Source organism: Methanoregula sp. (assembly GCA_026625165.1).
GTDB lineage: Archaea > Halobacteriota > Methanomicrobia > Methanomicrobiales > Methanospirillaceae > MVRE01.
On sequence record CP112999.1, the window covers coordinates 1663773 to 1893427 of the forward strand.

Genomic DNA, 229655 nt, shown 5'->3' on the forward strand with positions numbered 1-229655 from the left:
CACACATAATCATACAGGTGCTGAATGGTCAAGGTATACACAATTGCATCCGGTAAAGGAGGTACTGGGAAGACAACTGTTTCAGTCAATCTTGGAACGATACTCTCGCAACTCGGGAAAGAGACGTTCCTGATGGACGCGGACATCGGGATGGCAAATGTCGGCCTGATCCTTGGCCTCCAGGATGCACCGGTTACCCTCCATGAGATACTTGCCGGCAAGGGCACGTTGAACGAAGCGATTTATGAAGGGCCTGCAGGACTGAAAGTTATCCCGAGCGGGCTCTCATTGCAGGGGTTCCAGCAGGCAGATCCCGAACGGATCCGGGATGTGATGGCAGATATTATCAAACGGTGTGAGTTTTTAATCATCGATGCTCCTGCCGGCATCAGTAAGGATGGTGTGGTCCCCCTTGCTGTTGCTGATGAAGTCATCCTTGTCGTGAACCCAGAACTCTCATCAATTGTCGACGCCCTCAAGACCAAGATTCTCACCGAAGTCGTCGGGGGGCAGGTGCTCGGGTCCATCATCAACCGGGTTGACCAGGACAAGATCGATGTCATCACCAAGAAGATGGAGAAAGTCCTTGGCGTAAAAGTGATCGGGATTATTCCCGAAGACTCCAATGTGCGCAGGGCGTCAGCGGCAAAGACACCCATCGTCCTCAAATTTCCTACCTCCCCTGCGAGCCTCGCATTCAAGCGGATCGCTTCGGAACTAATCGGGGTCGCATACAAGGAAGAAAAAAGCGCCATTCCGAGGGAAGGGTTTATCGACCGGTTTTCAAAAGCCCTGTTTAAGAGAAAATAGATACCAGTATTATTTTTTATTGATTTTCACGGATAGAGGTTCTTTTTATTATCTGACAATATTGTAATTTCCAATCTATTTTGAAAAAATAAGGGGCTCTAAAAATTTTTAATAGAGATTATTGGGGATTTTCGGGTTTATTGGTGATGGTAAAAACACAGTGTTCATCGCCTTTGGACCGGCACTTTATCTCCCGCGCCTGAACTTTTATACCGAACGAACCTTCGATGATGCCCGCAAGAAGCCCGGCTGTACAGAAGCAGACATTTTTGCCGATACTGCCAAACGCTTCGGACTCAACCGTATGCGAAAGCGTCATCGTTTTGGTTTTTGCCGCTTCATTCCATTCCGTTTTGATGATACTGAACCACCCCATCTGGGAGTAGAAGGCAAATGCCATGTCGGAGAGGATATTGGGTTTATCGATTCCCATCTTCTTGTAGTGCCCAACGTTTTCCTTACCCATATCCATATATGCACGGTAGTTGACCCCACCCGCCGGCATCTCACCCATCGTCTTTTTTAACGAGTTCATCATGGATGTGAAGATGAAGCGTGGCATCATGACGACAGGGTCATCAATCAGCTTGATTTTGCCTTCAAGGGGTTTGTGCTCGATATATTCTGTTATGGCGGAGTCGCCTTTCACGATTGCCTGCGCCTTGAACTTCCAGCTGGATTCGACCTGATCGGCAACAAACTCACACGCATCGTCGCCTTGTGCGTGGCATTTGGTCTCAAGACAGAACCAGTTTTTGCCGGTAACTGCACTCAGGACCCCCTCAATCCAGCCCCGGTGAAGGCCACATACCGGCATGTTCCAGTCTTTCATGACCTGTGATTCAAAGGTCTGTTTTGTGCGTAGTTTGATCCGTTTGTCACTTTGCTCAACAAGTTCAAACGGGGCACCCCATCCCTGCTGGTGCTGGAGCTTGAACACGAGTATCAGAAATTCAGCCGGTTTGAGATCCATGCCAAGTTTTTTTAGCAGATTGTCGAGTCCGACAGATCCCATGCCAACAGACCTGAAGAGCTTTCGGACTGCCTGAACTGCAAGTTTTCTGCCGAGGTTGGCTTCATACATTTCATAGATTGCCTTAACAAGATAATTCGGGTTGCTTGCTGTTTTAACACCAAAAACAGAATATGAACCGGTGACAGGATTCAACTCGATGTATGGTGTGATGTCTTTTTCACCTTTAAGAAGGGCTTCAAAATCCTCACGCCCGATCTTCTTTTTTTCCATGGTGCATAGCTCTGCAGTCCAGTTACTAAAGGATTTCGTCTTGAAATTTTAAAAAAAATAAGGGAGAAGAATTAGAATCGGAAGATTAAAAAATCACATCGTAAGCGGGACGGATGCATGGGATGCGTCAAACTCAATCCGGTATTTTGTGACCATCTGGGCTTTGTCCTGTACGATGCAGTCATAGATCCCAAATGCGATCCTGAACCTTACGGTACCATCACTTGTCGTGATATCGCTTCCCAGAATCCTACCGTCCTTTCTTATCGAGACGCGGATCCCATTCTGCGGGACACCTTCTTTCTTCACCGTGATCGAGAGTACCCCGATACCACCTGCGGGCCCCCCGATTTCAGGTATATTGTACGAAATGCTCTTTTTCAACCGGTTTTTATCGAAGATTCTGCTCCCCATGACAAGTTCTTCGACAACATCCGGCCTGTTTTCTGTAAGTACGAATTTTTCCTTTGGCTGTACCATCAGCACTGCCTTGTCCCCGAACAGCACCCCTTTCTCATCGGTGTAGATCGCTCCCTCAGCTTCGCCTGCAATGAACGCGAGGTACATGTCCCGTCCATTACCCTTTGCAACTGCGATGCCATTGATGCTGCGTGCTGATGCATACTGCATCAATTCCAGCAGGTCAAATGTCCCGAGATATTGCGATCCTTTCAGGATGTTTTCCAGCAATTCCTGAATTTTCATGGGAAGCCTTCACACTTTACCTGAACCGAACCGGGGAAAATAACCGGTTTGTGTTTACGGAATATACGACACTTGCATCATATTAATTTGTGGATTCCTTTTTTTATTATACCAGCAAAAACCCATAATTTACGACAATGCGTTGGATTAGCAGAAAAAATCATGGAATGCATCGCCAACCATAAGTGTTACCGGAAGAAAATGATTGAACACAGGTATGATTGTCATCGAGATGCTGGTATCTTCGCTCGCGGTTCTTGCCACTTTAGGTTATGCTTCGTATCTCGATATCAGGGATCGACGCGTGCCTTTCGTGTATTGGATGCCGATGCTGTGCGTAGGTATCCCCTGCACGGGATACCTGCTCTGGGAAAAGACTGGTAACGGGAGCCTTGTCGCAGGGTACCTCTCGCTCATCGCGACGTTCCTGTATGCCGATTACCTTGACAACCGGGGAAGGACGGACTCGATTGGTCTGGTATGGTATTACCGGAAATCCGCGGTCTTTATATATCTCACGATCGTCCTCGTCCTGCCGGTCCTCGCGTGGTTTGTCCTCGCCGGCAATGCAAATGTCCAGATTCTCCCATGGTACGCAATGTTTGCCGGGATCATCTCCTATGTCACATACCTGGTTTACCAACAGGGCCGGGGTGGGGAGGGGAATCCGAAACGGAAGCGGGCTGCACCGAAGCCTGAGACTGGCACTGCTGAAGCGATCCGCCGCTGGTATTTCGTTCTGCTTATCATGATCTTTATGATAACCTCCGGTCTTTTATTCTACGGCGCCTGGGGGATGCCGGCGCTTTCTATCCTCTTCCTCTCAGTCTTCTGCGGGGTATTCTATATTTTCGGAAGGTTGCACTTCTTTGGGGGGGCTGATGCGTGGGCCCTCATATTCATCTCGTTCTGTATCCCGGTGTTTCCGGTAACCCCGCTCCTCGGAGTCCCGCCGCTTGGTTTCCTCGCGTTCTCCGTCCTGATCAATGCCCTCATCCTCAACCTTGTCGCCCCGATCGGGATCTTCCTGATCAATATCATCCATGGAAATCGGGCCCCGCTGATGTACCTGTTCTTCGGATTTCCGGTTAAGGGTGACGAGATCCAGAAATCGTGGGGCTTCGTGATGGAGGATTTCAAGGATAGAAATGGCGAGGTGGAACGGAAATTCATCGGGTTCTTCGATGCGATACGCAGGATGTATACCGGGGAGGGGAGGGTCTATACCAAGGATCTTCGCGAACACCCCGAAGAGTACGCTGCACAGCTGGCGATGTACCGTAAAGCGGGTCTGGTCTGGATTTCGTATGCAGTGCCGTTCATCATCCCGATCACTGCGGGTCTGGTCAGTGCGATTGTATTCGGCGATTTCCTCTTTACGATTATGAGAATTGTAAGTGGTGCGTAAAATGATTCCCTTGAAATTTGCTGATGGGTTGATTCCTGTTGTGGTCAAGGATACAAGGACTTGCGAGGTACTGATGGTTGCATATGCGGATGAACGGGCTGTCGATCTTACCCGGTCAACCGGGTTTGCCCATTACTACAGCAGGAGCAGGAATAAGATCTGGAAGAAGGGAGAGGAGAGCGGGCATGTCCAGAAGGTTGTGCGGATCCTCGTTGACTGTGACGGAGACTGCCTGATCTACGAAGTGAAACAGACCGGTGCCGCATGCCATACCGGCTATCCAAGCTGTTTTTACCGCACCCTTGAAGGTGAAGTTATTTCTGAACCAGTATTTGATCCCGATAAGGTATACGTCAAAAAACCTGGGAAAAACTGATTTTCCACTCGATTATCGGCCGATGCAATTCAGTCGCCTTTTTTTTTCAACAATTTTTCCCGTGTATTACTGGCCGGCTGCAATTTTAAATGATACAATTATATAGTTATTTTTTCCAGATATCTCAACATAAATTGAGGAGAGATGGCATGGTTTTTGTCCCTGATCTGGTATCCATGATCAATACGATTCTCTGCGTGATCATAGTTATCCTCGGTATTCTTGTCTACACACGTAATGGTGAGATGAGTGCCCTGCTCATTGGTATTGCATTCGGACTTTTTGGTATCTCCCATATCTATACCATCCTTGGCTTTGGAATCAGTTGGGAAGGCGCCCTGATCACAGCCCGCACATGCGGTTATATCCTTGTTATTGCGGCGCTATACCTGTTCCTGACCAGTGGGAATAAAAAAGACTATGGCTGAATCATCTCATGATATCCTGCAGGTGAAAATAATATCCGAACCAGAATCATATACCCGTTATAGATCGATTATAAATCAATTTATTCAGGATTAAAAGATTTTTATTAAGATTACATTTTTATGAAATCATTAAGACATGAAACTGAAATGGATTGTATCCGTGCCCGGTCCTGATCATTTTCGCATGTATGCTTTTACATCACGGTATGCCGGCTTGCTGGGCATAATTGGGTAATGGGTAGATTCAAGTTTGAAGAACCGGTTCTGTTCCATATATTTTTCGTGGATCCGCTGTTCGATCGCTTGTAAAAAGACCTGATAATACCGTTCATCACCGTCAATTTCATCAAGACCGATCCGGTCCATGAGTGGACCCAGCAGGTTCTCCATAGCCTCTTTTGAGAAGATCTGCCCTAATCCGTTCCTGTCATATTCCCGGGCAATAAGGATCAGATCGTCGAATACCAAGGCTGCCTGCTCGCGGATTGCATTATCAAACTGAATCCTCTGGCTTTCAGAATAGTGTCTTTCCCGTTCTTTTGGGGACATGCCAAGGTATTCCCGCCGCTGTTCTGTCAGGAAGCCAGACCTTTTTACTGCCATATTTGTATCCGGTGAGATATCAGATTATGGTTTATATTAAATATTGCATCTTTTGCCACGGGATCATGAACAAATTGGAGGGAACGGTCCCTACAGATCCGAAAAACGGTATGGATTGCTCAAATCATTTCCCGTATTTATATAAATGTTTGTGCACATACCAATACCACATCAACGATTTTGTATCGTTGAACCCGAGGAATAGAATAGTGACCAATACACAAGGAATAGCAATAAAGGAGCGGACTTTTTATGAGAATGGTACCGGATACAAGCGTCCTTATCGACGGGCGCATCACCTCGATGATAAAAACCGGGGATTATAATGGTTCAACAATAATCATTCCTGAAGCTGTTGTCGCGGAACTCGAAGCGCAGGCAAATCAGGGACGGGAGATCGGATTTTCAGGATTGAACGAGCTCCAGTCGCTCTGCAGGCTGGCAGAGGAAAAAGTAATCGAGCTCAAATTCTCCGGAGAACGCCCTTCCTTGGAACAGGTGAAACTGGCAAGCGGCGGAGAGATCGATGCCATGATCCGCCAGATCGCGATCGAGAATGCAGCACAATTCATTACAAGCGACAGTGTGCAGGCGGAAGTAGCACGGGCAAAAGGGCTGAACGTCACGTACCTCAAACCGCAGATTACGGATTTTGTCCCGCTGGGCATCGACCAGTTCTTTGACGAACACACGATCGCCATATACCTCAAAGAACGCGTCTGTCCTGTCGCAAAGAAGGGGACGATCAGCGCGATGAAACTCGTCCAGATACGAGATCAGCCGACCACTGAATACGAACTCCGGGCACTGGCGCAGGAGATCCTTGAGCGGGCAAAGCGGAACCCCGATGGTTTCATTGAGGTGGAAAAGCGCGGAATCACCGTCGTTCAGATCGGGTCAATGCGGATCGCGATCGCCCGCCGCCCCTTTTCTGACGGCATGGAGATCACCGCAGTACGCCCTATCGTGGATGTAACCCTCAACGATTACTCAAAGGCAGATGTGATCAAAAAACGACTTTCCGGCGAGAAACGCGGGATGATCATTGCAGGTGCACCAGGGTCGGGAAAGACGACACTTGCGCAGAGTGTTGCGACTTACCTGTGCGACAGCGGGTTTGTGGTTAAGACAATGGAAGCCCCCAGGGAACTTCAGGTGCCTGACCAGATTACGCAGTACACCATGCTTGACGGGAGCATGCAGAACACCGCCGATGTACTCATGCTCATCCGCCCCGATTTTGTTATCTTTGACGAGCTGCGCAAAAACGAGGACTTCAGGACGTTTGCTGACATGCGTCTTGCTGGTATGGGGATGGTCGGCGTTGTCCATGCCACAGATGTCAGGGATGCCCTCCAGAGGTTCTCGGATCGCGTTGACTATGGTGTCCTCTCGCAGATTATCAATACCATCATCTTTGTCAAAGAGGGTGTTATCACCAAGATCTATGATGTCGGGTTTACCGTCAAGGTGCCGGAGGGGATGACAAACGAGATGTATATCCGCCCCGTCACGACCGTAACTGAGTACGAGTCCAAGGAGCTTGCCTATGACGTATTCCGGTACGATGGCGAGACCATCATCATACCGGTAACCCATGCGGCTGAACTGAAAGATGCGCCCGCAAAAGCGTTACTGCGGACAAGCCCCCCCGCGCCGTTGGACCCGGTTGTCCCACAGGTCCGGACCCCTGCAACGGAACCAGTACCACGGGAGGAGAGCGAGAAACGAACTGGATGGAAGCTCTCTGAAAAGGAGATACAGCGTGAGATCGGGAGATACACTGACGGTGAAGTAGATGTGCAGATGATCAGTGACACCAAAGCGGTCGTGTATATCGATGACAAGGATGTGCCAGCCGCAATCGGGAAGGGCGGCAAGAACATATCTGCCATTGTCAACAAGATTGGTATAGGAATCGATATCAAACCGAGGAATGAACTGGAAAAGCAGAAAAAAGAGGAGGAGGAGTTCAACCTTGGCGGCGGTGTCAGGATCCATATCGATAAAAAACAGTTAACGATTGTCGCCCCTGAGCATAATGGCAAGATCGTAGATGTCTTTGCGGGTAAGGAATACCTCTTCACTGCTACGGTGAATGAAAACGGTGAGATCCACCTTGCCAAGAACTCAAGTATAGCCCAGGAGATGATCCGGCGTCATTCTTCAGGAGAAGTCATCAAACTTCGGCCGGTATGATCGGTGAACATTGACTGGTCTTAATAAAGAAGGTGACACAAAATTGAACGGATTGGATCTTGGCGGGTTTGAAAAGAAAGCACAGGAGCGATGGACCCATGCATTTGAACCGGACCCTTCCGACAAGGAGAAATATTACCTGACGGTTGCGTACCCTTACCCGAGCGGCGCCATGCATGTCGGGCATGGGAGAACGTATATTGTTCCCGATGTGATCGCACGGTTCTGGCGGATGCGGGGGCGACAGGTTCTCTACCCGATGGCGTTCCATGTCACCGGGGCACCGGTAATCGGGATCTCAAAACGGATCGCGAGAAATGATGAAAAGACCATCAGGCTTTACCGTGATCTCTACAAGGTCCCGCCGGACGTCCTCGCAAAATTCAATGAACCCCTGACAATTGTCAAACACTTTTCTGATGAATACCAGCGCGTTATGACTGCCTGTGGCCTTTCCATTGACTGGCGGCGCCGGTTTACCACGGTCGACCCGACCTATTCGAAGTTTATCGAATGGCAGTGGAAACATCTCTACGGGGCAGGACATGTGACCAAAGGGGCACATCCTGTACGATACTGTACGTATGATGACAACCCGGTCGGCGACCATGACCTTCTGGAAGGCGACAACGCAGAAGTGATCAAATTTACGCTGGTTATGTTCCGGTTCGGCGATGCGATGATTCCGACCGCAACCCTGCGCCCTGAGACAATTCATGGCGTCACCAACCTCTGGGTGAATCCGGCAGTGACCTATGTGCGGGCACGTGTCGATAACAAAACCTGGGTGATCTCTCATGAAGCTGCAGAAAAGCTAAATTTGCAGGATCATGCAGTCATTGTTGAGAAAGAGATCTCCGGTAAAGACCTGATCGATAAAAGTGTCTCCCACCCGCTCTGTGGGGAAGTCCCAATCCTTCCGGCAGACTTTGTCGACCCGGATATGGCATCAGGCATGGTAATGAGCGTACCGGCTCACGCACCGTTCGATTACATTGCATTGCGCGACCTCCAAAGACAGGGCAGATATACGGGTATCATGCCTGTGCCGCTGATAAAAGTCGAAGGATACGGTGAAATTCCGGCGCAGGACGCAATCGAAAAGGCAGGCATCGCCAATCAGCTCGATACCCGTATGGATGCGATAACGCATGAGGTCTACTCTGCGGAGTTTGCTAAAGGCAAGCTCTTCGAAAAGTATGGCGGAAAACCAGTCCGGGTGGCACGCGATGAGGTTGCTGCGCTCATGACTGAGAAGTACGGGTCGGTGGTCATGTACGAGTTTGACAACAGACCCGTGGTCTGCCGGTGCGGAAACCGGGTTAAGGTGAAGATCCTGCATGACCAGTGGTTCCTGAAATACAGTGACCCGGCATGGAAGAAGCAGGTATCCGGCCATCTCGAGGATATGGCGCTTGTCCCTCCCGAGGTCCGTGTTGAGTTTGACCGGACTGTGGACTGGCTCAAGGACTGGGCGTGTACCCGCCGGGTCGGACTTGGTACACGTTTCCCGTGGGACACCACCCAGCTCATCGAACCGTTATCCGATTCGACCATCTATATGGCGTATTACACCATCGCCCACCGGATCAGGACTATGGACCCCCAAGTCCTTACACCAGACGTCTTTGACTATATATTCCTTGGAAAAGAGTCTCCCCACCTGCCGGAGCGAGAAAAACTGGATGCCATGCGAAAGGAGTTCCTGTACTGGTACCCGTACAATTTCCGGTTCTCTGCAAAGGACCTCATCTCCAACCACCTCACCTTTCAGCTATTTCATCATGTGACTATCTTCCCAAAAGACAAGTTGCCCAAAGGAATGGTTGTCTTTGGGATGGGCTTGTTGAACGGCGCGAAAATGTCCTCGTCCAAGGGCAATGTCTTTTTGCTTGAGGATGCGGTCAGGGAATTCGGTGCCGATACAGTGCGGATGTTCCTGATGGGGAGCGCCGAGCCATGGCAGGACTTTGACTGGAGAAACGAACTGGTCATTTCCACAAAAAAGCAGATCGAACGGTTCTATAATGCCGTTCACGAGATGAAGGATGAGAGAGGGGAGCCAAAAGACATCGATCTCTGGCTTTCGAGCCGGCTGCAGGATCATATCGAAAAAACCACTGCAGCTCTCGATAATTTCCAGACCCGGCAGGCGCTGCAGGAATCATATTTCGGGATTGAAAACGACCTGAAGTGGTACCGCCGCCGGTTGCCGGAAGGCTGCGACGGCAGCAGGATGCTCCGATTGCTCTGCTCTGCATGGGTCCGCCTGCTCGCCCCGTTCATCCCCTTCACATGTGAGAAACTCTGGGATGATATCGGGGGCCAGGGCCTTGTATCGTTTGCAGAATGGCCGGTTGCAGATGAAAAACTCAAAAACCGCCGGATCGAACTTGCCGAGGAACTGCTCCTGCGAACAGTCGTGGATATTGAATCGATCGAAAAACTCATCCAGATCATCCCCCGGTCAATCACTATCGCATTGGCGCCTGCCTGGAAACATGATATCTTCAATACGATTGCCCGTGCACCTGACAAGAACCTCGTTATACGCGAGGTCATGAAGGATGAGGCGATGCGGAGGCGGGGTAAAGAGGCGACCGATACGGCAAAGCAGTGCACCACCCTTATCCACCGCCTGCCACCGCAGATCGTGGAATTGATTGCAACCGACGGTGTCAATGAGCATTCGGTCTTTGAACAGGCACAGGCATTCCTTGAAAAAGAGTTCGGGGTGCCTGTCCACATCACGGATGCGGAGAGTGCCACTCACGTGAAAGCAGCAACATCCCTGCCATTCAAACCGGCGATTGTAATCGAGTAAATTTTCCTTTTAAAAAAACCTGATCCTCACGCTGCCTGCGGAGGAAAAGCCGGATGGCAGTTACATCTTTTTACAACAGACCGGTTTAAAGATACCGTGAACCATCCATCCACACCGGTCAAAACCCCGGATTTCCCCTTAAATTATATCAACAACGAGGATGAATTCAGGGTATTTGAGAGCCCCCATTCCCACTTCTTTGAATTTAAGACCAGGTGCCGTGATTCCCTTCATTTGGGATTACACGGTTGGGAGCTAAACCAGCTGTTGATTTACCGGGACCCCGCATACCCCGCAGAATTTTTCCGTTCCGGACAGGGGACTTCCACAGGAAGAGCAGACAGTTGGGATTACCGCTGCAGACACAGGCTGGGTGGCGACAGGATCAGGTACAGGAACGGAGGGTATGGTCACGATTGGGGAGCCGCAGGAACCACAGAACTTCCTGTCAGGGTTCAGCGGTGCACCGCACATGGAACAACGTGGCGTCTGATCCTGAACCGGTGCAGAGGGCATCGGTTGCGGAGGAGGCGGGGGGGTAAAGGGGGGTGGTGGCGGAGGGGGTTGCGAGACGATGGGAAATGGAGCCTGAGGTTCCGGTTGAGACGCATCAAGTTGGGGCGCTCCGCAGTTCCTGCAGAATTTCGCGTTTGGCTTGACACTCTTACCACATTCAGAGCAAAAAGGCATGACAGATCACATACAAACTGGTTGTCTGCCGTCAATAAAGAGCATTTCGTCTGTCATGTATGCCCCGCCACCCTGCAGATTTTTTATACTCTCGGGGTCACTCCTCCCCGGGGCTTTTTGCCCGCTTCACCCGCTCTTTTGTCGAGAAGCCCGTCACGGCATCAAGGTACTTCCGGAACCGCTTGTTTGTATCGATAATCACATCATCGGTTACCGTCATATCCGATTCAGTATCGATGATGACGGTCTTATTTCCGTCACCCGCCTTTACATCAAGCCTTTTTAAAGCGCCATACCTGATCCGGAACGTCCCGTCTGATTCGGTCGGTTCGACTCCGAAACAGTTCTTCATCTCTGTGGTCATCCGCACGATAAGATCTTTGTTTAGTCCCCGTTTCACCGGATATTCCTGCATAATACTTTTTTAGCATGTGCGTATATGTTAATCTAATGACCCCGGATTACAATGAAGATATCAAAAATATAATGAATAGACTTGGAGAAATCCATAAATCTGTTGAAGCGTTAAAAAGAGACGAGATTAAAATCTTATCAAAACCACTCCCTTCACCGGATACCTCTGTCCTTGTAGGATTCCCGGGGAGCGGTCTTGTCGGCAGCATCGCGCTCCAGTATCTGGTTGACCAGCTGGAGTTTGATCTTATCGGCACGATGACCTCAAAATTTTTCCCTCCCCTTGCGATGATGAATAAAGGGGTAATCAATGACCCGGTCCGTATTTATGCAAAGGACAATATCGCTGCAATCGTTGCCGATATCCCGATCCACCCGATGATCTGCTATGAGGTTTCGAATGGGATTATGGACTGGCTCGCACCGTTCAAACCCAAGGAGGTGGTGACGATCGCCGGCATCATCACAAACGAACCGGAAAAAAGGGTCTTTGGTGTAGCGACAACTCCCGATGCCTTACAGCGGATCGCAGATCATACACTCATCCTGCCGATCGGAAGCATCTCTGGAATTGCATCGAGCCTCCTTACCGAATGCAAGATCCGTGGAATCCCTGCGTACGGCCTGCTGGGCGAGACGGTTAATGCACCGGATCCCCGTTCATCAGCAGTGACAATTGACGTGCTAAACAAGATGTATAACCTGAATCTCGATACACGTCCGCTCCTTGAACAGGCAGTGGAGATCGAACAGAGCATGCACAAGCTCTCCGAAGAAGTGCAGTCCGCAGAGCAGGCGCCGAAAAAAGACCTGCCTATGTACGGGTGATTGCCATGAAATGTCCCGCACTAACCAGTATCTCTCCTGATATCCTCAAGGAGATCCGGGCAGGACGCCCCCGCACGCTTGAGCTCCAGAGCACTCATAATATCGTCACGGTCGCAAATATCATTCCAGGTCCAGAGACCCATCTCTTTATGACCTCTATTGACATGGAAGACCTTGCCCCAGGGGATACCGGGATATGCGTGTATGTGCTCTCGGTCAATATCACGATGAAACGAATTGTGGAGTTTGTGCACGGCCTGCATTATGAGGAGAGGGAAAGGACATCTGCACGTGTTCAGGTAAAATATTGCGCTTCATCGGTCGTCAAGGAAGTGTATCATGAGGGGATATGCCAGGCAACCGAGGTTGAGGTGCTCAAGTCCTCATGTTATCATGCCGGATAAGGCAGAATCTCATCTTTGAGAGATTTCAGGCTATAAAAGACAGGGTTGTGAGTGCCATGACAGAAAAATCAACAGAAAAAAAAGCAAAAGACGGGGACGACTTGTTTACAAAATTGCTGATACTGAGTATAATGTTGTTTGGGTGTTGCCTTGCCCTTTACAGTGTATATATGGTCGTGAGGCATGTCGATAATTTTTATTACATCGTCCTCAATCTGATTATGTTCGGGTTCGGCTTTGCTGCAATCTGGTTCGGGATCTCGCATTTTGATATCAAGAGAACAGAAGATAAAATCCAGAAAATTCACGAGAAAGCAGACAGGATCAACAGGATTCTCCAACGCAAGTAATCCCTTTCTTCCCCCATTATCGCTTCATGATACAATATCGTAACAGGACAAGGCATCCCATGACACATATTAATTATCCTGCAGTACGTATGTAATAGGCGTCGGGGCTTGTGGCTTAGCTTGGACATAGCGCCGGGCTTCTAACCCGGATGTCGGGGGTTCAAATCCCCCCAGGCCCGCTCTTTTTTTCTCTGACAAAGAGAGTTGCGTTTCTTTTACTATAATTACTTTTTAGAACATCTCCCCGGGAGGGAAAAACCGACAAGAAGTGATATCACAAATATGATGTCGCAAATACAGCTGCAAATAATGACAATGGTTGAGGAGATCTATTATTGCGAAATAATGAAAATTATTAAAAAAATTACTGGGCAGCCTGCTCTTCCATCATAGGCTTCTGCAGGATCTGCACGTCCATGATGTTGTGCTGGCGCAATGCGAGCTTTTTTGCTTTGAAAATATTTTTTCCGTCCTTGCCAATCGCAATACCCCGGTCCTCGTCCCGGACATTGACCTGGACGGTCTGCTCCCCGGGTTCGCCTTCAAACATCATAGAAGTGACCTGTGCCGGTAAGAAGCAGTTTTTAATGAACTGCTCGGGATTGCTGTTGTATTCGACAACCTCAATCTTCTTCCCCATCACTTCTGAAGCTTTCTTGATGCTGGTGCCTTTCTTCCCTATCGCAAGCCCCATGTCCCCGGGGTTGACGACGAAAATTAACCTGCCGTTGCGTTCATCTATGACGCAGTCCCGGCTTCCTGCACCTGTCAGGCTCTCGAACTGGGAGATCAGGCGCATGCTGTCTTCGGTAAGTTTTACTTCAGGCATATCATGCCCTCTTGAGGGAAAGAATATCTGACTCTCCCGGGTCCACGACAGCGAGCGTACTTACCATGAAGGGCTTGCCGCATGCTTTACCGAGCGCGACACTCGTACCCTCAAACGTGTGGATGAAAATGTTTTCGTAACTTTTCAGCTGGGTTCTGAATTTCTCCGGGCAGTTCTGTGCGACGACAATGATCTGCGCTTTGCCATCCTGGATGCATTTCTGGGTTTTATCCTGGCCTAATATGACGTTTCCGGTTTTTATCGCTCTGCGTAATGAAGCATTAAAATCCATTTGTAATTCACCTAATTTTCAGGTTTTACTGCAATCAGTTTTACGTCGCCCGTTCCCAGCTGTATCGGCTGGCCTACGATGACGTTTTCAGTCACACCACTCAGTTCATCCACCTCATTTGCGACAGCTGCATCGAGCAGGTGGTTGACCGTTACCTCAAAGGCGGCGCGCGAGAGCACGCTCTCCTTCTCACCGGCGATCCCGTGCCTGCCAATCTGCTTGACTTCGCCATCCATGCACATCATATCCGCAACAAGCATGATATGACGGACATCAACAAGGATACCCTGTTCGCCGAGGGTTGAGAGTGCCTCATAGATGATCGCGTTCCTTGCCGCTTCGATACCCAGCACCGAGGCAGCCTCGCTGATGTTGTTTGTCCGGGTGCGCGTGGTGTCGACGCCGGCAACCTCAAAGACATCTTTTAGGTTGGAGCCTTCAGTATAAAGGATATACTCTCCGGTTTCCTTCCTGACGACGACGCGCAGGATGTCATCGATACCCTGCACGATTACGTTCCGCACATGTTCGGCAAGCTGGAACAGGTTCTGGTAGCTTTCCGGATCCTTTGGCAGGAATATGATCGTGGCATTTGCCTCATCGATCTTGTGGTCGAAGTCCCGGTAGTGCCTGCGGTCGCGCATCTTTTTTGGCGCGACGTCCATAATCTCCTTGGGTGCGATCTTTCTCTTGTCGCAGACCTTGGTGTTCAAATGGACAACAACCTGCATGTTTTCCATGTCTGTGGTGATGTCCCCAAACTCATGAAGCGGTGCCGCCTCTATCTGCCAGCTGACCTCACGCGCACGGTCCCGGTCATTGCCATACTCGGGGTCAAGGAAGACTGTCATCGTGGGGGTGCTGGGCTCTTTTCTTGCATCCATGATCTCGATAAGGCGGGGTAGTCCCAGCGTGACGTTGATCTCTGCCACTCCTGCATAGTGGAACGTCCGCATGGTCATCTGGGTGCCTGGTTCACCGATTGACTGGGCGGCGATGATCCCAACCGCTTCGCATGCCTCAATCCGGGTGGACTGGTACTCCCGCACCACACGATCGAATATCTGCTTGAACTGGGAATCAGTAAGGTCTTTTCCCTCTAAAAATCCGCGCATCTGATCCTTTGTCTTCTGAGGAAGTGGCGCTGATTCAATCTTTTTTACAAACTTTTCTGAAATCATTAGACTTCCTCCTTGAGAATGCTCTCTACAATCCCTTTCACATCTACAGGTTCACCAAAGGCACTCTTGGTGGGATCGGTACCGTCTTCTCCATACTGGAACTGGATGATGCGGCCGCCCGTCGTCCTGACGGTGCCATCGTATGCTACCTTAAGGTCCTGCAGGGCGTTGATCATACGGCGCTGGAGGTACCCGCTCTGCGATGTCCGTACCGCAGTATCCACAAGACCTTCACGACCGCCAATAGCGTGGAAGAAAAACTCAGTCGGTGAAAGGCCGCCTTTGTAGCTGTGCTTGATAAACCCATGGGCATCAGCGCCCCGGTCACCTTTCCGGAAATGCGGCAGGGTGCGGTCATCGTACCCTCGGACGATGCGTTCCCCACGCACCGACTGCTGGCCGATACAACCTGCCATCTGGGTGAGGTTCAGCATTGAGCCACGGGCGCCACTCTCCGCCATGAGCACGGCGCTGTTGCCAAGCCCGAGGTGCCTGCCCGCGATCTGTCCTGTCTGGTCACGGGCTTTGCCCAGCACCTGCATGATCTGCATCTCAAGGGTTTCCTCAACAGTACGCCCGGGCATCGGTTCCAGCTGACCGTCCTCATAGATCTTGATCCTGCGGTCAACGTCCAGCACCGCGTTGTTGAGCACATCCTCGATCTGCCCGTACTCGGTCTTGGAAAGGTCCTCATCATCGATCCCGAAAGAGAACCCGTCGAGCATGATTGCACGGATCGAGAGCTTGGTCAGGTCGTCGATGAACTCAGCGGCCCTCCGCATGCCGTACTGGCGGATGATGCGGTTAACTATCTGGCCATCGAATGCGCCGATCGCTTTCTTGTCGATAGTGCCGGACTCGAGCTTGCCGTCAAATATCCTGACATATGCATCACGTTCGCAGAGCTCCTTTTTGCAGGTCTCGCAGTTCTTGCAGGAGCTAGCATGGAAGACCATGTTGAGCTCCGCGGGAAGGATATGGGAAAATGCCTGTTTATTGGTCCAGTGCTCGATACCGTTCTCCTCCTTTGTTACCGGGGGGAGATGCTCGATAGGTGTAAACCGGAGCAGGTACAGCATTTCTTCCTTTTTGAAATACCGCAACCCGTGCGTAAGCATGAAGATGCCCGAGACATGGTCATGGATGCCCCCGATGATCGGCCCGCCGAACCGGGGAGAGAGGATGTTTTCCTCCACCGAGATCAGGATATATGCCTCTGCCCGCGCTTCCTCGGTCTGGGGGATATGGAGGTTCATCTCGTCCCCGTCAAAGTCCGCATTGTATGGCGGGCATACGGCAGGGTTGAGACGGAATGTCCTGCCTTCCATGACCTTGACCCGGTGAGCCATGATGCTCATACGGTGGAGGGAGGGCTGCCGGTTGAACAGCACAACATCGCCATCCCTGAGCTGCCGTTCGACTGTCCAGCCGGGCTCGATCATGTCAGCGACCGTATCAAGGTTGTCTGCACCAAGCCGGAGCCTGCGGTTATCCGGCCGGATACAATAGTTGGCCCCGCAGGGAGCATTTACGGTCGGGCGGGTCGGACCGTTCCGTGCAATCTGCTTGAGCTCTTCGATGTTATAGGATGTGACCCGGACCGGGATTGTCATCTCATTTGCGACCGCACGGGGCACACCCACTTCGGTCACGCTGATATTTGGGTCAGGGGATATGACCGTACGAGAGGAGAAGTTCACACGCTTGCCTGATAGTGAACCACGGAACCGCCCGTCCTTGCCTTTCAGGCGCTGGGAAAGTGTCTTTAAGGGACGACCGCTCCGGTGCCGTGCCGGGGGACACCCGGCGACCTCGTTGTCTAGGTACGTGGTTACATGGTACTGCAGGAGTTCCCAGAGGTCCTCGATAATCAGCTGGGGTGCCCCTGCATCCTGGTTCTCCTTGAACCGCTGGTTGATGCGGATGATGTCCACGAGCTTATGGGTCAGGTCGTCCTCCGAACGCTGCCCGTTCTCAAGGATAATTGACGGGCGCATGGTGACAGGGGGGACGGGAAGGACTGTCAGTATCGTCCATTCCGGGCGGGCGACTGCCGGGTTTATCCCAAGCGAGACAAGGTCGCCGTCCGGAATCTTTTCCAGCCTTGCCCGGATATCAGCAGGCGTAAGCTTGTGCTCGACTTTTTTACCGTCCTCAACCAGCACTTCGGAGAACGTCGTGGGTTTTTCAAAATTGATCTTTAGCTGCTGCTCACCACAGTGAGGGCAGATCCGTTCCTTTTTTATGTCCTTTTCCGAGATCTGGTCTCCGGTCTGGTCGTCCTCTGTCCCGACGACCTTTTCAACCTCATCCGGAGACAGCAGTATCCTCCCGCAGGCACGGCAGGAGACACGGAGCAGTTTTCGAATCAGACGCGTGTACCCGACATGGATGACGGGTTTTGCAAGTTCGATATGCCCGAAGTGTCCCGGGCATTCGCTCGCCTTCTGGTCGCAGGTCTTACACCGGAGCCCCGGGTCGATTACTCCGAGGTTGAGGTCCATGAGCCCCTGTGGGTAGGGGAAACCGTCATCATCATAGGTGTCAGCCCAGATAATTTTCCTGACGCTCAACTCGCGGATCTCCTTGGGGGAGAGTAATCCGAATTCTATTTTTCCAATACGTTTTGGGCTTGGCATGGCACACCTCGTTTCAGACAACGTCCTCAAGTTTCAGTCGTGGGGCGATCCCCATGCTCTTCATCTCGTCAAGCAGGAGCTTGAACGCATAGCTCATCTCTACAGGATAGATATCGGTCTCATTGCCGCACGCAAGGCATCGGGTCATGTTGCGCTTGCGATCAAGCATTGCAACCATCCCGCAGTGTGCGCAGACATACTCCATCACCTTGTCGGACTCGTCAAGCAGGCGCTCTTTTAGCGCCATTGCTGCACCATGTCCGATCATGACATCCCGTTCCATTTCACCGAACCTCAGGCCCCCTTCTCGTGCCCTGCCCTCCGTGGGCTGGCGGGTGAGCACCTGCACCGGCCCGCGGGAGCGTGCATGCATCTTGGAGGATACCATGTGGTACAGTTTCTGGTAATAGATTACTCCGATGTAGATATCAGCGGAGAATGGTTTTCCGGTGATGCCGTCATACATCACCTCTCTCCCGGTATGGGAGAACCCGATCTTTTTAAGCGACTGCCGGATTGTCCCCTCCAGCTCGCCGCCGAAAGCGGTCCCGTTGATCCGACGCCCCTCGAGCGCCCCTACCTTGCCGCCAAGCATCTCGAGCATATGCCCGATTGTCATCCGGCTCGGGATCGCATGGGGGTTGATGATCAGGTCGGGTACCATGCCACTCTCGGTAAAGGGCATGTCTTCCTGCTGGGAGATCAGGCCTACCACGCCTTTCTGCCCGTGCCGGGAGGCAAACTTGTCCCCGACTTCGGGCACACGAAGGTCACGGGTCCGGACTTTCACGAGGCGCGAGCTGTTCTCGCCTTCAGTGATAATGACCGTGTCAACGATGCCGTGCTCGTTGCTGCGCATCGTTACCGAGGTGTCACGGCGTTTTTCTACCGTGATCAGGTCGCTTGTGGGCTCTTCGAGAAACCGTGGTGGGGAAGTCTTGCCGATAAGTACATCCTTTTCTGCAACGATGGTCTCGGGGTTGATCACACCGTCCTCATCGAGATTCTTGTAAGCCTCGGAGCCATGTGCGCCGCTTACGTCCTCATCGGGGATCTGGATCCGGTCTACCTGCCCGCCGGGATACCGGCGCTCCTCGCCCTCGTAGGTGCGGAAGAAGTGCGAGCGGCCAAGACCGCGGTCAATTGAAGCCTTATTGAAGATCAACGCATCCTCTATATTGAAACCCTCGTAGCTTAAGATCGCCACCACAAAGTTCTGCCCGCCAGGACGGTCATCGGACCCGATCAGCTCCGAAGTCTGGGTATGGGTGAGCGGCTTTTGCACGTAATGGAGCAGGTGCCCCCTAGTGTCAGGGCGGAGCTTCATGTTCGAGGCGCCAAAACCCAGCGCCTGCTTGACCATGCCTGCACCCATTGTGACACGGGGGCTTGCATTGTGTTCGGGAAAGGGCACGTGTGCCGCACCGATACCAAGTATGAGGGAAGGATCGATCTCAAGGTGGGTGTGTTCGGGCGTGACGTTCTCGGGATTCATCGCGATAAAAAGGTCTTCTTCCTCTTCTGCATCGATAAACTCAAGCATCCCGTGCCGGACAAAGTGGTCGAATTCAATTTCATGGTTTGAGAGCTTTTCCAGTTCACCTGCGGTCATCTGGGGTTTGCCGTTTTTTAAGACAATAAGCGGGCGGCGGGCCCGGCCCCGGTCAGTCAGGATCACGACATCGCCGTTATATTCCTTGAACGAGACATTCACTTCCGTCGAGAGGACCCCCTGCCGGCGCATACCCCGTATATTTTCGACAAGCCCCTTTCCGTCTTCGGCGAGCCCGATCAGCGCACCGTCAACAAATACGCGCGACTTTTTCATCGGACTTCACCCCGTATTTTTTCAACACCAAGGGAGTGGAGTATCCGCATCACTTCTTCTTCGTGGTCAATGCCCTTGCTTATCTCAACCATCTGGGCAAAGTTTTTCACAAGACCACAATTCGGCCCTTCAGGAGTCTCGCTCGGGCAGATCCTGCCCCACTGGGTCGGGTGCAGGTCACGCGCCTCGAAATGCGGCTGAGAACGCGACAGCGGGGAGATGACACGGCGCAGGTGGGAAAGCACGCTCATATGGTCAACGCGGTCGAGCAGCTGGGAGACCCCGGTCCTCCCTCCAACCCAGTTGCCGGTAGCCAGAGGGTGAAGCAGGCGCTCGGTCAGCACATCAGCTCGTACGGCTGTAGCAATTGAAAGGTCACGGTGGCGCATGCTTGCCCGTTCAAGCTGGTATTTGATGTCCCGGGTCAGCCGGTTTAATGAAATTCTGAACAGGTCCTCCATCAGGTCACCCGCAAGCTTCAGGCGCTTGTTGGAGTAATGGTCCTTGTCATCGATCCGGCGCTTATTGAGAACAAGGTCAAAGCAGGCTTCCGCCATGCGTCCGAGGAAATGCCCTTTTGCAAGCCGTTCGCTTAAGATCGCTTCGATGTATCCTTCATCTCCCTCTTTGAGGCTTCCATGCTGGTAGTTAAGGTGAGGCAGCAGGTAATTGTCCAGGACAAATTCAGCCCGCTTGCGCTGGTAGTCCTTGGTCTGGTTCGGGGCGAGTTTCTTTCCTACGTACATGATGCCGCCGTCTACTGAATCACACTCGCTCTCCTCGAGGTTCTGCATCATGAACGTGAGTATCTCCTCATCCGTGGAGACTGCGTTCACGACAGCCTGGTCGTTTGTCATTCCAAGTGCCCTCATGAGGTCGACAAATTTCAGGTGCCCGGCAACCGAAGGGAATGAGACTTCGAGCAGGTTCTTTTTGTTCCGCTCGACTACAACGAGGGCCCGGTACCCGCGGAACTGGGAGAACACCTTTGCCACGTAGATGCGTTCGTTGTACCGCTCTGTGAACTCGGTCATGATCTTGTTGGAGGCGAGATCCTCAAGCGTCATTAACACCCGCTCGGTCCCGTTTACGATGAAATAACCACCGGGATCAAACGCGTCCTCTCCGTGGATTATCCGCTCATTATCGTTCATGCCATAGAGGTTACAGGATGCCGAGCCAACCATGATCGGCAACTGACCGATGGTGGTGATGACCGGTTCCTGCCGGTCACTGCCGTGGACAAGGGTGAGACCGAGCTGTATTGGCGCAGCGTATGTCAGGTTCCGGAGCCGGGCCTCGCTCGGGTACAGTTCCCCCTGCGATCCATCCGCTTCCCGGACAAGAGGTTTTTTCACCTCGATTGTGCCAAGCTCAACCCATACCGGCTCATTGTTTTTGCCGCGGTTCTCGATATCCGTCTCGATGACCCGCTGTTCATCCACGACCTTCTGGAGATTGTGGGTTAAGAAATGATTATAGGAGTCAAGCTGGTGCCGCGCAACATGCTCCCGTGAAAAATATGCCCGTGATAAAATGCTTCTTTCAATCAGAACGATCAACCCTGAATTACTTTTTCGGTCTTCTGGTCACAAGACGGTACGATTCCGCCCTGCCCGCCGTGTGGCTGATTCTCACAATTCGGATGACGTCGTCAACTTGTGCGCCAATGGCTTTTACTGCAGGATCGTCATGGAAAATTTTTGGTAATTGTTCAGTTGTTATGGAGTAGTGGGAGAGCAGCTTTTTGACTTCCTCCTCACTCATTATGATATGATCAGGCACCATGATATGGTTCAACACATTCAGTTTGGTGCTCATAAAAAGACCCCCGTATCGATCATGTTTCCTCTCAAGACTGCATCACTTTGAAAAACCCCACGATTTATTCGTGGCAACGGGCCCGGAGGGATTTGAACCCCCGACCACCTGGTTAAAAGCCAGGCGCTCTACCGGACTGAGCTACGAGCCCCCAAGGTAAGACGTACAGCATTATTACAACGCAGGAAAAGTATATAAACGTTCTTCAAATAAATACAATAATTTAAGCAAAAGTAACGGGCAGGTTCAGAGATTGCTCGTGAACTGTTCGTTGATCGCTTTTAACCGTGCCTCGCTAATATCGACCTTTTCTTCGAGTTTTGCGATAGCGGCGCGGTCAGATTCAGAGACCTCTTTTCCCGGCACATCCATGCCGCTTGATGCACGAAGGACAGTGAGCAGGTTCTTGTCCACCTCAATATTTTTCCGGAGTGCGGAATATTCCTCAAGAGTCTTTTGGTCAAGCCCCGCATCCTTGCCAAGCAGCATTTCCATCGCGACGTCCTTGCGCCGTTCAAAGATATTTTCGATAGATTCGAGTAGTTGGGCAGGATTTACCGGTTTTGAGACAAAGTCATCGATGCTTAAGGAGTGCTCCTGTGCCTCATCTGCCGTGATCTTCTTCGCCGAGAACATGAGCACGGGAATATTCTGGGTGGCAGGATTTTCTTTGATATGATCAAGCGTTTCCCAACCATCCATGGGTTCCATCATGATGTCAAGCAGGATAAGATCAGGTTTTGTTGTTTCAAGGAGGGCGAGGCACTCATCGCCACCATGGGCGGGAACCGGCAGGTAGCCCTTTCGCTTGAGGAGGGCAACAAGCCCATCAACAATATAGGGGCTGTCGTCTACGATCATGATGGAATTGTTCACCTGGATCTCCCTCTCGAGGTTTCCGGATTTCCGGAACAGCACCGCCACGCCATTGAAAATATTACTAAGTACCGGCCACCGCAGCCTTGACCGTCCGCCATTTTTTCTATTATTAGGTGTTGTTGCAACAATTTCAACCTGTTGCATCCTTGGACAGGGTGCCTGATAACTCGTCCTTTATCTGCTGGAGCCGGCTCTCCTGGAACTTGATATTGGTCTCCATGCTCTTGATCGCGCGGGATATCTCATCAGACACGCGCATTTTCACGTCATTGATATTATAAGTCGTTTCAAGGATCTTCAATAACCGTTTGTTCACATCAATGCCTTTACTCAGCCGAGCATATTCACTGACAACCTGGTCATCAAACCCTGACTGGCGTGCAATATCCACATCTGACTTGATCCCTTGCCGTCGGTTGAGGACATGTTCGATCGCATCGTAGAGTTCACGGTGGGTGATGGGTTTTAACACGTAATCTTCAATATAGATACCGTACTCCTGCGCTTCTGCAGGGGTAAGCTGTTTTGCCGTAAGCATCAGGACGGGTATCTCCTTTGTTGAAGGGCTCTCCTTGATATGCTCAAGGGTCTCCCAGCCGTCCATGGGTTCCATCATGATATCCAGCAGGATGAGATCGGGGGTAACCGTTTTAAGGATTTCAAGGCACTCTTCCCCCCCATATGCAGCCACAGTTCGGTAACCGCCCCGCTCAAGCATCGTGACAAATACATCGACAATGAACGGGCTGTCGTCGACAACAAGAATCGTGTACATCACATCACCTCTCCAATATTCTTTGCTATCTTCAGGATCTGCTCATGAACTTTTGATGGATCTGCCCGGTTTGCGAGAATTACAGCGACAAGGAAGTTTTCCCCGGAACCCATCACCATAATGGACGAATCGGTTCCCCGGATTGTCACCGATTCCATTGTGTGCATTTTGATGATGTTTGCCGCAGATTCTGCAGATGCAAGGATGGTTGCGGTAAGTGCGCCAAACCATGGTTCGTTGAGATCACGATCGAACACTTTCCCTGCAACAATCCCATCCCTTGAGACTACAGCACATGCCGCTACGCCATCGACCGCACGGATTTTGTCAATAAAACCGGAAATCTTGTCTTTCAACATGGCATCTGCACCCAATAGATCATCCTTTGGTAATTGATAATAACTGTGGGAACCTTATATACATATCTTTTTAAACGGCGGCATTTTGAGGGGATTTTTTATAATCTTTTCAAAAAATGACGTTACAACTAAAAAGATACGCTCTGTATTCGATAGCATGAAAAACCGACTGCGTATCCCCACCGGATAAGGATACTTCGTTAGTCCCGCTTATTTCTTATGGATTTTCTTAAAAGAAGGGTTTGAATATCATTAAATATTATTCAGATGACAGATTGTAAATTGCATCAGGATAAAATGGGCAGGGCAGGTTACGGTGGCAGGCTGGAACGGGTTGTACAGGATATCCCGGTGAGATCATGGCGTATGAATCGTATATCCTCGTAATTTTCGGGATCGCGATATTTTTCCAGCAGTTCATCATGTACCTGATGTACGTGAGGATCAAACAACTGCTGCTGGAACTGGATACTATAGAAGGGAAGATAAAGGTCAATGATAATGAACTGGAAAACCTGATGCAGCGGGTCGAGGAATTCAAAAACATCAATTACGGGGACGAATGGCAGAGATAACCCTTAATAAAAACGCTATTCATGATAAGATACATAAGCATTCTGCACGAATAGTATGAGAGCGGGGCCATAGGGTAGCCTGGCCATCCTAGGAGACTGGGGGTCTTCTGACCTGCGTTCAAATCGCAGTGGCCCCATCATTTTTTTCTATTGCGGGGGAATATGAGACTCACCGATATATGCATCGATTGCCTTCTTTCCCGGGTGCAGATGGAGTGTTCGCTTGCCGGGGCTTCACCCGAACTTTCGTCCGGGATCCGGAACGAATGCAGGCAGATCCTCTCTGACCTCCGGCATTCCGGGCTCCTGCATCCCCAGATCGCCAGCTGCATCCACCGGCATGCCTGCCGGAGGGTGGGAAATACAGACCCGTTCCTCATGCTCAAGGCAGAGGGCAACCGGCAGGCGCTTGAAGTCTGCCGCGCGAAACGGGCAAATCTTCTGTCGTTCCGAGACCGGGTCATTGCCAGTGTGATCTCAAACACCTTCGATTACGGTGTGCACGGGCATGAGGTCAGCAGGAATTTTCCGGCATTCTTTGACCGTGAATTTCCAAAAGGCCTCGCAGTCGATGATACCGACCGTATCCTTCCCATGGCAGAACGGGTTGTATACATAACTGACAACTGCGGCGAGATCGTGTTCGACCGGCTCGTGGTGGAATACCTGCATGAGCACGGCTCCCACATCACGCTCGCTGTCCGGGACGCCCCGATCCTCAACGACGCCACAATGGAGGATGCACTCGCACTGAAGTTCGACCGGATCGTGGACTGCCTGACGACCACGGGCGGCGGGGCAGAGATCGGGCTCGACCGGTACAAGATGCCCGCTGTTCTTATGGATGCCATCGACCGATGCACCATCATCATCGCGAAAGGGATGGCAAACTATGAGTCCCTGTCGATGTACAATGATCTTCCCCCCATCGCCTACCTGATGGCAGTGAAATGCAAGCCGGTTGCAGACGATGTGGGGCTGCATGTCGGGGCGAAAATTGCCATGCTGCGAAATCAGCATTAATAAAATTTTTTTGAACCCTCAGCTGGTCTGCCTGATTAATCGCGGTAAGACAAAGAAACGGGTGTTTTTCCCTTCCCTTTTAATAATATCTCCCTGCACAGCAACCTGTTCTCTATCCCCTGCTGTTTTATCCCATATCCTTTTGAGCAGAAAGACAAATCTGTGATCATGATACCGCTTGATGGAATGGCGCTCGGGTGGCTGCTCATAGTCATGGGCGCCGTACTCCTCTTAATCGAGGTGCACAGCCCGGGCTTTTTTGCCACAGTGCCGGCGACCGTGATGATTGCGCTCGGCATCATGGTCCTTTTAGGGATCGATATCTACAACTCCGGCTGGGGTGCAATTGCCGGAGTTACCGCTGCAATCGTTGCCGGGGCGGTTACGGTCTATGCTTACGGCAGGATGACTCCCAACGAAAGCCCGACGACCGTCAGCCGAGACTCCCTCGTCGGCAGGGAGGGGATCGTGATAAAAGAGGTCGATCCGAAAAGCCTGAACGGCAAGGTCACGGTCAGCAGTGCTGACTGGAGCGCCCACTCAACCGGTGCAACCATCCTGAAAGGTAAAAAAGTGCGGGTCGTCAGTTCCGAAGGTGTTCATATCGTAGTAGAGGAGGTTACATAATGGCATTTATTGAAACGTTAATCACCATTTTTTTAATCCTTGTCATCGTCGCTATCTTTGCCCGCGGCGTTGTTATCGTCCAGCCTTATGAGCAGGGGTTGCAGATCCGGCTCGGGAAATATGTCGGGCGGCTGAACCCCGGATTCCGGTGGATTGTGCCGTTCGTGAGTGAAGTGATCAAACTCGACCTGCGGACGCAGGTGATGGACGTTCCCAGCCAGGAAGTGATCACCAAGGATAACTCGCCGACGAACGTCGACGCGATTGTCTACGTCAGGGTGATCGACCCTGAAAAGGCGTTCTTTGAGGTCTCCAACTACCGGCTGGCAACGGTCGCACTTGCCCAGACAAGCCTGCGTGGTATTATCGGCGACATGGAACTTGATGAGGTCCTGTATAACCGTGATGTAATCAACACCAAGCTCCGCGACATCCTTGACCGCGAGACCGACCAGTGGGGAGTCAAGGTCGAGCGTGTCGAGATTAAAGAGGTGGACCCGGTCGAGGCTGTCAAGAACGCGATGACCGAACAGACTGCCGCGGAACGGGCGCGGCGGGCAGCCATCCTGCGGGCAGACGGCGAGAAACGCTCTGCAATCCTCAAGGCAGAGGGCCTGAGGCAGAGCATGATCCTTGAAGCTGAAGGGGAGCGGCAGAGCAAGGTGCTCCGTGCCGAAGGTGAAAGACTCTCCCGGATCCTGCAGGCACAGGGCGAAGCGCAGGGGCTGCGCATCCTCTCGGTCGGTGCTGCACCGCTTGACAAGCGGGCGATCACGGTGCTCTCACTTGACGCGCTCAAGCAGATGGCAAACGGTCAGGCAACCAAGATCATCTTCCCGTTCGAGATCTCACAGTTGATCCGGCAGGGTGCGAAGTTCCTTGGCGCAACCGAAGAAACTGCAGAAGAGGTAGTCGGCCGCCCGGTGATGGACGACAGCATTCTGGGGGACATTCCGAGGCAGGAGGCAGTCGACGCAATCTTAAAAGAGATACAGGATGCAGTGCCACATGTCTCTGAAGATGAACTCAAGGACACAAGCAAGCGCAGGTTGCCGGTTGAAAAATTAAAAGACGAAACACTGCCGCCTGCCTGACCCCAATTTTTTTTAAATTTTTCCATGATGATTAAAAAAAATTTTATTGCATTATTTTTCCGTTTGAAAAAAGTGCCATTATCAGGAAATGGTTGTCCGGGTAACTCATCATTTTGCTTTTTCAAATTCCACCGCTTTCCTGAACGCAGGCGCATATCCCCGATTCACATATTCCTTCACCATCCTCTTAGCTGAAAACCTCGGAGCATTACTCTTGATCGATTCTTTCATCTTCCTGACCCACATGTGGGGGATACCGTCATCAGAGCGGGTATAATACATCGGCACTACCTCACGCCGGATCAGGTCATAGAACTGGTCGGCGTCATGCCTGTCTCGATTGGTTGTGGCTGACGGATTACCAAATGCCCAGCCGTTTTTGATATTGTACCCTTCGATCCACCAGCCATCAAGGATGCTCATATGGATTCCCCCGTTGATTGATGCTTTCATCCCGCTCGTCCCGCAGGCTTCCATCGGAGGAAGGGGGTTGTTAAGCCAGACATCAACACCATGTACGAGATACTGTGCCATCTGCTCCCCGTAATCCTCCACAAAAGCGATCCTGCCGCCAAACTCCGGCTGGTGGGTATACTGGTACACCCGCTGTATAATCCTTTTCCCCTCGTCATCTGCGGGATGCGCCTTACCCGCAAAAATGATCTGCACCGGTTTCCACCGGTCATTAACAATCTGTTTGAGTTGTTCCGGATCTGAGAAGATAAGGTCGGCGCGTTTATAGGTTGAGAATCGTCGGGCAAACCCGATTGTCAGGGCAGTAGGATCAAGCAGCGCACCGCCACCCACTACATTAACCGGGTCCGCTCCCTCGCGCTCCCATTTCCGCCGCTTATGCTCACGGATCCGGTTGAGGAGTTTCTGTTTCAGCCTGAGGTGGACCTTCCATAACTCTTCATCCGGGATTTCATCGATGAGATCCCAAATAATCGGGTTATCATGCTCATCCAGCCAGTTAGGACATGAGGGGGAGAAATACTGGTTGAAAAGCAATTCAATATTCGGGTTGAGCCAGGTCGGTATGTGAATGCCGTTTGTAATATATTCTATTGGTGTTTTTTCCGGGGGGATTTCCGGCCACAGGCTGCGCCACATCTCCCGGGCAACCTCCCCGTGTCGCTGGCTTACTGCATTGGTAAATGAACATGTTCTGAGCGCAAAAGCTGTCATATTGAAGAGGCCGGGGGGATCCCGCGGGTGATATCCCAGGCGCAGGAACGTCTCCCGGTCAATCCCGAGGAGGGAGTAATAATTACTGAAGTATCGGTCCATCAGGGTGTGCGGGAAGGCATCATGTCCCGCAGGAACAGGTGTGTGCGTTGTGAAAATTGACGTTTCCCGCACCTGCTGGAATGCCTCCCTGAATGGATAACCATCTGTAACCTTATCCCGGATCCGTTCCAGGAGCGCGAAAGCAGGATGTCCTTCATTCAAATGGATCACCGAATGCCGGATTCCAAGGATGTCCAGCACATAATTTCCTCCAATTCCAAGGACAATCTCCTGGCGCAGACGCTGTTCGAGGTCGCCGGTATAGAGCCGGAAGGAGATGCTCCTGCTGGCTGGATCATTCTGAGGGATATCAGTATCAAGAAGATAGAGAGGTATATTTCCGACATCGACTTTCCAGACGGCAATGTGGATCGGGGGGTCAATAAAAGGAACCTGAACTACCAGCTGGTCAGTGTGGTTGTACATCACCCGGGTAATCGGCGCGGCATCCCGGTTCAGGACCTCCTTGATGTTCTCCTGCCACCCGTCCGGCCCTATATGCTGGTGGAGGTACCCTTCAGAGTACATAAACCCGACAGCAACCAGAGGGATGCCAAGATCACTGCACTCCTTGAGGTGGTCTCCTGCAAGAAAGCCAAGGCCGCCTGCATAAAACGGCAGGGAGTGCTGAAGCCCGTACTCTGCTGAGAAATAGGCAATGGAGAGATCACTCTGGTTGACAAAATGTTCACGGAACCATGAGGTTGACTTGTTCAGCTCGCGCCGGTACCACCGGGACATGACAATATCGTAATGGTGGAGATAGTGAGGATTTTTTGCAGCTGCAGCAAGGGTTTCTTCGGGCATCTCTTTTAGCATCTTTACCGGGTTATGGATACTCTCTGCCCATATGATGGGATTGAGCCGTTTGAAAACCATTTTTACATCGGGATTCCAGCTCCACCAGAGATTGTAAGCGAGGTCGACGAGGCCGGAGATCCGTTCGGGAACGTGGGGGAACTCAGTTGCCAGCCGGTTATATTGATCGGCCATTTTGACTCGCCTCAGTAATTCTACTGTACATGCAGTCGGGTTTAATAATATTGGGGAAATCCGGGAGGGGACGGGAATGCGTTAGAAATCATACGGCAAAATTATAGTATATGTAATTCCCATCTGACGTGCAGAAGGGTGAACGCATTGAAGAGTGCAGGAATCTGGGAGGATCTGTACCATTCAGTATGGATACCGCAGATAAATCCGGTGTTAACCGGGTTCAATGCAAATATCGATCGGATTATTCCGGTGGATACCGGGACGATGAGATCCTTTAAGCGGAACACCGGGCCGGCATTCGATGCCGTTTTTGACCGGCTGATACATTCCATGCGTTACTGCTCAGCTGATGAAGTGTTCATCAGCGAACCATCAGTGTATAATACCCTTGTAGATATTTTTTCCAAATCAGGTACTCTCATGATCGGGGGGCAGGCAGGAATCGCAGCGGTTCACCTTCGAAAATTTGGGATTCATTCAGTGACCTGTGCTGTGCCCGGTGCCGGTCCGCTGACCTGCGATATGTTGCAGGGTGCTGGTGTTATTCCCCTGGCATTCGGATCGGCCGCGGAAAATCGGTCCGATACCATCCACCTGATTTTTGAATATCCTCCACACCTGGTGCCGGTAGCTGACGGGGTTGTGCCCCGGAGCAACCGGTTCATCGTGTCTCCTGTCCATCCTCCTTCAACAGTTCTGATTCCCGATGATGCACAGGATGCTTTTTTTAACCGGACTGCTTCCTGCCAGCGTGCATTCCTTTCCGGGTACCAGTACCTGAGAACAGAACAGGAGTTTATCAGTGCTGCCCGGCAGCTTCAGCAGATACGCAACACCAATCCCCTGATGCGGACACATCTCGAATGCGTTTCGTTTGCAGACAGGTTTGTGCTGACCATGATGCTGCGGCATACCATCCCACATGTCGACAGTATCGGGTTAAATGAGTATGAACTTAAATTGCTCATGAATACCCTGAGGGGAATGGATAACGAACCTGCAGGCTCCCTGCCATTATCCCCTGTTGCCTGTGTTCGTGAAACGATTGCCCTTGCGGATGCCACCGGGGTGCCCCGGGTCCATCTCCATACATTCGGGTATTATATCCTCATCATCAAACCCGGAATCCTGCAGCCCGAATTTTCCCGCAATGCCCTCCTCCTTGCTGCCCGGGTGACAGCAGATGCAGCTGGCGGGAATGAACAAATCCTGTCACAGGATGGGCTGTCAGCGTACTCTGCGGTCCGCACTGCACTTGGCACGGATCAAACGACAGGAATATTCGGGGTGGGCGATCGGCAGGTGGTTCTCGTTCCCACATTCATTTCACAAAATATAAATAAGACAACGGGGCTTGGTGACATTCTTTCATCCACCGCGTTTGTTGCAGATCAGTTCTGATCAGGAATTCGTCCAATCCTTTGAAATTTTTCAGATTTAAACCTTTTTTGTTCTTAAAATAAACCCGTAATCCTGATAAAAAAAATTACCCATTCCGTTCATCTTTATATATTGCCTCACATAGGCGGACTATATCAAGGGGAAAACTTTAAGTATTTTCTCTGGTATTTTCAATATGGCTGAAAAACAGGGTACTATCCACCCGGAATTCTGGTGCTGATTACCCCTCTGATTTTATTCATGATACCAGAGTCATAAAGGAGAGGAGGGTATCAAAGGGGGTTCTGCTGGATGGCTTCCCGGCCAGTATTGAAAAGGAGGATTGAATGAAGATATGCCCGCATTATCGATTGGATTTGAGGTGCACCAGCCATACAGACTGAACAGGCACTTTGTTCCGGATCCAAAAATAAAGAAAAAAGATCTGTTGAATCTGTATTTTGACGAGGTCAACCGCGACATATTGCTCCGTGTTGCAGAAAAATGCTACATTCCCGCCACAACACAGGTCCTGGAAATGTTGGATGAGGGGTTCTCCTGTGCTTTTTCCTTTTCCGGCACCCTCATCGAACAGGTTGAAAAGTGGAGCCCGGATTCACTGGCCCTGTTCGAGCAGGTTGCCGCCCACCGGAATGCAGAGATCCTCGCCCAGACGTATTACCACAGCATCGCCAGCTGCTTTCACGACAAAACCGAATTTGCCGAGCAGGTACGGATGCATGCCAGCCTGATGCATGACCTGTTCCAGGCAGACCCTGCGATCTTTGAAAACACGGAATTTACGTTCAATAACGAGATAGCAACCGTCATTAAGGATATGGGATTTACCGGGATTTTCACGGAGGGGGTGGATCGCGTCCTTGGCTGGAGGAGCCCCAATTACCTTTATACCTGCAGGGACATGCCGGTCCTTCTCAGGAACACCCAGTTGTCAGATGATATTGCGTTCCGGTTCACCAACCGGTCCTGGGATATGTATCCCCTGACTGCCGATACATATGCAAAATGGGTGACGCAATCTCCCGGTGATGTCGTGAATGTCTTTTTGGATTACGAATCCTTCGGGGAACATTTGTGGTCGGACACCGGTATCTTCGATTTTCTCCGGCATCTTCCGGACGAACTTTCAGCGCAGGGCGTCCCTACGATCCTGCCGTCAAAAGCACTTTCGGATTATTCACCGGTTGGGACGATTGATGTAACCGAGACGATCTCATGGGCTGATATCGAAAAAGATACATCCGCATGGATGGGGAATGACCGGCAGCGGGCGGCATTCCATGCCCTTGAATCGGCCCGCGCCTATGCGAAGGATAAGCAGGTCTGGAGATACCTCCAGACGAGCGATCATTTCTACTATATGGCGTCCAAGTATGGTTCCTGCGGAGAAGTGCACTCGTATTTCTGCTATCTTGAAGGCGATGATGCGTTCAAGACATACATGAAAATCCTTGCAGACTACGAGGAGCGCAATACCCGTGGCATGAAGAATCGTAAGGCTGCAAAGGCATTGCGGGCGCTGTCTGCGGAAAACGCGTTCCATTTCGCATCTCCTGCCGGTTATATCGGGTATACGGCATACAACCTGGACCAGTTCTGCGAGCTGTTACATGTCGTGCCCAAAGACACCATTCAGCACCATCTGGAGAGGGGGGACTTTGCATGCTGGATTAAGGATGTCATTGGTGACACAAACCTCGCTGACAATGTCAAAAACTGCACGGAACGACAGAAAATTACCAGCCTTGTTTGTGAATGGAGGGAACGATTATGGAGTCACTTAAAATAGCGATTTTCTGCTGGGAATCCCTCTATGCAGAACGTGTAGGCGGACTTGCAAATGCGGCGACCCATATCGCCGAGACTCTGGCAAAGAACCACGAGGTGCACTACTTCACCCGTGGCTGGATCCAGGACCAGACAATCAAAGGAGTTCACTACCATTACTGCCAGCCACACGGAAACAACATTGTGGAGTATTGTGATAGTATGAGCAGGGGGATGGTCGAGAATTTCTATAAGTTTGACCAGCCCCGGAAATTTGATTTCCTCCATTTTAATGACTGGCACCCAGTGCAGGCGCTTCATATCCTTCAGGATCGGAACACCATTCTTACCTATCACTCGACGGAATACGGCAGGAACGGCAACCAGTTCGGCGACTGGTGGGAGTTTAAAGAGATTTCGGGGAAGGAGTGGTACGGGGGACTGATTGCAAAGCGGGTGACGGCAGTTTCTGCCACCCTGAAAAACGAGATCATGCAACTCTATAACGTGCCTGACTGGAAGTGTGACGTGGTCCCCAATGGCGTGGTGCCCCGTCAGTTCCGCGCGGAGATCGATGCAGGCAAAGTTAAACAGGCATACGGCATCCACCCGTTTGCCCCCCTCATCCTGTTTATCGGCAGGCTGGTCTACCAGAAAGGTCCGGACCTGCTGATCGAGGCAGTGAGAAAGGTGTGCCAGCGCCACTGGGATGCGAAGGTGATTGTTGCCGGAACCGGGGATATGCGCCAGTATCTGGCGGAACGGGCAAAGGATCTCCCGGTTAATTTCATAGGCTATATTCCCGATTCGGAATACGTTCGTCTCTTAAACGCCTGCGATCTCGTGGTCATCCCCAGCCGGAATGAACCGTTCGGGCTCGTGCTGCTGGAGGCGTGGAGTGCAGAGAGAGGTGTTGTTGCGTCCAATGTCGGCGGGCTCTCTGAAAATATTGATTCCTTCGTGGACGGGGTGAAGGTCGATCCCGAACCGGATTCGCTGGCATGGGGGATCAACAGCGTGATGGATGATCCGGATACTGCGATAGCTCTTGGAAAACGGGGCAGGAAAAAAGTTGATCGGATGTTCCTGTGGGGACCGATAGGGAGGAAAATTACAGACACGTATTCCCGTGTGATCGCATGAAGATCGCCTATTTCGTTGATGAATTTCCCCCTTTTTTCCGTGGCGGTCTGGGCACGTATGCTACTGAAATCACAAAGCAGTTTATTACTAAGGGACATTCTGTATCGGTCTTCTCATTAAATACGGGAGACGATCCCACTTTCGATACATGGGAGGGCATAGAGGTTTACCGTCCGAGGCTCATGAGGTTTGTCGATATACTCACAATTGTCAATCCGACAGAAATGAGGACATGGGACACCAACGGGCAGGAATTTTTTACAGATACTCTTCTGTACAATATCCTTTCCGCATCAAAGCTGGTCAATAACCTTGTCGGCAAGGATCATGGTCATTTTGATATTCTGGTCTCGCATGACTGGCTTGCCGCGCTCGCAGGTATCATTGCAAAACGGAATCTCGGCATGCCATTTGTCATTCACTTCCACTCTGCAGAGCAGGGAAGAAATCCCTCAGGATCCGCTACTGTCAATGATATTGAACGCCTCGCGGCCACAATTGCAGACCGCATCGTAACGGTCAGCTATGCGATGCGGGACGAACTCGTGAAATACGGGTATCCTGAAAACAAAATACGGGTAATCCATAATGGTGTGGATGCAGGGAAATATGATGCCACCCGGTTTTCAGCCCGGCAGGTGGAGGCATTCAGGGAACAGATCGGGATCGGATCATCCCCGATGATCTTTTTCATCGGCCGGCTCACATGGGTGAAAGGGATCGACTCGCTCGTTCTGGCGATGCCCTGGATCCTAAAAAAGATCCCGGATGCAAAACTCGTCATCGTAGGCATCGGGGAAATGGATAAGATGATCAGCCAGATGGTCCGCGATCTCCATCTGGAGGAGAACGTACTGCTGCATTTCAGGATGGTGCCGGAGGAAGAGCGGATCCTGTTCTATGCAGCGTGTGATATCGCCGTCTTTCCCTCAAAGTACGAACCGTTCGGGATCGTCTGTACTGAAGCGATGTCGATGGGTAAACCGGTAGTGGTTGGTGCCCGTGGGACATCCGGCTTCCGCGAGCAGGTGATCCCATCCGGTGACGGTATTTGCGGGTTCCATATCAATCCTCAGGATCCACAGGATATCGCAAAATATGTTGTAAAAATCCTAAAGGATCCGGATCTTTCGGCAACTATGGGTAAGAACGGCCGGGAACGGGTGCTGGACCACTTCACATGGGAGATTGCCTCTGAAAAGACCATCGGGGTGTACCAGGATCTGGCAGACGGCAAAAAATAAAGGGAAGGTGCTGATGGCATTTAAGTACGGTCGGGAAATTCAAAAACCGGCTGCCGCCCGAAGGCTTGAATTTCTGATGGCGGCGGATCATGCCTACTGCTCATCATCTGTAGGTGGGAATACCAGAAAATATCACGGACTTTTTGTAGACCACGGACGCCTGCAGCTGGCCGGACTTGATGAGATCGTAAACGGGGTTCGTATCTCCGCACAGCAGTATCAGGATGGATCTGATGACGCAGGGCTTTTGAACCTCCATGCATTCTCGGCTTACCCGCCCCGCTGGACCTATATGGTGGGTGATGTCACTGTCCAGAAGACTGTCTCCTTTGACGGGAACCTTTCAATAACGTATGATATTATCGGTAATGCGGAGCTCCGTGTCCGTCCTCTCATTACCGACCGGTCGGTCAATGAGGTTGTCCGTATCCCTTGTCCCCCGAGTGTCAGTGAACCTAACGGTGTACGCTGGGGTGAACTCTTCTTTGAAAGCGACCTCCCCTTTGATCCTGATCCCGTCACGTACTGGAATGTCTGGTACGAGCAGGAGCACGAGAGGGGTTACGAGCCTGTTGAAGATCTCTATTCGCCCGGTTTTTTCTCTGGTCCTTTGAGAAATGGCAAGGTCACGTTCCAATGCACACGTAATGGGCACGATCCGGTGGAAAAAAACCGTATTCTTTCCCCTCAATCCCCCCTTCAATGGATGGACCGGGCATCCGATGCGTTCTGTCACGGGGACGAGATCTTTGCCGGCTACCACTGGTTCTGCGAGTCATGGGGCAGGGATTCTGCGATCAGCATCACCGGACTGCTGATTGAACGAGACCAGAAGGCTGCTGCACAGGCGGTGCTCCGGCGGCTGGCATCTGGGATGAAAGATGGTATAATCCCCAACCGGTTCCCGGATAATTATCATACAAGTGACGCTTCCCTCTGGTTCATCCATGCACTCGTGCGATACAGGCGACGCTGGGGGGATGACCGCTTTATCGGGCAGATGAGACCGGTAATTAGTGATATCCTTAACAACTACGTTTCATCACCGGTTGCTTCAATTGATGGAAGTCTTATCTCGGTTGTGCCAAAGAGCACCTGGATGGATACCGGGTTCACACCCCGTGAAGGGAAACCAGTCGAGATCAATGCATTATGGGTCAATGCGCTGACAGAATCCGAGGCAATGGGAATCGATATACCCGTAACTGTTGATTCTGCGCAGGAAGCGTTCAAAAGATTCTGGAACAAAGAAACACAATGCCTTTTTGATCGCATCGATCCGGTTGATCCTTCCATCCGCCCGAACCAGGTAGTCGCTCTCGCGCTCGGTCTTGTTGACCAGGACCATGCAGCAAAAGCCCTCGATGCCATCAATAAAAATCTCCTGACCCCATACGGGCTTCGGACCCTCTCGCCCCGGGACCCTCATTATGAGGGACGTTATTCCGGCGATCGCAGCTACCATAACGGATGTGTCTGGCCATGGCTGACCGGTTGGTATGTCGATGCACTCATAAGAAACGGAGTCCGGGGTGATAAGATCCAGCCACTGCTCATTCCAATCCTCCACCATCTCAGGGAAGCCGGTATGGGTTACATATCTGAAATATTCGATGGCGATCCCCCATACATTCCGAGAGGGTGCATCGCCCAGGCATGGAGCGTTGCAGAGATCTCCAGAGCCTGCAGAATGGTTTTTTATTGAAACGCCATACCATGCAGTACTGAACCCCCCATGCACCATCCAAATTTCAAGGACACTATCGCAGCTTCTCCGTTCATCTTTATTATCGGTGTTGCCGGTGACAGCGGGTCAGGAAAGACCACGTTTACCCAGGGGATCCGGAGCATCTTCGGGGACGATCTGGTCTCTACCATCACGCTGGACGATTACCACAGTCTTGACAGGAAAAACCGTAAAGAACTGGGGGTCACGCCCCTCAATCCCCGGGCAAACAATCTCGATTTGCTTGAAAAGGATATTGCACAGCTCAGGCGCGGTGTCCCCATAGAAAAATCCGTCTACAACCATGATACCGGGACCTTTGGCCCACCTGTAATTTTTCGCCCGAAAAAGATCCTGATCCTTGAAGGGCTCCACCCGTTATTCACTCCGGCCCTTCGCCGCTATCTCGATTTCTCGCTCTTTGTGGACCCGGTACAGGAAGTAAAGTATGACTGGAAGATACGGCGGGATACGGGAAAACGGGGGTATTCGCACGAGCAGGTGATCAGAGAGATCGCCGAAAGGGAACAGGATTATAAAAACTATATTGCACCCCAGAAAGAATTTGCCGAAGCAGTAATTGGCATCGATTACTCTGAATACGGTCGGCAGCTCGGCATTGATCGGAATGTCTACCGGATCACCCTTTCCCAGAGCAGGTTGAAACACAGCATTGAAAATATCGATCTGTCGCTGGACCTCTATTCAATCCTCTCAATATCCCAGAGGAATTTCTCGCTTAAATTCGGGACATGCGAGCATGACGGTCACAGGATGGGTGAGCTTGTCATGGACGGTGAACTGAGCGGGCACGTCGTAGAAAAGCTCGAGCACAGCATTGAGAACCAGACACGGGTCCACCCGATCTCAATTTTTCAAAACCGGGCGTACGTGACTGCCGGTGACCTCGCCCAGCTGATCCTGTGCTGGAGGATCATCCACCGCCGTATCTTCATGGAGAACTGACGCAGAACAACTCCCGATCGGTATCCTGGGAGGGGACGAAGGTCATGGTCTTTGACCTTTCCTCCTGTTTCTTTTTAAAAAGATTCGGGTTTCACATATGAAGCAGGTACGGCAGCAGGATCAGTGACATCAGCATGACCAGCATGACATAACTGACCGTGCTTACCACCCGTGCAGAATATTTCAGGAGCCCGCGCCGGTCAAGCAACCGGTCGACTCCTTCTTTTAAGATATATCCCCCGTCAAGGGGAACCATCGGGATCGCATTGAAGATCCCGACATTGATGTTGATCCAGCCACACCAGAAGAGCAGGTGCACAATCCCCCAGTACGAAGCAAAAGGTACCTGGTAGTACTGCTCGTCGGGGGAATCGAATGCAAGGATCCGCAGGAACTGGGCGTTTGAGGAGGTATCGAACGGGATAACAAGGAACTGGAGCACGCCTAACGGCGAGAGCATGCTGCCAATCGCTTCCTTGATCGACGCCCCGTCATAGTACTGGACACCCATGAACCCGCCCGGGCGGCTGAGCTCTGCCGGCCACGGCGCAAGAGTAAAGTAGTACTCAGAGACAATTGCATCCTTTTCTACTTTCAGGGCGATGGGATCGCCGGGTCGGGTGGAGTTAAGGATTCCTGCGACCTCGTCCCGCGTGGCAACCGAGACCCCGTTGACTGCCTTGACCACCGAACCCTGCGGGACGCCTGCAAGATCGGCGGGGTAGTCCTTGTAGATCCCATGGATGACCGGCGCTGTTGCCGGTACTGCGGTGCCGACAAGCAGGATGAGCAGGACAAAACAAAAAAAACCCACGACAAGGTTGTTGGTGATGCCGGCACCAAACATCCGCATCTTGGGCATCCCTTTTGTCTTTTCCAGCTCGTCCTCGTCAGGTTCGACAAAAAAACCGATGGGGATGACCGCGAGGATGACGCCCATGCCTTTGACAGTGATGTTCTCGACCCGGCACAGGAACCCGTGCCCGAACTCGTGGACTGCGATTGTGATGATGAACGCGAGCCAGACGGCGAGGGTTGACGGGACATATTCGTTGATGCCTGGCAGGAGCAGGATGTTCTGGGGTTTGTAGATACCGGTGGGTTCCGGCTGCAGGACGAGAGTGTACCTGACAGAGATGACGAGCATCACCGTGATGAAGACCGAGACCAGCACGACCATGAGGACGCCGAACGTACCATACAGCCGCAGGAAGGTCCGGATGGCGCTGAACCGGTCGAAAAACCCGACCCGGTTTGTCTTGATCGCCATGATCGGGCCGTAGAACATGACATGATCCGGGAATAATTTTTTAGAGTGGATATAGTATGCCACGACTGCGTAAATCGTGACCAGAAGGAGGACAAAAAAGACCCAGCTCATGTGGTGTACCGGTGAGGCAACATGATAGATAAAATGGTAGTCTGTTGCCAGTTCTGAAAAGATTCGTAATATGGAATTGCTCGATGAGTCAATTGCTTGTATCAGGTAGAGAGTATGAGAATACGACAATCCAGCCAGCACAGAAACCCGCCATTATAACCGATATCGGCATGTTCGCATGGCTGCTCGGCATTATGGAACAGAACCCTGTTGTCGTAGTCATTGTGGTTGCCATCATTGCAGCCCTGATGTATTTTGGCTGGTATAAACGACGACAATACTTCTAGAGAACGGAAATGAAAAGCAGAGCCTTTCAGGCACGTCCGACAAAAAAACAAGCCGGACGGGGATGAGAATCGGATGTTTTCATTGCAAGTTTGATGAAAAATTCAGGAATTGTTCATGCCAAAGATTTTTTTATATTTTTATAGGTTACTGGGCTGCCGGGGCAGCAGCCGGTGTAGCTTCTACTTTTTCTGCAGCTTCAAGATCTGCCTTTACTTTCTCAAGCAGCTGCTCAGGGCGCCGCGAATAGGAGATCAGCACGTTGCTGACCTCTTTGTAATTGTGCAGTTTCTTGAGGTGCATCCACTGGAGAACGAGCTGCCGGTTCCTCAGTTCCACCATCATCCTTGCCTCGTCCCACCCTTTCTTCTCCATAATCGATTCAAGGACAAAGGACTTCCCGGTGTACTTGATCTCGTCGGTTGCCTCATGCCACTGGAACACGACGTTTGTTATCAGCTCGTTGGTCCTCGGGTCAATATCGAGGATCTCGATGATCTGCTTGTTGCGCCGCGTGCGCCTGCCGCCGATCTGCACCTGCACCTGGATGCACATGATATGGAGCGCGGTGAGCATGTTTCGCGGGACATCGATGGGGGCGTTCTCAAGACGGTGGACGGCGCTGGATACGGAGTCGGCGTGCATTGTCGAGTAGGTTATATGCCCCGTGCTCATTGCCTGGAACAGCGTGAGGGCTTCCTTGCCCCGCACCTCACCGACGATGAGGTACTCGGGGCGCTGGCGGAGCGCTGCCTTGAGCAGCTCGTACATATCCACGGAACCCTTCCCGTCCGAGCTGAACGCGTCCCGCGTAATGCTGGGGATCCAGTTGGGGTGCGGGAGCTTGAGTTCCCGCGTGTCCTCAAGCGTGATGATCTTTGCCATCCTCGGGATGAAGAGTGCAATCGCATTCAGAGACGTGGTCTTGCCCGATGCGGTCCCACCGGAGAAGATGCAGGACTTCCCGTTCTCGACAGCAAGCCAGAGGTATGCAATCGAAAGCGGGGAGAAGGTCGACCACTGGATAAGGTCGGTTGGCGTGACCGGTTCGTCCTTGAACTTACGGATTGTAAACGTCGAACCATGTGCGGTCACCTCTTCTCCCAGCGTCATCTGGATCCTTGACCCGTCCGTCATCGTCGCGTCGAGCATCGGCTCGGCAATCGAGATGAATTTTCCCGCACGCTGGGCGAGTTTTGTCACAAACGAGTTGAGTTCAACAGCGTTCGTGTACATCAGGCTGGTCTGGACGGACTCGTATTTACGGTGGAAGAGGAAGATCGGGGAGTTCACCCCGTCACAGGAGATATCCTCGACATTGGGGTCATGCATGACTGCATCGATCACGCCATCACCGAGATATTCCTTTTCGATGTGGTACATCATTTTGGCATGCTGGCAGGCGGAAAGGGAGATATGGTAATCGGAAAGCACTTCGTCAATATATTTTACCAGCGCCTTCTGCGCTTTCTCCTTCGTGACGTTCCCCATGTTGATATCGAGCCGGTCAAGCACCCCCTGTTTTACCTCTTCCATCAGATCTTTTTCTTCAGCGGTAAGCACGGGTTCGAGAATATCGTAGGAATATTCCATCGTGTTGTTGTTGTACGTTATCCGCACGTACGCGTAGGGTTCATTTACCGGGTATACCTCAACCACCTCAACGTCAGGGACCGGATCCCATGTCAGGTCAACAAGGGGCCCGTGAATCCCCGCGCTGTAACACTCCGCACCTGCGACAGCAGCGCACTTGTCGTCATGCAGGGCCCTGAAACGATCGAACAGCCTCTTTTTCTGTCCCGTGGGTTTCGCTTCGGTTTTTATGCCGGGCTTTGTGACCGGTTCCAGTAATGATTCCAGTGAATCATCCGATGAAGGTTCCAGGGAGGGGCCGGGAGCGGGGGCAGATTTTTCTTCAGCCGCTTGTTTTTTCCCTTCTTTTTTTGGGGAGTCGAGAAATTTTGATAAAAACATGCTGCTGATATCGACATCGATCGACATGGGGCATCTACCGCAATTTGATCCCTTTGTCAACTATAGTATTAATTTTATTGTTGGCTCTTTTCAGGATGAGCTCAATATTGTCTGCCATATGGTCCCGGTAAATTGTATTTAAAGGAAATAACTGGCCGGAGGGCAGAAGCGGGCTGCACCGGAGATTATCTGACCGGTCATGCTTTTAAAAGAGAGTCTTCTGTTCCGCATCAGCGATCAGGTTATCGATTGTTTTCCAGCTCTTTCTGGCACAGTCCGGCGGGCGGCGGTGCTCTTTCATGTAGGAAGACAGAAACGCAATCGTCACCGGGTCCGACGGGTAACCGCTCCCGATCTCCCCAAAAGTTCCGGCAAGCGATGCAATCTCCCTGTCCCGGATGACTTTTGCCACGATGCTTGCCGCGGACACAATTTTATAGGTCTGGTCGGCATGGTGCTCTGAAACTATACAGCAGGAGGGATCGCCGAGATGTTCCCGCACCATCTGTGCATACCGTACCGGGTTTACGTCGCAGGCATCTACGTAGGCGGTTGATGGGCTGATTTTACGGATGACGGCAGCATGCGCCCTGGCAACGCACGCGTTCATCGTGATCACTTTTCTCTGTGCATCGATCTCTTCTGCGGGAATGATGATCGTTGCAGTCCTGCACCTTTTTTCTATTGCATAATAAAGGTCTTCGCGTTTTTCCCTTGAGAGCAGTTTGGAGTCTTTTACGTCCAGGCCGGAAAGGACAGCTTCCGAGTCGGCTGCGACGGCTGCGACAACCATCGGCCCGAGCACCGAACCCTTACCCGCCTCGTCCACCCCGCAGATCACATATCAGGATTGATTGCGCAAATTATTTCAAGGGAGATGATGGTAACCGGTAGGCATGTACATTATCATCGTGGGTCTGGGCGGGATCGGGAGATGTCTTGTCGGGCAGTCAGTCGAACACGGCAATAATGTCGTTGCCATCGACCAGGACGAGTCGCGCTGCAGCGATATTCTCGAGCACCACGATGTGCTGGCGATCACCGGTAATGCCACCGACAAATCTGTCCTAGAGGAAGCGGGGATCGACCGGGCAGACGCGTTCGTTGCCACGACAAGCGATGATGCCGTGAACCTGATGGCGTGCTGGCTTGCAAAACGGTTCCGCGTGCCACAGGTCGTGGCGATCGTCAACCAGATCTCCCATTCGGAATTTTTCAAGGAGGTCGGGGTGAGGATCAGCGAAAACCCTGATGAACTGGTCGCTTCACGGCTCTATTACTGGGCGGAGAACCCGCAGCTCCAGCAGCTCGCCCAGATCCCCGGCGGGTCGATCTTTGAGATCGTTGCCGAGAACGGCGCGCCCATCGTCGGCCACGAGATCCGTGACCTGAAGGTAAAGGACTTTGTCTTTATCGCGATCCGCCGCCAGTCAGGAGAACTGATCATCCCCAGCGGCAATGTGATGATCCACGCGGGCGACACGTTCACGGTATTTACAAAAAAAGAGGCGGAGGACGACTGCCTGCGCCTGCTCAACAAACAACTCAAGAAATCAGCGTAGCGATGCGGCGAGCGCACCGAGTTCGACCATAAGTTTCGGGTTCACCTTCATGATTTCCTTGATAAGGGTGATCGTCGAGAACTCGGTGAGATTCAGTTTTGAGACCGATTTTATAATAGCGTTGAGTTTCTCGTCCGGCTGTTTGATTAAATATTCCTTGATATGGTAGTTGCGCGCAATCGCCCTGCCCATCTTTGAACTGCGCCACCCTGCATCATAAGCCATCAGTGCTTTTTTGCCGGTGTCGCCCTTTGAAATGCAGTCTGCTGCGACACTGGCGGCAAGGTTCCCGGTAAACATGCCGTTATAGATCCCGCCGCCGGTGAGGGGGTCGACTACCCGCGCCGCGTCCCCGGCGATAATGAGCCCGTCAGCCACGGTGCAGCCAAGCGGGGGGCATACCGAAACGCCGCCGACAATAAACTCGATCATCTTTCCTTCCGGGAATGTCTTTTGCACGAATTTATCGAGATAGTCCTTTGCCCGGTGCCCGGTGCCGCTCTTTTTCCCGGAGATCCCGATGCCGACATTTGCCGACCGGGCCCCCTTGGGGAAGATCCAGAGATATCCTTCGGGAGCGACTTCGTTGCCAAGGTAGAACACGGTCGAGTACGGGTCGATGTCAATGTCGGTGAGCACATACTGCGCCCCGCTCATGATCTCGCGGACTGGCACTGTGGTGTCAATCCCGCACCAGCGGGCAAACTTGGCTTCGACGCCGTCCGCTGCGATCACCACATCCGACTTCACATCCGTGACGGTTCCGCAGGACTCAAGTTTTGCCCCTTTAACAACCCCGTCCTCCATTATGGGGGCGGTTGCCCGGGTCTTGACAAAGACGTCCGATCCTGCATCAGCAGCCTGCCAGACGAGCTCCCGGTCAAAGACCTTGCGGTCAAGGATGTATCCAACCTTGTTGCCTGCAAGGTTTGACTCAAGCTTCATCATGGTTCCGTCAGGTGCAACAATCGCTGCCCCGGTCATCTCTGCCGATATCCACCGCTTGTCCGGCGCGACGAACTCCGCAAGCGCCTCGCGCCCGATCCCTTCCGCACACCGGACCGGCGCCCCGATCGCAGGTCGTTTCTCAACAAGGCATACAGACAGACCTTTTTTTGCCGCTGTCCGTGCCGCAACCGCTCCTGCAGGGCCTCCACCTACAACGAGGACGTCATATCGGCTTTTCATTGGCAACCTCCAGCGCCCCCAGAGGGCAGACCTTGGCGCAGATGCCGCAACTCGTGCAGTTTTGTTCAACGCTGAGGTATGCATCGATCAGTTCGAGGGCTCCTTCCGGACAGACCGAGACGCAACACCCGCAATATCCACAGATATCCCGATGTACATTGAGCATTGCGGTAAATGTTGGAGCGCAATTTCATTAATCTTTACGTATTTTTTAAAAAAAAGACAGGGGGACTCAGCGGTCAGTAAGAAAATGTGCCGTACTTCCCGCCGCCGCCCGGGTGCAGCGTTACCCTGCCGTTACGCAATGCATCGATGGCATCGGCCACCTTCGGGTTCAAGGCCCGGATTTCTGAGACGGGAGTGTTGGTGAGCACCTCGATCTCGTTCCCTAATGCAGCGATGAGTATATCGTAGACTGCCCGGCACTTTCTGGTGTGCGGCGACGATACCCCTTCAACGGTCCTTATGATCTGGCCGAGCGGGACCATGTGGAGGTAAGGGGGGCGTGGACGGGAAGCGGCGGTCGAGAGCTCGCGTGCACGGTCGTACACGCCTTTCTTGATGATGCCGCCGTCATCCGGGCACCGCCAAGCATGCCGGACCGCCTCTTTGAGCGAATACTGGGTAAAGCAGCGGACGCAGGCGGTGCGGTTGTACTTCCCCTCTTCCGGGAAGAACCCGGCATTTAACACGATCCTGCCGTTCTTCACCGCATCAAGGACTGAAGGTACATTCAGGGAAGTAAGTTCGAGCCGGTTAAACTCGCGGGCAAATTTCTCAGGCGCCGGGCTGTGGGCATCGGAATTGGAGAGGAACGGGATGCCATAAAGATCCGTAATACCGGCACCGTAACTGCTGTCGGCCGAGAGGCCGAGTTCAAGGAAGTCGATCGGTTCGGATCCATAGCAGCCGGAGACGGAGTCAAAATATGCATACATCGCTGTCCACGGGGTAAACGCGTGCGCAGGGCCGACCATCCCACCGGTCTCATGAACAATTTCTGCGATTGCCCCGCCAGAGAGGTAGACATGAGGCCGGCCTACCGATACGAGGCTCCTGCTGTGTGCAGAAAGCCGGTCCCGTAGTTCATCGAACTGCGAAAAATCCTCTGCAAGGATCAGGTGGTGCACACGGGACTGGTCTTCGACCTCTGCGGTCGGGACAACCACAACACCGGCGTTGTTTTCAAGAAAAGGGCGCCATGCCTGCTGCCACGCGGGGTGCAACGCGTCACCTGTCCCGAGAACGGAGATTCCCTTAATCTCGCATGCCGTGATTAGATGTTCGGGCACCATCGAACGGGAAACGGCGATCGAGTACGGGGAATGGATGTGCAGGTCGGCATTGGCGAGCATGGTATGGCCTGAATATTAGAGGGTTTTTGGATGTAATTAATGAGCATCATGGCGGGGGTTAGCCGCATTTTTTTACATGACGGATCCCCCGGGAGAAGATTTTTATTTCTCGTTGACAACGATAGTGAACACCGTTCCCGCCGTCCGGTCCAGTTCAATCGTCCCGAATAGCTGTTCGACAAGCGAGATGACGAGCCGGAGCCCGAGTGACTTGGCTTTGCGCCAGTCGAACTCCTGCGGGATGCCGACTCCGGTATCCTTATAGACAATAGTAAGCTGGCGTTCTTTTTGGTGGATCGCAATAGAGATCTCCCCGATTTTTCCGTCGGGAAACGCATGCTTTAAGGAGTTTGAGACCAGTTCATTGATCATCAGCCCGACCGGAATGGCAGTGTTGATATCGAGGGAAATATTCCGGATATCCGTACTGAACGTGACACCCTTCTCACTCCTGCCAAAAAACTGGAAAAGACTGTTGCCGAGGAACCGGACATAATTTCCAAGGTCAATCTTTGAGATGTCTTCGGACTGGTACAGTTTTTCGTGGACAAGTGACATTGCCATGACCCGGTTCTGGCACTCCCGGAATGCGGCAACTGTGTTCTCATCCGTCATATACCGGGACTGTAGTTTCAGTAACGAGATAATAATCTGGAGGTTGTTCTTCACCCGGTGGTGGATCTCGCGGAGCAGGACTACTTTTTCCTCTAAGGAGGCGTTAATCTGCTCTGTACGTTCTTTGACCCGTTGTTCAAGTTCTTCATTCAATTTTATGAGCGCCTCCTCTGCCCGTTTGCGATCACTGACGTCCCTGATCGATTCGATTGCTCCAGTGACATTACCATTCGTGTCATAGAGCGGGGATGCGATGAACCAGAGGTGGGCGCCCTTTCCGCCATAAAGACGCTGGATAAAAATTTCAGAGATAAATTTATCCCCTTTTTTCTGGATTGCAGGATACTTTTTCGTGATCTCCTCATTATCCCCAAATATCAGATCAATGAGGATCGGACGTCTCTCCCCGTAAAACGGGATGCCGTACTCATGATCCCCCTTTCCAATCATATCGCCCGCAGCAACACCGGTCATCTTTTCAATCGCCCGGTTCCATGCGATTATTTTTCCTTGCCGATCGATGGCAAATGTCGCATCCGGTATGAAACTGATGATATCAGAAAAACGGCGTTCTGAATCCTGTAATGCTTTTTCTGCCTGTTTTTGTTCAGTGATGTCTCTCCCAACAGTCTGGTATTCAACCACACGACCATCTTTATCAAAGATTGCACGATCACTCCAGCGTTGCCATCGGATCTCCCCGGAGGGCATTATGATCCGGTGATCGATTAAAGCAACCGGATTCTTTCGGGTCAGTGCTTTGATATGTTGCTTCATCCTTCTGGCATCATCCGGGGGAATATTCACATTGTGGTGCTTCCCGATGCATTCATCATTCTTCAACCCGAAATACCGGCAGTAGGCATCGTTGACAAACGTGAGCGTTCCATCCGATGTGAACCGGCAGATAAACTCCGTCTGGTCTTCTACGACGCTCCGGTACCGTTCCTCGCTCTCCCGCAGGGCCTCTTCCGCCCTGATGCTCTTGGTGATGTCCACTCCGATTGCAACGAATCTGGCGCCCTGCCCTTTTTCCCCCTCCAGTCCCCGGGTATTCCAGAGAATAACCTTCTGCCCACCGGATCTACAGTTGATAGTCGTCTCAAAATTCTGCAGGTACTTCTTTTCTTTGATAATCCCGGTGAGCGTATCGGTAATCTTTTTGCGGTAATCACGATCAGGATAGAGGGATCTCCATATCCGGTTGGTGCCGATCACCTCGTGTGCAGGGTATCCGCTGATCTCAGCAGCCGCATTATTCCAGAGCAGAATTTTGCCTTTTTCATCAAGCACCATCAGCCAGACATTGGCATTGGAAATAACGCTTTCCTGGAACAGACTCATCTCGCGGAGCTCTTCTTCTGCCCGCTTTCGCTCGGTCATATCACGTATAATGACAAGATCCGCAGGTTTCTTTTTGTACAGAATAACCCCTGCATTCAGCTCAGCATTGAACCTGCTCCCGTCCTTGTGCTTCAGTATCGTCTCGTAAACCGGTGGCGGTGTTTCCCCCGCCATTCTCTGTTTATAACGCTCGATAATCTCCTGCATGGCATCCGGATGGACAAAATCAGTCAGGGGTCTGCCTGTAATCTCTTCAATCGAACCTCCCCAGAGTTCACCAAGACGCTGGTTGGCAAATCTGACAATTCCGTCCTGTATAATTACGATACCATCATTTGCCCGCTCAATCAGGGTCCGGTATTTTTCTTCGCTGTCACGGAGAGCATCTTCTGTCGCGATAACATCAGTGATATCCCGTCCGACGGACTGGTATTCAACCACATGACCCTTCTTATCAAAGATTGCACGATCACTCCAGCGCTGCCACCGGATCTGGCCATCCGGCATGACGATGCGGTGCCTGAGTTCAGTGACCGGGTTTTCCGGAGTCAGTGCTTTGATATGTTCCCTCATCTTTCCGGCATCGTCCGGGGGAATATTCACTGTGTGGTGATTTCCGATGCATTCATTCCGATTTAACCCGAAATACCGGCAGTAGGCATCGTTGACAAACGTGAGGTTGCCCTCAGGAGTAAACCGGCAGACGAATTCTGTCTGGTCCTCGATAATGTTCCGGTACCGGTTCTCGCTCTGCTGCAGCGCCTCTTCCACCTGGATCCGCGCAATGCTGTTACCGATAAGTGAGGTAAAAGACTCCAGGATCGACCGGCTCTGCTCCGGTATTGAATCCAGTACGTGTGATGCGATATTAAAACAGGCAATGACACGCTCTTTATAAAGTATAGGTAATATTGCGATAGCATGAATTCCTTCCTTTGCCCGTTCCCCCCTGATAGGGACTTTCAGTGCCGGATATGTGGAATAAATATTTTTTTTGGCCAAAACCAGGCGGGCAGATGGTGAGTCAGTCGGAATATGAGTGGTTTCCCGGATAAATCCATCAGATAAACCGGAAGAACAGAAAAGGTCAAGGTCACCGGATTTCTGGTTGACTAGGTAAATACCGCCACTATCCATTCCGGAAAGCCGGATGGCTGCATCAAGGCACTGGGGTAATACCTCATCAAGTGTAGCAGCCGCTGCCAAAGCAAGGGATAAATTACGTTCCGTAAGGAGGATTTCATGAGCAGTAATGCCGGTTGATTCCTTAACGGTTTTTTTCATGGATTATATCGTGAGCAAATGGCTGTTTTTCATTGACTTATCAAACAAAGATTAAAAGATGCAATGCCGGGAGATTGGTCTTTTTCATACGCTTACATTACACGCTTCATCGATTAAGGTTTTGATCGGTTCTGTCTTATTTAAGAGAGCCTGAGGGAGAATAGGTGTGCAGTTTCGGCATTGGCGAGCATTCTGTTGAATGATTTTTGTGTCGTGCCTTTATTTGTCTCTCAAACATCCGAAAACATGGTCATCCGGAGCAGGTTAAAATTGAATTTCCCATAGCATATCACCGGACTACAGGGTTTCCCAATAAGGCAGTTAAAAAAAATTCTAAAAAGGATTCACCTGATACGGTTTGGATCAATCACCCAGGAGGTATGGAAATTTACTGGCGATCCGCCTTCAGCCGGCTGCACGATGAATGATACATCAAGGGTTCCCCCTTTTGAGAGTGAAGTAAAGTCCGCGTCAGATTCAACGACAACATAGTCCCGTGCGATTGCCGATGATCCAGGGTCAAGCGGAGGGGCATGGGCGCCCGAACCGCCATGCGAGACGCCGATGCCGCCGTGCGAGACTCCGGCCTGATCGGTAATTTTACTGTACCAGACCAGCTGGACCGGTTGGGTCCCGGAATTTGTTGCCCGGATATAAACATCAACAATCTTTTTTCCGGGTTTTGACGAGTCTGCTTCAATGTGATCAATCATGGCTGTGATTTTGTACGTCCCGTCCTGCAAAACCGCAGGTTCATTCATACTCAGGCTTTGAGCAGGCACTCCGGAAACCGGCTGGCCGGTTGTACAACCGGCAACAAGAACCATGCAGAGGATAATTGCACCGAGCACAATCGTTTTCATGATAAAAAAATTTTATCTCATATGATAAAATTCTGACTTTTTCCCTGCTGCGGACACCGGATACCCCATGAATTTGCTGACCGTGCGCATGGACTAATCGGGGTCCGGTTAAATCCGGAGGCGATGTAAATGAAATTTAAAAATTCAGAATTTCTCGTATTCCCGGTTGCCTGTGTCAGATTCTGTGTTAATGACTTCGTCGACAAATGTGACGATCTGGGTCATCAACAACGGGTCGAGGCTTTTTTCAGTAGCAAGGAAGATACCCGGGGAGTTCAAAATCTTCAGCTTGTTGGTGATGAAATGGATGAATTTTGAGATATTAATCGATGAAATATAGATTAACATTGTGCTGATTGAATCAAAAAGGATACAGGGTTTTTCGTCCGGGAAGGTATTGAGCACATCTGTAATGACAATGCCGAGATCGGTGATATTGGAGGGACTTTTAACAAACCTGCAGTTACCGGCTTCCGGGGGTATCCTTCCCAGCGCACACTTCGTGATTGCGTCGACAAACCAGATCTTTGAAAGGTCGAGCCCGTAGTTTTCGTAATTCTTTGCAAGCGTGGTATATGGCTGGTTGGTTGTGACGACGAGGACGGAATGCTTATCGAGAAGGAGCTGCCGGATGATCTCGCTGTTGTAGAGCTTCAGTTTTTCTGCAGGTGATATCACCAGGTAAATCTTTTTCTCGCTCGAGAGGCTGAATGAAAAGACCATGCCCTGCCCACATCACTGGTTTAAGAATTTTCTGAACGCGTCGGGAATATCACTGTTCTCATCAGTGACTTCCCGGTTTATCGTCTCAAGGTTCGTAAGTATCTGTTTGGTATTTTTTATCTGGATCATAAGCGAATCCTTCGTTTCCTGTGATGCCGGCCCGGGGTTTTCAGAGAGCGACTGGTAGATCGCCTGCAGGTTGTCAAGCATTAACCTGACGGGAAGTTTCAGCCGGAGGGTGTATTCGGTCATAAAACCGATAAGGGCGGCATGTTTTCTCTCGATCTCGTTCTTTGATGCGAGGATCTCTTTGTGGAACCTCTCTTTTTCTTCAGAAAGCAGCCCTACAAGTATGGCAGCACAGATGAACATGGATGCGTTCACAAGAGACGTCCATGTCAGCGTCTGCAGGAGAGTATAGGTTATGATAAGGTGCAGGGCCGCGAGGATGATGGCAATCCAGATCGCCTTTCTCTGGTACCAGACTCCCGCAATGATGATAAGGATATAATAGAACTGGGTATACCATGAGTCGATGTTGGTCCGGTAATGGATGACAATCTCACAAAAAATGCTGACTGACAGGAGCATCCCGATAATTACGACTTTCAGCCAGTTCTCTGGAATGGGACGCGTATCCACGGACAGAATTCTCCTATGTTATAACTCCGCATGAGTAAAAATAATATTTCCTGAAATTACTTTGGATGTATCCGCGGGATAAAAAAATTAGAATTTTAAAAATTTCCGTGAATTCCGGCAAAAAATGTGAGATAAAAAAAATTGGCCTGCCCTTACCCGATGTAACTCAGCTCGTCATCGCTCTGGAGCTTCTCGCCTTCGATTAAGCCCTCGATCATGCGCTCCATCTCAGCGGCACGGTCGTTGAGCTGGGTGGGGTCGACCGGGATATCCAGGAGCCTGGAGAGAAGGGCAAGCACGCTCGCGGCGCTCCGGGGGTCGACAATATAGCCGCTCGTCTCGCCCATGAGGCAGACGGCATCGATGTTCCTCAGGGCGCCAAGCCCTAAGAGGAGGCCCGCCGTACCGACAATGCCGCCCCCGCCGGGCTCGTCCCGCTGGAAGACAACGCCCGCCGCCTCGATCTCGGGGCGCAGACCGGCGTGGCTCACGGCACCGAGCACCCTTGGCTCCTCAACAAAGTGCCCGACGCCAAAGCCGCCGAGCGTGTAGATGCGCTGCACGCCGAGCTCTGCTGCGATGTCAAGGTACTGGTCGGTGAGGATGTAATGCCCCTCATTCGAGGTGCTCTGGTAGTCGCCGACAAGGAATACAAGGTCGCGGCCTTCAGTGTGGTGCAGGTAAAGCTCGTTCCTTACGAGCCGGGCGACACCGTTCTCCTCGATGATGACATGGGGGGGAAAATAGAGGGAATGGATCTCGGCGATCTTTTTGGCTCCGAGCATGTGGATCATGTATTCCGCGACGAGCTTGCCCACCTGCCCGATACCCGGAAGCCCCTCGATCAGGACGGGGGATTCGAGTTTCCGGTCCTTGAAATTGTCCAGGAACCTGACGCTGATATCTTCGATCACCGCACCATCCTCCGGTACTTCCCGTACTTGTCTTCAGGTGAAAAACGTGCCGGGTGCGCCGTCTCTGTCGGTGTACCGCAGGTGGGGCAGGTGAGTGAAAGAGTATAGGTCCGGTCAACGGGACAACGGCGGATCCGGCCGGTCATTGACTCTTCCCTGACTTGGGTTTCTTGACAAGCCTGCCCTCGCCGCCTGCCTTTTCCACGACCGCGATCGCGAGAGTGGCTGCCTTTTCTAACGCCTTTTCCGCTTTCTTGTAATCCGGCGCGGTTACCTTGATCCGGTACGTGGGTGCACCGAGGTAGAGGAGTTCGATATCCACACCGGCTATCTTTGGTTCTGCACTTTTGAGCGCTTTTTTTATGACGGAGATCCCGTCGGGCTGGGTGCAGGTGAGGATGAGGTTGCCCACAACCTCGACTCTTGGGACTTTGACGTTCTCGTGCGCTACATGCATCAGCGCTTCGGATGCTTTTTTGGAGAGCCCCAGTTTTTTTATCACCGGCTCGCCCTCAATAACAAGGTCTTCAAACACAGGGTAGAGGGCACCGTAACTCCCGATGATTATGTCCTCGATTGCCTTTGCGGGCTCATCGGCTGCCTTTGCGGCAAACCCGATCCACTTCTTTGCCTTGGACTCGTTCTTCCACTCGCGGATCTTCTCGCGCCGCTGGTGTTCGTTGACGTCCTTTAATGACAGGTCGATGTGGCCGCGGGACCTGTCCACGTTGAGCACTTTGCAGACAATCTTCTGCCCTTCCCGGATGTGGTCGCGGATGTACTTGATCCAGCCGGTTGCAATCTCAGAGATGGGAATGAGCCCCTGCCGCCCGTTATATTCATCCAGCGAGACAAACGCAACAAAGTCCTTTACGTTCTCGACTGTGCAGACGACAAGTTCCGATTCCTGGGGCCATTCCCTGTCTTGCATATCGTCACAATCACTTGAGATCTGCGAGGATCTCAGCCTTGAAGTTCGCTTTGCCGCCGGTGGGGGTGGCAAGTTCCTTTCCACAGACGACACAGTTCACAATTGTGCTCGCCTTTTCAAAGACGGTCTGCTCGTTCTCGCAGTCCGGACACTTCACTTTAAAAAACCTGCTCCGGTTCTCCCGGATTTCACGTACCATATTGCTCACTCCGTCAGTTCGAATTTCGCGACCCTGTACCCTTTGCGCAGGTGCGCTTTCCCGCAGGTGACGCACCGGTACCGCACGTTGATCTTCTTTGTGGGCTTGTCGCCACCGGGCACCTTGGAAAACTTGCCCATGTTGCCGATCGTTCCCCTGCGCGCTTTCTGCCGGTCGATCCAGTGCAGCCCTGTCGTCTTACCTTTCTTGACTTTCTCGACCTCGTGCACCTGATGGGTCCTGCAAAAAGGGCAGTAGGTCTTGAATTTTGCTGGCATTTTCATGAAAAATTACCCCGTTTATGATATCGAATACCAATACTATTTACTAAGATTCATATTTAATGCTATGTTGCGCTCGACAAGAACCTCTGCGTTCCGTTCCGGCAGCGTCACGATATCCCCTTTTCCCAGTGCATAAATCCTCCCGTCAACGCCCATGAACGCGTCCATATCGTCAAGCACCCGTACCAGCGCGTAGGGTGGGGAGATCGACGGGGATGCCGGTGCCGGGCCGGGGTGCGGGCCCTGTGACGGGACGGGTTCCTGTGCGATGTAAGGTTCCGGCTCATCGCCAAGAGGGAGCGATTGCCGGACAGTGGAGAGGAGCGCGCCCTGGCTGGCGCCGATTGCACTGACGATCCGGTCAAACATCTCGCGTTCGGCAGGGACCATCTTCTTTGTCTCTTCCCGGTCAAGGTAATCTCCCTGCGCCTGGCTCCCTGCAAGCGTGAGGATCTTCTTTGCGCGGATCACAAAGAGTTCGTGGGCGGTCTCCCGGATGCTCATCGTCTCCTCGATGAGCGCACGGGCTTCGTCGGAAAGCGGGTCTTCGATCGCGTACACCTTTTCAAGCAGCGAGGAGATTGCGGTATTCGCCCGGTCGAACAGGTCATGCGGTATCTGGTTCAACCGTCCCGTCTCCCGCTCGGAGAGGAGGACCTTACGCAGATCTTCAAGCTCCACCATGGGTAAACCTCACGCGATCTCAGCCATTCCGCGGCAGCATAAAAATACCGCCACCGCTTCGGGTACTGTAGTGATCCCTTTTTGGAGCTGATAAGTGCTTCCGAGCATCGGCGTGGGCCGGGGTACGGTCACGTCAACCCTGACATCCCGCGTCCCGAAGACCACGGCATCGGTCAGCGGGTCGAATGCGTCAAGGTTCCGGATCTCGATCTGCTGCACCCGCATCCCGCTCCCGCCATGCAGGGAGGTGGGCATCCGGATCAGGCGCTTTGTGTCCGTGGTTACCGGCTCGTCGGCAAGAGCTGCTGTCTCTAAAAGGCGCTTTTTAAACTCGCACTCGTCTGCCGTAACGATCTGGGAGAGCCCGCGGAATTTTCTTAACAGTTCTGCAGCCGGGGTATGGGTGAGCTCGGCGATGATCACCTCGCGTTTCTCAAGCAGTTCTTCTGCGGTCACCCGGCCGATCTGGGGGATTGCCGACAGGTGGGCAAGGGCTTCCTTGTGAGGGAGCGTCCCGAGCCACGTGAGATAACCAATAAGCGTTGTCCGGTAACGCGTCTGCCAGCCCCGGTGTGCGGGAGCAGTCTTTACGAGCATTGCCGCGGGGTCGATCCCGATCCCGCAGACATAATCGATCATCTCGCGGCGCTCCGCACTCCCCCATGACCTCACCGCGATATCCTTCACGTGGATATGGTACCCGCGCCCACCGGAGAAGACAACGTCGATTGTCTTTGGGTCGATGCCGAACTCTTCGGTGAGCATCCCAAGAAGTTTTTGTGCCTCCTCCTTGACCCTTGCCAACATCACGTCGTAGGGCCCCCGCATGATGTGATCGGCATCAAGGTCGAAGATGAGGTCTGCCCCCAGCCACCCTTTCTCCTTCATGGTCGGGGCGTCCGGCCGTTCGTAGTAGGCGACCGAGTAATACGCATGGGCGGGGACGAGGTTTTTTACGTATTCAAATAGTTCGTCCCGGCTGGAAAACCCGATATGCCTGCGCATGTGGATCTCGGGATAACCCGGGGAGAACAGGACAAAACCCCACTCCCTCTGTCCAATTGAGGGGGGAGCGACTAGCACGGTCTTTTTGTAGTATTCAGCAAACCGCTGCTTTACAAATTCAAGCGTGGCAGGCTTCATCCGGCGAACTCCCCTTTGGTGTGAGCTCCTGCAGGACGCGAACTCCTGCGGGCCAGCTCCTTTTCCATATATGGCCCTCTCCTCTCATATCCCTGCCTGCGGTAATACGGGCGGACACCGATCCCGCTCATGATGGCAAGTTTAGAGAACCCGGCACCGCGTGCAGTCTCTTCCGCATGGGCAAGGAGCATCTTCCCGTGGCTCCGGTGCTGGTACTCCTCGTCCTCGGCAGGCTTTCCCAGCGGGACGATGCTGCCGTACACGTGCAGCTCCCGCACCAGTGCGGCACCGTCCAGTTCCGGCATAAAAGCAGATGACGGGAACCGCAGGCGTGCAAACCCGATCAGCGAGTCGCCGGATACAGCGGAGATGAAATGCTCTTTCCCGCCGCAGCAATCGTAGGGGAAGTCCTGGATCTCAGCTTTGGCATCGGATGGCTGGCGCCCGATCTCCCGGCACCGGATGCAGCGGCACACCCTGCCCTGTTCCCTGAGCCTGTTCCGGGCGAGTTGCCGGAAATTGGAATGCTTTGACCCTGCCACGATCAGTTTTGCGGGGATATCCCGCTGTATCCGCTGGAGCCGGGTATATTCAGGGATCAGCGACTTTGCATACGCGATGAGGTCGACCATCTCGTCTTCTGAATACGGCGCGTAATCCCCTTTTTGCCAGAGCGACTCGATCTCGGAGCCGGGGGTGACGAGTGTGGGATAAATCTTTAAGAAATCCGGCCTGAACCGGGGGTCGGCAAATATGGTCTCAAACATCCTGCGGTCGGATGCGAGGTCGGCGCCCGGCAGGTTCGGCATCATGTGAAACCCTACTTTTAATCCTGCATCCCGGAGCAGCCCGTTTGCCTCAACGGTGTCGGCGACGGTGCACCCCCGGCGGTTGAGTGCAAGGATCCGGTCATCGGTGTGCTGGACGCCAATCTCGACCTTGGTTACTCCAAGAGAGAGCATCCGTCCGATATGCCCGCGTTTGCACCAGTCCGGGCGGGTCTCGAACGTGATCGCAACGCACCGGACACCTGCCTGTTCATTGGCAGCACTCACGGCCTCAAAATCGGGCGATGTCGTTGCCGGGCCTGATTCGACCGGGTAATCGTTCATCGCCTGAACACAGCGCAGAACAAACTCCTGCTGGTAGTCCGGGGGACGCGCCGTCATCGTACCGCCCATCACGATCAGTTCCGCCTTGTCCACGAGATGCCCGAGCAGCTCGAACTGCGCGAGGCGCGCCTGCACCTGCCGGTACGGGTCGTAGTTGTGCTCGCGGGCACGCAGCGCCGCAGGCTCCTCGCCCGTATAGCTCTGGGGGGATGCAAACGGGTGATCGGGGCCGCCGGGGCAGGGCAGGCATTTCCCGTGGGGGCATGGAGCAGGCGAGGTCATCACCGCGATCGGTGCAACACCGGAGAGCGTCCGGGACGGCTTGACCAGCAGCAGCCGGCGCAGTTTTTCCCGCTCTGGTGGAAGTGCGGCAGCAAGGAGTGCGGAATTTTTTGGAACCGCAGAAAGCCCGTACTTCTTGCAGACCGCAATCTTCTCTGCAATGATGCGCTCGTCACCGGCTTTGAGGGAGATGATGCGGGAGATGATCTCCCGGTACGCCTCCGCCTCGTTCATAAAAGGTTTAATGTTCGGCTGCAACCCGCGTCGATGCAGCGTCAGAAGAATAGGACATCACAGGCATGCGGTGCCCGTGGATATGGGAAACAATTTCATCGCCAAGGACAAGGAGGGCTTCCTTGTGGGCTTTCTTGTCTTTATGAATGTGAACAGGAGAGATTGCAAGGGAACTATAACGGTTTGTGGGGATTTCCTGACTGGTGATGCCTTCATAGTACTTTTTGATGTGAATCATCAGCATGTGTAAATGGAGCAGTTCTTCTTTTTGCACAATATCACCTTCCGCAAAAAATTACATGTCCTTTGCGGCTGATATACCTTTTTGGTGAGCTTTATATCAGATCACAAACGCAGTTGTGCCACACTAATCGGGCTCGCTATCGGGGACGCTTTTGGCGCGCCCCTTGAAGGGTTCCCGGCACCCCGGAAGATGGTAACTGATATGCTTCCGGGCGGCAGGCACCCAAGGACGAAGGGGGAAGTCACCGACGATACACTGCAGGCGCTTGCAGTTGCCGCATCGCTTGTGACATGCCGCGGGTTCGACCCTGATGACCTGATCGTGCGGCTTGTTGCCGCGTACCAGAACAACCCGCAGTGGTTCGGCCCCACCTCATCCGCTGTTTTCGAGCTCGTCAGGAGCGGTGTCCCGCCACACGAAGCCGCCGCTGTTGCACACGGGCAGCTTGGTTCAAGCCGGAGCAATGGGAGTGTCATGCGTGGGTTTCCTCTCGGGGTGTTCTATGCCCCGAGGTCAGTCGGGACCTTCAGCATCGCCTGCTCGCGCCTGACGCACTATGACATGGTTGCCGCCCATTCTTCCGTATGGCTCAACACGATGACGAGCGCGATGTGCCGGGGGAGCACGCGGGAGGAGGCACACCGTATGGCGTCTGCACGCTGCAGGAACGATGAGGTTTTTACTATGCTTGCGGACTATAAGAATCACTCCCCGCAACCCTCGCTCGATGCCCTGCTCTGTGCCCATGCCGCTCTCTCCTGTTTCATGACCTCAGATTCTTTTGAAGAGGCACTGGTAACGGCAGTCAATCTCGGCGGGGACGCGGACACGGTCGGCGCATGCTGCGGGGCGCTTGCCGGAGCATGCTGGGGAATGGACGCGATCCCCGGCCGGTGGGTTCGTGATCTGGTGGATTATCCCCGCATCAGCTCGGTTGCGCACGAACTGGCGGTGGCGGCTGAGGATTAAAAACCGGTCGCCTGCTGCCGTTCAGGTCCATATACGTTCGTGGAGCTGCCGGTTCCCGGGTGCTGTTACGCGTTTAACTTTTTGAGCACCCACGCCATGTTTGCACCCAGAGTTTTCATCGTGGCGATCCCTTCGTCATCCCCTTTCACATCGCCCGGCGCCAAGCCGATCCCGACATTCCAGTAGGATGACCCGGGCACGACCATCTGGGCGATGAAGAAGAAGTGGTTCATGGTGTCAAATGCATGGATCGCACCGCCCCGGCGGACGGCGACTACCGATGCGCCGACCTTGCGCCGGAGCATATCGCCGTTTGCCCGTGAGACAAAACCCGCACGCTCGATCAGCGCCTTCATCCCTGCAGAGACATCGGCAAAGTACGTGGGCGATGCAAGGATGATCCCGTCTGCGTCCAGCATCTTTTCGATGCACTCGTTGACGATATCGCCTTTCACGGCGCACCGCTTGTCCTTGTTCTCAAAACATTTCCCGCACGCGATGCAGCCCGGGATCTTTTTTCCGGCCAGCTGGACGAGTTCTGTCTTTATGCCCTCTTTCTTGAGTTCCTTGAACACTGCATTGACAAGGATGGCAGTGTTGCCATCCTTGCGTGCACTCCCGACGAATGCGACAACTTTCATTTCATGCCTCGCTTTTGGTTTTTGCACTTCTGCCCTATACATCTTCCCGTTCCTGTGAACTTGAGGGCAGGACCGGTGTGATCGGGTTTTTAATGCCCGTTTTTATACTAAAATCCGGTGACAAAAAAGAGAGAGATAATCAGGATAAAAAAAATTATACGCTCTTCAGCTCGACCAGCTTGAGCGCCCGCCCTTTTTCGCAGATGTCGGGGGCGTTCCCGAGCACGTCCACGATGATGTACTTCTCTCCTTCCACGATCCCGTCGGGGTGGCAGAGCTCGAAGCTCCGGCAGTCGGCCTTGTTGCAGGAGGATTCGAATTTGATCTTCGAGTTGACCATCGCCATCTCGGCACTTATCAGCGCCGTAGACGGAGCCTCCATCACCTCGACTGCAGTTGCGCCGTTCAGGTGCACGCCGCACTCGTGGTGTGTCGTGTGGACGGTTACGAAGGTCTTTCTGGCAAAGGGCTGCCTTGAGGGCGAGCACGTCATTGAAGGACTCGTTGGCCTTTGCAAACGCCTCCTTTGCCTTCGTGCGGGCAAAGGCGTAGTATTCAGGACAAATATTATTTTAGGACTGTTCGAGATCAGCCCCGTCATACACAAGATATCCATCGTCCCTGAGCAGGACCTTCCCCTCTACAGTCCCGGCACAGAACAGCGCGTACTTCCGGTGCCGGTAATTCCCTGCGCGCACCATTTTTGCCTTCGACTTCAACCGGACGAGGATCTTTTTTGCTTCCGCTCGGCTGACATCCCCCCATTTGCACTCGCCAAAGACGACTGATGACTCGTCATCATTCACCGCGACAAGATCGATCTCATCCTCCTTGTACCACCAGTGACCGGTCCGGTATCCGGCAAGAACAGTGGCCGCATACTCGTCCTGGACAAACGCTTCGAACTGCCGGCCAAAGAACTGGTTAAAGTCAGGGAGCCGCATGTCCGCATGACCCGTCTCGATCTCCTGCCGGCGCGGGAACACGAACCTGTACCAGAAATCAAAGACCCTGTCCCTGATCCGGTAGATTCCCTGCCGCGAACTCCCAAGAATAGGTACTTCTTTTTCCACCAGCATGAGCCGGATCATCGATTCGAGATACGGATAGATGTGCCGGCTGTCCATCCCGCAGAACTGGGCAATGGATCCCGGCGCTGTGTTGCCAAGGGCAATTGCGTGTAGGACGGACTGGTACACCTTAAGCTCGCGGAACTCCTGCGAGAGGATGAAGTAGGGTTCATGGTAAAAGTATCCATACCGGTTGAAAAATTCGTTCCGGAAAAAGGAACTGCAGTCATCGTAATCACCGGCCTTGAGCAGGTACTCCGGTATTCCACCGATCGACAGGTACACTCTCAGGGCATCAGGAAACGACAGGCGGAGAAACCGTCCTGCATCACGGAAATGCAGTGGCGCAAGCAGAATGTCCCGCGTCCGCCTGCCATAGAGGGGAGATGTCGACGAAAGAGCCAGATCGCTCATGAGGGAGAGGATCGATCCAGAGAAGAGGAGGCACCATTCCGAATTGGTGATACTCCTGTCCCACACCTTCTGGAGCGTAGAAAGCAGGGAGGGATCGTTCTTGATCAGGTACGTGAACTCGTCGATCACGAGATATGTCCTTTCAGCGACATGCTTCTGCGCGAGATACGTGAAAATCTGCTCCCATGTCCGGATATCAAGTTCCGCAAGGAGCGGATCTTTGAAATATTCCGCGCATCGATCCCTGAGCTGGGCGATCTGGATATGGGGGGCGGCGTCCTCTGCAATATAGAGGATGCCAGGTTTTCCCCGGATGAATTCATCGATGAGCCGGGTTTTTCCGATCCTCCTACGGCCATAAAGGATGATGAGTCGCCCTCCAGATCCCCTCCACTCCCGCTCCAGAAGCGAGATCTCCTCATCCCTGTCAACAAATTCCCTAATCACGATTAGTACTAATCACGATTAGGAATATATACTTGCCGCCATTTCAAGATGGAAATACAAAAGAAGGAGGTAGTTCTTATCGCTTTGTCTTTGTCGGCTTTTTCACCGCCCAGCAATCTCGCACAAATTCCCATAACCTCTCTGTCATCCAAATGTCAATTCACTTAGTTAGATCTGAATTATTCCGCATCAAATGTAAATGGGGAATCATGAAATTTTCCAATTGCAAAAATAGCAGATTACCTATTAAAAATCTCACGATCCTTTCAGTTCAACGAGCTTGAGCGCCCGCCCTTTTTCGCAGATGTCGGGGGCGTTCCCGAGCACATCCGCAACGATGTACTTCTCCCCTTCCACGATCCCGTCGGGGTGGCAGAGCTCATAGCTCCGGCAGTCCCCCTTGTTGCAGGATGATTCGAATTTGATCTTTGAATTGACCATCGCCATCTCTGCACTGATCAGCGCCGTCGACGGCGCCTCCATGACCTCGACCGCAGTTGCCCCGTTGATGTGCATGCTGCATTCGTGGTGCGTTGTCCGGACGGTGACGACCCTGTACTTCCTGCCCTTCTGGAGGTTGTGGCACGCTTTTTTCACCTTGCAGGTCTCGCAGCCGGCAGCCTCACCTTCGTAAATGAACTCGACGCCCTGCCGGGCATGCACCGTCCCTATCAGGGTCACCTTGGTCTTTGCTTCTGCCATAATACCTCACTCCTCATAGAGCATCCGGACCAGCTTTTCCGCGGACTCCTGTGTCAGTCCCATATCAAATATGGTAAAGCGCTCCGGACGGATGGTCTTTGCCATGAGGAGCGCTTCGACTGCCGTGCTGTCATCGATCCCCACATCTTCCGGGGTTGTCGGGGCGCCGATCATCTTTAACGATGCCCGGATCCCCTTCCAGTCCCCGCCGTGCAGGTACATCGAGATGATCGTGCCGATCCCGCAGCTCTCGCCATGCAGGGCTTTTCCGGGGGCAAGCCGGTCAAGGGCATGCGAGAACTTGTGCTCGCCGCCGCTCCCCGGGCGGGAGGAGCCGGCGATGCTCATCGAGACACCGCTTGAGACCAGCGCCTTTATCACAAACCTCGCGGACTCCTCGTTGTGCGGCCGGATGACGTGGGCGTTTTTTACGAGGATCTCTGCTGTCATCTTCGAGAGCGCCATCGCGTACTCGCTCACCGGCTCGCCTTTCACCCGGTATGCAAGATCCCAGTCGAGGATTGCCGTGTAATTCGAGATGATGTCGGCACACCCTGCTGCGAGGAGCCGGTGCGGGGCGGCGGCGATGATGCCGGTATCGGCCACGATCGCAATCGGGGGGTGCGCCTCAAGGGACGCGTGCCCCTCCATGGTGGGAAGCGATGCACGGGCGGATGCAATCCCGTCATGCGAAGCCGCGGTGGGGACCGATATGAACTGTTTGTCCGTGTTATACGAGACGATCTTTGCGGTATCGATCACCCTGCCGCCGCCGACCCCCACAACAAAATCCACGCCTTTTGCTGCAGCCTCTCCTTTTTTGATCACCGACGGGCTGATCGTTTCTGCAAAAAACGTCGTGATATCATAGTCGTCGTCCATGAGCCCCCGCACCCGGTCCCCGGCGAGGTCCATGGTACTTTTCCCGGATATGAGGAGAGCAGAGCCGCCGAGCGTTAAGTCCTCGCAGACATCGGGTATCTGGGCGAGCACGTCATGACCGATCACCACATCACGGGGGAGCTGCATCCACCGGGACTTGTCAAACGGCTTAGATTTGAGTAATTTTATAGGCTCTGAGCTCATTGAGATCAGAAATGATTAGTGAGTTCATCTACAAATACTACATCGATCCCATAAGGTACGGCCAGCCCTATAACGTTGTTGACACGCTCACCTACGCATTCATCCTCGTTCTCGGCATTTACATCTTTTACCGGTGGCTGATGAGTTCCCGGTACTTAAACCGGATCCGGCTCACGGTGGATACGGAGTTCATCCTCGCCACGCTCCCCTATGTAGTGCTGGGCGGGGTGTTGCGGGTCGTCCAGGATACGGGGATGATCAAGGGTGACTTCCAGTTCCTGCTGGTCACGCCGCTCATCTATTTTGTCCTCTTTTTCTTCACGCTTGGCATGATCTTTTTGTCGCGGTACCTCCAGGCACAGGGTTTTGTCAAGAACTTCCTCTCGTTTTACGCGTCTGCCGGCAGCATGGCTGCATTTATCGTGGTGCTCACCCTCACGGCTTACGGGATGAACGTGACACAGATCGACCTCTTTGTCCTGTTTGTCATCCCCCTCATGGCAGTGACGGCGACCGCTGTCCTCTGGGCATTCATGAGGTACGCGCTTGCATGGAAATACGTCAGCCACCCGCTCTACATCACCCTCATCTTCGGGCATATGCTGGACGCGAGCGCGACCAGCTACGGTATCGACCTTCACCCCGCACTCCAATACATTGAACAGCATGTGGTGGGTTCGAACCTCATCGAGTGGACGGGCACGGCGTTTGTCATGTTCCCGTTAAAACTGATCGTGCTCTTCCCCGCGATTTACGTCCTCGAGCTGTACCGCAAAGAGGCGGATGAGGACTTCTGGCACCTTGTCGTGCTCGCCATGATCATCGTCGGGCTTGCACCCGGCATCCGGGACATGACGCGGATGGTGCTCTATGTCTGAACCGGGCCTTGGCAGGGCGGTCGTCATCATATTTTTGCTCTTTTTTACTACCATCCTCATAGGCTGGGTGGGAACTGCCCAGAACCCTGAGATTGGCGAGGAGTTCATGCACATGTTCCAGAAAGATGTCGCAAAGCAGGTGATGGGGGGCAGTGACGCTGAGATCGGGGGCAAGATCTTCCTCAATAACATCGAAGCCTGCATCCTGCTCTTTTTGGGAGGTGCGTCCTTTGGGATATTTACCATCCTCATCATGAGCTTAAACGGCATCGTTATCGGCGCCATCATGGAGATCGTCCACGAACAGCACAGTTCTGCCTTTGTCGCGGCAGCAATCCTCCCGCACGGAATCTTCGAGATCCCCGGTTTTATCCTTGCCGGCGCTCTGGGGATTTTGCTCTCCCAGTCTCTTGTCAATGAGTATTACGGATCGGGCGATGCAGCGGCCGAAACAGAGCGGCTCACACGGAATTTTATGCTCATGGTCCTCCCGCTGATCGCGGTTGCGGCGGTTGTCGAGGCTTTTATTACGCCGCAGGTCATACAATTGGTGGTTTAAGGTTTTTTCATGGACGAGGATAAGGGCGCACTGCCGCCAAAACACCAGTTTTCCGAATGGTATAACGATATTTTATGGCGTGCGGAGATCATGGACGTCCGCTACCCGGTCAAGGGGCTCTACGTCTGGTACCCGTACGGGTTTGCACTCCGGAAGCACGTGTACCAGCGCCTGCGTGACCTCCTCGACCGCGAACATTCGGAGGCACTCTTTCCCCTGCTCATCCCCGAGCAGGAGTTCATGAAGGAAGCCGAGCACATCAAGGGCTTTGAGGACGAGGTGTACTGGGTCACGCACGGGGGGACGAGCCCGCTTGAAGTGAAACTCGCACTGCGCCCGACGAGCGAGACGGCGATTTACCCGATGTACGCACTCTGGGTGCGTTCGCATGCGGATTTACCGCTGCGGATCTACCAGGTCGTCAACACGTTCCGGTACGAGACCAAGCAGACCCGGCCGCTTATCCGCCTGCGCGAGATCACCTCGTTCATGGAGTCGCACACGGTGCACGCGACATGGGACGAGGCAGAGGCACAGGTGGAGAGCGAGATTGTACTGACCCGGGAGTTCTACGAGTCCATGTGCATCCCCGTCATCATCTCGAAGCGTCCCGACTGGGACAAGTTCCCCGGCGCGGATTACACGATTGCCGTGGACACGGTCATGCCCAACGGCAGGACCCTCCAGATTGGCACCGTCCACCACCTCGGCACCCATTTCTCAAAGACGTTTGCCATCAACTACGAGGACAAAAACGGGGAGCAGCAGCTGGCAAACCAGACCTGCTACGGCATCTCGGAGCGGTGCATTGCTGCATTAATCGGCGTCCACGGCGACGACAAGGGGCTTATCCTCCCCCCTGCGGTTGCAGCGGTCCAGGTCGTGATCGTGCCGATCTTGATCGGGAAACGGCATGACGACGTGCTCGCGTCGGCACAGAAACTCGAGGAGGAACTCAAAAGCGCCGGGTTCCGGACAAAGATAGATATCCGGGACATGCGGCCCGGCGCGAAATACTACTGGTGGGAGCTCCGGGGCGTGCCGCTCCGGCTCGAACTGGGGCCAAGAGATATCGACGCCGGCAAGGTGATGGCGGTGACCCGGCTTGGCGGGAAGACGTCGCTCGACCGCGCCGGCATCGCCGGTGGCACAAGGAAAGTCCTTGCCGAAATCTCGCAGGCGATGAAAGCAAAAGCCGAAGAGCATGTGAAGAACAGCCTCTGCACGGCTGGCACGGTCGATGCCCTGACCGCAGCGCTCAACGACAGCAGGGTCGCGGTCGTCCCGTGGTGCGGCGACCATGGGTGCGGGGACGCGATCGAGGAGAAGTCGAGCTCAAGCATCCTCGGAACGGAAGCCCGGTCGCCCTATGTTCCGGATGCCGGCGGGGCGTGCGTCATCTGCGGGAAACCGGGGAAGGCCACGCTCGTGGGAAGGACGTATTGAACAGAATTTTTTTTAATTTTTCGACAACACTCAAGAACAACTGTCAGACCTTTTCTGATTTACGGTTGAATTTTTTTTTTTTGGTTCTCATCAGGGACCCGATCCGGGGGATCCCAATTACCACTGTTTTTTCTGATTCAGGTATTACAGTCCGACCCGGCAACCCGTCTGCCGCATAATTAGGGCTATTTGCGGACTTATCCGGCCACGCTGCGGGCTCCGATACCCTGAAATAAGCAATTTACGGGCGATTCGTAAAACAATCAGGACATATTTTGCCAAATTCGTGCCTGAAAACACTCCTGATACCATCCGGAGAGGGTAATCTGGGCTTAAAATGAGGAGATCTGGTATGAGCTCTTCAGCGAGATCCTGCCAGGAGGATGATCAGGTATCCGGTGGAGGGATCCGGATCCGATCCAACTCCCCCTGTTTTTCAGGCATCCACAGACTGTAGGTCAAACCGGGAACCGATTCTGCCTCCAATTGATGCTATTTGTGGACTTTTTCAGGCACGATACAGCCCCCGATAACCAAAAATAAGCAATTTGCGGGTGATTCGCAAAACAATTGGGACACTTTTTGCCGATTTCGTGCCTGAAAACACTCCGGATACCCCCCGGGAAGGGCAATCGGAGCCCAAAATGAGGAGATTTGGTACTATGAATCCTCAGGGATACCCCATCCCTGTAAAAAAGGGGTATATGGATATCGGAGAGTCCCTGTCATCCCTGTACCGGGGTCGTAGCCGGTATCGTATCACTCGTAGCCGGTACCGGATCACTCACAGCCGCTGCCACCACGACCGGTTCCTTTCCCGGTTCCGGAGCCGGTCTGCCGTCCTTGCCGATCCGTTCGATAACGGTATCCCCAATCCTGAAGTACCTCCAGCCATGCCGGGAATAGATCCAGAGCTCGCGGCTGACCGGGCCCGAACCGGGGAGGGAACGGATGAGGTCGATCGTCTCGCTGCATTCTGCTTCGACATTTTTGGGTGAGCAGTGAAGGCGGGACACTCTCTGGAGGCGGACAAAGACAACATGCCCCGGACTCCGGATCACAAAGTCACTGACCCGGTCCGGTTCCGGACAGAACTTCATGACCTCGCCTCTCGCCCGGGCCGTCACGATCGCATCGTCCAGTCCCGTTGTCGGCCGCCGCCCTCTCGTCATGATACCCCACACTCCTTTCCTTTACCGATCCGTACCGCTTTCCCGCGACCAACAGCCCTCGCCCTCAGCTCGCGTTTCACCGGCCGGGTGCGGGTGCTGATATTGTAGTAATGGCTGCGGGTCTTTCGTACGATCATCCGCTCCTCTTTTTTGCTTTCCTGCCTTGCATCGGAACCCGTCTTCGTCCGGCCAGCGCACCCTGCACCGGCCGGGACTCCATCCTGTTCAATCGCCTCCCGCAACGATGCTGCAGCGGGCACCGGGCTGATCGTGTTCTCCTGCGATTCCTGCTTATTATTTTCAGTATTGACTGTCATGTTTGGTTCACTTCTTCCTGCTTTTGTTCAACAACGATTCTTTTTAGAGCCGGTCCCCTTTCTTAAAAATTTTTAAAACGCCGGACCGGGTGGAGCCTTGGCTATCGTCCTGTACACGGTTACACATCGCAGTCGGCAGGTAACCTGCAGGATAACAGCCTTGAATAAAACCCCGACACCGGAACCCGGCGTTATCTAACGATCACCAAAAAACGTAAAGAGCGAAAAGACCGGGGCGTGGCCGCTCGTCAACCTGTACCGCTTCCCCGCATTCAGGACATTTCCATCAGATGATACAACGAGCGCTCTTGCACAGGCAACGGCTGACGGCATGGGCTTGATTGTGTGGAAAGCAGCAGCGAGCCTCTCTTTCAAGGCCGCCGCAGTCTGTTTCGCCCATGTCTTCAGTTGTTCTATGAGCTCGCGGATCATTGTATTGACCTTCGGTTGTCCCGGTTTGATTATATACTCTGTGGTTGATGCGAAAATTTGGGAGTTATTGTGTTCCTGATGGGGGAACCGGGGGCCGTACTGTGCCCGGATTGGTATTAACTGATTTTGTTCGGATTAAGCGCGGCAATTTTTTCCAGAATCTCGGTTTTACGGCGAGATTTTTTAGAAAGTAGGGGGTGCGGCAGGAATACAAGTATTGCTGAAATAATACCGACCTCTTACTTTCACACTGCACAGGACGACATTCTTACTGGCGAACAATACTCATATTTATATAATGTCACCACATGTGAGACAACGACCGCCCCCACCGGATCCCGGAAAGGAAGTTGCCTCATTTCTCGCGTGGTTGAAGAAACTAAATTCGGCTGTTGAGTTAAGTCGCTGCGACGCTGAATGTACCCGTAGAGGTCTCGATATTCACAAGATTTTAAAAGACTGCGGTAATGAACGGATTGCCAAAGGGTTGCTTCCAAAACGGGGAAAGACGATAAAGGTCGTTGTTTTGTATGATCTGAAATGGGCGGATGCCTGGTCGATCTTTTATGATGTAGAGATACCACACCACCGGCATGGCAAAAAACTATAAAAAAATTGATAGTTAGTATCAGAAATTTGATAATGTCAATGAGCATAGTGATAGTAAGGATCATCATTGTATCAACTGGACGATGAGGTGAAACCCATGGCTGATGAGGACTTACCTGTAATATCTGCCGAGTTTGCAAAATTCATCAACAAACCCTACGGAGGACTGTTTGGAGATGCAGTTGTTGTTCATGTAATTCAGGCTGTAGTTGCGGATCCAACGCGGGAGTACCGTCCGAAGGATCTGGAGGAGTTTACCGGGGCATCAAATAACAGTGTGAAAAATGCACTATCCACCCTTGTCGGTCTTCAGCTGCTGATCAAAGATTCGAGGGATTCCCGGCGCCCGGTATACCGGGTCAATCTGAAGTCCAGGAAGCTGATCGCACTGACCTTCCTTGCATTTGCCGTGCTCGACGATCGTGAAGATACGGATTGCATGGATGATGCCATCATTGAATACTGTACCTCTGATCTCAAACACCGGATGGAACCGTATCTTGCTGAGAGTGAAGCACGGATCACAGTTATGCCGGAGATGATTGCACAGGTTGCTTATGGTTACTATAATAACCCGGTGCCGTATCCACGAGCAGTAACAATAACGGAGGCCTGAAATGATAAAGAATTCTGCTGTCCCAAATCCGACAAAAACTCAGAAACAACCAGCGAAAGCAGATTCCAAAGTTACTATTGATATTCAGTCCCTGTACAGGTTCAGACCGGAGAATCTCCAGGTAGATATCACAACAGTACGATATGCAAATCATTCATTCATTCAGGTCACCGAGCGGGACTTGTACATAGATTTCCTTGAAATGCCCGGTGTAAAAAAAGAGAATGGAAAAGTTGCGGTTAATGGCACGCGAATCTACATGACCCACGTTGCAGCACAGAAGATGGCTGAGGCATTATCCGGGGTTCTCGAACGTGTGCACCGTGACGGGCGGATGGAGTCCTATGCCCCAAAGAAGGACGCTGCCGCAAAGATTACCACAAAGATCGCCAAATCTTCAAAGAGCTCGGAAGCGTAACAGCCTCAGTCTCTCTTTTTTGTTTCGTTCTTACAAATGCACTCGAAGATTTCTCAATGGAAATCCTCTCGTGTCTCATCCCTTCGGGATTCGACAACTTAAAGACACCTTCAGTTTCTTCTCAAGCCCCTCACTTTCCTTCGTAAAGTGAGTGCCACATCGCACAATGCCAATATGCGAGTAACAAGGGTGACGAAAAAATGCGGCTCGAACGGCGGGGGCACAGGACCGCATTAAACGTAACAAAAATCACGAAAACAATTGAACCGCATAATATCTTCTGCCTTTCTGATAAACACCGATTGCAATAGAATGATAGCTTCCTCGTAAAATATTTTCACGGTGTCCGGGACTCCGCATCCAGGTATTAACAAATTTTTGGGAAATATTCTGTTTTTGAACAAATCCCAGCCCGCGAACATTCCCAAGAGGGATTTGTGCGATATTTTCTCCGCATGATGATGGGACACCATCATGAGAAAAATTCCATGATATTTCTTTTGCCCTGCGCTGAGCCGTAGAGTATGAATTATCATCCCACGACAGTGCTGGTAGTCGATGTCGTTGCCGGATTTTATTTACGGAATTGAAAACGCTCGTTTCGATTTTGATATTTTTACCATATCGAACACGACGGGATGGATAATATTTTTGAGATCTTGAACTCCGTTTAAAAGGCTGGTTGATCTTCCAGTAGATTTCCCAATAGAAATTTTTCAGTTTCTTCCTCAATCCCAATAACCACTTTGGTGATCTTCTCCGTGGAGTGTACCGAATGAAAGCGTATGCAATTCCAATTAAAATCAACAAAATGATGAATTCGGAGAAAAACAGATACAAGAACGTAGCAAGAAAGGAGAGGCCAAGGAATATTCCGATGGTTATCAGGATATATTTTACATGACGGAGTTCCATCATTTCGTTATCACTTGTTCTCCCTTCGCATCATCCCGCCACCTGCCTCACTACCGCCCCCGTGTACCGCCCCTGCACTCCTGCCCGCTCCTTCAACAGTTGACCCCATAATGATGAGAGACAAAAAAGATTTGATTATTGAGACACTTTTAAAGCCCGAATTCGTGCATTAATCGGGGGATGTGATTCTGATCCCTCGTTCTGATCACGATCAATTGAGGTTTTTTCAAGTGCAGAGATCATATGCTCAGCACCGACAAACTTTTTCCCCATACCATCTGCATCCAGTTCAAGATACCAACTGACAGGAATCATCGTAATTGAAGTAAATGCAAATAATGCATACCACATCATGAATTCTGGTAAACCATTGAAAACCGTGTAGCCTGCCAATAAAAGAAGTGCAAATGCCGAGATTTTAATCCAATAATGTCTCTTTTTATTATGAGCAAATTCATGAGCGAATACCGCAAGTAGTTCCTCTTTATTCAAGGTAAAAAATGTTTTATCCCCAATGAATACACTACCGGTTGGTAAAACGCAAGCATTGAAATTGTCCATCACTATTTTAAAAGAGTTACAGGTCACTCCCATGCTTTTCGCAAGATTGGAGACTTCAACCGGTACAGGAATCTCTACTTTTTTCTTAAATATCATCAAAACTATATCCTTGAGATTACCTACGGTATCGATTACAAGGAATATCGCCATGAGTAGCATGAATAGAAGGCAGACTAATAATGAGGGTAATTGAATGATGGGGCTCTGGAAGAAATGAAATGATAATGCACTGAAAAAGACTATCAAAAAAACATATAGTTTTGCTTTGAATTTTATTTTGATAAAATTCCATATTTGTCCAATCATGTTTTCTCTCCATCGATGACAAGGTTGTCCTTAATTTGTTCTTGTAATCGTGAAATCTTCGTAACAGTTTTTTGGACATCTTCGGAAAAATGAAATCCTTTCTTGATCATCGTTTCGATATATTCGCTCCGACTCATGCCAAGAGCCTTCGTTGTCTGATCGAGTGATTCAACTACGTCGTTAGATAATGCTATACTGACAATCCGTTTTGCCATCGTTAATAAATTATTAACGCTCGTAGGTTAATAAAGATTTTGATCGTTGTATTAAAGTAGTGGATAAAATGTGGTTACCGGAAAAATGTTATAAATAAGGATTGTGTTATCCCACCACACTCTTCACCACATCACTCACTAGCCGCCCCTGCACACCCGCCCTCTCATTCGGGAAGAACGCGGTTCCGTCGATCCAACCACAAACCGTATCCCCTCCCCAACCTACCGCGTACTGGTAAGAATGATCCGGACTATACGATGCCAGAGAGCCGCACTTGCCGCCACCATTATTCTCATCGCGCTCTCCCTGATCGCCCCCGCTATCGCGGCCACCAACACCGGGACCCCGGCCCCCGTCACTACGATGCCCATGAACGACACCTCCCTTGCCGAACTCGCAGCCCGAGGTACCATCGTCCCGCAATCATCCCTGGAGAAGCTGGGCAACACGGAGATCACCCTCTTCCGGTTCGAGGTGAACAATTCGACATTCCCCGGCCCCCGCGATATGGCATTCGGCCCGCGCTATATCCAGATGACTACGAACGTAGGCTCTCTCTTCATCTTTTTTGCCGCTGCCTGTGTTGTGGTGCTGGCCTTTGTCATCTGCCGGAGAAGGAAAGCCAGAGTGACGCAAGTCGACACAACAGAAAATACGCCGGAAAACGGCGATGAAAAACAGGATTAAAGTGCGTCCGGGCCGGTCTTTTAGCACCGGTCACAGGTATATGTTATTTTGAGCGTCGGCTTGCGCATGTCGCCCTCGATCCTCTTCTTCCCGCCGAGGATGAACCATTTCCCGCAGGCCGGGCACTTCTTGGGCCGGATGCGGTCTAGAGGCTTCATCGGGATCTCGAGCACAAAGGATGTCTTTGTCCACTCCTCCACGGGCTTGTCCGCGTTATCTTCATACGAATTGACAAATCCCATGATCTGTGTTGCGGGGACCCCGAGGTCGACGAACTGCTTGAAGACAAAGTAGTTGAAGATGAGCCACGAGAGGTCGGAGCGCTCGATGATCCCCTCAAATTCGCCGAACGCATCCTCGAACTCCTCCAGTGAACAGCCGCACAGCGGGCATTTGCCGCCCACGAGCTCGTCTAAAAAGACCTCTTCGTGGCAGCCCGGGCATGTGGTGTGGGGTGCGTGCATGCGTGATGTCATAAGTGCTCCATTGATTGGGTCATGGTAAGTATTAAAGGTCTGGTATCCCCGGCAGGCAATAATGCCAGGCAACTGCCGGAACCGGATTTACTCTTGCAGGATATGATGGGTGTGTATAATTCTTATACATATCACCCGTGCATGTGATCATTAAAAATTCTTACGGTTTGAACGTGAGACCACAACTGATATCATTCAGCGGCGAGGTCCTCGCGTTCCATGACAAGGGTTCCGAACACCAGTTTTTCCAGCACCTGTGAGACGTACTTGAGCTCCATTGCCTTTTCAAGGTCTTCGTTCCGGTGGATGTCGGCATAGAGCTGGAGGCGCAGTAGCGCGAACCGGAACCGGTCGAGCGTTTCGTCGTCAAGGTTCATCGCCTCGCGGTAGATTGGCTCGACAAGGTCCGGAAAAGCCTGCGGGTTCTCAAGGCACGCGATCACGCCCTTGTAGATGGCAAGCGGTTTCTCCTTGCCGCAGAGGACCCGCATGTAGTCCATTTTTTACCCCTCGACTTCCCTGATTAACGCTTCCATGACCTTGTCAACGGCCGCCCAGCTGGCACTCTCTTTTCCGCGACGGATGATGAACGGACGCCCTTCATCGCCGGCCTTGCGCATCTCGATGTCGACGGGGATGCCGCCTAAGTACGGGACGTTCAACTCTTCCGCGATCTTCTTACCCCCGCCTTTGCCAAACAGGTCGATCTCCCCCTTGCAGTGGGGGCAGAGCATCCCGCTCATGTTCTCGATGACCCCGATCACCGGGAGCCCGAGCTTCTCGACAAACTTTATGGACTTGCGGGCGTCAAGCGTGGCAACGTCCTGCGGAGTCGTCACGATGACGGCTCCCCGGACATTGGGGGCGAGCTGGGCGATCGTCAGCGCCTCGTCACCGGTGCCCGGCGGGAGGTCGACAACGATGAAGTCGAGCGACCCCCAGTTGACTTCGTCAAGGAGCTGCTGGATCGCCACCATCTTCATCGGCCCGCGCCAGATGAGCGGGGTGCTCGTGTCGGGCAGCACGAACGCGATGGAGACCACAGAGAGGTTGCCGGTGACATGCACCGGCTCGATCCTGTTTTCCATCATCGCAAACTTCTGGTCCTCGATACCCAGCATCTTGGGGATGTTGGGGCCGTGCATGTCAAGGTCAAGCAGCCCGACACGGTAACCGTGGTTTGCGAGGGCATACGCAAGGTTCACGGACACGGTGGACTTGCCGACTCCGCCCTTGCCGGACAGGACAAGCACTACGTGTTTGACATCGATATTTGCCTTTGGGGGAAGGCCTCCTGTCGCTTTTGCATCGGAACAGGTGCCCGCGCTTGCGCACCCGTTGCATTCATGGGCGCACTCCTCTTTTGTCGGGGGTGTATTGTCAGTCTTCTTTGCCATCATGTGCCTCTAATTTAAAAATCACTGCATTACTCTCATCAGTTCTGTTTCAAGAACCATAAAGATATATCAGTATATGCAAAGGACGGGACTTAACCGGTTCATTTCCTGAAACTTTGCCTCTCTTCGGTGTGCAGGACTTTGTGCTCCCTCATAATCAGATGGAAGGGGCAGGGGGAGGGGGGATGCAGTCCGTCCTCCGGTTGTATGGCTTGATGTCGATGACGGGCGTGCCATCGATTGCGTCCAGCCCGCGTACCTTCAGCACATTCCCATTCCGTTCCAGTAAGTCAACAACACAGAACCCGACAGGGTTGGGCCGGTTGGGCGAGCGGGTCGCAAACACCCCGTGCTCCGTCCTGAGATGAGGCGGTGTTGCCGCAAGCACTGTACGGTCGGCACGGTCAAACCAGCACAGAACGATCAGGTTCGGGTGATGTCCGATATCTTTAAGTCCGGGAGCAAACGCCTCATCGATAAGGATTTCTGATACAGTTGAAGAGAGCCGTCCCTGGTGAGGGGCATCGGACATTGTTTTGTAGGGCGACCGGACAACCCCGATCGGCCGGAGATCCATCTGCATTGGAACCTGTCCTTTTTTAAAAATCTGTATTTGAGGGGATATGAGCATGCCGGATCGGGCAAACCTCCACGGATGAGTCAACATTAATAAGCCGGAAGGCAGAATCACCGTAACGATGCCCCGCACCCGCACACCCGTGCGACAGCCCGTCCTCTCGCCCGGCTCCTCCATTCATGCCTACATTGACAAGCACGAGTCCCTTTACTCGCCGCTTGCCACCACCAGCGCAGACGCAGTGCGCCGGCACAACCGGAAAGCACCAGATATCCGGACGCCTTACTCCCGTGATGCGGACCGGATCATCCACACCCGGGCATATACCCGGTACATCGATAAGACACAGGTGTTCTACTTAGTGGAAAACGACCACATCACCCACCGGGTCATCCATGTCCAGCTCGTGTCAAGGATCGCCCGCACGATCGGGCGCTCCCTGCGCTTAAACGAAGACTTAATCGAAGCGATCGCGCTCGGCCACGATATCGGGCACATACCCTACGGCCACTTCGGCGAGAGCTGCCTTTCTGACCTTTGCGAACAGAACGGGATCGGCAGGTTCTACCATAATGTACAGAGCGTTCAGTCCCTTGACCGTATCGAGGACTGCGACCTTACCATGCAGGTGCTTGACGGCATCCTCTGTCACAACGGCGAGGCCGATGACGTCCGGATCACTGCCGAACCCTGCGCGACATGGGCAGCATTTGACAAAAAGGTACAGGACAATGCCGAAGGCAGGCGCAACCGCCCTCCGATGACGCTCGAAGGCTGCGTCGTCAAGTTCGCCGATACCATTGCGTACATCGGCAGGGACATACAGGACGCCCGCGAGATCGGACTCCTCCCTGCCACAAAGTCCATTCCCGATGAGTGCCGGGAGCTGCTCGGGGATACCAACCGGGAGATCATCGACACCCTGATCCACGACCTGCTCAAAAACAGCGACTGCGAGGAGAAAGGATATATTGCATACAGCAGGGAAGTTGAAAAAGCGCTCATAAAGCTTCGGGATTTCTCAAGGAAGAACATTTACGATAACCCGCGGCTCATATCCGAAAGAGAGAAGATCCGGAACATGTACGGGACACTCTTTGCCACATATCTCGAAGACATCAGGCACTGCCGCAGGTCCTCACGCATCTTTTCAGACTTTATCGATACGGCATGGATCAATTTCGGCTACCGTGATTCTGCGACCGGGGCGGAACTGGTCCGGGACTTTATCGCCGGCATGACCGACCGGTACTTTGCAAAACGGTTCGAAGAGATCGTCATCCCCAGAAAGGTCGAGGGGCGTTTTGCCTGAAACGACCGGGACGGGTCAGTCGTATTTTCCCTTTACCCCGGCCCAGCCGGTAAACCCGCAGTAGATGCAGCCGATGCCCTCGCAGTGGTGGCACTGCTTTTTGGGAGATGCCACAAGAACCGTACCGGTCTTTGTGCAGTAGATGCATCCCAGCCCGCTGCAATGCCCGCAGGTTGTGGGTTCATAGGTCTTTTTATCTTTTTGCACGCTACTTCCCCCATTGTATTTAATTCGTTAAAGGTTATTGGGTATATTTCTTAAACCGGTATCATTCTTCATCAAGGTACCCGGACAGGGCGTCGAGGAGCTCCTGTGCCGACTGGTACCTTTGCCCGGGATCTTTCTGGAGGCATTTTAAGATGATCTTGTCCACGGCGGCTGCTCCGGGATTGAATTCAGAGGGCAAAACGGGCGGGTCGCGGAGGATCGCGGTTCCGACTTCCACCATGCTCTCTCCCCCAAACGGGATCGAACCCGTGACCAGCTCGTAGAATACAACGCCGAGCTGGTAGATATCGGTCCTTTCGTCCGTCCTCCCGAACTCAGCCGGTGAGACCTGCTCCGGGGCGGCATACGCAAGGGAGAAGCCTGCGATGCTGGACTTCCGCATATCGGTTGCAAGCACCTTGCTCATCCCCCAGTCGGTGATCTTGGGGGTCAGGTCAGCAGTGACAAGGATGTTATGCGGTTTGATGTCCCGGTGGATAATCCCCAGCCCGTGGGCATAGCGCAACGCATCGGCGATCTTCCGGACAATATACACCGCTTTCCAGACCGGGACCGGTTTTGCAATCATCTCAAGCGACCCCTCGACGTACTCCATCTCAACGTAGGGGAGGGGCAGGATGTTGACTGCAGACACTTCCACGATATTTGGGTGGCGCAGCATCTCCCAGACCTTGATCTCGTTTAAGAATGATTTCCCGGTCACCTCGTCAAAGCTGATCGGGATCTTGACTGCGACCCTGTGCCCGTCTGAAGTGCGGGTCGCTGCAAAGACCCTTGCGATCCCGCCCCTGCCGATTGAGCGGATATCAGAATACTTTCCTTCCAGCTCGCGGGGGAAGTAGTACTTCTGGTCGGCCGCAGGCCGGACAGCGGGCTCCTGCACATCGGTCTGGTCCGTCACTACCGTCACACTGGCAGCCCGGGCTTTTTCAGATTGCGTAGCCACCGGATGTACCCCAGGCACAGACGCTCTTTCCGGCAGCGGTTCGGGCAGCGTCGCCCGGTCCCGCCGGTAAAGGAGGAAAATCACACCTCCGCCGATGCAGAGGACAGCAACAAAGACAAGAAGGGCGGCAGTCCAGGGAGCTGACCCCAAAATCGACCTGAGCAAACCGGCCCGTTGGGCAGAAGCCGGTTCAATAGAGGCTCCTGTTGCAGCCTGGGAAGGCAGAGCTGTGGCTGCAGGCCGGACGGTGACCGGAAGAGTGCCAAAAACGACCCGGGCCGGGGTGATGGCAGCTGCCTCACGGGCTCCGGGGTAAAACTCTACCGGATCCATCAGCGGGTACCGGTCGACAACGTTCTGGTTTGACGCAGCCACCAATTTTTTGTTTGCCCCGACAAGGATGTTATACGGAGTGTCCCCGATACCGTCCCCGTTGGCATCCTTCCCGGAATAATCTCCCCAGTAATTGCCCATCGGGCTCTTTACATCCCTGCCGAGGTAGCGGTACGTGAATGCCGTATCTGTGTCCCAGACCGATGTAATGCTCTTTGATATGACATTTGCCGTATTGTCAAACGTATTTAAGAAGATCCGGTTGGAGGATGAGGATTCATCCAGAACGATGCCCACGGTATTTTTAGTGATGCTGTTGGCTTCGATCCTGTTTCCCGTCGATCCTTCGAGCGCAATTCCGGTCCGCACATTCCGGGTGATGTTATTGCCCGTAATAACCGATTTATCAGCAGAGTCAAGGAAGATTCCCTGCCCACAGCTTTTCACCGTGTTCCCGGTAAGAGTGGTGCGGTCCGAAGAGATCCGGATCCCGCTTAACAGTTCGGCGTTCTGGACAACAAAACCTGAGAATGTGCAGCCGTTTGCAGTAATCTCGACCGCATTTCCTCTTTTTTCCGGGTCGATCACCGGTGCCCCGCCGCCGGTATCGATCCCCCGGACGGTGAGGGTTTTGTCGACCCGGATCTTTTCATTGTAAGTCCCGCTCCCGACAAGGATCGTATCGCCTGCGGATGCATGGCTGACAGCTGCCTGGATCCCGGTAAAATCCCCCCCCGAGGGCAATACGGTAAATTCCGCTGCAGCGGTGGTATGCACGAGCAGCATGATAAGGACGATGGCAAGTGCGCAGGCTGCTGACACGGGGAGGGGGTTTTTAATACCGATCACCTGTTCAGAATGGGACATAGAAGCACATGAGAGACAAAGTACCCGTTCTTTTTGTTAAGTGAAATTGGACTCCCCGGTTACAAATTGGTTTCTCTAGGGGGCCCCGGGGATGATCATCAGCAGTTTTACACCTTTGACCCCGCGGGAGAGCTCCAGCAGGTCCCCGTCCTGCACCGGTACCCGCAGGTGCGTCCCGACCTGTTTGTTATTGAGCAGCGTCCCTCCGGTACTGCCGCAGTCCTCCACAAACCATGTACCATTCTCAAGCATGAGCCTGCCATGAGGCCGTGATATCCGGGTCACTGCGGTATATTCATCGGAAAGGACAATATCATCCGGGGAGTTCTCCCGGACCGGTGCGTCGGCATCGGTCCTGCCGATGTTGATTTTTTCCTTTTTTAACAAAAAGACCTGCCCGTCCATCGCCCCCCCGAGCACGATGGCGGCAGGCATGTTCCCCATGAACTCCTTTGAGAGCGCTCCCTTGACCGAAGCGAGCCGGGTGTTGATCCCGGTTTCAAGGATCTGCACCTTTTTGTTGGAGAACAGGCCGAGGTTCCGGATAATTGCCTCAAGCCCGCCGGGGACAAGGGAATATTCCCACACCGGGTGGATCCCTTTTGAGGTGGAGGAGCCAAGGCCAGCCCCCTTTCTGATGACCCCGATGGAGCGCAGTTTGTCAAGGTGCTTTTTCGTGTTCTCGTAGCTGGTCTCGATCTCTTTTGAGATCGAACGGACATCCCCCGGCTTCTTTTCAAGATACTTTAAAATCCGGAGGCGGGCACTGCTCGAGAGCACTTCGAGGTATTCGGACAGTTCGTCCAGCGAGTCGGAGGAGTCGCTGACGATTAGAGTCGGGGACTTGTCTTTTGGAATCATAGGACCTGTTACAACAACGTATCCCTGCAGACTTTTAACCCTATGCACTTTGTAAAAGCAAAAACGCGGTAGTTTTGGTACGCGAAAATGAGGTATCAACCCCGCGGTTACATGACCGAACCTGCGGGTTCAGACATTGAACCTGCATGATTCTGGCAATTTATTACCCATTATAAATCAGTGTGTAGTAAGGTGATGCACCACAGTTCTGGTGTGTCATCTCCAAACACCACGCACCACACAAGAAGAGGAAACGATGAACACCGGAATGATCCTGATCGGGGCGGCGCTGCTTGTATTCTCCGTAGCTCTTATCGTCACGCCATCAGGAGCAGTGCCGGCAACCGGTGCCCCCCTGCCGGTTGGGGCAGGGGATGCATCGGTATGCGAAATGATTATCGGGGATATTCCTTCAGGCGGCCTTTTGGGCTCGTATGCCAGCAGAGAAGAAGTGAGAAACGATGTACCTTAACATCAAACGCCTCCAGAGCACATACATGACAACCGCGTAAGCCTTCACTCCTTACATCACTTTTTTTAAAAAAGGATTAAACGCCTGCCCTACTGCTTCCGGCGGGAAATTGAATGCGAGAGGACACATGCCGCGATACAGGGTGCCGCAAACAGAATAAGCGGGGAAACGGGCGATTCCGGGGTCGTGGTCTGTGCCGGGACGGCGGTTGTTGGTTTTGTGGTCGGGCGGGTAGTAATGGTTACGCGTGGCGTGATTGGAGGAGAGGTTGCAACCGTGGGCGTAGTGACAACGGTTGTCTCTGTGGAGAGCTTCACATTATCGATATAGCCGGTGGCATACCTGCCCATCATGCTGCCGTAATCCCCCACCGAGCCTAAAAAGATCCGGTTCATGCCACGGAGAGAGTCCACGGTACTCAGGTAATAACTCCAGATCTGCCTGCCTGTCGTCTTTTCGCTCACCGACATGGTGACCTGTTGATCCAGATCATTGTAATTCAGGACGACATGGTAGGTCTTGTTATCCTCAAACCTCACCATAGGCCCGCAGTTCGATTGTCCCAGCTTCATCCCCCCGTAACAGGGGGTATCTTCATCTCCCTGCCCTGAAGCAACCGTGAGAAGTTTGCTGCTCTGGGTAATGACCCGGAGGTACATCAGCCTGCCATTCTTCCCGTTTTTGAATTCGGATAGGACAAGTGGTCCCTTGTTCCGGTTCATCTCCTTGCCGGCAAACCCGAGCCGGAACGTGGCGGTCTCATCGGTCGAAATAGGCATCCAGTCATATTCAAGGGTGAACGGGCCGTCACTAAAATCCACATCGGTATATGCATAATTGCCAGTGCTTGCCTCGATGCTGTAGTGATATAATCCTTTGTCAGGGACCCAGTAATCGCTGGAGGGGTTGTTTGTCTGCCAGCCGGGGCTTGTGGCAAATGAGTTCTGGTAAATGACTGTCTGTTCTGTCTGTGCCTGCAGGGGCTGCACCAGCAGGCAAATGCAGGCAATAAAGAGTATTCCAAAAAGGCAATTTCGTGTTCTCATGGGTTTTGGCTCCGTTTATCTAATAATAGCCGTTCCGTCATGGTGCTGGTCTTGTCATGTTTGACAGGGCCCCGATTTTAAAGGGCTGCGATCGTGATCAGGGACGCAAAGCCGGTATTTTTCCCGACCGCATGATTTCATAACCAGCTGACTGCAGAACAGCGGTGTTTGTTTTTATATGTAATCCATGTCCGCTCATAAAAATATCGAACCCGTCACCAAAAAAATGTGTGATACTTTTATCTTTAAACTCACGTAATATGATAGACAGGATTCTGACGCGATAGTAGTCTAGCGGCAGGACAGGAGCTTCCCAAGCTTCTAACCCGGGTTCGATCCCCGGCTATCGCATTTCACATGGAGACTGAACCCGAGCGCTGTGCGGTGCGGATCATTGCCGAGAACCGGCGGGGAGTCCTGCGGGACATAGCGACAGTCGTTGCCGCCCATGAAGCAAACATCGTGATGATCAGCCAGGAGTTGTTTGACTCGGGGCCGTATGCCGGGATGGCGGAACTCTATTTTGAATATGAAGCCGGTCCAAACGATACCTGCAGCCAGCTGATCGCCGACTTAAAAGAGATCCCGCAGGTCCATGAGGTGAAGTCCTACCAGCCATTCGGGGATATCTTCGGCTCGCGTGTGATCATCATCGGAGGGGGGGCGCAGGTCGCACAGGTCGCTCTCGGTGCGGTGAACGAGGCGGACCGGCACAATATCCGGGGAGAAAGGATCTCGGTGGACACGATCCCGCTTGTCGGTGAACGGACCCTTGCCCTTGCAGTCGATGCGGTCTCCCGCCTGCCGCGGGCAACGATCCTCGTGCTCGCCGGCTCGATCATGGGTGGGGAGATCTCCCGTGCGGTCGACCGGGTGCGGGAGGCAGGCATTCCCGTCATTGCCCTGAAGATGGCAGGCTCCGTCCCCGACCATGCCGACCTTGTGGTGACCGACCCGATACAGGCAGGGGTCTTTGCGGTCATGCACGTCAGCAGCAAGGCGGTTTTTGACATCCACCGTGTCCGCGGGCGAGAGTTCTGAAATGGACCTTATTGAACGGGCGGTCTCAGTGCTGATGCACGATGGCACTGTTGTTTATCCCACCGAGACTGTATACGGGCTGGGCGCCGACGCACTGTCCGAAAACGCGATCATGAGGGTGTACGAGGCAAAGAAGCGCCCGCTCGGGCAGCCGGTATCGATCGCAGTCAGCGATTTTGACATGCTGTGTGCCGTCGCCCGTGTGGACGCCTCAATGCAGGAATTTATACAGGCGTTTCTCCCGGGCCCGGTCACCGTCGTACTGGAGGCAAAACATATCCTGCCGGAGATCCTCACCGGGGGAACAGGGTTGATAGGGGTGCGTATCCCCTCCCATGACCTTGCCCTGCGACTCATTGAACGGTTTGACTCCCCCATCACTGCCACAAGCGCAAACCTGCACGGGGCAAAGGACCCCGCAACTCCCGATGAATGCACCGTACCCCGCGACATTTTAATCGATGGCGGTAGGTTGCCGGGCACGCCCAGCACGGTAGTCGATCTTGTGAACCGGATGATCCTCCGTAAAGGGGTACAGGCTGAACAGATCGAACAATTCCTTACAAAAATTTAAGGCACTTGTACCATGGAACCTATCCGCCTGCGGGACTTTATCGTTGATGCAGACGGGTGGATCTATGCCGTCTCCACCTATGACAATGCAGAAAAGGCCGGGTGCGTGCTCCGGTACGTGCCTGACGCTTCAGGAGAGCGGGTGCACGCGGACAATACGAGGTACCGGAAGTTTGATTTTGAGGACTCGTTTGAGTTCATCGCTGACCACAAGCCCCAATACCTCGGTTCCGTTCTCCGGATACCCCTGGAAGATATCCAACAGGTGCAAAAGCCGGAACGCGAAATGGCCCGCATCACCGCCCGCCACCCGCGGGTGAAACACCTTGCATTTATCCTCAATGTCCCTTCCGGCTTTATCGGCTGCACCGGCTCCCTCCTCTGCGGGCTTGAGAACGAGAACTCCGACATCGACCTTGTGGTCTACGGGGACCACTGGTTTGGCGCCCAGCAGACGCTGAGGTCAGCCATCATTTCAAAAAAGCTCGATGGGCTCTCCCCGGATATGTGGCGCAAGGTGTACGAGAAGCGCAAACCTGAAATCACGTACGAGATGTTTGTCCTTCATGAAGAACGGAAATGGAACCGGGGGCAGATCGACGGGACGTATTTTGACCTGCTCTTCACCCGCCCGTACGAGGGACTGGACGTTTTTTTGTTCGGGAAGGGGGAGGTGCTGGGAAAGAGGACATTTGAGGCGCGGGTGACGGACGCTTCGCTTGCGTTTGACAGCCCCGCCATCTACGAGGTAGAGCACGAAGAATTTTCCAGGGTCATTTCATTCACTCACACCTACAGCGGGCAGGCTCTTGCCGGTGAGACGATTGAAGCGCGCGGGGTTGCCGAGCGGCACGGGAACGAACGGTGGCTTGTTGTCGGGACAACACGGGAAGCACAAGGGGAGTATATAATTTCAAAAACACTTGTTGAGGGAGAGTAATAAAGGATGCAGGATCCTCTATAAACCTGACTAGTTTCTTCTTAATATTTTATGCGCCGGTTCCACCAGCCAAAGTAAGCGATAACGCTGATTAATGCAATTATGATGACAATAATGATTGGGTTTTGTTCCGCGATCCCGAGCATCCATGCAAACATCCCGACATCGGTCATAATGGCAGGTTTCTGCATCGGCTGGATCGTCATGTTCGGCTCCTCTTTCTGTTTTTCTGCAGTTGCCTTTGCGGTGAGCATGCCAAAGACCGACGAACCTTTCGGGGAATCGCCGCGGAAGACCATGTTGCCCTGTTTATCAGTCCCTGTATAGACCGTGCTGACCAGTTCGGTGATACCTGTCTCATCACTGATCCGTGCGATATGGACGGTATCTTTCCCGCCGTGCAGGTTCACCCATGACGGGGGAATAGTCATCGTCACGTTTGCGGCGCCTGTGGAGAGGTTGACTTTCCGGATATCCATTGTGTAGGCTACGGCGTCCATACTGAGGTTGTTCTGTTCAGCTATTGTCCGGAACTGATTCATCACGGCAGGACTTACAATCCCATTTATCGTGTTATCGATCGCCACCCGCTGTGTAAGGGCGGGCAGGTCAGCCCGGATCGAGCCGGAAACGTTCCCGATCGAGAGGTTTGCGAGGAGCGGGTCTGTGGCAAACTCCGCCCTCGTTACTTTTCCCTTGATCTTCCGGTCTTTAATGGTAAATTTTTCACCCCAGAACGTGATCAGGACCCCGGGGGAGGAATGCTGGTAGACCGTGACGCTTTCACCGGAAACCGTGACAACCGCGCCGGCAGCATCGGCCGCTCCCATATCAAGGCTCAGGGAATTATCCCCTTCTGCATTGAAACTCATCCCATCAAACCCCATCGGGAAGGTTCCGGCTGCCGCTTCGGTTGCAGCCGCTGGCGCTGATGGTGCGGCGGGGGCGGCAGGTGGAGCTGCCTGAGCCGCTGCGGGGGCGGCCGGGGCTGCAGCTGCTGCAGCCGCAGGGGGGGCATCGGAATCACCGGAGCCGCCCCCACCTCCATCACCTCCGCCGGAAGGGGGCGGGGGTGGCGGTGACGGCGGCACACCAACCTGGAAGCTCAGCTCTGTATACTCATCGTCGTTCTGACCATCATAGATTGCAGCCTTTAGCGCGGTGACGGCTTTATTGCTTTTCAGGCTCCCGGCTCCCAACAGGGTAAAAATATTTGTTCCTCCGCCCAACTGGAGGTTTTTGACATTATTCCCTGCATTGACGATATCAAACACGTTATTGTAACCGGGACTCTGGACGATTACCTTGTACTGGCCATCGGAGAGATCTGTATAGAGATAATCGACGAAATTTCCATCGATACCAGTCGAACGGGTCGTTTTCATGATAAAATTTGGTCCCATTACCCAAATCTGAACACCCAGCGGGTAGCTCCCGGGGGCTGTGCCCTGAATGGAGACATTTGTATTCCGCGGGAAGGACGATGAGGAGAGTGCAGCGCTGACCCCGGGTTTTACCAGTGTTACCGGCACAGAGTTAAAGTTCACTGTGCCTATATTGGCAAGGTCATTGGGGGAGCTCTCGGCAAAAACATTGTATGTCCCGTGATCGAGATTGACCGAGTGCGTATCCCATGACCATGACCATGTCCCACCGGCAACACCAGCTGACTGAAATGTTCCGGCGTTTCCATTAACCACTGAATTACTTGGAGGGTCTGTGCTCTGGATCTGTGCCCCGTTGGGTGGCAGGTTCGATCCATTGATGAAGAGATACGTGGTACCACTGACAGTATTATAACCGGTAAACTGGATTGTATCACCAAGATAATGGGTGCACCCGCCAGTGATGGAGATATTCACCTTTGTAGGATCCAACGGTGCCGGGGGGGTTGGGGGTGAGCCAAGGACGAGGAACTGCATCTTCGTGTAGGAATCGTCTTTGTTATAGTTATTGAGTGCAGTGAGGAGGGGGTAGGGTATACCGGGATTCTCAAGGCTGCCGGCCCCGAAGAGTGTGAATACATCCAGACCGGCGGCGCCCAGCTGCAGGTTAATGACATTGTTGCCGGAAGTTACGACATCAAACTGGTTATTTCCCATCGGGTGGTGGACTGCAATCATATATTCGCCCGGTGCAAGACCAGCCGTTGCAACAGGATAACTGTAGGAAGTATCCGGGTTCACCGGGTTCGTCGCCCTCAAAGCATAATTTTCCCCGGTGATCCAGAACGCGAGACCCGGCCCGGGATCACCCTGTGCAGTACCGACAGCAGAGAGCGGATCTCCCGGGTTTACTGTACTTCCCGGGCTGAGCGTTCCGCTTACCCACGGTTCATCGAATGTGATTGTCGTTGAATTGAAATTATTTGTCCCGATGTTGGGCAGATCATGGGGAGAACTCTCGGCATAGATCGTGTACGTGCCGGGGTCAAGGTTGTACGTATGTGTATCCCAGTTCCATGACCATGTCCCCCCGCTCGCAGCCTGCTGGAATGTTGCCGGGTCTAAATCAATGACAACAAAAAGCCGGGGGTCCGCATTCTGGATTTGGGAACCCTGCATGTGCAGGTTCGGGCCGGTGATGAACAGGTAGGTTGTCCCGCTCGCGGTATTTGCCCCGGTCAGGTGGATAGTTTCACCGATATAATACGGGGATGCCCCTGCGGCCGAGATTGTTACCGCAGCATTCGATGATATCGGAGGGGACGGGGGAGAACCGGCAACGGTAAAGGAGAGATGAGTATATATATCGTCGATATTCGGGTCATCGAATGCCACCTTGAAATAATCCCTGAAAGTCCCCCATGGGAGATACTTCAGGCTGCCGGGCCCTAAGATCGTCGCGACATTCGGCGTGGCCCCACCCATCTGCAGGTTCCTGAGATTGTTTCCGCTTTTCACGAGATCGAACTGGTCGTTTTCCATCGGGTGCTGGACGATTACATCGTACGTCCCGGGCGAAAGATAGGATGTTGGGATCCCGCAGGAGAACGATTCGGAACCGAATGTGCCGGCATTCATCAGCACCAGATAATTAGTTCCCCGCACCCAGCAATTAACCCCTGGAGTCGGGGAGCCGGTTGCCGTACCGTTTACAAAGAGATCATCCCCGGGATTTATTGTCGAATGGGTAAGGGATGCTGTTACGAATGGTTCGGCAAGAACGACTGATATCAAAGCATATGTCGTGGAAGACAGATGATCCTGATCCCGGGGATCGCTTGCCGCATAGATAGTATATGTTCCAGGATCGAGGTTGATTGTATGGGTGTCCCAGTCCCATGAGTAGGGATCTCCGGCTGCAGACTGGAATGATGCCGCGTTCCCGTCCATGACTGGCCCATTCCGTGGATCCGTACTCTGGATCTGTGCTCCGTAGAGTGGCAGGTTCGGACCGGTTATGAAAAGGTAGGTTGGCCCTCCGGTTACTGTATTATTTCCATAGAGTGCGATCGTTTCCCCGAGATAGTAACTCTGGGGACCGGCAGCGTGAAGGGTGACAACTCCTGCCGTCACATGACCCGGGAAAAGTCCCATAAAAAAAAAGAGCGAGAAGCCGATGAAAAAAAGAAAACGGACTCGAGCTGCCACCTTCATAATATCCCGGATAATATTTCCAATATTACATGGTCATCCTTAAAAGAACATAAATATTCCGAAATGATTTATATAATAATTTAATCCTTCACATCAAATCCGACAGCCGCCTTCCCCCGCTGCTCTCGCACCGCTCCTTATACCTGCACCGGTTGCAGGGGGCGTTGAGAGGTTGGTGCGGGACTTCCCCTTCCCGTATCGACCGGACTTTGTGCAGGGTCGAGAGGAACTGCCGCCGGTCGCGGGGCTGGATGGCATGATACCGCGAAACGCCATCCGGGATGTATTCCACAAACCCGCCGGTCACCTCTTTTCCGGTCATTTCCTGGAGGCAGATCGCACAGCCTGTGATCCGGAGCCTGTCTGCTGCATATGTGCCAAACGGCATTGCACCTGCGGCACGGACGATGGAGAACACACCGTCAGCCCCGATCCGGTCCACCATCCCGACAACCCCGTACTTTTTTGATACAACCCGGACATCGGTCTGGTCCGCGGGTTTCCATTCATGGCGGTTGCACACCGTGATGCATGTGTCCAAGAACGTTCTCTGTGCGGGATCAATTCCGGGGCGGACAGCGAGGACTTCTGCCCAAATCGATACGGGATCAAGGGGTTTACCGAGGTGATATGAGACCTGTTTGCAGATGGCGTAACGGTCGGATTCGGTGTGCGGTTCATTGCGCTCGTAATAGAACCGCACCGGGCAGGCATGGCAACGCACAAGGTCAGAGATCGTGATGGATTCAGGGTGATCGGGCAGGATGATCCCTCATACATCGTGGGGAAATGATCAGGTTATACTTATTGTCCGGTGTGCAGGCTGCCACCGGTTCACAGGATTTCGTGCAGGGAAAAAAACCATCTTACCAGATACTGCATACCATGAATGACCTGTCCATCATGCCCGGCCCCCTCAAGACCGGTCCCTGACCAATGTTTCATATCTTCCGGGACAAACGTATACTCCATGGCAGGACAGGAAATTTCCGTCAATATCCCCCCGACACTTGACCCGGTGTACAGCAACATGATCCAGATCGCGTACAAGGACGATGAGTTCACGTTCATGTTTCTCCACCAGCTCCCGCAGGTCAACCAGGCGAGGGCAAAGGCGATCGTCTCCATTACACCGACGCACGCAAAGAACCTCCTCGCGGTACTCACAAAGACCGTCAGTGATTACGAGTCAAAGTTCGGGACGATCTCCCCACCGCCCGCTGATTCAAAAGGTGCTGATAGTGTGACCACGCTGCGCGGGTACTCTTAAAGCCCCATATTTTATTACGGCAGGGGTCGATATTGTGAGGTATTGCGCCGCCGTGGCTTAGCGGCATAGCGGCTGATTCGTAATCAGCAGGTCGAGGGTTCAATTCCCTCCGGCGGCTTTTCTCATTTTTTGGTTTTTTAATACAGAACCTTGGGAATATTACTGACCGAGCCGCTTATCTGGATTGTTCTCTAAAATAAAATAACAGATGCCTGACATTCTTCCCCACTCCCGTCCGGGGTTTGTCTTCAGTGCTGCCTTTGCTATCTTCGGGGTAGTGGTTGCGCCACTCACCCTTGCAGGATTTGCAGGAGTGCCACTCCTTCACATGATCTCGCTCATCGGTTCGATCCTCGTGTTCCAGCCATTTGCCGCATCTGTCGGGGTGGTCCTCGGCATTCCGCCCCTTATAATCCTTGGCACGATGGCATCGGTGGGCATCGGGGCTATCATCGGCATCCTTGCCCTCTGTGACCTGTTTACAAACCGCTGGCAGAAGTTTGACAAGGCGGTCCATAACGTAAACGAACAGGCGCACCGTTCGGCCGGGTTTCAGAAATACGGGATGCTGATGTTCATCCCGTTCATCTGGGTGCCGGGTCTCGGGCTTTATGGCTGCACGCTCATAGCATGGCTCCTCGGGTGGAGGCAGATCCGGCATATCATGATGCTTTTTTTAAGCTGGATGATTGCAGCTGCTCTTATCCTTGGTGCATCGCTGGGAATTTTAATCGCCCTTTCATAATGAGCCTCCGGTTCCATCGGGACCATATGTACGTGCAATAAGAAGAAACGGGATTTTTTCCTTTTTTTAAAAAAACAGGACTTATTTGGTACACTTGATATGGGAGGATACACCAAAATTGTTGCATGAGGATGAGAGAGTTATTGAATAAACAAAATCCAGATTATTATACTATTTCCCGGAGCCTGAAAAATGGGTAATGATATAAAAATTTTGGCAAAAAATACCCTTGGTGACAAATTTGAGTCGGGCGATCTGGGGGAGATGAGCAACAGAGAGTTGAAAAATATGGTGTCTGATATCCTCGCAGAAAAGCTCGGTAACCTTCTGGAAAACGATCCGGAACCCAAATAATTTTTTAATTCCGGTTTTTATTTGTATCAGCAAAAAATTCAGGCATCTCCCATTTTCATTTTTTAATGTCGCAATACATAAGGAAAACTTTTTTTAATTATCAATGGCTCTGGAGATAGGTCAACAACCGGCACTTTCCCTCAGCCTGGTGTGTTATCGGGTAAGTTTCGATAGGGTGGGACATATACAGCAGGCACTTTTCCCCGATACATTCCTTTTGGCCACTCGCATTTGCCATGGAAATCGGACAGACTTTCATTACCAGCTATTTTGGATGTCTTTGCACAATTGTATTTTGATCCTGGTTTAAAATTTCACCAGATATCGGGCTGATACGGAAACTCTCACGATTTGGGCAGAGCGAGGTGATGGTTCTTAGATATTTCGAATACTCGAAGATTTTCTGATGAAAATCTTCTCAAGCTCACCCCCTGATGGGGGTTCGCATACACAAAACACGTATCATTTCATACCACAAACCTTTCCTGTAAATACAATGAACACCCGCGAGATCATCTCAGCTGCAAAATACCTTGCATCCACAAAACCCTCGTTCCTCCTCTCAGAGCTGTGCACGTATCTCACCGATGATCTCGCGGTCAGCGGATTATATCGAATACTTTCCCCCCACCTGCCCCGCCTCAACCTCGCAGCAACCAGGATCAATGACGATTATGAGATCTCCCGGATCATCCCCGCAAAACCCTATGTCCTGAACCAGAAAGAACGGGAGCGTCTGGATAATTTCTTTGCTGCACGCACACTGCCGGCTGCTCTTGAACAAACGATCGAACGCTACATCTCAAAAAAAGTGGGAAAGGAGTGGTCAGATCCGGTCATCCTTGAACGCCTGCGGCATGCGATCGTTGCGCAGAAAGATGATTACTGGAAACCCGCGGACCGACGCTCGTTGCGGTATATCAAAGGTTACAGCGTGCTCGGGTATCTCGCGTACCATTTCCCGGTCTATTTCATGCAGACCCAGTACCTGCTCTCGATGCTTGCCCGCGACGGGCTGCTGAAGAGCTCCATGACCGTGATGGATGCCGGTACCGGCCCGGGTGTCGTGCCGCTTGCAATTGCAGAATTCTATTCGCAGCTTGAGCATGCAAAGGCCACAGTGTATTCAGCAGAACGGTCGGAGGAGCACATCGAGGCCTTCATGTACCTCCGGGAGCATTGCACCCAGAAAGGGGAGAACGCCAGCATCAAGCCCCCGATAAAGGCGGATCTCACCACCATTGACCCCGGAAAAATTCCTCAGAAAATCGACCTGCTGGTCTTTTCAAATGTCCTCAACGAACTGGGTGCCGCTTCACCGGAAGAGCTTGCTGATCTCGTCATGAAATTTGCAGAACGGCTCTCCCCGGACGGATCGGTTCTCATTGTTGAACCTGCCGAAGAAACTACCTCGACGCAGCTGCGGGTATTGTCGCTCGTATTAAAAAAGCGGGGGCTTACCATCCACAGCCCCTGCTCGTTTATCCGGGGGACGGACTGCACACCGGACCGGTGCTGGAGTTTTGTTACCGCACCGTCCATCCGGCCAACCCGGCTGATGGGGGCGCTTGCAGCATGCGATGAGCCGTTCCGGTACGTGAACACCGATATCAAATACAGTTATGTCGTGCTCACAAAAGATGGGAGAACGAGGGAGCAGTACCGGGTGCCGGCCAGGTCCCGGGTTTTACGGTTGTCACAGGTACACCGCCACGTGGACAAACGGGTCAATATAATCGCTTCAAAGATGTCAGAGGACCTTGGCGATGCAAAAAACCACATGTTCCGGCTCTGCGATGGTTCGGCAAAAAAGCCGGTGTATGCGGTGGTGCCGTCCTATCACATCACACCGGAGAACGAGGCGATTGTTGCTCGACCATACGGCACCATCCTTGAACTGGACAATGTGCTCGTGCGGTATAATCCAAAACATGATGCATATAATGTGCTGGTGAGCCGGAATACACGGATAAAACAACCAGCCTGATAAACCTGAATATTGATGTGTGCGGTTCATCAGTCGTTATAATTATTATCGGAATTTTAAAAAAGTGCTAAGCGTAGAAGAGCAGGACATATCGTTTATCGGGAATTGTTCCTTTATAATACTCTACGATCTCAACGAAATTGACAGAACTCCAATCCATGAAGTGTCGGTAATCCTTACAAAAAAGGAGTGATAGCAGTTTATTGTGGCAGAAGTCCCTCTCTGCTATCCGCTTCTCTCTCGGCCACTATCAGGGGTTAATAATACTTGATAATGACGATACCGGAGCCGCCAGCGCCGCCGTTGCCCGTATTACCGCTGCCGCCACCGCCACCACCGGTATTCGCTTGTCCGTTTGTACCAGCAACACCATCACCACCTGCGCCGCCGCCACCGGCACCGCCACTACCAGCTACACGCAACGAGCTGCAACCGCCGCCGCCGCCACCGGCATATGTTACCGATACATCGGTAATAGAAGATGCGGTTCCCGCACCTCCATTGCCGGCAACAGAGTTAGTTGCAGCGCCACCAGCAGCACCGGCTCCACCGCCGCCGCCACCAAGATAATTGGAGGTTCTGGCCCCAGCTCCACCAGCATTTCCCTGACCAGCTGTGCCCGATCCGCCAGCGCCATTTGATGTTGCGCCACCGCCACCGGACCCTCCGGTTGCTCCGTTACGAGTTGGGTTGGTAGTTCCACTACCGCCACCGCCTCCACCGGTTGCGGTAATCGATGCAAATACAGAGTTGCCTCCGTTTGTACCACGAGCCGTCAGACTTGTTGATCCTGCGCCGCCTCCTCCAACCGTTACCGTCTGGGAACCGGATAAACCGGTCAATGTGCCGGTGAGGAATCCCCCAGCTCCGCCGCCGCCACCGTAACGCCCTCCACCACCGCCTCCTGCCACGACAAGGTATTCAACGGTAGTTACACCTGAAGGCACGCTCCAGGATGTTGTTCCGACCGTCGTGAAAGACTGGATGACATAATAGCGGAATATGTCGGCGGGTGAGGTCGCAGATGTCCCACCGGGCGTGGTTACGGTGATGTCAACGGGTCCGGCTGACCCAACCGGTGAGACCGCTGTGATTGAAGTCGCGCTGTTAACAATGTACGAAGCTGCCGGGGTGCTGCCAAAGTTAACTGCCGTCGCTCCTGTGAAGTCTGTTCCGGTGATCGCTACCGAGGTTCCGCCCGTTGCCGGACCCAACATCGGTGAAACGCCGGTTACGGTCGGGAGAGTCACATAGGTATATGCACCCGTCCCGGTTGCAGTGCCGCCGGGTGCTGTAATAACAACGTCAACAGCCCCGGCTGCATGTGCAGGTGTGGTCGCCGTGATCGATATGTCGCTCACAACCGTGAACGAGGTTGCTGCTGTACCGCCAAACGTTACTGCAGTCGCCCCGGCAAACCCTGTCCCGCTGATTGTGGCTATGGTACCACCAGCTGTCGTGCCGAATGCCGGTAAGATACTGCCAAACGTCGGGGGAGCGACATACGTATATGCGCCCGTACCGGTTGCAGTGCCGCCGGGTGCTGTAATAACAACGTCAACGGCTCCGGCTGCATGTGCAGGTGTGGTCGCCGTGATCGATGTGTCGCTCACAACCGTGAACGAGGTTGCTGCTGTACCGCCAAACATTACTGCGGTCGCCCCGGTAAACCCTGTCCCGGTAATCGTCACACCGGTACCGCCCGCTGTTGTTCCGGACGTCGGTAAGATGCTCCCAAACGTCGGGACGGTTGGTGCTACATACGTATATGCGCCCGTACCGGTTGCAGTGCCGCCGGGTGCTGTAATAACAACGTCAACAGCCCCGGCTGCATGTGCAGGTGTGGTCGCAGTGATCGATGTGTCGCTCACAACCGTGAATGAGGTTGCTGCTGTACCGCCAAAGGTTACTGCAGTCGCCCCGGTAAATCCTGTCCCGGTGATCGTCACACCGGTACCACCCGCTGTTGTTCCGGACGTAGGTAAGATACTGCCAAATGTCGGGACGGTTGGTGGTGCGGTTGTCGTGGTTCCTGTCGGCATTTGGAGTGTGCCGAAATATGCCGATGATAATACGAGCGTGCCCCCACCACCTGTATAGACAATATGGACGGTCTGGGGTATGGGGGGGCAGGGGCTTGAGGTGTAGGTAAGAGTGTCGCCGATACTCCACGAGGCCCATACCGGGTTCCCATTATTCGCAAAATTGGCAGTCTGGTCTGTGCCATCAACGAGGATTTGGAATGTAGTCTTGTCAAGCAAGTCACCACCCTCGTGGGAGAGTGTAAGCATGCAACTCTTGTTTGAAATGCTCGCACTCAGAACCGGGATCTTCTCAGGAGGCGGCTGAGACCAGAGCACAACCCCGACAATAGCAATACCGACGACGACAATACTGATGAGCATGACACTCCCGATTACTTCCGAGACCGCATTTTCATAAGGAGTGTCACCATTCTTCCGCCGGTCCTTCTTTCTGCCCATGTCCAAATCGAACTGCCCCATCATCAACCTCCCTGCACAGTTGCACTCAAATTCGCCCGCAACCCTTCGACATGCATATCATATTGTAAATTCGTGGAATCTGAACCAGTGAAGTATATGAATGCCCCAACACCCGACAATCCCGTCCGATAATAAGTATCCGGAATTCCCTGAGAGATATTTGCTGTAGAATTGAGACTCCGCAGCCAGGATGCTACAGCCCTGCTGTCATTTGAACTCATGCTGATATTGATCCATTTTGTATTGTTGTAAGTGAGCGAATAGGGAAGATCCTGAATGTTTGTCACCTGGGTCTTCACCTGTGCAGGGCTGTTGCCTCCGATGTTTCCGGTATCCGCCTGCTGGAATGGCAATTCGATAATATTTACTCCGATGACCCGGGTCCAGCAGTTATAGGAGAACGTGATGGCTGACGGTAGTTTTACTGATGTGCCATCATCCTGCTGGAGAAACACACCCCCGTTCTGGTAATAATATGTCTGGGGGATCCAGTAGTTATTGTTCGCAGTGTATTCAAGAGAACCAAGAGCAAGTGAATGGGTTGCCACCTTTTCATATTCATCGGTGAGCGAAACAATGCCGTAACCTGAAACAAGTGTTCCGTATTTGGTGAACGTTACAGTCATCGGGTAAGGCTGATCTGCCAGATTATTTTTTAGCCCATATGCATCATCGAGAAGGTTGACTGAGTAATTGCGCACGCTGCTCCATGGCTGAATATTCTTGTATACCGTGTAATCCTGGAGGGTGACCACTCCGCCTTTGCTGATATCGATCGTAATATCCGTACCCGTGTACCGGATACCATCAGCATAATTACAGCCACCGGGGTTACAACTCGTGGAATAATTGTAATATGTGGTTCTCGGATTCACTGTCACATTCACAGACCAGTTCTGCGCCTGTTGCACCAGCACCGAGCGTTTTCCTGAAGAATAATCCGAAGGTGTTGTATCTGAAATATTGACAATGAATTGTTGAGGGGTAGCATTTAACACAAAGGATCCCGGCACAAGAGTTTGGTTTGATACAACCTTGCCGTCCCGTATCAGCCCCCTTGACTGAACAGTGAGTACCTCCTGCCTTTGGTTCAGCGCAAGCATCCCGCTGGAAGGAATCGGATTCATGACCGGAATGATGGAAAATCCACCCCCCTGAGTCGCGGTTCCTGCAGTCCCGAGATTGAATGTCGTGCTCATCGCTGTACCGACCTGACTGTTCGTCCAGAGTGCATCGACACCGACCTTATACTTGACGAACTCGTCCCTGATCTCGTTCATGTGGAGGATCTCGTTTTCGCGCCCCTGTGCCGGCACTGCATACGTGAGATAGATTGAGAACGCGGTCATGATGACAACGAGGATAAGGATGAACCCTATAACCTCGGAAAGTGCGTTTTCACTGCGGGGAGGTTTCATAGCTGGTTCCGGAGTCATTTTGTTGTTATCGATTCCTTTGTTTCGTCATATGATAATAATTGGTAAAATACTTCTCTGTTGAGAAAAGGATGAGGTAGAGAATAGTATGAAAATACTGCAAGTATTAGTTGAATAAACTAATGAGAAACTACGTGAAGTTAAAAAAAATTCCAATTTTAAAATCAATATTCTGATTTTCCCGTTCCATCTCAACAAGCATTTTGAATTCATAACACTAAAAATAGAGAATGCTTAAGCGAGGCGTTCCTGCCTTTATGCGGATTCTATGACTCTTTCCAAAGGTTGTATCCTCTGTCACAAAGGTGCAAAGATGGTGCTCTTTGTTACGGGACGCTGCGACCGTTCGTGCTGGTACTGCCCGCTCTCATCTGAACGGAAAGGTAAAGATGCAGTCTATGCAAACGAGCGCCGGATTGAAAGTCCCGCCGAGATGATCACGGAGGCAGAGGCCATGAGCGCCCTTGGTACCGGGGTCACGGGGGGTGAGCCGCTCCTCTGCATCGACCGGGTCGTTACCTACTGCGATGCGCTCAAAAAGCACTTCGGTAAGGACCACCATATCCACCTGTATACCGCAAAAGCCCCCTCTGAAGAAGACCTCCTCGCACTAAAAGGTCTTGTTGACGAGATAAGGCTCCACCCCCCCCGCGAGTGCTGGGAGGATATTCTCAATTCGGATTATATCCGTGCAGCAAAGCGGGCAAAAGAACTCGGGTTTGATATTGGCATGGAAGTGCCCGCGCTTCCCGGGCTTAACCACCTGATCCCTGCACTCCCGTACCTTGACTTCCTGAACATCAACGAACTCGAATGGGGCGAGACCAATGCCGATGCTATGCGGCTGAGGGGATTTGAGCTTGCCGACGGGGTGCACAATGCGGTTCAGGGTGCGCAGGAATGGGCAGATGAACTCCTCAAAAACGATAAAGTCCACTGGTGTTCATCGACCTTCAAGGACTCGGTGCAGCTGCGCGAACGCTTAAAACGCATCGCCCGCAACACCGCGCGCCCGTTTGATGAGGTGACCGATGACGGCACCGTGGTATATGGCGTGCTGGAACCGGATCTTGGTACCATGGCTACCTGTGCCGATTATTGCCGGAGGGAACTGGGCGAGGAATGTTTTGCTCCCTGCGGGGACCACATCGAGACAGCGTGGTGGGCATTAGAAAAACTCGGCGATCGCCTTGCTGGTAAAAAGTATGTGATTGAACGGTACCCGAACGGGGGCATTATCGTGGAGGTGACCCCGCTGTGATCCGCGAAGCCCTGCTCGAACCGCTCTATGAACGAATCCTCCGCATGCAATTTGGCCATATCCCGCGCCATATTGCAATCATCCAGGACGGGAACCGGCGTTATGCGCGGGCGATCGGGATCAACACCTCGGAGGGTCACCGGGCTGGTGCGGAGAAGACCGAGGAGATGCTTGACTGGGCCCACGAGCTGGGAATCCGGCATATCACTCTCTATACATTTTCTACGGAAAATTTCAGTCGCGATGATGAAGAAGTCGGCCAGCTCTTTGCGCTGTTTAAAGAGAGGTTCATCCGCGTCCTCACAGACGAACGCGTCCACAAGTACAGGATCCGTGTCCAGATGGTCGGCGACAGGTCGCTTGTCCCCCCGGATCTCCTTGAGGCAATCAGTGAGGCAGAAGAAGCGACAAAAAATTATTCGGGATTCTGCCTCAATATCGCCCTTGCGTATGGCGGGAGAAACGAGATTGTGCTTGCAGCCCGCGACATCCTGTCATCAGTGGAGGGGGGTGCAATTATGCCGGACGCCATTGATGTGAAGATGGTCGAATCGCACCTGCATGGAGGGAAGGGGCTGCCGCCGGTTGACCTGATCATAAGGACCGGGAACGACTGGCGCACGTCAAATTTTTTGCCATGGCTTGCAAACGGCCACGAATCCGCGGTCTATTTCTGTGCGCCGTACTGGCCGCTTTTCAGGAAGATCGACCTCCTCCGGGCGATCCGCGTGTATGACCAGCGGATGATCTCAAAACAGTGATGGTTTTTTTTCGTACATTACCTTCACCCTGCATACCGCTGGCTCTATATCCCTTCTGTTAAAGAATAGAAGATAGGGAAGACATGACTGCACGCAAAGGAGACGCGACCCAGTGGCGGCACACCTCGGTCCTCATCCGCGACGATATTTTTTCTCTGGCACAAAAACAGGGCCTTAACCTCAGTCATGAATGCAACCAGGCGCTCGCAGACCGCCTCGGAGTGGATTACCGCCAGCAGCAGCTCCCGTCAGAGACCCGTGCTGATCCGGTCATTATTGCAGCAGAGCAAAAACCCGGCCCCGCATCCCGTTTTTCGCCGCAAAAAGATCAGATCATTCCCCCGGTTCTGAACGCAGATGACCCCAAAACACCTGCCAGAGTCCTGCTTCAGAAAAAAGAGCCTGCAGCCCGTATCCCGCATCCAAAACGGGAAATTGCGCCTGTACAAAAACAGGATAAACCGCAGGACTCTCCTGTCCCGTCTACCCATCCGGAAGCATCTGCGCGGCTTCCAAAAAAGAAGGGGGCAAAAAGCACTGAGATAAAAGGAAAGGAGAACGCAGTCCGGCGGTTCGTGAACGAAAAGGTCTTACGCACCGATGCAGAGGGCAATGAGGGCAGTGCTGTACCAAAAGATGAAATGTACCAGCGGTTCATGAGGTGGTGCCGGGCACACTCCGTCTCCCCGATTCCTGATAAGCGGTCATTTGGTATCGCAATGAAAAACCGGTTCGTAATACAGGACGGGACGGCCAATAATGAACCCTGCTGGATCAATGTGAAACTGATTTAGTCGTTACTTTGCAATCGTTATTTTCCAAAACGGCGGGCCCGTGACTGGTAGTCCCGGAGGATCCGGAAGAAATCCACTTTCCTGAAGTACTTCCAGTTCACATCGGAGAAGAATAGTTCAGAATATACCGATTGCCAGATGAGAAAATCGGTGAGGTGGGCTCCCCCGCTCTTGATTACGATATCCGGGACGTATTTGAAGGTCAGATATGACTCAAGCAGCCGTTCGTCAACCGTACCGGGGGGGATTTTGTCCTCTGCCATCTTCCTGATGCAGGACGTTATCTCTTCCCGGCCGCTTTTTCCAATCGCCACGACGACCTCAAGGCCCTCGCCTCTGACCTCCTCCTTGTCCTGGTAATGAAGGACAAGCCGGGCAATCCCCCCGATTTTATGAATTGCAGGCAGGCACCGTCCCATGACATCAGGTAACGGTGTGCTTACATGAAACGTGAGCCCAAGTATCGTGTTCTCTTTTGACCCTGCCTGTTTTTCCACGTGTGCTGAAATTTCATTGCACCAGCCTGTAACAAGCGCAAGGTTTTCAGGAGCTAAAGCCATGTCCTGGCCGCTGATCATGAAACAGATCTGCACCGGAAGGACTGTGATCTTCCGTTTGAGCATCTGTTCATAAAGCCAGTAGATCATCTGTGCTTACTATTGCCTGCCTCCATACATAGCCTTGATGATCTATCACAGAGATATGAAAAGACCGATGCCTTAAAAGCAGAGGGATACAGGACGGCGTTTTATGACCTGAACCGGTACGCCCGCTTCGTTATGATTAATTCAATTAAACAAGGGGCATAAAGACGCAGCCCATTATTACGCAGGGAGATTTAGGGGATCCGAAATATTCATGATTTAGGGCATCCTAAATATCTGGCAATGGCCTCGGAGCAGCTCGAAGAGTACTTAGAAGCAATCTACGATATCGGGGAGAAAGAAGGCACTGCAAAGACCACATCGATTGCAAAATGCCTGAAGGTGACCCCCGCAAGTGTCACCGAAGCCCTGCAGAACCTGTCGGAAAAAGGGTACGTAAGTTATGAGCCGTACCGGGGAGCGACCCTCACCGGATCAGGACTGGAGCTGGCACGGAAGGTCAAGCGTCGCCACCGCCTTCTTGAGGTCTTCTTAACAGATATCCTCAAGATCAGGAACGAAAATGTCCATGACGAGGCATGCAGGATGGAGCATACGCTCTCGGACGAAACCGAATGTGCGCTCTGCAAGATGCTGCACGCCCCCTCGCGCTGCCCCCATGGCAGCCTGATTCAGCCCTGCAACCGTGAGGTTGATGACTGCAGCGGCTGCCTGATGGGAGAACAGAAATCCTCCGAGATACGGGAGGAGCCGATCGTCTCCGTTTCCCACCTTGAGCCCGGGCAAGGCGGCACGATCATGTTTATCCGTGGCGACCGGAAGGTTGTCCAGCGCCTTTCAGATCTCGGCCTTACGGTTAAAACCGTCATCTCCCTTATCCGGAAAGCCCCGATGGAGGGGCCGGTTGAAATTGCCGTGCGCAGAACAAAGCTTGCGATTGACCGGGCAATCGCTGACGATATCTTTGTCTCCCCTGTTCCGGAGCAGGCCTGATGCCGGAACGGGAACGGAGCAGGAGGAGGTTTGGACTGAAAAATAAGGTCGCAACTGACGCCAGCTGCCCCCCGGCTGATTTCACTGTAGTACTTGCCGGCAATGCCAATGTCGGGAAAAGCGCAACGATCAACCAGCTGACCGGTTCAGAACAGGTGACCGGTAACTGGCCCGGAAAAACCGTTGAGTGTGCGGGCGGGATCCTCCAGCATGAAGGGTACAGGATCCATATCATCGACCTGCCGGGAATTTACTCGTTATCCACGTACTCCACCGAGGAGAAGGTCTCCCGGGAGTTCATCCTCAATAACCATCCTGACGTTGTCATCAATATCGTTGATGCATCTGCCCTTGAACGCAACCTCTTTTTTACGCTCCAGCTGATAGAACTGAATGTCCCTCTCATCGTTGTCGTAAACCAGACAGACCTTGCGGCAGAAAAAGGCATCTTTGTCGATACTGAGGTGCTTGCGGAGGTGCTTGGCGTCGCTGTGGTACCTACTGTTGCGATCCATGGAAAAGGGATGGCCGCCTTGTCAGACGCCATCGTTGCCACCGCAAAGAACAAGACACTGCCCCGGCAGATCCCTTACGGGAGGGAGGTCGAGGACCGCATCATGCAGGTCACCGCACTCCTTCCTTCGGATCCGGCGCTCGCCCCTTCCCGCTGGACAGCTATCAGGCTCCTTGAGAATGACCCAGATATTCTCCGCATGGCAGGAGAGCATGCACCGGCAGCAGTCAAGGCAGCCCGCCAGTATGCCCGGGAGCTGGAGATGATGCATGGTGAACCATCCGGCATCATCCTCACCGGGGAACGGTACCATACCGCCGAACGCATTACCCGCAGCGTGATGGAGATCCGGCAACCTTCCCCGGCCGATATCCCTTTTTCAGACAGGCTCGACAGGCTCGCGCTTCATCCTGTTGCCGGCTATGCACTTATCTTCCTTGTGATTGGGGGGCTGCTTGTCTGGACCTTCATCATCGGGGAGGGTATATCCGAATACCTCATTGCCATTTTATCCTCGATATCTCCCGTCCAGCCGTTTATTGCCGGGTCAGTCACCGATATTCTCTTGTTTGGGGCATGGACGGGACTTGTTGCGGCATTGACCCTGATTGTGCCATACGTCCTCCCCTTTTACCTCTTCCTCTCCATAATCGAAGATTCAGGATACCTCACCCGCATCTCGATGATGCTGGATCAGGGGATGCACCGGCTCGGGTTGCACGGAAAAGCGATCATCCCGCTAATCCTCGGATACGGGTGCACTGTGCCGGCCTGCCTTTCCTGCCGTATCCTCGAAACCGGCAAACAGAAGCTGCTTGCCGCATTCCTGGTGACTCTCATCCCATGTTCAGCCCGCACCATTGTTATCCTCAGCGTTGTGGCGACGTTCGTGAATATCTGGTGGGCGCTTGCTCTCTATCTCTTTAACATCCTGCTGGTGATTATCCTTGGCAGGATCGCATTCAGGGTTGTTGAAGGTGAATCTGTCGGCATGATCATGGAGATGCCTGAATATCACGTTCCGTCGGGATCGGTTGTGCTTGCGCAGACCTGGGCGCGGACAAAATCCCTCATCTGGATCGTTCTGCCCGCGTATATTATCGGGGGTATAGCGATCAGCGGTGCTTACAGTGCCGGGCTGCTTGATCCGATAAATGCTGCCCTTTCACCAATTACGGTCACCCTGCTGGGCCTTCCGGTTTTGACCGGTGTCGTGTTTGTCTTTGGCATCGTAAGAAAGGAGATCACGATACTCACCCTTGCTGCTCTCTTTGGCACGACGGTATTCTCCTCGGTCCTTTCCCCGGTACAGCTGATTGTTTTTGCCCTTGTCACGATGATCTACACCCCCTGCATCTCGACAATCTTTGTATTCCTGTCAGAATTCGGGTGGAAAAAGGCAGCAGCAGTCATTGCATCCGAGACTGCCCTTGCTGTCATCCTCGGGGCGGTTGCCTATCGCCTGCTTTCCCTTTTCATGTGAAAGGGACGGTAACACTGCTGTTCATGCTATGGATCCTTCCCTCAGATAGCCGGGAATTTTGCGGCAGGTTGTAACCCGGATTATCGGACAATGACCGCCCCTTTTTTTATCGGAGCACTTATAAATCTTCTGATGAAATGATTGTGCATTAGATGTACAACTTCAAGTCAGGGATAACGCAGATCGACTCGGTTTCCGGCGGTTTTGAGGCGGGGGCGAACTTCCTCGTACTGGCACCCCCCATGAGCCTGGCCGAGGAACTTGCATTGTTCCTGACCAGGCCTCAGCTGGGGGAGTACGCTATCGTGCTCTCAACGAATGACCGGGCTGCGGAGGTTGTCGATGCGTTCAAGGTCATGGGTGTTGATAAACGGTATGTCGGGACCATCGACGCTATCACCAAAAGCTCAACTCCAGGTATCGCTGATACGAACCGGCTGATGTTTGTCGCAAGCCCGACAGACCTTACCGGGATTGGCATCAAATTCTCAAAAATGGTCGAAACGATCTTTGACGGGGAGTTTTCCGACGGGGAGTCCGGGCTTTTCCCCCCGCCGGTGAGGTTTTGTGTCAACTCTGTTTCCACCCTCCTAATGTACCGGAAGCTCGAAATCCTGTACCAGTTCCTCCATGTGCTGACCTCAAAACTCAAGAAGATCGATGGTGTTGGATTTTATCTCTTAAACAAGGAGTCGTTTGATGAGAAGACTATCTCGCTCATCAAACAACTGATGACGGGCGTTATTGAAGTCAAAGTCGAGCAGAATGTTCACTACATGCGCATCCAGGGGATCAAAGGCCTGACCTCAGACTGGCTGCAATTCTCAGTCCAGAAAGGACAGGTGACCGTCATCCCATGATTTCCACGGGGATCAACGGGATCGATGATATGCTGGGGGGAGGTATCCCCAAAGGCAGCTGGGTGCTGTACAGCATGGAGCCTGGCGTTGACGGGCAGCTCTTCACGATCTCGACCCTTTTCTCGGCATTGAAAAAAGGGCTCTCCTGCCTCGTCGTGCTCCCCCACACCACATTTGACATTTTCAAACACGATGCTGCACTAAAACTGGGGTGTCCGCTTGAAATTTTTAACAAAAAGATCGTGTTTATCGATGCAGTCGACCGCGAACGGATCGAAAAAAGCAGCCGGAAACGAAAAGAGGTGCAAAAGAAGTGGGAGGCGCGGATCGCAAAGCTCTGCACCGAGAACGAAGTCGAAGTTGTCTTCATCTATGTCGACCTGATCAATGAAGACCTGGGGCTTGAGGGCGCACTCTCTGTTGCAAATACCGCAAAGACCAGCAGCAAGACCACCGTGATCCTTGAGCACCTGAACCTCAATGGCAAGCTCTGTATCGAACGCTTCATCAAAAAATATACATTTGACCTGATCATCTCCATCTCCTCCGCGTTCCGCTCGCACCCCCATTTCGATTACTTTACCCTGCTGCATACTTCGTGGTCAACAGTACCAAAAAGGTCGGTGCCGTTTGTCATCACGGAAGGTAACGTGGTGCTGTACATCCCCAAGATCGTTGTCACCGGTCCTGCCCGGTCGGGGAAGTCCACATTTATCACTAGCGCCTCTGATTTCGGTGTCTCTATTGACCGACGGAGCACTACGGGAGACCCGACTACGGTTGCCATGGACTTTGGCTGGCTGCACTGGAAGGACTTTGATATAACCCTCTATGGTACTCCCGGGGAACCTCGGTTTGACCTGGTCGTCCCCAACCTGCTCAACCATGCAATGGGAGCCGTCCTCCTAATCGATGCGACAAAACCCACAACGCTTGAGCGGGCACAACACCATATCAGGCTTATTAAGGAAAAACATCTGCCGATGGTGGTTGCCGCCAATAAGGCAGACCTCCCGGAAACGATGAGCGACCAGGAAATCCGCGAAAAATTAAAGCTCGGTGAAGACACGCCAATCTTCTTCATCTCGGCACCGCGCAAATCGGATGTCCGCCTCGTTCTCGAATCGCTCGTTGACTCCATAACAAAATTCACGTACTGATCATTGGGGCAGAAATTCCCAACCCATTGAATTTGCTCAAAATGAGGGGAAATGCAGCATGCTGACATTTGTCGGGCTTGGTCTCTTTGATAAACATGATGTCTCGGAAAAAGGGCGGGCATGCATTGCCAGAGCAGATAAAGTATTTCTTGAATGTTATACCTCGCGTCTGATGGGCTCATCCATCGGGGAACTCGAACAGTATTATAACAAAAAGATTCACCTGCTCTCGCGGGAGGATGTTGAACAGAACCCTGACAGGATATTACAGAGCGCGGAGTCAGCCCATGTCGCATTTCTCACAGCAGGCGATCCCATGGTTTCCACCACCCATATCGACCTGCGGATACGGGCGGCAGAGCGGGGGATCGGGACATCAATCATCCATGGTCCTTCGATCTCCAGCGCCGTCTGCGGGTTGACCGGTCTCCAGAATTACCGGTTCGGCAAATCCTGCTCGCTGCCGTTCCCGCACAAGAACTGGGCTCCCACAACCCCGATCGATGTAGTTGCCGGGAACCTTGCCCAGAACCTCCATACCCTTGTATATCTCGATATTCAGGATGACCGTCACATGACCATCCATGAAGCAGTGGACCTCCTCGAAGACATGGCAGCGACAAAAAGGCTGACCATTCCCCTCTATGTCGGGGTAGCCCGTGCAGGTTCCGATCAACCCGTCATTGGTGCCGGCCCGGCAGACCGGATCCGGGCATTCGATTTCGGGCCCCCGCTGCATATCCTTATCATTCCTGCCGGATTACACGACATGGAAAAAAAGTACCTTGAGGTGTTTGCAGGACTATGAGGGTCGCAGAATGCAGGGATTTTCTTTCAAACCATCTCGGTTTTGCCCGTATCACAGCGCCGGAAAAAACACCCTTGTATGCAACAGCAGAAGATATCCTCGGGATGGCTGCCGCATATCTCCATGACGGGACCACGTTCCTCTCTTCAGGGGACTGGGTAAATGCCCTTGCTTCATTCTGTTACGGGTACGGGTGGCTCCATTTCGGTGCAATCACAGGGTATGTTGAGATGCCGTCCTTGTCCTGCCCGTTCAGCACCCCGTTTGAACATGCACCCGCTGCCCTTCGTGGCAGACTTGAGGAAAAATGTGCACGGTACGCCCGCATGCTGGACACTGCCCGTTTGGCGGTTGTCCCCTCCCCGGAGCAGGGAACGGTAATGCATGCTGCAGCAGACCGTGTCCTTGCCATTACAGCCGTGTATGGCCGGCAGGGCGGCCGGTTTGAGGCTGATGGGCACACTGAAGACGCCCTTGCCTGTTTCAGCTACGGGCACGGCTGGCTTGATGCTGCGGTCCGGGCCGGGATTTTTACCATAGTTTCTGACCGGGATCTGTTCACGGTTTGACCTGATGTGAACATCCTTCCCGAAAGGCAGACCATACAAGCGTTTATACTTTGTTTTCTAACCTCTAACGATACAAAACAGCGGGATCATCACATACATTTCCGGGGATAAACGTGGACAGGGCAACATGGAAATGGCTCCTGATATCGGTTGCATTCTCTATTGTCGTACTTGCCATTGTCCTGCTGTTTACCATCAATGACCAGACAATTTATTCATTGCAAAAGATCAACCCGTTATTCCTTGCACTGGCATTTATCGCCCACCTTCTTACTCTCTGTTTTTGGGCATGGCGCGTGCAGATGATGTCCGGTTCGCTGGGATACCGGGTCGGTTTTTTTTATTCCCTCAACCTTGTCTTTGCCAACCTGCTCGTTGCAGCGGTAACCCCGTCACAGGCAGGGGGGGAACCGGTCCGGATCCATGAGCTCTACAAGGCAAACGTCCCTCTGGGTGATGCGACCGCAATCGTTATCATGGAGCGGGTGCTCGACGGGATCGTGCTCGTGATCCTTGCCGCTTTCGCCATGCTCGCACTTAACCGGGAATGGAAGAGCATTGGAGTTACATCCGGCATTATCATGTACGTCACGGCAATCTTCATCACCGGCTGCTTTGTCCTGTTCATTGTTTTTGCCACCCGCCCCCACATCCTAAAAAGTGCGATGATCCGGGGGGCCCGGTTTTTCACAAAACACTGGGATTCTGCCCGTTTTGATGAGGTTGCTGTCCGGATCAATCAGGAGGTCGATAACTTTCACGGTGCCCTTAAAAAGTTTGTCCACAGTGCAAAAGGAGGGGTGTTGTGGGGCCTGCTCTTTACCATGCTGTACTGGGTCTCTGAATGTGTGACTGCTTCGCTCATCCTTGTCGGGCTGGGACAGCCCCCGCTCATCTTTGAGTCATTTGTCATCAACCTGATCCTCGCGATCTTAATGATGATCCCGCTCACTCCGGGAAGTTCCGGTATTGCGGAGGTAGGCGCAACTTCGATGTACGCCCTTTTTATCCCTTCCTCAATCCTTGGGATTTTCGTTGTCATCTGGCGGCTTGTGCTCTATTACTTCAATATCGCACTCGGCATTATCTCAAGCGTCCTCATCGTCCAAAGGGAAGCAACGGCAAAATAAACCTCCTCTTTTAGACCTACCTCAACCATTATCAGGGCGCGGGATGATGTCTATCTCACCTATGGCACCTGTTCCCTGCACTGTCAAGGGAGTCTTTATTGTCGAGAACCCGTCTGGTACCGTCCCTGTAGTAGTGCTTGTGGATGGCAGCGGGCTGGCGCTGCCGATCTTTGTTGGGCTCTGGGAAGCGATTTCCATTAAAAGTGCGATAAACAAAGAAGTACTCCCGCGCCCGTTTACCCATGACCTTTTTTTAGAAACGTTCGGAAAATTCGGGATTATAATGCAGTCGCTACAGATCGATACGGTTCTTGACGGCGTCTATTATGCACAGCTCGTCCTTTCAAATGGAGTAAAAGAAGTACAGATAGACTGCCGCCCCAGCGACGGTATCGCGCTTGCCCTGCGTGGGGATGTGCCCATCTATGCCGATGAAAGCGTCCTTTCCGGCGGGGGGCAACAGGAAAATGAACTATCTCCGATGACAGATCTTGCAGCGTACTTACAAAAATAAAAGGAAGGGTTATTTTCTCCGGTGTTCGAGCTCACAAAAAACATCTGCAATGTCGACATTTGCTGCACGGAGTGCGACCAGAATGTGGAAGAGCAGGTCTGCCGCTTCTTCGCTGGTGCGTTCCGGTATGCCATTTTTTACTGCGAGAATGAACTCGGTTGCCTCCTCGCCGACCTTTTCCAGTACCCGGTCAATCCCTTTCTCATCGGTGAGCAGCCGGCTCGTATAGGACTGCTCCGACGGGCGTTCTGCCCGCTCATTAATCACGCTCCAGATCTCGGCAATGACGGAAGGATCGATTGTCTTTTTCATGGTTCCACAGGTGCAAGGAGCACCTCTCCTACATCAATCCCAAAGAACCTGCGGCAGAGAATCCGTGCTTTTTCGATATTGCACCCGCCCTTGCCGATCGCAATCCCAAGATCGTTTTTCTTTTTCAACAGCACATGGACCGGGCCGTTGTCAGATGTACGATCGATCCCGGCCACCTCCGCGGGTTTGAAAATGTTTGCAATAAACGTGTCGGGAGCATCGTCATATTCCACCATCTCGATTCTCTTGCCCAGCACGTTCTGGAGCCGTTTGATGTTCTCACCTTTCTTCCCGATTGCAAGCCCCATATCACCCCGCCGGATCACGTAGATGACCCTCTCGAACCGGTCGTCTATGACGCAGTCAAGCGCGGTGGATTTGGTGAGGATCCTTAATTCCTCAATATACCTGCGTTCCTTAAAACCGATATTGCGCTCCATTCTTCGATCATTCCTATTGTATCCGCGGTTTTTTTAAGATATTCGATACTTGGATGAACCGTATTGATGCCGGAAGTGTCCGGATTCAAAGTCATTGTTTTTATGAAATATTCACACACTGCTTGGGTAAAAAGATTGTGAAAAGAGTTCTGGGGATTATCGGAAGAGGTAGTTGACAGACACGGTAGCACTCACCGTCACATCACCTGCCTGGATGGGTGTAGGCGCAGCAGCCTTCATCATATCCCCTGCCATGTAATTCTCGTACAGCACAGTTGTGTACCCGCTGCTGATATCGACATCCCTGATAGTGGTAACCTGGACACCGAGAGCAGATGCAACGGTATCGGCATCCGCACGGGCGCGGGCAACCGCCTTTTTCAGGGCTTCGGTGCGCAGTACCTGCGCCTGCTCGTCCGAGAGCATGAACTGGATGGAACTTGCCTGGTTAATCCCGTTTGCCACCCCGATATCGATGACATCGCCGGTCCTGCTGACATCATGGAGCGTAACCGTCACGGTATTTGTCACGCGGTACGATCGGATCTTCTGGTCATTCTGCGATTTGTAGATGTCATCATAGACAGGATAGATGTTATACCCGGTTGTCTTGAGCGCATCCGCGGGAATACCGTCAGCGGCAAGAGCATCAATCACCTGTTTCATGCGGGCAGCGTTCTCCGCTTGTGCAATTTTCACATCGGGGTTCTCTGTCTCGACTGCAAGGGAGACCTGCGCACGGTCGGGTGTCCCGATGACGTTGCCGTTTCCGCTGGCATGAATAACGCGGTCACTTGCCAAATCAAAGGGTGAGGCAGTCGCACTGCCGATCAGGGCTATCGCAACAAGGATGATGGCTATAGAGAGGATAGTAATCCTTCGTATCATAATTATCGGAAATAATTTGTGATGCAATCTGGTTAAAGATTGCTTTAAGCGCGAAAATTTTTGCATCATGCGCATCCCGCTTATGTTTCCGGAGATGCTTTGTTGTTTATAGTTTGCTGGCTGTAACAGGCTGGCTCATGCACGCAAAACATGGGAAAACAAGCTGCACCGGAACTCATGTTCGCATAAAATTACAATATCTAATAGCGCCTATATTTCAGCGATTGAGCATGGGAGCAACGATCACAGAGAAAATTTTTTCCGGCAAATGCACGCGGGATATCAGGGCCGGTAGTGTCGTGATGGTGCCGGTTGATTCAGCGATGATCCACGATATCACAGGACCGCTTGCCATCCAGAAGTTCTACGAGATGGGCGGGAAGCAGGTCTTTGACAAAGAACGGATCGTCATGCTCTTTGACCACCAGATCCCTGCAGACTCGATCGAAGCAGCAAAGAACCATGTATATATGCGGAAATTCGCACACGAACAGGGGATCCATAACTACGATATCAACGAGGGAGTCTGCCACCAGGTTGTTGTCGAGAAAGGGCATGCGGCGCCCGGTGAGATTGTGGTAGGTGCCGACTCCCATACCTGCATGTACGGGGCAACAGGGGCATTTGCCACCGGCATCGGCTCGACGGACATGGGATTTGTGCTCAAGTTCGGGGCACTCTATTTCAAGGTACCTGACACCATCAGGGCCGAAGTCCGGGGTTCTTTCCAGAACAGGGTGGGGGCAAAGGACCTTATCCTTTCGATAGCCGCAGATATCGGGGCGGATGGTGCAACCTACAAGGCGATCGAGTTCTGCGGGGAGACGATGCAGCACATGGACATGGCTGGGAGGATGACCTGCTGCAATATGGCAATCGAGATGGGAGCAAAAGCAGGTATCGTCCCACCCGATGCCACGACATGGGACTATATCCGCAAGCGCAGGGCTGGTATCAGGCAGTTTGACCTCGCAAGTGATCCCGATGCGACATTTTCAGACCGAAAGATGTATGACGTGGCACGCCTCGAACCTCAGGTCGCCGTACCCCACAACGTAGACCTTGGAGTGCCTGTTTCAAAAGTTGCGGGCACGCATGTTGACCAGATCTTCATCGGGTCGTGCACGAACGGCAGGTTTGAAGACTTTGCACAGGCAGCCGAAGTGCTGGGCACCCAATCATTCTCCCCGTCAGTGAGGGTGATCATCATCCCTGCATCAAAAGAAGAGTATCTCAAAACCCTGCGTGCCGGGTTGATAGAAAAGTTTGTGACAGCCGGTGCTCTTGTGGAAGCTCCCTGCTGCGGCCCGTGTATGGGCGGTGCATTCGGTCTGCTTGCGCCCGGGGAAGTCTCGCTCTCGACCTCAAACCGCAACTTCCGGGGACGTCAGGGAAGCACGGAAGGAAAGGTGTATCTCTGCTCTCCGGCAACCGCAGCAGCAAGCGCGATCACCGGTGAGATCACCGATCCAAGGGAGGTATGATGATGAGGATCTGGAAATTTGGTGACGATGTCGATACAGACGCGATCATCCCGGGGCGGTTCCTGACAATCTATGATGAGAAAGAACTCTCAAAACACGCGTTTGAGGGGATAAGGGATGATTTCTCACGGCTTGCACAGGACGGGGATGTCATTGTCGCCGGCAGGAACTTCGGGTGCGGTTCATCCCGTGAACACGCCCCGCTCGCGCTCAAAGGTGCAGGAGTCCGGGTAGTCCTCGCAAAATCCTTTGCCCGCATCTTTTTCCGGAACGCGATAAACGTGGGACTGCTCCCGCTTGTCTGCTTGGAAACAGACAAGATGAAGGACGGCAGTGCGATCGTTGTGCGGGAACGGGAGGGAAAGATCACGGTCGATGGCAGGGAGTATTCCGTTGAGCCGGTACCGGAGTTTATGTATCGCATTGTCGAGGCGGCAGGGCTTGTGGGATATGCCCGGGATTTAAAGGAGGCGCCGGTATGTACAAAATCGCGACGATAGGCGGGGACGGCATCGGGCCGGAGATTATCACCGAAGGAAAAAAGGTGCTGGACGCAGCAGGCGAAAAATTCAATTTTGATATCACGTGGACGGACTTTGATATCGGGGCAGACCGGTACCTTACCCAGGGGACCCTGCTTACCGAGGACGACTTGAAGGATCTCTCGAAGTTCAGGGCGATCTACTTCGGTGCAATCGGCGATGAACGGGTGAAACCCGGTATACTGGAGAAAGGCATCCTGCTTGCGCTGCGGTTTCACTTCGACCTGTATGTCAACCTCCGGCCGATCAAACTGCTGGACGGCGTCGAGACGCCGCTTGCAGGAAAAGGACCAGAAGACATTGATTTTGTTGTCGTACGGGAGAACACCGAGGACTTCTATGTGGGAATCGGTTCCCGGTTCAAAAAGAGCCAGAAGATAATTCTCAACGTTGACCGGGAACTCTATTCCGTGAAATTCGGGCTGGACATCGAGAGCGATGCCGAGGAGATCGCATACCAGATCGGGGTCATCACCCGGGAAGGCACACGACGTGTCCAGAAATATGCCTTCGACCTCGCACAGAGGCGCAGGAAAAAGCTCACATCAGTTGACAAGGCAAACGTGCTCTCGGATGTGTACGGCCTCTGGCGAGAAGTCTTTACCGAGACCGCAAAGGGATATCCTGATGTCGCCACTGAATTTAACTTCGTAGACGCGATCACGATGTGGTTTGTGAAAAACCCGGAATGGTTCGATGTCGTGGTCACGCCCAACATGTTCGGCGATATCATCACTGATCTCGGGGCGATGATACAGGGTGGGCTTGGCCTCGCCCCCGGAGGCAACATCAACCCGAAGGGTACCTCTATGTTCGAGCCTATTCACGGTTCGGCACCGAAATACAAGGGCTTGGGAGTCGCAAACCCGATCGCAACTATCTGGGCTGGCTCACTCCTGCTCGATCACCTCGGCGAGCATAAGGCCGCAGAGGCTGTTGTCTCTGCGATTGAGAAAAGCATCAAGGATGGCGTAGTGACGAAGGATATGGGCGGTTCAGCGGGGACGGCGAAGGCTGGATCGTACATCGCTGAATATGTCAGGCGTTTGTAAACTGGCCTGAACGACCCGCTTCCCGTTTTCCTTTTTGAGGGGTACCTTCCATGGTCCACAGGAGTACCCAACTATTATAACAATGATTTTCTGATTGTTTTAATCCTATTTCTGAATAATTTCCGGGGATCTAGGATCCAAGGATTCCCTTTCTTTCTTTTTTAGTACCTGCCGGAAGTAATTCAGAGGGGATTGCGTTCCATACCCGGACTCCTGGTGCCCGTTCATTCCCGAACGGGACCCTTTGATCAGGATGTCGGCCTCGGCAAACCCCTCCTCCACCTGCTTTTTCTCGGTCACATCAACAAGAGAGCCGACAATCGCGACAGTCTTCCCATCCTTAACAACCGGTATCTCATTGACCTCGACCCATATGGTGTCGCCCTGTGCGGTCACAAATTCCAGCCGGTACACAGGTTCGCGCCGGCCGGATGAGATCGCCCGCAGCGTCCGTTCGAGCCCTGCCGCGTTTGCAGGGTTTTGTGAGAGGTAATCGGTCCACAACCGTTTTCCCACACGGGGGCGGCACCCAAGCAGCGAGCGTATCCGCGGGCTGACATAGTCCATCACATGGTCGGGAGTATGCGAATAGTACATCGGGCTTCCGCTCTCGACAAGGAGCATCAGTTCACGGTCACGCTTCTGGATCGCTTTTTCCCTCTTTTTCTGAGCGGTGATATCCCGTCCCGACGCAACAATCGCACGGACAGAACCGGTTCCTTCAAGGAGCGACCTCGCTGACCAGTTGATACATCTCGTCCCTTTCCGTGTCGGCATCCATTGCTCGACATAACAGGAGTGCGGCGGGCGGAACAGCTTCACCATTTGGGTTGCGATCACATCGGCATACTGCCGTTCGGTGACCGGCATGAAAATGCTGCCCAACAATTGCTCAGCGGATTTTCCCACCAGTTCACAGTACGCGGGGTTTGCGTAAAGTATACGACCTTCAGGAGAGATCTTGACGATAAGATCCTGCTGGTGTTCCACAAGCTCGCGAAATATATCGTCAGCTGGCTCCATATCGGCACTACCGCCCGCACCATCGTATCAGGTATGTTCCCCGATGAAAAGAATGGGATGCATCAGTTGCTAGAAGATCTGTCTGTGAGAGTATTAATGTTGAACGATATTGTCAGGAAAAAGAGGATGTAATACCTGTCATGAATGCAACAGGAACGGGGTTCCTGAACTATGCCTTCACGCTGATCTTCTGCTGACCATAGGGATATTTTGTTTGACGTGCATGATTCTGAGTGTCTTCCGGTATCTTTACAACAACAGCGCTTCGGTCCCTGCCATACATCACTGCCCGCAGGGATTTAAGCGAGACTGTAAAGCTGCCACCGGAAAAGAGATCAATATTGAGCGCCTTTCCTGAACCTGACACCTGTGCAAGCCCGCCGACGCTTCCCAGATAATATTTCCAGTTGTGTGCAAGGGATTCCACCTGCACATGGATTCTGCCTGCCAATGCCCGTGCAAGGTCAGCAAGCCGGATCGCAAACCGGTCGCCCTGAATATGCAGTTCTATGACCATGTGGGGTTTGCCATCGGAATCGTACGCGATACACCCCGTTTTCTGGAAATACCCTGATTTTTGCATTATACCCGACCACCTTTTAGTCGTAGTATGGCGTTGCCGGACTGTGTATTTAAGCGTTCAATCTGCGCGGTGTGAAAGTGATGAGCATGGGGTTAGTGGTTGGCGTTAAAATTGAAAGAGAACAGCGAGGGGATTTATGTTTTGCGGTCCATGCAGGCATTCAGTACATCTTCGATAAAACCCAGCGTCCCCTCGATACCGGCAATCGGGCGTGATGCAAGCCTTACTTTTCCCCGCAATGGCGGTGTGAGCCCCACAAATGCCGCATCCCCGCACACGGACCGTTCAAACGAGGACCCGATGACAAGGTCGGGTTTATGTTTTTCGATAAGTGCCTTCACCTGATCAAGCCCCTCCGCCCGTACAGCCGCAAACGGATACTCTGCCGGGATAGTTGTACGGGTCCCGATGCAGGCAATCTCTGCGTCAAGACAGGATCGGAGGGTGTCAGCGGCATATGCTGCATAAGATGCCCATGAAAGGACTGCTACACGGGGTGGATCGAACCTGCGAAGGAACTTGTCACATACCTGAATTATTCGGTTCTCCTCACGTGCAATCTCGTGCAGCACCGGGCCGATATCTGAACCATCAAAGGTATTGCCTATCCGGCAAAACGTATCACGGAGTTCATTTATGCCAAGCGTACCGCCAAGGTTCTCCCCAACACCGCTGGCGATATCCCGGTTTGTCCCTATCGTAAACGGGGACGCTTCCCGGACCCTGCCAAGTACATCCGAACAAAAAACCGTTGCAACCGGGACATTGGCTTTGTATAATAACCGGGAGAGTTCCCGCACATTCCCCTTATAAAAGGGGTCAAAGAGGCATGCCCCGTCGATATTCACACCCGTATTTTCTGTGTCGATCCGGGGCCTGAGGGCAGAGAGCGCTGTGCGGTATCCAGCTTCAAAATCACCGGAAAATCCCGGGCTGTCGACAAGGAGGACATCATATGAGGAGAGCACCGCTTTGATATCCTCGCCAAGAATTGAGGGGACGCACGTGGTCAGGACTGCAATCCTCTGACCGGATGACGCGATGTCTTCAATCACCTGTACAAGACGCTGCTCTGACCCGAAGATGACCTCCTCTTCAAGGATGAAGGTCCCGTGGAGCGGGGCGTGGAGCAGAGTGGTGGGATAGTAATAACAACCGCTTGATCCATGGATGACAACCGTCATGCCATCGAACCCGGCAAGGCAGGCTGCCGCCCCGGTCATCGCACAGGGCCAGAGAGGATTTATGCATTCAGGCATGGATCGCCCGCCTCCATCGGTGGAGCATCCGTTGAATTCCTGCTGTACCCACCGGGGGGTCTAAGGGTACCGGGACATGGCATCCGGTATCTGAAAATCCCATATCAAGGGCGGATGTCACTTCGCGGACAATCGAATAAACCGGCGATGTCATTTTTAATCCATTGGGCGAAATACTCGAACCGGCAAGGTCGGAAAATCCGTTAAGCACCTCTTCCTGTAACGCAATTTCATCGGCGACTGCAGAACGAAACGGCACCCTGCCTGCTGCTGCCGCCATTTCAAGAAATTGGATAGTACCGGCAAGGCCGGCAGGAAATGACGGGATGTATGCTGTCCCAAAACGGACCTTGAGATGGTCACCAACAGGGCAGGCTCCCGGATCCCGGAGCACATTGAACGATGCCCGCCCGATTTGTGCAATATCTTTGTCAGAAATATTATGAACGAACCGTGTATTCACGAATAGACCAAGCACAGACAGCAGGCGGGATACTTCTTTAAAGTTCTCTTCGACCTCAAATTCAAGATTTTTTTCACCGATTATGTTTACCGTGCCCTCGGAACTCCGGGGTTCTGCCATGTCCGAGAGCGTGCACAGGGCATTGTTTACCCCCTTCTCAAAAACGCCCCCGAGAAACCCTCCTGTCGGAACCGGAATGACCGGGACCCCCCAATCCTTCCGGCACACCGCACCGGCATCATCGCCGATTGTCTCAGCAATGCAGGTAGACAGCACAAAAATGCATGACGGGGAGAGCGATACTGCATGGGAAAGCGCCTGTTCCAGTGCTGCCTCTCCACCGAAAATAATCTCTTTTTCCAAAAGCCCGCTTGACTGGATTGCCGGTGCCCCGATACCATCGTGTTCAAGCGAGGTGGCATGCAGGAGGGAGAAATTATGGTGGGCACATCCCCGGGGACCGTGCACGACACTGATGCTGTTGCGCACCGATGTGGTGACGGAGAGCGCCCCGGTGAGCGTGCACCCCTCAAATCTGGAGGTATTCAAGGGCAAGGGCTTCAAGCTCATCAATCTCAAGAGGTATCGGTATGGTGAATGTGGTGTTCTCCATGACCCGCGATGCAAGCGTCCGGTACCGCTGAGCCTGTTCTGATGCCGGGTCATATTCGATCACGGTCTGCTTATGGATCTCTGCGATCTGGACAGCCCTGTCCCGCGGTATGTACTGCACGAGTGAACTGTTCACCCGGCGTGCAAATTCTGCAACGAGGTCCTCCTCACCGGGCATGTTCTTCGCATTGCAGATGACCCCTGCGAGACGGCAGGTGCTCTTTGACCGTTGCGAAAGGCGCCTGATGGCCTTGCAGATATTGTTTGCTGCATACAGCGACATGAGCTCGCCGGAAGTCACGAGATAAATTTCCTGCGCATACCCCTCACGCATCGGCATGGCAAAGCCCCCGCAGACCACATCGCCAAGCACATCATAGACAATTACATCACCGGTCAATGCCCCGAACTTCTCCAGCAGCTGGAAGGTGGCGATGATTCCCCTGCCGGCGCACCCGACACCGGGTTCGGGTCCGCCTGCCTCAACGCACCGGACGCCATTGAACCCCGTGTAGACAACATCTTTCTTAAAGACCTCAGCATCCCCGCGTTCCCGGACAAGGTCCATGACGGTCGGAATAAAACTGCCGTGCATCAGCATCCGGGTGCTGTCCCTCTTAGGGTCACACCCGATCTGGAGGATATCGAGCCCCTGAAGGGAGAGCGCTGCGGAAAGGTTTGCGGACGTCGTTGACTTCCCTATCCCTCCCTTACCGTACAGGGCGATCTGTTTCATCGTGATCCTGTTGGCGGGCAATTTATATTAGATCTCCTGATGTTAACTTAAGAAAAGTTGCGTAACAGGGCCCCATCAGCCACATTGCCTGACATCATTCAGGACCGCGGAACAGGGCGACCATGAGCATGACGACGGGGATAACCTCGAGCCTTCCCACCCACATGAGGCCGATAAAGATCCATTTCGAAAGGACCGGCATCTCGTACGATACGTAGCCGGTACTCATGCCACAGGTCGAGAAAGCAGAGACGGTCTCAAAGACAATATCGGTGGTGGAATACGAAGTGATGTGGAACTGAAGCACGCAGAGGGTCGCAATAAAGATCATCGTTACCGAGAGGATAATGATGAGCATGTTCTTCGCGGTCTCAAGTTCTGCCGTGGCTTTCGGGATCACCTTCCCTTCAATCCGGAGCGGGATGAGGACTCTTCCGCTCACAAAAACCCGTTTGAACCACCAGAGAAGACCACGATAGGCGAGCGCGACCCTGTTGAGTTTGATCCCTCCCGCAGTGCTGCCTGACGCACCCCCGATAAATATCAGCATAGTCAGGAGGAGGAGTGTGGTACTTGCCCATGCATGCGGGTTCGCATTCTGGAATCCCGTGGTGGTGAGGGCAGACACGGTCATGAAAAGGCCCTGCTCAAGTGCGATGAAAAAATTCAGGTTGTCAAAAAAAAGGAGGTCTGCCATAATGACAAGCACCCCGATGAATGTGAAAAGGAAAAAGAGTTTGACCTGCTCATCACCAAACAGGCTCAGGCGCCGGTTCTGGAAGATCAAAAAGTAGAGTTTGAACGGGAGTGCACCGGCGATCATCACCGGGATCAGCAGGAGTTCAAGGGTGATGGACTGGTAATACTGTATCCCCTCCGGATGTAGCGTAAAACCCCCGGTGGAGATGGTTGTAAGGGCGAGGTTTACTGATTCCCATAATGACAGGCCGGAGAACAGGATGAGCCCGATGGCAAGGAATGTGAGCAGCGCATATATCCTGTACAGGGAACGCCCTGTAGAGATCACTGCCGGCATAAGCGGTTCGTCCCTGCCTTCAGTACGGAGCAGTTTTGTCGTAAATAGTCCGGAACTGCTCGCCATCGCTATGGAAAAGGCAATGATCCCGATCCCCCCGATCCACTGCATATAGGAACGCCAGAATAGCAGGGTTTGGGGAACAGTATCCAGTGCCCGTATCATGGTAAACGCTGTACTTGTCCATCCCGCCATCCCTTCAAAGAGGGCATCGGTAAAACTCATATGAAGCCCGATAACAAAGGGAATCCCACTGATCGCGGCACAGGCAAACCAGAAAAGGGCGACAGAACACATCGCGGTTGAGAGCCTGTGCTCCCGCTCGCTGCGCGGGAGGCGTTTTAAAATAATGCCGCAGAAAAAGAAGAGGAGTGGCACCGCCGCCATGGGGATAAGCATAGACCACTCGGCAAAGAGGACCGCCACGACAAGTGGAACACAGGTAATGGGAGCGACAAAAACAAATGTGTCACCGAGATCTACGGCAATTGTTGAGAGAAATGCGATCCTCTTCATTGCACAAGGATAGCTTCTGCTCATCTATGAGTTTTTGCTAAAACGGGAATGCCCGACAGAGCTTTTCAGGCATGTCTGGCAAAAGACAAGCTGTACGAGTATGAGAATCGGGTGATTTTCATCGCACATCTGGCGAAGAATGAGCCGGATGGGTATGAGAATCAAAGAATTCTCATCGCACGTCAGATGAAGAAGTCAGAACTTTTTCAAGCCAAATAGAAGAGTGATTTTAGGATCAGGGCTTGTTTGTCCAAAGCCCGTGTACGTTGCAGTAAGTACGCGCTTTTGCATTCACGTCGTTTATGCAGAATTCCGCCTCGGGCTTCTCACCTGGTTTTAACCCCCTGATATATACGGCATTCCCGCTGCGCACCTCAATCCATTCGATGAAATGCTTTTCCTCCATCGGGTGTGGGATAGAACCGATCCTGACAATGATCCCGTTCGCCGATTTCTCAACAACCGGGACATGCTTCTCTTTGCCTGCATCCGAAGTCCTCTCCTGCTGTAGTGTCATGGGTTTGCCGCAGCAGACGAGAGTGCCCCCCGATGCATGGACTACTTTGATAACATTCCCGCAGACCTCACACTTGTACACTTCAAACAGTTTTGTCATACAAATCCCTCATGTTCATACGATATTGATTTCCTTATGTTTCTTTAAGATATCGTCCGCAAGCCGTTCGAGCCCTTTCATTGCCGCCTCGTCCGGAAGTCCTTTTGCGATGACCGGATCAAGGATCTCCACGTTGACATGGTCCAGCATTTTAACAATGCCCTCAACCGCTTTGCCCCCCCATCCATATGACCCAATCACCGATGCAAACCGCACCTTTGGTCTGAGAAGGTTTGCCAAATACGTGGCATAGATTGCCTGCGGGTGCGGGCCGAACAACAATGTGGGTGTTGCAATCACGACTGTTGCGGTGTCGACAAGCGACATTGCTAGTTCGCCCACATCGGTTCTCGCGAGGTTAAAAGGTTTAACTGTGATGCCCCGCGCCACCAGTGCTTCAATGAGCTGCTCAACCATTTTCAATGTGCTGCCGTGCATTGAGATATATGGGATTACCACTTCATTTTTTACGGTATCTGCCGTCCAGTCGCCATATGCATTGAGGATGAATGCGGGATCGCGGTAGATCGGGCCATGGCTGGGCGCGATCATGGCAATGGGGAGTGCCCGGACCTTTTCGAGGTGTCCTTTGATGCTCCCCCGGAAGGGCATCATAATCTCGGCGTAGTATCGTTTTGCGGAGATATATGTTGCCCGTTCATCCTGCATAAACAGGTCGCTTGATGCGACATGTGCGCCAAAGAGGTCGCAGGAAAAGAGGACCCGGTCCTCCTTCAGGAAGGTGACCTGGGTCTCAGGCCAGTGCGTCCACGGGGTCAGCAGGAATTCGAGGGTCCGGTCTCCCAGTGAAAGGGTCTCACGGTCAGCGATTACCTTAAACCTCTCCGGCGGTACATGGAGCAGGGCAACGAGGAGGTCCTTGCATTTTTCATTGGTGACTATGACAGCATCCGGAAAGAATTCGAGGATCATCGGCAACGAGCCGGAATGGTCCTGTTCTGCGTGGTTGATGATGATGTAATCTATACGTTCAACACCCTTCCTGACCAGATTGCTGATCAGCTCATACTCCTTTGCAGGGTCAACAGTATCGATCAGGGCGGTCTTCTCACTTCCCCTGATCAGGTAGGAATTGTAGCTCGTACCGTTGGGAAGCGGGATCAACTCGTCAAAAAGCCGCCGGTCCCAGTCGATTGCGCCAACCCAGAAAATTCCGTGGCAAACCTCTCGTGCAACCATTTATGACCTCTCTTAAACCTTCTCAAATTTGTCTTTACCCGAGAAGCAGACCGGGCACGACCAGTCAGCCGGGAGTTTCTCAAAGGGGATGCCGGCCGGGATATTCTGCCCGGGCTCGCCTTGTGCCGGATCATAAACATGCCCGCATATTGTACAGGTGAATCGGTCCATAAAAATCCTCAACTTTTTCTTTTAGAGAATAGGAAAGGGTCTTCAGATAATCATTTCGATGGTGCACATGAATTGAAAGACTGAAGACCCAAAAAAACCTCACTATGAAAGGACTATGCTACCTGCAACCCCTTTTTCACTGATACTGATACCAATGAACCCACAATAGTCATCAAGGCAATAATATCTGTTCTCAGATCCCATGGGTTTTTTTATTGCAAAAAATTGGATAATCAGGACTTATCATTCAAATCCGGCATTAAAAAAATCCGGCCGAAATCGTAGCGGTTACGACATATGTTCAAATAAGATCTTAACACCTATGCCGATCAGGATGATGCCCCCCAGCAGTTCAATACGGTTGCCAAAAATGCACCCGAGCCGCTTGCCAAGGAGGACGCCGAGAAATGAGATGCAGAAGGTAACTGTCCCGATAATAAGGGCGGGGGCAATGATATCAGTATCAAGAAACGCAAACGAGAGCCCGACTGCGAGGGCATCCATGCTTGTCGCCACTGCAAGCAGGAGAAGGACAGATAGTGAGGGCAGGGATGTATTCCGTTCACATTTTTCACCTTCAAGCGATTCATAGCACATCTTTAAACCTATAAAACAGAGGATAAGGAATGCAATCCAGTGGTCAACTCCTGAGATCATCTGGACAAATGACATGCCGGCAACCCACCCGATTACTGGCATGAGCGTCTGGAACCCTCCAAAAAAGAGTGCCATCAAAAGGGCAGTCTTAAGACGGTCTTTTTTTAGTGAGATCCCCCAGGCGATGGATACGGCAAGGGCATCCATCGAGAGCCCCGCTGCGATCAAAAGAACAGTGGTAACATCCATCACAAGTTCCTGTACAACAACGATCCGAAAATATTAGAGGACTTTGCCATAAATGCAATTTCCGGATTGTTTCCGTTTCTTCAAAAGATTGGACACCGTGGAACAGGAGATTTGACACCAGCGGCGTTATTCTGGGATCTATCCTTCCTGATATGGATTTTGCATCTTTGATGGAATGAAATACGCCCTTATACAGTCGCTTTATCACTTCAACGACTTCAGGGAAGATCATCTCACTGGGTTAAGGAATAACTATCTTAACCTGTTTTTTCACCCCTTGTCGGTAGATATTCATAACCACTTTACACTGAGAGCGCGGACAATTGACCAGATAGAGGGGTTCCTATTTGGAAATGATCCTGATACTGGTGAACCGCAGTCAGGTCTTTTCCTTGATGAGCATGCCGACAAATGTGCCCATCGCAAACCCGCCCCCATATACAATGCATGAGGCGATGTTGGTGAGTTTGTTCATCACCTGCCCGATGGCAAGAAGCCAGATGATCACTTCAAAGAAACCAATAAGCGGGGCAAGATACCTGACACCTTTTGTGATGAATATCACGCGGATCGTCCCGAGACTCACATCGCAGATACGGGCACAAAAAATGAGAACCGGCAGGATAACCCTTTCAAAAAGTCCTTGTCGATGTTAACGAGTCAGGTATTTCTGTTAATTTCGGATATGCTGACCTAAAAAATAGTTTTTGGGACTTATTCTCTATGCTGTTGCGTTCCTGATATTGAATTTGCTCACTGCGGTGCCGTTTTGCTTGTCTTCAATATTTTTCACTTCGATGTCCCAGAATCCTGTTACCGTTCCACTTGGAATTGCCGGAAGATAACAGGTAATCTGAGTTGCAGAGGTCACCTTGGTATTCGTGCAATCGAACTGGTTACTCCCATTGTGAAAGATTACCTTTGCCGGATCTTTGAAACTGCTCCCGGTGATGGTAAGGTCGAGCGATTGACCAATCATTCCCTCCGCAGGATTAATTCCGGCGACAACTGGACCCGGAGTATTGATGGTAAACCCGCTTGTCAGTGTTGCTGACTTCCCGTCCGGATTTGTGACAACGACGGTATATTTCCCCTCTTTGAGGTCATACAGGTTGAAGGTACAGGAGATGGATTTTTCACCGACCACGACATTTGTAGCAGCGACCGAAGACAAATCCGTCCCCATTAGCTTCACCGTCGCACCCGTCCGGAAGTTGGTTCCTGCAAGGTTCGTGATGCTCACACTAAACCCGGATGTCCCGGTATTGGGAGTGATGCCCGTTATTGTCGGTTCCGGGCCTGATGTGGTCAGAGTTGCAGTAGGGGTTGCCGTTAGAGTTGCAAGAGTGATAGCGGAAATCGAGCTTGTGTGGAATATTTTAACCGGATATAATTTCTCCATGACGGAGCGATCCGCAAGTTCCGTTTTATTATCCTTCCGGTACCAGGTTTCCTTTAATGATCTGAAGATGAGAGCACGTTCGTAATTGTCGGTCTTTGGATCGTATTTGATGATCAGCCAGTAGGTGTCAACAGAAGTTGCAGTCTTTGCTACAATATCGCCTGCGATAAATTTCGGCTGAACAGGCATCGTCGTGGGAACCGGTGTTGCAGTACCGGAATCGGACTCGTCAGAACAGCCGGCACACAACACCCCGACAATAAGCATGCCAATTATCAGGAAATGATACTTCATTGAAATTACCCGGTATATCGTTCCGGCCATATCCATAATTATTTTGTGTTCCCAATCGATTCACCCGGGATTTTTCATTTGGATCAGCCTCACATGGAGGACCAATGTCGCCCCTGAAGATTTCTTTATCTAATTTTTGTAGTGAGATAATCACTGCATGATAAAAAGGAAAAAGGATGTTGATCACGTTACAGTGATGTAATTTGACATCGTTGCAGTATTACTGCCAACGGCATTTGTCGCCGTCAGTGTAACGGTATAGTTACCTGCACTTGTATATTGGTGCGACGGATTCTGGATGCTTGATGTTTCGGCATCACCAAAGTTCCATGCCCACGATGTCGGGGAATTGGTCGAAGTATCTGTGAATGCAACCGTAATTGGGGCAGTTCCTGATGTAGGTATACCTGTAAAGCTTGCAACAGGTGGTGGCGTCATTACCGTGATATAGTTCGCCCTAGTCTGGGTGTTGGTCCCGGTCCCATTACTCACCGTTAAACTAACAGTATAGGTACCCGCGTCCGGATACGTATACAGCGGGCCCTGTATGATTGACGTATTGCCATCTCCGAATATCCATAACCATGATGTTACCGGCCCGGTAGATACGTCCGTGAACTGCACTGCCAATGGCTTGTTCCCTGATGTCGGGTTGCCGGTGAAACTCGCTGTCACCGGTGCTGGTGTCAGGGTTGTGACCGTGATATAGTTCGTCCTTGTCTGCGTATTGCTCCCGCTCCCGTTGCTCACCATCAGGCTCACGGTAAAGGTTCCGGCATTCGGATATGTATATAAGGGGTTCTGTGTGGTTGAGGTATTGCCATCTCCGAATGTCCATGACATTGAAGTTACCGGCCCGGTAGATGCGTCCGTGAACTGAACCGCCAGCGGCTTGTTCCCTGACGTCGGGTTGCTGGTGAAATTCGCTATCACCGGGAGTGGCGGAGTCGTCGTCGTATTTGTGATGCTGAAACCACTTGCCAGACTCTCCGACTGACCATCCGTATTGATCACCGTCACGTTCCATGCACCGGTCGCAGCACTGGAGGGGATGATAAACTGGCAGGTGATATTGGACGAAGAGACGATAGTGACGCTAGATCCGGCAATCGATGCGGCACCTCTCTCCAACCTGACGGTTGCACCGGAGCGGAAGTTGGTACCAACAATGCCTGTGATATTCAAGGTGCTTCCTGCACTACCAGAACTCGGGGTGATGCCGGTGACGGTCGGCGCTGCCAGCGGGGCGGTGGTTGCGGTGACCGTTGTTGAGGTTGTAACAGGCACGGTTGTCGCAGTGACGATCGGCACCGCTGATATTGAGCTGACATGGGTGACCTTTGCCGGATAGAGCTTTTCTGTCGTGGCGCGGTCTGCCAGTTCGGTCCGTTCATCCTTCCGGTACCAGCTCCCGTCGGATTTTTTATACACGAAGGCACGTTCGTATTTGTCGGCTTTTGCATCGTATTTTACGATCAGCCAGATGGAGTCCGTTGACGATGCGGTCTTTGCGATGATGTCCCCGGCAACAAATTTCGGGCCAACAGCAGTAGTCGTGGGGACCGGAGTCGCTGGTGACGTTTCCCCGGAACAGCCGGCAAAAATGGCGGAGAGCACCACCAGTCCTACCACAAGAAACCAGAATTCTGCCTTTTTCCTCATACATCATCCTTTTTTTATATTCAGATAATCGTATCGAAATTTTCCGCACCCGAACTCTCCGCTCACTTTTCATCGGTTACCCTTTATGGTACCGGGGGGGATGAACGGCCCGGGGGTCCGGTAATTACTTGGTAAGAAGGTGTGGAAATATAATATTACGCGGCCGGGAAAATTGGAATAAAACCCCCGGTTTTAAAAATACAGCCCGAATTTTTGTCTGACGCTACCTTTACATGGTTGTACTGGATCTGGTATGTGGTGATGCCATGAGGAAAGCAATGGGTGAAACCTACTCAAATGCCGGAATCCTGAAAAAGACCGGCAACGGGCTTGTGATGGACATTGCGGGCGCTGAATTTTTCGTGCTTAAAGAAGATCTCAGCGCACTTATGCGCAACCAGATGGCAGACGTCGTGAACCATGAGGGGGAAGAGGAAGGGCTGAGCTGGCTGTCGCCTTTAATATCCAGTAGAAAGAGGGATATGACCGCGCTCATTGACCACCATATCTATATCGTGAATTATCAGGAATTCCACCGGGTGGTCCAAAGGGACCAGCGCCAGACGGTCATAAAGGAGTACCACCCGCAGGAACTTTGGAGTGCCAGAAAGTAACAGATTTTTTTGGAATTTTTAGTACTTTAATTTACAAAAATAGTGGATTTGTGAACATACCAAAATGCCTGTCACAGGCGGGAATTGAGGAATTCTGCAATGACCACTTCCCGGTCTGCCTTTTCGTGAGGCTGCAGGGCCATCCGGTCATCGAACGTCGGGAAAGACCGTTGGTAAAACAGGCCAAGCGCAATCGGGTTATTGTTGTTATAATCCCATTCACGCGCTTTTTCACAGGCGGCAGAAAAATCCGCCCGGTCATACTCCGGGATCTCGCAGGCATGGGCGTTATAATAGTCGGCCATCGGAAAGAATGTCGCACAGATCTGAAGAATATCGATGCATGCAAACCCATGGTGGTCAAGCCCCCCGCGGATGAGGATCTTTAGCTGGTCCATTTTTTTCGTATAGCCTCGTGCGACATATGTCGCACCACTCGCAAGCATGAGCTCCAGCGGGTTAATCGGATACTCCAGGGTTCCCGCCGGTGTTGAGCGCCCTGCAAACCCCAACGGGGAGGTGGGGGTGTACTGACCTGTAGTCAGGCCGTAGACACGGTTGTTATGGACAAGGACAGTGATATCGATATTGCGTTTGGCGGCAAAGATGAGGTGGTCAAGCCCCTCGGCATATGCATCCCCGTCACCAACACAGCAGATTACGGTCAGATGCCTGTTTGCGAGTTTGATTCCTGTTGCAACAGGAATTGCCCTGCCGTGGATCGCGTAGAAGCTGTTGATATTCAAGTAGTCGGCGATCTTTGCATGACACCCGATTCCTGACACAAGGACGATATCATCTAGGCTCTTCCCCTGAGATTCCAGATCGGCCAGGATGTTCTTGAGCGCGTGCTGGATGGTGAAATTTCCACAGCCCGGGCACCAGGTATTCTGGGTACTGGTTACGAGCTGGCGCCCGGTCATGGGATCACTTCCTTGATTCTGGAACGGAGTATATCCGGAGTAAGCGGGCGCCCGTCGTAATGAAGTACCATGGCATCAACAGGTATAGTATTGAAGCGCAGGAGTGCCGCAAGCTGTCCCGTTGCATTCTCTTCGACTGCAATCAGCCTGCCGGCCCCCTGCATCGCATCCCTGAATTTATCCGCCGGGAACGGGGACATGACAACGGGCTGTATTACCTTAAGCCCCAGCTCATCCGCAACTTCACAGCAGACTCCTTTCGTGGAGCCCCAGCAGGCAATCGCAGTTCCGGCATCAGGCAAACCATGGAAAAAGACCGTGTCATAGGTCTCCATTTCCCTGGAAAGCCCGGCTGCTTTGCGTATCCGTTTTTCGGTCATCCGGACAACAGATTCCGCCTCTTCGGTAGTGATGCCGGATTCATCATGGGCATAGCTGTTCACCTTGACCACTGCGTCCTTTGATCCCGGGAATGCCAAAGGAGAGATTCCCGATGGGGTGTCTGCATACCTGAGGTATGGCAATGTCCCGTCCCAGCCCACGGGTTCATCAGCCCCGATCTTAGAGAGTTGTAAGGCGTCGATGCTGTAGGATCCCTCAGACAGGGTCTTGTCAGAAAGGATAAACGCCGGGATCTGGAATTTTGCTGCAATGTTCATCGCACATGCAGACCAGAAGTAAGCCTCACCTGCGTCACCGGGCGCGACCACAAACCTCGGGAACTCCCCCTGACCTGCGTTCAGGATAAAGTGGAGATCGGACTGGGCAGTGTAGGTGGGAAGGCCGGTGGATGGCCCGGTCCGCTGCGACACCACGAGCACCAGCGGGATCTCCGCCATGCCGGCAAGGGAGAGTCCTTCGGTCATCAGGCAGAACCCGCCACCTGAAGTCCCCACAGCCGCCCGTTTACCGGCATAGGATAACCCGAGCGATATCAGTATCACCGCGATCTCGTTCTCAGGGTGGACCACGGTAATGTCAAATTGTTGGGCATGCTCGGCAAGGAAATGCAGGAGGCTGGATGAAGGGGTCATAGGGTACGAGACAAAAGCAGATAAACCCCCGGCAAAGAGACCCAGACCAATCGCTTCGTTTCCGGTGAGGATCGAATACCGCCTGCCCCCAAGGGGTGGTATCGGGCGGACGGTTGTAACCTGATCATATGCCCGTCGTGCAACCCTCAAATTTGCATCCACACCCTTGGGGATATGGGCGGAGAAGACATCAGAAACCGTGTCCCAGCCAATACCTGCTCCTTTGGCAAATCCCCCGATGATCGCAGAATTGCCCATGATAGCGGGCGCATTTTCATCATGGAGGATGGACTGAATCGAGATGCCCTGCCCGCCTGAACGGACAAGATCTGAATTGTAAATGGTCTCGGTTGTGTCCTTAATCCGCGAGGAATGCTTCCCAACGGTTTCCTGGCTGAGAGCAAGGACAAAGTCGACAGCATCCCGGTGCACACCAACCGGATGATCTGTTCCCCTGATAATTACAAAGTTATGACCGCCCCGGATCAGGGACGGGTAATCAAAATACATGTAGGTGTGATATCCGAGATGGTTGAGCAACTGGGTGACCATTGCACCGGCGCTGTTGATACCATCCCCCGCCTTGCCCCCAACGAGGACTGACACTTCCGTTGGCACTCAAAAACCCCCCTAACATTCTGGTGGAGGAGGAGACGGATATAGGTTGTCATGCTGCTCCTGCTGAAAGGATATGACGACTAAAAAAGATTCAGGATACGGGTTCTGATAGTGGGGATGCATACCGGACGGGTTTATTTTATTTGCACAGTTATGTTCAAATAGACGTGCGTCAACCATCAAAATATAAGAATAAGTGGATAACAGCCTCCCGTTGCCCGGACTGGATAAACTCCGGTAACCCGGATTCGTCCCGGGAGCATGGGTGACCACATTATGACTGCTATGCCAACGAGTGTGAAAGAATGAGAACCAACACGATGGTCCCGGATGTGAAAATTTATTCTGTCCACAGCAAAAGCGGAATGGATCTGCAGAGCCTGGTCAAAGCGATGCGGCATAATAATCTTGGCATCCGCTGGCGTGCTGCCCTCGTGCTGGGAGAGATCGGTGAACCGGCAATCAAACCCCTTGTCAAGGCTCTCAAGGGGGATGACAAGGATGTCCAGTGGCTTGCAGGTATCGCTCTTGCAAGGGTAGGGGAGCCGGCAATCCCTCACCTTATCCGTGCGATGACCGAGAAAGATTACGATGTCCGCTGGCGCGCGACGATCATTCTTGCAAAATTCGGTGAACCTGCGGTAGAACCGCTCATCGACCTCCTCAAGGAAGCTGAGAGCGACCTCAGGTGGCACAGTGCCCTTGCGCTCTCCCTGATCGGGAGACCGGCGGTCGGACCCCTCATCATTGCGCTCAAGGACAAGGACTGGTTTGTAAGGGTTAGAGCAGCATGGGCGCTTGGGGAGATCGGGGACAGCACGGCAGTCGATCCGCTTATCCAGTCGGTAAATGACCAGGACTGGTATGTCCGATGGAGCGCTGCAGATGCTCTCGGCAAGATCGGAGATAAAAATGCAATTAAGACCCTGATCGCCGCTCTTAAGGAGCCGGACTCTTTTGTTCAGGTACCGGCATCATGGGCACTGGGCAAACTCGGGGACTCTGCTGCAGTGGACGCTCTTGTCCAGTCGCTCAAGAGCACCGACTGGTATGTCCGCTGGGGCGCGGTTGAAGCACTCGGGAAGATCGGGGATTCGCGGGCACTGGAATTCCTTAAAAAAGCGCTGGACGATAAAGACGAGTATGTCAGGACTGCAGCAGAAGAAGCGCTCGAAAAGATGATGTCCTGATCATTTTTTTAATTTTCATCCTTTTTTTGGGATGAGCGTTTCGAGGATCGCTTTGATATTGGCAATCCGGTATGGTTTTGCGAGCACGCCGTTCAGTCCGAACTTTAAGGGATCTGTCATCATGGGTTCGCTGGTATACCCGCTGGATATGATAACCTTTACAGACGGGTCAAGGGCACGGAGTTTTCCAAATGTCTCCTGCCCCCCCATCCCCTCTGGTACTGATAGGTCAAGAATGACGAGATCAAACGGGCGCCCCGCCAATCGCTCCCTTGAGTATATCTCGATGGCCGTCGCCCCTTCTTGGGCAAATACAACTTCATAACCTAGAAAATTCAACACTTCTTTGGTGACATCAAGGATCACCTGTTCATCGTCCATCAGGAGTATTCTGCCTTTGCCGGTCATGCATGCCACTTAAATTAATATAATAAACAATCTTTTAACTCCTATAAGATATTTCCTTTTTAAAATCTGATAGTGAACGACCCTATAAAAAATGCCATGTATGAAATAGTCTGAAGGACTGGTCTGAACCAGAACGCACCAGCTGAGGCTGATTGACCGCAAGCTGTTTCATCTTCAGGGCAGATAAGGGAATCTGATAATACCCTCATTTCTTCTTTCGCAACCTGTCCGCTTCTTCCCTGTCCTCCACCCGCAGGAGGAACGTCCCATGGCAGGGTTTTGTATATGGAAAGATTACAAAATCCCCGTCAAGGCCGATTGTGATTGGCGGAACCCCGATGATATGCGTATCAAAGATTCTGAAACCCGGTTGGACCTCGACCGATTCCCTGCATTTTTTTTTGATATAGTCCCGGCACTCTTTAAACGAACTGCCGCTAAGGACTATTTCGTAGGGTAGGGATTCTATGCAGCCCATGGAGCCACCTCGTCCAGCATTTTTTTGAGCGGCATCGGGTTGTGCACCGCTTTTGCCGCGATGCTTATGCAGGGGAAATTGATCGATGCGACGATCTCGTCGTAATGCTCGCCGTAGATGATAGAATACAGGCGTGCCCTTGAGATTGCCCCCATCGTGGCCGCATAGCTCACGCCCGCATCGTTGTGGATAAAGACAAAACACAGGTCAAAGTCACGCTTTTTATCCATGATCTGGTCGATGGCATGGTCAAGGTCCAGCGCTTCGCCAAGGTAATGGCGTTTGGGATCGGCAACGACAAGAAGGGTGATTGCCGAGCGGTTGCCTGCCACGACTGGAATGACACCTTCCTGCCTGAGCCGGTGGATCAGGTAAAGTGCAATGCTCGTCTGCACCGGCACCTGCGGGCAACCGAGGACAAGCAATGCTGACCGTTGAGGGTTATCTTCCAATACCAGATCAACCAGACCCCTTTAATTCACAATAAATATCCCGTGGCAAGAAATAAGCCTGTTTGTTATGGCCTCGTCAGCCTGCAAACGGGATTTTTGCATCAGCCTCGAGTTTCCTCGTACACCCAATCAAGATACGGGGTGTGACCAGCGATGACCGGAATGGCGATGATCTCCGGTATCTCGTACGGGTGCATCTCCCGTATCGCGGTGATGACTTTTTTTACTTTTTTCCGGGTCGTCTTCAGGATGAGAAGCTGCTCCAAGTCATCGCAGAATTCCCCCTTCCAATGGTAGAACGACCGTACCGGAAGGGTGTTGATGCATGCAACGAGCCGTTTGTCAAGGAGAGCCCGTGCCATTTCTTCGGATTTTTCCTGCGGTACGGTTGAGAGGATCATCACAATTTCCGGAGACGGACTCATTGCCACTCACCTAAAACCCTGGCTGGTCCCATGCTTCCCATTTCCTGTAGCTCCGTTTTACGAGTATCCAGGCCGGCAGGAAGAGGAGGACCGCCGCAAACACATAGTACGGGTTAATGAACGCAAGCGCGATCAGGATGCATATTGCCACGCCGACTGCAACAAGATAGAGCAACAGGACTTTCGCGTCATATACGAGCACGCTCGGTGAGAGACCGGTGAGCCAGACGGTGACCGCAAGCGCATAAAATGATACCGCAAGGCACAGAACGAGCGCGGGGGCAAGGTACACCACCCCTCCGGACGCTACGCTGACAAAGACGATGAGTGCCGCAGGGATTACCTGAAGTACGGCAAAACTGCACATCTTGCTTTTCAGTAGCGAAGGGACATCAACCGGCAGACATGCGTACGAACTGAACGTATCAAACATGGTGAGCCAAGTATACATCGTCGAAGAGATCACTCCGGTAAGTATCGCAAAGAGGAGGATGATATTGCCCGGAGGAAGAAACCGTGCAAGCACCGAAAGGAGAAACCAGAGGAGCCCCAGCGGGATAAGAAAGGAGAAGAGGGTCTGCCCGATGAAGCTGCCGCTGCGCAAAAGGTCGATTAAATCCTTGGCAGCAAGAGGGGGATAGGGAAAGAATGACAGTTTTTTGGTCAGCGGAACAAGCGTGTTTTTAAACCTCCTTGTTGCATCCGCACCTTCTGATGTGAAAAGGAGAACCGCGATTGCAGAAGGGATGATCACGACAGCGCACGCGGTAAGGAGGGTCATCCATGAGAACGCGTAAAAGAGCTGCAGCGGGGGGAAGAGTGCAGCCGGGCCGATGCCGGTATACAGGGAGAGAGCAGCCCACCCGATGACCATGATTATAAGGAGAAAACCGAGCACCCGCTTCGACCGTGAATAGACCGTGGAGAGCAGGAAGATAAGGGCAAGACCGGTAAGAAATGCAAGGGTGAGTGTGAGGAGGAGGAGAAGGGGAAGAGAGAGGGGGACTGCAATGAACGGAGACGCGAGGGCAAAACCGGCAACAACCGGCAAGACCCACAGGATCAGGTAATAAACGGTGTCTTTCACAACAAAGGTGCAGAAGATTTCCTGTTCGGAGATGGGCAGACTTCTTGCAGAGTACGAGAGCAGGCTTGCCTGCCCGAACCGACGGTTCATCACCTCCATACCGAGAAGCCCGAATCCCCCGACCATAATACCGAGCAGAAGGAACATGGCGTGGATGATAATCGCAAGATAACCCGGCGGGACAACTGCCCGGAAGAGAGGAAGAAGAAAAGAGCCCATAAATGCAATCCCAAAGATCATCACCGGAAAGAGTGCAAAAGAGAGGCTCCCGAACATCGTGGAATGAACCCGCCATTCCTCCTTCATCATATTCGTGAAGAGCTTAAACATGACCATCCTTCTCCACGAGCGACAGGAAGAAGTCGTCAAGGTGCTGATTTCTCTCTTTTAATTCCGCAACAGTGCCGGAATGGAGAAGTTTCCCCTTGTGCAGGATCGCGAACCCGGAACAGATCTCTTCTGCGATCTCGAGGATGTGCGTTGAGATGAAGATTGTATTTCCCTTCCTGACATAGTCTGTAAGATACTCCTTGACCTTGTGCTGCATGATCGGGTCGAAATTAATAAGCGGCTCATCGATCAGCGCCAGCACCGGTTCGTGGAGAAACGCCTGGGTAAACATCAGTTTCTGGCGGGTACCGCGGGACAGGTCCTTACAGAGAACGTCCCTTTTATCACCGAAATCCAAAAAGTCAAACCACCAGTTCGCCTTCTTCTGAACATCCGGAATCCCGCGCACCTCTCCGACAAAATCCAGGTACTCGACGGAGGTCAAAAAACTAGGGGGGGTCTCCTGTTCGGGGATGATACCGACATGTTCCCGCACGCCAACAGGGTCTTGTACCACATCAATTCCGATTACCCTAGCCGAGCCGCTGGTGGGACGGATCTGCCCGGTCAGCATCTTGATCATCGTCGTCTTCCCCGACCCGTTGGGCCCGAGCAGGCCAAAGAGTTCTCCTTTTCCAACGGAGAGCGATATGGTATCGACTGCGGTCACATCACCGAACTGTTTGACAAGTCCTCTTGCCTCGATAATGCTCTCTGTTTTCTCCATAACGCTCATATTATTACTCTTTGCTAATAAGCGTATGACCTGCTCAACGATACACGTCTCACTACGTGAAAATCACTACGAAATTCCCGATACCAAAGATCGGTAAATACTAGAGAATTCAGCGCACATGATTTACTATCTATGTATGCAGCACGCATGAACAATCTCCCGCCGTACCTTTTTGCACGGATCGACGAGATGAAGCTTGAGCAGCAGAAAAAAGGCACCGATATCATCGACCTCGGGGTGGGAGACCCGGACCTCCCTACTCCTGACCATATCGTCGCCTCTCTCTGCAAAGCGGCTCATGACCCGGACAACCACCATTATCCATCCTATGCCGGCATGCCCGCGTACCGGAGCGCGGTTGCAGCCTGGTATAAAAAAAGGTTCGGCGTCGGGCTTGATGCAGGAAAAGAAGTCGTCGCTCTCATGGGTTCAAAGGACGGGATTGCCCATATCGCCGAGGCGTTTGTGAATCCCGGTGACTATGTCCTCTCCCCGAGCCCTGGATACCCGGTCTACCGGACCGGTACCCTCTTTGCGGAAGGGAGGGTGCATGAGATGCCGCTTGTCAAAAAGAATGGCTTTGTGCCAGTCCTTGATGAAATCCCGGAAAAAGTTGCAAAAGCGAGTAAACTCATGTTCATCAATTACCCGAACAACCCGACCGCAGCGGTCGCACCGGCAGGGTTCTATAAAGAGGTCGTGGACTTTGCCCGTGACCACAACATTGTAGTCGTTTCGGACAATGCATACTCCGAGATTGCGTACGATGGCTACCGGGCTCCTTCGTTTCTGGAGACAAAAGGGGCGATGGAAGTCGGCATTGAGATGCACTCGCTCTCAAAGACCTATAACATGACCGGCTGGCGGATCGGGATGGCGGTTGGCAATGCGGATATCCTGTCCGGGCTCGGGCGGGTCAAGACCAACGTGGACTCCGGGGTCTTCAACGCGGTGCAGCATGCGGCAATCACAGCCCTCTCCGGCCCGCAGGACTGTGTAAAGATGGCGTGCGATGTCTACCAGGAGCGCCGGGACGTAATGATCGCCGGGCTGCGTAGCCTTGGCTTTGATATTCCGGCACCGAAGGCGACGTTCTATATCTGGCTGCCGGTAAATGACTGCATGGCATTTGTGGCAAAACTCCTTACCGAGGCAGGAATTGTGGCAACACCAGGTGTCGGATTCGGTTCAAGTGGCGAGGGGTATGTGCGGTTTGCGATTACGCGCCCGGTAGGGCGGATCAATGAGGCGATTGAGCGGATGAGGAGGCTTTCCCTTTGAAACTACCCCCCCACCTCATGATACAAAAAGGTCATCTTTGCATCAGCGGGCAGGACTGCGTTGCACTTGCGGAGAAATATGGGACACCTCTGTATGTTACAAGCGAAGACCGGATTTGCGAACAGTTCGAAAACTACAGGAAAGCACTAACGGCCCGGTACCCGAAAGTGCAGGTCCTCTTTGCGGCAAAGGCAAACGGCAACCTCGCTGTGATAAGGGCACTTGCACAGCTGGGCGCCGGGGCTGATGTCTTCTCATCAGGCGAACTCCGCCTCGCGCTTGATGCCGGCATGAGCCCGGAAAAACTGCTTTTTAACGGCAGCTCAAAGACGCCCGAGGATCTTGCTCTCGCGGTGGAAAAGGGCGTAAGAGTCTCGGCGGACTCGCTCGATGAGCTCCACCAGCTCGATGCAGCAGCAAAAGCAGCGGGGAAGGTTGCGAAGATCGCGTTCCGCGTGAACCCGGCGCTCGAAGTGCCAACGCACCCGAAGATTGCCACCGGGCTTGCAACAAGCAAGTTCGGCATTCCCCATAAAGAGATCCCAACGGCGTACCGTGAGGCGCTTACATGCAAAAACATAAAACCAGTCGGGCTTCACTGCCACATCGGCTCGCAGATCCTTGATGTGGAACCGTTCGCCCGGGCTGCGGAAGTGATGGTGCGTATCGCCAGGGAACTGACAGACATGGGCGTGCAGCTCGAGTTCATCGATCTCGGCGGCGGGCTTGGCATTCCCTATCACCACGACACAGATCCTGCACCGACTCCGGAGGATTATTCTGCAAAGGTTGTCCCTGTCTTCAGGGAGGGGGTCGAAGCATGCGGGATCAGTCCTGAACTCTGGGTCGAGCCCGGGCGCTCGCTTGTTGCCGATTCCACCGTGCTCCTCACAAGGGTCAACTCAACAAAGAACGCTCACAAGAGGTTTGCCAACGTGGACGCGGGTTTCAACCTGCTCATACGTCCAGCGATGTACGATGCATACCATGAAGTGATAGTCGCAAACAGGGCAGATGCCCCCCTGTCGACAGAATACACCGTCACTGGTCCGATCTGCGAGACCGGGGACATCCTCGCACCGGACCGCAGGCTCCCCCCGGTTGCAGCCGGCGATCTCATCGCAGTGCTCGACGCGGGGGCATACGGGTTTGCAATGTCGTCCCAGTATAACTGCCGGCCACGCTGTCCAGAGGTGCTTATTCAGGGGACGCGTGCAGCTTTGATGCGGAGGGGCGAGACCATCAGCGACATCACTGCCGCCATGGAACTCCCTCCCTGGCAAAAATAGCAGGAGGTTTTGGCCCGTGCTCTTCCATTATGCTCTGGTCGATGACCTGATCACCCGGGAAGAGTTTGAAGAAAGGGTTGGGACAAAGATCGATTCATGCGGGGACCTTGTAGACGAGTCAACCGCCGCGATGCTTGTCGTAGGGGAACTGGGCAGGGCGCACGTCAAAATCCAGGGGCTGTCTGGTAGATCCAGCCTCTTTTCTTTTTTTGCAAAAGTCATTGATAAAACAGAACTGAGGGTGTTCGATCGCCCAGATGGCGAGAAAGGCGCTGTCGCAACTCTGCTGTTGGGAGACGAGACCGGGACCGTTCGGGTTGTACTGTGGGATGAACGGGCCGGGGCAGTTGAGGAGATAGCAAAGGGGGATGTTCTGGAGGTCATCGGGCGTCACTCGGGTAAAAGTGCAAAAGAGATCTATGCACTTGCGCTGCGCAAAGCAAGCTGCACAATAGAATGCAATGTACCGGAAGACAGTGCTGAAAGCCTGAGGGCGGAACCCGTTGACCTCGACGTGCTTCTCATTGATCTTGAAGAGCCCCGTCCGTTTACCCGGAAGGATGGTACGGGCGGAGAGATGGTGGAAGCGGTGATCGGGGATGCACATGGCACAGCCCGCCTTGTCGCGTGGACTCCGGAGGTACTTGCAGGCATCCTCCCGGGAGCCTCCATTCACATTACGGGTGCAAAACCGAACATGCGGGGAGAGGGGCGGGCGTACAGTATAGATGACAAAAGCACTGTGGCAGTCACGGATGCGCAGGTGTCCACCCCGCTCACCCCAATCGGCTCTGTGGGCGATCGGGGCACCTATTCTGTGCAGGGGGACGTAAAACGGGTACAGGAACCGCGTGCGTTCAAAACCCGTGACGGAAGGGCATCATGGGTCAGGAATATTATCATAACTGACGGCAGGGATGATATCAACGTCGTATTATGGGGGGAGAAGGCGCTGCTCCCAATAACTCCCGGCACCCTGATCGAGATTTATTATTCGAAAGCGAAACCCGGAAGGTTCCATGACATAGAGCTGGGGGTTGGCCGGGGCAGTGCCATCAGGATTCCGGAGATGCAGTCCGGTGAGATTGTTTTTGAAGGGACGGTAATTATCAGCAACGGGAATACCTTTATTGACAACGGGCGGGTGCGATATCTTGTTGAAGGGTGCGATCTCCCCCGTTGGCACGAGGTGCGGGTGAATGGGATGATGTCAGGGAACAGGATCAAGCCGGGTAATTTTGAACCCCTGACCGTTTCTCCAGAAGAGGTCAGGAAAAAAGCAAAAGACCTGCAGGATATGCTGGTCCGATAACACGAATTCACTTTCACGCTGCGCACTCCGAGAGCATATATGTATGGATTTAAAATGTTCTTGTGCCACAGGAGATGTTACACAACATGGCTGAAAAACCAAAAGAGATTGAGGACTTACCGGGTGTAGGCCCGAGTACGGCAGAAAAACTCCGCGAAGCCGGATATCTCACCATTGAGAGCGTTGCGACAACTTCACCGGCAGAGCTTGCCGAGATCACCGAGATCTCCGAAGCAACCGCAAAAAAGATCATCAAGGCAGCCCGCGAAAAGGCTGACCTTGACGGGTTCAAGACCGGAAAGGACATCTTTGAACAGAGAAAGGATGTACGGAAAATCTCGTTCCGCGTCCCCGAACTGGATACGCTGATGGGAGGCGGGCTGGAGACTCAGGCAATTACCGAGATGTACGGTGAGTTTGGTTCGGGTAAGAGTCAGATCGTCCACCAGATGGCAGTCAATGTCCAGCTTCCGGAAGATGATGGCGGGTTGAACGGGAGTGTCATCTACATCGATACTGAGAACACGTTCCGGCCGGAGCGAATCGAACAGATGGTCAACGGGCTTGGGATTGACGGGCTTGATGCCCAGGATTTTTTAAACAATATTCACATCGCCCGCGCACATACCTCAGACCACCAGATGCTTCTCGTGGATAATTCACGAGAACTTGCGAACGAACTCAAGGACAGCGATAAACCGTTCAAGCTCTTCATCATCGACTCGCTTACTGCCCATTTCAGGGCGGAATATGCCGGACGGGGCACGCTTGCGACACGCCAGCAGAAGCTGAACCGTCACATGCACGAGCTCTTCAAGCTCATTGATGAGCATAATGCGGTTGCGCTTGTAACCAACCAGGTGATGTCCAACCCTGCGGTCTTTTTCGGAGACCCGACAAAACCCATCGGCGGCAACATTGTCGGGCACACCGCAACGTTCCGGATCTACCTGCGCAAGAGTAAAGGCGGCAAACGCATTGCACGCCTTGTTGACAGCCCGAATCTCCCGGAGGGGGAGGCGCCGTTTATCGTTGAAGAGGCAGGTCTCAAGCCTTGTTAAAAGCACTCCTGACCGATATTGACGGGACGATCACCGATCCGTCCCGCCGCATCCACACCGCTGCAATTACTGCAATCCGTTTATTGCAGGACAACGGCGTAGAGGTTGTGTTTGCGAGCGGGAATACAGCATGTTTCATGGATGCGGTCTGTAAAATGACGGGTACCCGCGGGACATTCATTGCGGAGAACGGGGGGGTGTTCCGTATCGGGTATAACGGCCACCTGCACATTAAAGGGGATCAGGCAGTCTGCAAGCAGGCGCTGGGGTTGGTGCAAACCCATTATCTTAAAAAAGGGATAGAGCTGGATCTATACAGCCCCACCTACCGGTTTGCAGATCTCGCGTTTGCCCGGACAGTTCCGGTTAAAGAGGTGGAAAAAATTGTCGCAGGCCTGCCAGTCCGGGTGATCGACACCGGCTACGCAATTCATCTGCAGGCACATGGGACAGATAAAGGATCTGCTCTCGGAGCACTCGCACAGGAGATGAATCTTCAGGCATCTGATTTCCTTGCCATCGGAGACTCGGTCAACGATGTTTCAATGTTGAGAAAGGCAGGAACCGGAATTGCGGTTGCAAACGCCCATCCGGACACAAAGGCGGCAGCAGCATTTGTGACAAAAAAAGAATATGGCGACGGATTTGTTGAAGCAGTTGAAAAATATTTTTCTTATCTCCGTCCAAGGTAGCGGTCAACGACGATATAGTCCTTGATGTCCTTGACTGCCTCAAACGGGAATTTCAGGATCTTGTCATCCTCCATCTCATAATTTGTTGTGTCAAATGTCTGGTCAGGATGGATGAGCAATTCAATGACCTGCCCGGAATCAAAATCGACCCTGATATTCTTGAGGGTTCCGATGAGCTTCCCGTCATTGGTCATAACCTTTTTTCGTGAGAGACTGCGGGCAAATACGCGTGTCATAAAAAAATTGACGACGTATAAATATATAAAGTGTTCCTAAAAAGGGATTATTTCGGGCTTTTTCTGAATTTTTCAGGGATTACGGAGGCTTATTCGTTATTTGAACATTTCAGCTGCTATTATAACATCAGAACCTCTCACGGTCTTTCTGCCTGCATGATCTGACATCTTTTTTGCCTCTTTTGCAAGAAACACGCCGTATTCCTCCATAAGGTTGGCAAGTGTTGCTGTTGCATCGGCGCTGACACGCCCGGCACCAGCTTTTTTCATGATCCGTTCAACAGCGGATTGGGATAATTCAGTCATTTTAATTGCGTCCCCTTCTTTGGTTCACTTCTCATGGTATAAAAATATGTCACAACCCGTTCTTTATACCGATGGGAAAACCCTGATGATATCGGACTTGGTAAGGATCCCCACGGGTTTTCCGTCCTCAACCACAATGAGCCGGCCGATCTCCCGTTCCTTGAACTTCCGCACCACCTCAAATAGTTTTGTACTGGACGGGACTTCAACAACATCCGTAGTCATTACGGCAGATACCTTGCTTGTCATCGGCAGCTCGTTTCCAATCGCCTTGGTGATATCGCTCATGGTGATGATACCCCGTAGATTTCCCCGATCGATGACTGGCGCCCCGTGGATATGACAGTTATTAAATAGAGCCACCGCATCACGGATGGTGTCAGAGCTCTGCAGGGTTTTTAATGGCGAACTCATGTAATATTTTATTGCCTTTTTCGGGAGGGAGACCATCTCTGACGTGGAGATCAATAAAGACTGTTCCGCTTCATCCTTTCCAAACACCTCTCCCTTGATGACCAGCTTGTTTACCGGTGTCGGGCCAATGGCAATCTGGTCGCCAATCTCAAAAAATTTGGCGCTTCCGACCAGTTTGATGACCGCATGGCAGATATCGGGATGACAGAGGGTGGTGAAATCGATCTCCGTTACACTTGCCCCTTTTACGACTTCCCCGTTCCGGCTGATGCTGACTTCATAGTCACCCGCGGCATTACTCAGGTTGAGCGCTTTGTAGGCAAGGGCGGTGGGTATGTACCCGCCTTTGGGGCCGGGCACGCCATCGACAAGCCCGATTGTTTTTAATGCCTGCATCTGGTTGCGGACAGTGCCGGGGTTCCGCCGGATCACATCCGCGATCTCCTCCCCCTTGATCGAATGGGAGTGCTGGTAATAAAGCGTGATGAGAGTGATGAGGATATCTTTCTGGATAAGGGATAAGTCCATAACGATAAACCGTATAACGTTCCATAAATATATAGGTTGAAGATGCGTGGAGTTTGAAAAGCTACCGACGGTGCCAACGGCGGATGAGATCCTTGACCGGAGTTTTCGGCGTGCGGCAAAGAAGAGAAAAGAGAAGGTGAACAAGGACCGGGCGAATGAGGAGTTTGTCAGGGCTGTCAGCCATGCGATCCATGACCGTCTGGTGTATATCATCCGCGGTTTTCCGGAATTTGAAGAACTCCCTCAGTTTTACCGTGATATGGTGGAGATTTTATACGGCCTTGACCGGATCAAGCAGGCGCTGGGAGCGGTCGGGTGGGCAGCAAAACACACAAAAATGGTCGGGAGCGAGCTGGCATTCCAGTCAAGGAAAGCCCCGGACCCGCTCGTAGTGCGCAAGCGGGCGGTTGCCCGTCTCGCCTCCATGGTCCACCAGATCGACAAGGACCTGCTGTTTTTGAACGAGGTGCGCAATGTCCTGCGGCAGCTTCCTCATATCGATGATGCATTTACCATTGTGATTGCAGGGTACCCGAATGTCGGCAAATCGTCATTCATCCGCCGGGTTTCCACGGCAACCCCGGAAATTGCATCCTACCCGTTCACCACAAAGGGTGTGATTGTCGGGCACCGGGATACAGGAAGGGACCGGGTCCAGTTTGTCGATACCCCCGGGATCCTCGACCGCCCGGGTGACGAGCGCAACGCGATTGAGCAGCAGGCACTTTCTGCTGTAATGAATGTGGCTGACGTGATCCTCTTTATAATTGACCCGTCGGGACACTGCGGGTATCCCATGGAGGCGCAGCAGCACCTGCTCGAAGAAGTGAAAGGACTGGTCGGGATTCCCATCGTCATCGTTGCAAACAAATCAGATATCACCCGGACCGATCAGTATGATTCGATGTCAACGGAAAGCGGGGAGGGTGTCGATGAGGTGCTCGATCAACTTCTCTCCTACCGTCCCGCGCCTACAAAAGTGACGAAAGCGCCCACCCCAGGGCAAATCCGGTAAGCGTGCCGCCGTTGAGGGGCGGGAGCCCTGCCTGGGGGCGTCCCGAATTCACAAAATACAGGAGCACCACGAGCCCGGCCAGCGAGCCGATGATTGCACCAATGGCTGGCAGGTTGATAAATCCCAGCACCCGGTAGCCCTTCATAAAGACATTGGCAGACACGACGAGGATGGAGGGCATGATAAGATCGCCCATCCCCATGATGAATGCAGCCCGCTCTCCTCCTTCTTCCAGCTTCCCGATGCCCTCGCGTATGAACGAATAGTCACGCCTCTTGGGGATCACAAAGAGGATCGGTGTTTTAAGGTCGATGACCCCTTCAGCAAGCGTGATCATGTGTTTGGTCTTGTACACCGAGATCGCGTCGTAGACTGCAAGAAGAATCAGCAGGACGACAACCGGGACAATATCGAGCGAAACACCGAAGATGGATGCCACGCCCGCGGCGATGAGTACCCCGAGCGTATCGATCACGTACCATTCAGGGTATTTATAGAGCAGGACTGTCGCGCCAAGAGAGAGCGCGAGCATCAGCAGGACCGCGGCATCCGTCATGCCGATAGCGGTATTGACGATCGCCGAGAATATATAGCAGAACGAGAGAAAAATGGAGACGGCGATCACAAGAGCAATAATCTTTTTTAAGCCAAATCTGATGAGCAGGAGCAAAAAGCCGGTGAAGACCAGCAGGATGAGAACAAATATGCCGATGTTTGCCACTGAAGTTGGGTCCTCAAAGGCCGTGATGCCGGCTTCCTGCACCGGAAGCGAGAGGACGAGCGCCACAATCTCGACGAGAATCAGCAGCAGTGGCATGGCAAGGAACGGGATAAGTCGTTTGTAGTCCATGGGGTGTCTCCAGCTATAGTTAGCTTAATTACTGTATCTCCATCATCTAAAAGCATGGAGATTCGTGAATACTTCATTGATATCGTTCTCACGGTGGTCATGATCGTCTCCACCCTCGTGCTCATCCTCCGTTTCTGGCAGGACTTCACCATAGCCGTCGCTGCCATCCTCATGATGCTCTCGCTGGGCGGACTCTTTCTTTCCATGCACGTGAAGGTCAGGAAGCTTGAACGCAGCGTAATTTCGCGCGAGCGCGTGCTCCGCTCTAACCTCGAAGAGATCTCAAAGAGGATGGCGCAGAAGCATGACATGGCAATCACCCACCTCGATGAACTGATCGGTGAATATTCCAAACGGGTGTACCGGTAACTTTTTGTCTGTCAGCCGGGAGTGTTCATGGGCGTCGCACTTAGGGATATCATCATTGATTATAAATCGCCCGTGAGCTGGGACGCGCTTTCAGGTGTGGCAGCGATTGACGCGAATAACGCGCTCTACCAGTTCCTGACGATCATCCGCCAACCGGACGGCACGCCGCTGATGGACCGCACAGGGCGGGTGACGTCCCATCTCTCGGGAATCCTTTTCCGTACGACAAACTTCATGGAAAAAGGGATCCGGCCGGTCTTTGTTTTCGATGGAGTCCCGACCGATCTCAAGAAGGCAACCATCGACCTGCGCAGGAAGACCAGAACGGATGCACACGAACGGTGGAAGGATGCAGTTGAGCGCGGGGATGACGAGGAGGCATATAAGCAGGCGCGGGCGTCCACCCGCGTGGATGCGGAAGTGATACGGACGTCACAGGATCTCCTCCGGCTTATGGGCATTCCTTATCTCCAGGCACCCGGGGAGGGGGAGGCGCAGGCAGCGCATATGGCGGCAAAGGGGGATGTGCGGTATGTGATATCCCAGGACTATGATACGCTCCTCTTCGGGACGCCCACGCTGGTAAGAAACCTTACAGTGAGCGGGAAGCGGAAGATCCACGGGCGCACCATCACTGTCAATCCCGAACGCATCATCCTTGCCGACCTGCTTGGGGGGATGCAACTCACAAGGGAGCAGCTCATCGAGATCGGGATCCTTATCGGGACGGATTTCAATGAAGGGGTAACCGGGATCGGGCCCAAGACCGCCCTCAAGATCGTGCAGAAAGGGGAGTTTATGTATAAGTTACGGGAAAAGCTGCCTGACTTTGACCCGGAGCCTATCCGTGACCTCTTCCTCCACCCTGCGGTGACCGATTCCTATGACCTCTCATGGAACCGGCCGGATGTGGAGGGCATTGTGCAGCTCCTCTGCGGCACCTATGACTTTTCCGAAGAGCGGGTACGGAAGGTACTCGAAGGGTTCACCGTAAAGGCAGGGCAGAAGACGCTGGAAGGATGGTTTTAAACCTAAGATAAAAATTTCAGGAATAAGGAAGGCACTGGAACGAAGAAACCTAATTCCTCCACCATTAAGGAAACCGGCCCCCATATGAACACATATAAACCCCGGTAAGATGCATTTTTTATACCAGCATTGTGATCCGGTCAAAAATCACATGATTACCCGGTGACCTCCCATGCAGCTCCAACCCTGTAAAAAAACGTACAACCAAGAGACCCAGCGGGCATTACCGCTGAGTGAAACCCTTGCCCGGATCGAACCGAAAGTACCTGCAGCAGGGATAACACGGGTCGCCGACATCACAAACCTTGACCGGGTCGGCATCCCGGTCTTTTCCTGCATACGGCCGACCGCCGAAGACGGGGCGATTACGGTATACAATGGCAAAGGGGCCACAGTCGAGGAGTCCCGGATCTCGGCGATTATGGAAGGGATTGAGCGGTATTGTGCAGAGGTGCATGACCGCAGGGTTGAAAGGGGACATTATTACGAGATGTTCGGGAAAGGGCGGATCGTCGATCCCCGTGATATGATCCTCCCAAGCGATGCAGATCCTGACCAGATCCTCCCGTGGTTTGAGGGATATGATATTGTAAACGATGAGCAGGTCCTTGTCCCTGCACAGGCAGTCTTCCATCCCCTGCCTCCCCATTACCGCTCGCTGTTCCGTACCAACACCAACGGCCTTGCATCGGGAAACACCATGGAAGAGGCGATCTTTCACGCCCTTGCTGAAGTGATCGAGCGGGACGCATGGTCGCTTGTCGAGGCATCGAGAGACACCGGGCAAAACGTGATACATATTGATGATCCGCTCATCAACGACATGCAGAAGAAATTTGCCGATGCGCAGGTCGAGGTTACTGTCCGCGATATCACATCCGACATCGGCATCCCCACGATGGCGGCAGTCGCCGATGACGTGCTCTTAAAAGACCCCATCCTCCTCACCATGGGTATGGGGACACACACGAGCAAACGGGTTGCGGTCATGCGGGCGCTCACTGAGGTGGCGCAGAGCAGGCTCACCCAGATCCATGGTGCGCGTGAAGATACAACGATCGCACAACTGCGCAAGAAGATGGGATATGAAAGGGCAAAACGAATGAATGCGTACTGGTTTAAGGATAACGGGACAGTCGATTACAGCACGCTCCGTTCCTGCGACAGCGATGATTTCTTAAAAGATATCCGGATTATGACGGATGCCTTAAAAAAGAGGGGTCTGGACCGTGTCATTGTCATCGACCTGAGCCGGGACGAGATAGGCATCCCTGTCGTCCGGGTGGTTGTCCCCGGCCTTGAATCGTACGCGATGGACCAGGAACGCAAGGGGAACAGGGTAAAATATGCACAGGATCACGGTTTTTCTAGGGCCAAGTCTTGACCGAAAAGAGGCCGAGCAGATCCTTTCCGCCACGTATCTCCCACCCGCAAAGCGCGGCGACCTCCTCGCTGCTGCCAAAAATGGTGCAACCATCATCTGCCTGATCGATGGCGTGTTCCACCAGGAATCCGCCGTTGCCCACCGTGAAATTCTCAGTGCGCTACGGCAGGGCATCCGGGTGATCGGCGCATCAAGCATGGGAGCTCTCCGGGCTGCTGAGATGGACACGCTGGGTATGGAAGGCGTCGGTGAGATCTATCGTATGTATAAAACCGGCGATCTTGTCTCGGATGACGAAGTGGCATTAATCTTTGATCCGGTCACCGGTGCAGCGCTTTCAGAACCGTTAATCAATATACGGTGCGCCCTCAAAAAGGCCCGTGAGGAAGGGATCATCGACACGAAAGCCCATGACGCACTCCTTGCCGCAGCACGCTCCGTGTTCTACCCGCAGAGAACATACAGCCGGATTGTTGCGGTTACCGGCGACAACATCAATGCCGGGATGCGTGAACGGTTCCTGTCATGGGTCAAAACCGAACCCTGCGACCAGAAAAGGATCGATGCAATCGCTGCCCTGACAAGCCTGAGCCGGATCCCACCTGATAAAAAATAATTACTCCACTTTTCTCCAGACAAATAAAAACCGCTGGATCGCAGTGAAATGCCCGAAAACCCCGAACAGGACAAGGAGCCATCCAAGCCAGCTCAGCCCGTAAATGCTATAGGGCACAAACAGCCCGATGATCCCTACAACGAGGATCAAGACGAGGCGATCTGCCCGGCCCAGCAATCCGCCATAATACCGTCCCACACCGACAGCCTGCGCCTGCGTACCGAGATATGATGCCATCAGAACCCCGGTAAGTGCGAAAACGCCAATCTGCCAAGGAACCAGTCCCCCTGCGAAGATCCCAGTGATAATGAAGATATCCGCGTAACGGTCGACCGCATGGTCAAGGAAATCGCCCCTCGTGCTCTGGACCTTCATCTCCCGTGCCACTGCCCCGTCCATCGCATCGCAGAATGCATTGAGGGCGACTGCCACAATTGCCCATAACTCCACTCCGAGGTAAAACAGGAACCCGGCGGCAGCCGATGCAATGAGCGCCGCGATTGTAAAAAAGTTCGGCGTCAGCCTGCACCTGATTGCGATAGAGACCATCGGGTCGAACCAGACTTTTACATAAGACCGGTACTGGTCAAGTGTCACATTCCCGCCTCCACAAACATTGACCAGTCGATCCTGCCGAACTCTGCCGGAATCTCATCGTGTACGAACCGTTCAATCCGGGTGGCGCAATACGCCGGCTTGAGGGCAGTGGTGTCAATTTCAAGGATATGTGAGGGGTCATGCATATCGACCGTCTCGATCAGGCAGACATCCAGCGCTTCAGCCTCCACGTTCTCCGAGACCTTTGTTGCAGGGTAGTTCCGTTTCATGAGCCGTTTTTTCAGTTCGTCGGGGCGGCACCGGAGCACTACGACACGGTCGCAGGACAGCAGGTGTGAAAAATGACCTTCCACAAAACCGTCCACCCGGGGAAACTCGCGGGCCCACTTTACCGCATCGAACTCCTGTGTATGCCGGTCTTCGTCTTCTCCGGTGATATAGGGTTTTACCGTGTCAACGAGGCGGACAATCGTATGCCCGCGGCGGGCAAGCTCGTCTGCCACCATGGATTTTCCAGTGCCGGGTGTCCCGGTGATACCGCACATCATAAACCGTTAATCGCTGAAATGAAGAGTTCGTTCTCCCAGTCCTCCCCGATGCTGACCCTGATATAATGGTCGGGGAGCCCGGCAAAACTTTTACACGAGCGGACGATAACACCCTTGCGGGCGAGTTTCTCTACCATCTGATCACCGGTACAGGGAGATACATCCACCATCACGAAGTTTGCGTCAGACGGCATAACCGGGTACTTCACTTCATGAGAGAACAGTCTTCTCCACCGTTTCACCTGCGCGATGTAGCGCGCCGCGTGCTCCGAATCCGCAATCGCGTGTGCAGCTGCAGCAGCGGACACAGTATTGACCGTAAACGGGGTACCTGCTCTCTGGTAGTATGGCACGAGCCATGCGGGCACAAATGCATACCCGATACGGAGCCCGGCAAGTGAGTGCACCTTGGAAAATGTCCGGCCGAGGATCAGGTTATCAAACTTTTTTGTGAGCGGGAGATAATCCAGATCAGAGAATTCCACGTAGGCGTTGTCAAGGAACAGGACCCCTCCTATCCCTTCGAGCACCTCTTTTACCCCATCGACCGGCGTCGCATTGCCGGTCGGGTTGTTCGGGGAGCACAGGATCGTGACCTTAGCCTTTTTGCCGGCATGGGCAAGTGCCTTTGCATTGACTGAAAAATCCTTTTCCCTGGAGACCGTAACAACGTTTGCCCCCTGAGCTCTCGCTGCAAGTGCGTAAAAAGAGAAGGTCGGCGTGGCGATTACGACAGTCTCACCGGGTTCAACCAGCGTCCTTATGACCGTTTCGATGACCCCGTCCATACCGACACCGGTGACAAACGGGTAATCACCGTAATGTGCTTTAAGTGCACTTGTAAGGATATCCACATGTTCATCGGGATACCGGTTCGCCTGCCGAAGCGCCGTTTCCGCAGCTGTTATTGCCCGGGGTGACGGGGGCTCCGGGTTCTCGTTGCTTGCAAGCCGTGCGATGGGGGAGATGTTGTACTCTCCCGCGATCTCTTCTGCCTTTCTGGCAAATACATAACCGCCCTGTTTATAGCACGGCCTGACCAAGCGCTCCATCGATCACCTCAATCACACGGTCAATCTCTGTATCAGTGATGACGAGTGGAGGGACCAGCCGCAGGTTGCCGTCCGCCGCACAGTTGACAAGGACTCCCTGCTCCGCACACGCCTTCTGGATCCCCGGGCATGTCTCTCCGGCCGTGACGCCGATCATCAGTCCCCTGACACGGGGATTGTACTTTGCAAGACCTTTTTTGAATTTCTCCCCTTTCCGGGGTATGTCGGGCAGGACCTGTTCGATCACCCCGATCGTCGCAAGCCCTGCGGCACATGCAAGGGGTCCCCCGGCAAAGGTGCTGCCATGCTCGCTCTTTGCAAACTCGAGCCCGTCGCGGGCGATGAGCGCTCCCACGGGAAAGCCGCTTGCAATCCCTTTTGCAAGCGTCACAATATCCGGTTTCACTTTCGTTTGCTGGATCGCAAGCCACGTACCGGTACGGCCCATACCCGTCTGGACCTCATCGGCAATCATGAGCGCCCCTGTACGGTCGCACACCTCGCGTACCCCTTCAAGGAAGCTGTCGGGTGGAATGATAATCCCCGCCTCGCCCTGGATCGGTTCGACAATGACGCCGGCCGTATCATTATCCACTACCTTTTTAAGCCCTTCAAGGTCCCCATAGCCGACAAAGGTGCACGAAATACCGAGCGGTTCGAACGGTTCGCGGATTGCAGGTTTGTGCGTCACCGCAAGCGAGCCGATCGTCCGCCCGTGGAACCCATGGGTGAAGGCTACGAATTTCTTCTTTTTGGTCCGGACCCGGGCAAGCTTCATGGCGCCATCGGTTGCTTCAGCCCCCGAGTTTGAGAAGAACGCCTTGTGCATCCCAGTGATCTCCACCAGTTTTTTTGCGAGGAGGCCCTGGTGGGGCACGTAGTATAGGTTTGAGCAGTGGATCAGCTCATGCGCCTGGTCGCAGATCGCTTTGACTACCTCAGGGTGGCAGTGGCCGGTGCTGCAGACCGCGATGCCTGCCACGCAGTCAATGTATTCCTTTCCTTCAGCGTCCCAGACCTTTGACCCTTTTCCTTTGACCAGTGCCATGTCCCTTGAGAAGGCAGGCATGAAATAGCGCTCATCAAGATCCCTGAACACTTTTGTTTTTTCCATTTCAACCACGGTTTTTCTTTAAAAGATGTTTTATTTCCCTTGTCTTATTCGTATTCGATTGTCGCCGGAGGTTTTGCAGTGATATCGTACACCACACGGGCGACACTCGGGATATCTGCGGTGATCCTTGATCCGATCTTCACAAGCTGCGCAAACGGGATATCGAGAGGATCGGCGGTCATGCCATCGCGGGAGTTCACAGCACGGATGGCAACAATCCACCCGTGGATTCGGTTGTCCCCTTTAACCCCGGTGCCAAGCCCAAGAAGCGCGGCAAAGCACTGCCATGGCCGGTACTGTTCCACCAGTTCATTTTCAACAATCCAGTTCGCTTCGCGGATGACCTCAACTTTCTCCTTGGTAACTTCACCTAATACGCGAACGGCAAGCCCGGGGCCCGGGAATGGCATCCGGTGCTGGATCTCCTTTGGCAGCCCAAGAGCCCCGGCCACTTCCCGGACCTCGTCCTTGTAGAGGTCTCGGATGGGTTCGATGACCCGTGTAAATTCCATGTGAAGCGGCATACCGCCGACATTGTGGTGGCTTTTTATCCCGCCCTCGCTCTCGATCCGGTCGGGGTAGATAGTACCCTGCAGCAGGCACCGTGCTCCATGCTTTTTTGCTTCCCGCTCAAAGACACGTATGAACCGTTCGCCTATTGCCTTGCGCTTTGCTTCAGGATCAGTGATCCCTTTGAGCGCTGCGAGGAATTCATCGCCTGCGTCAACAATCTGGAGGTGAATGGAGCCAAATGTAATCCTGATGCGTTCGGTCTCTCCTTTCCGCATAAGGCCTGTGTCGATATAAATGGGGATGAGCCGTTCGCTGATCGCCCGGGCAGCAATGGCGGCACAGACAGAACTGTCAACGCCACCGGAAAGGGCCATAACGACCTTGTCGTTACCCGCTGCATTTTTGATCTCCTCTGCAGCCTGCTGGATGAATTTTTCCGTATTGACCATAGGATTCCCGCCGCTATTTTGTCCGCTTGTTTGCCCTGCATGCCTCAACAAAACCAAGATATGGGGGGGAGGGGCGCGTCGGACGGGATTTGAATTCTGGGTGGAACTGGGTCGCCAGATAGAACGGGTGGCTGGCAAGTTCGGCACACTCCATCCGGTTTTTGTTCCTTGCAGAAAATACCAGTCCCGCGCGCTCGAACTTTTCAATAAATCTCGGGTTTACCTCATACCGGTGCCGGTGCCGCTCGGTGATTATTTTCTGCCCGTACAGCTTCATCGCCAGCGTCCCGTCACGTATCTCGGCAGAATAATCTCCAAGGCGCATGGTGCCGCCCAGTTCAGTGACCCCCTCCTGTTCCGGCAGGAGGGCGATCACGTGCGTCCCGCCGCCCATCTCCTCGCTGATTGCATCCGGAATACCAAGGACATTCCTTGCATATTCGACCACACAGAGCTGGAACCCCAAACACAGTCCAAGGAACGGCACATTATTCTCCCGGGCAAACCGGATCGCTTCAATCTTGCCTTCGATGCCACGACTCCCAAACCCGCCCGGGATCAACACACCATCAAAATCTTTCAGCTGGCACTTTTCATACCGCTCGGCATCCAGCCATACGATCTTCACCTCGGTTGAAAGAGCCCTCCCCGCGTGTTTGAGCGCCTCTTTGATGCTGATATAGACATCCTCGATACCATACTTGCTCACGATGGCAACCGTGACCCGGTTTGTATACTCTTTGGTAACGATCCGGTACCAGCTTGAGTCAACCTCCCGTTTCTCTAAGTTTAGGTGAGTCGAGAGTGCATCGGCAAGCCCCTCCTTTTCCATCTCCATGGGGACTTCGTAGATGTCCGGCACGGTCGCTGCGCTGATAACTCCCGTCTGGGGAAGGTCACAGAACGCTGAAATCTTGCGTTTGGTGTGGGCACCAATGGGGCGTTCGCTCCTGCCTACAATAATCTCAGCGTGGAGCCCCAGCTCCCTGAGCGCCTTGACCGAGTGCTGGGTGGGTTTTGTCTTGAGATCCCCCATCGTGTCCTCGGGTATCAGGGTAACATGGATCAGGACATAATCATACTCCGGCAGCTCCCCCCGCATCTGCCGGATCGCTTCCAAGAACGGCATGCTTTCGATATCGCCAACCGTTCCGCCGACCTCGACAAGGCAGATATCCGCTATTGTCCCATCAGGGAATTCTTCTTCCGCAGCCTGACGTATACACGTCTTGATCTGGTCGGTGATGTGTGGGATGATCTGGACGGTTTCTCCAAGAAAATCGCCGCGTCGTTCCTTTTCGATAACCGTGCGGTAGACCTTGCCGGTGGTGATGTTGTGGGGGGATGTGAGTTCGATATCCAGGAACCGCTCATAATTTCCAAGGTCAAGGTCGACTTCTCCCCCATCCTTGAGAACAAAAACTTCCCCATGCTGGGCAGGGTTCATCGTTCCCGCATCGATGTTGAGATAAGGATCGATTTTTACCGCAGTGACCCGGTATCCGCGGTTCTTGAGGATACGACCCACCGATGCTGCTGTAATCCCTTTGCCAAGCCCGCTCATCACACCGCCGGTAATAATGATATACTTCACGAAGGTCTCCTTAATTGATGTATCATTTGAGTGCAATCCGTATTATTGTTATCATCCCACCGTCAGGATCTGAGAAATCGATCCAGTCGGTTCCAGTTCGTAAGAACAGAAAAAACTTAAATTTTTACGTACAATATATGGGCATGCAATTCCGACAAATCATTTCATATCTGTGCCTGTTTGCTGCCATGTGCATTTTGATGCAACCTGTGACGGCTGTAACGACTCGGGATGATGCGACGACATATTATAACTTAGCTGAGATAAAACTCTCGCAAGGGGAAATCGAGCAGGCTATCTACTATTTCGATAAAGCACTTGCATCTAATACCTCGATAATGGAGGGAACCGGCACAATTGTCTACATTTACGCTGACAAGGCCGGAGCACTTCTCCAGCTTGAGAGATACAATGATGCACTTACAACGGCAGAACAGGGTCTTGCCATCGATAATACATATCCGGTTTTATTGAATAACAAAGGATATGCACTCTATAAACTGGGAAAACCGCAGGATGCTGTTGATTCTTATGATAAGGCAATCACAAGGGCAACCAGCATCAAGGAATCTCTCAATAAAACCGCAGGTGAAACTGATTCACTGGTTGACTCCCTTCCCAAGTACCTGACAAACAAGGGAGATGCCTTGTATGATATGGGACGCTACCAGGACTCGATTGCAGCCTATACAAAAGCACTTACAGAGGATCCGGGGTACACCCGGGCAACGGAAGGGCTCGCCCGTGCACAACAGAAATCTTCTGAAATATCCCCCGTCATGATCATTGCCGTGATTGTCCTGATTCTGGTCGGATGCGGTGCAGCCTATTACGTGCTGAAGAAAAAACCATCAGGGGATTCTGCATCAGGGAAGACAGGTAATAAAAAATAGAATTAAAAATATCTCTTGTTTTTATCCCAGTTACGGTCTTTTATTATTTCTTTTTAAGAATCTCCATGCTCCGATCTCCTCATCGTCACTGCAAATGCCGCAGATGTTCGTGAGAGAATTGTCTTTTCCGTGTCATCCACCCTGATCTCTCCTTCTGCAAACGCGACGCGTCGCCCTTTTTTAATCACACGACCTTCCGCGAGGATTGCTCCGTCTTGGACTCCCCTGATAAAGCTGGTCGATTCCGAGATGGTTGCGATCCCTTCATGGGGCGAGAGAGCCGGGTAGAGGGCAAGTGCCATAGCTTCATCGGCAAGCGCAGTAAATATCCCCCCCTGAAGCCATCCCACGCCGTTGCACATATCAGGCCGTACCTTCATGCGGAGCATCGCCTTTCCGGCTTCCACGCGCAAGACTTCGATTCCCATCAGGCCGAAGAACGGGTTTGCAAGCATCCCCTGTTTTTTTATCTTTTCAAGATATGACATTATTCTCATCAATGATCGGGAGCGCCGGACAATGAAGGTTGCCATGTTGGGGGGTGTCGTGCCATTTTATACACACCCTGCAAAAATGTATGGTTATGCAAAACGATGAACCCCGACAGATGCTTGCCGACCTGATCTGGCTCAATTCACTGATTGCAACCGAACTGATCCAGATAACAGAGAATACCTCTGCGATCCTGCACAAATCCGGACCGCCTGAGAGTTGCCTGCAGGACCATAACTTATTGCGATCGACTGCACTTGCGATTGCGGAGCGGTACAAACCAGGCACCGCCCTGGCCCGGCACCTCGGTGAGCACCAGTAATGTTATTCGTGTAGTGATACCACAGGTACTGTATGAAACTCCTCGTCGCCATTGCACCGGAACGGTACAGGGACGAAGAACTGGACGAACCGATCGCGGCATTTAAGAAAGGGGGGATCGGATTTGATATTGCCTCCACAAAGACCGGCACCTGCAAAGGTATGCTTGGGGGAACAGCACACGCTTCGCTTTCCTTTGAACAGGCCGGCCCCTCGCAATATGCCGGCCTTGTGATCATTGGAGGGGCAGGCTCACCGCCTCATCTCTGGGGAAATAAAGACCTCATCCAACTGGCAGGCAGTTTTTACCAACAGAAAAAAATTGTTGCCGCTATCTGCCTCTCCCCGGTCGTGCTTGCCCGTGCAGGGCTCCTGAAAGGCAAAAAAGCAACATTTTTCAAGACCCCGGACTCCTTTGCAGAGATGAATGCAGGGGGTGCGATCATAAGTGAGGCTCCGGTTGTAATCGACATCCCGGTTATCACTGCAAACGGTCCCGCCGCTGCGACCGCATTCGGGGAAGCAATTGTCGCCCGGCTTAAGCCATAATAAAAGCAGGTAATCTATGGATGCTCCTCCGGATATCAGGTACAGCCTCGTAATCCCTGCGTATAATGAGGAGGCGCGGATCGCACCGCTGTTCGACCAGATCGGGGAGTTTACCGGAGAGCTGATCGTCGTTTGTGACGGTAAGGACCACACACCAGATGTTGTCATGAGGATTTCTGCCGCACGGCCTGACCTGACCATCCGGTGCCTGACATTTTCCCGGCGGCTGGGGAAGGGCGGGGGAGTTATCGAGGGTATAAAAGCGGCACGGGGAGAATTCGTGGGCTATTTTGATGCCGATGGTTCAACCGGCATCGGTGAGATGATGATGCTCTTTAAGCAGCTCTCCGTATATGACGGCGCAATTGGATCGCGATGGGTAAGGGGCGCCGTCCTTAATGTAAAACAGGGAGTGCTGCGGCAACTGGAAAGCAGGGTGTTTAACCTGATCATCCGCTTACTCTTCGGGCTTCGTTACCATGATACCCAGTGCGGGGCAAAGGTATTCAGGAGGCATGCGGTCGGTTCCGTACTGCCACGCATGGTCTCGACAGGGTTTGAGTTTGATGTCGAACTTCTCTGGAGATTACAAAGGGGGGGATATGTTGTTGGGGAATTTCCCATACAATGGCAGAATACCGGTGACTCGCGGGTCAGGCGGCGTGATATGATTGGGATGGTTGCAGGCCTGATTAGAGTACGGTTCTGCCCGGAGCGCCCATGATTCCTGCCACAATCAAAGACCAGAAAAAAGAGGCCTTCCGGCTCTTTGAGGACGGGAGGTACCAGGAGTCACTGAACCTCTGCATGCTGGTGCTTGAATCTGAAAAGGACCAGCCCGTGGAAGTGCTTGCCGCCACAAACCTGTTTTATACGGGAAAACTGGAAGACGCCCAGGTGCATTTCCGCGACCTTGCCCAGAAGATGCCGGATTCTTCCTATGTGCACAGCTATTTGGGAAAAGTGCTCGAGGCAGGAGGGGATGAAGGGGCGATTGCCGAGTATGCGACTGCGGTGCACCTTGATCCGACCAACCAGGACGCCCTGCGGAGTTACGCGGAATACCTGACCTCTCGGAAAGATTACCGTGGGGCAGTCCCGGTCCTTGAGCGGCTCCTGACGTTAAGCAGAAACGAACGTGACATAAAAAACCTTATACGGGCGCTTATCGAGACAGGGGAACCAAAAAAAGCGCTCGATACTCACCGCGAACTTCTTGGCGACCGCACATTAAGCCAGGAATACCTCGACGCCCTTATCTGCTCCAGGCAGTTCAGGGAGGCTGCACAGGCGGCACTTGATGCATACCGGAATTCCAGGGATCCTGCCATCCTCCGTAAATACCTTGCTTCCCTTGCGCAGTACGACCTTCCCTCCTCCCTTGATGCGTATGCACTGCATGCCCGTGATGCAGACAACGGGGATATCCTTGTCGATTACATCCTGCTTCTTAAAGCATCGGGCAATCACCAGAAGGCTCTTGAAATGAGCAGAAATCTGCTCGCAAAGACAAAACAGCCGGTCCACCGCCTCGTCGCATGCGATATCTGCGCAGACCTCGGGAGTTCAGAAAACGCACTGGCTGAGTACGAGCGCCTGATAGCCAATGAGATCCGTACAAAAAACAACCCTGATGCTCTCATCCGGATTATTTCCCGGTACCGGAAATTTATTCAAGAGAAGGTTCCGGAACCTGACGCACTTTCACGGTTCCTGTCGGTTGTCTCAAAGGACATGAATATTGCAAGCCTTCTGGAAACCGCACGGTACTACGAGGATCTTGGCAATAAAAACGAAGCACAGAGCTGGTTCTACCGGGCATACCGTGCGGATTTTCTGTCAGGAGGGCTGGAATACGCAAAGTTTCTTGCCGGGAACCGTGAAGAGCGTGAATGCGAGAAAGTGATGATTTATATTCTCAACAACGTGAAGCGCTCTGCAGATCTTCACCGCGTCGCTGCTGTCATTGTTGATGAACACCGCCCGATGCACACGATGAGGAGGCTGATGGACCATGTGGTCCGGAGGCTGGAAGAACGCAGGTCAAACCTGAATTCCGAAGGGCTGGAACTGCTCGCCATCACTCTTTTTGTTGCTGCCCGCCATGCTCTTGAAGATACGGATTTTGCAGACTGCAAACGCCTCTGCCTCCGGGGCATCGATGTCCTGCCAGCTCATACCAGGGTAATACAGCTGGAAGATTACCTGAACCTGATCAAATCATGCAAGGACAAGGCGATCGCAGACCGGCCGATCATGGACATGCCCCTGCTGAAGCACCGGGCGGTGCAGGTGTCGTCAGCCCGGCAGATCCGTGAAGAACTTGACCTTGATGAACAGGAACAGAAGATAGTTGAGTTTCTCCGTTCGCATAAGAAAGCGACAGAGGTTGAACTGAGAAAAGCGCTCAATACGCGGAGGGTGGTCGGAATAATGAACCGGCTTATCCAGAAGGCAGCAGCGCGTGATGTGGAAATCATCGATAAAAAAGGTGTTGGTGATGACGGGGAGGTCTATGAGTATGTCGGAACCTGAACGGATGGACAAGAAAAAACTGGAGAGCATCAATATTATTAATGCCCTGCGCAGGGGGACGGTGCCGGGCAGCGGGCTTGAAAGGATCGCTGTCGGGCTTGATGTTGAAGAAGGGGTGATGGGAAAACAGCTCGATTACGTCGCGCAGGGCGGGGGGGACCTGAAGTTTATCCGGGGGGATTATGGGAGCGGAAAGACTTTTTTAGTCGCCCGCACCCTTGAAATGGCCCGAATCAAGCGATTTGTCACGTCCCATGTCGTCATCTCACCGGCATCCCCGCTCTATAAGCTCAAGGCACTCTACCAGCAGGTCTGCACAAACCTGCGGACGATAGAAGAGGATCATGCAATAAAAACCATCGTTGACAACTGGCTCTTTGCTATCGAGGAGCGGATCATGGCAGTGAGCGGCACCGGGATCGTCGACGCCGCACTTGAAGCGGCAACCGAACGGGAGATAGAGTCAGCTTTAGCCGGGATCTCGGAAATGAACTCGGCTCTTGCCGCGGCGCTCCGCACCTATTACCGGGCCAACAATGCCGGCGATTTCCAGCTGGCACAGTCCGCCTTAGGCTGGATCTCTGCTGAACCAAACATCGGCAGGGACTTCAAACAAAAAGCCGGTATCAAAGGGGATATCGACGATACCATCGCCCTTGTATTCCTCCAGGGGCTTGTCACTGTCATGCAGGGGGCGGGCTACAGCGGGCTTGCAATCGCTGTTGATGAGATGGAGACCACGCAGGCGCTCCCGAAAAACCAGCGCGACAAGGGCTACCAGACACTCGTCCATATCATTGACGCGCTTGACCGGGGCGCTATGCCCCGGTGCTTCTTCCTGTTCACCGGTACCCCGGCGATGTTTGACGGATCCCGCGGGATCCGGTCGGTGCCGCCGCTCTATGACCGGATCAGCGTGGTTCAGACTGACACATTTAAAAATCCCCGCCAGCCCCAGATCATCCTCTCGAAATTCGACACCGCAAAGCTTGAGCAGATCGCACTGAAAGTGGTCGATATCTACTCGCAGGCATTTACCGAGGTGGACCGGGAACGTATCTCCCACCGGTTCATACGGGCGATGATCAAGAAGATCACCAGCCGGTTTGGCGGGAGGGTGGATGTCATCCCGCGGATCTTTTTAAAGGAGTTTGTCGATGTGCTCGATAAGTGCGAACTCTATGAGGCTTATAACCCGTGGGACACCTACGAGTTTGATGCAGGGCACCTAAAAGGCGAGCTTAAAAAAGAAGAAGAAGCTGTGATGGTAGTGGAGTTCTGATCCGCGCATATGGTTTCCGCCACGTTTAACCCGTCCTGCATCCAAAGAGTGATCGTATGCGAAAAGCCCTCCTGTTGACCATCACTGCCTGCCTCCTCTGCGGGATGATGCCGATAGTGAGCGCGATCGCCATAGAAATCAATGCTACCCCGTCACAGGTCCATATTGGTGACACTGTCACGCTGAAAGGCTCTGTGACGGGCATCAAGACGATAGCCGTCTACCTTTTTGTGACCGGTCCTGACCTTGACAACCGCGGTGTCACGCTCGAAAACCTCAATTATCCGGCAGGCCGCGGGCTCTTTACCACGGCGCCGGTCAACCTGAACGACGGGACATGGGAATATAAGTGGGACACATCGGTGATCCTCGGAACCCTCAAACCGGGCACCTACACGGTCCATGTTGTGAGCACACCTGTCGACAGGCTACGGTTTGCGAAGGGGGAGTCTGCCCGCACCGATATTGAGTTTTTACCGTCTGATATACCGACAAATGAGGTGCCGCTCAATCCTGTGGTCACCATCGCAGCACTGGTCACAGTATCATGTGCCAGTATTTGGCTGGTGCGGCGATCCGAGAAAAAGTAAATTAAAAAACCAAAAAATTATTGCATTTTTCGCCGCACACGCACTGATTCTGCATGGGCTGAAAGACCCTCGGCATCAGCGATGGTTTCGACGACATCCCCGATTGCCTCCAATCCGTCCCGGCTGATCATCTCAACTGATGTTGTCTTGCAGAAGTGCTGCACATCAAGCCCTGAATAGGTCTTTGCATATCCCGCTGTCGGAAGCACATGGTTGGTCCCCACCGCGTAATCCCCGCAGGCAACCGCAGAGTACCGCCCGATAAATATTGCGCCGGCATTCTGAACGCGTGTGACCACAGAAAGGGGATCAGCGACCTGGATGGAAAGGTGCTCTGGGGCAATTGCATCTGAAGCAGCGATCGCTTCATCCATACCGCTGACAAGGGCATACCCGGAATTTTCAAGCGCCTTTTCAATGATCTCTTTCCTTGGCGCTTTTTTTGTCATGGCGGCGACCTCTTTTCCGACCCGTTCCGCAAGGGATTTATCCATTGTGATCAGGATGCAGGCAGCATTGGGGTCGTGCTCTGCCTGGGCAAGGATATCAGCGGCAACGATGCGGGGGTCGGCGGTCTGATCCGCGATGATCCCGATCTCGCTTGGTCCGGCAGGGAAATCGATCTCAACGTTCTCGCGGAGCATCATCTTTGCCATGGTCACGTACACGTTCCCGGGACCGACGATTTTCTGTACCGGCCGGACCGTTTCCGTACCCAGCGCCATCGCCGCGATTGCCTGAGCTCCTCCGGCATTATAGATCTCAGTGACACCGGCGATATCCAGCGCAACAAGCGTGAGGGGTTTTATCGGAGGAGGAGAGCAGGCGCAGATCTCTTTTACCCCGGCAACGCGTGCCGGGACTGCACACATCAGGGCTGAAGAGGGGTAGGCAGCCCGGCCACCGGGTACATAGATGCCGACCCGGCGGAGCGCGGTTGTTTTTACACCCAGTACTATACCGGGCTCCACCTCTTCCAGCCATAGGTCCTTGGGGCGCTGGAGCTCGTGGAAGCGTTCAATCCTTACCTCCGCTTCGATCAGGCTCTCGACAATTTTCGCATTCACCTGATCATATGCGGATTCGCGCTCTTCATCGGAGACGGCTATATCGGTAAGCTCAACATGTTTTTTCGCGAGCGCCCGCAGTGCAGAGTCCCCCTCTTTCTGCACCCGGTCAATGATCCCGGTGACGGAGCTACGCACATCCTCAAGGCTGGACTTCCTGCCCGCGATCCATGCATCGACCTCGACTGCCTTCCACATAGTGCGAAAGATTCGGCGGGAAGGCTCGTTAAGGTTTCGACAAAATAACGGTCACCCCTGCAAAAAGAGCATGACTGGTGAAGTCATGAGTTTGTAGAGGTGCGGATGCCAAGATAAACGCCGATCATTTCCCGAAGTAAAATATGATAGCCCGGCACACGCCAGAGTCTGTATAACACAGATCTCGCTTGTTCGTTGCCATGGACTGCGAGAGCCCCGAGAGTCCGGATTGCCTCCTTCTGGACATCGTTGATCATCGGTTCCCCGCCGCCACGTGCAAGGATGTAGAGCGGAAATAATGAATTATCATGGTCTGGTTCCATAATTCACCAGAGCTATGTTTATTGTTTCATGTTAAAAAAAATAATTATTAAATTAAAATAGTTTACATGATGAAGTAAAAGGTCACCATACAGAAAAAAACATCATACAAAATTCGGCCAGAAATGAAAGGGGGGGTGTCCTCCCCTCTGCAACAGTGGCAACATTTTAGGTTAATTCATGGACATTCAACTGCAATAAAGCCTGAAACGTTGAGCCCGAAATGGGCACTCAATCCTATATTTTCAGTTAATATATGTTTTTTGTTCATTTTAACATGTTGACAATCGTGGATTCCAGAAAATGGAATATAGGATTTTTCTGATATTCTGCAGGGAGAGAGAAGGTTTTAATGAAAACACAAAACCTATAGTTTTTTATTAGCTTAAAGGTAAAATTACTCGATCTGATATGGGTTCTTCACAGGATGTTATGAGGTTATACATCACACGGGAAATCTCCGGGAATTTTTCCCAGACCGATGGATGGTCGGTTGCAAAGTCCCAGACATTGTCGGGATACAACCAGGTTTTTTTCATTGAACGGTTCAACAACGGCATGAAAGAGCTGGTAAAACTGGGAGTGACCTTTGACCGAATCGTACCGCAAAGCCTGATTGACTCTATGACCACGGGAACACCGGGTCCGCAGCGACAAAACCGGTTCGAAGTGATCGTTCCGAAAAATACCGATATCTCCGCAGTGCCCGCGTCATGGAAGATCCATTACATGAACACGTTCGGGTACGAAGGGGAGTCTTTGGTCTGGAATAAAAAGCCGGTCAGAAAGGAGAAAGAGGACCCGGCAAAAAAATAAATCGTTCCCAGCCCCGCCTGATCATCCCTTTTTTAAAAAGTGTTTTTTTCATTTCATTTCTGCGATTATTGCCCGGATCCAGGTATTTTAGCAAACCCTGATTTGTGAACCAGGTATGCTGCAATAATCCCGATGAAAAATGCGACCGTCATTGAACTGATGAGCGCGAGCACTCCAATCAGTATCGTCACCGGCAGCGATTCTGTCCTGAAACTGTGTTTGCCCATCTCCAAGGCAACAAACAAGAGAAGCGCCCCGAAGAGTCCCACCGGAATGAGCGTGAGCATATCGGCAGAGGCAAAAAAGAGGGCAAGAACGATGAAGATCAGCCCTGCGAGGATGTTTGCCCCGCCGGTCCGGGCCCCGTAACGGTACTGCCCGGCAAGTCCTCCGGCACCGTGGCACATGGGAAACCCGCCCAGCGGGACAGAGATGAGGTTCATGATCCCGATGCTCCGGGACAGGTGCGGGGCAGGCACCTCCCGTTTAAAAAGATCTTTTGTCAGGAGCGCTGTCGCGAGAATGGCATTTGTGACCGTGAGGAGTGCCTGTGCCGGGACAAGGGAATACATCGCATCTATATAATCCGCAGGAGGTGGGATGATGAGTGCCTGAAATGTCAGCACCTGCACCTGCGGCAGCCCGTTGATGATAATGCCTGCAGCGACTCCTATAGCGATAATGATCAATGCCGACAGATCAGGGATCCGTTCCTGGTAAAAAATGATGATCAGGAACAAAAGGATAATCATGATTCCGATGGCTGAAAAAAGCGGGTCGGAGATGATAAAACCGACAGAAGTCCTGACAAGCAGCAGGGCGAGCCCAAGCTGGATACCTCGGACGACTGACGTCGGGATGGCCGCTTCCAGCCATCGAAGGAGCGGCCCGTAACTCATCAGCAGGAAGAGAACCCCGAGGATGAGCCCGGCAGCGGCAATCTCACCGGCACCCAGCCTCTCGGCGATCACGATGACCGCTATTGCTTTCATCGGTTCGATCGGGATCGGAAGCCCGTAATAATACCCGGTAATCATGTACCAGATACCAAAGAAAAGGAGCATGGCGCCGATATTCATCGTCGTCACGAGCGCGACAGCAACGATGAGCGGGATGATCGTCCCGAAATCACCAAAAGCCCCGGCAAGCTCGGAGAGCGAGAACTTCAATGCCGGTCTTTCTTCCTCGGTCATTTGATCACAAAAAAGAGCGGGGAGGAATTTATGCTGCCCTGATGATCGTTCCGACATTCCTGCCGTTGATCGCCTTCTCAATCATGCCCCGCTTATGGCAGTTGATGATCCTTACCTCTCTTATATGCACGGCTTTTGAGAGCAGGTCGATTACCATCGGCTCGATGACCATATCCTCAAGGCTGAGTTTTACGAGATCTTCTGCCGTGATGTCCCGGATCAGTTCCGAGTCCGGGTTGATCCGGGGATCTTCCATATAGAGACCATCAACATTCTTTCCGATGATGCAGCTTTTTGCCCCCAGAACCTCTGCGATAAGGAATGCACCGGTGTCAGTCCGGTGGGGCGGGATCATCTCGTTTTTAGCCGGATGCTCGTACAGTCCATAGGGGGGAGTGCCGTGAACAACAGGCAGCATTCCCAGCTTCAGGATTGTTGGAAGATCAAGGAGGTCTGTGGTATGGATCCGGGTCCCGCTGTATTTCGACAGCAGGATGGAGACCATGATCGCGTTCTGCTCAGAGATCTTTGCCGCAAGCTCCGCAAGCACCCCGGTCGGCATCCCGAGGTCCATGCCGATGTCCATGATGTGGCGCACCCTTCCGCCGCCACCCGTGACCACGAGGAGCTGGTGCTTTTTTGACAACTCCCCGATCTCTTCGCAAAGCGGGTACATCACCTCACGGCCATAATCGATCGCGCCATGGCCGCCGATCTTGACCACGTTTAAGTCAGGCGCGATCCGGATCTGCTCCCCTGCAGGCTTTTTGCGCTTCATGTGCTTTCGTACCAGCGTCTCGCCCATAAGGCCACTCTGTAACTCAAGCCGGTGTTCCATATTTCCTCACGTACCTATGGGTATCACGATGGGAAGTTATAAGCCAATGTAAACCAGTTGGTATACCAGACGATAATTCCGCTCCGGCACAAAAGCTGATAAATAACAACGCGGATTGTCTATGGAGATGATGAGTATGAAGATTTACGTGCGTGAACGCCAGAAAATCGGAGAAGGTGTAGAGTCGCCCAAATACCGCATCGTTGCGGTTACCGGTGGTCAGCTCCAGATTGAAGCAACACATTTCCGAAAATTCGAGATTGAACAGATAGCTAAAGATGTCGGTGCACAGGTTGTCTTTATGAAACCGGTGCCGGATGACCAGAAGAAGAAACACTAAATACAACTCTTTTTCCGATAATTGAAATGAAAAAGGGAAGATTTTCTCCCGGCCACAAAAATAATTCCAAGTTTAAAAATAAGCATCTTTATGTGAGTGCATCCAATAATCCCAAAAGAGAATCCCCATGGTCGCGCTCTCAGTCGATGTCCTTTTTGATGCCGCAGTCCGCATCCAGTTACTGGAACGTTCGATTACGATCTCGTTTTCTAAAGACACAATCAGGATAAAATTCCCGACTACCCGCAGGCTCGCAGAGTTTCTCGAAGTGCCCCATTATTACGTGCTCCCCTATTTTGCCATGATGGAGCAGGAGGAACTGGTCACACGCGCTGAACGGATCGGTATCCTCACGACCGCAAAAGGCAGCCGGAAGATGATCGGGGTCATGAAGGCGCAGTATGAGGAGGATGTCGTGGGGATCATCGGGCATACGATTTTTACCGAGATTACAAAGAAATGCCAGACTGGATGATGATTCTCTTCTCTTCTTTTTTCCATCATTCCGTTTCTTTAAGTATTGTACGCTGGTATACCACCTGTTTACCAATTGGTTAATAAAATTTAATTTACAAATTCAAAAAAGAAATAATATCTATTACTACATCCCAGTTAGATCGCAAAAGGACTGAATTGTATGAGAGGTTCCTTCAAACATTCCATACTCCTGCTTTTATTCCTCCTCATTATCGGAGGCGTGATCATTGCAGGCTGTACGACACCGAGTGAAACAGCAACCCCGGGCCCGGCCGGTGCAACACCGGTCGCGACGGAAAAACCAGCGACTGCTGAAAAGCCAAAGCTCCTGCTTGCGACAACAACAAGCCTGTACGATACCGGGCTGCTCAATTACCTTGAGCCGAATTTTGAGTCAAAGTATAACGTCGACCTACAGATCACGTCACAGGGCACGGGTAAGGCAATCGAGCTCGCAAAGAAGGGCGACGCTGATGTCCTGCTCGTCCACTCTCCTTCACAAGAACAGACATTCCTTGAAGACGGTTACGGGCTGAACCGACGCACATTTGCCTACAACTACTTCGTGATTGTCGGCCCGGCCAGCGATCCCGCGGGCATCAAGGGCAAGACTCCCGAAGAGGCATTCAAGGCGATCCTGACGCAGGGCAAGGCAGGAAAAGCAGGTGTTATGTTCGTCTCCCGAGGTGACGCATCCGGCACACACACGTCCGAACAGAGCGTGTGGAAGGCAGCGAAATACACCTATGCAACGGACGTCCAGAAATCCGGGAACTGGTACATTGAGGCCGGAAAAGGCATGGGTGAGACCCTCCAGATGGCAAGTGAAAAGGGAGCCTATACCTACACCGATGAGGGCACATTCCTTGCATACCAGGGAAAACTGAACCTCGTGCCACTGGTGACCCAGGGGCCTGTCCTGATGAACCTCTATAGCGTCATGACGGTCTATCCGGCAAACCCGCAGCCGGACAAGATTGCGATGTCAAACAATTTTATCAACTGGCTAATTTCTCCGGAAACCATGACCGACATCGGCAATTATGGCAAGGACAAGTACGGAAAAGGGCTGTTCACACCCATGACAGCGGGTGTCCCGAAAGGTGTGACAGCTGACTTTACGACACCTGCAACTGCGACAAAGCCATTGAAGGTGTACCATGCAGGAAGCCTTGCCACCTCGTTTGGCAAGCTCGAGAAGATGTTTGAGAAGGCACACCCGGATATTGATGTGCAGTTGTTCTCCGGGGGCAGCGGAGCACTTGTCGACAAGGTAAACAAGCAGAACCAGAAGGCTGATGTGCTGGCAAGCGCGGACTACTCGCTCATCTCCAAGTACCTGTATCCAGCGAATGCAACATCCTATGTGAATTTCGCAAAGAACACGATAGTACTCTGCTATGTGGACCAGAGCAAATATGCACAGGAGATCAACAAGAACAACTGGTACATGATCCTCGGGCGCGATGGCGTGACCTATGCAATCAGCGACCCGAAATCGGACCCGGCAGGATACCGGTCCCTCATGACCATCGGCCTTGCTGAAAAAGCATACAACTTCCCGTTCATCTTCGACACCCTTGTCACACCCTACAGTAAGATCAAAAAGACATCATCCAACAATGTCTGGACAATCGATGTGACAACCACAGAACCTGATGCAAAGAAACTGACGATAACCCCGACAGGGCCGGACATCGCCCCGCTGCTCAAGGACGGGAAAGTCGATTATGCATTCGAGTACAGCAGCGTCGCAGTCCAGAGCGGACTGAAATACATCGTTCTCCCGCCGGAGATTGACCTTTCGGATCCTGCAAGGATGGTGTCTTACCAGACAATGCAGGTGAAACGCCCCTCGGGAACTACCACTGTTACCGAAACCGGAATGCCGATCATTTATGCGGTCACCGTTCCGGTCAGTGCAAGAAGCCCGGATATGGGAGTTGAGTTTGTAAAACTGCTCATAAGCAGCGATGGCCAGGCGGTGCTCAATGCGGATGGTCAGACCCCGATTGTGCCGGCGGAGGGATACGGCAGCGTGCCGGATGCCCTCAAACCGGTGGTCACCGTTAAGGTATAACCACCCTGGAAAAACAGGTTCTCAGGGATACAGCCCCTGAGATCAGAAGGATTAGGCGGGGATGCTTTCATGCGTCATCACTTTATCCTTCTCTTTTTAATCCATTCTGACCAAAATAGAACTAATAATTCGGGTGATTACAGTGCAGGAGATCATTGACGGGTTTAATCAGGCGTTCCAGCTGATAGTCTCACTCAATCCGGAACTCCTTGAGGTCACCGCGCTCTCCCTAGCAATCTCAATTTCTGCTACGGTAATCGCCACGCTTATTGCGATACCTGTTGGAGGGCTGATCCATTTCCGCGAATTTACCGGAAAGCGTGCCGTGATCACTGTAATCCAGACCCTGTATTCAGTCCCGACAGTCATCATCGGTCTGTTCGTGTACCTGCTCATATCCCGGTCCGGGCCTCTTGGGTTTTTCGGGCTGCTCTTTACTCCCGTAGGTATGATCATCGGGCAGTCGATCCTGATCCTGCCGATTATGATCGGGCTTACCATCACAGCCCTCTCCGGGGTTGACCGGAACATCCGGGACATGCTCATTTCTCTTGGGGCGACCGAATTCCAGAACATAACCCAGATCGTACGGGAGGCCCGGTTTGCGATCCTCGGTGCGGTGATCCTCGGGTTCGGGAGGGCGATCTCCGAGGTTGGTGTTGCGATGATGATCGGAGGGAATATCCGGGGTGCAACACGCGTTCTTACCACATCGATCGCACTCGAGACCGGCATGGGTAACTTCGGGCTCTCTATTGCGCTTGGCATCGTCCTGCTCGTCATCGCGCTGGCCGTAGTTCTGATCATGAACCTGATCACCTCTGGTGCACTCTCGGATTCCGACAAAATACTAGGGGGCCCGCAGGCATGATCAGGATCTCAGGTCTGTCGCGCCGGTTCGGGGATCGCGAAGTCATAAAGGATATTGATTTGGAGATCCGTCATGGGGAGATCTTTGCCCTTATCGGCCCCTCCGGAAGCGGCAAGACCACGATGCTCCGGCTCATCGATCTTCTTGATCGCCCGTCTGACGGATCTATCATCTTTGACGGCCTGCAGACAGAGGGTAAAGAATCCGAACGGCGATCCATCCGGAGACGGATGGCGATGGTCTTCCAGAAACCCGGTGTGCTGAATACGACCGTTGAGCGAAATGTTGCATTCGGGCTTGAATTCCGGGGAATACCACCTGATATGATTCATCAGCGTGTTGGAGAAGCCCTGCAGAAGGTGGGACTTTCCGGTTTTGCAAAGCGCCGTGCAACCTCACTCTCCGGAGGGGAGATGCAACGCGTCGCTATCGCCAGGGCAATTGTCACAAGGCCGGAAGTACTCCTTCTTGATGAACCTACTGCAAACCTTGACCCTATCTCCACCGGGATCATCGAAAATCTCATTGTATGGATCAACAAGGAGAAAGAAACCACCATCGTTATAGCCACCCACGACATGGGACAGGGGCAGCGTCTTGCCAGCCGTATAGGTGTGATGATGGACGGCCGGCTTGTCCAGGCGGGGGAGATGTACGATATATTCTACCATCCTGTAAACCGTGCGATTGCCAGCTTTGTCGGAATCGATCCGGTTCGCGGTGGCATCGTGGAGTCCAATGAAAACGATCTTGCCACGATTGCGATCAAAAGTTCCCGTATACAGGCAGTCACATCGCTAGAAAAAGGGCAACGGGTGGCTCTCTGCATACGCCCGGAAGAGGTTACGCTCTCACTACCGGACACCTCCCCCCCGGCAAGCAGCGCCAGGAATTGTCTGGCTGGCATGATAACCCGCCTTCTGCCTTTTGGACCGTTCACACGCGTACATATAGACTGCGGGTTCCCCATTACAGCACTGCTCACCCGGCGTTCGTGCGAAGAGCTCGCTCTTGCCCCCCTGATGCGGGTAAATGCAACAATAAAAGCCACTGCGGTTCACGTGATACCTGATCCTGCTGAGACCGACCTGCCTCCTGTTGGACTGGGAGAGACAGGATAGAAGGTGTTGTACCCAATAGGATGATGGCATCGTTGCGTATCAGGATGATGTTTTAAATACCCGTATTGCACCATTGCCATCACGTAAATATCATCGGGTCGTACCTTGTCATGCAATGCAGTGCACCATCCTTGCAAGCGGGAGCAAAGGCAATTGTATGCTTATAGAAGGATCGTGCGGTGCCCTGCTCATCGATGCCGGACTTTCTGCAAAGGAGATAATAAAACGCCTCACCTCAGCAGGAAAACAAACTGAAAATATCCTTGCGATCCTTGTTACCCACGAACACGGGGACCATATCTCCGGGGTAGATGTCCTCTCCCGCAGGCTCCAGATCCCGGTCTTTGCAACACGGGGTACATTGCATGATTTCCTGACTAACCGCCGGAAATCCGGTAAACCCCTGGACATCCACAGCTGCACCTATAACAATGAATTCTGCATCGGGGATTTTCTCATCGAACCGTTTGCCACATCGCATGACGCAAATGAGCCGTGCGGGTTCTGTATCATGGAAGAGGGCATCAGGCTCGGGTGCTGCACGGACACCGGTATTGTCAATCCGGGAATGTTATCCCGCCTGCTCCGGTGCGACGGTGTCGTGCTCGAGAGCAACCACTGTCCGGAGATGCTGAAAAACGGCCCTTACCCGGAATCCTTAAAACGGCGGATCAGATCGGCGCGGGGACACCTGTCCAACAACGCCGCATCACTCTGCCTACAGACGCTGGGGCGGGATGTGCACTCTATGATACTCGCACATGTCAGCGAAGTGAACAACACCCCGGAAAAAGTAAGACTCAGTGCCCAGAACGGGCTCGGACTCCTCTATGGCGAGACCTCCATAACCATCGCTACACAGGCCGGGACGTCAGACACCTGCCCGCAGGTGCTTAACCTCTGACAGGAATCCGGTTACAGGGAAAAATCAGGCGGTTTTAATCTTTAAGAGTTTCATGCAGTAATGGTCGACGGAATCGACCAGCACCTTTTTTGCTTTTTTGACCTTTTTTTCATCTTCTGACTGGAAATCATGGGTTACATAATCAAGCAGGAGCACGTAATAGTGATGCGGACCGAATTTGGCCTTGATCTCATCAAGGCATGCAAGCGCTTCGTACTGTTTTCCGCTCATCAGTTCAAACGCAAAATCGAGCAACAGGAGGATATTTGCAGGAAAATTCTTGCTGGCAGCGAGTTTCCGGAACCGTGAATATGTCTCGCTGCGACCGGTAATAACGGCAATTTTGAGACCATAATAGACGGGTTCGATCTCATCCGGGAACTGCTGGGTCATCTGTTTGACAACGCCCGCCACGCCACCGGCATCCCGTTGTTCGAGCTTGAGCCAGTACATCTCCCGCAAAAACTGCATATCATTATAAAACCGCTCGATCGCTATAGCCAGCAGTTCACTCTTCACATTGAGGTTCCCGTCTTTTGTCGCTTTTTCACACCCGATGATGAGAAACTTCCTCTCGCCCGGGAACCATTCGATTGCCCGGTTTAACATGAACCAGAAGATCTTTGTTATCCGGGGATCCTCGATCATTTCATGGTCCTTGAGCCGGTTCACCGGGGGATTTAACCGGGAGAGTTCCATCATTTGTTCCCGTGCGGCAAGTGCCATCTCATTGGGGGGAGCGGAGGGATCCTGTTCTTCGCCCTTTGTTTTCTGGGTCGAAATGACATAATAACAATATGCAATCGCCGGGCAGATGATGGCATCAACATTCCGGTATTTCATAAGATGCTCGATTGCATCGGTGAACCTGCCATTGGTGATCATCCGCATGCCGAGCAGGATATCGTAGATCGCCTTGCCCTTCCTGCCACGCTTGTTACGAATGGCATGGTCGAACAGTTTTTCAATAAACGGGATGTCGTTTGACTTTTTACTGGTCTCAAGCACTTTTATCGTGATGGCATCGATGAACTTGTTGTAGGAATCCTCGGATAATGCAGGCAGCGAGTTGTCAAGGGTGGCAACAACGTGGCCAAAAAAGACAGGGATATTGGCATCGATCTTTTCGATATTTTTTTCTATATAATCAAAAAATTCTCCTTTGAGCTGGCTGGCTTTTGCCTTGAGGATTGCTTCGGGTTCCCACTCCTCCCCCATACACTAGACTTCTGCGTGAACTATTATAAGTTTTTATAAAAACCAAAAGGCATTTTTAAAGAGTTCTGGGTTTTCTCCCGTTATTGTCCGTGGTTTATATTACGATCCCTAAAAGTGATATCGGTAATTTAATTTCTTTTGGCGGAGATGAGAAAAACAACGCTCATGCTCTTTATTGAATTTTCACGCTGCTGCGAACGGCTGGAAAAAATTTCAGGCCGGCTTGAGATGATTGATGTGATCAGCCGCGAGCTTCCGGGCCTTTCGCCCGATGAACTCCCGGTATTTGTCAGGTTTGTCATGGGCAGGATCTTTCCTGACTGGAGCCAGAAAAGACTGGGGATCGGCCCCAACCTACTCTATGAGGCGATCGGGTATGTTGCCGGGGTAAAAAAGGAGGAGGTAGTAGAAAAGATCAATCGAAGTGGTGATGTCGGGAAGACTGCCGAAGACCTCCTTGCGGCAAAATCCCAGATGACATTTTTCCATGAGGATCTTGACCTCATACGGGTCTATGACGAACTGACAGCTCTTGCGTCGCAGGAGGGCAAAAAATCCCAGCGGGAGAAACTGCTTTCGGTACGCCGGCTGCTGGCAAACGCACACCCCCTGGAGGGCAGGTATCTGGCCCGGATCATGCTTGAAGAACTCAGGATCGGTGTCGGGGAGGGCAGCGTACGTGAGGCAATTGCAAAGGCATTTGGTGTTGATTCTGTGCTGGTTGAGCATGCGATGCAGGCATTAAACGATCTCGGTGAAGTGGCACGGCTTGCAAAACTCGGGCCTGGTGCACTCAGTGATGTGCGCATCACGCTCTTTCACCCTGTCCGCATGATGCTTGCACAGTCGGGATCGATTGCAGACATGGTCGCAGGGCACGGGGCGGTTGCGGCAGAGTACAAGTATGACGGTTCCCGGTTCCAGTTCCATAAAAAAGGCAACTGGTGCCGGATGTACTCCCGCAGGCTTGAGGACGTGACCGGTGCACTCCCTGATGTAATTCAGCAGCTACTCAGCGCGACCGACCATGACGTCATTCTTGACGGGGAGGTTATTGCAATCAAAGACGGCCGGCCGATGCCATTCCAGTCCGTGCTCCGCAGGTTCCGCAGGCGGCATGACGTGGCAGAAGCGACAGCCGAGATTAAACTGGTCCCCAACGTGTTTGATATCCTCTTTTTAAACGGGGAAACGATGATCGGCCTCCCCTTGTCCGAACGACGGAAGAGCCTTGAGAGCACATTAAAATTTTTTATCGCACCGCAGGTGGTGAGCGATGATCCAATAATCATCGAAAAAACGTACCAGGCAGCACTCGATGCCGGCCATGAAGGAATAATGCTCAAGGTGCTCTCTTCACCCTATTCTCCAGGACAACGGGGCAAAAACTGGATCAAGATCAAGCCTGAAGTCGATACCCTTGACCTCGCTGTAGTCGGCGCTGAGTGGGGGGAGGGGAAGCGAGCGCATGTCTTTGGTTCCTTCCTTGTCGCATGCCAGGACCAGGGACGGCTTGTGCCATTGAGCCGGGTCGCAACAGGGTTCTCAGAAGAGCAGCTGGCCGAGGTGTATGAACTTCTCAAGGATTCCGTGATCTCAAAGTCCGGCAAAGAAGTGACCTTCGAACCGGTCCTTGTTTTTGAGGTGGGTTATTCGGAACTGCAGGTCAGCCCCACGTACACCGGGGGGTTTGCGCTCCGGTTCCCGAGGTTTGTGCGGATCCGGGATGATAAGGATATTTTAGAGGTCGAGACGCTCGACATGATACGGGAACGGTACCAACGGCAGTCGAATTCCCTGAAGGTTCAGTAGAAAGAGAACAGCGTTTTCTGCGTCCGAATTTCAGGAAGGAGAGTGCTGTGACGAACCCAACGGTCAAACCCCAGCAGGGCGGACGCTTCCTGCACAGCAGCATCTAGAGATGAACAGGTGCCCGGGGGGTTTGCCATTGCATGGCGAGCAGCTTCACGGATTACCCATGTGCCCAGCGGCGCCCAGTAATCCGATGAGATACTCCGTATCGCAATCACACGGGCATTGCGGCGTATTTTTACCAGGTATTCGCATACTGCAAGGCGCGCCGAATAATATGCACCGGAGATGGGTGAATATCCGCGTTTCGTCATTCCCTCCCGGTCCTCCACAATGATCTCCTGTTCCCCGCCCCAGAGCGTATGTCGACCCCAAATCTCGATCATCTCGTACTTCCAGTCCCCGGGCACGAGGATGGCCACAATCCTGTTGCCAAAAATTTCCCCGGAAAAAACACGGATCTCTTCAAGCGGGGGAAATGACGCAATCTGTTTCTTTAACCGTATGGAAAGAGTATCGTCCACCGCGGTGATCGCCCACCGCGTCGGGACAAAATGCCGTCGTTTCCCGAGCAGTCCTGCGGTCATCAGCCTGGCGATCTGGTAAACATCAATATCCGACTCCATGAGTGTGACACAGGCATCGGTTGCCCCAAGATCCGAGTCAGAGGTTACCCGGTCAACCGCACGTTCAACCCGGGCACTGCCGGTCACCTCCATGTTTTTTATGGGACCTGACAACCCCACCGGCGCGACGGTCCCATCGAACGCGAGGGAGAATGCGACCGGCTTCTCAAACGAGACATCAACATCGACAGGGTTGCTTGAGATCGCAATCTCCTGCAGGTTGTCGCTGAAATGGTGGATGCCCGAGCTCCCACGTATCGTGCGGGCGCGGATGCCCACGATGTCATCAATGCCAAGTCCCCGGGCGAGCCAATCCGGGGGGTTGTCGGTGTCATCGATGAGCAGCGGTCCGCCCCGTACTTCGGGATACCCGTAACTCCCGATAAAGACTGACGGCGAACTCCCCTGGTAACTGCTCGCCGGTTTGACTGCAAGCTGGGCATAGAACCGGCTGGTGACAGGGCAGCGGGGCAGCCCGCACATCCCTTTGCCCTTGCACTCAGCGCACCGCATTCCGCTTCACCCGTGTATCGACCACTACACGTACCCGGTCTCCAAGCATCTCTAAAACCAGATCCACCCATTCGTCCCACACGACCGGGTGTTTTTCGGCCATCGGTACGAGTTCTGATCCGATATCATCATCCCTTTCGCTCACGGCATGCACTACGACAGACCCGCGAGGAAAGGCCTCGGTCACAATCGTGTCGCGGTCCCCGTCCACAATCCCAAGGACCGGGATACCCCGGTGGGCACAGATGTGCCCGCAGACTGCTGTGGTATCGTCGCCGATTGAAAGTACGCCGCAGCAGTCCGTGCCGATCTTCTGGTAGATCTGGTGACCGCAGTGATCGATCACAACCACCCTGCCGGCCCGTACCGCCCGCGCCCCTTCATGGGGTAGTGCTGTCCGGATAGATCCGCTCTTGCACCATGCGGCGGCAAGATCCACCCTGCCCTGTCGCACAACCTTCCTGATGCCATGAACCTTTGGAGCGAGGCCGATTACCGGTTCAATCCCAAAATTATCCGAATTGCGCAGGATAACCGTACCCAATGTCGCACGCCCGATAATAATGCCATTGATATAAACCGGCTCGCCCGGGATACAGCCGCGGATCACCCGCTCCCCTGGAACCATGCAATACGTACTCGCCGCTTCTTTAAAGGTAAAGCCCGTGAGGTGTGAAAGTGCTGATGCGAGCGCCTTATCCCCGGCATCCCATATATAGACCGTCCGGCTTGAACATTCGACGTGAACGAGCCCCCTGCCCGGGAGCCGGGATGCGATGATGTCCCCGAAGATCTGCCCGGACTCCGCTGTCTTCCCGTGGTTTGCAAGAAAGACTGGATCGGGGAGCCTGTTGATTATAAGACTCGGGGGATCGCCCTGGAATTCGACGGGAAGACCGGACTCCTCAGCAGCAGTCCTTGCCATCACGCCGGCGACAATGGTACGCATTGGGCTGATCGTATCGATAAGCCACCCGACTTCCCCGCAATCAAAGATCTCCGGGCCATGGACGACCATTACCGGCTGAGCTGTCATGGGCTGACCCTGTCCTGTTTTATCTGCAGGGATTCACCCTCAGAGAGGGGATATGGTAATCCGATGCGGGGGGCAGGGGGGTTCATGTGCTCAGGGTCGCCTTCAAGCCAACATCGTACCTGGCACCGCACTCCGGGCAGATAAGAATAATATGGTACATCCCCCCGTCAATCCGACAGGTGTTGACGCATCGTTTCTATCAGTTTTAATAAAAGATATGTGGAACCCCAACTGGTACCCGCATAAAGGGCACGTATGCAACCCATTTCCAGCAGGAAGCTTCCTTATCTCTTTTGGTTCTGGCATACCGGACCACCGTTTGATATATGATTACCTGTCTGATTTGCATTAAGAGCAGCTGTTCCCGACAAGCCGGGTGATTATCACGTAGGCATTCTTCCGTCCGTTGATTGCAGCATGTTCCTTCCGGAAGGGTTTGGGGACGATCTCCATCGTTTCAGAAAGCTTCTGTTCGAGCACGTCTTCGGTCACCCCTCTTCCGTCAACCGAGGTTCCCGCGCCCATATCCACGATCTTTTTTGCATTGTTCTGCTGTTCGGGGTGGTTTGGATCCATGATGATCAGCACCGGCTTTTCAAAAAGGAGCGCTTCGTGCAGGGTTGTGAGCCCGCCGTGCACAATCGCCACCCGCGCCCTTGCCAGATGTTCATACAGGTTGGGCACGTAGCCATGAGAGATGAAATTATCTGAAGATTCCGGGAGAACCTCCCCGGTATAAAACACATCAAACGTCAGGTCCTTTCTATTGTCTGCGATAGATCGCAGCATCTGGTACATGGGCAGCTTGTAGGGTTCGCCCCCAAAACTGGCGAAAACGCATTCATGGCAGTAGGTAAAACCGTCCGGGTTCACATCAAGGAATGGACCGGTAAAGCTGTACCGGTCTTCTTCACCGCACGGGACAACAATGTTGTATTCACTCACCGTGTCCGGATGTGGATAATCAGGGACAATGATGTGGGTGGCGAGCCTGATGTACCGCCGGATCAAAAAATTGAGGGCTTTCCAGACAGGATTTGTCGTGTTGTTCAAGCCGTTGAAATGGTTCTGGTTGGTTATAAAAACAACCGGCACATGACACAACCGCCCGGCAATGACCCCGCCGTACATGGTGTCGCAGATGACGCACTCAATGCCGTACTCCCGTATCAGCTCCCGCACCCGGAATGCGGATCTGATCATGTCAAATACGATCCATTTGGAGCACCAGAGCGTCTTTTTCAACGAGAAAAATCCATCCTCTCCTTCCAAAGAGACTTCCCGGTGCGTGCGGTGAAGGTTGGAGCACCCGTGCTGGTCGATGAAAACATACGCCTTCCCGTACGCGGCAAAATGGACGGAATGTCCCTGCTGCTGGAAATAGTGCCCGAGATGGACACAGCGGGACGCGTGCCCGAGCCCTTCGCCGCATACGACAAAAAGAAATTTCATAAAACATCCACAAAAGATGGAAACATCCTGATCCTAACGGTTCATGGTCTGGAACTGCATCACCGGTGTTGTATGAAATAATTGGGATTCTTCAGGCTATAGTGCTTTACGCTTTTATTGATCGGGTATGAATTGCAGACTGCCTCAACAGATAAGCACAACAACAATAGCACCAGAAAAAGATTAAACGATGGGCTCGAGGAGATTCGAACTCCTGACCTCCGCCATGTCAAGGCGACGTCATAGCCAGCTAGACCACGGGCCCGCACCTTTAAAAGAATGCGCTTTAAAGGTGGGTGAACGCAGTATAAAAGAATTCTGTTCCTCATATGAATATTGTAAACAGGCTGCTGTTCTCCACCAGCAGATTCATGCACCGGGGGATTTACAGTACTCTCCGGAGTTGATGCGTATGTGTAATGACGCAAAAAAGCAGTTATTTGTGTACGAACACGATGCGGGCAGGTTCGAACTGCTCGTGCGGATCCTGTACTGGATCCTGATCGGGATTGTGATGTGGGTGTACGGGATCGTCGCCGGCATCTGCCTGATCATCCAGTGGTTCCACATCCTGATCCTTGGAAGCCGGAATGATGCGCTGTCCAATGTTGCAAAGGGCTATCTTGAATATATGGTGCATGTGATGGGCTACGTGTACATCATGACTGATAAACGCCCGGATATCATGCCGGTCGGTGTCAGGATTTATGAGGAATAATCCAACAGGTATTCAGATTGGATCAGAAAAAGCGAGAGGATTCCCCATAATCTTTGATACGCCTATGAATTCCATTGTTCATTTTTTTCATAAATGGAATATACGAGTTTCTTTGGGGCCACAGGAATTTAAAGAATTATTACTCTCTCATCACCCGAATCGACCCTGCTTTGATGATGATATTATTGTTTTGTTTAATACACGGATTTGTGCGGGATGCCTGTTTGCATATCCAACAGCTTTCCTGACATTATATTTGTTTCACCCATCCGGGATTGGGAGCATTTACCTTGCATTGGCATTCGCAGTATTTTCTCAAATACGAAGGCTGTCAAAAAGTAAAATTTTACAAAATTTATGCAGGATTATTGCTGGCATCGCTCTGGGTTTTGGAATCGGTGGGGGTTATTGGGCCTTTATGAATAGTCAATGGTTGGAGATTTTTTTATTGATATTGGGTACAGCGGGTTACACCCTCTTAAAAGCCTATTCGATTAGGAACAAACTATTGAATTGTAAAAATTTCGGCTCTGGAGAATTCCTCAATACGAATAAGAACTGAAATTGTTAACATCATTCTTGAGAGGTTATAGAGGATCACTTTAATTTTGATCTCCTTGATCTGGAGTCTGTATTTTCGAGCCTTGAGGGCTTCTCCGAACTTTCTTTTCAGGACGGAGAATACCGTTTCGACCTTATTTCTCTGATGATACTTATCTTCATCGAATGACTGAGCGATTCGTCTTCGGTAATACCCGGAGATTCGTTTCCGTTTTCTGTTTCTGACCGGGATAAGGGAACAGGAGTTGAGGGAGTCCCGGATCAATTCATGGATCTCTTCAGAGTCGTATCCTTTGTCCATGACATAGAGGTCGGATTGTCTGGTTCTGTGAGTTTGTTTCAGGAGTTTTTCAGCGTGAGGGATATCATGGACCGGGTGCTGGGAGATCTTCAGACCGGTGATAATCTGACGATCAGTATCAACGGAGATCGAGGTTTTCAGGAACCGTTTTCTGGTCTTACCGGTTCTCCACGAATAATAATGGCTGGCATAGGAGCTGGTGAACCCGGATGAATCGATAGCAGTACAAGGGATCCTCTCGCCCCAGTCGTAGAACATTTTCATGAGCCGGTTAAGTAACCGGGTGAAAGTGAATGATCGGATCCGTTGACAGAACTTCTGGATAGTCGTGAAATGAGGTACTTCATCGAGGTGAATCTTCTCTCTGAGAGAATCCATGATCTCAGTTAGTTCGATCGTGTCCCGGTAATCTTCAGACAGATATTCTTTCAGGAGAAGGAGAATGAGTAACTGGTGTTGGGTATAGGTTTTTCTTGAGAACTTGGAAGAGAAAAGAGGAATTCTTGAATCTTTGATCAATCCGGATGATATTTCAACAAACCTGATATACCGGTTTGCTGACACTATATCGTCTCCTTACAGGTTGATTGCATAACAAGGTAAGGAGACACCGTACCTTAGCTCTTTCGGTCGTCGGTACAACTCTGTTTTAGATCAGGTTTTCTACAGAGCCAAAATTTCCGAGCAGGAAGATGTTAAAGCAATAAATATGAAATTAAATTTTGCCAATAACCATTTTGAAAAAAAGATTAATTATCTTATACCAAGCATAAACTCTGCTGCATCTTTTTTCGCCTGTTCAGTATTCCCAATCGCTATGACCTTAACATCAGTGACTCCGCTAATGGATATCGTCACCTGATGTTGATGAGTGAACCAATAGTAATAAATTGCGGCCCCAATAAGTCCTAAACAACATAAAATCACAAAAATAAACCAATTTACATCACGATCTTGCGATTGAAATGCAATTAAAAAATCTGTTTGGGTTTGGACTGCGTAGCCTTTTGCTGTAAAAAATGGAATTGCGCGTCCAAACAGTTCTTTCTGATCCATAGTTGTTGATTTCTGACCAGCGTTTTCGGATGATTTTGCCGTTAGGTCAGCTCCGCAATTCGAACACACAGTCGTAATACCATCAGTCACAGGCTTCCCGCAGTTAGTACAGAATCTCGCCATCCAGTACCTCCTAAAAAAATTTACATTAATATTACATGAACAATTTTAACGATAAGTGTATCTATAAAAAAAATTGAGAGAAAGTATATCAGATCAGTTTGCCGGAGATCTTTGCAAACGTTGCGGTGAAGATCCCGGGCATGCCGCGTATCTCTTCCATCACGCTCTCGGGGACATCGCTGTCCACGTTCAGGATCATGATCGCCTGCTCGCCGGGGTTGATCCTTCCCACCTGCATACCGGCAATATTGATATTGCATTTCCCGAGGATGGTGGATGCACGCCCGATAACGCCGGGCTTGTCAAGGTGCCGTGAAACGATCACGTAGCCTTCGGGAATCATGTCCATTGTATAACCGCCAACGGCGACAATGCGGCTGCGGCCCTTGAAAAACACCGTACCGCTGACTGTCTCTTCTCCCTTGTCAGTCTTGATCCTGATAGTGATGAGGTTTTTGAATCCGCTGGATTCCTGCGTGACTGTCTCGCTGACCGCAATCCCGCGTTCCCTTGCAATGAAATCCGCGTTCACGATATTGACCGGCTGCTGGAGAACCGGGTCGAGAAGCCCCTTGAGGGCAAGACGGGTGACATACTTCATGCTGCCGGCATACGCAGAGAGTTCTCCGCCGTAGATAAGCTCAACTGATGAGAGCCTGCCGCCCGCGATCTGGGTGACGAACCGTCCCATCTTCTCGGCAAGTTGGGCAAAGGGCTGGAGCACTTCGGCATGCTCGGGAGGGACCATGGGGGCGTTGACCACGTATTTCGCAGACCCGCCTTTTAAGACTTCCACGCACTGCTTTGCGACGGAGACTGCCACATTCAGCTGTGCCTCGACCGTACTTGCCCCGAGGTGCGGGGTCACGATCACCTGGTCGAGGGTCAGGAGCGGGGACTCGTTCGGGGGCTCTTCTTCAAAAACATCGAGGGCGGCCCCTGCCACCTTACCGCTCTTGATTGCATCGTAGAGCGCCTTTTCGTCGATGATGCCACCGCGGGCGCAGTTGATGATCCGCACCCCGTCTTTCATAGTCGCGATACTTTTTGCATTGATGACATGCTTCGTCTCAGCGATCAGAGGGGTATGGACGGTGATGACATCCGCGACCTTGAAAAGATCGGCCAAGGACATCATCTCTACACCGAGTTGGGCTGCCCGCTCCTTGGTTATGAAGGGGTCATAGGCGACGCATTTCATATCCATTGCATTTGCCCGCTTTGCCACTTCCCTGCCGATTCGCCCGAACCCGACGATACCCAACGTCTTCTCATTGAGTTCCACGCCCATGAACTTTGATCGCTTCCACTCCTTTTTTTTCAGGCTTGCATTTGCCTGAGGAATATTACGGGCGAGCGCCTGCATCATCGCCATCGTATGCTCGGTGGCGGCGAGCGTATTGCCTTCGGGAGCGTTTGCCACGATAATCCCGCGCCGGGTCGCCGCATCCACATCGACATTGTCCACCCCGACCCCGGCACGCCCGATAAACCGGAGCCGTTTGCCCGCATCGATCACCTTTGCGGTCACTTCGGTGCCGCTGCGCACAAGCAGGGCGTCGTAATCCCCGAGGATCTTACAAAGTTCATCCTCTTTTAAATCGGTTCTGACATCGACATCGCAGGCCGCACGGAGGATCTCGAGCCCTTCTTCTGCCAGCGGATCGCTGACAAGCACTCTGAAATTTGCCATAAAACCCATACAGTATCTGCACCATACCTAATCAGATTTGTTCTTTTTTTAAAACAGGAAAAAACACACCAACAGGTTGGAAAGGAAACATGCTCCCGCATATAAGTTGTTTGATCCCAAAATATTTTGTTCGCTGGAATATCCGCCTGTAAAACCGGCATGATAATTATTAAACAGACATGAGGTGAGATCATAAGTGGTGCGAGCATGAACACTGTCCCCAATATCCTGTGGCTTGAGGAGATCAGGAAGGAAGATATCATATCGGTAGGAGGAAAAGGAGCATCGCTGGGCGAGATGGCGTCCATCGGGCTTCCTGTCCCCAGGGCGTTTGTCGTAACCGCCCAGGCGTTCCGCCGTTTCCTTGTCGAGACCGGTCTTGAACCGAAGATCTACAAGTCAATCGAACGCCTCGATGTAGAGAACAACGCGGCGCTGGAGAAAGCGGCTGATACCGCAAAAGGGCTGGTGCTGAAAGCAAAGATGCCTGCTGCTCTCCGCGATGAGATTAAAAAAGCGTACCGGAAGATGTCCGCAAATGACCTTGTTGTCGCAGTCCGGTCAAGCGCAACAGCCGAAGACCTTCCTGATGCAAGTTTTGCCGGGCAGCAGGAGACCTATCTCAATATCAAAGGGGAAGCAGCACTCCTTACCGCAGTGCAGAAGTGCTGGGCGTCCCTGTACGGTGCACGGGCGATCTACTACCGGGCCAAACAGGGGTTTGATGACCATACGGTCAATATAGCCGTGGTCGTCCAGCAGCTGGTAAATGCAGATAAAGCCGGTGTCATGTTCACGTCCCATCCCATCACAGGGGACCCGTCTACCATAATCGAAGGGTCATGGGGATTGGGGGAGTCAGTTGTCTCCGGGACCGTTTCCCCGGACAAATATGTCTTTGACCAGCGGACGGAGAAGATCGAGGACCGGTTCATTGCCAACAAGAAAGTTGAGATCATTGCCGACGGGGAACACGGGACAAAAGTCGTCGAAGTTGCAGCAGGCCGCCAGGATGCGCAGGTCCTTTCTGATGCAGAGGTCGCAAAACTCGGGATGTACGGGAAGATCGCCGAGAACCATTACGGAATCCCGCAGGATGTTGAATGGGGTATCGTGGGCGAAACCATATACATCCTCCAGTCCCGCCCGATCACAACCATCGGTGCTAAAAAAGGCGGGCAGGGTGCACCTGCGGCAAAGCCCGGTGCAAAGGAGAGCCATAAAATCCTCGTGCAGGGACAGGGTGCGTCTCCCGGGATTGCTGTCGGCAGGGTGGCACTCATCAGGGATGTCAAGGACACCGGTGGCGTCAAAGAAGGGGACATACTTGTCACCCGCATGACAAACCCGGACATGGTGCCGGCGATGAAGAAGGTCGCTGCCATTGTGACTGACGAGGGCGGGATGACCTGCCATGCTGCAATCGTGAGCAGGGAACTGGGTACTCCGGCAGTCGTGGGGACGAAGAATGCCACGTCGTTGCTGCAGCCCGGGCAACAGGTCACGGTTGACGGCGAGCGTGGGCTCATCTATGAAGGGGCAATCGAGCAGCCGGTACAGAAACAGCAGGTGGTGCAACAGGTTGGGACAGGTACAGCACCAATCATCACGGCGACAAGCGTGAAGGTGAACGTTTCAATCCCGGAAGCGGCGGCACGCGCAGCCGCAACAGGTGCAGATGGCGTCGGGCTGCTTCGGATCGAACACCTGATACTCGGACTTAACAAGACACCGGGCTGGTACATCACCAACCGCCGCGAGGAGGAGTTTGTCCGGGAACTTCATGACGGCATCAAGATCGTGCTCGATGCATTCCCGGGCAAATCCGTCTGGGTGCGGACCCTTGATGCACCGACAGACGAGTTCCGGAACATGATGGGGGGGGAGAACGAGCCGCACGAGCACAACCCGATGCTCGGGTGGCGCGGGATCCGTCGCGACCTCCAGAGCCCTGACCAGTTCCGGCTTCAGGTCGAAGCATTCAAACAACTCTGGAAAGAGGGGTATGAGAACCTCGGCGTGATGTTCCCCATGGTCTCACACCCCGACCAGTTCGTGCAGGCAAAGGAGATGATGCGCGGGTGGGACGTGGACGTGGAGAACGTGACGCTCGGGATTATGATCGAGATCCCGTCAAGCGCGATCCTGATTGAGGACTTCTTGGAATGCGGGATCAAATTTGCGTCGTTTGGGACAAACGACCTGATCCAGTACACCCTTGCCATCGACCGGAACAACGAAAATGTTGCCAACATGTACCAGCCAAAGCACCCGGCGGTGCTCCATCTGATCCACAACGCGATCCAGACCTGCCGCGAGTATGGTGTTGAGTGCTCTATCTGCGGTCAGGCAGGTTCTGACCCCAAGATGGTGGAGTGGCTTGTCGAACATGGTATTGCGAGTGTCTCGGCAAACATCGATGCAATTGCAAAGATCCGCGAGACAGTCGCCCGAACGGAAAAACGCATCATCCTGGAAGCAGCGAGAACCGGTAATGCTGAATAAGGGACTGCCGGAAGCCGGACTCTTCTCATTTTTTGCCCAAAAAAAAGGGGAGGATCTTGACCACGACTTTATCTTAAGCTCCATGTGCACTCCCCCGCATCCGGTTGCGGTAAAAGCACACTGCATGTTCATAGAGACCAACCTTGGTGACCCGGGGCTCTTTTTGGGGACTGTATCACTGGAGAAACTGCTCATAGAACGCCTGGGAACCCTGTTCCACAACCCGGAGGCAGGCGGGTACTCGACTTCAGGGGGAACGGAGTCCAACATCCAGGCACTCCGCCTTGCAAAGGAACTGAGAAAAGAGACCAGGTCCCCAAACGTTGTGGTCCCGGAATCCGCACATTTTTCGTTTAAAAAAGCCTGCGACATCCTCAGTCTCGAAATGCGCACCGTCCCGCTGGACCGCACCATGAAGATGGACGCTGCACAGGCAGCAGAAATCATCGACAGGAACACTATATGCCTCGTCGGGGTTGCAGGCACGACCGAGTACGGCCTCATCGACCCCATTGCAAACCTTGCCGCTATCGCATCCGAGCAGGATATTTTCTTCCATGTCGATGCAGCATTCGGCGGCATGGTGATCCCGTTCCTTGACCATGCAATCCCATTTGATTTCTCACTGCCCGGCGTCACCAGTATTGCTGTCGATCCCCACAAGATGGGGATGGGTACGATCCCATGCGGGTGTCTCCTGACACGGCAGCCGGATATGCTCAATATTTTAAACATCGACACGCCTTACCTCTCGGTCAAACAGGAGTTTACACTTGCAGGGACACGCCCGGGCGCTCCGGTTGCGGGGGCGCTCGCGGTGCTGGATTATCTTGGCGTTGAAGGGATGCGGGCAGTCGTCGCGGGGTGCATGAAAAATACGTCGCGGCTTATCGATGGCATGGAGACGTACGGGATCCAGCGGGCGGTGACTCCTGAATTGAATGTCGCGACGTTCGTCTGCAAGGATGTACCAGACCGGTGGATGGTGTCATGGACCCGCCGGGGGCACCTGCGGATTGTCTGCATGCCCCATGTCCACCGCGACCGGATCGAGGCGTTCCTTAACGATATTGGTGAGTTGTATGCTTGACAGACTGGTAAAATCCCTTGAGACCTGCCCCATGGTAAAGAGGGGTGAATATAACTACTTCATCCACCCGATAACAGACGGCGTCCCGGTTGTTGAGCCAGCGCTTCTGCGCGAGGTCTGCACCGGGATGCTCAGGGTGCTTGACCTGAACGGTGTGGACAAGATTGTTGTGGTGGAAGCGATGGGCATCCATATCGGCTCAGTGCTCTCGACCATGACCGACATCCCGATGACGATCATGCGCAAGCGGGAGTACAAACTGCCGGGAGAGATCGCTGTCCACCAGGCGACCGGCTACTCCAAGGGAGAACTCTATCTCAACGGGATCTCAAAAGGTGACCGGGTGGTTATTGTTGATGATGTCGTGAGTACCGGGGGGACGATGCGGGCGCTCCTGCAGGCGCTTTCAATTGCCGGTGCTGAAGTAACCGATGTCTGTTTTGCTATCCAGCGGGGGAACCCGTCAATAGGACGGCCGTACAAGTCGCTTGTAAAAATCGAGGTCGCCGAAAAGGTGCATGTTGTTGAGCGTTACCTCTGACCTGATCGCAGCATTAAAAGAACGGGGGGTGCATAAGATCGCTCTCCAGTTTCCGGAAGGTCTGAAGCGGAAGTCAGCAGCGGTTGCTGCTGAAATAGCAGATGCGGGGTTTGAGGTGATCGTGAGCGGCGATCCCTGCTATGGCGCCTGCGACCTTGCTCTCGATACACTCTCCTATGCTGACGTGCTGGTCCATTTCGGACATTCTCCGGTCGACTCCCGTGACAATGTGATATTCGAATTGTGTCAGACGGATTTTGATGTCGCGATTCTTGAGAATGCTCTCCCGCTGCTGGAAGGAAAAAACGTGGGGCTGGTCACCACCGTCCAGCACGTCCACCTCATCCCTGCAATAGAGGCATTTCTCCAGTCAAAAGGGATTGATGTGCGGGTTGCGGAGGGATCCCGCCGGACCCCTCACCGGGGACAGGTGCTCGGGTGCAGCTTTGCTTTGGCAAAGGAAACATGTGCAGGTGAAATACTCTTCGTCGGCACAGGAGTCTTCCACCCGATCGGGATTTCCATTTCCACCAGCGCACGGGTGGTTGCGCTCGACCCGCTTACCGGAACTGCACAAATAGTCGACGGGGAGCCTCTCATTCGCCGGCGTTTTGCAGTAATGGAGCGGGCACGGGGTGCAAAGAACTTCGGCATCATCGTTTCCACCAAGAGCGGGCAGCAGCGCCTCGCCCTTGCAGAGCGGCTCGTAGCACTCTCCAATAACGCTGCCATCATCATGATGAGGGAGGTCATCCCGGACGAACTGTTAAACCTTGGTTTTGCCGCGTATGTTAATACTGCCTGCCCCCGGCTCGTATATGACGACCAGGCGCGTTTCCCCGTTCCTGTCCTCTCCCCGCAGGAGTTTGAGATCCTGTGCGGTGCCCGGGCATGGGATGACTATGCGATTGATGAGATTGCATGAAACTCAAGAAACTCGAGATGGCACTCCAGCGCCTCGCCGGCTTTCCCCGCCCCCGTGCGGCGCTCGAACAGTACCAGACCCCGGCGCCACTTGCTGCCCGGCTCCTCTACCACGCCCTCATGAAAGGGGATATCGAAAAGAAATCGGTGTGCGATCTCGGGACCGGCACCGGGGTCCTTGCGATCGGGGCTGCCCTCCTCGGTGCTGAAAATGTCAGGGGCATCGATATCGATCACAGTGCAACCGTGGTGGCAAAAGAGAATGCCACCCTGATGGGAGTCGATGTGGAATTCCTTGTCGTGGACGTGCGGGATGCCTCACTTGCAGGCAGAATCGGTAACTGTGACACGGTTATCATGAACCCCCCGTTCGGAGCGCAGGAGGCACACGCTGACCGCCCGTTCATCGACCTCGCCCTGTTGACTGCACCGGTAACCTACGGCATCTTTAATGCAGGATCCACCCAATTCATTAGGACATATACAGAGGGAAGAGCGGAGATCGCCGAGCGGGTCGGCGGGGTTTTTCCGATAAAACGCACGTTTTCCTTCCACACAAAAGAGATACAGGAGATCGAGGTCGAGATCCTACGGTTGATATCCAGACAACAGGTAACCCACCGGGCATAAAAAAGACCATCACCGGACTTGCGGCTGCCCATCTTGTGACCGATATCTACATGCCGGTGCTTCCTGCAATCCTCCCGCTCCTTATTGCCACCAATGGCTACTCCTACCTTGCAGCCGGATTGCTCGTCACTGCCTATAATGTTACTTCTTCCTGTACGCAGCCGGTGCTTGGCTGGCTCTCGGATACAAAAGGGCTGACCGTGCACGTAAGCATCAGCCTCCTTATATCCGCCATCTTTGTCTCGCTCATGGGCCTTGCGCATGATTACTCCATCATCATGCTCTTTGCCGTTCTCGCCGCGCTGGGCCACGCCTGTTTTCATCCTGCTGCCCTGAGCTTTGTCAGCCGGATCTGCACCAGCGAGAACCGGGGGAGGATCACTTCGTACTTTGTGGTCGGGGGAAATCTGGGTTACGCAATCGGGCCTGTACTTGCCGGTGTGCTTGTCTGGTGGTTGGGACTGCCCGGGCTGCTGCTCCTGATCTTCCCCGCGATCCTTATGGCGTTAGCCCTCAGGTACATCCTGCCCGGAGGCATTGCCGGGGCATCTGCAACACATACTTATGGTAATCGGCAGGACGACGTGCAATCAAAAAAGCCATTCATGATCCTGATGGTTGCCTCAATCCTCCGTGCATGGGCGATCTTTGCCGCAATCACATTCCTCCCCACGTATCTTGTCACTCTAGGGTATGACCTTGTTGCAGCAAGCACGATCGTGACCCTAATGCTCCTTTCGGGAGTCGCGGGGCAGGTCGTGGGAGGATATATCTCGGACCGGTATGGGAGAAAGGAGTTCATGGTTGTCGGGCTCGCGTGCTCGATCCCGGCGTTCTATCTCTTCTTTGTAAGCACGGGAGTTCTCGCGATCATTGCAATCCTCATTTTTGGGTTCGCACTCTGGTCCACCTTCGCCGTTGCCGTGGCGATGGGCCACGAACTTATGCCGGGCAACGTAGGCCTTGCATCAGGGATAATGCTCGGGCTCGCAATCGGTTTTGGTGGGCTGGGGGTTGCGGTCAACGGGGTGATCGCTGACCACTATTCGCTTGCTGCTGCGCTCGGCACCATCCCAATTCCCATTGCCGGGGCAGTGATCCTAATGGCACTGGTACCGTACCCGTGGAAATCGTTAAAACGGTATTTTTGCGGGAAAACGCGTCACAATTGAACAATACGCTTATTACTGCGCAACCGGAAGAAAATGATCGGGGTTTTATTATGGATAGGACAGGAATTGGAGCGGCCATCCTCGGCCTTTTACTTTGTGTCCTCGGGATTTATGCAATCTGGGTGTTCCTCCCCGACACAATCGCGGTTGTTAAAGGTCTTATCGGCATCGCCGGCGTTCTTATCGGACTGGTGCTTGTCGTCTTCGGCATCCTGATCATCAAAGAATAGCCTATAGTTAAAAACCCTACTTTTAATACAAGTTGGGTTTTCTCAAATAGTGTTAACACAGCCAATTTCTAAATAGATCAATCTCCGCCTCCTTTGAGGCTACGATTAATCATAATTGTTGTGTTCAACACTAAAAAAAGGAAAAATTTTGTTTTAGACCTTGACAACAAGGCATTGGGAGCCCGCAGTTTCGATCACCGGCTCCACCTTGTCTGAAAAAAATTCATCGAAAGCTTTCTGGACGCCCGGCGCAGTAATATAATCGTGGGAGATGATGATGCCCCCCGGGCTCATCCGCGAATAGAAGAACTCAAGACACTTTTTCGTGCTTTCATATGTATCGACATCGAGGTTCACAAGGGAAAACGCCGTATCTTTTATCGGCCCGGAGGTATCAGGGAATATCCCCTTATAGAAAAAGACGTTTTTCTCAGAGTCAAGGTAGTCCTTCACCCCTTCATACGAGGCGGAGAATTTGCCCTCGTAGAACGGCCATACAAGGTCAACTTCATCCACCTTGGGCAACCCTTCGAACGTGTCAAAGAGGTGCAGCGCCCGGTCCCCTTTTGCAGAACAGATGATCTTTGCAGAACCGCCGCGGTACACCCCGACTTCTGCGATGTCGCCGGGCACTTTCTCTGTCCTTTTGACCGTCATGTAGATATAATACGCTTCGATATCTTCGAGCAGGAGTTCAGTCTCTGACCGGATTTTGTTAAGCGCTCGCGAGAAATCTTTGCGGTCAGCGCAACCGTAATGGGAGATCCTTCCCCGTGTCGCGATATCATACCCGATGAACGGTTCAAAGATCAGGAGCTTCCTGAGCTTCAACAGGTATTTGCTGGGAGCAAGGGTATCGCACATGCAGATAAGATTTTTTTTCGGGAAGAAGCTCATGTTCTCAAACTTTTGACATCAGGGAATTTATAATGTTACCCAATTCTTTCATCCCAAAAGGCTGATCACAGGGGGATGACTTTTTTCAATAACCTCCGGTTTGTAGCAAAGTATCCGATCACGATTGCACCGGCAAGGAGGATGAGTGCTGGTACTATCGAAAAAAGGATGATGATCCCGGAGCAGTACGCGATCAGTACCGATACAAGTCCCATGATCCTGCCCTTCAGATATGCGGTAACAAGGGAGATGACGAGAAGGATTGTTGGCAGGATAATGAACAGGGAGGAGATTTCCGGGTCAGGGTAGATTGATCCCACCGCATTTCCTATCCCGCTGATAATTAACTGCTGCGGGTCGATTCCTATTGCCGTGAAGATGCCGGAGAGAAAACCCAGGCCAATCACGGACTCCCGGATAAAAACATTACTCTTTTTGGCCATGATTGTCGGTTACTAAAATATAAAAAACCGGGTTAAAATAAAGTGACGGATCATTTGAAAGAAAATCTTTGCGGAGTGTTTTTTTAATATAATTACGTGTGCAAATAATCGTTTTCTGCCTCGAGCTGCTCATACCCACCCTCGCTTATGGAAATAAAAGAGCATGATTGCAATGACGGAGAGCATTACCGCCCAGACCGAATAATACCCGTACTCCCACCCAAGTTCCGGCATATATTCAAAGTTCATTCCGTAGATACCGACTATAAACGTTAGCGGGATAAAGATGGTGGCAATGAGGGTGAGCACTTTCATCACCTCGTTTAAACGCATGCTCATCCCGGAGAGGTAGATATCGATCATGCCCGAGACCATATCCCGGAAGGTCTCGATCGTATCGATCACCTGGATAGTGTGGTCGTATACGTCCCGCAGATAGATACGCGTCGGGTCCTGGATCAGGGCGCTGTCTGACCTCTCAAGGCCGGAGATCACTTCGCGGAGAGGCCAGACGGACTTGCGGAGGTAGATCATATCTTTTTTGAGCGTATGGATCTGCATGAGCATCTCGTTTGAGGTATTGGTCACGAGCGCTTCCTCCAGAAATTCCACCTGCTCCCCAAGCGATTCCATGACAGTAAAGTAATTGTCAACGATCACGTCAATAAGCGCGTATGCGAGATAGTCCGTGCCGAATTTTCGGATCCGCCCGTCCTTCCGGATCCGGTCCCGCACCGGGTCAAATACATCGCCTACATCCTCCTGGAACGAGATGATGAAATTTTTTCCGATGATAAGACTTACATGCTCGATCTTCACTTTATGGACAGCGTCAAGATACTGGAGCATCTTTAAGTTCACGTAGATATAGGTGCCAAGATCTTCCATCTTGGGCCGCTGTTCGGTATTGATGATGCTCTCAAGGATAAGAGGGTGGATGTCAAAACTCTTGCCGATGCGCTCTACAAGAGCCGTATCAGAGAGCCCGTCCACATTGATCCATGTAACCGTGTCGGTACTCTTGAAAGCAAGACATTCGTCGATGGACGCGACCGTTTTTTCCTGATATTTGGTCTGGTCGTAATCGATGATGGTGATAACCGATGGCTCCCCATTCAGGGTACCTGCCGGCGGCACGAGAGTGCCGGGGGAACGGCTAGCTTTACGGTGTTTTTTCGCTTTGTTGCGGGACACGAGATTCACCCGGGCTGGCGGACGGAGAATGGGATCATCGATGGAAATCCAAACAGGTACGACTGATTGGTACTTATGTGGTTTTGCGGCAGCAAAAAAGGTTATAGGTGGACAGGCCGGGCCTATTTCATGCCAAAGAGCGATTTGAAGAAGTTTCCGATCGATGTGATTACATTAGCTGCCTTTGCCGGCTGGGAAGGGGCTGCACCGGTGCCACCGCACCCGCAGCTCACTTTTTTTACTCCGGTGGTTGGATCCTGGTCTGTAAACATCTGGCATCCACCATTCTGCGGGCAGTAACCTGAGCATTGGCTTCCGGTTGTGTCAAGCTGGCAGACTGCCTTGCACTCGCAGGCAGAGCAGATGTTCTTGCCGGACGCATCGGTTGTCGTCCCCGTCATGAAGCAGGTCTGCCCTGCTGCACAGTCTCCAGAGCAGTCACTTGTCGCTGCGGAACACCCGCACGGCTGGCCGGACGGTATTGCCGGGGTTATCACAAACGGCGTTACGCCGGTCAGGGGTGGAACCTCTCCTTTTGCCTTGCAGTGGCACTCGGCATATGCGGTCTTACCGGTTACCGGATCACGGTACATCGTGTTCAGCTGGCAGGTCTCATCAGCGGCATTGCAGGAGCCGGCACAGCTGTCCTTTGCATAATCAAAATAACATGTAGTCACTTCGCACCCGCACATAGGGGCGGGAGCTGCAACATTTGTCTGGGAAAGACCTACCTGTATGCACTGCCCGCCGGATGAGCAGGTGCCGGTGCACGCGTTCTTGTCCTTGTCATAGGTGCAGGAGGTTGTTGCGGGAGGAATGCAGTCGCAGACTGCCGCCGTCACTTTCCCGCTGTCATCCTTCCTGCTGTAGACAATGGTGCAGTCATATCCCGGTTGCCCGCAGGTGCCGGTGCAGGCATTCTTCTGGTAATCATAGTAACATTTGGTGTTGGGAACTTTCTCAAAGCAGTACAGGGGGTTCTTGTTATTGTCATAACCGCAGATTGTTGTCACGCCTTTGCATACCGGGAACCCGTATTTTATCCCTTCATCCTTCGAAAGGCAGGTGCAACCCTCGGGACATGCCGGCGATGACGTCACGGTCGGAGTGGCTGCCGGTCGTTTGAAGCAGTACTTTTCTACAGGGGAAGCCGCGGTTGTCACCGGCTGGTAGTAGCCGCAGATCTCGGAACTGCACCGGTCCGGTAAAAAGCCGAACTTGAGCTTTGCATCATCGGGCGTGATGCAGTCGCAGCCATCCGTACAGACTGACGGGGTCGTTTTTGCGCGGAAGCAGTAATCAGGTGCCGCTGCCGCAGTAGCCGTGTTTGCAGAGCCGGCACTGCATGGAGTTTCCGAGCACCTCTCATAACTGCCGAACGCTTCCTTTGCCTTTGCCTCCGGCATGCAGGAGCAACCGGACGGACAGGCTGCCGGGGAGGCGGTTACTGCTTTGCGATAACAGTAGCTATTAATCACGGCTGACCCGGTGACCACCTGGGAGCAGGCAGTGTCCGAACACCGCACGTACATGTTGGGTTGCTGCATGGCCAAAGACTCCGGCATGCACTCGCACCCGGATGGACAGACCGGGGTTGGAACCAGCGTAAGAGTTCGGACCGTTAAGGTCACGGCCGGCGCCGGTTTCACGCAGTACTTCGGGATCACGGCAGCGGTCGTTGCTGAACTGATGGCGCACGAGATCTCCGAACATCGCGCGTAGCTGCCATACTTTGCCTTGGCATCTGTATCACTCAGGCACTCACAGCCTGACGGGCAGGCAGTTGCCGGGGGCTTGTAGCAGTAAAGCGGTTGTTTTGCCGAATCGTATCCACATGGGTTGGTGGTATCTGAACACCGTACATACTGCATGTTTGCCGCCTGTCCCGGCGGCATGCAGCTGCATCCCTGCGGGCAGGATGCTGATGGCTGTAACTGCAGTCCTGCCGTGAGCGTTTCTGCCGCCATAACCGGAAGCATGAGGATAACGAGCAACATAAGAGCTGCCGGTATCCGGATATACCTTGATGACGGGAAATGACGTGCCATTGAAGAAGACCTCATAAGTATCACCGGGCCTGAAGAAGGATCAGGTTGCCTGATTCGTTCGTTGCCGTACACAATAATAAAGGTTATTCCTCATCCACCGGCTCCGCTATTTACGCCTTTTTTTTTAGAATCGTAAATGCTATGCCCGCCACAGCAAGGATGAGCCCGGCCATAAGGACCTGCACGCTGAGCTGGGCGAGTAAAAAAAATGAGAAAACCATGCCGGCAACCGGGATGATGGGGATGGTTCCGATTGTTCCGGGGATCCTGAACGGCCGGCTGGCATCAGGTGCATGGATACGGAGCACGATGACTGCCGCATTGATTATGACAAAGGTGACAAAGAGCGTGAAGTTTGTCAGGTTGGCAACAAATGCAATATCTCCGGAAAAGAGGAAGATCAGGGAGAGAAGGGATGATGCAAGGATTGCAATATGCGGGGTCCTGCGTTCCCTGAGCACTCTGGCAAATAACGCAGGAACATACGATGATCCTCCCATACCATGCAGGATCCGGGAAGAAGCATACACCGACATCAGCGCCGTGTTGGCTGTTGCAAAGAGCGCTATTAACGAGATGACAATAACCGCATTCCCGCCAAGGGAAACTGCCACGATCTCGGTAAACGGTGCCTTTGATGCGGCTATCTGCTGCCATGGGACAACAGAAACGGCACACAAGGCAACCAGAATATAAAGAACCGTGCTGATGGCAAGTGCGAACAGGAGCGCCTGCGGAACAGTCCGTTCGGGATTCCGGGTTTCGTCAGAGAATTTAACCATTGCCTCAAACCCCTGGTACGCAAAGAAGATAAGGGCGGAAGCTGCAAAAAGGCCAAACAATCCGGCCGGCATCTCAAGGTAATCAACACTGCCCAGCCGGGGGATGCCAATCGCTATGATTATGCAAAGTCCAAATGCTTCGATCAATGTCGCCCCGATCGCAACATACGCGGTCTCTTTCACCCCGTACAGCAGGATTGCGGTCAGGAGGAGGATAAGCCCGGCCGCTGCAGGAAGCAGGGAGGATCCAGTCAGGCTGGAGAAATAGCCGGCAAACCCGAGCGCGACCGTTGCAGCGGAAAGCGCCCCTGACAGGATGATCAGCCAGCTGACCGCAAACGCAAGACGGTTCCCGAATGCGGATGAGACATACTCGTACTCCGCCCCGGAGCGGGGAAACATGGAGGAGAGCTCGGCATACGACAACCCGGTGAATGCGGCAAGCAGGGCGGCGAGCGCAAACGCCAGCCAGACCGCGTTGCCCGAGAGTCCCGCCGCCTGCCCGATCAGGGCATATACCCCGGCCCCGAGAATGATCCCGACACCGGATAGGGTGACGGCAACGAGCCCGAGTTCCCGGCGAAGGGCTTCCTTTTTTGCCATAGAAAAATTAGGATCAGAAGTAATAGAGCAGGACCGTCTGTTCCGTTCCGTCTTTAAAGACACCGATGATGTTGATCGTATTGGGATTTACAATCCCGACATAGGGGAACAGGTACTCCTTCCCGATCTCCGGGGAATAGATCGGCGTTTTTACGATCTTCCCGTCACGGTTGTCAATCTGGACTTTTAACATAGAAAGCTCTGCAGCATCCCTCCCGCCATCATACCGCATTACTACATCGTGTTCTGCCTTCCAGACAGTGAAATTGATCTGTTTTGGTCCTGCCTCAACCGCCGTGGCTGCGGGAGCTGTAGAATCTGCGGCAGGCGCAGGTGTTGGGGGTGCAGGTGGGGACTGCGTACAACCGCAGGAAAGAAGAAGAACTGTTGTTAACAGAACAATGAAAAAGGTTAACCATCGCATACGATGAAAAAGGGGGGCAGGTCAGATAAATATTTTGGATACTTGAGCATCGCATCCCTTTGTATCTGACACCAAATTGAACAGATGCCGGCATACGCAGGATCAATCAGATCAAACCCGTAATATTTAAACGATCCAATGAGAGAATATCACACAGATCGTAACGATCTGCCCCTTATGATCCGGGCATCTGCTGCGGAACTACGGGTATCAGGAGGTATGTTCATGAGTGTTTCAAAGAGGAGTCTAGGATTGATCGTTCTGCTGGTGGCCGCTGTGGCATTGGCCGGCTGCTCGGGAACATCGACACCACCAGCCACGACGGGTGGACCGGCTGCCGGCGGAGCGCCGGCAGGCGGGGCTTCCCCCGGTGGCAGTGCTGCCACAGGGCCGGTATCCGGAGCCTCGTTATTCGGCGACCTTTCCTACAACTGGGTCGAGTACAAGATGGTAAGCGGTTCCGGTGCCGAGAAGATGACGATTTACTTCAAGTATGACAAGAACGGGAAATGCAGTATGCGGTTCGAAGGCGGCGCAGCGATGGCTGGAATGCCAACGGAGATGGACTGCAGTTCAACGGGCACAACAGGAAAATCCGCAGACAATCCTAACACGGTCAGTCCCGATGTCAAGTTCGTCAAAGTCAGCACTGAATCCGTAACTGTTCCGGCAGGAACATTTATTGCCGATAAATATACTGCCTCATATCAGGGCATGACGTCAACATACTGGATTGCCTCCGGCAAGCCTCTGCTCAAGATGGAAGGCGGTACTGGCCAGGGAACGAGCGTTATGGAACTGAACGGCTGGGGATAATCACAAAATAATTTTCTTTTTAAAAAAATTGATGCACCTGTCACTTCTTCCGGTACACGATATAATACTTGTATATCTGCGGGGATGTCTGCGCTTCTTTTGTGTAGGGATTCGTCACGGTCCGCTGGGAGAAGAACCATGAGAAGTCTTTGGTATCATAGGCGCCAGCCTGTTGGCCGGTTGACGGGTTCCTCCACGATAGGATCTGTGCCACCTTGTCACCCTGCGCTACAGCATAGTGCGGGGCATTGCGGGGATCCGGCGCCGCATCAAACCCGAAGACGATGATATCACCACTCTTTAAATCAACCGATGGAGCCGATCCCGGTTCAACCCTGCCGGAAGCAACAACGGTATATTCATTCTGGTTGGTCAGGTGTGAACCGACATCCGACTTCTGCGACCCGCTTGTTGAAGTCGAGGGTTTGCCATAGATCTGGGCATATGCGATGTCCTGACAGAAGACAAAGTTATCCTTGTTCTGCTGGTACATCGTGTTGAGGGACTTTGCAGTTCCTGTTCCCGTCTTCTCATAACAGGTCTCCTTGCTTATCATACCAGAAAACATGTAACTGACCGAATCGGTCCCGATCTCATCACAGATCGATGAATCTCCGGTCTTTACTGCGACGCGCTGGAGACATTCGATCCGGGAATACTCACCTGAACCGGGATGATTTTCCATCTGAGCGCAGATCGATTTGTCACCGTTCTTCTCGGCAATCAGCATGATGCATTTGGTGCGGGGAGGGGCGCTTTCAATTTTGTTGCAGAGCTCGGTATCCCCTTTTCGTATCGCCGCATCCTGGTAGCAGTGATCGGGATCGATATCAGCCACTTTTGCTGCTGTCCCACCACAGGCCGCCTCTTCGCCCATGCCAAGTATCCATTCAAGTTCTATGCAACCGGCAGATACGACTACAGCAATCAGCAGAAAAGCAATTGCAGGAGCGGGGTATTTCATACCCTGAATTCAATCAGTCAGAAGATATAGATTCCTGTAAAAAATCCGGAATTGGGAGTTTGCCCGGCTTTCATAAGCCTCTGCACCATTCACATTTCGACGATACTTGCAGTGGTTCTATCTGACAGGTTCATATATTACCGCTGATCACGGACCCTTCGCTGTGTGTCGTGCCGATACCCGGTGCAAACGGGTTCAGTTTTGAAGATATTCTGATATACATGGTACCAAACGCATCAGTTTGTATCGCAGCAGTACCCTCCACACAGATCCTTTTCCCGGTCGAATCCTGGCCCTGTTGGTAATCCAGATTATATTTGGCAATAGTAACCGTGGAATTCCCGACGCAGCTGTGTTCAAGGATCATAAAATCTGATCTGTTCAATGTAATACCGCATTTCTGGAGAATATCCGAGCAACATTTTTTTTCATCCTCTAATCCTGAAGGGGTAAACAGCTCTCCAATCAGCAGAATCTGAGAGAATACTTCTTTTCTTATCATCTCCTCTTTTTCCGGAATCATGAAACACCTCGGTTTTAATAAGCTGCCCTGTTCAGAACCCCCCCACGATTGTCCTTACGGTTCATTTTCAGTACTTTTGCAGGGTACAGAACTTGCGTACCGAAATCGTGGTGTGACGAAGCTTCTTCTCGTATCGAACATTTCATTTCGTTCTTACATATTTATCACGGGTTTTCAGATTCATCGCTGCGATTAACTTTCTTCAACATAATGAATGTTAGCTCAATTTGCGATTCTTTCTGTATGGCATTACCTGCATCAGTTGTTGTTGTACCGGAAGACAACGAATTCTTCTGGCTCATTGGGAGGGCATGGAACAGGATTACAAACCTGTATGATCTTCTCGTGTTCAGTTCCCTGCTGCTGTCATTAGAATGCATTTCGATGGCGTACATCTCCTGCTTCATCCAGCAGGTACCATGGAACTCCTTGTGTGCGATCATCCCCTTCCTAGTTGCCTTCTCAATCTATAACCTCAACCGGAAGACTGACGAGGAAGAGGATGCGATCAACCGGCAGGACCGGTTTGCATTTACAAAACGATATGAGACACACCTCTATTACGGGGCGATTATCTCCCTTGCAATAGCTCTGGCTCTCTCTGCTACTTATGGTATCCCATCATTGCTGGCCACCGCAGCGCCATTTATCTGCGGCTTCCTGTACAGTTTCCGCTGGCTCCCCAGACGGATCGGCTACCGCCGGTTAAAAGAGATTCCTGCGGTGAAAAATATCATTGTCGGGTTCGCCTGGGCGATCATACTCTCATTACTTCCGGTCTTTCTCAATCATGGTACTCCGGATTCCAGGACGGCAATTATATTCCTGCTGTTTTTTATGTGGGGCTTCATGGCCTCCCTGATCCCTGATATCCGGGACAGGGCCGGAGATGCCAGTGCCGGCGTGAGAACCATCCCGGTGATCTTCGGGGAAGAGCGGGCAAAGACCCTCCTCTCCAATGTACTTCTGCTCCTTGGCGTGCCATTAGTCCTCTTCAGCCTGCTCTTCCTGCCACCATTCACAACCATCCTCCTCCTGGCCGCAAACCTGTATTCCCATGGCTGCGTTCACCTGTTGGGCAGGACCCGGATCAGGGATTTTGTTGCCGATGCCATTTCAGATGGGCAGTACATCTGTTTCGCTTTGGCACTTTTCGTCATCACAACACTTTGGCCAGGTTTATAAAAAATCCCAATTCTTTTCGTATTTTGAGAATAGAAACATAATTCCATGATTTATCGGGATAACCGGGATAAAAAAGGAACGTCAATATATATATACTGTTCATCCAACCGTATTACAATGGAGCCCCTTGAAGTTTATAACAACACCTACAAGCAGATCCAGTCCATCTTCTCTTCGCGCCTGAAGATCCAGATCCTGCTTTCTGCAGCAGGGGGGCCAAAGAACCTTTCAGAACTCCGGGATGTGACCGGGAGCACATCCCAGGCGATTATCCCCAAGATCCGAAGCCTCGAACGCATGTCGCTCCTTGAACCGTGTGACCATGGGTATGGCATCACGCCATTGGGCAAGGTCCTTGTCACCAAGATCGGAGACCTGGTCGTGACAATGGGGGAGCTTATGCAGCACCGGGAATTCTGGGCAACCCACGATATCGAAGGGATCCCCCAACCGTTTCTCTCTCAGGTCGGGGATCTCATAAGCTCTGATGTAAAATTTGACACCACAGACAACATGTTTCATGTCTATACTCATTTTGTCTCCATCCTCCAGCAGGCAGGATATATTCACGGCATCTCCTCGGTCATGAATCCGCAGATCGCGGATGTGCTCTCCGAGCGGATCATTGCTGGTGTCCCGGTTGAACTCGTTGTGAACCGCAGCATCGCAGAGGGCCTGATGCAGGAACCGTTCCTTGACAAAATCCAACACCTCATACCGTATGAAAATTTCAAAATCTGGGTTGTCGATGAACCTCTCCATCTAGGCATCACGGTCACCGACAAGAACCTTTCATTGGGGCTCAATAAAAAGGTCAATGCCGTTTATGACAGCTCTGCAGATATGCACAGCAGTGACCCGCGGGCACGGGAATGGGCAGAGCGGCTGTTCCAGTATTACCGGAGCCGGGCTGTCCTGATGGAGATAGGATAGGCAGTCCAGCAACAGTTCCATCCTCAGGGATTCATCGTTGCACATGTCGGGCCATGTATCCACGAGGGTAACAGGCCACTTCCCGTAACCTGCTGGTTCAGGCAGGCCATATTCAGTACTGATCATTCCTTGTTGTATTACCGGCAGTGCGACCCGTCAGTACCGATCTTGATATCGAATGCCGGACTACCTTTTTCCATGAATGTTCTCCGTTTTGCAATCGTCCTTGTCCTTCTTGCAACAGCGGCAGTAACGGTTGCCAGTTACCCTCTGCTGCCCGGTACTGTCGTTTCACACTGGAATGCAGCCGGAGATGCCGACGGGGCGATGCCGAAGTTCTGGGGCGTATCCCTCATCCCGTTCCTCATGGTCGGATTGTGCGGGCTCTTCTTCCTCTTTCCCAGGATCGATCCACTTCGTATCAATTACAAAAAATTCCAGAGATATTACGAGGGTTTCATTCTCATCCTTATGCTCTTCTTTTTTGCAATCCAGCTCCAGATTATCCTCTGGGGGATAGGGATACAGCTCAGCCCTAACCTGACCATTCCCATCCTGATGGGGGCTCTCTTCATCTACACCGGTTTTTTAATTGAACATGCGGAACCGAACTGGTTTATCGGGATACGGACGCCATGGACGCTCAGCAGTGAAACGGTCTGGAAAAAGACACATGCACGGGGGAGCCTGCTCTTCAGGATCGCGGGAGTAGTCAGCTGCTCCGGCGTCCTGTTCAGGGAGTATGCGATCATGTTCATCCTTGTCCCCGTCATTTTAGTTTCAGCCTATACCGTAGCCTATTCCTATTTTGAATTCCGGAACGAGCGGCCCTGAACGACCCGGTATTTGCACGGGCAGTAATTGTTTTTTTTTTACAATGGGGATCTGATCTGTTCATATCCCCGAAAAAATCCCTTTTTATGAGCGTGAACAAATTTGACCGGATTTAGAAACCTGACATGGATTGCTTGATAACCGACCATCGATACCTGAGTTGCATTCCTAACCGCAATCGTATGCATTGACGCATATCATTTCCTCACCAACCTGAACGACCCCCCTGTCAGGACGATTTACTACTTCGACGCCCTCCTTTTTTCCGTCCTGTTCCCGTTCTGGCGGCTATGCCGGCACCGCAGCTTGCCCCTTGCCGAGATCGGCATAACATCACAGCGCTGGAAGGAGCGCCTGCTCATAAGCGTGATAATAGCAATACCGTTCCTCTGGCTCGTTGTCACCCAGTATGGCGCCTTGTACGGCAATTTGCTCATCCCGCACTTTCTCGCAAATGTCCTTGTGCTCTGGGAGCCGTTCTTCGTGGACTGCTGGCTGGAGCTGCAGTTTTCCTGTTCATTCGGCATCATCCCGGGAATCGTCCTTGCCGGCGTCTGCTTTGGAACTTCCACTCTCAGCACCTATCACCTTCCGGGGGTTGCCGTCCTGATCATCTACGGAATGGTCTTTGGGGCAATCTTCCGGCTGGCCGACAACAACCTCTCATTATGGCCGGTTGCATAGGCTGCATCCTCAGCCAAAGGGACGCTCGCTGGAGGGATGATCTTTTCCCCGGGTACGTTGTCGGCATTAATGTCGTGATCGTGCTTTTCCAGCTCCTGTTCGTTGCATGGGTGTGGAGAGAGGAGAGGGATCGTTCCATTTCACCGGAGTACGCCCATTTACGTGTGGCAACGCAGACCTGCTATGTACTTCATGTGTATTGATAATGTCTTCCTGTGAATTGCAGGAATTTATACAGCAAAGTCTCTGAAAAATACAATCCCATCATGATGCGATGCAGGTAGTACCCGTCGTTAAACGTCTTGCCCAGTACACTTCTCCAGGCCTTTTCATACTGCGATAAATCCGCATTTTTAAAGCCATTGCCTGAGAATTTTACAAGTACTTCAGCGGCTTTTCTGGCACATATCATACTGGGCAGGATGCCATCTGCAAATACAGAAACAACCTGTGAAGCTGAGTCTCCCACCAGTATCGAATTCTTTCCATGCGATCTCAGGGGTCTGCTTAACGGAACGGTGCTGGTCCGCCAGTCTTTAATTTCCGGATACCTTTTCTTAAAATTGTCAAGCTGTTGCCTGAATGACCGGGGCCTTACTGTACCAATACCGATATTCCAGTCGTTTTTTCGCGGAAACCACCATGCATACCCGTGCTTTGCAACCGACTTTTTAAATTCGAAAATACATGCGTCACCGGGAGGTTCTCCTGTCCAGTAACCTGTACTAGCCACCCCGAAATAGCCGGGTTTTTTAATTCCCATCGATCTCCTGACAATTGAATTGAAGCCGTCGGCACCTACGGCAATCTTTGCTTCGATATTCTGAGGCAGCACCAGTAAAGAATTCTCTTTCCGGACAAGATCTTTCACTTTTTCGCCCATGCGGATTTCTGCACCGTGGCTCTGCGCCTGCCGGGCAAGATCCGCTTCAACTTCCCCTTTGTTTACCTGTATATTCGTAAACGGGAGTTCGATCTCCCCGGGGGTCATTTTAATGATGAATGTCTCTGTTATTCTTTCAATGCCCGTTCTGCTCTCGTAAAGATCAAAAAAATCATAACCGCATAGCCCGGCAGTTATTCCCTCGCCACAGGGTTTTTTGTAAAAAGTTTTGTCTTCTTCCAGGAGGATGAAGTCTACACTCTCTTCCGCAAGAAATTTTGCCAATGTCAGGCCTGCGGGACCGCCCCCAATTATCACGATGTCGGTTTTGGTTCTCATTGAAATATGACTGTCAATGTAATGTATAAAAAATGAATCCATTGGCTGATGCAATATAAAAATAGCTCATCCTTGAAGAATGGATCATCCCCTGTTATATTACAAAAACGCGTTAAACAGTTATTTGTATAAGCCGGTCAGGAGATAGCAGCCCGCAGTGCTTCCTTTTGAACTCACGCAGCTCAGTACAATATTATAGTGATCGTGTGTCGAAGAGTACAACCCGTGGGATGATCAAAAGGCTGGAAGGGAGATCAGAGTGATCGTGAGGGGGGACCATGATGGGAAGTCCTTATATCTATGTCCACGGGCGGTCTGACCGCGAATCCAAGCGGCTGCATGATCAGGCATCGGGGCTTGATTTTTTACTGCATGAAGGCACCCGATACCCGCCCGGCAGCACGGTTCTCGAAGCGGGGTGCGGCGTCGGCGCCCAGACCCTGCTCCTCGCAGGCAACAGTCCTCGTGCACAGTTTGTTTCAGTCGATATCTCGCCTGAATCGCTGGCACAGGCGCAGAAGCGTGTTTCAGGGGAGGGATTTACCAATGTTATCTTCCGGCAGGCAGATATCTGTGACCTGCCTTTTTCGGCTGGAACATTCGACCACGTATTCGTCTGTTTTACTTTAGAGCACATCCCAAATCCGCTCCTTGCGCTCGGTAATCTTAAAAACGTCCTCCGGCCCGGGGGCACCATAACAGCCATCGAAGGCGATCACGGGACAGCGGTTTTTTACCCCGACTCCCAGGCAGCTCATCACGTCATTGACTGCCTCGTCACGCTCCAGCGGCAGGCAGGAGGAAACGCCTTCATCGGCAGGGAACTGGAACACCTGCTGGCGGACGCGGGGTTTGTGGATGTAAAGGTTTCTCCCCGACAGACGTATGCCTCGCCGGGCATCCCCCATTCATCTGAAGCTGTGAAAAAAATTTTCATCGCAATGATCGAGGGGGTTAAAAAACAGGCGGTTGAGGGAGGCCTTTCGGATCCGGAGACATGGGACAAGGGAATCAGGGACCTATACCGGACTACGGAACCGGGCGGGATGTTCTGCTATACGTTTTTCAAGGCAGCTGGTGTGAAGTCGCGGTAATGAATTCGCGCCACCGGCTTTCACACCTCGTGAATGACAAAAAATCGCCCGTTTTAATCCTTGCCGTGCCACTCCCCGGCGAAGCGACCTGCAGCCCGATATGTTCATGTTCCTGCAACCGAGTACCGTGCCCAAATGATGCCATCCCCCATAACTTCCGTGGACCAGTGTGTGAGAGGGACCTGCAGGTTAGGAAGACCGGCCTTTTCCGGATCGAACATGGTCGGACCTGGCTGCCCGCCAGCGAGGAACGGGTGGATGAGAACGCTCACCTCATCTACCACTCCCGCATGCAGTAGGACACTGTTGAGCGTCCCGCCGCTGTCGACCCGCACGGTCTTAGTACCGTGCTGGCGGTTCAGTTCTGCAAGGGCTGTACGTATATCAATGCGATCGGCACCTGCGATAATTGATCCTATCTTCCTGTCAGCAAGGTACCGGAGGTACTCCTGCGGGGTTGCGGAGGAGCAGAGGGCAAGGACATCTCGCATGTAGGGCCACTTCCGGATGGCGTCCCAGCAGCGCACCCTCCCCCGGCTATCGGCGATGACAAGCAGGGGGCGGGGATCGGGAGCGCCTGCCGGCGGCCTGAACATATCCTCGTGTTCCGGGGGGACTTCCAGCGCCGGATTCTCGCGGACCGCTGCAAGGACGGTCTCGCTCCCGAAAAGGATTGTGTCCGGGTTCCACCTGGCAGCGAGTGAGTAGTACAATTCGAGGTCAGCGGGGAAGTTCGTGATCCGGCCGTCGAGGCTTGTTGCGATGTGGAGGATTACTTTTGGAAGCATTGAAAGACTCCTTGCGGTTACATTCTGCTGATTTGTTTAAAAGGGCTTGTCGTGCAGGGTGAAAATGGGTAACTGATATGTCTCGCGAGGCGGAGTACCTGCCGATATCAGTGTAAATGATACAATGACATGAAGAGCGCTTCCGCTCGTCAGTAAATTTTCATAAAAACAGTGACCGTGTAAGAAGGAAGGTGATAGCAGCTCACCATGCTTCCCGGGGACTCGCGTACCTCAGTACAACATGATACGTTTGCCGGCTTAACTGCTGGGTTCGGAATGAGACCAGGTGTTTCCCGACAGCTATGGCCGCTATCACCACGTGTTGTTTGCTTTTAGTTTCTGACCGGAGGGCGGACACTTCTTCGAATCGAAGAACTGCAAGCAGTTCTTCTCATCGTCGAAGCGCTGATGCGCTTCTCCGAAAGCCAAGGTCCGGATTTGAACCGGAGTGTAGTTGATCTGCAGTCAACCGCGTGGCCGCTCCGCCACCTTGGCAGCCGTGTAGTATGATACCCTATCTTTTTCGATCAGATAAGATATAAGGTTTGCACTCTGGATTTCGTCTGGGTTTAACGTAGTGAGCACTAGCAGTTGGACGTTAGTACTCGCGGACTGAACACGTCGTTGCCTTCGTGCGTACATCCCGAGCCTATCAAACGGGTCTTTTACCCGTGTCCTGTAACGGAGTCTCTTTTTAGGCCGGGTTTCAAGCTTAGATGCTTTCAGCTTTTATCCCTTGGCGCGTGGCTGCTCGGCATTGCCCTGTCGGACAACCGATCGACTAGAGGCGCCGAATGAAAGTTCCTCTCGTACTATTTCATTCTTACCCTCAGACTCCAAACACTCCTGATAGATAGTAACCGACCTGTCTCACGACGGTCTAAACCCAGCTCACGATCCCCTTTAATAGGCGAACAACCTCACCCTTGGCNGCTGCTGCACNGCCAGGATGGAAAGAACCGACATCGAGGTAGCAAGCCGCCGGGTCGATATGTGCTCTTGCCGGCGACGACTCTGTTATCCCCGGGGTAGCTTTTCTGTAGTCAATAAGCCTCACCAAAAGGCTATATTGGTTCGTTAGACCCGAGTTTCCTCTCGCGATCATTTGCTTTGCATGATCGCGTCAGGCCAACTTATGCTCTTGACACTCTTCTGTGAGTTGCTGACTCACATGAGTTGACCTTGGGGCACCCTTGATATTTTTTCGAGGGTGTGGCGCCCCACCCAAACTGCCCACCTACCGGTGTCCTCGTTAGAGTGAGAACTACAACAAAACTAGGATGGTGTCTCATCGTTGGCTCCCCAGCACCCGAAAGCACTGGATATAACGCCTCCCATCTACACTGCGCAAGTATTATCGTAATTCAACGACAGGCTGCAGTAAAGCTCCACGGGGTCTTCACTTCCCATCAGGAGTCCCTAGTCTCTGCACTAGGACAAAAGGTTCAACGGATATGTGTTAGGGACAGTATCGCACTCATTAATCCATTCATGCAAGTCGCCAATTAAGCGACAAGGTACTACGCTACCTTAAGAGGGTCATAGTTACCCCCGCCGTTTACGAGTCCTTCGTCCGGTTGAACCCGGTATTCAGATACTCGCACTGGGCAGGAATCAGTGACTATACTAGTCCTTTCGGAGTTGCAGTCACCTATGTTGTTATTAGACAGTTAGTGCGACCCGGTCACTGCGACCTGCCTGATCTCCAGGCAGGCACCCCTTATCCCAAAGTTACGGGGCCAATTTGCCGAGTTCCCTTAACTACATTTAAATCCGACACGCCTTCACCTCTTCAGCGAGGGGCACCTGTGTCGGTTCTCGGTACGGGCATGTAATTCCCTTTTCATGGGCTCCGGAAATTTGCCTAGTTACCCCATCACACTTTCTTCTGCTTCTCACCATTACGGTACTCCACAGACTTATGTGCTTGGACGGGACGACGATCCCGCTGAGCATATCCCAAAGCGTCAGGGCTTGCGCTAAAAACTACATGGTACAGGAATATTAACCTGTTTCCCTGTCGGTACACTCGAGTTACGGTGCACCTTAGGACCGACTAACCCTCGGCTGACGAACGTTGCCGAGGAAACCTAGCCCCTGCGGCGGATGGGATTCTCACCCATCTATGCTTCTACTACTGCCAGAATTCTCAACACTACACGGTCCACTGGAACTCACGCCCCAGCTTCTACCCATGCAGAGCGCCTCCCTACCAGATCACCTTTCGGTGCTCCGTGGTCTCTGTAGTAGGCTTGAGCCCCGTCCATTTTCACCGCCCTAAATCTTGACTGGTAAGCTGTTACGCACTTTTTAAAGGATAGCTGCTTCTGAGCTCACCTTCCAGTTGTCTTTGACCTAGGACCAATTTCAGTGTTGACACTGAGCCTACATTGAGGGACATTAACCACGGTCTGGGTTGTTTCCCTTACGCATTACAAGCTTACCCCGTAATGCGGACTTCCAACCATCTAGGATGTTGGGGAGTTTGGAGTTTGACAGGGGGGTGAGCAGTTTCCCGCCCAGCTCCCCCAATCAGTGCTCTACCTCACCAACGATCTCCGGTTAGGTCATGCTGCGACATGTTTAGGGAGGAACCAGCTGATGCCGGGTTCGATTAATCTTTCACTCCTATACGCAGGTCACACCAATGATTTGCATATCAATACGGCTTGCGGTCCTCCACGCAACTTTCGTCACGCTTCAACCTGCCCACGCATAGATCACCCGGCTTCGGGTCTTATCCTGCTGACTCCGCGCACTTTTAATACGCCGTCCCATGCATTGCTGCTACGGACTTGTTGGTTTCCCTACGGCTCCCCTTTTGGGTTAACCTTCGCCAACAGAATAAACTCTCTGGCCCGTTCTTCAAAACGTACGTTGCGACATCGGCAATCTTGCCCGTACTACCGCCTCGCGACGGGTTCCTTCACAAGAAAGATCCTTTCATGCCGCAACTCGCGATCACCCACCAATTTCAGGCACTTTTAACCACCTTTTCAGGGTTACTTTTCAGCTTTCGCTCACGCTACTAATACGCTATCGGTTTCAAGTTGTATTTAGCTTTGGGGGTTAGTGACCCCCGACTTCCCGCGAGAATTCCAACCCGCGGTACTCAAGACACCACCTGACACTGTCTGCTTATGCGTACGGGACTATCACCCTCTATGGTGTACCATTCCAGGTAACTGCCGCTTCACATCCAGTGCCGTAACGGTGGGCTTATAACACCACATCTCCCTTGCGGGATTCGGTTTGAGCTCTGTCGTGTTCGATCGCCTCTACTAACGACATCTCGGTTGATTTCTTTTCCTGCCCCTACTAAGATGTTTCAATTCGGGGCGTTCCCTATCCTCAACGGATAAACGCCGAAGCGTTAGGATGTCCTATTAGGGTATCTCCGGATCATAGATTCCTTGCGTCTACCCGGAGCTTATCGCAGCTTGGCGCGCCCTTCATCGGCACTTGAACCGAGCCATTCACTGGTGGGTTTATACTAATACTCCGCTAAACCCATTTAACGTCCTGAGTGCAAACCTTTACACGGCCTCGCAAAGTCATTGGTTTGACTCTCAGCCCTTCCCTCGTGATTCACATCCCGAGGTGCATCAAATCAGCTCTATGGGGATTCGAACCCAATCTCTTTCGCCCCATTTCCGGCGGTAGAGCTTTTCTCATTGTTGACACCAGCAATTTTACAGTTTGTTTAGTAACCGCGTTCCCGAAATAAAATTCGTTAGGAGGTGATCCAGCCGCAGATTCCCCTACGGCTACCTTGTTACGACTTAACCCCCCTTGCAAAACCTAGATTCAACCGCCGCAGAAAACGACGGCTTCATCAAGACCTCACTCGGGTGGTTTGACGGGCGGTGTGTGCAAGGAGCAGGGACATATTCACCGTGCTATTTTGAAACACGATTACTACGGATTCCAGCTTCATGTGGGCGAGTTACAGCCCACAATCCGAACTAAGGATGGGTTTAGGAGATTGCCTTCACCTTTCGGTGTCGATACCCATTGTCCCACCCATTGTAGCCCGCGTGTAGCCCGGACAATTCGGGGCATGCTGACCTACCGTTGCCCATTCCTTCCTCCTCTTTAGCAGAGGCGGTCCCAACAGTGTCCCCACCATCCCGGAGGACGAGCTGGCAACTGTTGGCGTGGGTCTCGCTCGTTGCCTGACTTAACAGGATGCTTCACAGTACGAACTGACGACGGCCATGCACCTCCTCTCAGCTAGTCAAGTAGAGTCTTCAGCCCGACTATCATCCAGCTGTCTTGTCCGGTGAGTTTCCCGGCGTTGAGTCCGATTAAACCGCAGGCTCCACCCGTTGTGGTGCTCCCCCGCCAATTCCTTTAAGTTTCAGCCTTGCGACCGTACTTCCCAGGCGGCACGTTTCACGATTTCTCTTCGGCACCTCGGTGACTCGTGGTCACCGATACACCTAACGCGCATCGTTTACAGCTGGGACTACCCGGGTATCTAATCCGGTTTGCTCCCCCAGCTTTCGTCCCTCACTGTCGGAGCCGTTCTGGTGAGACGCCTTCGCCACAGGTGGTCCCCCAAGGATTACAGGATTTCACTCCTACCCCTGGAGTACCTCTCACCTCTCCCGGTCCCTAGTCTGCCAGTATCCCTGAGACGCCTTCCGGTTAAGCCGGAAGATTTCCCCAGAGACTTAACAGACCAGCTACGGACGCTTTAAGCCCAGTAATAGTGGCCACCACTCGAGCCGCCGGTATTACCGCGGCGGCTGGCACCGGTCTTGCCCGGCCCTTTCTCAACCTGTGATTTAAACAGATTAACAGCCCGATTTTACGGGCACTCGGAGTTCCCTTATCACGATTTCTCGCATTGTAAAGTTTTCGCGCCTGCTGCGCCCCGTAGGGCCTGGATTCGTGTCTCAGAATCCATCTCCGGGCTCTTGCTCCCACAACCCGTACCGATTACAGGCTTGTTGGGCCGTTACCCCAACAACAACCTAATCGGCCGCAGACCCATCCTAAGGCGGCGGACCATTTCAACTACAAAGCATTCCAGCATTCATAGTCTATGGGGTATTATCCCCAGTTTCCCGGGGTTATCCCCCTCCTTAGGGTAGGTTGTCCACGTGTTACTGAGCAGTATGCCGAGGTCTTACACCTCTCGACTCGCATGGCTTAATCGAACTCCGATAGCAGTGGCCTCTGGCAGGATCAACCAGAATTCAAAGAATATACGCACACTTTACTTACTGAACTTTATTCGGAATTAGCGGTTACTAAACAAATTTCCGCATTGCCAGTATCAACGTCAGACACAAACACCGGTCAGGCCGGTTATCGTTGTGTCTCCATCAATCGGTGTGAGATTGAAAATTTTTCGTCGTGTTTTTTTAGTTTAAACACGGGCTTATAGTGTAGGTTTCAAGGATATTTATACCTTGTTACCGAGCCTTGAGTTCCATCAAAAACCGCGCCGGATTTTACCGGGCTTTTGCGGGTTCATCATCGGAATACGAGAACACATTATTAACCGCTCAACCATTTAAAGATAACCCTCGAAGCACCATATTTTTCCCGTCGGGAAAATTTGAAGAGGATTATATTTCTAATGGATACGGCTGTTTTGGCCGATTTGTGCTGGGATCCGGGTTGCTTTTAACTTCGGGAGAGGCTGCCATCACGGGAGAGATGGGAAGCGCGCAACGTCGTTATGGTATCCTCACTTCCTGACCAGCTTTTTATTCCGGATGAGATCGCGCAATCCGATGAGATCCACCGCAACAGGCTTTTTGTATCCTGCCTTCACTTCTAGACTCCGGGGGATGCGGTACCTCTGGATCGCATCATCATCGGTAACGAAATAATTACAGTCGTACGATATTGCATACCCGAGATGGACCCGGTCCGTGATCTGGTTGGTTATCCTGTTGTCGGTAATGTCCTTTCCCATCTCGTAACAGATGTAACTCAATTCATCGTTCGGATAGAGGGTGATTATATTCCATTCCCTTATCATCGCGACGATTTCATTGATGTTATCTACGGCGGCTCTTTCGTCCCGCAACATCTCGTTAAACGTTTCGCCAAGAACGGTGATCGACGTGACGATGGTAAAATCCTGGTTCCGTGCATGATCAATGACTTTTCTGCATCGATCTTCTGCAATGCATCTGAAAAAAATGCACGAGTCTAAAAAAATGGTATCGGTTTTGAAAAGATTGATCATCGGATCGAGCGCAACCGTTTCATTCTCGCTTCATGTTCCTCGGTGCTGGTTGCGCTGACAATAATCCCCCGGGAGTCCACACCGCCGCCGAACGGGAGCAGGCCCCGCTCATAGACCTTCCCGATAACAGCCGTGTGATCATATTCATCTTTCCTGAGCATCTGGCACATCAGGATTCCTCCCGGTTTTCTTTATTTATCTTTATTATCTGTCATAATAACTGTTCCTGCATTGCAGGATCTTCCTGATTAAATAATAGTTTTCTCCCGGATCTTCCGGTATTCATCATCGGAATCCAGTTCGACAAAGTCGCCCTCGCGAACGATCCTGCGTAAAGGGGCAACAACGTCATTTTCCCCGGATATATCCATGCCATCCTGATCGGTGGACAGGGATGCAGGTTTATTCTTGGTCCGTCGCTTCCGGGATTTTACCATAAACAGCCTTCCTTCCGGATTTTCATAGTTTGATAGTGTTGCTATACACCTTTTCCGCTTGCCAATCTAACGTGAAGATCTCCTTAGGGATATCTTCTCAAGTCCGCTTATGCGGCTTTCAGCCGGTCTTAACCCCCCCACCCCTTTTTGAAAAAATCCTAAGCAGGGGGTGGCATGATGGGGGATTGTACCTGCACTACCACCCATGACCCCCCTTGCCCCTCCGACCCCATCCAAAACCAAATTTCTCGTCTTAAAACCACACCAAAATCAGGGCCGGAAACAAAGGGGGGTTGGGGGGGTCGCACCACTTTTTGCGGGTGGGGGGAGGGGGGTGCCCCCCCCCCACAGCCGCACCATGCCCGGCAATGGCCTGCCTCGGTTTCAACGCCGGTGATTGTTGGAAAATGGGGGATTATGACCCGTCCGGAACAGTACACCGGGAAGGCCGCGACCGGAGCTGCGTGACCCCCTGTGACCCCCCCACCAACCACCAAGGATTTATCGAAACCTCTCGTTGTCCTTTATCACACTTTGTTATCAAAGAATACAGAACGAGTTGAACCATGGCAAAATTCCGGCAGAAGAAGGGAACGAACAGCTCAGTCCGCACGCTGAAGCGGCCTGTTCCCGATATATCGGCATTCGAGTCTGTAATCCAGTCACTGATCCTGAAAAACCCGTTCGGGTGCACATCTTACATGAGCGGGAAGAAGAACCACCCGCCGATTGAGAAGGTGCGGGAGATGTACACCGCGAAGTTTGTGTACGAGAATAAGAAGGGGAAGCGGATTGGGACAGGCTCGGAGACCTACAACACGATCGACGGCTACCATACCGGCATCGCAGCGGTGATCTCGAACATGGCAAACATCGCTTCCCATGGCGGGAAACCGCAGCACACCCCCGGCGCCGACCTCTTTTCCGTGACCCTGAAATGCAATAACCCCAAAAGCGGGCTGTATTTCCTGAGCATCGCCCGTAACCGGGTCACGCTCTCATCGTACAACGACGAGGGGATTCGGAAACGGGTCGAGAAATGGGCAAACGGTGTGCCGGAGCTGATGTAAGATACAGAAAGAGAGGAGCTGGGTCATCCGGGAATGCCCTGCTCTTCAGGGCTGAATAAAAAGATCAGGTGCTGTCCTGCAAGGCCTTTTCCATTGAATCGCCCGCTTTACACACCTGCACGAAAACATCCCCGAAGAACTCGTCCTGCCTGAGAGCGCACTGGCCTTCGAGCATTAAAAAGAGCAGCGGGATGTAGACTTCCGGGACGTCCCAGCCCAGTTTCCGGCAGAGCTCGGCAAGCGTCATCTCCTCCTCGCGGATCATGCATTTTAAACATTCCTGGTACACGGTTGTTGCCGAATCCTGGTACCCCTCATCATGGGCGATGCCTACAACATCGTCCGCTTCGATAAGGCACACATCGGACTCGGTCAGCCTGCGGCGCCGGCGCTCCTCCTTTTCGAGGTTCTTGAGCTCGATGATCAGCTCAAAGAGCGTGACCGGGCTCCTGCGCAGGTTTTTCCGGTCCAGCCGCCGCTGTATCTCGCGCTCGAGCTGCTCGATAGGGCCGAGCCTGCCTTCATACTCGAACTCCGAGTCAAGTGAAATGTCAAAGTCATCGCCAAACCCTGCATCTTCGTCCCCGCTGTCTCCCCCCTCATCCGTTGCATCCGCGAGGTGTTCGGATTTCATTCGTAACAGAGTAGATGCATAAAAAAGCGTGCGCCCGGATACCCGGAGATTCAGCTGCCGGCAACGCTCCAGCTCGTTTAAGAACCGGTCGGTTACTTCGAGAATATTGATGTTCCACGGGTCGATCTCCCCCCGTTCTGCCATCCCGACAAGGATCTCAACCGGGTCTTCCACAACGGGGAGATTATCCGGCACATCCTGCTGGCTGGCTACGGGATTTCTCTCACCGGTTACCCCATTATTTTCTAAAGTTTTGTCCCGCGTTTCATCCGGAGTGGTTCCGGCAGAAGGGGTTTTCTCTTCTGTTAGGCCGTGGGCCTGTTCCTCACTCATTTGCCTTTACCCCGGTGACAAGCGTGCTCTTGTCAGGCCGCAGCGTGACGCCCATGATCCGCTGTGCCTCGGTGATCATCGGCTTTCTGAGGGAAACGATCACAAACTGTGAGGTCGAAGAAAGTTCTTTGATCATCAGGGCGATCCGCTCCACGTTCGACCCGTCCAGAGACATATCCACCTCGTCGAACGCATAGAACGGCGCCGGGATATGTTGCTGGATCGAGAAGATGAATGCGAGAGTCGTGAGCGACTTTTCACCGCCGGAGAGCGATGAGAGGAGATGCACGGTCTTGTCCCGGGGCTGGACCGCAAACGTCAGCCCCCCGGCAAACGGGTCCTCTTCGTTCTCCAGCACGAGGTGACCGCTACCGCTCGTGAGGCGTGCAAAAACCTCCCGGAAATTGGCGTCGATCGCTGTGAATGCAGTAGTGAACGCCTCGTACTTCATCTGTTCGAATTTCTGGATCCGCTCGAGGATATTGGTCCGCTCGCGGGAGAGGGTCTCCTTCTTCTCGGTCCGTTCATCGACCTGCTTCTGGACCTTCTCGTACTCCTCAATGGCGAGCATGTTCACAGCCCCGATCTTCCGAATCGCCCCGTCCGCCTCTGCAATCTTCCCTTCAATCTCAGAGAGCGTGAGATCGGTCTTTGCCTCCCCTACCTGCTGCCGCAGCGTCTCGACTTCGATACCCAGTCCCCGTGCACGCTCTTCAATTGCAGACATCTGAACATGAAGCCGTTCTTTTTCCGTGTCGAACTTTAAGAGTTTCTGCTCTGACTCGGAGATGTGTCCCGAGACCTCGGTGCGTTTGCCCCGCAATTCGTCAAGTTCGCCTGAGAACTCCTTCTGCCTTCCTTCGAGTGATGCGATCTGCGTCTTGTGGGTGGCGATCTGCTCATTCTGGGTCCCGATATCGGTATCAATCTGCCGGTTGCGCTCCTCCTGCCGGTTCCGGTCATCGGTGAGTTCCCCAAGCCTCGAATTGAAATGAGACCGTTCCCGGGTGACGTCATTTATGTCGGCGTCCTTGTTCCTGAGGCGGCGGTCAAGCTCCTCGATCTCGCGCTTCTTCTTTTCCAGCTGCTCGGTGAGCTGCGGGATGTTTGTATCGTCAAGACGCCGCTTGATCTCCTCGATCTCTCCATTCAGTGCGTTGATGGCGCCTGTTGTTGAGTCCAGTTCGGCTTCAAGAGAGCCGAGCTCGTCTGCTCCCCCCTTCGTTTCACCCTGTTGGCGTGCGACAGCCTGTTCAATGGTCTGTTTCTCGACCGAGATCGCCTCGAACCTCCGGTTGAACTCTTCGGTGAACATCCCGAACCGGGCGACTTTCTGGTCGATCTCCCCTCGGGCTGTCCGCTTTGCATCCACCTCTTCGGTAAGCCGTTTTACCGCCGCTTCGATCACCGATGCCTCGCTGACCAGTTCCGTAAGGTGTGCACGGATGCGGACAATCTCGTCATCAACCGCAGCGCCGAATCCCCTGAGAGGCTTTTTTGTGGCGCCGCCGGTCATTGCACCGCTCCGTTCGAGGAGTTCCCCTTCGAGCGTCACCATCCGGTACTTCCCGATCAGTTTCCGTGCCCGTTCGAGCGTATCGACGACCACAGTACCCCCAAGCGCAACGGCAAATGCCTTGTCGTATTTCGGGTCGTACTCGATCAGGTTCACGGCGTAACCTATGACACCCGGCTCCTTTACCGGGGGAAGCGCTGGCGGCTTGAGCTTATTGAGAGGGAGGAAGGTAACCCGCCCGAGCTTCTCGTTCTTGAGGTACTGGATTGCCTCTGCCGCTACATGGTCCGTGTCAACGATTACAAACTGTAGTTTGTTGCCGGCAGCAATGTTGAGCGCGGTCGCGTATTCCCCGGGTGCCTTCCCAAGGGACGCAACCGTACCGTGCACCCCCTCCATCGCACAGACTGCTTCGATCGCCCTGCCGCCGGACTCCCCCCGTGCCTGCTGAGCCGCCTCGAGCCGGAACGCGTCCTGCTCCGCCTCTTTGATCTCCCCCCGCAACCTTTCCAGCATTGAGCGCTGTGCAAAAAGCGTGCCTTCGAGTTCGGACAGGGTACGGTCGAGCGCTTTTTTCTCTTTTGCGAGGTCAGAGACACTCTTTTGTGAATCCGTCAGCTGGGTGTTCTTTGAAGTGTACTCCTCATCAAGTTGCCGGAGCAATGCGGTAAGGCGTTCGAGCTCCGAGGTCCTCATCCGGCTCTTCTCGATAAGCATGTCCTGCTGGTGTAGGAGCGAGGAGCGTGCACCCTTCTTCTCCTCGACCTGCTGGAGCAGGGCGAAGAGCTTGTCACGGGCCCCCTGGGTATCCTCGCTGTGGGACCGTATCTCGGCATCGGTCTTTTCCAGCTGCGCCTTTGCGGTCGCCAGTTCCATCGCGATATTAGTCCGGTCAATGGAGAGTGTCCGTACCTGTTCGGTGCACTCCGCAACCCGCCCCTCCGCCCGCTTTGTGTCCATGTAGACGCGGTTGATGGTCTCGAGGTTTGTCTCTTTTTCCTTTTTGAGGCGTAATATTGCCTGTTCGGCGACCTTGATCCCGCCCTTTGCCTCCTCAAGCTCGGCGATCAGTTTCAGGTAGTCAGACCCGCTCTTTTTATTTATCGCTTCGTCGATGTCCTTTAGGTCTGCCCGGAGATAGGAGAGCTCGTTTTCCTCAAGGCCCCGGTCGGCTTCAATCCGGGAGAGCGAGATCTTCTGCTCCTCGCTCACCCTTATCAGGGTGCCAAGTTCCTTTTCCCGGTCATGGAGCTGGGCGGCTGACCGGCAGTTCTGGAAAAAGGTGAGCTCTTTTTGCCATTTCTGGTACTCGAGGGCATGCTCCCTTTCCCGCTTCAACTCGTTTGTCCGCTTCTGGAGCTCGAGCAGAAGCAGCTCCTCGCGTTCGATCCGCTCCCGCACGATGTCCAGTTCCCGCAGCGCCTGCTCTTTTTTGGAGTCAAACTCGGCGACACCGGCAATCTCATCGATGATCTTCCTACGCTCGAAATCGCTCATCTCCATGATCCGGGTGACATCTCCCTGCATCACGACGTTGTACCCATGGGGTTTGATGCCATGTTTTGAGAGGTGGTCAACGATGTCACTCTGCTTGCACACGCGGTCATTCAGGTAATTGTAACTGTAATACCCGTTACCCGTCCGCTTGATACGGCGCCGGATCTTTGTACCGTCCGAAAACTCCAGCGCGACTTCAGCGGTATTTTTACCGGAATTGAGGTTGATGAGGTCGGTCAGCTTTTCCGCTCTCAGGTTCCGTGCGGTTGAGAGGGCAAGGACAAAAAGGATCGAGTCGATGATATTGCTCTTTCCCGAACCGTTGGGCCCGGAGATGACGGTGAACCCTTCAAGAAAAGGAATTTTTGTCTTTTTTGAAAAAGACTTGAAATTATCGATCTCCAGCTCTGTGATATGCAAAGACTTTCGGCTCCGTTACTTCTTTGCAGGATTGGCTTTCTCATCGTCAACCGCATAGATGAGGTCGCCTGATTTTTTTGCAGAGTCTTTGCCCTTTTTCCTGCCATAACCCGCTGACGCAACGATATAATTCTTCTCTCCCCGCCGTGGTTCGAGCTTCATGGTGCCGTCCGTCTGCATGATCATGTCCATTGCCGGTTCCGCCGGTGCTGACGGTTCCTGCCGTGCGGATTTGGGGCGCATCACGACGGTGCTCCCGCCGGAAGGCGCTGCGCCCCCGGCTGCCGGTTGCTGGGCGCCCTGCACGACAGGCTGCACACGCTTGAGCTCCTGCCGGCTGCGCTCCTCGCTTGCCTTGGCAAGCTTCATGACAATCGATTTCATATCGAGGAGCTCTTCCGTGATTCCCTTGATAAGGGCCTCCTGCTCCTTGTTCTTGCGCTCCAGTGCTGCAATGCGGTCATCGCCTGCAGCCCCGCCTGCTGATCCGTTCATCATCATGATCCTTTTCACCTTTTTGACCGGTTCATTTCTGGGATTTGAAATCTTTGCATCCTTATTATGCAATTACACGTCTTTACTGGTCGGTATGGACGTGCTTGTACTTATAAATAATAGTATTGTCGCCTGTCAAGGAAAAAAGGTTTCTGCTCTTTTCCTCGGAAATTTCCCCAGCAGGGGCATGCATATACTTCTTTTTACTAATGCGCTGTCTTTTCGGTTTCAAAATTACGGGTAATAAAATGGTATCGCAATATGGCTTGTGTGGCGGGACGAACAAAACTGTATTACCTGATTGAAGCGAACCCTTTTGCATATGTCTTATCTGGATAAAACAGATCCGCAGATAGCAGATATTATCGAAAAGGAGCGGTTGCGGCAGCTCAACGGGCTGGAGCTCATCGCATCGGAGAACCTTGTTTCCCGTGCAGTACTTGAAGCGATGGGATCGGTCATGACCAACAAGTATGCCGAAGGATACCCCGGCAAGCGATATTATGGCGGGTGCGAGTACCACGATATGGCCGAGAACCTTGCCCGGGACAGGTTAAAAGTACTATTCGGGGCACAGCATGCAAACGTCCAGCCGCACTCCGGCACCCAGGCAAACATGGCGGTCTATTTTGCGTTCATGAAACTGGGAGAGGGATTGCTGAGCATGAAACTCACGCAGGGCGGGCATCTTTCCCACGGTTCGCCCGTCAGCTTTACCGGGCAGTTTTATAAAGTGACCCAGTACAGCCTTGACCCAAAGACCGAGATGCTTGATTACGGCATGGTCGGGGAGATGGCAAAGAAGGAAAAGCCGAAGATCATTGTCTGCGGTGCATCCGCATACCCCCGCACCATCGACTTTAAGGCATTCCAGGAGATTGCCGATGATGCCGGGGCGTACTGCATGGCAGACATCGCCCATATCGCCGGGCTCTGTGCGACCGGCGTCCACCCCACTTCTGTCGGCGTCACCAACTTCACCACAACCACAACCCATAAGACGCTCCGCGGACCCCGCGGCGGGGCAATCATGTGCAATACCGAATATGCACAGGCAATCGACAAGGCAGTATTTCCCGGCATGCAGGGCGGCCCGCTCATGCACACGATCACGGCAAAGGCAGTATGTTTTGAAGAGGCGCTCCGGCCGTCGTTCAAAGAATACAATAAGCAGATCGTAAAGAATGCAAAGGCGCTCGCTGAGACCTTGATGGACTGCGGGCTGCGCCTTGTCTCCGGCGGTACGGACAACCACCTGATGCTTGTGGATCTCAGCGAGCAGGGGATCACCGGCCTTGAAGCCGAGAACGCACTGGGTAAAGCCGGCATCACGGCAAACAAGAACACCATACCCAACGAAACCAAGAGCCCGTTTGTGACAAGCGGCCTGCGGATCGGCACCCCGGCGGTCACTTCCCGCGGCATGAAGGAGGCAGAGATGCGCCATATAGGGAACTGGATCGCGACTGTCGTCAAAGACATCCACAATGAAGCTGCCATGAAGGACATAAAGACAAGGGTCGCTGCAATGGCGGGCAGATTCCCGCTCTACCCGGAGTGACCGTTTCACCCTAAAACCCCCGATTCATGATCCTTGACGGAAAAGCATGCTCGGAACGCCGGCTGGAAATCCTGCGCGGGGAGATCAGCAAGTCCGGGCTCTCGCCCTGCCTCGCCACCGTGATTGTCGGCAGCGACACTGCCTCTCAGATGTACGTGCGGATGAAACACCGTGCCTGCGAACAGGTGCACATCGGTTCAGTGGGAATTGAGCTGCCCGCCGATGCGACGGAGAGCAGGGTGCTCGGGTCGATCCGGCAGCTGAATGAGGATTCCGGTGTTGATGGCATTCTCGTACAGCTCCCGCTCCCTGCACACATTCATGCCGGGCCCGTGATACAGGCGGTGAGCACCGACAAGGATGTCGATGGGTTCCACCCGTATAACCTCGGGCTCCTCTTTTCCGGCTCCCCGAATTTTGCCCCCTGCACGCCCCTGGGTATCATGACGCTGCTTGCGGAAAACAGGATCGATGTGGCAGGGAAACACGCGGTTGTGGTGGGCAGGAGCATCGATGTCGGGCGGCCGATGGCAGCTCTCCTCACCAACGCCGACGCAACCGTCACAATCTGCCACAGCAGGACCCGCAACCTTCCTGACGAAACGCGCCGTGCTGACATCCTCATATCATCGGTGGGAAAGGCGCATGTCATCACTGCTGATATGGTCAAATCCGGCGCGGTTGTGATCGACGTCGGTATCAACCAGCTCGATGGCAGGCTGGTGGGAGATGTGGACTTTGCGGCAGTCAAAGAGGTAGCTTCAGCGATCACCCCTGTGCCCGGTGGTGTCGGCCCGATGACGATCGCAACACTCATGGAGAACACCTATCGTGCAGCGAAGATGAGGTCATGCAACACTGTACGGTAAACAAGATCACGGTCGGGGGAACCGCGCCTGTCCGGATCATGGGCGTGATCAACTGCAGCATGGAGTCGTTCTACCCGAATTCATATGTCCCGATGGGATCCATCCACGCAAAGGCAGTCGAGATGGTGGAGCAGGGTGCCGCAATTATCGATGTCGGCGCACGCAGCACCGCACCCAATGTCCAGCAGATCAGCGGGAAAGAAGAGGCAACGCGGATCGATGAAGCGCTTAAGGAACTGGACGGGAGCGGGATCACCGTATCTGTTGACACCATGCACCCGGGCGTGCTCGCGGTCTGCCTGAAACATGATGTCCACCTTGTCAATGACATCGGCGGGTTTGCATCTGAAACATACGCAAAGATGGTCGCGGAGTCCCGGTTACCCGCCGTACTGATGGCATCGGTTTCGCGGCCGGGTGATGCTGTTGGCGTGGAGGCAACAATCCATGCCCTCTCCATTGTAAAACAACGCTGTGAACATGCCGGTGTCACGGACTATATCCTTGACCCCGGTATCGGGATCTGGACACCCCTGCGTTCTGTCGAGGATGACTGGCAGCTCTGTACCCGGTTCGATGAGTTCCAGCGGTTTGACCGCCCCCTGCTTGCCGCCATCTCCCGTAAGACATTCATCGGCACCCTCCTTGACAAATACCCGGAGGACCGGTTGTACGGTTCCCTTGCCGTCACCATGATGCTTCTTTTGAAAGGTGCGTCGCTTGTCCGCACCCATGACGTGGTAGCCACTGCCGATGTCGTGAAGGTCTGTGATCGGATGGTGAAGGGGGCGTGAACCCCTCTTTTGCTGTCTTTGGGCTTGCAACCGGGCTGATCACACCGGGCGATGATGTTGCTGAACGGATCGTTGCCGTTGCGAAAGCCTCGGAATGCTCAGGTATTGTGGACGGGGACATCCTGGTGCTCGCCGAATCGATGGTCGCAACTGCGGAGGGGAGAGTTGTCAGCCTCTCTGCCGTAACCCCATCACTGCAGGCAGTAGAACTGGCAAAAACCTATGAAATGGACCCCTGCACTGCAGAGGTCGTGCTGCGGGAGAGCGACGAAGTTGTCGGGGGGATTCCGCACTTCCTGCTCTGCATGACTAACGGCACCCTGCTCCCCAATGCCGGTGTCGATGGTTCCAATGCCCCGCCCGGATGCCTTGTTCCGCTACCGGAAGACCCCGATGCGAGTGCGGTGCGGATCCGCAAATCAGTCGAACAGCGGTGCAATGCAAAGGTCGCCGTGATCATCGCCGACAGCCGCACCCATGCAATGCGTTCCGGCTGCAGCGGTGTCGCGATAGGGTGTGCCGGCATTGTTTCTGTGATAGATGACCGGGGCAGGAGCGACCTGTACGGCAGGAAACTCGAAGTAACAAAACGAGCGGTTGCCGATAACATCGCATCCGCTGCGGAACTGGTCATGGGTGAAGCAGACGAGGGAATGCCGGCGGCAATCGTGCGGGGACTGGGACTTCCCATCTCAGATGACGCTGTCGGTGTTGAGTCGATCAATGCGGACGAGTGTTTGTTTATGGGGTTGCTCCAAAAGAGACCAAATGAGAAAGAGAGTTTTCTGAATTGATGCTATCAACGGATATCTGATCTTTTAAACGTCCTGATCATGAGAGGACAGTCTTGGTCCCTTCCTCATTTTATTCAGGTTCAAACTCCTTGAAAATACAAATAATAATACTCCCGGCAAGAACCTGGTGATTATTGTAATATAAAATTTTTAAAAGTAAGAATGGCTTTCAATTTTAATTATCCTCATCGGTTTTTTTAATGTCGCTTGCGATGTAAATTTCAATCGTTTTTACAAGAGTATCAAGATGTTTTTCCAATGGAGGTGTTATTGCATCGAGCCAGTGCGGGATACCAATAAGATATTCCATTGATTTTGTGGGTTCTACATTTTCAATTCTGAAGGGAATAATAATCAACTCGTTCTTGACTGCAGTTGTAAGTTCCCGCAATACGTGCTGGGATTTGTTCGAATGTGATGAGAAGATCAATACCATTATCCTGCTTCCTTCAATTCCCCGAACAATTGCCTCAGGGAAATTTTTCCCGGGAGGTACATCCCGTGGCGCAATCCAGCACCTGATATTCCGGGACTCAATTTTTGCACATGCAGCATCTGCAACCGGTTTGTTCACCTGCGCATAACTGATAAAGACATCGTGGTGGGATTTTGCCGGGGGGGAACCGGGTACAGTGGAGGCTGAAACCGGTGGGTGAGGGAGTGTCACTGGAGTTTTTTGCTTATGGTTCCTATATGCATATATTCCCCCGCCAAGAGCAATTACAAGCATGACAATAACCAGCGGCAAAAACAACGCTCGAAGGTTGGGCACGGGAGGGGTTACATCCTGGGAAGCCGTTCCAGCCATGGGCTGAGCTGTTGAACCTGAGATTGTGACAGGCACGGCGGTCTTCTTGGGGTTTGTGCTATTCGGGAGCAGGTACGAGATGATGATCTGCCTGTTGTCTGCTGCCATCTCGAGATTCGGATCGAGCGAAAGGGCTTTGTCATAAGCTGCCAGCGCTTCCTTGTATTTTCCAAGGTTCTGCAGTGCATAGCCTTTGTTCCCCCAGGATTTTGCATAGGATGGGTTGATGGAAATCGACATGTCAGCAGCATCAATAGCATCCTGGTACCGGTTGAGTTTTGAAAGTGAAACGGCCTTAAGATCCCAGCCGGTGTAACTGTTGGGGTCAAGGGAAATTGCTTTTTGTGCAGCATCAAGACCGTCCTTGTGTCGTCCCAGTGAATTAAGAATAGCAGATTTCATTACCCATGCATTGATAAAATCCGGGTCAATCGATAAGGCTTTTTCACAAGCATCGAGTGCCTCCTGGTCCCGGTTAAGGTTCTTCAGTGCATTTGCCTTATTGAGCCATGCATTTTTATTGCCGGAATCAATGGCGAGCGCTTTTTCCGCGGCATCAAGAGACTCGTCCCATCTTCCGGAGTTTGCAAATGATTTGCTTGCCTGCACCCAGTAAACTGCAGTCTCAGCACAGGCATGCGGGACAAGGGCAGACAATATCAGAAAAAGGACAAGGAGGCGGGTTGACTGCAGCCCCGTCCCGCAGTTTTGAAGAGTCATCACTCACCCAAATTGTTCAATGGCAAGTCTCAAGCATCAGGGTATTAACCTTTCCTTTTTAGGGGCCGGTTCCAAACCTTATATCTTAAAGGGTATAGTTCATTCCGAACATCGGTTTTGTATAATAAATAAAAAACTGAAAGGTGTGGACGCTCCTGCATGTCGTTCTCCTTTTCATTATGTCCATATGAAATAATTTAGTGAACATATTCAAAAGTACATTATCCGGAGCCTGATCCAATGCCTGTTATGAGTGAAGACCCCGCAGCCCGGAAATCAAAAGCGTACCGGCTCATCATCCTCTTTGGCATCGTTGCCATGCTCGGAGATGTCGTGTATGAAGGGGGACGGAGCGTTGCCGGCCCGTTCCTCTTCACGCTGGGCGCGTCTGCCTTTACCGTTGCGTTCGTTGCCGGGTTCGGTGAATTTGCAGGATACGCGATCCGTATTGCCACGGGATATCTCGCGGACAAGTCAAAGCAGTACTGGGCATTTGTGATCGCCGGCTACCTGATGATCGGGGCGATCCCGCTCCTCGTGTGGGCCGGCAACTGGGAGATCGCGGCACTCCTGCTCATCGCAGAGCGGATCGGAAAGGCCCTCCGTTCACCTTCAAAGGATGCAATACTGTCGCATGCTACCTCAGCGGTAGGGAGGGGGTGGGGCTTTGGTCTCCATGAGGCGCTTGACCAGATCGGCGCTGTTGCCGGGCCGATGCTCTTTGTGCTCGCCCTTGCAACTGGAGGGGGATACAGGGGCGGGTTTGGACTTCTTGCCATCCCGTTTGCACTTCTTCTCGTTGCGTTACTCATTGCATGGAGGAGCATGCCGGATCCTGCCGCATTCGAACCTGCAGCCGGTTCCGTACCCGGTGAGAGAAAAAGAAAGGGCAGCTCGCGCCAGATCCGGCTGTATGCAGTCTTTACTGCGCTGACAATGGCGGGATTTGTGGTCTTTCCCCTGCTCGCGTTCCATTTCAAGGCACTTTCGATCGTGTCCGATGCAGAGATCCCTGCGTTCTACGCGATCGCCATGGCGGTCGATGCCATCGTGGCACTCGGTGCCGGCAGGGCGTACGACCGGTACGGGCTCGCAGTGCTCGGGGCAATCCCGGTTGTCGGCCTTGCCATCCCGCTTATCGTGTTCTTTCCATTATATAGTGCAGCACTGGCCGGTGCGGTGCTCTGGGGTGCTTCCATGGGTATGCAGGAGACGGTGCTCCGCGCTGCAGTCGCTGATTTTACGCCACCGGGTGGCCGGGGATTTGCCTACGGTGTCTTCAACACGATCTATGGCGGCTCATGGTTTGCCGGCAGTCTTGTCATCGGGGCATTGTATGAATTCAACATCAGCTATGCCGCTGCCTTCATGGTCGTCATGCAGTGTGCTGCGCTCCCGGTCCTGTGGCAGGTGGCAAAAACACAGAAAAACCTGTCAGAGCAAGAGCCGGACCGGTAAACTATACGGGTTTAGCCGCGAGGTGTTCCAGCGCAAGGCGGGCGGCTTCCTGCTTTGCACCTGTTTTATTTCCGCCACTTCCTACACCGCACCGCCCGTCGGCAAGCGCGACCTGAAACGTAAATGTCGGCTTGTGAGGGGGGCCGTCAGAACGTATCAATTCATACTGAGGGGGAGCATCTCCATGCCTCTGAAAATATTCCTGAAGGATGCCGATATAATTTCGTTCAGGATCGAATCGATCGATCTCCTCTGACATCAGCATCAGAACAGATTCTTTCACCCTTAAGATCCCCTCGGAAAGATAAAGCATGCCGATCCATGCCTCAAAATCATCTGATGTGACAGCTGTGACCTGCCCCCGCCTATGCAATAAAAAACCAGGAGAACATTTGTCAATAAACGGCCTGAAATCCGGCACAATCATGTCGAGATATGCATTTGAAACCACCACCATCCTCTTTGTCATCTCCCCTTCCGAGAGTGTGGGATAATTCCGGTAGAGGTACTCGGAGATAATAAGGTTAAGGACGCGATCTCCGAGGAACTCCAGTCGCTCAAAATCCGGCCCGGTATTGTTGCCTGAATCCATATCCATTTCCGGTTAAGATTGCATCTACTTTTACGGGGAACGCCTCTCGACCCCGACCCGGCCTTTGTCGTCGGTTATGATCGCAAAACCCCGTTCAAGAAGGAACGCCCGGCTCTTCCCAGTCCCGTGGATCAGGAGCTCAACAAGGTCTTCCTTTTCATCGATGTCCGTGTGCAGCAGAAAAGAGTCGATAACCTCACAGGAGAGCCCGCACTCCTGCGCAATCTTCATGTGCTTTAAAAAGCTCCCGCCATAATAATCGACATGATACTTTGAGGGTTCCTTGAGGTAGATCACATTGGTGCCCCCGCCACGCCCCGGCACGATTGCCATATCCTTTTGTGTGGAAAGCACCTGTTGAATCGATGCCTCGTCCGCGAGCGGGATATCTGCCATGATGATAAGGACTTTGCTTATTGCACAGGCAAGGTATTCATTCAGGGCGTCGGATAGTCCCTTTTCCTGAATCGTAACCTGCACCAGTTCGGAGTCAAATAGCTCGGTGCTGAGGATTACTGGCTGGCAGTCTGCATCTTTTACTGCAGCGACCACATCTGAGAGCATCGATTCGGCAAACGCTTCCCGTTCCTGTTCGTCAAGAACGCACGAGAGTCGGGTCTTGGGATTTTTCGGCTTGAACGGGATGACTGCCACTGCCACGGTCATGGTATGTTCTGTACTACGGGAAAGGAAAAAAAGGTGTTGAACCGGTCACGCAGCCGGACGTGGTACAGGATCCCCGGTCATTCCGGTAAATCCGGATGTCAGGTGCGGACAGGGCCGGTTCCTATCCGTATACGCTCTGCAGGGATCCGTATCTCAAAACACGCACCGGCTCCTGCGGTGCCCGTCTCCTTAATAGTCATGCCGTTTGCCGCAAGGATGTCGCGGGCGACAAAGAGACCCCATCCCGTATATTTCCCGAAGCCTTTGTCAAAGATTTTCTCTTTATCTCCGTCATGCACCCCGACACCGTCATCTTCGATACATAGCACTGCATCCTGACCGTTCTGCCGGAGCCGGATCTGAATTCCGGTCGTGCTCTTCCCATGCCTGGCCGCGTTGTCAAAGAGATACACAAGAACTTTTACAAAGAGGGGGGCAGCAAATACCGAGCAGGCATCCACGTCCGACCGGATCGCGACGTTACCAGTATCCACCTCATCCCGGGCAAACCTGATCAGCATCCCGAAATTCTGCCAGACGGGCGGTTCAAGTCCGATACTCTGGTATACTTTCGAGTACGCAAAGATCCGCCGCATCTTTTCTGATGACCTGCGTTCGATCTCAAGGAAATTCTGTTGTTCCTTATCCTGCACCATGGTGCCCAGAAGCTCGTTATAGCCCATAATCGCGGTGAGCTGGTTAAGCGCATCGTGCCGGGTGACACTGCCTACGATCTCCAGTTTCTTTTCCGCAAGTGCAAGTGCCCGCAGAAGGTCTTCACGATCCGGCTCGCCGGAGCCAGACGTTGCACTCGGTTCATCATATCTTGTCGGATTCCGGGAGTCGGGAAGGTTCGGAGACATGTTCACCCGTTTTTAATGTTGTTCCATGAAGTTGCCGCAGGGGAGTGCTCGTATACACTACTTATTACACCCGGTTATTAAACTAACGATGAATAGGCTCTGTAGAAATCATCGTTTTTCATAACGTTCTTGGGGGTGTTTGCCGTTCCCTGCAGGGAAGGGCAAACTGAAGAAGATGTCCCGATGGACATCTTCGAGTTACATTGCCCCCGCCACTGCGGCACTTAAAAAAAGGTCTGACGACCATTTTTACGAGTCCGCCATCCTTTAAGGATAGCAGACATCCCCCCTTACGATATCCGTCGAAAACCGGTTCATCATGGGTCTTTGATAATGAGGTGAGATCAGGGATTTCTACAGAGCCGATAAATAAAAAAATGGCTTTTTGGAAAGGCGCCTCCGGAAATTTCGGCCTGATATCCGGCAGAAAAAGAACTATTGCACGGCAGATCAAAAACTACCGGGGCCAAAAGCTGCGTGATACTCCCATGGCGCACCGCACCATAACCTATTCCCGAAATATATTTCTCCCGCTCACCACCGTCTGCCGGAACCGGTGCGGGTACTGCTGCTTCCGGACACCGGTACAGGACGGGTGCCTGCTTGCGCCGGAGGTTGTGGAAGAGACGATAAAAAAAGGGGCTGTGCTGGGGTGCACCGAGGCTCTTTTTACCTTTGGCGAACGCCCCGAACTGGAGCCCGGGTTCATCCCCTGTCTCCAAAAGGCCGGGTACGGGAGGTTCCTTGACTATGTGTACGAAATGTGCAGGAAGTCTATTCATTACGGTTTGCTCCCTCACACCAATGCCGGCATCCTGACGTATAATGAGATGGACAGGCTCCGTGAAGTGAACGCAAGCATGGGGATCATGCTCGAGACCACTGCTGATGTCCCCGCCCACCATAACTCCCCGGGAAAAAAACCGGAAGTCCGGATTGAAATGATGGAGGATGCCGGAAGGCTTAAGATTCCGTTTACCACCGGGCTCCTGCTGGGCATCGGTGAGACACCGGTGGATCGGGAGGAATCCCTTGAAGTGATCCGCGCCATGCACCGGCGTTTCGGGCACATTCAGGAAGTGATCATCCAGAATTTCTGCCCCAAGCCCGGAACGCCGATGGAGGGCACCCCCGAACCGACAACCCGCGAGATCTGCGCAACCATCAGGCAGGCCCGCGAGATCCTCCCCCGCGATATCGCCATCCAGATCCCCCCCAACCTGATCGATGCGCAGGCGCTCATCCCCTGCGGGGTGGATGACCTTGGGGGCGTCTCCCCGCTCACGATCGATTACGTGAACCCGGAGCACCCGTGGCCGGAGATCGGCCGGCTCAAAGAAATTGTCGGCGACGCGGAACTCAAAGAGCGCCTATGCATCTACCCGCACTTCATCGAGCGTGGGTGGTACCCCCCTGTCCTGCAACCCCTAATAAACAGGCTCGCACATACATTAGATAAGAGGAAAAATCCGTGAAGCAGCGCGAACTGTTATACGAGGGCAAGGCGAAGTCCGTGTACCGCACGGAAAAAAAAGGCAGGCTGATCGTCAGGTTCCGTGACGACATCACAGCATTTGACGGCAGTAAAAAGGATGTGCTGGAGGATAAGGGCAGTTACAATGCCCGCGTCTCCGCATTCTTTTTTGAATACCTTGAAAAGCACGGGATAAAGACCCATTTTGTGAGCATGATTGACGACTGCACCATGGTCGTGCGGGAACTTGCCATGATCCCGTTCGAGGTGATTGTCCGGAACGTTGCTGCAGGGTCGATTGTCCGCAACTACCCGATAAAAGAGGGTACAAAACTCGATCCGCCCGTCATTGTCATTGATTACAAGGACGACACCCGGCACGACCCGATGCTCAACGACGACATTATTGCCGCCCTCAGGCTCTGCACCCCGGCAGAACTCAAAAAGATCAAGAATACGGCACTCAAAGTCAACGACCTGCTCTTTTCCCTTCTTGCAGAACAGGGCATCACGCTCGTTGACTTCAAGATGGAGTTTGGCAGGCAGGGAAAGGTGATCTACCTTGGCGATGAGATCTCGATGGACTCGATGCGCCTCTGGGACAAAAAGACCGGAGAATCGCTGGACAAGGACGTGTACCGGTTCGACAAGGGCGACGTCATGGCGACCTACAACCGTGTGGCAAAGAGGATCATCGAATAACAGAGGGGATGCCGGTAATAAAGAAGGATTTTAATTCCATGATCCAGTGCATCGAGCGCAAAGCATAACGTGTCAGATAAAATACAATCCACAGGTAAAAGGGATAGAATGAAGAATTCTAATAAAGTTCGCGATACCATGCCGGATGAAGATACTTCCGGAGCGGATATGCTGAAATGGGCGAAGGGCTATGCACAGCAGCATAACCTTGTCCTTAACCCGGATGAAAAACAGCTTGCGACGGTGATCCGTGGGCTTGTCAGGAACAGGGAAAAGTTCGGGCACAAGTACTGTCCCTGCCGGCTCCGCAGCGGGGACGAGGAGAAAGACCGGGCGATCGAGTGCCCGTGCGTGTACCATACGGACGAGATCGCAAACGAAGGCAGCTGCCACTGCAAGCTCTACTTTAAAAAAGACTGATATCCGGAGATTTTACCGCACACATCCTTTTTTCCTATGGCTCCCCCAAGTTCCGGCACTGGTTCCCTGAGGTGTAAAGGGCTGAAACCGGTAATTGGCAGTGCGCCTGTCATTCTCATTCTCGGCAGTTTCCCTGGCGAAACGTCCCTTGCCGCCCTCAGGTACTATGCTCACCCGCAGAACCAGTTCTGGCAGATAACAGAACATCTCTTTAGCGTTGACCGTCACCAGGACTATGCACAGCGCACCGGGGAGCTGGTCCGGCGCGGCATTGCCCTCTGGGACGTCATTTCCTCCTGCAGGAGGGAAGGGAGCGCCGACCACAGGATCAGGGACCCGGTTTTTAATCCCATAGAACGCCTGCTCACATCCCACCCGACAATCCGCGCCGTTGCATTCAACGGGGCTGCCGCTGCACGGTATGGGGCAGGGATCCGGCTCCTGGAATGCATCTGCCGGATTCCGTTGCCATCCACGAGCCCGGCAAACACAAGGTTTACCCTTGCAGAAAAGGCGGGATACTGGGAAGTGCTCAGGGAATTCCTCTGAATAACGAGAGAGAACATCGGAGCAATAAATAAAAAAAAGTCTACCGTTCCAGCCTGAACTTCAGGAATATGACATGGTAGATCGCATAGAACCCGACGAGCACCGCGGCGCTGTAACCGAGGATTGCGAGCCAGAACACTTCGTTTGGCAGGGTCAGGGAGGAAGAGATCAGGACAAGCGATGAACCGACCACGAGCGCTGCCACGACCAGCCCGATCATCAGCTTGTCGCTCGCACGGTCAAGTGCCATCTGGAGCTTCTGGATATCGGTATCGACGACTTCGAGCCTGACGGTACCGGTGGATAGGCGTTTTAACATCAGGTTCACGTTGCGCGGCAGGTCAAACATCCCGTCGACCGCCTCCATCATCGAGTTGGACGCCCGTTTCAGGTACGCGGCGGAAAGGTTGTTGGTGTCGGCAAGCTTGGTCAGGTAGGGCGTGATCTCCTTTCCGAAATTAAAGAACGGATCAAGCCGAATCCCGATATCCAGCACCATTACAAAGACCTTTAATAAAAGCATCAGGTTCATTGGCACTCTGAGCCGGTACCGCCGCATCGTATCGGTGAGCTCGGTAACCATCAGACCGAAATTGAACTGCTGCACCTGGTCGCCCCCGAAATCGTGGATCATGATATAGAGGTCGTCACGAAGTGCCTCTCGGTCGCTCTCGTTGATCTGGATGCCGAACCCTTCAAGGGACTTGAGCATCAGCTCGATATCGTCGGTCACCAGTGCAAAGAGCAGGTTGATAAAGAGCTGCCGCTTTTCAGGGCGCAGGACACCGACAATGCCAAAGTCGAGGAATATAACGTCGCCCTCTTTTGTAACCAGCAGGTTCCCCGGGTGTGGATCACCGTGGAAGAAACCGTCCTCAAAGATCATCTTGAGGTACGCGTGGAAACCCCGGACACCGACCTCGTGGGGGTCAATGCCCAGGTCCCGGATCGCTTCAACATTGTCGATCCGCACTCCTTCGACATACTCCATCACCATTACGCGGGACGAGCAGTACTCCCAGTATATCTTCGGGAACCGGATGCCGGGAACGTTAACGAAATTGCGGGACATCCTCTCGGCGTTGCGGGCGTCCCGCATGAAGTCGAGTTCCTTTCGTATCTGCTGGGCAAAGTCCTCGACCATGCCGATGGGATTGTATAACCGAACCTCGGGAAAGACTGCATCAAATCGCTCTGCCATCGACATAAGGATTGCAAGGTCGGTCTCGATAACATCGGGAATGCCGGGGCGCTGGACTTTGACTGCAACCCTCGTCCCGTCCTTAAGCACGGCGCAGTGGACCTGCCCGATTGATGCGGATGCAAGCGGTGCCTCGTCAATCTCGAGGAACCAGTCATCTATATCCGGGCAGGTCTGGAGGATCACGCCCTTGACATCAGAAAAGGGCAGCGGTTTGGCATGGTCCTGCAGTTTTTTGAGCTCTTCGATGAGCTCCGGCGGCAGGAGCTCCGTCCTCGTGCTCATGATCTGCCCGAACTTGACAAACGTCGGGCCGAGCTCTTCGACTGCGAGACGTATCCTCTCGTAAACGGTTGAGGTCTCAGACGGGCCGCCGGGGGTGGGGAGACGGAACCGGGATTTTCCCGGGAACAATTTCTCCAGCGCTATGCCAAAACCGTATTTGCCCAAGATGTCCACGATCTGGGCGTACCGCCGGATCTGTGTGACCATGCGTAGTGGTTGGTTGTCAGCCTACTTAACCATCACTTCTTAAATATCGTGTTGAATACAACAATTATGACCAATCGTAGCCTCAAACGAGGCGGAGATTTGTCTATTTAGGGATTGGCTGTGTTAACACTACTTCGAAGAACTCTGATGAGTTCTTCTCCAGTCTCACCACTTCGTGGTTCGACAATTCAAAGATTCTTTTAGAATATTCTCGTGTCTTATCTCTCCGATATTCGGCAATTCGAAGAACTCTGATGAGTTCTTCTCCAGTCTCACCACTTCGTGGTTCGACAATTCTAAGATTCTTTTAGAATATTCTCGTGTCTCATCTCTCCGATATTCGGCAATTCGAAGAACTCTGATGAGTTCTTCTCCAGTCTCACCACTTCGTGGTTCGACAATTCAAAGAACCTGCGGGTTCTTCTTGTGACCGTTTGCTCCGGCTGTCGGAAACAACCATTTGAAAAAACCCAAGTTGTATTAATATAAGGGTTTTTTTATTAAAATTATGATCGGAAAACGGCAAAACCGGATCAGGGCTCTTTTCTGAACACCACGATCCGGTTCGTGTTGGTGCCACAGCCCATATTATCCACACCCCAGATATGGGAAGTCTTGGTGAATGCCTGTGCATTGATCATCACCGCTTTGCAGGAAAATCCGGCACTCATCCCGATCGGGACGACGTGCTCTTCAAGCCGTACTGTCCCTTTTCTCACCTCGCCGACTTCAAATGCCACCCACCCGCCGGGCGCTGTGACCCTGTATAGTTCATCAAACACCTTTCCCATGACCGATTTCCACCCATCCACCGTCCGCGCCATCGTGATAGCCTTTCCTATTGCATCGCTTTCAAGACCATTGAACCAGCACCGGAGCCAGTTGTCATCACGGTACTGCACGATGTCAAGGAACGGGGGGGATGTAACCGTGAGCTGCACAGAATTATCAGGTATTTCAGGAGTCTCCCGTGCGTCGCAGGTCAGGAACCTTGCCCGTTTTCCGGCAGTTTTCAGGGCGCGTGTACGGGGAGTTGTCAGTGTGCGCAAGAGGCTCTTTGTTTTTTTTTCAACCAGACGGTGCGTGTCCCGGTACTCCGGCACCTGTTTTCTTTGCGTATTGATACGTTTCTGGCTATCCCGCGATACTGCCTGGTTGGGCGGCAGAGTGTAGACGGAAAAGAACCCTGACGAATGCCCGGTCAGCCGGTTGGTCGCAACCATCGCGATCCACCGGTCAACCATATCTTCTGATCCCTGCTCCCGTTTCCCGCACAGGTACTCCCGGATCGCGATAATCTCGCGTTTGGTCCTTGGGTGATAAAACATCGAAAGGTCGACAGAATCATTTCCTGTGTTGCGGGGGATCGCACGCAGCCGCCCCTCAACTGTCACGATCTGCGGGGGAAAGAACCGGGGTTCGGTCACGATTCTGGAAAGAGGGTTTGCGTCATTTGCAATAACATTGCGGCCAAGGAGCCCCGCTTCGATGACTGTTGTCCCTCTCCCGGAAAACGGGTCGTACACGGTATCGCCTCTTTTGGTCAGTAACCCGATGAAAAACCGGGGGAGCTGGGGTTTGAAACAGGCGCGATAGGAGATCTCGTGGATCGAGCATGCCTGCCGCTGTCCCGCTGTCCAGAACTCGTTGCTATAACAAGGTACAGCCTGCCCGCCACAGGTAACCGTGCCCGCCCGGGTCGGGACTTTTTTGGGTGCCGGGCTCACAAAACCTGCAAGATACTTTTCAAGATCTGGGGGGCTCAAACCTGCCATATGGATCGATCGTTAAAGATAGATGGGGAGGGGAAACGTATAGCCTCTGTGATAATATACCGGGATACGCGGGCAGGGAATGAAAGACTCTTTCTGTACTGGCCGGAATGATCCCTTCCGTTCATTTTCCTTGCCCGGAGACCGCGTCAAACCCGCCCGGGTACCGTACCGTCCCGCGTATCCCGTCAAGCGCCCCTTCGTCCAGCCCCAGAACCATGAACGCTTCATCCGGGACGGGAAACGGTGCTTCAATACCATACCTGCGGGCCGGCATAAAGCCGAACCGGAGATAGTAATCCGGGTGGCCGACCAGGACCACAATATGGTGCCCGAGCCGCCTGCACGCCGCAAGCCCGTGCCGTACTAGCTGCGAGCCGATCCCACGGTGCTGGTACTCCGGGAGCACCGCCATCGGCGCAAGGGCGAGTGCGGGGACCCGTCCGGCAGGTGAATCAATGGAGATCGGCGGAAAAAGGATATGCCCTGCAATAATCCCGCCGTCAACCGCAACCATTGAGAGTTCAGGAATGAAATCCCCCTCACGTCGCAATGCATTGACCAGCTCTGCTTCGGCAGGTTGCCCGAATGCCCTGAGGTTCACATTGAAAATGGCAGGGATGTCAGCAGGGATTTCCGGTCGGATGGTGATGGCACTCATGAATGATTCCTCCGGGTCGGCAAACCGTTATCAACACTTTCTGTCGCAAAACACCATAACGGCATCGAACACGCCTTGGCATACCCGGTCAGAACAACCCGATCCGGATTGCGGAGTCCAGAATAAGCGAACCCGCATAGATCACCATTGTAATGTGAAACAATGGCAGCACCTTCATTGCAGTGTCCGGGTCCCTGTTCTGCAGGATCACCACGTTTGCTGCCCCCATCAGGAACAGCCCGATCAGGATGCCCCCCCGGGCTATCGTGCCGATTTGGTGGAACATGAGCGCCGCGGCAACGGCATGCAGGAGAGTGAAACCGGCGATCCAGTATACCGTCCCGTTGATCCCGTAGAGCAGGGGGATCGTCCTGAGCTCACGGGCACGGTCGTTTGCGATATCGATTAAGTCGTTTGCGCCAAGGTGCGCCATTGCAAACGGGTAGAAGAAGACAAAATAGGCAAGCGCAGTTCCGTCAGGGTATCCTGCACAGAGGTATCCGGCGACAGGAAAGAGCGCGAAGTCCATGCGCCCGACAAGCTGGGAGACCGGAAACGACTGGTGTCGCTTTTTTATCTGGTAAAACACCTCGGCCGCGTAGGAGAAGAGCATGATGGCAAAGA

233 protein-coding genes, 7 tRNA genes and 3 rRNA genes (1 of these 243 only partly in view) are annotated in these 229655 nt (G+C 52.7%); 109 read left to right on the forward strand and 134 right to left on the reverse strand.

From position 1 onward, the window contains the following. Positions 1-24 precede the first annotated feature (24 nt). Positions 25-810 carry a cell division ATPase MinD gene (gene minD, locus OS112_08725; GenBank protein ID WAC04538.1) on the forward strand — a complete coding sequence of 262 codons (786 nt, stop codon included), beginning with the start codon at positions 25-27 and terminating at the stop codon, positions 808-810. A 118-nt stretch (positions 811-928) separates the two neighbouring features. Here minD and OS112_08730 read toward each other — a convergent pair whose 3' ends face one another. Together OS112_08730 and OS112_08735 are read right to left on the reverse strand one after the other, a co-directional pair. Continuing rightward, the gene (locus tag OS112_08730; protein ID WAC04539.1) at positions 929-2056 is read right to left on the reverse strand and encodes a 4-vinyl reductase; all 1128 of its coding nucleotides are present in this window, start codon (positions 2054-2056) and stop codon (positions 929-931) included. A 93-nt stretch (positions 2057-2149) separates the two neighbouring features. Continuing rightward, positions 2150-2761, reverse strand: a complete 612-nt coding sequence (locus OS112_08735) for a hypothetical protein (GenBank protein ID WAC04540.1) — start codon at positions 2759-2761, stop codon at positions 2150-2152. A 217-nt stretch (positions 2762-2978) separates the two neighbouring features. On the opposite strand from OS112_08735, the gene OS112_08740 reads away from it, so the two are divergent. The 3 genes from OS112_08740 to OS112_08750 all read left to right on the forward strand — a co-directional run bounded on the left by OS112_08740 (position 2979) and on the right by OS112_08750 (position 4973). After that, positions 2979-4169 carry a peptidase A24 gene (locus OS112_08740; GenBank protein WAC04541.1) on the forward strand — a complete coding sequence of 397 codons (1191 nt, stop codon included), beginning with the start codon at positions 2979-2981 and terminating at the stop codon, positions 4167-4169. Between the two features lie 4 nt (positions 4170-4173). Continuing rightward, positions 4174-4545, forward strand: a complete 372-nt coding sequence (gene hisI / locus OS112_08745) for a phosphoribosyl-AMP cyclohydrolase (GenBank protein WAC06164.1) — start codon at positions 4174-4176, stop codon at positions 4543-4545. A 149-nt stretch (positions 4546-4694) separates the two neighbouring features. Further along, complete coding sequence (locus OS112_08750) at positions 4695-4973, forward strand: hypothetical protein (GenBank protein ID WAC04542.1); 279 nt, start codon at positions 4695-4697, stop codon at positions 4971-4973. Between the two features lie 174 nt (positions 4974-5147). Here OS112_08750 and OS112_08755 read toward each other — a convergent pair whose 3' ends face one another. After that, positions 5148-5576 carry a hypothetical protein gene (locus tag OS112_08755; protein ID WAC04543.1) on the reverse strand — a complete coding sequence of 143 codons (429 nt, stop codon included), beginning with the start codon at positions 5574-5576 and terminating at the stop codon, positions 5148-5150. Between the two features lie 252 nt (positions 5577-5828). Between OS112_08755 and OS112_08760 the strand changes: the two genes are divergently transcribed. After that, positions 5829-7775 (forward strand): PINc/VapC family ATPase, encoded by a 1947-nt coding sequence (locus tag OS112_08760; protein ID WAC04544.1) that lies wholly within the window; start codon positions 5829-5831, stop codon positions 7773-7775. A gap of 43 nt (positions 7776-7818) precedes the next feature. Then, a complete protein-coding gene (gene leuS / locus OS112_08765) occupies positions 7819-10599 on the forward strand; it encodes a leucine--tRNA ligase (protein ID WAC04545.1) in 2781 nt (926 codons plus the stop codon). A 787-nt stretch (positions 10600-11386) separates the two neighbouring features. Here leuS and OS112_08770 read toward each other — a convergent pair. After that, complete coding sequence (locus OS112_08770) at positions 11387-11704, reverse strand: DUF5611 family protein (GenBank protein ID WAC04546.1); 318 nt, start codon at positions 11702-11704, stop codon at positions 11387-11389. A gap of 71 nt (positions 11705-11775) precedes the next feature. On the opposite strand from OS112_08770, the gene OS112_08775 reads away from it, so the two are divergent. From OS112_08775 to OS112_08790, 4 genes are all read left to right on the forward strand, one after another. Next, positions 11776-12531, forward strand: a complete 756-nt coding sequence (locus OS112_08775; GenBank protein WAC06165.1) for a proteasome assembly chaperone family protein — start codon at positions 11776-11778, stop codon at positions 12529-12531. Between the two features lie 5 nt (positions 12532-12536). Then, positions 12537-12935, forward strand: a complete 399-nt coding sequence (locus tag OS112_08780) for a DUF473 domain-containing protein (protein WAC04547.1) — start codon at positions 12537-12539, stop codon at positions 12933-12935. 170 nt (positions 12936-13105) lie between these two features. Next, positions 13106-13285, forward strand: coding sequence for a hypothetical protein (locus tag OS112_08785; GenBank protein WAC04548.1), 180 nt, complete (start codon positions 13106-13108; stop codon positions 13283-13285). Between the two features lie 104 nt (positions 13286-13389). Next, a tRNA-Arg gene (locus tag OS112_08790) sits at positions 13390-13464 on the forward strand. Positions 13465-13649: 185 nt separating this feature from the next. Here the strand turns inward: OS112_08790 and OS112_08795 are convergent. From OS112_08795 to OS112_08845, 11 genes are all read right to left on the reverse strand, one after another. Continuing rightward, positions 13650-14114, reverse strand: a complete 465-nt coding sequence (locus tag OS112_08795) for a NusA-like transcription termination signal-binding factor (GenBank protein ID WAC04549.1) — start codon at positions 14112-14114, stop codon at positions 13650-13652. A gap of 1 nt (position 14115) precedes the next feature. Beyond that, complete coding sequence (locus OS112_08800) at positions 14116-14406, reverse strand: 50S ribosomal protein L30e (GenBank protein ID WAC04550.1); 291 nt, start codon at positions 14404-14406, stop codon at positions 14116-14118. Between the two features lie 11 nt (positions 14407-14417). Next, a complete protein-coding gene (gene rpoA2, locus OS112_08805) occupies positions 14418-15587 on the reverse strand; it encodes a DNA-directed RNA polymerase subunit A'' (protein WAC04551.1) in 1170 nt (389 codons plus the stop codon). Continuing rightward, the gene (locus OS112_08810) at positions 15587-18226 is read right to left on the reverse strand and encodes a DNA-directed RNA polymerase subunit A' (GenBank protein ID WAC04552.1); all 2640 of its coding nucleotides are present in this window, start codon (positions 18224-18226) and stop codon (positions 15587-15589) included. Before OS112_08810 ends, rpoA2 begins: the two co-directional genes overlap by 1 nt. A 13-nt stretch (positions 18227-18239) precedes the next feature. After that, positions 18240-20054, reverse strand: coding sequence for a DNA-directed RNA polymerase subunit B (gene rpoB / locus OS112_08815; GenBank protein WAC04553.1), 1815 nt, complete (start codon positions 20052-20054; stop codon positions 18240-18242). Next, positions 20051-21616, reverse strand: a complete 1566-nt coding sequence (locus tag OS112_08820) for a DNA-directed RNA polymerase subunit B'' (GenBank protein WAC04554.1) — start codon at positions 21614-21616, stop codon at positions 20051-20053. The genes rpoB and OS112_08820 overlap by 4 nt, the downstream gene beginning before the upstream one ends. Before the next feature lie 7 nt (positions 21617-21623). After that, positions 21624-21875, reverse strand: coding sequence for a DNA-directed RNA polymerase subunit H (locus OS112_08825; GenBank protein WAC04555.1), 252 nt, complete (start codon positions 21873-21875; stop codon positions 21624-21626). A 77-nt stretch (positions 21876-21952) separates the two neighbouring features. Next, a tRNA-Lys gene (locus OS112_08830) sits at positions 21953-22026 on the reverse strand. Between the two features lie 95 nt (positions 22027-22121). Then, positions 22122-22898: a response regulator gene (locus tag OS112_08835; protein WAC04556.1), complete on the reverse strand. Its 777-nt coding sequence runs from the start codon at positions 22896-22898 to the stop codon at positions 22122-22124. Beyond that, positions 22885-23529, reverse strand: coding sequence for a response regulator (locus OS112_08840; GenBank protein ID WAC04557.1), 645 nt, complete (start codon positions 23527-23529; stop codon positions 22885-22887). The genes OS112_08835 and OS112_08840 overlap by 14 nt, the downstream gene beginning before the upstream one ends. Then, entirely contained in the window at positions 23529-23888 is a 360-nt protein-coding gene (locus tag OS112_08845; GenBank protein WAC04558.1) for a roadblock/LC7 domain-containing protein, read from the reverse strand. The genes OS112_08840 and OS112_08845 overlap by 1 nt, the downstream gene beginning before the upstream one ends. Before the next feature lie 359 nt (positions 23889-24247). Here OS112_08845 and OS112_08850 point away from each other — a divergent pair, with 359 nt between their 5' ends. From OS112_08850 to OS112_08870, 5 genes are all read left to right on the forward strand, one after another. Further along, the gene (locus OS112_08850) at positions 24248-24463 is read left to right on the forward strand and encodes a hypothetical protein (GenBank protein ID WAC04559.1); all 216 of its coding nucleotides are present in this window, start codon (positions 24248-24250) and stop codon (positions 24461-24463) included. Between the two features lie 63 nt (positions 24464-24526). Then, a tRNA-Pro gene (locus OS112_08855) sits at positions 24527-24600 on the forward strand. A gap of 25 nt (positions 24601-24625) precedes the next feature. After that, positions 24626-25486 carry an ARMT1-like domain-containing protein gene (locus tag OS112_08860; GenBank protein WAC04560.1) on the forward strand — a complete coding sequence of 287 codons (861 nt, stop codon included), beginning with the start codon at positions 24626-24628 and terminating at the stop codon, positions 25484-25486. A 168-nt stretch (positions 25487-25654) separates the two neighbouring features. Then, positions 25655-26113: an NfeD family protein gene (locus OS112_08865; protein ID WAC04561.1), complete on the forward strand. Its 459-nt coding sequence runs from the start codon at positions 25655-25657 to the stop codon at positions 26111-26113. Next, on the forward strand, positions 26113-27207 hold the full coding sequence (locus tag OS112_08870) for an SPFH domain-containing protein (protein ID WAC04562.1): 1095 nt from the start codon (positions 26113-26115) through the stop codon (positions 27205-27207). Before OS112_08865 ends, OS112_08870 begins: the two co-directional genes overlap by 1 nt. Positions 27208-27315: 108 nt before the next feature. On the opposite strand, the gene glgP is transcribed toward OS112_08870, so the two are convergent. Next, positions 27316-29490, reverse strand: a complete 2175-nt coding sequence (glgP, locus tag OS112_08875) for an alpha-glucan family phosphorylase (GenBank protein ID WAC04563.1) — start codon at positions 29488-29490, stop codon at positions 27316-27318. Positions 29491-29637: 147 nt separating this feature from the next. Here glgP and OS112_08880 point away from each other — a divergent pair, with 147 nt between their 5' ends. The 6 genes from OS112_08880 to OS112_08905 all read left to right on the forward strand — a co-directional run bounded on the left by OS112_08880 (position 29638) and on the right by OS112_08905 (position 37740). Beyond that, a complete protein-coding gene (locus tag OS112_08880; GenBank protein ID WAC04564.1) occupies positions 29638-30894 on the forward strand; it encodes a hypothetical protein in 1257 nt (418 codons plus the stop codon). A gap of 334 nt (positions 30895-31228) precedes the next feature. Next, complete coding sequence (locus OS112_08885) at positions 31229-32683, forward strand: alpha-amylase (protein WAC04565.1); 1455 nt, start codon at positions 31229-31231, stop codon at positions 32681-32683. Further along, positions 32665-33804, forward strand: coding sequence for a glycosyltransferase family 4 protein (locus OS112_08890; GenBank protein ID WAC04566.1), 1140 nt, complete (start codon positions 32665-32667; stop codon positions 33802-33804). The genes OS112_08885 and OS112_08890 overlap by 19 nt, the downstream gene beginning before the upstream one ends. Then, positions 33801-35048: a glycosyltransferase family 4 protein gene (locus OS112_08895; GenBank protein WAC04567.1), complete on the forward strand. Its 1248-nt coding sequence runs from the start codon at positions 33801-33803 to the stop codon at positions 35046-35048. The genes OS112_08890 and OS112_08895 overlap by 4 nt, the downstream gene beginning before the upstream one ends. Before the next feature lie 13 nt (positions 35049-35061). Then, positions 35062-36753 carry a glycogen debranching enzyme N-terminal domain-containing protein gene (locus OS112_08900; GenBank protein ID WAC04568.1) on the forward strand — a complete coding sequence of 564 codons (1692 nt, stop codon included), beginning with the start codon at positions 35062-35064 and terminating at the stop codon, positions 36751-36753. A gap of 30 nt (positions 36754-36783) precedes the next feature. Further along, entirely contained in the window at positions 36784-37740 is a 957-nt protein-coding gene (locus OS112_08905; GenBank protein ID WAC04569.1) for a phosphoribulokinase, read from the forward strand. A gap of 91 nt (positions 37741-37831) precedes the next feature. Here OS112_08905 and OS112_08910 read toward each other — a convergent pair whose 3' ends face one another. Next, positions 37832-39121, reverse strand: coding sequence for a site-2 protease family protein (locus OS112_08910; protein ID WAC04570.1), 1290 nt, complete (start codon positions 39119-39121; stop codon positions 37832-37834). Positions 39122-39204: 83 nt separating this feature from the next. On the opposite strand from OS112_08910, the gene OS112_08915 reads away from it, so the two are divergent. Further along, positions 39205-39408 carry a hypothetical protein gene (locus tag OS112_08915; protein WAC04571.1) on the forward strand — a complete coding sequence of 68 codons (204 nt, stop codon included), beginning with the start codon at positions 39205-39207 and terminating at the stop codon, positions 39406-39408. Between the two features lie 145 nt (positions 39409-39553). On the opposite strand, the gene OS112_08920 is transcribed toward OS112_08915, so the two are convergent. Together OS112_08920 and rnhB are read right to left on the reverse strand one after the other, a co-directional pair. Next, complete coding sequence (locus tag OS112_08920) at positions 39554-41407, reverse strand: type II/IV secretion system ATPase subunit (GenBank protein WAC04572.1); 1854 nt, start codon at positions 41405-41407, stop codon at positions 39554-39556. A gap of 178 nt (positions 41408-41585) precedes the next feature. After that, positions 41586-42221, reverse strand: a complete 636-nt coding sequence (gene rnhB / locus OS112_08925) for a ribonuclease HII (GenBank protein ID WAC04573.1) — start codon at positions 42219-42221, stop codon at positions 41586-41588. 55 nt (positions 42222-42276) lie between these two features. Between rnhB and OS112_08930 the strand changes: the two genes are divergently transcribed. Further along, on the forward strand, positions 42277-42942 hold the full coding sequence (locus OS112_08930) for a TrkA family potassium uptake protein (GenBank protein ID WAC04574.1): 666 nt from the start codon (positions 42277-42279) through the stop codon (positions 42940-42942). Here OS112_08930 and OS112_08935 read toward each other — a convergent pair. The 16 genes from OS112_08935 to OS112_09010 all read right to left on the reverse strand — a co-directional run bounded on the left by OS112_08935 (position 42934) and on the right by OS112_09010 (position 57013). Next, positions 42934-44130, reverse strand: a complete 1197-nt coding sequence (locus OS112_08935) for an NAD(P)/FAD-dependent oxidoreductase (GenBank protein WAC04575.1) — start codon at positions 44128-44130, stop codon at positions 42934-42936. The genes OS112_08930 and OS112_08935 overlap by 9 nt on opposite strands. Next, positions 44114-44296: a 4Fe-4S binding protein gene (locus OS112_08940; protein ID WAC04576.1), complete on the reverse strand. Its 183-nt coding sequence runs from the start codon at positions 44294-44296 to the stop codon at positions 44114-44116. The genes OS112_08935 and OS112_08940 overlap by 17 nt, the downstream gene beginning before the upstream one ends. 73 nt (positions 44297-44369) lie before the next feature. Further along, a complete protein-coding gene (locus tag OS112_08945) occupies positions 44370-45485 on the reverse strand; it encodes an endonuclease Q family protein (GenBank protein WAC04577.1) in 1116 nt (371 codons plus the stop codon). Between the two features lie 102 nt (positions 45486-45587). Then, a complete protein-coding gene (locus OS112_08950) occupies positions 45588-48728 on the reverse strand; it encodes a PAS domain S-box protein (GenBank protein ID WAC04578.1) in 3141 nt (1046 codons plus the stop codon). Positions 48729-49072: 344 nt separating this feature from the next. After that, on the reverse strand, positions 49073-49591 hold the full coding sequence (locus OS112_08955; GenBank protein WAC04579.1) for a hypothetical protein: 519 nt from the start codon (positions 49589-49591) through the stop codon (positions 49073-49075). 144 nt (positions 49592-49735) lie between these two features. After that, complete coding sequence (locus tag OS112_08960) at positions 49736-50314, reverse strand: hypothetical protein (protein WAC04580.1); 579 nt, start codon at positions 50312-50314, stop codon at positions 49736-49738. Between the two features lie 12 nt (positions 50315-50326). Continuing rightward, positions 50327-50956, reverse strand: a complete 630-nt coding sequence (locus OS112_08965) for a hypothetical protein (GenBank protein ID WAC04581.1) — start codon at positions 50954-50956, stop codon at positions 50327-50329. Positions 50957-51108: 152 nt separating this feature from the next. Continuing rightward, complete coding sequence (locus OS112_08970) at positions 51109-51870, reverse strand: proteasome assembly chaperone family protein (protein ID WAC04582.1); 762 nt, start codon at positions 51868-51870, stop codon at positions 51109-51111. Next, positions 51867-52016, reverse strand: coding sequence for an RNA-protein complex protein Nop10 (locus OS112_08975; protein ID WAC04583.1), 150 nt, complete (start codon positions 52014-52016; stop codon positions 51867-51869). Before OS112_08975 ends, OS112_08970 begins: the two co-directional genes overlap by 4 nt. Then, positions 52013-52801: a translation initiation factor IF-2 subunit alpha gene (locus OS112_08980; GenBank protein WAC04584.1), complete on the reverse strand. Its 789-nt coding sequence runs from the start codon at positions 52799-52801 to the stop codon at positions 52013-52015. The genes OS112_08975 and OS112_08980 overlap by 4 nt, the downstream gene beginning before the upstream one ends. Before the next feature lie 10 nt (positions 52802-52811). Next, positions 52812-53000: a 30S ribosomal protein S27e gene (locus tag OS112_08985; protein ID WAC04585.1), complete on the reverse strand. Its 189-nt coding sequence runs from the start codon at positions 52998-53000 to the stop codon at positions 52812-52814. Between the two features lie 5 nt (positions 53001-53005). Next, complete coding sequence (locus OS112_08990) at positions 53006-53284, reverse strand: 50S ribosomal protein L44e (protein WAC04586.1); 279 nt, start codon at positions 53282-53284, stop codon at positions 53006-53008. Positions 53285-53320: 36 nt separating this feature from the next. Next, positions 53321-53968, reverse strand: a complete 648-nt coding sequence (locus OS112_08995) for a hypothetical protein (protein ID WAC04587.1) — start codon at positions 53966-53968, stop codon at positions 53321-53323. 9 nt (positions 53969-53977) lie between these two features. Continuing rightward, positions 53978-55111, reverse strand: a complete 1134-nt coding sequence (gene priS, locus OS112_09000) for a DNA primase catalytic subunit PriS (protein WAC04588.1) — start codon at positions 55109-55111, stop codon at positions 53978-53980. Next, positions 55108-56739 (reverse strand): tRNA uridine(34) 5-carboxymethylaminomethyl modification radical SAM/GNAT enzyme Elp3, encoded by a 1632-nt coding sequence (locus OS112_09005; GenBank protein WAC04589.1) that lies wholly within the window; start codon positions 56737-56739, stop codon positions 55108-55110. Before OS112_09005 ends, priS begins: the two co-directional genes overlap by 4 nt. A 7-nt stretch (positions 56740-56746) precedes the next feature. Then, positions 56747-57013, reverse strand: coding sequence for a UPF0058 family protein (locus OS112_09010; GenBank protein ID WAC04590.1), 267 nt, complete (start codon positions 57011-57013; stop codon positions 56747-56749). 54 nt (positions 57014-57067) lie between these two features. On the opposite strand from OS112_09010, the gene OS112_09015 reads away from it, so the two are divergent. Next, on the forward strand, positions 57068-57952 hold the full coding sequence (locus tag OS112_09015; GenBank protein ID WAC04591.1) for an ADP-ribosylglycohydrolase family protein: 885 nt from the start codon (positions 57068-57070) through the stop codon (positions 57950-57952). Between the two features lie 65 nt (positions 57953-58017). Here OS112_09015 and OS112_09020 read toward each other — a convergent pair whose 3' ends face one another. From OS112_09020 to OS112_09040, 5 genes are all read right to left on the reverse strand, one after another. Beyond that, positions 58018-58593 (reverse strand): flavodoxin family protein, encoded by a 576-nt coding sequence (locus OS112_09020; protein ID WAC06166.1) that lies wholly within the window; start codon positions 58591-58593, stop codon positions 58018-58020. Positions 58594-58747: 154 nt separating this feature from the next. Beyond that, positions 58748-59086, reverse strand: a complete 339-nt coding sequence (locus OS112_09025; protein WAC04592.1) for a UPF0179 family protein — start codon at positions 59084-59086, stop codon at positions 58748-58750. 79 nt (positions 59087-59165) lie between these two features. Then, a complete protein-coding gene (locus tag OS112_09030) occupies positions 59166-60524 on the reverse strand; it encodes an ATP-binding protein (protein WAC04593.1) in 1359 nt (452 codons plus the stop codon). Positions 60525-60779: 255 nt separating this feature from the next. Further along, positions 60780-61226, reverse strand: coding sequence for a UPF0179 family protein (locus tag OS112_09035; protein WAC04594.1), 447 nt, complete (start codon positions 61224-61226; stop codon positions 60780-60782). 6 nt (positions 61227-61232) lie between these two features. Beyond that, positions 61233-62312: an NAD(P)-dependent glycerol-1-phosphate dehydrogenase gene (locus OS112_09040; protein ID WAC04595.1), complete on the reverse strand. Its 1080-nt coding sequence runs from the start codon at positions 62310-62312 to the stop codon at positions 61233-61235. Between the two features lie 11 nt (positions 62313-62323). Here OS112_09040 and OS112_09045 point away from each other — a divergent pair, with 11 nt between their 5' ends. From OS112_09045 to proS, 3 genes are read left to right on the forward strand one after another with little or no spacing between them, the layout of a single operon-like run. Further along, entirely contained in the window at positions 62324-63190 is an 867-nt protein-coding gene (locus OS112_09045) for a DUF63 family protein (protein WAC04596.1), read from the forward strand. After that, on the forward strand, positions 63183-63749 hold the full coding sequence (locus OS112_09050) for a stage II sporulation protein M (GenBank protein ID WAC04597.1): 567 nt from the start codon (positions 63183-63185) through the stop codon (positions 63747-63749). The genes OS112_09045 and OS112_09050 overlap by 8 nt, the downstream gene beginning before the upstream one ends. A 9-nt stretch (positions 63750-63758) precedes the next feature. Continuing rightward, positions 63759-65195 (forward strand): proline--tRNA ligase, encoded by a 1437-nt coding sequence (gene proS / locus OS112_09055; GenBank protein ID WAC04598.1) that lies wholly within the window; start codon positions 63759-63761, stop codon positions 65193-65195. 725 nt (positions 65196-65920) lie between these two features. Here proS and OS112_09060 read toward each other — a convergent pair. From OS112_09060 to OS112_09070, 3 genes are all read right to left on the reverse strand, one after another. Beyond that, the gene (locus tag OS112_09060; protein WAC04599.1) at positions 65921-66367 is read right to left on the reverse strand and encodes a hypothetical protein; all 447 of its coding nucleotides are present in this window, start codon (positions 66365-66367) and stop codon (positions 65921-65923) included. After that, the gene (locus OS112_09065; protein WAC04600.1) at positions 66364-66684 is read right to left on the reverse strand and encodes a hypothetical protein; all 321 of its coding nucleotides are present in this window, start codon (positions 66682-66684) and stop codon (positions 66364-66366) included. Before OS112_09065 ends, OS112_09060 begins: the two co-directional genes overlap by 4 nt. 195 nt (positions 66685-66879) lie before the next feature. After that, positions 66880-67116, reverse strand: a complete 237-nt coding sequence (locus OS112_09070; GenBank protein WAC04601.1) for a hypothetical protein — start codon at positions 67114-67116, stop codon at positions 66880-66882. Positions 67117-67426: 310 nt separating this feature from the next. On the opposite strand from OS112_09070, the gene OS112_09075 reads away from it, so the two are divergent. The 3 genes from OS112_09075 (at position 67427) to OS112_09085 (ending at position 68759) form a co-directional block, all read left to right on the forward strand. Continuing rightward, complete coding sequence (locus OS112_09075; protein ID WAC04602.1) at positions 67427-67726, forward strand: hypothetical protein; 300 nt, start codon at positions 67427-67429, stop codon at positions 67724-67726. Between the two features lie 96 nt (positions 67727-67822). After that, positions 67823-68341: a hypothetical protein gene (locus OS112_09080; protein ID WAC04603.1), complete on the forward strand. Its 519-nt coding sequence runs from the start codon at positions 67823-67825 to the stop codon at positions 68339-68341. 1 nt (position 68342) lies between these two features. Continuing rightward, the gene (locus OS112_09085) at positions 68343-68759 is read left to right on the forward strand and encodes a DUF3467 domain-containing protein (GenBank protein WAC04604.1); all 417 of its coding nucleotides are present in this window, start codon (positions 68343-68345) and stop codon (positions 68757-68759) included. Between the two features lie 249 nt (positions 68760-69008). Here the strand turns inward: OS112_09085 and OS112_09090 are convergent, their stop codons facing one another. The 3 genes from OS112_09090 to OS112_09100 form a co-directional block, all read right to left on the reverse strand. Continuing rightward, the gene (locus OS112_09090) at positions 69009-69677 is read right to left on the reverse strand and encodes a CAP domain-containing protein (GenBank protein ID WAC04605.1); all 669 of its coding nucleotides are present in this window, start codon (positions 69675-69677) and stop codon (positions 69009-69011) included. A gap of 132 nt (positions 69678-69809) precedes the next feature. Beyond that, complete coding sequence (locus OS112_09095; GenBank protein ID WAC04606.1) at positions 69810-70385, reverse strand: M48 family metalloprotease; 576 nt, start codon at positions 70383-70385, stop codon at positions 69810-69812. A 152-nt stretch (positions 70386-70537) separates the two neighbouring features. Continuing rightward, complete coding sequence (locus tag OS112_09100; GenBank protein ID WAC04607.1) at positions 70538-70756, reverse strand: ribbon-helix-helix protein, CopG family; 219 nt, start codon at positions 70754-70756, stop codon at positions 70538-70540. A gap of 241 nt (positions 70757-70997) precedes the next feature. Here OS112_09100 and OS112_09105 point away from each other — a divergent pair, with 241 nt between their 5' ends. Then, positions 70998-71444, forward strand: a complete 447-nt coding sequence (locus tag OS112_09105; protein WAC04608.1) for a hypothetical protein — start codon at positions 70998-71000, stop codon at positions 71442-71444. 20 nt (positions 71445-71464) lie between these two features. Here the strand turns inward: OS112_09105 and OS112_09110 are convergent, their stop codons facing one another. The 4 genes from OS112_09110 to tsaA form a co-directional block, all read right to left on the reverse strand. Continuing rightward, a complete protein-coding gene (locus OS112_09110) occupies positions 71465-71920 on the reverse strand; it encodes a hypothetical protein (GenBank protein WAC04609.1) in 456 nt (151 codons plus the stop codon). A gap of 191 nt (positions 71921-72111) precedes the next feature. Next, positions 72112-72420 (reverse strand): hypothetical protein, encoded by a 309-nt coding sequence (locus OS112_09115; GenBank protein WAC04610.1) that lies wholly within the window; start codon positions 72418-72420, stop codon positions 72112-72114. 3 nt (positions 72421-72423) lie between these two features. After that, complete coding sequence (locus OS112_09120) at positions 72424-73317, reverse strand: Mrp/NBP35 family ATP-binding protein (GenBank protein WAC06167.1); 894 nt, start codon at positions 73315-73317, stop codon at positions 72424-72426. 157 nt (positions 73318-73474) lie between these two features. Next, a complete protein-coding gene (gene tsaA, locus OS112_09125; GenBank protein ID WAC04611.1) occupies positions 73475-73900 on the reverse strand; it encodes a tRNA (N6-threonylcarbamoyladenosine(37)-N6)-methyltransferase TrmO in 426 nt (141 codons plus the stop codon). 115 nt (positions 73901-74015) lie between these two features. On the opposite strand from tsaA, the gene OS112_09130 reads away from it, so the two are divergent. Beyond that, a complete protein-coding gene (locus tag OS112_09130; GenBank protein ID WAC04612.1) occupies positions 74016-75206 on the forward strand; it encodes an HD domain-containing protein in 1191 nt (396 codons plus the stop codon). A 15-nt stretch (positions 75207-75221) separates the two neighbouring features. Here the strand turns inward: OS112_09130 and OS112_09135 are convergent, their stop codons facing one another. The 3 genes from OS112_09135 to OS112_09145 form a co-directional block, all read right to left on the reverse strand. Further along, positions 75222-75413 (reverse strand): hypothetical protein, encoded by a 192-nt coding sequence (locus OS112_09135; protein ID WAC04613.1) that lies wholly within the window; start codon positions 75411-75413, stop codon positions 75222-75224. Positions 75414-75474: 61 nt separating this feature from the next. Further along, positions 75475-77580 (reverse strand): protein kinase, encoded by a 2106-nt coding sequence (locus OS112_09140; GenBank protein ID WAC04614.1) that lies wholly within the window; start codon positions 77578-77580, stop codon positions 75475-75477. Between the two features lie 75 nt (positions 77581-77655). After that, positions 77656-78441, reverse strand: coding sequence for an FHA domain-containing protein (locus OS112_09145; protein WAC04615.1), 786 nt, complete (start codon positions 78439-78441; stop codon positions 77656-77658). A gap of 256 nt (positions 78442-78697) precedes the next feature. Between OS112_09145 and OS112_09150 the strand changes: the two genes are divergently transcribed. Continuing rightward, positions 78698-78913 carry a hypothetical protein gene (locus OS112_09150; GenBank protein WAC04616.1) on the forward strand — a complete coding sequence of 72 codons (216 nt, stop codon included), beginning with the start codon at positions 78698-78700 and terminating at the stop codon, positions 78911-78913. Between the two features lie 89 nt (positions 78914-79002). On the opposite strand, the gene OS112_09155 is transcribed toward OS112_09150, so the two are convergent. Beyond that, positions 79003-79959 (reverse strand): hypothetical protein, encoded by a 957-nt coding sequence (locus OS112_09155; GenBank protein ID WAC04617.1) that lies wholly within the window; start codon positions 79957-79959, stop codon positions 79003-79005. 280 nt (positions 79960-80239) lie between these two features. Here OS112_09155 and OS112_09160 point away from each other — a divergent pair. From OS112_09160 to OS112_09175, 4 genes are all read left to right on the forward strand, one after another. Continuing rightward, positions 80240-80310: transfer RNA gene (locus OS112_09160), tRNA-Gly, on the forward strand. Positions 80311-80316: 6 nt separating this feature from the next. Beyond that, positions 80317-81000, forward strand: coding sequence for a DUF5612 domain-containing protein (locus OS112_09165; GenBank protein ID WAC04618.1), 684 nt, complete (start codon positions 80317-80319; stop codon positions 80998-81000). A gap of 1 nt (position 81001) precedes the next feature. After that, positions 81002-81574 carry an L-threonylcarbamoyladenylate synthase gene (locus tag OS112_09170; GenBank protein ID WAC04619.1) on the forward strand — a complete coding sequence of 191 codons (573 nt, stop codon included), beginning with the start codon at positions 81002-81004 and terminating at the stop codon, positions 81572-81574. Positions 81575-81586: 12 nt separating this feature from the next. Further along, positions 81587-82513: a nucleotidyltransferase domain-containing protein gene (locus tag OS112_09175; protein ID WAC04620.1), complete on the forward strand. Its 927-nt coding sequence runs from the start codon at positions 81587-81589 to the stop codon at positions 82511-82513. A 41-nt stretch (positions 82514-82554) separates the two neighbouring features. On the opposite strand, the gene OS112_09180 is transcribed toward OS112_09175, so the two are convergent. Next, a complete protein-coding gene (locus OS112_09180) occupies positions 82555-86052 on the reverse strand; it encodes a hypothetical protein (GenBank protein WAC04621.1) in 3498 nt (1165 codons plus the stop codon). Between the two features lie 148 nt (positions 86053-86200). After that, entirely contained in the window at positions 86201-86836 is a 636-nt protein-coding gene (locus tag OS112_09185; protein ID WAC04622.1) for a Dna2/Cas4 domain-containing protein, read from the reverse strand. Between the two features lie 65 nt (positions 86837-86901). Here OS112_09185 and OS112_09190 point away from each other — a divergent pair, with 65 nt between their 5' ends. The 5 genes from OS112_09190 to OS112_09210 all read left to right on the forward strand — a co-directional run bounded on the left by OS112_09190 (position 86902) and on the right by OS112_09210 (position 90468). Then, positions 86902-87045 (forward strand): hypothetical protein, encoded by a 144-nt coding sequence (locus tag OS112_09190; protein ID WAC04623.1) that lies wholly within the window; start codon positions 86902-86904, stop codon positions 87043-87045. Between the two features lie 37 nt (positions 87046-87082). Further along, on the forward strand, positions 87083-87382 hold the full coding sequence (locus OS112_09195) for a DUF3467 domain-containing protein (GenBank protein ID WAC04624.1): 300 nt from the start codon (positions 87083-87085) through the stop codon (positions 87380-87382). Positions 87383-87428: 46 nt separating this feature from the next. Beyond that, positions 87429-87500: transfer RNA gene (locus OS112_09200), tRNA-Thr, on the forward strand. A 90-nt stretch (positions 87501-87590) separates the two neighbouring features. Next, positions 87591-88127, forward strand: coding sequence for a small multi-drug export protein (locus OS112_09205; protein ID WAC04625.1), 537 nt, complete (start codon positions 87591-87593; stop codon positions 88125-88127). 850 nt (positions 88128-88977) lie between these two features. Then, the gene (locus OS112_09210) at positions 88978-90468 is read left to right on the forward strand and encodes a class I SAM-dependent methyltransferase (protein ID WAC04626.1); all 1491 of its coding nucleotides are present in this window, start codon (positions 88978-88980) and stop codon (positions 90466-90468) included. A 257-nt stretch (positions 90469-90725) separates the two neighbouring features. Here OS112_09210 and OS112_09215 read toward each other — a convergent pair whose 3' ends face one another. Together OS112_09215 and OS112_09220 are read right to left on the reverse strand one after the other, a co-directional pair. Next, positions 90726-92975 carry an IPT/TIG domain-containing protein gene (locus tag OS112_09215; protein ID WAC04627.1) on the reverse strand — a complete coding sequence of 750 codons (2250 nt, stop codon included), beginning with the start codon at positions 92973-92975 and terminating at the stop codon, positions 90726-90728. After that, complete coding sequence (locus OS112_09220; GenBank protein ID WAC04628.1) at positions 92975-94390, reverse strand: hypothetical protein; 1416 nt, start codon at positions 94388-94390, stop codon at positions 92975-92977. The genes OS112_09215 and OS112_09220 overlap by 1 nt, the downstream gene beginning before the upstream one ends. Before the next feature lie 286 nt (positions 94391-94676). On the opposite strand from OS112_09220, the gene OS112_09225 reads away from it, so the two are divergent. The 3 genes from OS112_09225 to OS112_09235 all read left to right on the forward strand — a co-directional run bounded on the left by OS112_09225 (position 94677) and on the right by OS112_09235 (position 97224). Beyond that, positions 94677-95669, forward strand: coding sequence for a radical SAM protein (locus OS112_09225; protein WAC04629.1), 993 nt, complete (start codon positions 94677-94679; stop codon positions 95667-95669). Next, entirely contained in the window at positions 95666-96430 is a 765-nt protein-coding gene (gene uppS, locus OS112_09230; GenBank protein WAC04630.1) for a polyprenyl diphosphate synthase, read from the forward strand. Before OS112_09225 ends, uppS begins: the two co-directional genes overlap by 4 nt. Positions 96431-96513: 83 nt before the next feature. Next, the gene (locus OS112_09235; GenBank protein WAC04631.1) at positions 96514-97224 is read left to right on the forward strand and encodes a hypothetical protein; all 711 of its coding nucleotides are present in this window, start codon (positions 96514-96516) and stop codon (positions 97222-97224) included. A 17-nt stretch (positions 97225-97241) separates the two neighbouring features. Here OS112_09235 and OS112_09240 read toward each other — a convergent pair whose 3' ends face one another. Further along, positions 97242-97871: an undecaprenyl diphosphate synthase family protein gene (locus tag OS112_09240; GenBank protein ID WAC04632.1), complete on the reverse strand. Its 630-nt coding sequence runs from the start codon at positions 97869-97871 to the stop codon at positions 97242-97244. Between the two features lie 240 nt (positions 97872-98111). On the opposite strand from OS112_09240, the gene OS112_09245 reads away from it, so the two are divergent. The 8 genes from OS112_09245 to OS112_09280 all read left to right on the forward strand — a co-directional run bounded on the left by OS112_09245 (position 98112) and on the right by OS112_09280 (position 105860). After that, complete coding sequence (locus OS112_09245) at positions 98112-98822, forward strand: metal-dependent transcriptional regulator (protein ID WAC04633.1); 711 nt, start codon at positions 98112-98114, stop codon at positions 98820-98822. Then, positions 98822-100819, forward strand: coding sequence for a ferrous iron transport protein B (feoB, locus tag OS112_09250; protein ID WAC04634.1), 1998 nt, complete (start codon positions 98822-98824; stop codon positions 100817-100819). Before OS112_09245 ends, feoB begins: the two co-directional genes overlap by 1 nt. A 152-nt stretch (positions 100820-100971) precedes the next feature. After that, complete coding sequence (locus tag OS112_09255) at positions 100972-101679, forward strand: hypothetical protein (protein WAC04635.1); 708 nt, start codon at positions 100972-100974, stop codon at positions 101677-101679. Then, entirely contained in the window at positions 101676-102839 is a 1164-nt protein-coding gene (locus OS112_09260) for a GTP-binding protein (protein ID WAC04636.1), read from the forward strand. Before OS112_09255 ends, OS112_09260 begins: the two co-directional genes overlap by 4 nt. A 58-nt stretch (positions 102840-102897) precedes the next feature. Further along, the gene (gene dph5 / locus OS112_09265; GenBank protein WAC04637.1) at positions 102898-103647 is read left to right on the forward strand and encodes a diphthine synthase; all 750 of its coding nucleotides are present in this window, start codon (positions 102898-102900) and stop codon (positions 103645-103647) included. Further along, positions 103644-104216: a DUF357 domain-containing protein gene (locus OS112_09270; protein ID WAC04638.1), complete on the forward strand. Its 573-nt coding sequence runs from the start codon at positions 103644-103646 to the stop codon at positions 104214-104216. The genes dph5 and OS112_09270 overlap by 4 nt, the downstream gene beginning before the upstream one ends. 113 nt (positions 104217-104329) lie before the next feature. Beyond that, positions 104330-105346, forward strand: coding sequence for a flippase-like domain-containing protein (locus tag OS112_09275; protein ID WAC04639.1), 1017 nt, complete (start codon positions 104330-104332; stop codon positions 105344-105346). A 61-nt stretch (positions 105347-105407) separates the two neighbouring features. Beyond that, entirely contained in the window at positions 105408-105860 is a 453-nt protein-coding gene (locus OS112_09280) for a bifunctional nuclease family protein (protein ID WAC04640.1), read from the forward strand. A 9-nt stretch (positions 105861-105869) separates the two neighbouring features. Here the strand turns inward: OS112_09280 and hisE are convergent, their stop codons facing one another. The 3 genes from hisE to OS112_09295 all read right to left on the reverse strand — a co-directional run bounded on the left by hisE (position 105870) and on the right by OS112_09295 (position 107500). Further along, positions 105870-106172, reverse strand: a complete 303-nt coding sequence (hisE, locus tag OS112_09285; protein ID WAC04641.1) for a phosphoribosyl-ATP diphosphatase — start codon at positions 106170-106172, stop codon at positions 105870-105872. Then, the gene (locus OS112_09290) at positions 106169-106612 is read right to left on the reverse strand and encodes a NusA-like transcription termination signal-binding factor (GenBank protein WAC04642.1); all 444 of its coding nucleotides are present in this window, start codon (positions 106610-106612) and stop codon (positions 106169-106171) included. Before OS112_09290 ends, hisE begins: the two co-directional genes overlap by 4 nt. Positions 106613-106768: 156 nt before the next feature. Continuing rightward, positions 106769-107500, reverse strand: a complete 732-nt coding sequence (locus OS112_09295; protein WAC04643.1) for an SIMPL domain-containing protein — start codon at positions 107498-107500, stop codon at positions 106769-106771. Positions 107501-107730: 230 nt separating this feature from the next. Here OS112_09295 and OS112_09300 point away from each other — a divergent pair, with 230 nt between their 5' ends. The 3 genes from OS112_09300 to OS112_09310 are packed head-to-tail and all read left to right on the forward strand — an operon-like array spanning position 107731 to position 110578. Beyond that, positions 107731-108984, forward strand: a complete 1254-nt coding sequence (locus OS112_09300; GenBank protein ID WAC04644.1) for a 3-isopropylmalate dehydratase large subunit — start codon at positions 107731-107733, stop codon at positions 108982-108984. Between the two features lie 2 nt (positions 108985-108986). Continuing rightward, the gene (locus OS112_09305; protein ID WAC06168.1) at positions 108987-109484 is read left to right on the forward strand and encodes a 3-isopropylmalate dehydratase small subunit; all 498 of its coding nucleotides are present in this window, start codon (positions 108987-108989) and stop codon (positions 109482-109484) included. Continuing rightward, positions 109463-110578 (forward strand): isocitrate/isopropylmalate dehydrogenase family protein, encoded by a 1116-nt coding sequence (locus OS112_09310; GenBank protein ID WAC04645.1) that lies wholly within the window; start codon positions 109463-109465, stop codon positions 110576-110578. Before OS112_09305 ends, OS112_09310 begins: the two co-directional genes overlap by 22 nt. A 105-nt stretch (positions 110579-110683) precedes the next feature. On the opposite strand, the gene OS112_09315 is transcribed toward OS112_09310, so the two are convergent. The 13 genes from OS112_09315 to OS112_09375 all read right to left on the reverse strand — a co-directional run bounded on the left by OS112_09315 (position 110684) and on the right by OS112_09375 (position 122997). After that, the gene (locus OS112_09315) at positions 110684-111601 is read right to left on the reverse strand and encodes a PAS domain-containing protein (protein WAC04646.1); all 918 of its coding nucleotides are present in this window, start codon (positions 111599-111601) and stop codon (positions 110684-110686) included. 169 nt (positions 111602-111770) lie between these two features. Further along, positions 111771-112184, reverse strand: a complete 414-nt coding sequence (locus OS112_09320) for a hypothetical protein (GenBank protein ID WAC04647.1) — start codon at positions 112182-112184, stop codon at positions 111771-111773. A 134-nt stretch (positions 112185-112318) separates the two neighbouring features. Continuing rightward, entirely contained in the window at positions 112319-113443 is a 1125-nt protein-coding gene (locus tag OS112_09325) for an oxidoreductase (GenBank protein WAC04648.1), read from the reverse strand. Then, on the reverse strand, positions 113436-114476 hold the full coding sequence (locus OS112_09330; GenBank protein ID WAC04649.1) for an oxidoreductase: 1041 nt from the start codon (positions 114474-114476) through the stop codon (positions 113436-113438). Before OS112_09330 ends, OS112_09325 begins: the two co-directional genes overlap by 8 nt. Continuing rightward, the gene (cfbC, locus tag OS112_09335) at positions 114436-115254 is read right to left on the reverse strand and encodes a Ni-sirohydrochlorin a,c-diamide reductive cyclase ATP-dependent reductase subunit (protein WAC04650.1); all 819 of its coding nucleotides are present in this window, start codon (positions 115252-115254) and stop codon (positions 114436-114438) included. Before cfbC ends, OS112_09330 begins: the two co-directional genes overlap by 41 nt. Positions 115255-115348: 94 nt before the next feature. Then, positions 115349-116806, reverse strand: coding sequence for a TrkH family potassium uptake protein (locus tag OS112_09340; GenBank protein WAC04651.1), 1458 nt, complete (start codon positions 116804-116806; stop codon positions 115349-115351). A gap of 235 nt (positions 116807-117041) precedes the next feature. Then, positions 117042-117422: a desulfoferrodoxin gene (locus tag OS112_09345; GenBank protein ID WAC04652.1), complete on the reverse strand. Its 381-nt coding sequence runs from the start codon at positions 117420-117422 to the stop codon at positions 117042-117044. A gap of 15 nt (positions 117423-117437) precedes the next feature. Next, entirely contained in the window at positions 117438-118622 is a 1185-nt protein-coding gene (locus OS112_09350) for an FprA family A-type flavoprotein (GenBank protein WAC04653.1), read from the reverse strand. 12 nt (positions 118623-118634) lie between these two features. Further along, positions 118635-118793, reverse strand: a complete 159-nt coding sequence (locus tag OS112_09355) for a rubredoxin (protein ID WAC04654.1) — start codon at positions 118791-118793, stop codon at positions 118635-118637. 288 nt (positions 118794-119081) lie between these two features. Further along, positions 119082-119639, reverse strand: coding sequence for a manganese efflux pump MntP family protein (locus OS112_09360; GenBank protein ID WAC04655.1), 558 nt, complete (start codon positions 119637-119639; stop codon positions 119082-119084). Between the two features lie 379 nt (positions 119640-120018). After that, a complete protein-coding gene (locus tag OS112_09365) occupies positions 120019-120204 on the reverse strand; it encodes a DUF5698 domain-containing protein (GenBank protein WAC04656.1) in 186 nt (61 codons plus the stop codon). Positions 120205-120360: 156 nt separating this feature from the next. After that, the gene (locus OS112_09370) at positions 120361-121335 is read right to left on the reverse strand and encodes an IPT/TIG domain-containing protein (GenBank protein ID WAC04657.1); all 975 of its coding nucleotides are present in this window, start codon (positions 121333-121335) and stop codon (positions 120361-120363) included. A 183-nt stretch (positions 121336-121518) separates the two neighbouring features. After that, positions 121519-122997 carry a PKD domain-containing protein gene (locus OS112_09375; GenBank protein WAC04658.1) on the reverse strand — a complete coding sequence of 493 codons (1479 nt, stop codon included), beginning with the start codon at positions 122995-122997 and terminating at the stop codon, positions 121519-121521. A gap of 266 nt (positions 122998-123263) precedes the next feature. Here OS112_09375 and OS112_09380 point away from each other — a divergent pair, with 266 nt between their 5' ends. After that, positions 123264-123611, forward strand: coding sequence for a hypothetical protein (locus tag OS112_09380; GenBank protein ID WAC04659.1), 348 nt, complete (start codon positions 123264-123266; stop codon positions 123609-123611). A gap of 71 nt (positions 123612-123682) precedes the next feature. Here OS112_09380 and OS112_09385 read toward each other — a convergent pair whose 3' ends face one another. Beyond that, positions 123683-124534 carry a thiamine pyrophosphate-dependent enzyme gene (locus tag OS112_09385; GenBank protein WAC04660.1) on the reverse strand — a complete coding sequence of 284 codons (852 nt, stop codon included), beginning with the start codon at positions 124532-124534 and terminating at the stop codon, positions 123683-123685. After that, entirely contained in the window at positions 124531-126186 is a 1656-nt protein-coding gene (locus OS112_09390; GenBank protein ID WAC04661.1) for a 2-oxoacid:acceptor oxidoreductase subunit alpha, read from the reverse strand. The genes OS112_09385 and OS112_09390 overlap by 4 nt, the downstream gene beginning before the upstream one ends. 305 nt (positions 126187-126491) lie before the next feature. Between OS112_09390 and OS112_09395 the strand changes: the two genes are divergently transcribed. Then, positions 126492-127376: a HEAT repeat domain-containing protein gene (locus tag OS112_09395; GenBank protein ID WAC04662.1), complete on the forward strand. Its 885-nt coding sequence runs from the start codon at positions 126492-126494 to the stop codon at positions 127374-127376. A 15-nt stretch (positions 127377-127391) separates the two neighbouring features. Here the strand turns inward: OS112_09395 and OS112_09400 are convergent, their stop codons facing one another. The 6 genes from OS112_09400 to OS112_09425 all read right to left on the reverse strand — a co-directional run bounded on the left by OS112_09400 (position 127392) and on the right by OS112_09425 (position 131283). Continuing rightward, on the reverse strand, positions 127392-127784 hold the full coding sequence (locus tag OS112_09400) for a response regulator (GenBank protein WAC04663.1): 393 nt from the start codon (positions 127782-127784) through the stop codon (positions 127392-127394). Between the two features lie 205 nt (positions 127785-127989). Further along, entirely contained in the window at positions 127990-128262 is a 273-nt protein-coding gene (locus OS112_09405; protein ID WAC04664.1) for a DUF1894 domain-containing protein, read from the reverse strand. Further along, positions 128250-128714, reverse strand: a complete 465-nt coding sequence (locus OS112_09410) for a DUF1890 domain-containing protein (protein WAC04665.1) — start codon at positions 128712-128714, stop codon at positions 128250-128252. Before OS112_09410 ends, OS112_09405 begins: the two co-directional genes overlap by 13 nt. A 101-nt stretch (positions 128715-128815) precedes the next feature. After that, a complete protein-coding gene (locus OS112_09415; protein WAC04666.1) occupies positions 128816-129139 on the reverse strand; it encodes a divalent-cation tolerance protein CutA in 324 nt (107 codons plus the stop codon). Positions 129140-129149: 10 nt separating this feature from the next. Then, positions 129150-130556: a hypothetical protein gene (locus tag OS112_09420; GenBank protein ID WAC06169.1), complete on the reverse strand. Its 1407-nt coding sequence runs from the start codon at positions 130554-130556 to the stop codon at positions 129150-129152. Beyond that, positions 130549-131283 carry an ABC transporter ATP-binding protein gene (locus tag OS112_09425; protein ID WAC04667.1) on the reverse strand — a complete coding sequence of 245 codons (735 nt, stop codon included), beginning with the start codon at positions 131281-131283 and terminating at the stop codon, positions 130549-130551. Before OS112_09425 ends, OS112_09420 begins: the two co-directional genes overlap by 8 nt. A 141-nt stretch (positions 131284-131424) precedes the next feature. Between OS112_09425 and OS112_09430 the strand changes: the two genes are divergently transcribed. The 5 genes from OS112_09430 to OS112_09450 all read left to right on the forward strand — a co-directional run bounded on the left by OS112_09430 (position 131425) and on the right by OS112_09450 (position 136927). Continuing rightward, positions 131425-132573, forward strand: a complete 1149-nt coding sequence (locus OS112_09430) for an LL-diaminopimelate aminotransferase (GenBank protein WAC04668.1) — start codon at positions 131425-131427, stop codon at positions 132571-132573. Further along, the gene (gene lysA, locus OS112_09435) at positions 132570-133862 is read left to right on the forward strand and encodes a diaminopimelate decarboxylase (GenBank protein ID WAC04669.1); all 1293 of its coding nucleotides are present in this window, start codon (positions 132570-132572) and stop codon (positions 133860-133862) included. The genes OS112_09430 and lysA overlap by 4 nt, the downstream gene beginning before the upstream one ends. A gap of 16 nt (positions 133863-133878) precedes the next feature. Continuing rightward, on the forward strand, positions 133879-135174 hold the full coding sequence (locus OS112_09440) for an OB-fold nucleic acid binding domain-containing protein (GenBank protein WAC04670.1): 1296 nt from the start codon (positions 133879-133881) through the stop codon (positions 135172-135174). 86 nt (positions 135175-135260) lie between these two features. Further along, positions 135261-136235 carry a DNA repair and recombination protein RadA gene (gene radA, locus OS112_09445; protein ID WAC04671.1) on the forward strand — a complete coding sequence of 325 codons (975 nt, stop codon included), beginning with the start codon at positions 135261-135263 and terminating at the stop codon, positions 136233-136235. Continuing rightward, positions 136229-136927, forward strand: coding sequence for a phosphoglycolate phosphatase (locus tag OS112_09450; GenBank protein ID WAC04672.1), 699 nt, complete (start codon positions 136229-136231; stop codon positions 136925-136927). The genes radA and OS112_09450 overlap by 7 nt, the downstream gene beginning before the upstream one ends. Here OS112_09450 and OS112_09455 read toward each other — a convergent pair. The 3 genes from OS112_09455 to OS112_09465 form a co-directional block, all read right to left on the reverse strand. Beyond that, entirely contained in the window at positions 136909-137163 is a 255-nt protein-coding gene (locus OS112_09455) for a PRC-barrel domain-containing protein (GenBank protein ID WAC04673.1), read from the reverse strand. The genes OS112_09450 and OS112_09455 overlap by 19 nt on opposite strands. 96 nt (positions 137164-137259) lie before the next feature. Next, positions 137260-137469 (reverse strand): NFYB/HAP3 family transcription factor subunit, encoded by a 210-nt coding sequence (locus OS112_09460; GenBank protein WAC04674.1) that lies wholly within the window; start codon positions 137467-137469, stop codon positions 137260-137262. A 63-nt stretch (positions 137470-137532) separates the two neighbouring features. Further along, positions 137533-138411, reverse strand: a complete 879-nt coding sequence (locus OS112_09465) for a CBS domain-containing protein (GenBank protein WAC04675.1) — start codon at positions 138409-138411, stop codon at positions 137533-137535. Between the two features lie 46 nt (positions 138412-138457). Between OS112_09465 and OS112_09470 the strand changes: the two genes are divergently transcribed. Beyond that, positions 138458-139426, forward strand: a complete 969-nt coding sequence (locus tag OS112_09470) for a 50S ribosome-binding GTPase (protein WAC04676.1) — start codon at positions 138458-138460, stop codon at positions 139424-139426. On the opposite strand, the gene OS112_09475 is transcribed toward OS112_09470, so the two are convergent. Further along, positions 139383-140276: a presenilin family intramembrane aspartyl protease gene (locus OS112_09475; protein ID WAC04677.1), complete on the reverse strand. Its 894-nt coding sequence runs from the start codon at positions 140274-140276 to the stop codon at positions 139383-139385. The two genes, OS112_09470 and OS112_09475, sit on opposite strands and share 44 nt — an antisense overlap. 54 nt (positions 140277-140330) lie before the next feature. Between OS112_09475 and OS112_09480 the strand changes: the two genes are divergently transcribed. The 4 genes from OS112_09480 to OS112_09495 all read left to right on the forward strand — a co-directional run bounded on the left by OS112_09480 (position 140331) and on the right by OS112_09495 (position 143674). Next, positions 140331-140645, forward strand: coding sequence for a hypothetical protein (locus tag OS112_09480; GenBank protein ID WAC04678.1), 315 nt, complete (start codon positions 140331-140333; stop codon positions 140643-140645). Between the two features lie 27 nt (positions 140646-140672). Further along, entirely contained in the window at positions 140673-141674 is a 1002-nt protein-coding gene (gene fen, locus OS112_09485; GenBank protein WAC04679.1) for a flap endonuclease-1, read from the forward strand. A gap of 172 nt (positions 141675-141846) precedes the next feature. Continuing rightward, a complete protein-coding gene (locus tag OS112_09490) occupies positions 141847-143058 on the forward strand; it encodes a YcaO-related McrA-glycine thioamidation protein (protein WAC04680.1) in 1212 nt (403 codons plus the stop codon). Beyond that, positions 143021-143674 carry a TfuA-related McrA-glycine thioamidation protein gene (locus OS112_09495; GenBank protein WAC04681.1) on the forward strand — a complete coding sequence of 218 codons (654 nt, stop codon included), beginning with the start codon at positions 143021-143023 and terminating at the stop codon, positions 143672-143674. Before OS112_09490 ends, OS112_09495 begins: the two co-directional genes overlap by 38 nt. On the opposite strand, the gene OS112_09500 is transcribed toward OS112_09495, so the two are convergent. Genes OS112_09500 through OS112_09525 form a run of 6 tightly spaced genes read right to left on the reverse strand, consistent with a single transcriptional unit; the run spans position 143675 to position 149502 of the window. Continuing rightward, a complete protein-coding gene (locus OS112_09500) occupies positions 143675-144271 on the reverse strand; it encodes a CDP-alcohol phosphatidyltransferase family protein (GenBank protein WAC04682.1) in 597 nt (198 codons plus the stop codon). Further along, positions 144268-144780, reverse strand: a complete 513-nt coding sequence (locus tag OS112_09505) for an adenylate kinase family protein (protein WAC04683.1) — start codon at positions 144778-144780, stop codon at positions 144268-144270. The genes OS112_09500 and OS112_09505 overlap by 4 nt, the downstream gene beginning before the upstream one ends. After that, positions 144777-145832, reverse strand: coding sequence for a histidinol-phosphate transaminase (hisC, locus tag OS112_09510; GenBank protein WAC04684.1), 1056 nt, complete (start codon positions 145830-145832; stop codon positions 144777-144779). The genes OS112_09505 and hisC overlap by 4 nt, the downstream gene beginning before the upstream one ends. After that, positions 145804-146946, reverse strand: a complete 1143-nt coding sequence (locus OS112_09515; GenBank protein WAC04685.1) for an acetylornithine/succinylornithine family transaminase — start codon at positions 146944-146946, stop codon at positions 145804-145806. The genes hisC and OS112_09515 overlap by 29 nt, the downstream gene beginning before the upstream one ends. A 44-nt stretch (positions 146947-146990) precedes the next feature. Next, positions 146991-147908 carry a glutamine-hydrolyzing GMP synthase gene (gene guaA / locus OS112_09520; GenBank protein ID WAC04686.1) on the reverse strand — a complete coding sequence of 306 codons (918 nt, stop codon included), beginning with the start codon at positions 147906-147908 and terminating at the stop codon, positions 146991-146993. Positions 147909-147921: 13 nt separating this feature from the next. After that, complete coding sequence (locus tag OS112_09525; protein ID WAC04687.1) at positions 147922-149502, reverse strand: CTP synthase; 1581 nt, start codon at positions 149500-149502, stop codon at positions 147922-147924. A gap of 200 nt (positions 149503-149702) precedes the next feature. Here OS112_09525 and OS112_09530 point away from each other — a divergent pair, with 200 nt between their 5' ends. Beyond that, a complete protein-coding gene (locus tag OS112_09530) occupies positions 149703-150395 on the forward strand; it encodes a tetratricopeptide repeat protein (GenBank protein WAC04688.1) in 693 nt (230 codons plus the stop codon). Between the two features lie 53 nt (positions 150396-150448). Here OS112_09530 and OS112_09535 read toward each other — a convergent pair whose 3' ends face one another. Next, entirely contained in the window at positions 150449-150883 is a 435-nt protein-coding gene (locus OS112_09535; GenBank protein ID WAC04689.1) for a PaaI family thioesterase, read from the reverse strand. Between the two features lie 95 nt (positions 150884-150978). Between OS112_09535 and OS112_09540 the strand changes: the two genes are divergently transcribed. Genes OS112_09540 through OS112_09565 form a run of 6 tightly spaced genes read left to right on the forward strand, consistent with a single transcriptional unit; the run spans position 150979 to position 156164 of the window. Next, positions 150979-151209 carry a hypothetical protein gene (locus tag OS112_09540; protein ID WAC04690.1) on the forward strand — a complete coding sequence of 77 codons (231 nt, stop codon included), beginning with the start codon at positions 150979-150981 and terminating at the stop codon, positions 151207-151209. 32 nt (positions 151210-151241) lie between these two features. Next, entirely contained in the window at positions 151242-151757 is a 516-nt protein-coding gene (locus OS112_09545; protein ID WAC04691.1) for a DJ-1/PfpI family protein, read from the forward strand. A gap of 16 nt (positions 151758-151773) precedes the next feature. Beyond that, on the forward strand, positions 151774-152481 hold the full coding sequence (locus tag OS112_09550; GenBank protein ID WAC04692.1) for a glycosyltransferase family 2 protein: 708 nt from the start codon (positions 151774-151776) through the stop codon (positions 152479-152481). Next, positions 152478-154292, forward strand: coding sequence for a hypothetical protein (locus tag OS112_09555; GenBank protein ID WAC04693.1), 1815 nt, complete (start codon positions 152478-152480; stop codon positions 154290-154292). The genes OS112_09550 and OS112_09555 overlap by 4 nt, the downstream gene beginning before the upstream one ends. Next, on the forward strand, positions 154273-155574 hold the full coding sequence (gene brxD, locus OS112_09560) for a BREX system ATP-binding protein BrxD (protein ID WAC04694.1): 1302 nt from the start codon (positions 154273-154275) through the stop codon (positions 155572-155574). Before OS112_09555 ends, brxD begins: the two co-directional genes overlap by 20 nt. 56 nt (positions 155575-155630) lie before the next feature. Further along, on the forward strand, positions 155631-156164 hold the full coding sequence (locus OS112_09565; GenBank protein WAC04695.1) for a hypothetical protein: 534 nt from the start codon (positions 155631-155633) through the stop codon (positions 156162-156164). 17 nt (positions 156165-156181) lie between these two features. On the opposite strand, the gene hisD is transcribed toward OS112_09565, so the two are convergent. Both hisD and OS112_09575 read right to left on the reverse strand, forming a co-directional pair. Next, positions 156182-157429 (reverse strand): histidinol dehydrogenase, encoded by a 1248-nt coding sequence (gene hisD / locus OS112_09570; protein ID WAC04696.1) that lies wholly within the window; start codon positions 157427-157429, stop codon positions 156182-156184. Between the two features lie 83 nt (positions 157430-157512). Further along, positions 157513-157752, reverse strand: a complete 240-nt coding sequence (locus OS112_09575; GenBank protein ID WAC04697.1) for a hypothetical protein — start codon at positions 157750-157752, stop codon at positions 157513-157515. Positions 157753-158182: 430 nt separating this feature from the next. On the opposite strand from OS112_09575, the gene OS112_09580 reads away from it, so the two are divergent. Next, positions 158183-158566: a hypothetical protein gene (locus OS112_09580; GenBank protein ID WAC04698.1), complete on the forward strand. Its 384-nt coding sequence runs from the start codon at positions 158183-158185 to the stop codon at positions 158564-158566. A 65-nt stretch (positions 158567-158631) separates the two neighbouring features. Here OS112_09580 and OS112_09585 read toward each other — a convergent pair whose 3' ends face one another. Together OS112_09585 and OS112_09590 are read right to left on the reverse strand one after the other, a co-directional pair. Continuing rightward, on the reverse strand, positions 158632-159759 hold the full coding sequence (locus OS112_09585) for a putative sulfate/molybdate transporter (protein ID WAC04699.1): 1128 nt from the start codon (positions 159757-159759) through the stop codon (positions 158632-158634). Between the two features lie 28 nt (positions 159760-159787). After that, positions 159788-160597, reverse strand: coding sequence for a uridylate kinase (locus OS112_09590; GenBank protein WAC04700.1), 810 nt, complete (start codon positions 160595-160597; stop codon positions 159788-159790). Between the two features lie 136 nt (positions 160598-160733). On the opposite strand from OS112_09590, the gene OS112_09595 reads away from it, so the two are divergent. The 6 genes from OS112_09595 to OS112_09620 all read left to right on the forward strand — a co-directional run bounded on the left by OS112_09595 (position 160734) and on the right by OS112_09620 (position 166390). Continuing rightward, positions 160734-160937 carry a hypothetical protein gene (locus OS112_09595; protein WAC06170.1) on the forward strand — a complete coding sequence of 68 codons (204 nt, stop codon included), beginning with the start codon at positions 160734-160736 and terminating at the stop codon, positions 160935-160937. A 127-nt stretch (positions 160938-161064) separates the two neighbouring features. Next, a complete protein-coding gene (locus OS112_09600) occupies positions 161065-161412 on the forward strand; it encodes a hypothetical protein (protein ID WAC04701.1) in 348 nt (115 codons plus the stop codon). A 162-nt stretch (positions 161413-161574) separates the two neighbouring features. Continuing rightward, positions 161575-163494 carry a tungstate ABC transporter substrate-binding protein WtpA gene (gene wtpA, locus OS112_09605; GenBank protein WAC04702.1) on the forward strand — a complete coding sequence of 640 codons (1920 nt, stop codon included), beginning with the start codon at positions 161575-161577 and terminating at the stop codon, positions 163492-163494. 142 nt (positions 163495-163636) lie between these two features. Beyond that, positions 163637-164365 carry an ABC transporter permease gene (locus OS112_09610; GenBank protein WAC04703.1) on the forward strand — a complete coding sequence of 243 codons (729 nt, stop codon included), beginning with the start codon at positions 163637-163639 and terminating at the stop codon, positions 164363-164365. Then, positions 164362-165486, forward strand: a complete 1125-nt coding sequence (locus OS112_09615) for an ABC transporter ATP-binding protein (GenBank protein WAC04704.1) — start codon at positions 164362-164364, stop codon at positions 165484-165486. The genes OS112_09610 and OS112_09615 overlap by 4 nt, the downstream gene beginning before the upstream one ends. A gap of 115 nt (positions 165487-165601) precedes the next feature. Next, complete coding sequence (locus OS112_09620) at positions 165602-166390, forward strand: MBL fold metallo-hydrolase (protein WAC04705.1); 789 nt, start codon at positions 165602-165604, stop codon at positions 166388-166390. Between the two features lie 24 nt (positions 166391-166414). On the opposite strand, the gene OS112_09625 is transcribed toward OS112_09620, so the two are convergent. Beyond that, positions 166415-167608 carry a hypothetical protein gene (locus OS112_09625; protein WAC04706.1) on the reverse strand — a complete coding sequence of 398 codons (1194 nt, stop codon included), beginning with the start codon at positions 167606-167608 and terminating at the stop codon, positions 166415-166417. Between the two features lie 165 nt (positions 167609-167773). On the opposite strand from OS112_09625, the gene OS112_09630 reads away from it, so the two are divergent. Next, positions 167774-169420, forward strand: coding sequence for an ATP-dependent DNA ligase (locus OS112_09630; protein ID WAC06171.1), 1647 nt, complete (start codon positions 167774-167776; stop codon positions 169418-169420). Here OS112_09630 and OS112_09635 read toward each other — a convergent pair. From OS112_09635 to OS112_09650, 4 genes are all read right to left on the reverse strand, one after another. Continuing rightward, entirely contained in the window at positions 169414-170559 is a 1146-nt protein-coding gene (locus tag OS112_09635) for a hypothetical protein (GenBank protein ID WAC04707.1), read from the reverse strand. The genes OS112_09630 and OS112_09635 overlap by 7 nt on opposite strands. After that, a complete protein-coding gene (locus OS112_09640; protein WAC04708.1) occupies positions 170546-171595 on the reverse strand; it encodes a DUF2117 domain-containing protein in 1050 nt (349 codons plus the stop codon). Before OS112_09640 ends, OS112_09635 begins: the two co-directional genes overlap by 14 nt. Before the next feature lie 348 nt (positions 171596-171943). Next, entirely contained in the window at positions 171944-173047 is a 1104-nt protein-coding gene (locus tag OS112_09645; protein ID WAC04709.1) for a glycosyltransferase, read from the reverse strand. Between the two features lie 191 nt (positions 173048-173238). Next, positions 173239-173312 (reverse strand) — tRNA-Val (locus OS112_09650). A 147-nt stretch (positions 173313-173459) separates the two neighbouring features. Here OS112_09650 and OS112_09655 point away from each other — a divergent pair. Then, complete coding sequence (locus OS112_09655) at positions 173460-173765, forward strand: DUF4389 domain-containing protein (protein WAC04710.1); 306 nt, start codon at positions 173460-173462, stop codon at positions 173763-173765. A gap of 505 nt (positions 173766-174270) precedes the next feature. Here the strand turns inward: OS112_09655 and OS112_09660 are convergent. From OS112_09660 to serA, 3 genes are all read right to left on the reverse strand, one after another. Beyond that, complete coding sequence (locus OS112_09660) at positions 174271-175191, reverse strand: IS5 family transposase (GenBank protein ID WAC04711.1); 921 nt, start codon at positions 175189-175191, stop codon at positions 174271-174273. Between the two features lie 189 nt (positions 175192-175380). Continuing rightward, positions 175381-175773, reverse strand: coding sequence for a hypothetical protein (locus tag OS112_09665; GenBank protein WAC04712.1), 393 nt, complete (start codon positions 175771-175773; stop codon positions 175381-175383). 121 nt (positions 175774-175894) lie between these two features. Continuing rightward, positions 175895-177499 (reverse strand): phosphoglycerate dehydrogenase, encoded by a 1605-nt coding sequence (serA, locus tag OS112_09670; protein WAC04713.1) that lies wholly within the window; start codon positions 177497-177499, stop codon positions 175895-175897. Positions 177500-177706: 207 nt separating this feature from the next. Between serA and ppsA the strand changes: the two genes are divergently transcribed. The 7 genes from ppsA to OS112_09705 are packed head-to-tail and all read left to right on the forward strand — an operon-like array spanning position 177707 to position 184591. After that, the gene (gene ppsA, locus OS112_09675; protein ID WAC04714.1) at positions 177707-180004 is read left to right on the forward strand and encodes a phosphoenolpyruvate synthase; all 2298 of its coding nucleotides are present in this window, start codon (positions 177707-177709) and stop codon (positions 180002-180004) included. Continuing rightward, positions 179994-181094, forward strand: coding sequence for a tyrosine decarboxylase MfnA (gene mfnA / locus OS112_09680; protein ID WAC04715.1), 1101 nt, complete (start codon positions 179994-179996; stop codon positions 181092-181094). The genes ppsA and mfnA overlap by 11 nt, the downstream gene beginning before the upstream one ends. Beyond that, positions 181087-181635, forward strand: a complete 549-nt coding sequence (gene hpt, locus OS112_09685) for a hypoxanthine/guanine phosphoribosyltransferase (protein ID WAC04716.1) — start codon at positions 181087-181089, stop codon at positions 181633-181635. The genes mfnA and hpt overlap by 8 nt, the downstream gene beginning before the upstream one ends. Next, positions 181613-182560, forward strand: coding sequence for a diphthamide biosynthesis enzyme Dph2 (dph2, locus tag OS112_09690; GenBank protein ID WAC04717.1), 948 nt, complete (start codon positions 181613-181615; stop codon positions 182558-182560). Before hpt ends, dph2 begins: the two co-directional genes overlap by 23 nt. Further along, positions 182557-183189, forward strand: coding sequence for an METTL5 family protein (locus tag OS112_09695; GenBank protein ID WAC04718.1), 633 nt, complete (start codon positions 182557-182559; stop codon positions 183187-183189). The genes dph2 and OS112_09695 overlap by 4 nt, the downstream gene beginning before the upstream one ends. Continuing rightward, the gene (locus OS112_09700) at positions 183186-184361 is read left to right on the forward strand and encodes an MFS transporter (protein ID WAC06172.1); all 1176 of its coding nucleotides are present in this window, start codon (positions 183186-183188) and stop codon (positions 184359-184361) included. Before OS112_09695 ends, OS112_09700 begins: the two co-directional genes overlap by 4 nt. Before the next feature lie 50 nt (positions 184362-184411). Next, positions 184412-184591 (forward strand): hypothetical protein, encoded by a 180-nt coding sequence (locus OS112_09705; GenBank protein ID WAC04719.1) that lies wholly within the window; start codon positions 184412-184414, stop codon positions 184589-184591. A gap of 153 nt (positions 184592-184744) precedes the next feature. Here OS112_09705 and OS112_09710 read toward each other — a convergent pair whose 3' ends face one another. The 6 genes from OS112_09710 to OS112_09735 all read right to left on the reverse strand — a co-directional run bounded on the left by OS112_09710 (position 184745) and on the right by OS112_09735 (position 190982). Beyond that, the gene (locus OS112_09710; protein WAC04720.1) at positions 184745-185488 is read right to left on the reverse strand and encodes a class I SAM-dependent methyltransferase; all 744 of its coding nucleotides are present in this window, start codon (positions 185486-185488) and stop codon (positions 184745-184747) included. 65 nt (positions 185489-185553) lie between these two features. Continuing rightward, a complete protein-coding gene (locus OS112_09715; GenBank protein ID WAC04721.1) occupies positions 185554-185931 on the reverse strand; it encodes a hypothetical protein in 378 nt (125 codons plus the stop codon). Between the two features lie 129 nt (positions 185932-186060). Next, positions 186061-187125: a magnesium/cobalt transporter CorA gene (gene corA, locus OS112_09720; protein ID WAC04722.1), complete on the reverse strand. Its 1065-nt coding sequence runs from the start codon at positions 187123-187125 to the stop codon at positions 186061-186063. A 122-nt stretch (positions 187126-187247) separates the two neighbouring features. Further along, the gene (locus OS112_09725; protein WAC04723.1) at positions 187248-189173 is read right to left on the reverse strand and encodes a hypothetical protein; all 1926 of its coding nucleotides are present in this window, start codon (positions 189171-189173) and stop codon (positions 187248-187250) included. Positions 189174-189283: 110 nt separating this feature from the next. Next, entirely contained in the window at positions 189284-190558 is a 1275-nt protein-coding gene (locus OS112_09730; GenBank protein WAC04724.1) for an amino acid permease, read from the reverse strand. Between the two features lie 13 nt (positions 190559-190571). Beyond that, on the reverse strand, positions 190572-190982 hold the full coding sequence (locus tag OS112_09735; protein WAC04725.1) for a hypothetical protein: 411 nt from the start codon (positions 190980-190982) through the stop codon (positions 190572-190574). 225 nt (positions 190983-191207) lie between these two features. Between OS112_09735 and OS112_09740 the strand changes: the two genes are divergently transcribed. Next, positions 191208-191798, forward strand: a complete 591-nt coding sequence (locus OS112_09740) for a hypothetical protein (protein ID WAC04726.1) — start codon at positions 191208-191210, stop codon at positions 191796-191798. A 40-nt stretch (positions 191799-191838) separates the two neighbouring features. On the opposite strand, the gene OS112_09745 is transcribed toward OS112_09740, so the two are convergent. Both OS112_09745 and OS112_09750 read right to left on the reverse strand, forming a co-directional pair. Beyond that, a complete protein-coding gene (locus tag OS112_09745) occupies positions 191839-192762 on the reverse strand; it encodes a hypothetical protein (protein WAC04727.1) in 924 nt (307 codons plus the stop codon). 130 nt (positions 192763-192892) lie between these two features. Continuing rightward, positions 192893-193285 carry a hypothetical protein gene (locus tag OS112_09750; protein ID WAC04728.1) on the reverse strand — a complete coding sequence of 131 codons (393 nt, stop codon included), beginning with the start codon at positions 193283-193285 and terminating at the stop codon, positions 192893-192895. A gap of 243 nt (positions 193286-193528) precedes the next feature. On the opposite strand from OS112_09750, the gene OS112_09755 reads away from it, so the two are divergent. The 5 genes from OS112_09755 to OS112_09775 all read left to right on the forward strand — a co-directional run bounded on the left by OS112_09755 (position 193529) and on the right by OS112_09775 (position 197124). Beyond that, positions 193529-194470, forward strand: coding sequence for a UbiA family prenyltransferase (locus OS112_09755; protein ID WAC04729.1), 942 nt, complete (start codon positions 193529-193531; stop codon positions 194468-194470). Between the two features lie 117 nt (positions 194471-194587). Further along, positions 194588-195403 carry a DUF1724 domain-containing protein gene (locus OS112_09760; protein WAC04730.1) on the forward strand — a complete coding sequence of 272 codons (816 nt, stop codon included), beginning with the start codon at positions 194588-194590 and terminating at the stop codon, positions 195401-195403. 198 nt (positions 195404-195601) lie between these two features. Continuing rightward, complete coding sequence (locus tag OS112_09765) at positions 195602-196237, forward strand: SdpI family protein (protein WAC04731.1); 636 nt, start codon at positions 195602-195604, stop codon at positions 196235-196237. 306 nt (positions 196238-196543) lie between these two features. After that, complete coding sequence (locus OS112_09770) at positions 196544-196921, forward strand: hypothetical protein (GenBank protein ID WAC04732.1); 378 nt, start codon at positions 196544-196546, stop codon at positions 196919-196921. Continuing rightward, the gene (locus OS112_09775; GenBank protein ID WAC04733.1) at positions 196906-197124 is read left to right on the forward strand and encodes a hypothetical protein; all 219 of its coding nucleotides are present in this window, start codon (positions 196906-196908) and stop codon (positions 197122-197124) included. The genes OS112_09770 and OS112_09775 overlap by 16 nt, the downstream gene beginning before the upstream one ends. Here the strand turns inward: OS112_09775 and OS112_09780 are convergent. Further along, positions 197112-198185 carry an NAD(P)/FAD-dependent oxidoreductase gene (locus OS112_09780; GenBank protein ID WAC04734.1) on the reverse strand — a complete coding sequence of 358 codons (1074 nt, stop codon included), beginning with the start codon at positions 198183-198185 and terminating at the stop codon, positions 197112-197114. The two genes, OS112_09775 and OS112_09780, sit on opposite strands and share 13 nt — an antisense overlap. A gap of 236 nt (positions 198186-198421) precedes the next feature. Here OS112_09780 and OS112_09785 point away from each other — a divergent pair, with 236 nt between their 5' ends. After that, positions 198422-199237 carry a methyltransferase domain-containing protein gene (locus OS112_09785; protein ID WAC04735.1) on the forward strand — a complete coding sequence of 272 codons (816 nt, stop codon included), beginning with the start codon at positions 198422-198424 and terminating at the stop codon, positions 199235-199237. Positions 199238-199341: 104 nt separating this feature from the next. Here the strand turns inward: OS112_09785 and OS112_09790 are convergent, their stop codons facing one another. From OS112_09790 to OS112_09810, 5 genes are all read right to left on the reverse strand, one after another. Further along, the gene (locus tag OS112_09790; GenBank protein ID WAC04736.1) at positions 199342-200025 is read right to left on the reverse strand and encodes a RibD family protein; all 684 of its coding nucleotides are present in this window, start codon (positions 200023-200025) and stop codon (positions 199342-199344) included. A gap of 192 nt (positions 200026-200217) precedes the next feature. Beyond that, a 5S ribosomal RNA gene (gene rrf / locus OS112_09795) occupies positions 200218-200339 on the reverse strand. A gap of 109 nt (positions 200340-200448) precedes the next feature. Continuing rightward, positions 200449-200520 (reverse strand) — tRNA-Cys (locus OS112_09800). Positions 200521-200604: 84 nt separating this feature from the next. Next, positions 200605-203527 (reverse strand): 23S ribosomal RNA (locus OS112_09805). A gap of 233 nt (positions 203528-203760) precedes the next feature. Continuing rightward, positions 203761-205229 (reverse strand): 16S ribosomal RNA (locus OS112_09810). The 16S, 23S and 5S rRNA genes sit together here with 1 tRNA gene alongside, the layout of an rRNA operon. Positions 205230-205458: 229 nt before the next feature. Here OS112_09810 and OS112_09815 point away from each other — a divergent pair. Further along, complete coding sequence (locus tag OS112_09815) at positions 205459-205737, forward strand: hypothetical protein (GenBank protein ID WAC04737.1); 279 nt, start codon at positions 205459-205461, stop codon at positions 205735-205737. Here the strand turns inward: OS112_09815 and OS112_09820 are convergent. The 3 genes from OS112_09820 to OS112_09830 form a co-directional block, all read right to left on the reverse strand. Beyond that, entirely contained in the window at positions 205727-206233 is a 507-nt protein-coding gene (locus OS112_09820; protein WAC04738.1) for a PIN domain-containing protein, read from the reverse strand. The two genes, OS112_09815 and OS112_09820, sit on opposite strands and share 11 nt — an antisense overlap. Then, positions 206230-206403: a hypothetical protein gene (locus OS112_09825; GenBank protein WAC04739.1), complete on the reverse strand. Its 174-nt coding sequence runs from the start codon at positions 206401-206403 to the stop codon at positions 206230-206232. The genes OS112_09820 and OS112_09825 overlap by 4 nt, the downstream gene beginning before the upstream one ends. Before the next feature lie 78 nt (positions 206404-206481). Continuing rightward, positions 206482-206670 (reverse strand): hypothetical protein, encoded by a 189-nt coding sequence (locus OS112_09830; protein ID WAC04740.1) that lies wholly within the window; start codon positions 206668-206670, stop codon positions 206482-206484. Between the two features lie 566 nt (positions 206671-207236). Between OS112_09830 and OS112_09835 the strand changes: the two genes are divergently transcribed. Next, positions 207237-207740 (forward strand): hypothetical protein, encoded by a 504-nt coding sequence (locus OS112_09835; protein ID WAC04741.1) that lies wholly within the window; start codon positions 207237-207239, stop codon positions 207738-207740. Positions 207741-207804: 64 nt separating this feature from the next. On the opposite strand, the gene OS112_09840 is transcribed toward OS112_09835, so the two are convergent. The 3 genes from OS112_09840 to OS112_09850 form a co-directional block, all read right to left on the reverse strand. Next, on the reverse strand, positions 207805-208518 hold the full coding sequence (locus OS112_09840) for a segregation/condensation protein A (GenBank protein ID WAC06173.1): 714 nt from the start codon (positions 208516-208518) through the stop codon (positions 207805-207807). Positions 208519-208699: 181 nt separating this feature from the next. Beyond that, complete coding sequence (gene smc / locus OS112_09845; protein ID WAC04742.1) at positions 208700-212140, reverse strand: chromosome segregation protein SMC; 3441 nt, start codon at positions 212138-212140, stop codon at positions 208700-208702. A 15-nt stretch (positions 212141-212155) separates the two neighbouring features. Further along, complete coding sequence (locus tag OS112_09850; GenBank protein WAC04743.1) at positions 212156-212641, reverse strand: hypothetical protein; 486 nt, start codon at positions 212639-212641, stop codon at positions 212156-212158. A 316-nt stretch (positions 212642-212957) separates the two neighbouring features. On the opposite strand from OS112_09850, the gene OS112_09855 reads away from it, so the two are divergent. From OS112_09855 to cofE, 4 genes are read left to right on the forward strand one after another with little or no spacing between them, the layout of a single operon-like run. Continuing rightward, positions 212958-214196 (forward strand): serine hydroxymethyltransferase, encoded by a 1239-nt coding sequence (locus tag OS112_09855; protein WAC04744.1) that lies wholly within the window; start codon positions 212958-212960, stop codon positions 214194-214196. A 26-nt stretch (positions 214197-214222) separates the two neighbouring features. Next, on the forward strand, positions 214223-215065 hold the full coding sequence (folD, locus tag OS112_09860) for a bifunctional methylenetetrahydrofolate dehydrogenase/methenyltetrahydrofolate cyclohydrolase FolD (protein WAC04745.1): 843 nt from the start codon (positions 214223-214225) through the stop codon (positions 215063-215065). Further along, a complete protein-coding gene (gene folP / locus OS112_09865) occupies positions 215047-215859 on the forward strand; it encodes a dihydropteroate synthase (GenBank protein WAC04746.1) in 813 nt (270 codons plus the stop codon). Before folD ends, folP begins: the two co-directional genes overlap by 19 nt. Further along, a complete protein-coding gene (cofE, locus tag OS112_09870) occupies positions 215856-216653 on the forward strand; it encodes a coenzyme F420-0:L-glutamate ligase (protein ID WAC04747.1) in 798 nt (265 codons plus the stop codon). Before folP ends, cofE begins: the two co-directional genes overlap by 4 nt. A 175-nt stretch (positions 216654-216828) precedes the next feature. Here the strand turns inward: cofE and OS112_09875 are convergent, their stop codons facing one another. After that, entirely contained in the window at positions 216829-218181 is a 1353-nt protein-coding gene (locus OS112_09875; GenBank protein ID WAC04748.1) for a tetratricopeptide repeat protein, read from the reverse strand. Positions 218182-218430: 249 nt separating this feature from the next. Here OS112_09875 and OS112_09880 point away from each other — a divergent pair, with 249 nt between their 5' ends. Beyond that, a complete protein-coding gene (locus tag OS112_09880; GenBank protein WAC04749.1) occupies positions 218431-219639 on the forward strand; it encodes an MFS transporter in 1209 nt (402 codons plus the stop codon). A 1-nt stretch (position 219640) separates the two neighbouring features. On the opposite strand, the gene OS112_09885 is transcribed toward OS112_09880, so the two are convergent. The 3 genes from OS112_09885 to OS112_09895 form a co-directional block, all read right to left on the reverse strand. Next, complete coding sequence (locus tag OS112_09885) at positions 219641-220237, reverse strand: putative dsRNA-binding protein (protein ID WAC04750.1); 597 nt, start codon at positions 220235-220237, stop codon at positions 219641-219643. A gap of 24 nt (positions 220238-220261) precedes the next feature. Continuing rightward, positions 220262-220897 (reverse strand): 2-phospho-L-lactate guanylyltransferase, encoded by a 636-nt coding sequence (cofC, locus tag OS112_09890; GenBank protein WAC04751.1) that lies wholly within the window; start codon positions 220895-220897, stop codon positions 220262-220264. A 98-nt stretch (positions 220898-220995) separates the two neighbouring features. Continuing rightward, complete coding sequence (locus tag OS112_09895) at positions 220996-221760, reverse strand: HAMP domain-containing sensor histidine kinase (GenBank protein ID WAC04752.1); 765 nt, start codon at positions 221758-221760, stop codon at positions 220996-220998. A 488-nt stretch (positions 221761-222248) separates the two neighbouring features. Between OS112_09895 and cofG the strand changes: the two genes are divergently transcribed. From cofG to OS112_09915, 4 genes are all read left to right on the forward strand, one after another. Further along, a complete protein-coding gene (gene cofG, locus OS112_09900) occupies positions 222249-223235 on the forward strand; it encodes a 7,8-didemethyl-8-hydroxy-5-deazariboflavin synthase CofG (GenBank protein WAC06174.1) in 987 nt (328 codons plus the stop codon). Continuing rightward, the gene (locus OS112_09905) at positions 223232-223936 is read left to right on the forward strand and encodes a phosphoribosylaminoimidazolesuccinocarboxamide synthase (GenBank protein WAC04753.1); all 705 of its coding nucleotides are present in this window, start codon (positions 223232-223234) and stop codon (positions 223934-223936) included. Before cofG ends, OS112_09905 begins: the two co-directional genes overlap by 4 nt. Before the next feature lie 108 nt (positions 223937-224044). After that, positions 224045-224356, forward strand: coding sequence for a ferredoxin:thioredoxin reductase (locus OS112_09910; GenBank protein ID WAC04754.1), 312 nt, complete (start codon positions 224045-224047; stop codon positions 224354-224356). A gap of 36 nt (positions 224357-224392) precedes the next feature. Beyond that, entirely contained in the window at positions 224393-224905 is a 513-nt protein-coding gene (locus OS112_09915) for a DNA-deoxyinosine glycosylase (protein ID WAC04755.1), read from the forward strand. 40 nt (positions 224906-224945) lie between these two features. On the opposite strand, the gene OS112_09920 is transcribed toward OS112_09915, so the two are convergent. From OS112_09920 to OS112_09935, 4 genes are all read right to left on the reverse strand, one after another. Beyond that, entirely contained in the window at positions 224946-226598 is a 1653-nt protein-coding gene (locus OS112_09920; protein ID WAC04756.1) for an AarF/ABC1/UbiB kinase family protein, read from the reverse strand. Between the two features lie 533 nt (positions 226599-227131). Continuing rightward, the gene (locus OS112_09925) at positions 227132-228373 is read right to left on the reverse strand and encodes a DNA methyltransferase (GenBank protein ID WAC04757.1); all 1242 of its coding nucleotides are present in this window, start codon (positions 228371-228373) and stop codon (positions 227132-227134) included. 121 nt (positions 228374-228494) lie between these two features. Beyond that, the gene (locus OS112_09930; GenBank protein WAC04758.1) at positions 228495-229031 is read right to left on the reverse strand and encodes an N-acetyltransferase; all 537 of its coding nucleotides are present in this window, start codon (positions 229029-229031) and stop codon (positions 228495-228497) included. An 88-nt stretch (positions 229032-229119) separates the two neighbouring features. Beyond that, positions 229120-229655, reverse strand: the 3' portion of a protein-coding gene (locus OS112_09935; protein ID WAC04759.1) for a UbiA family prenyltransferase. It continues 469 nt past the right edge of the window; 536 of the gene's 1005 nt are visible here — the last part of the coding sequence; the start codon falls outside the window, past its right edge; its stop codon occupies positions 229120-229122.

Excerpts from the sequence above, each read along its gene's own strand:
- OS112_09625 (WAC04706.1), bottom strand. The coding sequence starts at position 167,608 with ATGGGGGAGGAGTGGGAACCCGAAGCAATCCTCAAGGCAAAAGCCAGC.
- OS112_09360 (WAC04655.1), bottom strand. The coding sequence starts at position 119,639 with ATGGATGTTACCACTGTTCTTTTGATCGCAGCGGGGCTCTCGATGGAT.
- OS112_09195 (WAC04624.1), top strand. The coding sequence starts at position 87,083 with ATGGCAGGACAGGAAATTTCCGTCAATATCCCCCCGACACTTGACCCG.
- hisC (WAC04684.1), bottom strand. The coding sequence starts at position 145,832 with ATGGAGCGCTTGGTCAGGCCGTGCTATAAACAGGGCGGTTATGTATTT.
- OS112_09175 (WAC04620.1), top strand. The coding sequence starts at position 81,587 with ATGGAACCTATCCGCCTGCGGGACTTTATCGTTGATGCAGACGGGTGG.
- OS112_08870 (WAC04562.1), top strand. The coding sequence starts at position 26,113 with ATGGCATTTATTGAAACGTTAATCACCATTTTTTTAATCCTTGTCATC.
- OS112_08895 (WAC04567.1), top strand. The coding sequence starts at position 33,801 with ATGAAGATCGCCTATTTCGTTGATGAATTTCCCCCTTTTTTCCGTGGC.
- cofG (WAC06174.1), top strand. The coding sequence starts at position 222,249 with ATGGCGCACCGCACCATAACCTATTCCCGAAATATATTTCTCCCGCTC.
- OS112_09280 (WAC04640.1), top strand. The coding sequence starts at position 105,408 with ATGGCACCTGTTCCCTGCACTGTCAAGGGAGTCTTTATTGTCGAGAAC.
- OS112_09875 (WAC04748.1), bottom strand. The coding sequence starts at position 218,181 with ATGACTCTTCAAAACTGCGGGACGGGGCTGCAGTCAACCCGCCTCCTT.
- OS112_09535 (WAC04689.1), bottom strand. The coding sequence starts at position 150,883 with ATGTCATATCTTGAAAAGATAAAAAAACAGGGGATGCTTGCAAACCCG.
- OS112_09465 (WAC04675.1), bottom strand. The coding sequence starts at position 138,411 with ATGGACTTATCCCTTATCCAGAAAGATATCCTCATCACTCTCATCACG.
- OS112_08800 (WAC04550.1), bottom strand. The coding sequence starts at position 14,406 with ATGGATTTTAATGCTTCATTACGCAGAGCGATAAAAACCGGAAACGTC.
- OS112_09540 (WAC04690.1), top strand. The coding sequence starts at position 150,979 with ATGCAAAACGATGAACCCCGACAGATGCTTGCCGACCTGATCTGGCTC.
- OS112_09180 (WAC04621.1), bottom strand. The coding sequence starts at position 86,052 with ATGGGACTTTTCCCGGGTCATGTGACGGCAGGAGTTGTCACCCTTCAC.
- OS112_09765 (WAC04731.1), top strand. The coding sequence starts at position 195,602 with ATGAATGTTCTCCGTTTTGCAATCGTCCTTGTCCTTCTTGCAACAGCG.
- ppsA (WAC04714.1), top strand. The coding sequence starts at position 177,707 with ATGAACACTGTCCCCAATATCCTGTGGCTTGAGGAGATCAGGAAGGAA.
- OS112_09545 (WAC04691.1), top strand. The coding sequence starts at position 151,242 with ATGAAACTCCTCGTCGCCATTGCACCGGAACGGTACAGGGACGAAGAA.
- OS112_09910 (WAC04754.1), top strand. The coding sequence starts at position 224,045 with ATGAAGAATTCTAATAAAGTTCGCGATACCATGCCGGATGAAGATACT.
- OS112_09895 (WAC04752.1), bottom strand. The coding sequence starts at position 221,760 with ATGTCTCCGAACCTTCCCGACTCCCGGAATCCGACAAGATATGATGAA.
- OS112_09780 (WAC04734.1), bottom strand. The coding sequence starts at position 198,185 with ATGGATTCATTTTTTATACATTACATTGACAGTCATATTTCAATGAGA.
- OS112_09065 (WAC04600.1), bottom strand. The coding sequence starts at position 66,684 with ATGACAGTCAATACTGAAAATAATAAGCAGGAATCGCAGGAGAACACG.
- OS112_08760 (WAC04544.1), top strand. The coding sequence starts at position 5,829 with ATGAGAATGGTACCGGATACAAGCGTCCTTATCGACGGGCGCATCACC.
- OS112_08990 (WAC04586.1), bottom strand. The coding sequence starts at position 53,284 with ATGAAAATGCCAGCAAAATTCAAGACCTACTGCCCTTTTTGCAGGACC.
- OS112_09190 (WAC04623.1), top strand. The coding sequence starts at position 86,902 with ATGATCAGGTTATACTTATTGTCCGGTGTGCAGGCTGCCACCGGTTCA.
- OS112_09930 (WAC04758.1), bottom strand. The coding sequence starts at position 229,031 with ATGAGTGCCATCACCATCCGACCGGAAATCCCTGCTGACATCCCTGCC.
- cofC (WAC04751.1), bottom strand. The coding sequence starts at position 220,897 with ATGACCGTGGCAGTGGCAGTCATCCCGTTCAAGCCGAAAAATCCCAAG.
- OS112_09880 (WAC04749.1), top strand. The coding sequence starts at position 218,431 with ATGAGTGAAGACCCCGCAGCCCGGAAATCAAAAGCGTACCGGCTCATC.
- OS112_08935 (WAC04575.1), bottom strand. The coding sequence starts at position 44,130 with ATGAAAAGCCGATATGACGTCCTCGTTGTAGGTGGAGGCCCTGCAGGA.
- OS112_09515 (WAC04685.1), bottom strand. The coding sequence starts at position 146,946 with ATGGAAAAAACAAAAGTGTTCAGGGATCTTGATGAGCGCTATTTCATG.
- OS112_09300 (WAC04644.1), top strand. The coding sequence starts at position 107,731 with ATGGGAGCAACGATCACAGAGAAAATTTTTTCCGGCAAATGCACGCGG.
- OS112_09170 (WAC04619.1), top strand. The coding sequence starts at position 81,002 with ATGGACCTTATTGAACGGGCGGTCTCAGTGCTGATGCACGATGGCACT.
- OS112_09305 (WAC06168.1), top strand. The coding sequence starts at position 108,987 with ATGAGGATCTGGAAATTTGGTGACGATGTCGATACAGACGCGATCATC.
- OS112_09060 (WAC04599.1), bottom strand. The coding sequence starts at position 66,367 with ATGACGAGAGGGCGGCGGCCGACAACGGGACTGGACGATGCGATCGTG.
- OS112_08905 (WAC04569.1), top strand. The coding sequence starts at position 36,784 with ATGCACCATCCAAATTTCAAGGACACTATCGCAGCTTCTCCGTTCATC.
- OS112_09840 (WAC06173.1), bottom strand. The coding sequence starts at position 208,518 with ATGGCAGAACGGGGGGAGATCGACCCGTGGAACATCAATATTCTCGAA.
- OS112_09110 (WAC04609.1), bottom strand. The coding sequence starts at position 71,920 with ATGACATCACGCATGCACGCACCCCACACCACATGCCCGGGCTGCCAC.
- OS112_09155 (WAC04617.1), bottom strand. The coding sequence starts at position 79,959 with ATGAGAACACGAAATTGCCTTTTTGGAATACTCTTTATTGCCTGCATT.
- OS112_08740 (WAC04541.1), top strand. The coding sequence starts at position 2,979 with ATGATTGTCATCGAGATGCTGGTATCTTCGCTCGCGGTTCTTGCCACT.
- OS112_09070 (WAC04601.1), bottom strand. The coding sequence starts at position 67,116 with ATGATCCGCGAGCTCATAGAACAACTGAAGACATGGGCGAAACAGACT.
- dph5 (WAC04637.1), top strand. The coding sequence starts at position 102,898 with ATGCTGACATTTGTCGGGCTTGGTCTCTTTGATAAACATGATGTCTCG.
- OS112_09005 (WAC04589.1), bottom strand. The coding sequence starts at position 56,739 with ATGAACGAGGCGGAGGCGTACCGGGAGATCATCTCCCGCATCATCTCC.
- OS112_09050 (WAC04597.1), top strand. The coding sequence starts at position 63,183 with ATGTCTGAACCGGGCCTTGGCAGGGCGGTCGTCATCATATTTTTGCTC.
- OS112_08915 (WAC04571.1), top strand. The coding sequence starts at position 39,205 with ATGAGTCAATTGCTTGTATCAGGTAGAGAGTATGAGAATACGACAATC.
- OS112_09325 (WAC04648.1), bottom strand. The coding sequence starts at position 113,443 with ATGCCTGAATGCATAAATCCTCTCTGGCCCTGTGCGATGACCGGGGCG.
- OS112_09495 (WAC04681.1), top strand. The coding sequence starts at position 143,021 with ATGCACAGGATCACGGTTTTTCTAGGGCCAAGTCTTGACCGAAAAGAG.
- OS112_09260 (WAC04636.1), top strand. The coding sequence starts at position 101,676 with ATGATTTCCACGGGGATCAACGGGATCGATGATATGCTGGGGGGAGGT.
- OS112_09620 (WAC04705.1), top strand. The coding sequence starts at position 165,602 with ATGCAGTGCACCATCCTTGCAAGCGGGAGCAAAGGCAATTGTATGCTT.
- guaA (WAC04686.1), bottom strand. The coding sequence starts at position 147,908 with ATGGTCAATACGGAAAAATTCATCCAGCAGGCTGCAGAGGAGATCAAA.
- OS112_08910 (WAC04570.1), bottom strand. The coding sequence starts at position 39,121 with ATGAGCTGGGTCTTTTTTGTCCTCCTTCTGGTCACGATTTACGCAGTC.
- OS112_09745 (WAC04727.1), bottom strand. The coding sequence starts at position 192,762 with ATGAAATACCCCGCTCCTGCAATTGCTTTTCTGCTGATTGCTGTAGTC.
- OS112_09790 (WAC04736.1), bottom strand. The coding sequence starts at position 200,025 with ATGCTTCCAAAAGTAATCCTCCACATCGCAACAAGCCTCGACGGCCGG.
- OS112_09310 (WAC04645.1), top strand. The coding sequence starts at position 109,463 with ATGTACAAAATCGCGACGATAGGCGGGGACGGCATCGGGCCGGAGATT.
- OS112_09850 (WAC04743.1), bottom strand. The coding sequence starts at position 212,641 with ATGATGATGAACGGATCAGCAGGCGGGGCTGCAGGCGATGACCGCATT.
- OS112_09240 (WAC04632.1), bottom strand. The coding sequence starts at position 97,871 with ATGATCTACTGGCTTTATGAACAGATGCTCAAACGGAAGATCACAGTC.
- cfbC (WAC04650.1), bottom strand. The coding sequence starts at position 115,254 with ATGAAACAGATCGCCCTGTACGGTAAGGGAGGGATAGGGAAGTCAACG.
- OS112_08985 (WAC04585.1), bottom strand. The coding sequence starts at position 53,000 with ATGGTACGTGAAATCCGGGAGAACCGGAGCAGGTTTTTTAAAGTGAAG.
- OS112_09730 (WAC04724.1), bottom strand. The coding sequence starts at position 190,558 with ATGGCAAAAAAGGAAGCCCTTCGCCGGGAACTCGGGCTCGTTGCCGTC.
- OS112_09345 (WAC04652.1), bottom strand. The coding sequence starts at position 117,422 with ATGACAAAACTGTTTGAAGTGTACAAGTGTGAGGTCTGCGGGAATGTT.
- OS112_09405 (WAC04664.1), bottom strand. The coding sequence starts at position 128,262 with ATGGGCTGCATAGAATCCCTACCCTACGAAATAGTCCTTAGCGGCAGT.
- OS112_09085 (WAC04604.1), top strand. The coding sequence starts at position 68,343 with ATGATAAAGAATTCTGCTGTCCCAAATCCGACAAAAACTCAGAAACAA.
- OS112_08845 (WAC04558.1), bottom strand. The coding sequence starts at position 23,888 with ATGTTGAAAGACAAGATTTCCGGTTTTATTGACAAAATCCGTGCGGTC.
- OS112_09785 (WAC04735.1), top strand. The coding sequence starts at position 198,422 with ATGATGGGAAGTCCTTATATCTATGTCCACGGGCGGTCTGACCGCGAA.
- OS112_09735 (WAC04725.1), bottom strand. The coding sequence starts at position 190,982 with ATGCGATGGTTAACCTTTTTCATTGTTCTGTTAACAACAGTTCTTCTT.
- OS112_09585 (WAC04699.1), bottom strand. The coding sequence starts at position 159,759 with ATGACCGAGGAAGAAAGACCGGCATTGAAGTTCTCGCTCTCCGAGCTT.
- OS112_09575 (WAC04697.1), bottom strand. The coding sequence starts at position 157,752 with ATGGAACCAGACCATGATAATTCATTATTTCCGCTCTACATCCTTGCA.
- OS112_09655 (WAC04710.1), top strand. The coding sequence starts at position 173,460 with ATGTGTAATGACGCAAAAAAGCAGTTATTTGTGTACGAACACGATGCG.
- OS112_09320 (WAC04647.1), bottom strand. The coding sequence starts at position 112,184 with ATGCAAAAATCAGGGTATTTCCAGAAAACGGGGTGTATCGCGTACGAT.
- OS112_08730 (WAC04539.1), bottom strand. The coding sequence starts at position 2,056 with ATGGAAAAAAAGAAGATCGGGCGTGAGGATTTTGAAGCCCTTCTTAAA.
- OS112_08955 (WAC04579.1), bottom strand. The coding sequence starts at position 49,591 with ATGAAAACGATTGTGCTCGGTGCAATTATCCTCTGCATGGTTCTTGTT.
- OS112_09370 (WAC04657.1), bottom strand. The coding sequence starts at position 121,335 with ATGAAGTATCATTTCCTGATAATTGGCATGCTTATTGTCGGGGTGTTG.
- OS112_08900 (WAC04568.1), top strand. The coding sequence starts at position 35,062 with ATGGCATTTAAGTACGGTCGGGAAATTCAAAAACCGGCTGCCGCCCGA.
- OS112_08780 (WAC04547.1), top strand. The coding sequence starts at position 12,537 with ATGAAATGTCCCGCACTAACCAGTATCTCTCCTGATATCCTCAAGGAG.
- OS112_08995 (WAC04587.1), bottom strand. The coding sequence starts at position 53,968 with ATGGTGGAGCTTGAAGATCTGCGTAAGGTCCTCCTCTCCGAGCGGGAG.
- OS112_08825 (WAC04555.1), bottom strand. The coding sequence starts at position 21,875 with ATGAGCACCAAACTGAATGTGTTGAACCATATCATGGTGCCTGATCAT.
- OS112_09245 (WAC04633.1), top strand. The coding sequence starts at position 98,112 with ATGGCCTCGGAGCAGCTCGAAGAGTACTTAGAAGCAATCTACGATATC.
- OS112_09530 (WAC04688.1), top strand. The coding sequence starts at position 149,703 with ATGCAACCTGTGACGGCTGTAACGACTCGGGATGATGCGACGACATAT.
- OS112_08735 (WAC04540.1), bottom strand. The coding sequence starts at position 2,761 with ATGAAAATTCAGGAATTGCTGGAAAACATCCTGAAAGGATCGCAATAT.
- OS112_08795 (WAC04549.1), bottom strand. The coding sequence starts at position 14,114 with ATGCCTGAAGTAAAACTTACCGAAGACAGCATGCGCCTGATCTCCCAG.
- OS112_09715 (WAC04721.1), bottom strand. The coding sequence starts at position 185,931 with ATGGCCAAAAAGAGTAATGTTTTTATCCGGGAGTCCGTGATTGGCCTG.
- mfnA (WAC04715.1), top strand. The coding sequence starts at position 179,994 with ATGCTGAATAAGGGACTGCCGGAAGCCGGACTCTTCTCATTTTTTGCC.
- OS112_09755 (WAC04729.1), top strand. The coding sequence starts at position 193,529 with ATGGCATTACCTGCATCAGTTGTTGTTGTACCGGAAGACAACGAATTC.
- OS112_09380 (WAC04659.1), top strand. The coding sequence starts at position 123,264 with ATGAGGAAAGCAATGGGTGAAACCTACTCAAATGCCGGAATCCTGAAA.
- OS112_09750 (WAC04728.1), bottom strand. The coding sequence starts at position 193,285 with ATGATTCCGGAAAAAGAGGAGATGATAAGAAAAGAAGTATTCTCTCAG.
- hisE (WAC04641.1), bottom strand. The coding sequence starts at position 106,172 with ATGAAAAAGACAATCGATCCTTCCGTCATTGCCGAGATCTGGAGCGTG.
- OS112_08890 (WAC04566.1), top strand. The coding sequence starts at position 32,665 with ATGGAGTCACTTAAAATAGCGATTTTCTGCTGGGAATCCCTCTATGCA.
- OS112_09120 (WAC06167.1), bottom strand. The coding sequence starts at position 73,317 with ATGGCAAAGAAGACTGACAATACACCCCCGACAAAAGAGGAGTGCGCC.
- OS112_09855 (WAC04744.1), top strand. The coding sequence starts at position 212,958 with ATGTCTTATCTGGATAAAACAGATCCGCAGATAGCAGATATTATCGAA.
- OS112_09350 (WAC04653.1), bottom strand. The coding sequence starts at position 118,622 with ATGGTTGCACGAGAGGTTTGCCACGGAATTTTCTGGGTTGGCGCAATC.
- OS112_09590 (WAC04700.1), bottom strand. The coding sequence starts at position 160,597 with ATGGAACACCGGCTTGAGTTACAGAGTGGCCTTATGGGCGAGACGCTG.
- OS112_09375 (WAC04658.1), bottom strand. The coding sequence starts at position 122,997 with ATGAGGAAAAAGGCAGAATTCTGGTTTCTTGTGGTAGGACTGGTGGTG.
- OS112_09820 (WAC04738.1), bottom strand. The coding sequence starts at position 206,233 with ATGATCAATCTTTTCAAAACCGATACCATTTTTTTAGACTCGTGCATT.
- OS112_08750 (WAC04542.1), top strand. The coding sequence starts at position 4,695 with ATGGTTTTTGTCCCTGATCTGGTATCCATGATCAATACGATTCTCTGC.
- OS112_08980 (WAC04584.1), bottom strand. The coding sequence starts at position 52,801 with ATGCAAGACAGGGAATGGCCCCAGGAATCGGAACTTGTCGTCTGCACA.
- OS112_09555 (WAC04693.1), top strand. The coding sequence starts at position 152,478 with ATGATTCCTGCCACAATCAAAGACCAGAAAAAAGAGGCCTTCCGGCTC.
- OS112_09270 (WAC04638.1), top strand. The coding sequence starts at position 103,644 with ATGAGGGTCGCAGAATGCAGGGATTTTCTTTCAAACCATCTCGGTTTT.
- OS112_09695 (WAC04718.1), top strand. The coding sequence starts at position 182,557 with ATGAAACTCAAGAAACTCGAGATGGCACTCCAGCGCCTCGCCGGCTTT.
- OS112_09925 (WAC04757.1), bottom strand. The coding sequence starts at position 228,373 with ATGGCAGGTTTGAGCCCCCCAGATCTTGAAAAGTATCTTGCAGGTTTT.
- OS112_09635 (WAC04707.1), bottom strand. The coding sequence starts at position 170,559 with ATGCGGTGCGCTGAGTGCAAGGGCAAAGGGATGTGCGGGCTGCCCCGC.
- OS112_09045 (WAC04596.1), top strand. The coding sequence starts at position 62,324 with ATGATTAGTGAGTTCATCTACAAATACTACATCGATCCCATAAGGTAC.
- OS112_09020 (WAC06166.1), bottom strand. The coding sequence starts at position 58,593 with ATGAAAGTTGTCGCATTCGTCGGGAGTGCACGCAAGGATGGCAACACT.
- serA (WAC04713.1), bottom strand. The coding sequence starts at position 177,499 with ATGGCAAATTTCAGAGTGCTTGTCAGCGATCCGCTGGCAGAAGAAGGG.
- OS112_08770 (WAC04546.1), bottom strand. The coding sequence starts at position 11,704 with ATGCAGGAATATCCGGTGAAACGGGGACTAAACAAAGATCTTATCGTG.
- OS112_09215 (WAC04627.1), bottom strand. The coding sequence starts at position 92,975 with ATGATGGGGCAGTTCGATTTGGACATGGGCAGAAAGAAGGACCGGCGG.
- OS112_09115 (WAC04610.1), bottom strand. The coding sequence starts at position 72,420 with ATGGACTACATGCGGGTCCTCTGCGGCAAGGAGAAACCGCTTGCCATC.
- OS112_09255 (WAC04635.1), top strand. The coding sequence starts at position 100,972 with ATGTACAACTTCAAGTCAGGGATAACGCAGATCGACTCGGTTTCCGGC.
- OS112_09430 (WAC04668.1), top strand. The coding sequence starts at position 131,425 with ATGTATGCAGCACGCATGAACAATCTCCCGCCGTACCTTTTTGCACGG.
- OS112_09290 (WAC04642.1), bottom strand. The coding sequence starts at position 106,612 with ATGGAGCGCAATATCGGTTTTAAGGAACGCAGGTATATTGAGGAATTA.
- OS112_09080 (WAC04603.1), top strand. The coding sequence starts at position 67,823 with ATGGCTGATGAGGACTTACCTGTAATATCTGCCGAGTTTGCAAAATTC.
- priS (WAC04588.1), bottom strand. The coding sequence starts at position 55,111 with ATGAAGCCTGCCACGCTTGAATTTGTAAAGCAGCGGTTTGCTGAATAC.
- OS112_08975 (WAC04583.1), bottom strand. The coding sequence starts at position 52,016 with ATGACCGGCCGGATCCGCCGTTGTCCCGTTGACCGGACCTATACTCTT.
- OS112_09225 (WAC04629.1), top strand. The coding sequence starts at position 94,677 with ATGACTCTTTCCAAAGGTTGTATCCTCTGTCACAAAGGTGCAAAGATG.
- OS112_09645 (WAC04709.1), bottom strand. The coding sequence starts at position 173,047 with ATGAAATTTCTTTTTGTCGTATGCGGCGAAGGGCTCGGGCACGCGTCC.
- rpoB (WAC04553.1), bottom strand. The coding sequence starts at position 20,054 with ATGAAAAAGTCGCGCGTATTTGTTGACGGTGCGCTGATCGGGCTCGCC.
- OS112_09420 (WAC06169.1), bottom strand. The coding sequence starts at position 130,556 with ATGTTTAAGCTCTTCACGAATATGATGAAGGAGGAATGGCGGGTTCAT.
- OS112_09460 (WAC04674.1), bottom strand. The coding sequence starts at position 137,469 with ATGACTGAATTATCCCAATCCGCTGTTGAACGGATCATGAAAAAAGCT.
- rpoA2 (WAC04551.1), bottom strand. The coding sequence starts at position 15,587 with ATGATTTCAGAAAAGTTTGTAAAAAAGATTGAATCAGCGCCACTTCCT.
- OS112_08940 (WAC04576.1), bottom strand. The coding sequence starts at position 44,296 with ATGCTCAATGTACATCGGGATATCTGTGGATATTGCGGGTGTTGCGTC.
- fen (WAC04679.1), top strand. The coding sequence starts at position 140,673 with ATGGGCGTCGCACTTAGGGATATCATCATTGATTATAAATCGCCCGTG.
- OS112_09565 (WAC04695.1), top strand. The coding sequence starts at position 155,631 with ATGCGAAAAGCCCTCCTGTTGACCATCACTGCCTGCCTCCTCTGCGGG.
- OS112_09830 (WAC04740.1), bottom strand. The coding sequence starts at position 206,670 with ATGGTAAAATCCCGGAAGCGACGGACCAAGAATAAACCTGCATCCCTG.
- OS112_08860 (WAC04560.1), top strand. The coding sequence starts at position 24,626 with ATGAGACTCACCGATATATGCATCGATTGCCTTCTTTCCCGGGTGCAG.
- OS112_09505 (WAC04683.1), bottom strand. The coding sequence starts at position 144,780 with ATGATGTGCGGTATCACCGGGACACCCGGCACTGGAAAATCCATGGTG.
- dph2 (WAC04717.1), top strand. The coding sequence starts at position 181,613 with ATGTTGTTGAGCGTTACCTCTGACCTGATCGCAGCATTAAAAGAACGG.
- OS112_09640 (WAC04708.1), bottom strand. The coding sequence starts at position 171,595 with ATGACAGCTCAGCCGGTAATGGTCGTCCATGGCCCGGAGATCTTTGAT.
- OS112_08775 (WAC06165.1), top strand. The coding sequence starts at position 11,776 with ATGAATAGACTTGGAGAAATCCATAAATCTGTTGAAGCGTTAAAAAGA.
- OS112_09095 (WAC04606.1), bottom strand. The coding sequence starts at position 70,385 with ATGGCGATATTCCTTGTAATCGATACCGTAGGTAATCTCAAGGATATA.
- OS112_08945 (WAC04577.1), bottom strand. The coding sequence starts at position 45,485 with ATGCTCGCCAATGCCGACCTGCACATCCATTCCCCGTACTCGATCGCC.
- tsaA (WAC04611.1), bottom strand. The coding sequence starts at position 73,900 with ATGCAGATGGATCTCCGGCCGATCGGGGTTGTCCGGTCGCCCTACAAA.
- OS112_08835 (WAC04556.1), bottom strand. The coding sequence starts at position 22,898 with ATGCAACAGGTTGAAATTGTTGCAACAACACCTAATAATAGAAAAAAT.
- OS112_09425 (WAC04667.1), bottom strand. The coding sequence starts at position 131,283 with ATGGAGAAAACAGAGAGCATTATCGAGGCAAGAGGACTTGTCAAACAG.
- glgP (WAC04563.1), bottom strand. The coding sequence starts at position 29,490 with ATGGCCGATCAATATAACCGGCTGGCAACTGAGTTCCCCCACGTTCCC.
- OS112_09210 (WAC04626.1), top strand. The coding sequence starts at position 88,978 with ATGAACACCCGCGAGATCATCTCAGCTGCAAAATACCTTGCATCCACA.
- OS112_09740 (WAC04726.1), top strand. The coding sequence starts at position 191,208 with ATGAGTGTTTCAAAGAGGAGTCTAGGATTGATCGTTCTGCTGGTGGCC.
- OS112_09090 (WAC04605.1), bottom strand. The coding sequence starts at position 69,677 with ATGATGGAACTCCGTCATGTAAAATATATCCTGATAACCATCGGAATA.
- OS112_09145 (WAC04615.1), bottom strand. The coding sequence starts at position 78,441 with ATGATTCCAAAAGACAAGTCCCCGACTCTAATCGTCAGCGACTCCTCC.
- folP (WAC04746.1), top strand. The coding sequence starts at position 215,047 with ATGCAACACTGTACGGTAAACAAGATCACGGTCGGGGGAACCGCGCCT.
- radA (WAC04671.1), top strand. The coding sequence starts at position 135,261 with ATGGCTGAAAAACCAAAAGAGATTGAGGACTTACCGGGTGTAGGCCCG.
- OS112_09100 (WAC04607.1), bottom strand. The coding sequence starts at position 70,756 with ATGGCAAAACGGATTGTCAGTATAGCATTATCTAACGACGTAGTTGAA.
- OS112_09630 (WAC06171.1), top strand. The coding sequence starts at position 167,774 with ATGCTCTTTATTGAATTTTCACGCTGCTGCGAACGGCTGGAAAAAATT.
- OS112_09140 (WAC04614.1), bottom strand. The coding sequence starts at position 77,580 with ATGTCCCATTCTGAACAGGTGATCGGTATTAAAAACCCCCTCCCCGTG.
- OS112_09165 (WAC04618.1), top strand. The coding sequence starts at position 80,317 with ATGGAGACTGAACCCGAGCGCTGTGCGGTGCGGATCATTGCCGAGAAC.
- OS112_09490 (WAC04680.1), top strand. The coding sequence starts at position 141,847 with ATGCAGCTCCAACCCTGTAAAAAAACGTACAACCAAGAGACCCAGCGG.
- OS112_09480 (WAC04678.1), top strand. The coding sequence starts at position 140,331 with ATGGAGATTCGTGAATACTTCATTGATATCGTTCTCACGGTGGTCATG.
- OS112_09395 (WAC04662.1), top strand. The coding sequence starts at position 126,492 with ATGAGAACCAACACGATGGTCCCGGATGTGAAAATTTATTCTGTCCAC.
- OS112_09920 (WAC04756.1), bottom strand. The coding sequence starts at position 226,598 with ATGGTCACACAGATCCGGCGGTACGCCCAGATCGTGGACATCTTGGGC.
- OS112_08885 (WAC04565.1), top strand. The coding sequence starts at position 31,229 with ATGCCCGCATTATCGATTGGATTTGAGGTGCACCAGCCATACAGACTG.
- wtpA (WAC04702.1), top strand. The coding sequence starts at position 161,575 with ATGAGAGGTTCCTTCAAACATTCCATACTCCTGCTTTTATTCCTCCTC.
- OS112_09725 (WAC04723.1), bottom strand. The coding sequence starts at position 189,173 with ATGGCACGTCATTTCCCGTCATCAAGGTATATCCGGATACCGGCAGCT.
- folD (WAC04745.1), top strand. The coding sequence starts at position 214,223 with ATGATCCTTGACGGAAAAGCATGCTCGGAACGCCGGCTGGAAATCCTG.
- OS112_09415 (WAC04666.1), bottom strand. The coding sequence starts at position 129,139 with ATGAGTCCGTCTCCGGAAATTGTGATGATCCTCTCAACCGTACCGCAG.
- OS112_08960 (WAC04580.1), bottom strand. The coding sequence starts at position 50,314 with ATGGTCTTTTCATTCAGCCTCTCGAGCGAGAAAAAGATTTACCTGGTG.
- OS112_09885 (WAC04750.1), bottom strand. The coding sequence starts at position 220,237 with ATGGATATGGATTCAGGCAACAATACCGGGCCGGATTTTGAGCGACTG.
- OS112_09315 (WAC04646.1), bottom strand. The coding sequence starts at position 111,601 with ATGGAGCCAGCTGACGATATATTTCGCGAGCTTGTGGAACACCAGCAG.
- OS112_09105 (WAC04608.1), top strand. The coding sequence starts at position 70,998 with ATGATCCGGACTATACGATGCCAGAGAGCCGCACTTGCCGCCACCATT.
- OS112_09235 (WAC04631.1), top strand. The coding sequence starts at position 96,514 with ATGACTGCACGCAAAGGAGACGCGACCCAGTGGCGGCACACCTCGGTC.
- OS112_09040 (WAC04595.1), bottom strand. The coding sequence starts at position 62,312 with ATGAGCTCAGAGCCTATAAAATTACTCAAATCTAAGCCGTTTGACAAG.
- OS112_09550 (WAC04692.1), top strand. The coding sequence starts at position 151,774 with ATGGATGCTCCTCCGGATATCAGGTACAGCCTCGTAATCCCTGCGTAT.
- feoB (WAC04634.1), top strand. The coding sequence starts at position 98,822 with ATGCCGGAACGGGAACGGAGCAGGAGGAGGTTTGGACTGAAAAATAAG.
- OS112_09455 (WAC04673.1), bottom strand. The coding sequence starts at position 137,163 with ATGACACGCGTATTTGCCCGCAGTCTCTCACGAAAAAAGGTTATGACC.
- hisD (WAC04696.1), bottom strand. The coding sequence starts at position 157,429 with ATGTGGAAGGCAGTCGAGGTCGATGCATGGATCGCGGGCAGGAAGTCC.
- OS112_09205 (WAC04625.1), top strand. The coding sequence starts at position 87,591 with ATGCCTGACATTCTTCCCCACTCCCGTCCGGGGTTTGTCTTCAGTGCT.
- OS112_09400 (WAC04663.1), bottom strand. The coding sequence starts at position 127,784 with ATGACCGGCAAAGGCAGAATACTCCTGATGGACGATGAACAGGTGATC.
- OS112_08810 (WAC04552.1), bottom strand. The coding sequence starts at position 18,226 with ATGCCAAGCCCAAAACGTATTGGAAAAATAGAATTCGGATTACTCTCC.
- OS112_08930 (WAC04574.1), top strand. The coding sequence starts at position 42,277 with ATGTACATTATCATCGTGGGTCTGGGCGGGATCGGGAGATGTCTTGTC.
- OS112_09385 (WAC04660.1), bottom strand. The coding sequence starts at position 124,534 with ATGACCGGGCGCCAGCTCGTAACCAGTACCCAGAATACCTGGTGCCCG.
- minD (WAC04538.1), top strand. The coding sequence starts at position 25 with ATGGTCAAGGTATACACAATTGCATCCGGTAAAGGAGGTACTGGGAAG.
- OS112_09835 (WAC04741.1), top strand. The coding sequence starts at position 207,237 with ATGGCAAAATTCCGGCAGAAGAAGGGAACGAACAGCTCAGTCCGCACG.
- OS112_08950 (WAC04578.1), bottom strand. The coding sequence starts at position 48,728 with ATGAAAAAAACCGTTAAGGAATCAACCGGCATTACTGCTCATGAAATC.
- OS112_09705 (WAC04719.1), top strand. The coding sequence starts at position 184,412 with ATGGATAGGACAGGAATTGGAGCGGCCATCCTCGGCCTTTTACTTTGT.
- OS112_09600 (WAC04701.1), top strand. The coding sequence starts at position 161,065 with ATGGTCGCGCTCTCAGTCGATGTCCTTTTTGATGCCGCAGTCCGCATC.
- OS112_09340 (WAC04651.1), bottom strand. The coding sequence starts at position 116,806 with ATGAAGAGGATCGCATTTCTCTCAACAATTGCCGTAGATCTCGGTGAC.
- OS112_09035 (WAC04594.1), bottom strand. The coding sequence starts at position 61,226 with ATGGCAGAAGCAAAGACCAAGGTGACCCTGATAGGGACGGTGCATGCC.
- OS112_09615 (WAC04704.1), top strand. The coding sequence starts at position 164,362 with ATGATCAGGATCTCAGGTCTGTCGCGCCGGTTCGGGGATCGCGAAGTC.
- OS112_09150 (WAC04616.1), top strand. The coding sequence starts at position 78,698 with ATGAACACCGGAATGATCCTGATCGGGGCGGCGCTGCTTGTATTCTCC.
- brxD (WAC04694.1), top strand. The coding sequence starts at position 154,273 with ATGAGTATGTCGGAACCTGAACGGATGGACAAGAAAAAACTGGAGAGC.
- OS112_09760 (WAC04730.1), top strand. The coding sequence starts at position 194,588 with ATGGAGCCCCTTGAAGTTTATAACAACACCTACAAGCAGATCCAGTCC.
- OS112_08865 (WAC04561.1), top strand. The coding sequence starts at position 25,655 with ATGATACCGCTTGATGGAATGGCGCTCGGGTGGCTGCTCATAGTCATG.
- OS112_08850 (WAC04559.1), top strand. The coding sequence starts at position 24,248 with ATGGCGTATGAATCGTATATCCTCGTAATTTTCGGGATCGCGATATTT.
- OS112_09915 (WAC04755.1), top strand. The coding sequence starts at position 224,393 with ATGGCTCCCCCAAGTTCCGGCACTGGTTCCCTGAGGTGTAAAGGGCTG.
- OS112_08785 (WAC04548.1), top strand. The coding sequence starts at position 13,106 with ATGGTCGTGAGGCATGTCGATAATTTTTATTACATCGTCCTCAATCTG.
- proS (WAC04598.1), top strand. The coding sequence starts at position 63,759 with ATGGACGAGGATAAGGGCGCACTGCCGCCAAAACACCAGTTTTCCGAA.
- OS112_09330 (WAC04649.1), bottom strand. The coding sequence starts at position 114,476 with ATGAGCTTGAAGCCCTTGCCCTTGAATACCTCCAGATTTGAGGGGTGC.
- OS112_08840 (WAC04557.1), bottom strand. The coding sequence starts at position 23,529 with ATGTACACGATTCTTGTTGTCGACGACAGCCCGTTCATTGTCGATGTA.
- OS112_09130 (WAC04612.1), top strand. The coding sequence starts at position 74,016 with ATGCCCCGCACCCGCACACCCGTGCGACAGCCCGTCCTCTCGCCCGGC.
- OS112_09775 (WAC04733.1), top strand. The coding sequence starts at position 196,906 with ATGGCCGGTTGCATAGGCTGCATCCTCAGCCAAAGGGACGCTCGCTGG.
- OS112_09595 (WAC06170.1), top strand. The coding sequence starts at position 160,734 with ATGAAGATTTACGTGCGTGAACGCCAGAAAATCGGAGAAGGTGTAGAG.
- OS112_08755 (WAC04543.1), bottom strand. The coding sequence starts at position 5,576 with ATGGCAGTAAAAAGGTCTGGCTTCCTGACAGAACAGCGGCGGGAATAC.
- OS112_08920 (WAC04572.1), bottom strand. The coding sequence starts at position 41,407 with ATGTCGATCGATGTCGATATCAGCAGCATGTTTTTATCAAAATTTCTC.
- OS112_09710 (WAC04720.1), bottom strand. The coding sequence starts at position 185,488 with ATGAGCTTCTTCCCGAAAAAAAATCTTATCTGCATGTGCGATACCCTT.
- OS112_09475 (WAC04677.1), bottom strand. The coding sequence starts at position 140,276 with ATGGACTACAAACGACTTATCCCGTTCCTTGCCATGCCACTGCTGCTG.
- OS112_09295 (WAC04643.1), bottom strand. The coding sequence starts at position 107,500 with ATGATACGAAGGATTACTATCCTCTCTATAGCCATCATCCTTGTTGCG.
- OS112_09580 (WAC04698.1), top strand. The coding sequence starts at position 158,183 with ATGAGGTTATACATCACACGGGAAATCTCCGGGAATTTTTCCCAGACC.
- OS112_09355 (WAC04654.1), bottom strand. The coding sequence starts at position 118,793 with ATGGACCGATTCACCTGTACAATATGCGGGCATGTTTATGATCCGGCA.
- OS112_09825 (WAC04739.1), bottom strand. The coding sequence starts at position 206,403 with ATGTGCCAGATGCTCAGGAAAGATGAATATGATCACACGGCTGTTATC.
- OS112_09025 (WAC04592.1), bottom strand. The coding sequence starts at position 59,086 with ATGACGTGCTCGCCCTCAAGGCAGCCCTTTGCCAGAAAGACCTTCGTA.
- hpt (WAC04716.1), top strand. The coding sequence starts at position 181,087 with ATGCTTGACAGACTGGTAAAATCCCTTGAGACCTGCCCCATGGTAAAG.
- OS112_09220 (WAC04628.1), bottom strand. The coding sequence starts at position 94,390 with ATGAAACCTCCCCGCAGTGAAAACGCACTTTCCGAGGTTATAGGGTTC.